This window comes from Methylobacterium sp. AC832 (assembly GCF_979256025.1).
In genome coordinates this window covers 477,306-702,521 of the sequence record NZ_CEEDMV010000001.1, presented here as the reverse complement: position 1 = coordinate 702,521, position 225,216 = coordinate 477,306, and the positions used below count along the sequence as shown (strand labels likewise).

The window sequence follows — 225,216 nt, the reverse complement described above, 5'->3', positions numbered from 1 at the left end:
CCGCGTGCCCTTGGGCGATCGCCTAGCGGCGACCGTCGGCGAGCCAGATTAGGTACGAGCGTCATGACGAGACACGTCATGCGTCGGTTGACCGATATCGAGCAATCTCGCCTCGATGCGATAGTGGCCGAGTCCCAAAGGGCCAAGCCGACACTGTCGCCGCGTACCGAGCCAGGTGGTTCGCCTCCCTGAAACGGGTATTCTCACGTGGGTGCGAACGCTTGCTGGTCGGCAACCCAGGCAAGCGCCACCCGTTCTCCAGGTAGGTCTTGGAGAAACCCCATGCACATAACCCTCAGGCTTCTTTTCGCTGGCCTGCTCATATCCGGAGCGACAAGCGTCCTAGCCCAAACGGCGGGTCCGTCGCAGACGACCGGTCAGAACCTGGAATCGGCGGGCTCGTTCCGAAATATTGCTCCGACCGGCGTCACCAAGCCGCCCGGCGCCGCAGCTGCGCCCGACACCCGGCTACCCCCCGATGAGGCCCGCAAGAAGGGCGAGACCGAAGGTTCGGGGATCAAGGGAATCTGTATCGGCTGCAACTGACAGCCGGCCGATCATGGATCGAGAGTATTGCCCAAATTGGGGGTGCGGACGCAGGTGCATCCGCCCCCTTCGCGCTTGCGATAGGACTGTTCCTGCGCCTAAGAACGAGTTGGAAGTCCCGGCTGCGCGGTTTTCGCGATACGATCGGGCACCAGTAGGGAAAACGTCATGGACGAGAAGGTGGTCGACGTCCGCGCGACCTGGATCGACGGTGCGCATGTAGACGACGCCGGGTATCAGGCGATGTACAAGGCCTCGGTCGATGACCCGGCTGCATTTTGGGGTGAACACGGCAAGCGGATCGATTGGTCGACGCCTTATTCGAACGTCAAGAATACAAGCTTTGCTCCCGGCAACGTCTCGATCAAATGGTTCGAGGACGGCAAGACCAACGTCGCCTACAATTGCATCGACCGTCACCTCGCGACGCGCGGCGACCAGGTAGCGATCATTTGGGAAGGCGACGACCCCAACGAATCCAAGCACATCACCTATCGGCAGCTTCATTCGGAAGTCTGCCGCATGGCCAATGTGCTGCGCAATCGCGGTGTCGGTAAGGGTGACCGGGTCACGCTCTACCTGCCGATGATCCCGGAGGCCGCATACGCCATGTTGGCCTGCGCCCGGCTCGGCGCGATCCACTCCATCGTGTTCGGCGGTTTCTCGCCAGATTCCCTGGCCGGCCGTATCGAAGGCTGTGCCTCGAAGCTCGTCATCACCGCCGACGAGGGTCTGCGCGGCGGCCGCAAGGTCGCGTTGAAGGCCAATGTGGATGCCGCGATCGCGAGGCTCGGTAAGGATGCCGTGGACCACGTCGTCGTTGTGCGTCGCACGGGCAGTAATGTCGCCATGGAGCCCGGCCGCGACGTCTATTACGACGAGGCCGCCGCCATGGTCACCGACGAGTGCCCGGCCGAAGCCGTGGAGGCAGAGCACCCGCTCTTCATCCTCTACACCTCAGGCTCCACGGGCCAGCCCAAGGGTGTGGTGCATACCACCGGCGGCTACCTCGTCTACGCCGCGATGACGCATCAATACGTCTTCGATTACCGCGAGGGCGAGGTCTACTGGTGCACGGCGGATGTGGGCTGGGTCACAGGCCACAGCTACATCGTCTATGGCCCGCTCGCCAACGGCGCCACGACCCTGATGTTCGAAGGCATCCCGACCTATCCGTCGACCTCCCGCTTCTGGGACGTCGTCGACAAACACAAGGTCAACATCTTCTACACCGCGCCCACGGCGATCCGCTCGCTCATGGGCGGCGGCGAAGGCCCGGTGAAGAAGACCTCGCGGGCCTCGCTCCGCGTCCTCGGCTCGGTCGGCGAGCCGATCAACCCGGAAGCCTGGGACTGGTACTACCGGGTGGTCGGCGACAGCCGCTGCCCCATCGTCGATACCTGGTGGCAGACCGAGACCGGCGGCATCCTCATTACGCCGTTGCCCGGTGCCACCAAGCTGAAGCCCGGTTCGGCCACACGCCCATTCTTCGGCGTGCAGCCGCTCATCGTCGATGCGGAGGGCAAGCCGCTCGACGGTGCCTGCGAGGGCAACCTCTGCATCGCGGATTCCTGGCCGGGCCAGATGCGCACGGTCTATGGCGACCACGAGCGGTTCGAGCAGACCTACTTCTCCACCTATCCGAACCTCTACTTCACCGGCGACGGCTGCCGCCGGGATGCGGACGGCTATTACTGGATCACCGGCCGCGTCGACGACGTCATCAACGTCTCGGGCCACCGCATGGGCACCGCGGAGGTCGAATCCTCCCTCGTCGCCCATCCGAAGGTGTCGGAAGCGGCCGTCGTCGGCTACCCGCACTCCATGAAGGGACAGGGCATCTACGCCTACGTCACCCTGATGGAGGGCGAGGACGGTTCGGACGAGCTGCGCAAGGAACTGGTGGCCTGGGTCCGCAAGGATATCGGCCCCATCGCCTCGCCGGACCTGATCCAGTTCGCCCCCGGCCTGCCCAAGACTCGCTCGGGCAAGATCATGCGCCGCATCCTCCGCAAGATCGCCGAGGACGAGTTCTCGTCTCTGGGCGATACCTCGACCCTCGCCGAGCCGGCCGTCGTCGACGACCTGATCGAGAACCGCCAGAACCGCGCGTCCTGATTGCGGGCCTCGCACAAGGAAGCGGCGCATCTCGAAGGAGGTGCGCCGCTCGCATTTTCAGCCGCCTCTCCCGCCTGTCCTGACGATATCGTGACCGTGCGGCACTTGCGCCGGCACGCCTCGCGACACGAGACAGGCTCGGCGGCATCGCACGCGCTCGCCTCCCATCGCCATAGTATTCGCCAAGACCGAGGCCCCGTTCAGAAGGGCCGAAGCTTCAGGGAAAGTTACGCCATGTCCGATATCGAGACTGCGCGGATCGCGCAGAATCCGCGTTTCAGGGAACTCGTCCACGAGCGGACCCGCTTCGGCTGGACGCTGACCATCGCGATGCTGCTCGTCTATTTCGGCTTCATCGGCCTCATCGCCTTCGACAAGTCGCTGCTCGCCATGAAGGTCGGGAGCGCCACGACCTCGTTGGGCCTGGTCCTCGGCGTCGCCGTGATCGTCTTCGCCTTCATCCTCACCGGCATCTACGTCCAGCGTGCCAACGGCCGTTTCGACGAACTGACTGCCGCCCTCAAGCGGGATCTCGGCCGATGATCCGCTCAGCCCACCCCATCGCTCTGGGTACCACCCTTGCAGTCATCCTCGCTGGCGCGGCCTACGCCGCCGGTCCGGATCTCGGGGCCGTCACGAAAGCCCAGACGAACTGGCCGGCCATCGGTATGTTCGCGTTCTTCGTGCTCTTCACCCTCGGCATCACTTATAAGGCCGCCAAGGGCACCAAATCGGCCTCTGACTTCTACGCCGCCGGCGGTGGTATCTCGGCCGGCACCAACTCGCTGGCCATTGCCGGCGACTACATGTCGGCAGCCTCATTCCTCGGCATCTCCGGCCTCGTCTATACGTCCGGCTTCGATGGTCTGATCTATTCCACAGGCTTCCTCGTGGGGTGGCCGATCGTGCTGTTTCTCATTGCAGAGCGGCTGCGCAACCTCGGTAAGTTCACCTTCGCCGACGTCGCCTCCTTTCGCCTCGACCAGACCTCGATCCGCATCATTTCGGCAGTGGGCACCCTCGTGGTGGTGGCGTTCTACCTGATCGCCCAAATGGTAGGCGCAGGGAAACTGATCCAGCTGCTGTTCGGCCTCGAATATCTCTATGCGGTCGTGATCGTCGGCGTGCTGATGATCGTCTACGTGGCGTTCGGCGGCATGAAGGCGACCACTTGGGTCCAGGTCATCAAGGCCTGCCTTCTCCTCGGGGGTGCCACCTTCATGGCCGGCGCAGTCCTCTACAAATACGGATTCAACCCCGAGGCCCTATTCTCGGCCGCCGTCGCCACTCATCCGAAGGGCGATGCCATCATGGCGCCGGGCGGCCTCGTCTCGAACCCGATCGAAGCGATTTCCCTCGGCGTCGGTCTGATGTTCGGCACCGCCGGCCTACCACACATCCTGATGCGCTTTTTCACCGTCTCCGATGCTCAGGCTGCCCGCAAATCGGTGTTCTACGCCACCGGCCTGATCGGTTACTTCTACATCTTGACCTTCATCATCGGCTTCGGCGGCATCGCCCTGCTGATGTCCGATCCGGTCTACTTCAAGCTCGATCCGGCGGGTGCGTTCGACAAGCTGAAGGGGATGCTTGGCGGCACCAACATGGTTGCTGTGAACCTCGCCAATGCCGTTGGCGGGCCGTACTTCCTCGGCTTCATCTCGGCAGTCGCCTTCGCCACCATTCTTGCTGTCGTGGCCGGGCTCACGCTCGCCGGTGCATCGGCGGTCAGCCATGATCTGTATGCCAGCGTCATCGCCCGCGGACGCACCAACGAAGCGTCCGAAGTACGACTCTCGAAGATCTCGGCGGTCGTCATCGGTATCGTGGCGATCTATCTCGGATACGTTTTCGAGAACCAGAACGTCGCCTTCATGGTCGGCCTCGCCTTCTCAGTGGCGGCGAGCTGCAACTTCCCCATCCTCACCATGTCGATCCTATGGCGGGGCACGACCACCTGGGGCGCACTGATTGGCGGATTCGTCGGCCTTTTCGCGGCTGTCGGAATGGTGATCCTGTCGAAGGCAGTGTGGGTGACGACCTTCGGTAATCCGGTGGCGATCTTCCCCTACGACAACCCGGCCCTGTTCTCGATGCCGCTGGCCTTCCTCACGATCTACGTCGTGTCGAAGCTCGACAATACTGCCAGGGCCAAGCGCGAGCGCGCATTGTTCGAACAGCAGTTCGTGCGCTCGGAGACTGGGATCGGAGCCGACGGCGCCCACGCTCACTGACGGTTCCAAGACCATACTACGATTGCGTGAAAGGGCGCGGCGGAAGCCGCGCCCTTTCTCATTCATGGCATCCAACCGGGCAGCGGTCCTGCCAATCGGCACCAAAGTGACACGTTTGCATAAAAACGTGAGTATCCCTGGGCCGTACGGCTTTTTCACTCTTGGGCGAAATCATGGCGTGAGGTAGCGTCGATCGCTCTCGTTTCCGTGAGCGGCAAGACCAATGCGCGCCAGGACTTGAGCGACTGCGAACGCCGACGCAGCGCCCAAGTTTCTGAAGTGATGAAAGCCAGGCCTGCAAAAGCCTGGAAGTAAAAAAATTTTGGAGGATTCCCCCATGTCTGCAACGTCAGCGGTCCCATTACCAAAGGAAGCCGCACGGCCCATGAGTGCCGGCGAGAAAAAGGTCATTCTGGCCTCCTCGCTCGGTACCGTGTTCGAGTGGTACGATTTCTATCTCTATGGATCGCTGGCTGCGATCATCGGCGCGCAGTTCTTCTCGGCCTATCCGGAAGCCACGCGCAACATTTTCGCCCTGATGGCCTTCGCAGCGGGCTTTCTGGTCCGTCCCTTCGGCGCACTGGTGTTCGGACGTCTCGGCGACCTTGTGGGCCGCAAGTACACCTTCCTCGTGACCATCCTGATCATGGGCATCTCGACCTTCGTGGTCGGACTTCTGCCATCCTACGCCACGATGAACGAGTACGGCGTCGGTTGGGTCGCGCCCGTGGCGCTGCTGGCTCTGCGCATGCTCCAGGGTCTCGCCCTCGGTGGTGAGTATGGCGGCGCAGCGGTGTACGTGGCCGAGCACGCTCCCCCCGGGCGTCGCGGCTTCTACACCGCCTTCATCCAGACCACGGCGACCCTCGGGCTGCTGCTGTCGCTGATGGTGATCCTGTTCACCCAGATCTACGTCAACGCGAACTACGCGCCCGTCGCCACCACCCTCGCTGACGGTTCGGCCGGGACGATCACGCCCTTCGCCGCCTGGGGCTGGCGCATTCCGTTCCTTGTTTCCATCGTGCTGCTTGGCGTTTCCGTCTGGATCCGTCTGCAGATGCAGGAGAGCCCGGCCTTCAAGAAGATGAAGGACGAGGGCACCGGCTCGAAGGCGCCGCTCTCCGAGGCGTTCGGCCAGTGGCGCAACGCCAAATGGGCGCTCCTCGCGCTCCTCGGCCTCACCGCCGGCCAGGCCGTGGTCTGGTACACCGGCCAGTTCTACGCGCTGTTCTTCCTTCAGACGATCCTGAAGGTCGATCAGTTCACGGCCAACGTGCTCATCGCCTGGTCGCTCATCCTCGGCACCGGCGGATTCCTGTTCTTCGGCGCGCTCTCCGACAAGATCGGCCGTAAGCCGATCATCCTCGGCGGTTGCGTCATCGCGGCGCTGACCTTCTTCCCGCTGTTCAAGGCGCTGACCGCGGCCGCCAACCCGGCCCTGCACGCGGCCCAGCAGAGCACGCAGGTAGTGGTGAAGGCCGACCCGGCGGATTGCTCGTTCCAGTTCAATCCGGTGGGAACGGCCAAGTTCACCAATTCCTGCGACATCGCCAAGGCGCTGCTCGCCCGGTCCGCGGTGAACTACACCACCGAGCCGGTCGCTCCCGGCACCAAGGCCACCGTCACCGTCGCCGGCAAGGAGTTCGCCGCCGCCGATCCGGCCTTCGCCAAGGATATCGGCGCCGCGCTCACTGCTGCCGGCTACCCTGGCGCTACCAACCCGAGCATCGTGAAGATCGCCATCGAACCGAAGGACGGCCTGTCGAACTTCGCCAAGATGATCGACATCTTCTCGGTCCAGAAGCTGACGATCATCGGTATCCTGACGATCCTCGTCCTCTACGTGACGATGGTCTACGGCCCGATCGCGGCGGCTCTCGTCGAGCTCTTCCCGACGCGTATCCGCTACACCTCGATGTCGCTGCCCTACCATATCGGCAACGGCTGGTTCGGCGGCCTTCTGCCGGCCACCGCCTTCGCTATGGTGGCCCAGACCGGCGACATCTATTTCGGCCTCTGGTACCCGATCGTCATCGCCCTCGCGACGGCCGTCATCGGTGCCCTGTTCATCCCCGAAACCAAGGACAGGGACATCTTCACCTGGGACGACCGCCCGGCACGCTAGAGTTCGGGGCGCAGAACTGGGCCGGGGCTCAACCCCGGTCCACCTTGAGCGAGTGCTTCAACGGCGTCGGTGCCTTGAAGACCCGATGCCAGTCAGGCGAAGAGACGAAGAAGGCCCTGTCGCGAGACAGGGCCTTCTTCGTTTGTCATCTCCGACGTCGTCGAAGGGTTCGACTTATGCCGCAGGGTTCGGTCAGACCTTGCATGAGGCCCTTGCCATCAGGCAGCCTCGGCGGGCTCCTGATAGGCCTGCTTCAGCGCATCGTGGTCTGCCATCGTCTGCCATGCATAGCGCATCGCAAATTCGGCCACCGCCTCGTCGAAGGCATCGCCCTTGCCGAGATAGCCGGCGATCATCGCTGCGTCCCCTGAGCGGGCATGGGCGCGGGCAAGCGTGGTTCCACAAAGTTGGGCATAGGCCTTGGGACCGCTCTCGGACATGATTTCGGCGACGGCCGACAGCTTCTTGTTCTTCAACTGACGGACATAGTAGGAGCGCCCACTCGCATCGGAATAGGCGGTGCCCAGGAACATGTCGCTCGCGGCCTGCATGATGCGCTGCCCGTCGATGACGCGCTGACCTTCGGATGCGAGGAAGAATGGGCTCAGGGCGAGCTGCGCCAGCACCGAAGGTCGGGCTTCCTTGATCTGCAGAAAGAGCGGCGCACCATCCGCGTCGGTATACAATCCCACGGCGCAGACCGTGCCCACCGAGCCGATCCCCACCACCTTGAAGGCGACATCGCGCTGCATGTAGCGCAGAGCCAGCAGGTTCCGGTCGGCCTGAAGGCTTTGCGGATAGGCGAGCAACGCGGCGGCCGCTTCCTGCACCGCCTCGGTCAGGCCGTTCGGCCCTTCATGAAAGACGGTCGGGGCCTTGTCGGCGATGCGCCACAAAGACGGATCGGCGCCGAAGCTCGCAGGATCGAGGTCCGGAGCATCGCCATGGCTGAGGCCGTCGGCGGTCTCGGAAGCCGCGTCGGACAGGAGGCGGCGGCACAGATCTCCGTCGCCGAGGCGACCGATTTCGTGATCGAGATCGATCCGACTGTGCCAGATGGCGAGCGGCGAGAGATGCGACAGGTCACGCATATGTTCGCGATAAGCCCGGACGCTTGCCCGAGCCGCACGATGTGCCCGGTCCTCGCCCTGAGGCAGGGCGGCGACGGCGACGCTGGCGGCGAGGCGCTTCACATCGATCGTGAAATCGACGTTCCAGAGCGTCTCGTCGAAATCGTTGATGTCGAAAAGGGTCTGGCCCTCGGCGCTGCGATACACGCCGAAATTGCCGATGTGGCAATCGCCGCAGGCCTGAACGGGAATGCCCGGAACCGGAACGCCCGCGAGGTCGGCGGCCATCACGGCGGCAGCCCCACGCAGGAACGCAAATGGGTTTGCCCGCATCCGCTCGTGCCGCAGAGGGATCAGCTCGAGCAACCTGCCCGAATCGTTCGCCCGGAGAACCGCGAGCGGATCGCGGTTCTCGGCAGGATACCAGTCGGCATGGGATTCACGGGGAACCGCATCGCGCAAGCGCTTACCGGCCGCTCGGCGCTGGGCGCGATCGGGGGAAGGAGAGATGTTCGTCATGGAAGAAAGCCTCGACAAGGCGATGCGCGCAGGCCGTTTGCCGCGCACCGCGCGGCATCAGTGCCGGAAGTGACGATGCCCTGTAAACACCATGGCGAGACCGGCTTCGTCGGCGGCCCTGATTACGTCGGCGTCACGCATCGATCCGCCCGGCTGAATCACCGCGGTGGCGCCGGCTTCCGCCGCCGCGATCAGGCCATCGGCGAAGGGGAAGAACGCGTCCGAGGCAACCACAGAGCCCTTGGCTAGGCTCTCCGCCGCTCCGATGCGCTTGGCGCCCTCCGCCGCCTTCCAGGCGGCAATGCGCGAGGAATCGACCCGCGACATCTGTCCGGCGCCGATCCCCACCGTAGCACCGTCGCGTGCGTAGACGATGGCATTCGACTTGACGTGCTTGGCGACGCGGTAGGCGAAGCGCATGTCCGCGTATTCCTGGCCCGAGGGCTCGCGCCTCGTCACCACCTTCAGCGTCATGTCGTCGACCACCGCGGCGTCGCGGCCCTGAACGAGGATGCCGCCGGCGAGGTTGCGCATGGCGAAGCCCTTGGCGCGCGGGTCGGGAAGAGCGCCCGCGAGGAGGAGCCGCAGATTCTTCTTGGCCGCGACGAGGGCGATCGCCTCCTCGGTGGCGTCCGGCGCGATGATCACCTCGGTGAAGATCTCGACGATGCGCGCAGCCGATTCGGCATCCAGTGTGCGGTTGAGTGCGACGATGCCGCCGAAGGCCGAGGTCGGGTCGCAGGCCAGAGCCCGCTCATAGGCCTCCGCCAGCGTATGACCTTCGGCGACGCCGCAAGGGTTGGCATGCTTGATGATCGCCACTGCGGCGGCGCGGGCCGGATCGAACTCGGCGACGCATTCATAGGCCGCGTCGGTGTCGTTGAGGTTGTTGAAGGATAGCTCCTTGCCTTGGAGCTGGCGGGCACTCGCCACGCCGGGCCGAACGAGGCCGGGCGTCCGGTAGAAGGCCGCCGATTGGTGTGGGTTCTCGCCGTAGCGCAGGGATTGGGCGAGCGTGCCGCCGAAAGCGCGGTAGGCAGGCGCCTCATCCATCTCGACATGGTCGGCAAGCCAGGACGCAATCGCGGCATCGTAGGAGGCGGTGCGGGCAAAGGCCTTCTGGGCAAGGCGCTTCCGAGTCGCCGCTCCGAGCGCGCCGTTGCCGGCCTCGAGCTCGGTGAGGATGGCAGCGTAATCAGCCACATCCACCACCACAGCCACGTCAGCGTGATTCTTCGCGGCAGCGCGAATCATGGCCGGACCGCCGACATCGATGTTCTCCACCGCGTCGTCATAGCCGCAAGGCTTCGCAATGGTCGCCTCGAACGGGTAGAGATTGACCACGAGAAGATCGATGGCGCCGATGCCGTGTGCGGCAAGTGCGGCCTGGTGCTGAGGGTCGTCGCGCACTGCGAGCAGGCCGCCATGCACAGCCGGGTGCAGGGTCTTCACTCGTCCGTCCATCATCTCGGGAAAACCGGTGATCTCGGCCACCTCCGTGACAGGAAGCCCCGCCTCGGTGAGCGCCCGATGGGTGCCGCCGGTGGAAACCAGGGCCACGCCACGCTCGGACAGCGCGCGGGCAAAATCCACGAGACCCGTCTTGTCGGAAACGGAAAGAAGTGCGCGGGCAACCCGCGCCTGATCATGCGACATCGTCGAGAACCGTCCGGCACAGAGCAAATCCTGCCCCTCAAAGGCGCGGGTACCACATGTGACGCCCTATCGGCTACCGCGCCGCGTCATCGGCCATGGGAGCGTCACGCACGGCGGGTTCGCCCCGCCCCGGCGCCTGTGCGATGTGCAGGAAGCGCCATCGCACCGGGGCGCCCTCCCCGGCCGTGACATACAGGACGATCTGGTCGGTTCGGCGCGCGCCGGTGAGACCCGCGAAATAGACGCTCTCCTCCAGCGCTACCGCAGCGCCCTCGGCCTCGAACCGCCAGACCTCCCCCAGGGGCGAGGCGAGATCGACCCCACCGCCGACCGCCGCATTGGCCGCGATGGCGGGATGCAGATGGAAGCGGATTGCCGCCTCGGGCGGACGTAGCCGGATCCGGTTGCCCTTATGGGCCACCGGAACGAAGGCATCCTCGCCTTCTAGCCCCGCCCCGTCGGGCAGGAGGCGCCAGCGGCGCTCATGGACGATCCCGAACTCGGCGGCATAGCCGTCATGGCGTCCGGCCAGGATCAACGTTCCGCCATCGCTCGTCCGCTCGGATTTGACGGCGCGCGGGCCGCGCACGAGCACGGGACCGATCCGCTTGATGAGCCAGTCCGAGGCCCAGCGACTGCCCAGTCCTTCGCTGGCACCGAGGAATCGGCAGGAGGACGAATCCCCTATCGTCGCCGTGGAATGGGCGGCGGTGCTGCGGGCGAGGCGACGCAATTCCGGGCCGCTCGCCGGAAGCCCGCAATTGATGACCACCCGCTGGGGGCCGCTCGACATCTCGAAGGAGAGACAACCGGCCCCCGCATTCATCGAGAAGGGCAGCGGCGGCGGCGCTCCCACATCAGCGACCAAAACGACACGGCCGCTTTCCAGCCGCTCGTAGCCGGAATTCGGCGCATGCATCAGCGGCTGCGCCAGGGCCCCGTCATAGACCAGCAAGGTGGCGAGATGGTCCGCCGCCGTTGCGCCCATGCCATTGAAATGGCTCAGGGACGCATCGCCGTGGCGCAGGAGCCGCAGCAACGGGAGCATCCGGTCGATCGCGTGAAGCAGAGCCTCCGGCGGGTCGAGGCTGCGGCTCAGGAAGCTTTGGCGCAGAGGCAGGAGATCGAGCAGGAGCTCCATGGCGAAGCGCGGATCGCGGCTGCGATGCCCGCCATCCGCCATGATCTGCCGATCGAGTTCGCGAGACAGGATGCGGGTGGCCCGGCGCAGGATCGGCTGGATGCCCTCGCAGCACAGGCCGGCATAACATAGCGCCACCACCGCCAAGAGCCGCGATTGCGGCGGCAGGCCACGGCGCAGGGAGCGTTCGAGGTCCCTTGCGCCGCGCCCGACGGCCTTGAGGAACGCCTGGTAGAAGGCATGGTCCGCGCCTTCCAGAACCAGCGGCGACTGACAGAGGAAGGAGATCAACCGCCGCGCGGCAACGGGGACGGGCGCGGCCAGAGTCTCATCGCCACGGCCAGCGATGAAATCCGCCACGAAGGCTCGGGCATTGGCTCGAGCCAGGGCCGTATCGGCGGCGCGCAGATGGCGCAGCCATCCGAATCCGTAGAACGCATCCGCCCATTCCGGTGACGGCGGCGCATAGTCGAACGGTGACCGACCGCTCACGGAAAGAGAGCGTCCCGCGAAAACGAAGAGGCCGGCATAGATGTCGTCGGCAAAGGTGGCGTCGCTAGTGCGCAGATCGTGCGGGGCGATGACCAGGGCGCTGACGCGCGCCCGCGCGAGCAGGTCTGGACTCGCCGTCAGGCGTGCGGACACACCCCGCGCCGAGCGGACGATCTCCCGCCCGACGAGCCGATAGAACCGCCAGCGATCAGCCCCCCAACCCACGCACACCTTTCCTCCAGCGCCCAGACCCGATTGGGCCCTCGCGCCAGATGTCGCCCATCACGAAAGCTAAGCCGTGCGTATTAACCAACGATTAAGGATGCCGACACTGCCCACGATGCATAGGCCGATCTGCGCACGGGTTTTTGCCTTCGAGCCGGAGCCATCCACTGGGGCGAGGCGTGGCACCAAGCTGAATCGCCGAACTGTATTTTTTGGCAAACTCGGCTGGAACGGTTGAATGCTGCACAGGTTATACACAGCGTCCAGCGAGCTTCTCCCCTGTAGCCTCCAGCAATGGCAGTGTGTCCATGACTGTCATCCCAGTCGCCAAGCGTGCCGGCCTCTTGATATCGGCAGCAGCGTTATTGTGCACATCTAGCGCAGCGATGGCGCAAAACGCTCAAGACCGTGGCTTGGGCGGACTTTTCGAGGCGCTGTTCTCTCCCGCCCGTCCTGCTGTCGAGCAGCAGCAAGCCGTCCCCGTGCCCCAATTTGAGCGCCGGCTTCCGTCGATCCGGCGCGAAGTCAGCCGCCCCCGTCCGAAGATCCGTTATGCCGCCCTGCCCAAGAGCGAGCCGCTGCAACTTCATATCGCCGAGCGCCAGATGCCGATCTCCATGTCTTCTGGACCGATGAACGCCCTGCTAAAGGATCCGACCCTACGTCCGGGCGACATTGTCGTGCTGAAGGATGGTGCGCGTGTCTTTACCGGCAACGAGGACAAGACTCATACGGTGCGGGATTTCGAGCCGGTGAACCGTTCCGCCTCGGTCGATCGCAAGACCAAGGCACTCCTGTCCATGATGATCGCACCGATGGGTGCATTGCCGCCCGACGAGGTGCGCAAGTTCATGGCGCGGCTGAAGAAGACCACACCTGCCAGCGATCAAAACAGCGATGCGCAGGTGCAGACCGTCTCCATGCGAATCATTACGCCGTAAGGTCGACACCGATACTGTTTTAGACGCCTATCTCAGATAGGTGACGCTGTACAAGGTCTTCCTCAGCTCGCTTTCCGTGACCCAGATGCGACCGTTGTCGCAACGTTCACGGATGCCGTCGCGCATGCGGCCGCAATATTCACCGGTATTGTCCTGGATTCTATACTGGCAGGCGCCCTCTACCTTGCGGCGGCCGATGACAGGGCTCGCATGATCGGCGAACAGGTCCGGGTCCTTCGGATCGCGGTCTTCGAGAAGGTACCAGCTGTACCCCACTGTCGGCACACGGCCGTGGTCGAGTGCGTAATCGACCATGGCCAGGATTCGGTCGAGTTTTTGCTTACTCGGATGACGGCCGGACTCGAGCATGTCCGCGAAATCGGCCTGGCTTGCCGCCACACGGTAGGAGACTGGCAGGAGGGGCACCGGCAGCGGCACACGACGGCAGACGGCCTCCACATGGGCGATCCATGCTGCGTTGAATGAATCAGCCCACCGCCCACGCAAGTGGGAAGCAGTTGCAGCCACCGCGCGAAAGCTCTGCCGCGCCGGGTGAAGTCTCGTCCGGTAGCGCAGCGAACGCAATGCCGGCATCACGTAGCGATAACCGTCATTGGACGGCAGGTCGCGGTCCTCGCAATACCCGCCGATGTTGTAGAGGAGCGCCGCCGTGTCCTCCTCACCGCCTTCGATCTTGTCGAAATACGGTTCCAGGGCTGGGTTACCGTCCTTGGTGACCTCGGCAGTATTGCGACTCCAGGCGATGTCGGCCCGGTAGGCCGGATGCGCACGGAGATGGCGCTTGAGATGCGGGTCCGAGATCGTCTCCAGCCTAACTGGGTCGGCGAAGTAGAATTTCGTCGCCACATCCAAGGGAGAGACCGGCCTGCCGACGCGGTGCGAAATCATGTCCGCCGTGGCATAGGCAAAGCAGATCGCGCTCTCACCCTGGTTCAGTGGCAGGTCCTTCGGTGAGGGCGAGATGCCTACATCCTGGGTCCCTGTATGGATCTCGAAAGGAATCGTCGCCGAGACCGAGGCGCAGGTCGCATTGCGGGTATAGGTCGGCGCAACCGGCAGGATTCGGCGGTCGATCTCGTCGGCCCCAGCTTGGCCGAAGAGAAGAAGCCCCCCGAACAGGCCGGCAATGGCATGGCGGGGGGCACGCACCGCGCGTCCTACGCCTTCCGAACCAGACGGCTCGCGAAGAACCCATCGATCCCGCCGCGCGCCGCAGGCGGCCCTTCCTCGCCGGTGGTCGTTTCGCCGGAGAGGTGCGAGGGCAGCGTCCGAAGATCGCCGTCGCCATTGATGAGTTCTTCGAGGCCGCCAATCTCCTCGACGCGGATCGGAAGCCGCTCGAAAGCCGGATTGCGTGCGAGGAAGGCTGCGACCTGCCCCTCACCTTCCTCGGGTTCCAGCGAGCAGGTGCAATAGACGAGACGCCCACCCGGCTTCACAAGGGTGGCGGCGCGATCGAGCAGGCGGCGCTGCAGACCGGCAAGGCGTCCGATATCGCCACCGGCCTTGGTCCAGGCGACGTCCGGATGCCGCCGGATCGTGCCGGTCGCCGAGCATGGCGCATCGAGAAGCACGGCGTCGAACGTGTCGGCATCGCTCTCGGGCAACTGAGTAGCATCGCCGATGCGGATTTCGGCCTTGAGGCCGAGGCGCGTGAGATTCTCCGTCAGACGCTCGAGGCGCTGGGCCGAACGATCCACGGCGACCACTTCCGCCCCCATGGCGGCGAGCTGAGCGGTCTTGCCGCCCGGTGCCGCGCAGAGATCGGCCACGCGCTGCCCCGGCCCGACTGCGAGCAGGCGCGCCGGGATGGCGGCGGCTGCGTCCTGCACCCACCACGCGCCCTCAGCATATCCGGGGAGTTCCGAAACCGCAGAACGGACCTCGTGCAAGCGGATGCTGCCAGTGGGAAGGGCGACGCCGCCGAGGCGATCGGCCCATTCCGCGGCCGGTCCACGCGGCGTGATGTCGATCGCGGCGCCCGAGAGATGAGCCGAGGCGATGGCCCGGGCAGTGTCGGGCCCGTAGGCGGCGCTCCAGCGAGCGGCGAGCCAGTCCGGCGTATTTTGCCCCAGGGGATCGGACGCCTCTGCGGCGATGGCCTCCCGCTCGCGGATCACCCGACGCAGGATGGCGTTCACGAGGCCCGGCGTGTGCTGAAGGTAGGGGTCACCCTTGGCGAGGCGCACCGAAAGATCGACGGCGGCATGGTCCGGCACGTTGAGATCGAGGATCTGAACGGCGCCGGTCACGAGGAGAGCCACGAGACGTGGCTGATCCGGCGGCAGGCCCTGGTTCATCCGAGCCGAAAGCATTCGCCGCAGGAAGCCGAGGCGGCGGAAGGTGGCGGTGGCAATGGCGCGAGCGAGGGACGCATCGGCCGCATCGAGGCCTGCGTCACGACCCGCCTGAGCGAGGGCGTCTTCGAGCGCGAAAGCCCGTCCCTGAACGAGGAGATCGGCCACGGCGGCATGCGCCACCTGCCGGGCGGCGAGGCCCGGAACGGTGCGGTCGATCGTCGTCGTCGGCCCGTCCGCGTTGCGGCGTGTCGCCATGAATGCCACTTTCCGTCTCAGAGGCCCGGTTACCCGAAGCCAGTTCCAACGGATGCCCTCCCATCCGGCCCACTGAGATGCAAGCCATGACAACGCCCGACAACGCGGAAAACGCCGAGATCCCGCCCCGCGCGGGGCTGACACCCGCCGCCGAGCGTGCTTTGGCCGAGGCTGCCGACCGACGCGCGGCCATCGATGCGAAGGCGGCGGAGATATCCGCCGCGCGAGAGCGCCAGGGCCGTGGCGGCCTCGAGCCTGTTCGTTACGACGATTGGGAAGTGAAAGGCATCGCCGTCGATTTTTAAGCGAGGTCTCAGCGCGTGACGTAGACCTGCGTTCCAACGGAGACGCGCCCGTAGAGATCGACCACATCCTGGTTGTACATGCGGATGCAGCCGTAAGATGCGTATGTACCCACCGAGTTCGGGCGGTTGGTGCCGTGAATGGCGTATTCACCGCCGGCAAGCGTCATTGCCGCCGCGCCCATCGGGTTATGCGGCGAGCCGCCGGCGATGACGTCGGGCAGTCGCGGATTGTCGCGCTTCACCTCCCGCGGCGGCGACCAAGCCGGCTCCACATACTTGCCGTCGATGGTGGTGGCGCCGGTCCATTGCTTGCCGGGCTTGCCCACCGCCACCGGATAGCGGATCGCCGTGCCGTCACCGTTGACGAGGTAGAGCCGCCGCTCTGAGGTTCTGACCACGACCGTGCCGGGCATGACCGCTTGATCGAAGGCAACGAGCTCACGGGATGCGGCGGGTGTCGCCGCAAACCCGACACTGAGGATTGTTCCGGCCAGATAAACAGTGAACCCATGACGCGCGAACATTTGGTGTCGTCCTCGAAACCGTGACCGTGAGCTTCACGATAAGCAGCTCTCGAAGTTGCGGTTCCGGTTACCGGAGCGCCCTATCCGGGGGATACGCACGCATATCGCGCCGGGCAGTTAAGCGTGGCCTAGGGTGTTCCGAATAAAAGCGAATGATCCGGGTAGGCTTTCGTTAAGACCGGTAGCTTCATCGCTCCAGCAGCCCGGTCGCCGCCCTGTCCCGCTCCTGCCAGCCATGCCGGACGAGTTCGGGATCCTCGTGCTCCTCCACGGGATAGCCAACGCAGAGATAAGCGACGAGGCGCCACGTCGGAGGAACATCGAGAAGGCGGGTAACCCCGTCCGGCTCGATGATCGAGACCCAGCCCACACCGATCCCATGGGCGCGCGCTGCCAGCCAGAATGTATGCACGGCGGTCACCACCGAGTAGCGCAACATTTCCGGCATGGTGGCGCGGCCGAGCCCGTAGCCGCATTCCGTCGCTTCGTCGCAGAAGACCACAAGATGGATCGGCGCCTCGCGCAAACCCGCAAGCTTCAACCGGTTATAGGCTTCCCGACGCTCCGAATCGTAGGTTTCCGCCGCACTGCCGTTGCAGCGCTCGAAATTATCAACCACCGCCGCCCGCCTGTCAGGATCGGTGACGCGGACGAAGCGCCACGGCTGGCTGTTGCCGACCGATGGACTCAGACAAGCAAGGTTGAGGCATTGGCGCAAGACGGCGTCGTCGACCGGATCGGCCCGAAAGCGGCGCACGTCTCGACGCCAGGCAATCAGGTCGCCAAGCGTCTCGCGAAAGCCGGGGTCGAAACTCGTCACGATCGGACATCTCCTCATTGCGGGCTTATGACCGCTGGACCCTGTTAGCGACCAATGCCGAGATGCACAGGGAGAGAAGTGATTGTGCGCCTGCCGCAGCCAGGGAGGTTTTTAAACCAGAGCACGCCCGCATGGCAGAAAAAAAGGCCGCACTCCGGAGAGGCGGCCTGAAGTCCTTGGGTCTCGAAACCTCTGGAGTGCCGCTTCCGTGGCATCGGCGAGCTCCCGAAAGCTGGGGAGCATGGATATCGGTCACCCGACCGAGCACGGAACCGACGAGGTTCGGCCACAGGTATCATCTTCTATCAAGGCCGACGATGGGCAATAACGCGGCGAAATCGTGATGTTGTGTTGCCCGTCCGTAGCCGGTGCCGCAGCGCACTCGACGGCTGGCTGGGCTTGCGGCCTCGGATCGAGAGGCCCATCATCTGCTCCTCATGGCGTCCGTTGGGTCGCCGAAACCGAGGAGCGAGGATGGACGAGAGGATCGGAGCCGAGCCGCGATCACAGGATTCGTCCAACCGCGTCGTGCCTTTCCCGACGGCCCCGGTTGTACCACAGGTCGCCTTCGACCGCTCCGAGCTCAGGACCCTGTTCAACCTCTACGGCCGCATGGTGTCCGCCGGAGAATGGCGCGACTATGCCCTCGACTTCCGCCGCGACAAGGCAGTGTTCTCGATCTATCGCCGCTCGTCCGAGACGGCTTTGTTCAGGGTCGAGAAGGATCCTAAGCTCGCCCGTCGACAGGGCGCTTACTCGGTGATTTCTGCCGCCGGCATTGTGCTCAAGCGCGGCCATGACCTCGCCCGCGTCCTAGCGGTGCTGGAGAAGCCCTTACGGGTAGTGTGAACCCTGACATCACGGAATGAAGAACGGGATCGTCTCCCATCGGATGGGGGGCCAACCCAACCGGTACGCGATCACGGAATACAGACCGCCGAGTACAACCAAACTGATGATGCCCACGACGATGCCGACACCGAAGCCGGCCCATGCGCCTGTGCCTATCGCGGCGGCAACGCTCGCGCCGACAATGGCGTAAGTCGGCACATCGCTCGGAGGTGGGGTGTCACTCCCCGAACCTCTCACGATCTTCGGCACTACGGGCTTTCCCACAGCAACATCCTCGCCTTGCTGCAGCCAACGCAAAAGGCCCCGGCGTTTCCGCCGAGGCCTTCTCGCTCCGTGTCCCATAAAGCTCGTTTAGCGACGGTCGCCGAGGAGCTGGAGGAGGAACTGGAACATGTTGATGAAGTCCAGGTAGAGGGTCAGAGCGCCGTTCACCGACAGCTTGACCGCGCCTTCGGCATCGGCACCGCTGTAGAGGAACATCTCCTTGAGCTTCTGCGTGTCGTAGGCGGTAAGGCCCGCGAAGATCAGGACGCCGAGAACCGAGATGGCGAACTGAAGCGCGCTGGAAGCAAGGAAGATATTCACGATCGAGGCGATGAAGAGGCCGATCACGCCCATGATCAGGAACGAGCCCATCCCCGAAAGGCTGCGCTTGGTGGTGTAGCCGTAGAGGCTGAGACCGCCGAACGTGGCCGCCGTGATGAAGAAGACCCGAACGACACTGGCGCCCGTGAAGACGAGCAGCAGGGTCGACATCGACGCGCCCATCACCGCCGCGAAGGCGAAGAAGGTCAGTCGAGCGGACGAGGCCGACATCTTGTCCATCCGCATCGTGAAGATGAAGATGAACGCGAGAGGCGCCAGCATGAGGACCCACTTCAGCGGGCTGGTGTAGAGCATCTGGCCGAACGGGGTCAGGGCGAGCTTGCCCGTCGCCGTCTGGGCGGTCGCAGCCATGTTCAGGCCAAGGGCCACGAGGCCCGAGATCCCGAGGCCGATGACCATATTGTTGTAGACGCCGAGCATGAAGGTGCGCAGGCCCTGGTCGACCTCGACCTGCGAGCCGGCATAACCCTGCGGCTGGGCGCCGTAGCGGAAGGGGCTATTATCGAATGCCATGGGAGTTTCCCTTGGAAGCTCTCTCAGCGTGTGATTTGGAACCGAGGCTCACGCACAGGACCTCTGGCACGTGACCGCGCCTTGAGCCGAAATATGTTCCGTCATGCCGCTCCGCACAAGGGGGCGGCCGAGCTTTGTGCGCCCAGAATCATAGCTTCTGAGCGCGATCTTTATTTGCGGCCACGCGGATTAAATCGGGTTCATCATTCACCCGGCACGGTAGAGCTATAGTGACATTTCATAAAGCATGACTTTCGCCGGCTCATTCCCACCGAACTCGCGAGGATAGGCCTATCCTCGCCCGGATCAGAATCGGCGCAGGTAAGGTGCCGGCTTCTGACCGAGGATGCGCCAAGTCCCGGCAAGGCCGAGGAGGATCGCGAACGCCACCGCGAGGGTGGATGCGACGAGGGCGCCCGAGAGGTCGAGGGCGAAGTCGAGCTTCATCACGCGGGTGACGATGGCCCAACCCGCCAGCGTTCCGGCAAGGAGCCCGAACACGGCGGTGGCTAGCCCCAATGCGCCGTATTCCAATGTGTAGGCCAGGAGCAGGCGACCCCGGGTGGCGCCCAGTACCTTCAGCACGACGGCGTCGTACAACCGGGCTCCGTGCCCCGCCGCGATGGCACCCGCGAGAACGAACAGGCTCGCCACTACGGCGACGCCACTGGCGCCACGGATCGCCAGCACCAGCTTGCCGACGATATCGTTGACCGTATCGAGAGCGTCTTTCACCCGCACGCTGGTCACAGACGGGAAGGCGCGTGCAATATCGCGTAGGATCACGGCCTCGGCCTTGGCATCCGGCCCGCCGCCCAGCGTCAAGGTGGCAAGGTCCGAATGCGGCGCGCCCCGGAAGGTACCGGGAGAGAACACCATGACGAAGTTGATGCCGAGGTTGCGCCATTCGACCTTGCGGAGATTGGCGACCGTGGCCGTCAGATTCCGCCCGAGCACGTTCACCGTGACGGTGCCGCCCACGGAGAGACTGAGACTGCGCGCCAATTCCGAGTCGAACGAGACCAGGGGTTTCGCCCCCTCCTCGGCGTTCCACCAAGAGCCCGCAACGAGGTTCGATCCCTCGGGAAGATCCTCGGCATAGGTGATGCCGCGGTCGCCATCGAGCACCCAGGCGGCATCCTCCGGCGGTTTGATCGCGGCTGCCGGAACCCCGTTGATGGCGACGATGCGCCCACGCATCATCGGCACGCGCTCGATCTTGGCGCCCGGCGCGAGTTGGCCGAGTGCCGCGTGGAACCCGTCCGCTTCTGCCGCCGGGATATCGAGGAAGAACAGGTTCGGTGCACGGGCCGGCAAGGAACTTGTCAGCGTCCGGCGAACATTGGCGTCGATCAGGCTCAGCGTCACCAGCAATGTCACGCCGAGGCCCAGGGACAGGACGATGGCGGGGGTGAGGGCACCGGGGCGGTGCAGGTTGGCGAGCGCCATGCGGGGCGCGGCCGAGCGCGGGCGAGGCAGACGCCGCGCCAAAGCCATGAGGCCGAGAGCGACGAGGCGCAGGAGTCCGAAGGCAAGTCCGGCCGCCACGTTGAACATCAAGGCCACCCTGCGGTCGAACGCCGTGGCGAGCGCTAGCGTTACCAGGGTCGCGAGCGCAGCGACGAGGATCAGGCGATAGCGGAGCCGCGTCTTGCGGGTGTCGGGATCGATGACGTCTCGGAACAGGCCGGAGACCGGCACGTCATGGGCGTGGCCGAGAGGAATGATGGCGAAGGCGAGCGCCGTCAGAAGGCCGTAGGCAGCGGCGAGCAGCAATTCCCCTGGTGCTAGGGTCGGGTTCAGCGGCAGCGGAAGCGCATTGTGGAACAGCATGTCGAGGAGGAACGGTAATCCCGCCCCGATCACGAGGCCGAATGCGGTACCGAGGCCGGCGACCAGCATCACCTGCGTCAGGTAGATGGCGACTACTTGTCCGCCCGGCGCGCCGACGCTCTTCAGGGTAGCGATGGAGCCGCGTTTCCTCGCGACGAAAGCGTTCACCGCATTGGCGACGCCGACACCGCCGACGATCAATGCGGTGAGACCGACCAAAGTGAGGAACTGCGTGAAGCGCTCGACGCTCTTGGCAAAGCGCGGATCGGCGTTCGAGCGCGAGCGCATCTCCCAGCCCGCATCCGGTGCCGCCTTGGCGATGGTTGCGATCCGTCGCTCCAGCTCCGCATCGTCGGCTTCGGGCGCCTGGATGCGATAGCTCCAGCGGTTGAGGCTGCCCGGTCGGATCAGACTCGTCGCTTGTAGGGTCGCGGCGGAAACCAGGAGGCGCGGGCCGAAGCCGATGCCGTTGGCGATCTTGTCCGGCTCGGAGACCAGAGTGGCACGTATGGCAATCGGCTTACCGGCGATCTCGATCCTATCGCCGACCTTCAGGTCGAGGCGCGTAAGAAGGAGCGGGTCGGCGACCGCGCCGAATACCCCATCCTTCTCGGCCAGCAGACCGGAGAGCGGCGTGTCGGGGTCGGTCATGAGGTCCCCGGCGGCGGGATAGGCGCCGTCAACGGCCTTCATTTCCACGAGAGCGGCGCCCTTGTCGCCAGCCAGAGCCATGGCGCGCAAGGTCGTCACCACCGAAACATTGCCCTGTGCGTCGAGGACGGCACGCTCGTCCGATGTCGCCTCACGGTTTATGAGGCTGTAGGTCAGGTCGCCGCCGAGGATGCGCTTGCCCTCGCGACCGAGACCATCCGTGAGCGAGCGCGAGATCGAGGCGACACCGGCAATGGCCGCGACGCCCAGCGCGATGCAGGCGAGGAACACCGCGAAACCGGAAAGGCCGCCACGCAATTCACGGAATGCGAGGCGGAGCGTCAGTGGAACGCGGCTCGGTTTCGGAGCGGGCCGAGGCAGGGTGCCGTGCATGGGGTCAGACCTTCCGCCGAACGCGGGAGTTCAGCGGAATCACGCCGCCACCGCCTCATCCACCCGCCCGGAGCGCAGGCGCACGGTGCGGTCGCAGAGCCGGGCGAGGCCGGGATCATGGGTCACAAGGACGAGGGTCGCGCCCCGGTCGCGCTTGAGTGCGAAGAGCAGATCCACGATCTGGCGGCCCGTGGCTTCGTCGAGATTGCCCGTCGGCTCGTCGGCAACGAGGATTGCCGGGTCCGGAGCGATGGCACGGGCGATGGCGACGCGCTGTTGCTCTCCCCCGGAGAGCTGGGCCGGATAGTGATGGAGACGGTGACCGAGGCCGACCGCTTCGAGCTCGGCCTTGGCTCGCTCATGTGCGTCGGCCTTGTCGGCGAGTTCGAGGGGAAGGGCGACGTTCTCCAGGGCCGTCATCGTCGGGACGAGATGGAAGGCCTGGAACACGATGCCGATGCGCCGCCCACGAAACCGCGCCAGGGCATCCTCGTCGAGCGTCCCGAGATCGGTGCCCTCCACGTGGATGCTTCCCGATTCCGCGCGCTCCAGGCCGGCCATCACCATGAGAAGCGTCGACTTGCCGGAGCCCGAGGGGCCGACCAGCCCTACAGCCTCGCCGCGCGCTACTTCGAGGGAGATGCCGCGCAGGACATGCACCCGGGCCGCCCCCCGGCCGAGACTGAGATCGATCTTCGAAAGGGCGATCGCCGGGCTCTGGACCTTGCCGGGTATCAAGGCAGGACCGATCTGTGTGAGATCATCGTCATGAACACCATAGGTCAGGGCTGTGCGCGAATGGGTCTGTGTCATACGTCACGCATCGGCGTCGATATGGTCGGTCAAAGAGCGCCGCGCCAGCACTCGCGCCGGACGGCCCTCGCGATGACGCTCTTTGCCGCACTCGGCGCTGGAACAGGAATCGGCCACGCCGCCTCCCGCCCGCTCAACATCGTGGCCTTCGGCGACAGCCTCACGGCCGGTTATCGCCTGCCCTCGGCAGCGGCCTTCCCCTCAGTGCTGGAACGAGAGTTGAAGGCAAGGGGACGCGAGGTCTCCATCGCCAATGCCGGCGTGTCCGGCGATACCAGCACCGGGGGCCTCGACCGGCTCGACTGGTCCGTTCCGGACGGGACCGATGGGGTGATCCTCGAACTTGGTGCCAACGACATGCTGCGCGGCACCGACCCCGCCGTGACCAAGAAGGCCCTCGACACCATCGTATCGCGCTTGAAGGCCCGCAACATTCCGGTCCTGCTCGCGGGCATGAAGGCCTCGACCAATCTCGGGCCGGATTACGTCGCGCGGTTCGACGCGATTTATCCTGATCTGGCGTCGCGATACGGACTCGTCCTCTACCCGTTCTTCCTCGATGGCATCGTGGGCGACCGGCGCTTCAACCTAGAAGACGGGCTCCATCCCAATGTGAAGGGCGTCGAGACGATCGTGGCCGGCATCCTGCCCACCGTCGAGACCTTCCTCGACAAGCTCGGCACGGCGTCGAAGTAACCCGATGCCCCGCCTGTTCACAGCCATAGAAATCCCGGACGACGCAGCGGAGGCGCTGACGCGCTACCAATGCGGCCTTCGCGGCGCGCGCTGGATCGAGCGCGGTGACCTTCACATCACCCTGCGCTTCCTCGGCGACGTTGAAGAGGATGTAGCCGAGGCGTTTCATGCGGGACTTGTCGACGCGCGCCCGCGCCCATTCATCAACGTGACGCTGTCCGGCCTCGACGCGTTCGGCGGGGACAAACCTCGCGCGATCATCGCCAGCGTAGCGGCTTCACCCGACCTGCTCGACCTGCAAGACGAGCACGAGCGCATCGCCCGGGCAGCCGGAGCTGAGCCGGAACGGCGCAAGTTCACGCCGCACGTCACGCTCGCCCGCCTCAACCGCCGCGACACCCAGGCGGCGGATGTGGCAGGGTACATCGCCGAGGCGGGGCTTTTTGCGACGCTGAGGTTCACCGCAACACGGGTGGCGCTGTTCTCGGCGCGGGAATCGCGAGGCGGAGGACCGTATGTGGTGGAGGCGGCGTATCCGCTAGGATAACGACGCTCATGGGCCGTTTCACAACCGCCGCAGCGCTACGCTCTCGATACGGTGGCTCGCGCCCTTGGCCAGGATCAGGCTCGCTCGTTGGCGCGTCGGCAGGATGTTGTCGCGCAAGTTGGGCAGGTTGATCGTGGTCCAAAGATTGTCGGCGATCTCTAGGGCCTCGGCCTCCGTCACTTCGGCGTATTTCCGGAAATACGAGAGCGGATCCCGGAAGGCGGTCTGGCGCAGGCGCAGGAAGCGGTTGACGTACCAGCGGTGCAGGTCGTCCTCGTGACCGTCGAGATAGATCGAGAAGTCGAAGAAGTCGGAGACGAAGGGGATCGCGGTCCCATCGCGCGGCAGGCGCGCCGGCTGGAGGACGTTGAGGCCTTCCACGATGAGGATGTCGGGGGATTCCACCACCCGTTCCTCGCCCGGCACCACATCGTAGACGAGGTGGGAATAGAGCGGCGCGGCCACGCGTTTCTTGCCGGCCTTGATGTCGGTGAGAAAGCGCAGAAGCGCCGCCGTGTCGTAGCTCTCGGGAAACCCCTTGCGCTCCATCGCGCCCATGCGCTTCAGCTCGGCATTCGGGTGCAGGAACCCGTCCGTGGTGATGAGATCGACCTTCGGAGTATTGGGCCAGCGCGCCAGCAGTGCCTTTAGCACGCGGGCCGTGGTGGATTTCCCCACCGCCACCGATCCGGCGACGCCGATGATGTAGGGGACCTTGGCCTCGTGCTCAGCGAGGAGGAAGCGCTGGGTTGCTTTAAACAGCCCCTGCGTGGCCGCGACGTAAAGCGAGAGAAGACGCGACAAGGGCAAGTAGATCGCCACCACCTCCTCAATGGAGATGGGATCGTTGAGGGATTGCAGGCGGCTGACATCGTCGCTCGTCAGGGTGAGCGGCGTCTCGGCGCGCAATTGGGCCCACTCGTCCCGGGAAAACAGTCGGTAGGGCGACAGTCGCTCCGGGCCGATCCCAGTCACGGGATCCTGGCCCAGCACGAGGCCGCGGCCGAGAGCCGGTTCGCGCCCAATCACGGAGGCCACGGGCCGTTGGGGCTCGACGGTCACGTCTGCCTCCGGGCCGCCTTTTCGGCGATGCCGCTCTGCGCCGTACGACGCTGAAGTTCCGCCATCACCTCCGGCAGGCCGATGCCGCCGGCACGCAGCACAACAAGGAGATGGTAGAGCACATCCGCCGCCTCGCTCACCAAGCCTGCCCGGTCCCCCTGGACCGCAGCGATGGCGGCCTCGACGGCCTCCTCGCCGAGTTTTTTAGCGGGCTTTGCCGGCCCGCCGGCAAGGAGCTTGGCGGTATAGGATTGGTCCGGTGGTGCGGCGGCGCGGTCGGCCACCACGGCCTCCAGGTCGCTCAGAGTGAAATCGGTCATGCGATCCTAGGGACGTTGGCGGGCGGGGCCGCGCGCTCCACGGGCCGGAGCCTGCGGCACGGGGCTGAATTGGGCAAGGGTGGGGTCGAGGGGGCGCATCACGGATCGAGCCGCATGCGCAGGCCGGCCGCCGCCATATGTGCCTTGGCCTCGGCGACGCTGTGCTGGCCGAAATGGAAGATCGATGCGGCGAGAACCGCGCTGGCGCCCCCGTCGCGCACGCCCGCCACGAGGTCGTCGAGGCCGCCGACGCCGCCGGAGGCGATCACCGGCACGGAGACCGCGTCCGAGATCGCCCGGGTCAGGGCGATGTCGTAGCCCGAGCGCATCCCGTCGCGGTCCATGGAGGTGACCAGAAGCTCACCGGCGCCGCGAGCCGCCACGCTGCGGGCGAAGTCGATGGCGTCGAGACCGGTGGGGGTGCGCCCGCCATGGGTGAAGATCTGCCAGGCATCGGGCTCCCCCGGCGCCGAGGTGCGCTTGGCGTCGATGGCGACCACGATGCACTGGCTGCCGAATTTGAGAGCACCACGCTCGACGAAGGACGGATCCTTCACCGCCGCCGTGTTGATGGAGACCTTGTCGGCCCCGGCGAGCAGAAGCGTGCGGATGTCCTCCACCGTGCGTACGCCTCCACCCACGGTGAGCGGCATGAAACAGGCCTCGGCGGTCCGGCTCACCACATCCAGTAGGGTGCCGCGCGCCTCGTGGCTTGCGGTGATGTCGAGGAAGCAGAGTTCGTCCGCGCCGGCCGCGTCATAGGCCTTGGCCGCCTCGACGGGATCGCCGGCATCGCGCAGTTCGAGGAACTGGACGCCTTTAACGACGCGCCCGTCCTTCACGTCGAGGCAGGGGATGATGCGGGTCTTCAACATGGTGGACCTGTCACGCTTGCAGCCGGACTCCGGTCGCAGGCATCGGGCCATGCCCGTCCGGGCACCGTTCCGTCAACTCGATGGTGCGGATCGGCACGATTTTGCAGGATCAACTCTGCAGATTTGAAAGGCGGCCGATCCTGCCGAAACACCCTTTCGTGATCCGCGTCAGCCGGGTTTGGCCTCCCCGCGATGATTCCGGTGGCCCTATCCCCACAGATCGGGTGTCGGAGGATGGATGAGGCTGCCGTCGAAGCGCAGAGCCGGGTCGCGGTCCCGCGCCAGGAGCAGCGGCCCATCGAGATCCACGTAATCGGCATGGTGGGCGAGCAGCATCGCCGGGGCCATGGCGAGCGAGGTGCCGACCATGCAGCCGATCATCAGCGAGAGGCCTCGCGCCTTCGCTTCGTGCGCCAGCATCACTGCTTCGGTGAGGCCACCGGCCTTGTCGAGCTTGATGTTGATGGCATCGTAGCGGTTGGAGAGAGCATCAAGGCCGGCACGGTCGTGCAGGCTTTCGTCGGCGCAAATCGGAATCGGCCGCGGGATCTGGGCGAGAAGGTCGTCCTCCCCTGCCGGGAGCGGCTGCTCGATCAGGCCGACGCCCGCAGCGACGCAGGCGGCGAGGTTCGCCTCGATCGTGTTCGCGCGCCACGCCTCGTTCGCATCGACGATGAGGCGTGAATGCGGTGCGCCGCGACGCACGGCGGCGATGCGCTCGGGGTCGCCCTCACCGCCGAGCTTGACCTTGAGAAGGGGGCGATGGGCAGCCCCCCGGGCGGCCTCCTCCATGCTTTCGGGCGTACCGAGGCTCAACGTGTAGGCGGTGGTGGCGACCTGCGGTGCGCTGAGCCCGGCAATCTCCCAGGCCGGCCGGCCGATCTGCTTGGCCTCGAGATCGAGCAGGGCGCAATCGAGGGCGTTGCGTGCGGCGCCAGCCTTCATTCGCGTGAGCAGGTCCGTGCGGGTGGCACCCGAGGCGATGGCGTCGGCCTGTTCAGAGATCAGTGCGCAGACGCTCTCGGGGGATTCGCCGTAGCGTGGATACGGGACGCATTCGCCGCGCCCCACATGGCCGTCTGCCCCATCGACGATGGTGGCGAGGACCACCACGGCTTCCGTGCGGCTGCCTCGAGCGATGGTGAAAGCGCCAGCGATAGGAAAGCGCTCCACGGCGACGGTGAGGCGGCGGCTCATGCGGCGCTCCCGGCGGGAAATTCCGCGAGCATCCGGTCGATAATGCCGTCGACACCGAAGCGAACCGGATCGGTGGCGGGCAGCCCGTGATCGCGAGTGAGGCCTTGGAGCAGGGTTCGCGCCTCCTCCTCCGGAAGTTTCTGCGTGTTCACGGCGATGCCGACAGGGCAGATGGCGGGATTGGTCAGGCTTCCGAGCTGGATCGTCAGGTCGATCACCTGCTGGATCGAGGGAAGCGAGTGCTTGACCCCGCGCATGGTGGTGCGGCTCGGCTCATGGCAGACCACGAAGGCATCGGCCTGGGCGCCGTGCAGCAGCCCCAGACTCACGCCCGCGAAGGACGGATGGTAGAGCGACCCCTGCCCCTCGATCAGGTCCCAGTGGTCGGGGTCCGCCGCCGGGGCGATCCACTCCACGGCGCCGGAGATGAAATCCGCCACCACCGCGTCGATGGCGACGCCGCGCCCGGAGATGAACACCCCGGTCTGCCCCGTAGCGCGGAAATCTGCATCGAGCCCGCGTTCCCGCATGGCGCGCTCCAGGGCGAGGACCGTGTACTTCTTGCCCACTGAACAATCGGTGCCGACGCTGAGCAGGCGCCGGCCGGGCCGCCTCGTGCCCTTGCCCGTGTCGAAGGTCTCGCTGGTGTGGCGGACATCGTGAAGCTGCCGCCCGTTCCGCTCGGCCGCTTCGGCGATCTCGGGGATCGAACCGAGGCGCACATGCAGGCCACTGGCGATGTCGAGACCGGCATCGAGCGCTGTGACCACCTCGGACACCCAATGCGGGGGCAGCACACCACCCGCATTGGCGACGCCGATCACCATGGTCTTGCAGCCCTTGGCCACGGCGTCGCTCAGGGTAAGATCGGGGATGCCGAGATCGGCGGCACATCCGGGAAGGCGCAGCTGGCCGACGCACCATTCGGGCCGCCAATCGGCGATGCCGTAAGCCGTTTTGGCGGCGAGCGTATCCGGCACGTCGCCGAGGAACATCAGGTAGGGCGTTTCGATCTGCATCGCGCTGGCATCCGTCGCAATCGGGGGCTGTCGACCGTGTCCCGCCGTCTATGCGCGAACCGGGCGGCGCTGCCAAATGTGCGACTGCCGCCAACCCCGCAATCGACGCAGACGGAATTGTGCTTCCACGGTGAAGCCGCCTCGCCTGCAAGGGGAAGCCAAGACGCCGGATCGTTCCGAGGCATTCGGCCTTCTGACGTGCCCGACGTCGCGGCAGAAGGGCAAAGATGATGCAGGATGCCGCCCAAGAGGTAGGGGGAGGAGTATCGCAAGCTTTTGAGAGAGCAACGGACTGATGCGGCGGGTACGATTACGGCCGGTCGTTCTAGGGGCTCGAACGGGCCAGGCCGGATCCCGCCACGCCTGGCTCTCCTGTTTGGCGCAATGCGGCCATCGGGCAGCAAACCGAGTGACCCGACACTCGAGGATACGCGAACAGGGTCATTCATCGAGCGTAGCGATGCCGCTGCGGATGAAGAAGCTCGACACGTCGTCCATCCTCTCGTGCCACGCTCGTAATGAACTACGACAAGATCATCCCTTGCAACCGGCGCCTTTGTCGGGTGTGGTCCGCGCCAGACAAAGGCGAGGGAGATGGGCATGAGGATGTACGGCAACTGGCGCTCGGCCGCCGCCTTCCGGGTCCGTATCGCCCTTAACCTGAAGGGGATTCCCTGCGAGGAGACCTTCATCGACCTTGACGCTGGCGACCAGTACAAGCCGGATTTCCTCGCCATCAATCCGCAGGCGGCAGTACCGGCCTTCTTCGATGGCGACGGCCCTCCCCTGACCCAATCGCTGGCGATCCTCGACTATCTCGAGGACATCCACCCCGAACCGGCCCTGCTGCCGAAGGAGCCGAGGGCGCGGGCACGCGCCCGTTCCCTTGCGCAGGTCGTCGCCTGCGACACCCATCCGCTCTACGTCCCGCGTGTGCGCAACTACCTGATGTCGGCCTACGACATCCCGAAAGACGCCATGATGGGTTTCGTACGGCACTGGTTCGAGACAGGGCTGAAGACGCTCGAGACCCGCCTCGCCCACGAGCCCGGCACCGGTCGCTACGCGCAAGGGGACACGATCAGCCACGCCGATCTGTGCCTCGTGAGCCTCTGGGTCGGCACCGGCATCTTCGGCGTCGAGACAGCTCCCTATCCCACCGTGAAGCGGATCGCAGAGGATTGCCTGTCGCAGGAGGCTTTCGCGAAAGCGCATCCCCTCCGCCAGCCGGGTGCGCCTGCTTAAGACGTAGAGCCGGCCTGCACGACGAAGGCTGCCGTTCAAAAAGATTTTGCCTATAATACCCGAGCGGACAAAAAGGGCGTACGGCCTGCCGCTCAACGCTGAAGACGAGGAACGCATGGTACCGGGCGAAACCGTGGACAACCTGCATCGGATCGTGGTCGTCGGCGGAGGCGCGGCGGGGCTTCAGCTGGCCACCAAGCTCGGCGACACGCTGGGCAGGAAAGGCAAGGCTCACGTCACCCTCGTGGACAAGGCCCGCACTCATATCTGGAAGCCTCTGTTGCACGAGGTCGCCGCTGGCAGCCTCGATGTCGGCCACCATGCGGTGGACTATCTCCACCACGCCCACCGCCATCATTTCCGCTATCGTATCGGCTCGATGACGGGACTCGACCGTGGCGCGCGCACGATCCAGCTCGCCGCGAGCCACGATGCCGAGGGGCGTGAGGTCACGCCCGTCCGCTCGATTCCCTACGATACGCTGGTCCTCGCGGTGGGCTCGACCACCAACGATTTCGGCACGCCGGGGGTGAAGGAGAACGCCATCGCCCTCGACACGCAGGAGCAGGCGGTGCGGTTCCACCAGCGCCTGATCAACGGCATGCTGCGCGCCCATACCCAGGTCGGCCCGGTGCGGGCCGGGCAGCTCCACGTGGTGGTGATCGGAGCCGGCGCCACCGGAACCGAGCTCGCGGCGGAACTTCATCGCACGACCCGTGACGTGGCCTCCACCGGTCTCGACAGGATCGATCCTGCCAAGGATCTGAAGATCACCCTCGTCGAAGCGGCGAACCGGATTCTGCCTGCAGTCCCCGAGCGTCTGTCCGCCGACGTCATGACGCTGTTGAACAAGATCGGTGTCGAGGTCCGCACCCAAGCGCGTGTCACCGAGGTCCGCCCCGATGGGGTTCAGCTCGCCGATGGCGGCTTTATCCCCTCCGAGCTCGTCGTCTGGGCGGCTGGCGTGAAGGCGCCGCCCTTCCTGCAGGAGATCGGCGGCCTGGAGACGACGCGCAACAATCAGCTCGTCGTGACGCCGACGCTCCAGACGACCCGCGACCCCGACATCTTCGCCATGGGCGATTGCGCCTATCTGGTGGAGAAGGGCTCGGATACCCCGATCCCCCCCCGCGCCCAGGCAGCGCACCAGCAGGCGAGCCACCTGATCAAGCAGATTCCGGTCAAGATGGCGGGCGGGACCCTGAAGCCGTTCAAGTATCGCGATTTCGGCTCGTTGGTCTCCCTCGGGGAGTATTCCACGGTCGGCAACCTGATGGGGTTCATTCAGGGAAAGAACCTGTTCATCGCAGGCCTCTTCGCGCGGATGATGTACCGGTCACTCTACAAGATGCACGAGCAGGCCCTGCACGGCACGATCAAGACGGCGCTCGATGCCATGGCTCGCGCGCTGACGCGGCGCACCGAACCACGGGTCAAACTTCACTGAGAACGGCCGGGTTGGCGGGGGGCGCGCCTTGCCCACGGCAGAAACGTGACGAGACACGAGCATGATCGACATCATTCAGGGCCTGCAGCAGCGCAATCCTACCCTTGGCCCCTACGTCCTGGTGCTGCGCTCGGATTCCCGGGCGCGCCATCCTTCGGATCCCGCACGGCTGTGCACCGAGGCCGAGGCCTGGATCGCCGAGAAAGCGCCGGGCGCACGCCTATCGCAGGAGACCGTGCTGATCGCTCCCTATCCGGGCGCGATGCCGACGGAACGCAGCGTCTCGGTGATGGCCTTCAAGGATGCAATGCAATTGGCCGCCTTTGCCACCGCCTGGACGGCAGAGCCGGAACCGGAAGACGAGCCGGTCCCCGCGGACGAATGAGCCTGGCCGGAACGGTCAAGCAGCCTGCAACGTCCTGATCGTTCCGAGCGTACCGTCCCGGACCACGGCGAGGCGGTGGATCAGCGGGCCCAGATCGTCGCCGTTGCGGCAAGCGTTCTCGATCTCTCGACAGAGGTCGGACAGCCCGACGAAGCCGAGCAGCCCGGCGGCGGACACCATGACATGGGCATCGTAGGCGAGTTCCGGCGGATCGATGCCAGATAGGTCGACCGAGTCCGGAGGGGCCCCGAACCGGTCGACGAGTTCATCCGCCAGCATGGACAGAAGCGCGGTGGCTCGCTCCGGCCCCACCATGTCCTTCAACGTGTCGAAGATCTCCCGGTCGAGAATGGGCGGGGAATCCGGCGCACCGAGGATAGCCGAAGAATCGGTCCAGCGGGCGATAGCGGCATAGAGCGCGTCGCGCTTGAATGGCTTGCCGACGTGGTCGTTCATGCCGGCTGCGGTCAAAGCAGCAAGTTGCTGCGGCAGGACATTGGCCGTCATGGCGATGATCGGTACCGTACAGGCGGGCGCAGGCAGAGCGCGGATGAGGCGCGTAGCGGTAAGCCCGTCCATGCCCGGCATCTGCACGTCCATCAGCACAAGATCATAAGCCTTCGGTCCTTCCGCGGCATCCCGGATCGCGGCCACCGCTTCGGCACCGTCGCCCACGACCTCGACGCTGTGGCCCGCGAGTTCGAGGACCGCCCGGGCCAAGGCTTGGTTCACCGGCACATCCTCGGCGACGAGAATCCGTGCCCTTCTCGATGACGCGGACGCCCGGACGGGCTGCATTCCCGCTTCCTCTACAGCGACACCGCTCGCCGCGTCGGCGCGCGGCAGGACGAGAGTGAACCAGAAGGTCGATCCTTGCCCGGGAGTGCTGGTGACACCGATCTCCCCGTCCATCATCGAGACCAGGCGACGGCAGATCGCGAGTCCGAGACCGGTACCGCCGAAGCGGCGGCTGATCGAGGAATCGACTTGGCTGAAGCGCTGGAACAGGCGCTCCTGCTGCTCCGCCGAGATGCCGATGCCGGTATCCACCACCTCGAAGCGCAGGACCGGACCAGCTGCCTCCTCGCCGCATTGGCTGACATTGAGGGTGACGGACCCGGAGAGTGTGAACTTCACCGCGTTATTGAGCAGGTTGAGCAGAACCTGCCTGAGCCGGTTCGCATCGCCCATGGTCCAGGGCGGCAGCGCGGGGTCGAGCCGCGAGAGGATGGTCACGGGGCTCTTGAGCGCACTGCCGCGCACGATCTCCACGGTGTTCTCGATCAGGTCGCGTAACGGGAACGGCAGCAATTCCAGCGTGAACTGCCCCGCCTCGATCTTCGAGAAGTCCAGTACATCGTTGACGATGGTGAGGAGCGCATTGCCCGCCCCCTGGATCAATTCGAGGCGGTGCCTGTCGTCGGACGTCCGGCTCGGCTCCTCCAGCAGGAGGTCGGCATAACCGAGGATACTGTTCAGCGGCGTGCGGATTTCGTGGCTCATAGCAGCGAGGAACTCGCTCTTCGCAGCGCTCGCCCCCTCGGCCCTGGCTGTCGCGGCCTGCAATGCGGCCTCTACGGTCTTTCGTCCGGTGATGTCGAAATGCAGGCCGACCATACGATAGGGCGCGCCAGTTACGTCGTAGAGTACGCGTCCGCAGGTGGAGATCCAGCGCTGCTCGGTTTCCGCGAGGATGCGGTATTCCGCGACGTAGTTGAGCTGGTTCCGGATCGCGTGGGCCGCCTCCTCGCGGACCGCCTGCCTGTCATCGGGATGGACGAGCCGGATCCAGTCCCGGACCGGCATCGCCTGGGCGTCCTCCCCAGGGATGCCGAACAGGCCCAGTGCTTTCTGGCTGAGCGTGATCGCGTCTGTCCGGAGGTCGAGGTCCCAGGTACCGGCATCGGCCGCCGTCTGGGCGATGCGGAGCAGGTCGGACGTCTCCTCCAAGCGCTGACGCGCGGTGATGATGTCGTCGATGTCGAGGGCAGTGCCGAGCCATTCGGCGTCGTCGGGCGCCCGGTCGTCATGGGTCGGGATCGGAATCATCACGATCTTGTGCCAGCGGTAGACGCCGTCGTGGCGGCGCAGGCGTCCCTCCACCATAAAGGTCCGCCCCCGTTTGTGGGCGGTCCGCCAAGCGACCTCCATCCGTTCGGCATCGTCGGGATGGTTGCGCGCCGTACGCTCGGGCCTCTCGGGACCGATAGCGCCATAGAAATCCGTGAAGGCGGGATTCACATAGGTCGCCGTCCCGTCCGGTGGACGCGTCGTCCAGATCAGCGCGGGCAGCGCCTCCGCGAGAGTGCGGTAGCGATCTTCGCTGCGCTGGAGTTCGAGTTCGGCCGCCCGACGCTCGGTGATGTCGCGGGTGATCTCAGCATAGCCAACCACGGACCCTTGTTCGTCGCGGATGGCGTCGATGGCGACACTGGCGAAGAATTGCGAGCCGTCTCGGCGAACCCGCCAGCACTCGAATTTGACCTTCCCTTCATAAGCAGCGGTCGCAAGCGCGATACGCGGGGCCCCCGCTTCGAGCCCCTCCCTCGTGTAGAAGCGCGAGACGTGGCGCCCTATAGCATCCTGGGCGGAATAGCCGGTGATACGCTCCGCTCCGCTGTTCCAGTTGGCGACATGCCCGGTCCGGTCGAGGGTGACGAAGGCGCAATCGCTCACCGCGTCCACGAGACGGCGGAACTGGCTCGTCCGCTCCCGCAGGGCGGCGTCGGAATTCCGGGCGTCCGTCACGTCGATGGCGGTGCCGACCAGACCCACGGTCAGACCCGCCACGTCGCATTCGCAGATGCCACGAACCACCATCGTCCGGATTTCTCCCGTGGGACGAACCATCCTCGCTTCGAAGGCGAAAGCACCTCTTCGCTCCAGCGCATTGGAGATGCTGGACCGAACCAGCTCACGGTCGTCGGGATGATGCAGATCGATGGCCCCGTCGAATGTCGGCGCGGAGGTCGCGGGATCGAGCCCGGCAATTCCGTAGATGCCGGTGGACCAGAAGGTCTGGCCATCGGCGAGCCGAACGCGCCAATGGCCGATCCCGGCAACCTCTTCCGCCATGGCGAGCAGGTGATGCGCGCTGGCGAGTGCGCTCTGGCGCTGCTGCAACTCTTCCCGCTGGTCGGCGATGGTCGCCTGATGGGCCGCGCGTTCCTCGGCCTCGCGGACCAGCCTCACATGGGCGTCCGCGAGGCGAAGATGGGCGGTGACGGTGGCCGCGAGGTCGTGCAGAGCCGCTTCATCCTCCACGCCGAACGGGCGCGGAGTGCTGTGCATGAGACAGAACGAGCCAACGCGGAAACCCGATTCGAGGCACAGTGGCACGCCGGCGTAGAAGACGATGGGATCGGGGCCGGTCACCAGGGGGTTCCCGGCGAAGCGCGGATCGAGGCGCGCATCCGGCACCACGAGCATGTCGCCACCGGCGATGGTGTGATGGCAGAACGATTCGAGGCGCGGCATCTCCTTGCGGCCGAGATCGCATTCCGACTTGATCCACTGCCGGTCGGAGTCGATGAGGGCGACATAGGCCTTCTCGACCCCGAAAAGGCGTTTGGCCGTGCGCGACACCGCCTCGAAATGCTCTTCGGGGGGCGTATCGAGGATACCCAGGCCGTGAAGCGCGGCGACGCGCTCGGCTTCATGAGACGGCGTGATCAAGGATCGGGCCTCGTTGAGCTGCGGCGGCAGCCTTGCGGAGCATCACATGTGCGGGTCGCAAGGATAACGTTCTATGTCTCGCATAAGAATTTCGCACTCCGCCGCCTCACTCTCGACGGCGCACAGCATCATTCCATCGCCGGCGAGACTTCGCTGCCACGGCAATGGACCCAGCGTGAGACTTCAGATGGTCGATCGCTGTTGAGACAGCCAGCGAACGCGGGCCGCCTCGAGCCCCCATACCATTCCAAGCATCATATAGAGGTGACGCCACTTCTCGATATCGATCTGAAATGCCTGGAGGAAGAACATCAGAAGGGCCGGAAACACGATCTGGGCGAGCCCCTGATAGGGCGACGGTTTGAGGCACAGGCGAAACCCGACGAAGATCGATGTCAGGACGATGGAGACGAAAGCGAAACCGCCGAGCCACCCGCCATTCGCGAAACTGCCGATATAAGAATTGTGCGGCTCTAGATCGAAGACCACGCGCCATCTCAGCGGCCCGAAACCGAGGGGGCGATCGATGAGCATCGGGATGCCGCGGCGCTGGTTGCCGAACCGTCCGGTCTCGCCTTCGTCGTAATCCTTCGTGACCTGCGCCCGATCGGTGAATCGCTCCGAGACACCCTCCATCGACAGGAGGCCGCCGATCAGTAGCGCGCCGACGAGGACGGTGAGGGCCGACAACCGGGCGATGCGCCGCCGGACGGCCCGCGACGGAGAGGTTGCCCAGGTGAGGCCGATCGTCAGGCAGATGCCGAGGAGGCACGCTCCCCAGGATCCGCGCGAGAACGAGAGGAAGACGCAGGCCAGCAGGACGAGCAGCGCCATCGCCGACAGGAACATCTCGCGCGTCTCCCCCACCAGCATCCTGCGGATGAGATACAGCACCGACAGAATCAGGAAGGATCCGAGCAGATTGGGGTCCTGGAACACGCCCGAGGCGCGTCCGTCCATCTTGAACAGCACGTCTTCGCCGAGCACGTCGAAATAGCTGAAGATGCCGCAGATCGCGGCGAAGAGGGCTCCCGCGAGGTAAGCCTTGAGGACGAAACCGACCCTGTCGGACGTCTCGTCCGAGAAGAACATCACGAAGAAGATCCCGGTCAACCCGAGATAGACGGCCTGATAGGTCCAATCGACCGAATTGCTCTCGTCGAGATAGGGGATCAGCGCGATGACGATCGCCACCAGATAGATCAGCAGAAGCGCTACGATGACGATCGTCGAACGATAGAACCTGATCCCCAGCAGGAACCACAACGCGATCGTCGGCAATGCCAGAAAATCATAGGGCGACGGCTTCATGAAGGTGAAGCACGTGAAGAAGATGACCAGCGCCAACAAGGCGTGACCGAGGGTATGCAGCGGCCCCGAAGAGACACGGCGAGAATCAGCCGACGTCAGAGTGACGCCAACCTCTTCTGCACTCCATCTCTCGCCTGCCGCCATTTCACCCGTCCAACCCGCCTCAGGATAAGCGCCCGGCCTCAGCATGAGGCAGTCCCGTCAGCGAAGGCTTAAGCAGGCGGCGTTGCGTCCCTCGCATGCTGAGGACCGTCGCCCAAGCGTCAGGCTGTCGCTGTCCTGGGAGGCCGGGGGCGGACCAGGATTCCCTGGATGAAGCGGGTCACCGGCCGTTCCACGAACCGGTGCACGAACACGGCAAAGACACAGCAGGATACGACCGTGAAGGCGAGCGTCGGCCAAGCCCTCGTCGTTTCATCGAAGCCTGCCCATTGCATGGCCTTGCGGATCCCGACGATCACGAAAGGATGGCTCAGATAGAGCGCATACGATGCGTCGCCCAGATGGGCCCCGAGCTTGGAGAGACGGGAAGGCTGCCCCTGACGGCCGAGGACGGCTGCGCAGACGATCAAAGCTGCGGGGAGTCCCCAGCCGAGGACGCGCCAGGCGTCGTTGGGCGTCGTCCAATCGATGGCCTGATGCGACGAGTCGATCGGGTCGGCTATCAGGATGGCGACCCCGCTGACGAGAAAGGCTCCCCGGATCAGTCCCGATAAAACCACACCATGGCGGAGGAGCAGAGCGATCCCCATGCCGAAGACAAATTCGAGAACGATCGGGCGGGTCCAGAAGAACGGGGCGGCGGCACTCGGCTGCAGGACGAATCCCATGAGAACGAGTCCACCGAGCAGGGCCGCCACAGCGATCACCGTCCGACTGCGTCGCAAGCCGATGAAGACCGCGAAGACGACATAGAAAAACATCTCGTAATTCAGCGTCCATCCGAGTTCGAAGACGGGCATTGGAGCCTCATGCCCCGTGGCATAGGCTGGCCAGAAGGCAAAGGATGCGACGATGTTCGGCCAGCCTGGAAAGTCCTTAGTCGTGCCCACGAGCGCGATCACGAGAAACAGGGTGTAGAAGGCCGTGAACATCCAATAGAGCGGGACGATCCGCGCCACTCGCCGCGCCAAAAACTCGACCGATGTACCCTTTCGTCCAAATAGATCTTCGGACGCGTAGACCATGATGAAACCGGAGATGACGAAGAATATATCGACACCAGCACGCCAAGGTAACAGATGAACACGCTCGAATGAACCGCCGATCTTCAACGTCTGCACGAGGGTGTGATGCTGGGCATGGCCGAAAACGACCATGAATGCCGCCAGTCCTCGCAGGATCTGAACGGAAACGATCTGTTTCACAGGGCGCGGCCTCGCCAGCGGCATGATGCCGGTCGCAGCGAATGATGAGTCCGGGCCGGTTAAATCCCGATAAAGCCAGTCGCGGAAAACGGGGTCCGGCGTCGGATTACCCGATCAGCCCCCGCACGAGCGCGCGGAACTGATCGCCCCGATCTTCGAAACTCTTGAACTGGTCGTAGGAGGCACAGGCCGGCGAGAGGAGGACCACCGGCTCCGGCGCCTCTGATCTCGCAGCAGCCTCCGCCGCTTGCTTCGTCGCCACATCCAGGGTGCCGCAGCGCGTATAGGGCACCCTCCCCTCCAGTGTCGCGGCGAAGACGTCGCTCGCTGCGCCGATGAGGTAGGCGTGGGCGACGCGGTCGAACAGAGGCTCCAGCAGGTCGATACCACCCTCTTTCGGCTTGCCACCGAGGATCCAATGAATGTCGCGGAAGGCGGTGAGAGCCTTCTCGGTGGAATCCGCGTTGGTCGCCTTGGAATCGTTGACGAAGAGCACCCGCTCGCGACGGCCGACCTGCTCCATCCGATGCGGCAGGCCGGGAAAAGTCTCCAATGCGGAAACGATCTCGTCACCCGTCACACCGAGGGCCTGGACGACGGCGATGGCGACGGCGGCGTTCTGCCAGTTATGCGCTCCACGAAGCGATCCGATGCCGGATATGTCGGCGATGGCCTCCCCGGAGCGCCCGGCCACGATCCCGTCGCGGACGGTCAGCCCATCCACATCCTGCACCGCGACGCCGATCCGCACGAGCGCCCCCCTATGCCGGTCGGCGATGGCGCGGCTCGGCTCGTCGTCGACCCCGACCACCGCAAGGGCGGAGCCATTGATGAGGCGCGCCTTGATCGCCGCGTAATTCTCCATCGTGCCGTGGCGGTCGAGATGGTCGGGCGTGATGTTGAGGAGCACGCCGATGCTCGGAGCCAGCGACGGCGTCAGGTCGATCTGGAACGAGGACAGTTCGATGACGTGACAGCGCCCCGGCGCCGGTGCCTCCAGTGACAGGATCGCGGTGCCGATATTCCCGCCCATCTGCACGTCACGGCCCGCTTTGGCCAGGATATGAGCGATCAGCGCCGTGGTGGTCGACTTGCCGTTCGTGCCGGTGATGGCGACGAAAGGTGCATCGGGGGCGGTCTTCGCCCGCTCGCGGCAGAACAGCTCGACATCGCCGATAATTTCTATCCCGGCGGCCTCGGCGAGACCGACGCTCCAATGGGGTAAGGGATGGGTCAGCGGTACGCCGGGCGCCAGGATCAAGGCGGCAAAACCCGACCAGTCTGCGCTGCGCAGATCCGCAACGGTGACGCCCTGTTCTCGCGCCTTTGCCTGGCTCTCGGTACTGTCGTCCCAGGCGACGACGCGGGCGCCCCCGGCCTGGAGCGAGACCGCCGTGGCGAGGCCGGAGCCGCCGAGGCCGAACAGGGCGACCGTGCGGCCGGCGAAGGTGGTGGCGGGGGTCATGCGGGTCTCGAACTCGCCAATGCTCTGATCTCTGTCCCCCTCCCTCTACCTCATCCTGAGGTGCCCGCGCGAGCGGGCCTCGAAGGAGGCCTTCAGAGCCCAATGCACGAAGTGGAGGGCTCCTTCGAGGCCTCCGCTCCGCTGCGGCGCCTCAGGACGAGGTGGATCGGCGGGAGGAAGACCAGTTGTGACGAACCGTCATACGACACTCAGCGCAGCTTCAGCGTCGCGAGGCCGGCGAGCGCCAGGATCACGGCGATGATCCAGAACCGGATGACGACCTGCGGCTCCTTCCACCCTTTCTGCTCGAAATGGTGGTGGATCGGCGCCATGCGGAAAACGCGCTTGCCGGTGAGCTTGAACGAGGCGACCTGGATGATCACCGACATGATCTCCAAGACGAACAGGCCGCCGACGATGGCGAGGACGATCTCGTGCTTGGTGGCGACCGCTACGGTGCCGAGCAGGCCGCCGAGGGCGAGCGAGCCGGTATCGCCCATGAAGATCTGCGCCGGGGGGGCGTTGAACCACAGGAAGCCGAGCCCCGCCCCGATGACTGCACCACAGACGACCGCGAGTTCGCCGGTGTCGCGGACGTAGTTCACCTGGAGGTATCCGGCGGTGAAGACGTTGCCGACCAGATAGGCGATGACCCCGAAGGTTCCACAGGCGATCATCACCGGCACGATCGCGAGGCCGTCGAGGCCGTCGGTGATGTTCACGGCGTTTCCGGCACCGACGATGACGAAGCCGGCGAACAGCACGTAGAACCAGCCGAGATTCAGCAAGGCATCCTTGAAGACCGGGAAGGCGAGCTGGTTCTGGAGCGCGGGCGCCGAATAATACGAGATCAGGGTGCAGGCCGAGATGGCGATGGCGGCTTCGAGCAGGAGCCGGAATTTGCCAGAGAACCCCTTATGCGACTGCTTCGTCACCTTGAGGTAATCGTCGTAGAAGCCGATGGCACCAAAGCCCAGGGTCACCGCGAGGGTTACCCAAACGAAGTGATTGCGCGGGTTGGCCCAGAGCAGGATCGCCACGATGGCGCCGGCCAGGATCATCAGCCCGCCCATGGTCGGCGTGCCGCGCTTGGTCAGATGAGTCTGCGGACCGTCCTCGCGGATCGGCTGACCCTTGCCCTGGCGCAGGCGCAGCAGCGAGATGATGAGTGGCCCGAACCAGAACACGAACAGGCCCGCCGTGAACAGCGCGCCGCCGGTGCGGAAGGTGATGTAGCGGAAGACGTTGAGGGGCGAGAGCGTGCCGCTCAGGTCCGACAGGAGATACAGCATCCGACACCCGGTCGCGGTTTGTCTGAGAATGGATCATCGGGGTTGGAGGAGGCCGCGCGCCTTTCCATCCCCGCCGTGCACCCGGCTGGCGGGCGAACCCGGTGCGAGGCCGGGCCTGACACGGAGGTCTATTGGCGGATCGCGGCCTGCGCCGACTCGGCGCGGTCCACCGCGTCCGCGTAGCGGGCTTTGAGAGCTTCGACAATGTGACCCATGCGGATGCTGTTCGACCCCTTCACCATGACGGCGTCTCCGGCGCGGAGGGCGCCGATGAGCGGATCGACCAGATCCGACGAAACGCCCGCCGAGACGCCGCGCCGGCTCACCGGCAGCGCCTCGAACAGATGCCGCATCATCGGGCCGGCGGTGAAGACGAGGTCGATCCCGCCCGCTTCCACGGCGGAGGCGAGCGCGCGGTGGTGATCTTCGGCCGAAGCGCCGAGTTCGAGCATATCGCCTAGGACCGCGATGCGGCGCCCGCGCGGCCCTGTCTCGATTCCCGACAAGGTGGCCAGAGCCGCCCGCACCGAAGCCGGGTTGGCGTTGTAACTCTCGTCCACCAGGAAGGCCTCGCCCTCCTTGAGCCGCAAGGCCGTGCGCTCGCCACGCCCCACCGGCGGTTTCAGCGCGGCGAGCGACAGGGCAGCGCGGGCGAGATCGGCCCCGAGAGCATGGACCACCGCCATGACGCCTAGGGAGTTCATCGCCACGTGCCGGCCCGGCGTGCCGAGCTGGTAGGTGACGGGGACGCCCATCACCACCGCGTCCACCACCGAGAGATCGGGCCGCATGACGATGCGAAGGGCGCGGACATCCGCCTCCTCGTGCTCACCGAACGTGACGACCCGCCCCGCCTTCGAGGCATGCGCATGGGCGAGCAGACGCGGATAACTCGGATTGTCGCGGTTGATGATGGCGGTCCCGCCCGTACTCAACCCGGAAAAGATCTCACCCTTGGCATCGGCGATGGCCGAGAGCGAGGCGAAGTGCTCGATGTGAACCGGCTCGACCGTGGTGATCAGCGCGATGTCGGGCCGGACCATGGCGGTCAACGGCACGATCTCGCCCGGATGGTTCATGCCGATCTCGAACACGCCGTAACGGCTCTCGGCCGGCATCCGCGCCAAAGTCAGGGGCACGCCCCAATGGTTGTTGTAGGAGGCGATGGAGGCATGGGTCTCGCCCTGAGCCGAGAGGACGTGCAGCAGAGCCTCTTTCGTGCCGGTCTTGCCCACCGAGCCGGTGACGGTGACGATGCCGGCCTGGCTGCGGGCGCGCGAGGCCTGGCCCAGAGCCCGCATGGCGTCGAGGATCGGGTCCTCGCTCGTCCCTGATACCGCGAGAAGGCCCCCTGCCCCGGCGAACTCCCCGGCTCGGTCGGCGGCGACCACGGCCGCCCCGGCACCACGCGCCAGGGCATCGCGAACGAAGTCGTGACCGTCCCGCGCCTCACCGCGAATGGCGAAGAACAGGTCGCCCGGCTGCAGCGTCCGCGTATCGATGGAAGCGCCGGTGATCGGCTTCGGGTTGCCGCGCAAGGTGCCGCCGGTAGCGGCTTCCAGGGCCTCGGGGGTCCAGAGGGGTGTCGTCATCGGGCGGACTCATGCATGGGGCGACCGCGCGCGTACCCTCCCCCCTCTGCGGAGGAGGGTGGCCCGCGAAGCGGGTCGGGAGAGGGGAGCGCCAGTTCCGGAGAGGTCGTCCCCTCTCCCGCCTGCTCCGCAGGCACCCTCCCCCGCAAAGGGGGGAGGGAGAGACGCGCTGAAGACAGCGTTTCACCCTGAGTCGATCTCACGCCCCCACCTCCGCGATCGCTGACCGGACAACTGCGTGATCTGAGAACGGGAGCACCTGTGCGCCTACGATCTGGCCGGTTTCATGACCCTTGCCGGCCACCACCAGCACGTCGCCGGCCCGGAGCCCGCGCACGGCGGTCTGGATCGCCTCCGCCCGGTCGCCGATCTCGGTGGCACCGGGAGAAGCGGCGAGGATGGCAGCGCGGATCGAGGCCGGGTCTTCGCTGCGCGGATTGTCGTCGGTGACGATGACGAGGTCGGCTTTCCGCGCCGCGATGGCGCCCATGAGCGGGCGCTTACCTATGTCGCGGTCGCCGCCGCAGCCGAATACGCAAGTCAGGCGACCTGTCGCGAAGGGGCGAAGCGCATCGAGCACGCTCTCCAGGGCTTCAGGCTTGTGGGCGTAATCCACGAGGCAGAGGGCGCCGTTGACCTCGCCGATCCGTTCCATGCGGCCGGGCACGCCGGTGAGGTGTTCGAGGGTGGCAAGAATCTCCGCCATGCGGTCGCGGCCGATGGCGGCGCCAACGAGGCCGGCGGCGAGGAGCGCGTTCTCCACCTGGAAGGCGCCGACGAGGGGCAGACGCACGCTATAGGCGGTCGGCCCTCCCGGACCGGGCCCATGCACCCGTAGAACCTGAGCAAATCCCTCGGTGGTCGCCTCGGTCAGGCGAAGATAGCCGCCGTGGCGTCCAGTCGTAAGGAGTTCATGCCCAGCGGCATCGGCGGTTTCCATTACTCTACCGGCATAAGGGCCATCGGCATTCACGACAGCGGGCCGGCCATCCGGCAGGAGGGTCGTGAACAGCCGCAGCTTGGCCTGGAGATACTCCTCGATGGTGGCGTGGTAATCGAGGTGGTCACGGCCGAGATTGGTGAAACCGGCGACGGCGAGCCTCACGCCATCGAGGCGGCGCTGCTCGATCCCGTGGGACGACGCCTCCATGGCGAGATGGGTGATGCCGTCGTCGGCGAGCCGCGCGAGGGTCTCGTGCAGCGAGACCGGATCGGGCGTGGTCAGCGAGCCGTATTGCGCGCCGCGATCGGTGACGATGCCGACCGTACCGAGGCTCGCCGAGGCGAGCCCCAAACGCGACAGGATCTGGCGGACGAAATCGGCCACCGAGCTTTTGCCGCTGGTACCGGTCACGGCGATCACGGTCTCCGGCTGGCGCCCGGAAAAGCGCGCGGCAGCCAGAGCCAATGCCCGTCGCACGTCGGGAACGGGGATCCAGAGAGCCTCAGCCGGCAGGCCGGCGGGCCGATCGCCCTCGCCCAGGATGGCGACGGCGCCGTCTGCGAAAGCCTTGGCGGCGAAGACCTTGCCGTCCACCCGCGTGCCGGGCACCGCCACGAAGACGCCACCGGGAACGACCCGGCGGCTATCGGCCGTGATGCCCGTCACGATCGCGCTGGAGGCCGGCCCGACATCGAGGTCCGGGAACAGCGAACCGAGATTCATGTCGCTCATCGCGGGTCGAGCATCGTCGCGTGATAGGCGCCGAGCTTCACCATCAGGGGGAATGGCTTCACCGGCGGATCGAATTGCGGCGGCAGGCCGATGATCGGGGCGACGCGCTCGATCACCCGGCCGGTCACGACGCCCGAATTCCAGGCGGCGGTGGCGTAGCCGCCGGATTCCGGCAGGCCCTGCGGCTCGTCCATGATGGTGACGAACAGGTATTTCGGGTTGTTCATGGGCGCGGCTGCCATGAAGGTCGTGAACAGGCGGTTCTTGACGTAGCGGCCGTGGATGACCTTCTCCGCCGTGCCGGTCTTGCCGCCGACATAGTAGAGCGGGATCGACGCCTTCTTGGCCGAGCCTTCCACCGCGTTGAGGCGCATGATGAAGCGCATCGCCTCGCTGGTCTCGGGCTTGAGCACGCGGGTCGCCTTCTTCAGCGCCTCGGCTTCCGTCGTCTTGAGGAAGGTCGGCACGATCAGGTTACCGCCGTTCGTGATCGCGCCCACCGCCGCCGCCGCCTGGAGCGGCGCGACCGCGAGGCCGTGACCGAACGCGATGGTGATGGTGTTGATTTCTGTCCAGCGCGAGGGAACGATGGGCTCGGCGCTTTCGGGCAACTCCGTCCGCATCCGGTCGGTGAGGCCCATCTTCTTCAAGAAGGCCCTGTGACCTGGCACGCCGATGCCGAGCGCCATCTTGGCCGAGCCGATGTTGGAGGAGTGCGTGAACACCTCCGGCATGGTGATGGTGCGGTTGGTACCGTGATATTCGTGGATCTTCTGCCGGCCCCAGGTCAGCACGCCGCCGCGCGTATCGAAGGTCGAGTTGACGTTGTACTTGCCGGAATCGAGCGCCATGGCGAGGGTCATCGCCTTGAAGGTCGAGCCCATCTCGTAGACGCCGACATTCATCCGGTTGATCCGGTCGGGATTGTTGGCCTCGGCCGGGTTGTTCGGGTCGAAATCCGGCAGGGAGGCGAGTGCAATCACCTCTCCGGTGGTCACGTCGAGGATCAGGCCTGCCGCGGCCTTGGCCTTGAAGTGATCGACGCCCCAGGCCAGTTCGTCGCGCAGGGCGAACTGCGCCCGCAGGTCGATGGAGAGCTGGACAGGGCGGAGGTCGGTGGCCTTGGCGACGAAGCCGAGGCTGTTCAGGTCCTTCAGGCCGGTATTGTCGATGTACTTCTCGATACCGGCGATGCCGATATTGTCGAGGTTGGTCACACCCAGAATGTGGGCCGCCGCGGTGCCGTTGGGGTAGACGCGCTTGTGATCGGGAAGGAATCCGACGCCGGGAATGCCGAGGCGATGCACTTCGAGCTGCTGCTTCGGGGTGATCTCACGCTTGACCCAGACGAAGCCCTTCTTCGTCGAGAGCTTGGCACGCAGATCGGTGGCGTTGAGCTCGGGTAGGACGGCGGTCAGAAGCTCGACCGCCTCGTCCTTGTCGTAGATGTTCTTCGGCTCGGCGAAGACCGACACGGTGCGGATGTCGGTGGCCAGGATCTCACCGTTGCGGTCGACAATGTCGGGGCGGATCGCCGTGGTGGCCGCGGCGGCGACGCGGTTGTCTCCGTTATCGGCCTGAGGGAAGGCCGCCATCGCCACCAATCGGCCGGCGATGGTCAGGAACACCAGCGCGAAACCGAGGCCGACGAGGCCGACGCGAGCATAGGACCGCTCGATAGCGAGGTGGAACATTGCCCGCACCAAGCCCATTGGCGTCCAAGGCGGGCGCGTGGCGGCCACGGGCTGCGGAGCGCTTTCCTGCGGAAGAGCATCACCGGCCTCGTCGGCGGCGTGGAGCGTGTGATCGTGAACGGTCTCGTCTGACACGGGACTACCTCGAAACCGTATTGGGCGTTCTGGTGGTTTGGACGGTGGTCGTCTTGATCGTCGACGCGGTCACAGTCGGCTTGGTGGTGGTCGTGCGCGTGGTGATCGACCCGGTCGTCCTCGGCTCATCGGCAGTCTTCGCCGAAGATTTTTCCTTGGGCGTTGCGGTGGCGGCCAGCAGGCGACCGATCTCGTCACCGCGGTCGGGGCGCATCGGCAGGTCGGAGAGACGGCCGAGATGATTCACGCCGATGGGCTCCAGGGCAAGATGACGCTCGACGGCAGCCTGAAGGCGGTCTGGCCGGGTCAGGAGCTGCCACTCGGCCCGGAGCACCGCGATGGCCTGCCGCTCCTTGTGGAGCTGGCTCTTGGCCTTCGAGACCTGTCCGGCCTGGTACAGCGTGTCGTACTTGATCGAGTAGGCGTAAATCGCCGAGCCGATCAGTCCGAGAATGGCGACGACGTTCAGCAGACGGATCACCGACGCACTCCACCGCTCTTCGAGACGAGGTGACCGCGCTGGGCGGGAAGAGCCGCCAGCGCTTCGATGGCCGCCAGCGGCGGCGCGGCCGGCGCCATGGTCCGCTCCGCCGCCCGGAGCTTGGCCGAGCGCGAGCGGGGATTGGCATGAACCTCGGAGTCGGAGGCCGTCACCGGGCCCTTCGTCACCATGGTGAAGCTGCGCGGGGTCGGCGCATCGGCGCTTGGCAGATGACGGGAGGCCTGGGCCGCCCGACCGCTGCGCGCGGAGAAGAACTGTTTGACGATACGGTCTTCAAGGGAATGGAAGGTGACCACGGCGAGGCGTCCGCCCGGCCGGAGGATTCGCTCGGCGGCATGGAGCGCCTGGACGAGTTCGCCCAATTCGTCGTTCACGGCGATGCGCAGCCCCTGGAACGTCCGGGTGGCCGGATGGATTCCGCTGGCGGGATCCGCCCAGACCACGCTCGACACGATCTCGGCGAGCGCCGCCGTGGTCTCGATCGGGCCTTTCCGCCTGGCCTCGATGATGGCGCGGGCCACCGCCCGCGAGCGGCGCTCCTCGCCGTAATGGTAGATGATGTCGGCCAGCGTCGCCTCCTCGGCGCCATTGACGAGGTCGGCGGCGCTCTGGCCGGCGCGCTCCATGCGCATGTCCAAGGGCCCATCGTTGCGGAACGAGAAGCCACGGTCGGCCTGGTCGATCTGCATCGAGGAGACGCCGATATCGAGGACGACGGCGTCGGCAGATTCGATGCCTTGCTCCCGGACAAGCGTATCCAGCGTGCCGAACCGGCCCGGCACGAGGGTCAAACGCCCTTCGGAAGCTGCGACGAGGCCGGCGCCACTTGCGATGGCAGTGGGATCGCGGTCGATCGCGAGCACGCGGATCCCTGGATCGGCTTGAAGCATCGCGCGGGTGTAGCCGCCTGCACCGAAGGTTCCGTCGACAACAAGTGATGTGCCCGGAAGTGCGAGCGATGCCACGACTTCGGCGATTAGGACGGGAATATGCGGCGCAGCGGAAACCGCGCCGGCGGCGGCGGCATGAGGGAGCGTCATGCCGAAACCCGACCAGCGGGTCGGAACGGAACCGATCGCGGAGACCCGCACCGGGCTAGAACGAGTCGGGGACGCCAGGCGGCGGCGGAAGATGGGATGTGACGCATGCGTCCCTGCGGCGGGCATCGACCGCTTCGAGGCGGCCGGAGGAGACGGAACGGCAAAGAAAGAGGAGACGTCGCGGACGCGGCCCGCACTTCGCCCCCGGCGAGCGCCCTGCGCGTCCGCCGTTCCCAAAATCGCCGCTGACGAAGTGATTCCGGGTAACATGAGCCTCTGAGCACCGTCAACGCGCGGACTCGCATGTGAGCCGCCGAGTCCGATCAGACCTCAGCAAGGTTAACCGACGGTAAGTTTCGTCGGTTTTATGCAGCGTATTCGTCGGGTGTGAGAGAGCTCGCCAAGCGCTGGCCGATGCCGGCGGAAAGAGGATCAGCCGGCCTTTAAGCCGGGTTCTGTAGGGCCCGGAAGCGAACTTCCGGACGTGGCGGCCATTCCTCTGGGACGTTCGTTACCGAACGCCTCGAGCAACCAACCCGGGCGACGAGCCTGGAGAGAGGGCCTGCCCCGTCCCTTTCGGGAGAAGGCGTGTCGCCCCTATTCGGTTTTGCTCCCGGTGGGGTTTGCCGTGCCGTCCGCGTTGCCGCGTCCGCGGTGCGCTCTTACCGCACCCTTTCACCCTTACCCTGCATGAAGCAGGGCGGTCTGCTCTCTGTGGCACTGTCCCTGGGGTCGCCCCCGCCGGACGTTATCCGGCACCGTCTCTCCATGGAGCCCGGACTTTCCTCCCCGGTTCGCACCGGAGCGGCCGCCCGGCCGACTGATCCGGCGCGGATGTGCGCCGCCATTGCGCCCGAGGTCAAGGAGCCGGATGCCCATCCGGGCGCCATGGCGGGATTTTGTTCGGCGGCTTGCTCGACGATCCACGTGGCCCTAGCTCATCGAATAGGGCCACGCCCGTCGCGGCGGCCCGCCCACGTGAGGAGGTGACCATGGCAACGAGCGATTCGGCCTGGACGCTCGAAAACGTATCCGAACTCCGGACGCTGGCGCGCGAGCGCGTACCGGTCTCCATCATCAGCCTGAAGCTCAAGCGGCCGATCGAAGCCGTCTCGGCCAAGCTCGCCGAACTCGGCATCACGCCGGCGAGCGAAGCGGGCGGCGCATAGATCTAAAACCGGGTGAGCGGGGCGCGCGATGACGCGCCCCGCGATCTCGCCGTCCTACCAGGAGCCGGTATTCTCCATGGAGGCCCACGGCTCCTGCGGCGCCTTGGCCTCGCCCTTCTGCAGGATCTCGATGGAGATCCCGTCCGGCGACTTCACGAAGGCCATGTAGCCGTCGCGCGGCGGCCGGTTGATGGTCACGCCCTTGTCCTGCAGGCGCGCGCAAAAGGCGTAGATGTCGTCCACCTGATAGGCGAGGTGACCGAAATTGCGCCCGCCGGAATAGGTCTCCGGATCCCAGTTGTAGGTGAGCTCCACCTGGGGCGCCTTCGTCTCCAGGGCCGTGTCGTAATCGCCGGGGGCCGCGAGGAAGACGAGGGTGAAGCGGCCCTTCTCGTTCTCCACGCGGCGGGTTTCGCGCAGGCCGAACGTGTCCACGTAGAAGGCGAGCGCCTTGTCGAGATCCGCCACGCGGACCATCGTGTGCAGGTATTCCATGGGCTGGGTCGTCTCCGGTTGATGCCGCCTATGTGGCCCGGCTATGCCGGGCGTCAACGCCGCGATGCCCCCGACGCTCCCGCCCCCTCTCATACATCGAGGGTGGAAGCCGAGCGGGCCGACGACGCGGAGCCGTTCTTAATCCTCGCTCCCGATCAGGACCAACCGCATGCGCACCGAAAGCCCGACCCTGATCCGTCTCGAGGATTACCGGCCGAGCGACCACCTCATCGACACGGTGGCACTCGACGTTCGGCTCCATCCCCGTGAGACGCGGATCGTCGCGACCCTGGCCCTGCGCCCGAACCCGGACGGACGCCCGAACGCGCCCCTGGTGCTGGACGGTGACGATCTCACGCTGACGCGGCTGTCGCTCGACGGCGAAATCCTCGATCCGGCGGCCTATTCCGCCACCGCCTCGGCGCTGACGGTGCATGAGCCGCCGCGAAAGCCCTTCACGCTGGCGATCGAGACGCGGATCGACCCGACCGCCAACACCAAGCTCATGGGCCTCTACCGGTCGAGCGGCGTCTACTGCACCCAGTGCGAGGCCGACGGCTTCCGCCGGATCACCTACTTCCTCGACCGGCCCGACGTGATGTCGGTCTATACGACGCGGATCGAGGCCGATGCCGACGAAGCGCCCGTCCTTCTCGGCAACGGCAACCTGACGGAAGCCGGGCCTGCCGGCCCGGGCCGCCATTATGCGATCTGGCACGATCCGCACCCGAAGCCCGCTTATCTCTTCGCCCTCGTCGGCGGCCGCCTCGACCGGGTGTCCCGCCCGTTCACGACGATGGATGGCCGCCCCGTTTCCCTCGCCGTCTACGTGGAGCCGGGCAAGTCGGACCGGGCCGCCTATGCCCTGGACGCCATCGCCCGCTCGATGACGTGGGACGAGGAGGTGTTCGGCCGCGCCTACGATCTCGACGTCTTCAACGTCGTGGCGGTGTCCGATTTCAACATGGGCGCCATGGAGAACAAGGGCCTCAACATTTTCAACGACAAATACGTCCTCGCCTCGCCCGACACCGCCACCGATGCCGATTACGCGGCGATCGAGCGGATCATCGCCCACGAGTATTTCCACAATTGGTCGGGCAACCGCGTCACCTGCCGCGACTGGTTCCAACTCTGCCTGAAAGAGGGCCTCACGGTCTTCCGCGACCAGGAATTCTCGTCCGACATGCGCTCGCGCGCGGTCCATCGCATCGGCGAGGTCAGGACGCTGCGCGCCCGCCAGTTCCCGGAGGATGCCGGGCCGCTGGCCCATCCGGTCCGGCCCCGGGCCTATGCCGAGATCAACAATTTCTACACGGCAACGGTCTACGAAAAGGGTGCCGAGATCGTGCGGATGCTGCGCACGCTGATCGGCCCCCATGTCTTTCGCGCGGGGATGGACCGCTATTTCGTCGAGAACGACGGACGAGCCGCCACGGTGGAGGATTTCCTCGCTGCCTTCGCCGCTGAGACCGGGCACGACCTGTCGGCTTTCGCGAGATGGTACGAGCGTCCGGGAACACCAACGGTCAGCGTCGAAGGAGATTACGATGCTGCCGCACGGACCTATCGCCTGCGCTTTAGCCAGCGCCTGGCAGGCGCCGAAGGCATCCCGCCCCTCGTCATCCCCATCGCCCTCGGCCTCGTAGGCGAGCGCGGCCCGATCGCTGCTTCCTGCGAACGCGTCAGCGAGGGCGTCTTCGTCCTTGACCGAACGTCGGACGAGATCGTCTTCACAGACGTCGCCGAGAGGCCGGTCCCGTCCTTGTTCCGAGGCTTCTCCGCCCCGGTTCGCACCGACATGGCATCGAGCGATGCCGACCGCCTGACGCTCCTCGCCCATGACACCGACGCTTTCAATCGTTGGCAGGCTGCGCAGAACATCGCCCTGCGCCTGATCGTCGAACGCACGAGAGCCAACGCATCGCTCACGGAGGAGACGGACCCCGCCGCGCAAGCCTTCATCGAGGCGCTCGCTACCTTCCTGGACGACGAGGCCTCAAGCGATCCTGCCTTCGCAGCCCTCGTCCTCGGCATCCCGAGCGAAGGCGACGTCGCCGGCGATCTGGGCTCCGATGTCGATCCCGATGCGATCCATCGGGCCCGAAAGATCCTGCGGCGCCAGATCGGACGAGGACTCGGTCCGCGCCTGGAGACCCTTCGCGCCGCCATGGCGGACGGAGCGGACGCGCCATTCGACCCCGGTGCGGTCTCGGCGGGTCGCCGGGCCCTGCGCAACGCCGCCCTGGACCTGATTGCCGCTTCGAACGGGGAGCGAGGCGTCGAGCTCGCCACTGCCGAACTCGCTGACACCACCAACATGACCGACCGACTGGCGGCACTCTCGGTCCTGGCCTCGATCCCGGGAACGGCCAGAGAAACCGCGCTCCACGCCTTCGACCTCCGCTATGCCGACGAACCACTGGTTCTCGACAAGTGGTTCGCCATCCAGGCGATGATCGCGGAAGACGGCACGATCGAGCGAATCGAGAGGCTGCAGCGGCATCCGGCTTTCGCGATCACCAATCCAAATCGCGTACGCTCACTGATCGGGAGCTTTGCCATGGCGAACCCGACGCAATTCGCCCGACCCGATGGAGCGGGCTTCAGACTGCTTGCGGACGCGGTTCAGACGACTGATCGGACGAATCCCCAGCTCGCAGCGCGGCTTTTGACCGCGTTCGGTTCGTGGCGAATGTGGGAGCCGGTGCGGCGTAGCCAAGCCAAGGCCACGCTTGGAGAAATTGCCTCCAGGACAGGGCTTTCCCGTGATGTGGCTGATATTCTGGCCAGGACCCTCGGTGATGGTTAACACACTCGAAAATAAGGTTAAATTCGATCCATCGATTCTCTGAATCTGATTGCCACACTGCGCCAGGAGTCAAGCGGACAGCCAAGAATTTCGTGGACAAGTTGGCTGTGGAAATGCTGAATTGAATACGATTCGGAGCGTGACTCACCGACATGCCCCGAACGACTCACCAGCAGCTGCGGGGGCTTGTCATGCTGGAGGCGGATTCCGCTTCCCTCTCCGCACGTGCGGATACGATCCTCGGTATTCACCGCCCTCAGACTGCGGCCCATACCCGGTTCGTCCGTGCCGAGATCTGGCTTCGCTATGCGGTGCCCGCCTTCCTCGCCACCTTTCTCGTCTGTCTGGCGGCCGGCGCAGCGCTTCAATTGCGCGGCGAGCGCAGTGAGATCCTGCGCGATGCGGTCACGGACATGGAGACCTTCACGCGGCTCGTCACGGCCGCCATGTCGGACGCGGAAGCGACGCCGCCCGCGATCCGGTCGCGCCTGGAGACTCTGCTCCCCGCCTCGCTGATGCCGTCGGGCCGCCAGATCCTGGTGGCCTCGTCCTCTGAAACGCTTCTTGGCGCCCACCCGGCCCTGACGGACCTGAGCGGGACCATCGCGGACCGCCTCGGAGAGATGCAGGCCCTGAGCACGCTGGGCGAACGCGCCGGCGTGATGGCGCTGACCCTCGCCAATGGCGAACAGGCCTTCGCGGCCCTCCGGACGCTTCCCAAAGGTCGCGGCCAGGTTGCGGTGATCCAGCCGATCGCCCCCATTCTCGATGCCTGGGCCACGCGGATGCGGCATCAAGCGGTCCTCTACGCCGCAGCGGCTCTCGTGATCGTCGGGATCGGCATCGCCTACGCGCTACAGACCCAGCGGGCCTATGCGGTCGACAGGCTGTGCGAGCAGATCAAGCAGCGGCTCGACACGGCGCTCGGTCGCGGTCGGTGCGGATTGTGGGACTGGGATATTCCGCGCGGCCGGATCTACTGGTCGGATTCGATGTACGCCCTGCTCGGTTATCGCCGGGAGCGCGAGTTCCTGTCCTTCGGCGACGTCAACGCCCTGGTCCATCCCGATGACGGGGACCTCTACGCCCTGGCCCGCCAGTTGGCTGCGAGCCAGTCCACCGTCGATCACGAATTCCGCATGCGCAGCGCCAATGGCGGCTGGATCTGGCTGCGCACCCGCGCCGAGGTCGTCCCCGATCAGGTCGATGGCGGCCGGCACCTCGTCGGCATCGCACTCGACGTCACCGAACAGCGCCAGCTCGCCGAGTCCAACGCCACCGCCGACATGCGCCTGCGCGACGCGGTGGAGGCGATCTCGGAAGCCTTCGTCCTGTGGGACACGAGCAACCGCCTCGTCCTGTGCAATTCGAAATTCCGCCACCTCCACGCTCTGAGTCCCGACGATGCGACTCCGGGCAAGCGCTACCATGAGATCATGGGCCGGGGCGTCCTACCGCCGGTACGCCGCGAACTCCGTGAGATCGAGGTTTCGTCGGCGACCGCCCGCACTTTCGAGGCGGAGCTCACCGACGGCCGCTGGCTCCAGATCAGCGAGCGGCGGACCAAGGACGGCGGCTACGTCTCGGTCGGCACCGACATCACCAACCTCAAGCGCCAGCAGGAGCAGCTCGTCGCCTCCGAACGCGAACTGATCGAGACGGTCAAGGACCTCAAGCGCTCGCGCCGGACCCTGGAACTGCAGACGCAGCAGCTCGCGGACCTCGCCGAACGCTACCTCGACCAGAAGGCCCAGGCCGAAACCGCCAACCAGGCGAAATCCGAGTTCCTCGCTACCATGAGCCATGAGCTGCGCACGCCGCTCAACGCCATCATGGGCTTCGCGGAGTTGATGGAAAGCGGAGTCTACGGAACGCTGGGATCGCCCCGCTACACGGAATATTGCCGGGATATCCGCTCCAGCGGCGACTACCTGCTCTCGGTCATCGACGACATCCTCAACATGTCGCGCATCGAATCGCACAGCGTCCGCCTCGCGCTTCGGGAAGTCCCCCTCGACACCGCCGTCCAGGGCGCATTGAAGCTGGTGGCCGAGTCGGCCCGGGCGAAATCACTCAGCATCGACGTCGACGTCTCAGACGACCTGACCCTGCTGGCGGATGGCCGCGCCCTGCATCAAATCCTCCTGAACCTCATCCAGAACGCGGTGAAGTTCACGCCGGGCGGAGACGGGCGCATCATCGTCAAGGCGCGGCCGGCCGGCGACCGGGTCCACATCTTCATCGAAGATAACGGGATCGGCATCCCGAAAGCCGCTCTTCGCCGTCTCGGCTCACCGTTTCAGCAGGTGGAGACGAACCTCACCCGGACCCATAAGGGCTCCGGCCTGGGGCTCGCCATCGCCCGCTCCATGGCAGAGCTTCATGGAGGCTCGCTGCGCATCCGGTCCGAGGAGGGTCTCGGCACGATCATCCTGGTCTGCATGCCGATGCCGACGGCGGAACGGCGGCGTGATCTCGTTGCCCCCGGTTCCGACGAAACCGTGGATTCCCTGCGCGAAGCGTCGGGCGCGCAACCGCGCGGCGGGGCCGGATCGGGCGGGTCGCAGATGCGGAATCCGACGGCCGTTCCAGCGTGATGCGGCCGGTTTATCTCGCAGCGGCCATCACCCTGTCCGTGGCGGTCACAGCCCATGCGGATGAGTGCGACGGACTGGCGGCGAGGATGGCTTCCGAGATCGGCGCGAAGGTCGGGAGGCGGCAAGGGCCGAGCATCGATCTCAAGATTCCGAACGGCACGAAGATCGACCTGACCTGCAGGTCCGAGCCCATCGTCCAGGCGGCCTCGGGCGATCCGACACCCTCGGCGGTCTATTTCCAGGATCTGGCGATTGCCGGTGCGGCGGCGACCGGTGAGAACGCCGGTGCGGTTCAAAGCGCCATCGGCAAGGCCTACGAGACGTCGCTCCGCGAGCGGCGCAAGTCGTTCATCCAGCAGAACGGGTGGTCGGCGAGCTGCTACACCGATCCATTGGGCTCGATCCGCACCCTGTGCTCGGTGGGCCGCATCCCGCCGGGCTGACGGAGACGGGATCCAGCAGCGGGTGGAAGGATGCCAGTGCATCCCCCCACCCCCGGTCTCTCAGTACTCGACGATGTCCTCGAGCGCGTAGTGCTTCACCGTCTTGCGGTTGGCGATGAGCTCGTCGATGGTCGGCTCGCCCTTGATGGCGCGGGCGATGGCGAGCTTCGTCGCCTCGTAATTGGTGCGGTAGAGGTCCTTCTGGTCGAGATTGGCGTCCTCGGCGCAGCGCGGGTCGAGCCAGATCATGATGATCATGCATAGGTCGTCGAGCCCGTCCTTCGGCAGGATGCCCTCGATCACGCAATCGACGATGGCGTCGCCCGTGGCGGCCTGAACCACGCCGCCCAGGAGGTTGACGTATTCCACGGTGTGGATCGTCGCCTTGGTGGTCATCATCGTCGAGGGGCGCACGAGCTGGTTCAGGTCGCGCACCACGAACATGCGGGTATGTCCCTGGACCTGCCCCATCATGCCGGCGAAGGCCTGGCCCACCGGGCCACGGGTGGAGCCGATCAGCACCTCCGGCATCGCGTCGGTGTACTGGCCATCGGCGGCGAGGACGGTGGCCTCTCCGGTGCGGAACCAGATCTCGGACATGTCGGCGTTTCCTTGTTCCTGGGCATTGGCTGCCGGGCCGGCGATCCGGCCGTTTCGCGGGCGGAGAAACACCGTTCCGCCGTCGCCCGTCAATATTCCTCGGCCGAGAGAGTTTCGCGGGCGGCGCTTCCGCTCTGGCCCTGAGGGCCGCAATCGGTCATTCCATGCGCGGTTCCAGGCATCGCGGCATCGGAGTTCTTCGCTCGGTCGCGTCCCATCCCCCGTCCGATGCCGTGGCGAACCGAACGGGAGACAGGCGCATGAACAGGCAGCAGGAACGGGACTGGAGTCTCGCCGTCGCCGCATTGCCGGACGGTGTGCGGCTCGAACTCGGCCTCGCCGACCTGTCCGGGGCACCCTTCACGGCCATTCTGGCCCTCGACCGGCGGGAGGCCCGCGACCTCGCCCGTGCCCTGCTCGCGGCATCGGGGGATGCGGCGGAACGCACGTTCCCGCGCCCGTCCTCCACGAACGGCGATTAGGGCGCCGGACCGGCGCTTCCCTCAGCGACCGGGAAGTCTCGGCACCTTCAGGCCGCGCTCTTCCGGCGTCGGCTTGCAGATATAGGAGAACTCGGTCTGCAGGTCGGAGAAGACCGCTTCCCCGGTGATCTTGCAATTCTCGCGGGCGGTTTCATCGAGGAAGGTGCGGGCCGCCTCGCGCAGGCGCTTGGCGCGGGTCTCCGCCGGGCCGCCCTGCCCGTCATAGCGCTCGTCGATGCCGCAGCCCGTGATCTCCCGCAATCCATCGGAGACGACGAGCATCTTGTTCACGCGGCGCTGGTCGTAGACGGAATACGGGTCCTTGCAGCCGATCGTGACGATCTGGACGCCCACAGCGGCGTAGTTCTTCGACAGATAGGAGAAACCGGTGCAGCCGGAGACTCCCAAAGCGAGCGTGACCGCGACGGCCAGAATTCCGGTGGTCCGGTTCAACGTGGTCGCGCTCCGCTCAAGCCATCGATCAAGGGATCGCATTGAAGCGCGACGGAGACCACGGTCAAGCCTCCGCCGGACACACAGAGCGCCATTCCACCAGATCGCACGGCTTATGCCACGCCTCGGTGAGCCTGCCGCATCGGTCAGGCTCACCGAGATCCGGCGTCATTCTGCGGCCGCCGCGAGGTAGCGGGCCGGGTCGTAGTTGAGGATGGGGCCGAGCCAGCGCTCCACCTCGCGCAGGTCCATGCCCTTGCGCAACGCGTAATCCTCCACCTGATCGCGCTCCACCTTGGCGACGCCGAAGTAATGCGCTTCCGGGTGGGCGATGTAGAGGCCGGAGACCGACGAGCCGGGCCACATGGCATAGCTCTCGGTGAGCCTCACGCCGATGCGCGACTCGGCCTTGAGCAGGTCGAACAGCGTGACCTTCTCGGTGTGGTCGGGCTGGGAGGGATAGCCGGGTGCCGGGCGGATGCCGGCATATTCCTCGCGCACGAGATCTTCGGGGGCGAAGGTCTCGTCGGCGGCATAGCCCCAGAACTCCTTGCGCACCCGCTCGTGCATGCGCTCGGCCAGCGCCTCGGCGATGCGGTCGGCGAGCGCCTTCACCAGGATCGAACGGTAATCGTCGTTGGCCCGCTCGAAGCGCTCGGCGATCCGCACCTCTTCCAGGCCCGCGGTGACCACGAACCCGCCGACGTAATCGCCGATGCCCGTCTCCTTCGGCGCTACGAAATCGGACAGGCAGGTATTGGCGCGCCCGTCGCGCTTCGACAATTGCTGGCGCAGACCGTGGAAGGTCGCAAGCTTCTCCGACCGGCTCTCGCCGGTGAACAGGGTGATGTCGTCGCCGACGCTGTTGGCGGGCCAGAAGCCGATGATCGCCTTCGGGTTGAACCAGCGCTCGTCGACGATCTGTTTCAGCATCTCCTGAGCGTCGTCGAACAGGGCCTTGGCGGCGGGACCCTGGTTCGGGTCCTCGAAGATCGCCGGGTAGCGGCCCTTGAACTCGTAGGTCTGCAGGAACGGCGTCCAGTCGATATACGGCACGAGGTCGGCGACCTCGTAGGAGGAATAGACCCGCACGCCGGTGAAGCTCGGCTTCGTTGGACGGTAACCCGACCAGTCGATCTTGAACGGGTTGGCGCGGGCTTTGGCGAGCGGCAGGCGCTGCTTGTCGAGCTCCGAGCGGGCATGCGCGTCCGAGACCTTGCGGTACTCGGCCTGGATGTTGGCGATGGTGGTGTCCCGCGTCTCCTTCGAGAGCAGGCTGGAGACCACGCCGACCGCACGGCTCGCATCCGTCACGTAGACGGTCTGGCCACGGTTGTATGAGGGGTGGATCTTCACCGCCGTGTGGACGCGGCTGGTCGTGGCCCCACCGATGAGCAGGGGAACCGAAAAACCTTCGCGCTCCATTTCGGCCGCCACGTGAACCATCTCGTCCAGCGAGGGCGTGATGAGGCCGGACAGGCCGACGATGTCGACATTCTCACGCTTGGCCACGTCGAGGATCTTGGCCGCCGGCACCATCACGCCCAGATCGATGATCTCGTAATTGTTGCAGGCCAGCACGACGCCGACGATGTTCTTGCCGATGTCGTGGACATCGCCCTTCACCGTCGCCATCAGGATCTTGCCGGCGGCCTGGCGCTTGCCGTCGCCGCCATTGGCGAGCTTCTCCGCCTCCATGAAGGGCTCGAGATAGGCCACCGCCTGCTTCATCACGCGGGCGGACTTCACCACCTGCGGCAGGAACATCTTGCCCGAGCCGAACAGGTCGCCGACCACGTTCATGCCGGCCATCAGCGGGCCTTCGATGACGTGGAGCGGACGTTCGACGCCGAGGCGCGCCTCTTCGGTGTCGACGAGGATGTACTCGGTGATCCCGTTGACCAGGGCATGCTCGATGCGCTTCGCCACCGGAGCCTCGCGCCAGGACAGATCGGCCGCCTTGGCCTGGACGCCGCCGCCGGACTTGAAGCGCGCGGCCGCATCGAGCAGCCGGTCGGTGGAATCCTCGCGCCGGTTGAGGACGACGTCCTCGCACAGCTCGCGCAGCTCGGCCGGAAGCTCGGCGTAGATCGCCAGCTGGCCGGCATTCACGATGCCCATATCCATGCCGACCTGGATCGCATGGTACAGGAACACCGCGTGCATCGCCTCGCGCACGGGCTCGTTGCCTCGGAAGGCGAAGCTGAGATTCGAGATGCCGCCCGAGATATGGGCGTGGGGCAAGGTCTCGCGGATGGTCTTGGTCGCCTCGATGAAGGCGACACCGTAACCGTTATGCTCCTCGATGCCGGTGGCGACGGCAAACACGTTCGGATCGAAGATGATGTCTTCCGGCGGGAAGCCGACCTCCTCGGTCAGCACCTTGTAGGCCTTGGTGCAGATCTCGACCTTGCGCTCGTAAGAATCGGCCTGGCCCTGCTCGTCGAAGGCCATGACCACCACGGCGGCGCCGTAGGAACGGCACACCTTGGCGTCACTGATGAACTTCTCGACGCCCTCCTTCATGGAGATCGAGTTCACGATGGCCTTGCCCTGGACGCATTTGAGTCCGGCCTCGATGACGTGGAATTTCGAGGAATCGATCATCACCGGCACGCGGGCGATGTCGGGCTCGGCGGCGACGAGATTGAGGAACTCGACCATCGCCTTCTCGGAATCGAGCAGGCCCTCGTCCATGTTGATGTCGATGATGCTGGCGCCCGCCGCCACCTGATCGCGCGCTACGTCGAGGGCGGCCGCGTAGTCGCCGGCGGTGATGAGCTTGCGGAATTTGGCCGAGCCGGTGACGTTGGTGCGCTCGCCAACATTCACGAAGGGGATCTCCTTCGTCAGCGTGAAGGGCTCGAGGCCCGACAGGCGCATCAGGCGGGGCACCTCCGGGATCGCGCGGGGCTTCACGCCCTCCACCGCCTGCGCGATGGCGCGGATATGATCCGGGGTGGTGCCGCAGCAGCCGCCGACCATGTTGACGAGGCCGGCGGTGGCGAACTCACCCACCAGCCTGCCCATGGCTTCGGGGCTCTCGTCATAGAGGCCGAATTCGTTGGGAAGACCCGCATTCGGATAGGCGCAGACCAGGGTGTCGGCGATGCGCGACAGTTCCGAGATGTGGCCGCGCATCTCCTTGGCGCCGAGCGCGCAATTCAGCCCGATGGTGAGGGGGCTGGCATGCCGCAGCGCGTTCCAGAACGCCTCCGGGGTCTGGCCCGAAAGGGTGCGGCCGGAAAGATCTGTGATCGTGCCCGAGATCATGATCGGCAGGACCATGCCGCGCTCCTCGAACACCGCCCAGGCGGCAGCGACCGCAGCCTTGGCGTTGAGCGTGTCGAAGATGGTCTCGATCAGGATCAGTTCGGCGCCGCCATCCATCAGGCCGCGCACCTGCTCCATGTAGGCGGTCTTGACCCCATCGAAGGTCACGGCGCGGTAGCCGGGATTGTTCACGTCCGGCGAGATCGACAGGGTGCGGTTCGTCGGGCCGATGGCGCCGGCAACGAAGCGGCGGCGGCCATCCTGCTTCTCGGCCAGTGCGGCGGCCTCGCGGGCGAGGCGCGCGCCTTCCGCGTTCAGCTCGTGGACGATCGATTCCATGCCGTAATCGGCCTGGGCGATGGTGGTGCCCGAGAAGGTGTTGGTCTCGCAGACGTCGGCGCCGGCCAGGAAATAGTCGAGGTGGATCTGCCGGATCGCGTCGGGCTGCGTCAGGATCAGGAGGTCGTTGTTGCCCTTCTGGTCGTGGCCGTGATCCGTGAAGCGCTCCCCGCGAAAATCCGCCTCGCCATAGCCGAGGCGCTGGATCACGGTGCCCATCGCCCCGTCGAGGACGAGGATTTTTTCCGCTGCCCGCTGGCGCAGGGCGGTTTCGATCTCTTTTCCGTCAACGGGGCGGAGGTCTGTCATGGGGTCTCTCAAGTTCCGTCGCAGATGATCCCCCTCCCCCTTGTGGGGAGGGGTCAGGGGTGGGGGTGGCCGCGAAGATGTCGCGCCGTATCCGACACCACCCCCACCTCAAGCTCCTCCCCACAAGGGGGAGGAGAGGTCCCCGTCCCAGGGTCGTTCAGGCCGCCTTCGCCGCCGCCACCTTCGGCGCCTGCGCGCGCAGGCCGAGGAGATGGCAGATGGCATAGACGAGGTCGGAGCGGTTCATCGAGTAGAAATGGAAGTCGTTGACCCCCTCGTCCACCAGATCGAGCACCTGCTCGGCCGCCACCGCCGCCGCGATCAGCCGGCGGGTATCGACATCGTTGTCCAGCCCCTCGAACCGGGCGGCCAGCCAGTACGGCACCGAGGCGCCGGTGCGGCGGGCGAAATTGGCGGATTGCTTGAAGTTCTGCACCGGCAGGATGCCGGGGATGATCGGGATCTCGATCCCCGCCGCCCGTACCTTCTCCACGTAGCGGAGATAGACGTCGTTCTCGAAGAAAAACTGCGTGATCGCCTGGTCGGCACCCGCATCGACCTTGGCCTTCAGCGCATCGATATCGGCATCGAGCGTAGCGGCCTCGGGATGCTTCTCCGGATAGGCCGAGACCGAGACCTTGAAGTCGCCGATGCGCTTGATGCCGGCCACAAGATCGCTGGTCCTGGCATAGCCGCCCGGATGCGGCCGATAGGCGGTGCCGACGCCGTCCTGCGGGTCGCCGCGCAGGGCCACGATGTGGCGTACCCCGGCATCCCAATAGGATTGCACGACCTCGTCGATCTCCTCGCGGGTGGCGTCCACGCAGGTGAGATGGGCGGCGGGCTTGAGGCTCGTCTCCTTGATCATCCGCGCCACGGTGTTGTGGGTGCGCTCGCGGGTGGAGCCGCCGGCCCCATAGGTCACCGAGACGAATTTCGGCTGGAGCGGGGCGAGCCGCTCGATCGACGACCACAGGACCTTCTCCATCTCGTCGGTCTTCGGCGGGAAGAACTCGATGGAGACCTGGATCGGACGGTAGCCGTCGCGGCTGGCGCGGTGATGGGAAGCGGTGGGCATCGGGTCGTCCTCAAGATCTTTCGGTTCAGACGTGTGTCGTCGAGGCGGGAATCCGTGGCGGCCGGTCAGGCCACCGCGCGCTCCGCCTCGGAAGCGAGGGTCGGCTCGGCCGCCGAGGCGGCGAGCCAGAGGGTCACGGTGAGCTGGTGCCCGCTCTCGTCGGCCGGGGCGAGATGGCGTGTCGCCACCATGCCGAGCCCGGCATCGGCGAGCCAGCCCGTCACCTGCTCGGCGGCGAAGCCGAGGCGGCGATGGGCCTGCTCCTCGCGCAGGAATTCGAGATCGTGCGGCGCAAAATCCACGACGAGAAGCCGGCCTCCGGGCGCCACGAGCCGTGCCGCCTCGCGGAGCGCACGGGCGGGGTCGTCGAGATAATGCAGGACCTGATGCACCACCACGAGGTCGAAGCTGCCCCGGCCGAAGGGCGGCGCATGGATGTCGCCCTGGCGCAGGTCCACGCCGGACAGGCCGGCCCGCTCGAGATTGGCGCGGGCGACGGAGAGCATGGCGTGGCTCGAATCGAGCCCCGTGGCGCGGGAGGCCCTCGGCGCGAGAAGTCCGAGCATCCGCCCCGTGCCGGTGCCGAGATCGATCAGGCTCCGCACGGGCCGCGATCCGAGGGCGTCGATCACCGCCGCCTCCACCGTCGCCTCCGGCACGTGGAGGGAGCGGAGCTGGTCCCATTTCGGGGCGAGGCGGGCGAAGAAGCTCTGCGCGGCATCCGCGCGCTGGGCCCGCACACCCTCCAACCGGGCCCGATCCTCGGACAGAGGCGGGCTCGACCGGTCGAGACCGCCGACCAGGGGCTCCACCAGCCCGGTCCTCGCCTCGATCAGCCGGAAGAACGCCCAGGCTCCCTCGCGATGCCGCTCCACCAGACCCGCCTCGACCAGAAGCTTGAGATGGCGCGAGATGCGCGGCTGCGACTGGCCGAGAATGTCGGTGAGATCGGAGACCGACAATTCCCCCTGCATCAACAGAGCGAGGATGCGCAGGCGCGTCTCTTCCGCGGTGGCGCGCAGCACACCGAGTGCATCGGAGAAAGGAAGGACGAATGTCGCCTTGGCGCTCTCTTGAGACATAAAGATATCTTTATGTTCGATCCGGGCACATGGCAAGGGGAAACGGCGACTGGCCGGAGGCATGAGAGAAACAGGCGTGGGCGACGATGCCGGGAGGGGAGCGTTCCGGGCGATCTGCCGATATGGTCGGCTCAAGAAGTCCCTTTTCGATTCCGGAACAACAGAAACGCCCCCGCGTGACCCAGCCGAATTCCCGTCCCCCAATCCGTTTCCGTGGCCGCTCCTTCATGGCCCTGGTGCTGGCCCCCTCGGCACCGGTGCATGACTGGCTCGAAGACCTCGACGCGCTGTCCCGGCGCTCCCCCGCCTTCTTCGTGGGGCGCCCGGTGATCCTCGACGTGTCCAGTCTCGGCCTCGACCGCGCGGACCTCATTGCCCTGGTCTCCGAGCTCAAGGCCCGCGACGTTACCGTGATGGGGATCGAGGGAGCCAAATCCGGCAGCCTGGGCGAGGGGCTGCCCCCCGCCCCGGCCGGCGGACGGCCGGTGGACGAGGTCGCCACGCCGGACGCGCCCGCGCCGACGCACGCGGAGCCGCCCCGCCCCGCCCGATCTCTGATCCTCGACCAGCCGGTCCGGTCGGGCCAGACCATCCTGCATCTCGAAGGCGACATCACCATCATGGGATCGGTGGCCTCCGGCGCGGAAGTGATCGCCGGCGGCTCCATCCATATCTATGGAGCGCTGCGGGGGCGGGCGATCGCCGGGGCCTCCGGCAATCCCGATGCCCGCATCACCTGTCGCAAGTTCGAGCCGGAACTGCTTGCCATCGACGGTCTCTACCGGACGGCCGACGATCTCGGGCCGGACCGCCGGGGCCAGCCGGCGCAGATCCGCCTGGAAGGCGATGCGATCAAGGTCGCCGCGCTGGAGTAGCGCCGACACAGGAACCCGGGATCGCAGGATTATAGGGTCACAGGATCACAGAAAGCCGGCTCGTTAACCAAGCGGTAACCATAAGGACCGTCAATGGTTCGGTAAGGAATCGCGAGAGCCCGTGACACACGCCCCTCCATCCCGCCGATCCGTGACGCTACGAGGCCGTGCCTTCAAGGCACTCATCCTGGCTCCGGAAGCTCCGCTTCCCGATTGGTTCGCCGATCTGGACGCCTCGCTGAAGCGGTCGCCGACCCTGTTCGACGGCCGCCCCCTCATCCTCGACATCGCGGCGCTCGGGTCTGACCCGGACGTGGTGGGCAAGCTGCTGGCCGATCTCGGCACCCGCCGCATCCGCATCCTCGGCATCGAGGGAGCGGAAGCCACGCTCTCGGGCAAGACCCTGCTCGACGGCATCGCCCTCCCCCCGCTTCTGGTGGCGGGACGGCCGGCGACCAGTATCGAGATCCCGGGCGATGCCGAGCCCGAGACCACCTCCCTCATGATCGAAGGGTCGGTCCGTTCCGGCCAGTCCATCGTGCATCCGACCGGTGACGTCACCGTCATGGGTTCGGTCGCCTCCGGCGCCGAGATCCTCGCCGGCGGCTCGATCCACGTCTACGGCGCATTGCGGGGGCGCGCCATCGCCGGCGCCGCCCGCAACCCCCGCGCCCGCATCTACTGCCGCAAGTTCGAGCCCGAATTGCTCGGGATCGATCGCCTCGTCCGCACGGCCGAGGACATGGGCACGACCCTGCGCGGGAAACCCGTGCAGATCTGGCTCGATAGCGGCTCCATCAAAATGGCAACCTTGGATTAAGGAGAGATACGAACATGGCCAAGGTTCTGGTCGTTACTTCGGGCAAGGGCGGCGTCGGCAAGACGACCACCACAGCGGCTCTCGGCGCAGCACTCGCGCAGGCCGGACAGAGCGTCGCCGTCGTCGATTTCGACGTCGGCCTGCGTAACCTCGACCTCGTGATGGGCGCCGAGCGGCGCGTGGTCTACGACCTCATCAACGTGGTCAACGGCGACGCCAAGCTCAACCAGGCGCTGATCCGCGACAAGCGGCTCGAGAACCTGTCGCTGCTGCCCGCATCGCAGACCCGCGACAAGGACGCCCTCACCGACGAGGGCGTCGCCAAGGTGATGGAAGAGCTGCGCGAGAAGTTCGACTGGGTGATCTGCGATTCCCCAGCCGGCATCGAGCGCGGAGCCACCCTGGCCATGCGCCACGCCGACCTCGCCGTCGTGGTCACGAACCCGGAAGTCTCCTCGGTCCGCGATTCCGACCGGATCATCGGTCTGCTGGATTCCAAGACGCTGAAGGCCGAGCGCGGCGAGGTGATGGAGAAACACCTCATCCTCACCCGCTACGACCCCGCCCGCGCCGACCGCGGCGACATGCTGAAGGTCGACGATGTGCTCGAGATCCTCTCGATCCCGCTGCTCGCCATCATCCCCGAGAGCCTGGAAGTGCTGCGCGCCTCCAATGTCGGCTGCCCGGTGACGATGAACAACCCGCTCAGCGCCCCGGCCCGGGCCTATATCGATGCCGTCCGCCGCCTCAAGGGCGATACCGTGCCGATGACCGTGCCGTCCGACAAGAAGTCTCTCCTCAACAAGCTGTTCACCCGGAGGGCGGCATGAGCCTGCGCAACCTCTTCAGCAAACGCGCCTCGGCCCCCACGGCCCGCGACCGTCTCCAGCTGATCCTGGCCCATGAGCGGGCCGGGGCCGGCGGTTCCGACCTGGTGATGCTCCTGCGGGAGGAGATCCTCGCCGTCATCGCCAAGCACGTCACGGTGGAGCGGGACAAGGTCCAGATCCGCCTGGAACGGGGCCAGGACATGTCGACCCTCGGCGTCGACATCGAACTCCCGGTCACGGCTCCGGCCAAGGCCGCCCCGGCAGCGGCCAAGCCGTCCAAGGCCAAGCGCGCCGCCGCGTGAGGGTCCGCCGTCAGCCGATGAACAGGCCGGCGATGGTCGCACTCGTCAGGTTCGACAACGTACCAGCCAGGATCGCGCGCATTCCATAGCGTGCGATCTCGGACCTCCTCTCGGGGACGAGGCTCGCCAGACTCGCGAGCTGGATCGCGATGGAGGCCAGATTGGCGAAGCCGCACAGGGCGAAGCACAGGATGGCCGTCGTCCGGGCATCAAGGGTGCCGGCCTTCAGTGTCGGCGAGAGTTGCGCATAGGCCAGGAACTCGTTGAAGGCGATCTTCTGCCCGATGGCACCGCCGACCAGACCCGCGTCGTTCCAGGGCACGCCCATGAGCCAGGCCAGCGGCGCGAAGGCGAGCCCGAGTACTCCCTCGATACTGAGAGACGGATAGCCGACCAGTCCGCCGCCCCATCCGGCAATGCCGTTGAGAAGGGCGATGAGCCCGGTGAAGGCGATCAGCATGGCGCCCACCGAGACCGCGATGACGAGGCCCTTCTGCGTGCCGTCGGCCGCCGCCTCGATGAGGTTCACCGCCCGCGTCTCGGCGAATTCCACCCGCATCGTCGTCACCCGCGTCGGCTCCGTCGAGGGCATCAGGATCTTGGCGTAGAGAAGCCCGCCGGGAATTGCCATGACACCGGCGGCCAGCAGATACTCCATCGGCACACCCAAGGCGGCGTAGCCGGCCAGGATCGATCCGGCGGTGGAGGCGGCCCCGCTCGACATGACGGCGAACAATTCGGCCCCGGTCAGCAGGATCAGGAACGGCCGCAGGGCCACGGCGATCTCGCTCTGGCCGATGACGATGGTGATGACGGCCGAGAAGGTCTCGATGGGCGAGGTGCCGAGCACCCGCTGGAGTCCGGCCCCGATGAGGCGGGCCAGGGTCTGCATCACCCGCAGATGATACAGGATCGCGATCAGCGCCGAGACGTAAAGGATCTGCGGCAGCACCCGCAGGGCCAGGATGAAGCCACTGCCGCCGAAGAGTTCGAACATGCGCGGCTCGACGAGGCCGCCGAACAGGAACAGGACCCCGCGATCGCCATAAGCCAGAATTGTCTGGACGAGGGTGGAGGCCGCGTCGAGGACCTGCCGCCCCACGGGCACGAACAGCACGACCGCGCCGATCGCGATCTGCAGGGCAAGGGCCGAGATGACGGTCCGGGGTCGGATCGCCCGGCGGTTGGTGGAGAACAGGATCGCGATCGCGAGGAGCAGCGCGAGGCTCGCGCCGGCATGGAGCAGTCGCTCGGTCATCGTGCCCCCTCTTTCGGCCCGAGAGGAGCAAGGGCGATGCCGGGACGGGCGCACGTCATGTGGGGGGTCATCCGGAACGGGAGGACGTCCGGCGTGTTGACCGTCAAGCTGCGCCGTAATGCGGCGCATAACCGGTTTGAAGGGATACAGCCATGAGCCTCATCGGACGCCTCGTCACCAAGCTTCTCGGCAACGACAACCGCCCCGTCGTCCGCGACGACCGCAACTACGATTCGAGCAACCCGATCGGCCGCCTCGTGACGAAGATCCTGCGGAAGTAAGCTCGACTAACATCTCCTCTCCTCGCACGCGGGGAGAGGGGCTACGAAGTTCACATGGTTCGAGGGCTGCGCGGCTCTCCTCCCCCTTGTGGGGAGGAGTTGGAGGTGGGGGTGGTTGGGCGACCCTCCTGCTGCTTCGGAGGCAGGCGGAGCCACCCCCACTCCTAACCTCTCCACACAAGGGGGAGAGGGACGCGCTCTGCTTGGGAAAAGCAGTTGTATGAATCCCAGGAAGCACGGGGGAGAGGAGTGACGGCGGATTCGTTCGGGCCTGAGGGCGATACGCGTCAGCTCTATCCCAACGCGAAACCTCTCGTCCTCACGCCGCCTTGCGCTTGTTCTTCTTCTCCCGGCCCTGCCCCGGCGCGGTCTTGCCGGTCTTCGACCGGTCGAGGACGAAGCGGGCGTAATCGTCCATGTCGCCGGCGAAGGGCTTCACCGTCCGGTCGGCGGCGAGCCAGAGGCGGTCGGCCACCAGTTCCATCAGCGAACGGTCGTGGGTGATGAGGATGACGGCGCCGCCGTAATCGTTCAGCGCGTCGAGCAAGGCCCGGCGGCTGTCGATGTCGAGATGGTTCGTCGGCTCGTCGAGGATGAGCAGGTGGGGTGCCTGCATCGCCACGAGATTGAGCAGGAGTCTCGCCCGTTCGCCACCCGAGAGCGCGTCGACCGTGGTCTCCTGCTTGTCGAAGGCGAGGCCGAAACTGGCGAGCTTCGCGCGGCGCCCGGATTCGCTGTCGTCCGGCCGCTCGCGGCGGATGATGTCGAGGGGCGTGTCCTTCGGGTCGAGGGCTTCGATCTGGTGCTGGTGAAACCAGCCGACCTGCACCCGGCCCTCGCGCACCATGCGCCCGTCCCGCACCTTCAGGGCGCCGGCTGCCATCTTGGCGAAGGTCGACTTGCCGGCGCCGTTCACGCCCAGCAATCCGATCCGATCATCGACGTCGAGGGTCAGGTTGAGGTCGCGCAGCACCGGCTCGTCATTGCCATAGCCGATGGTGGCATCGGTGAGATGCATCAGCGGCGGCGCCAGCGGGCGCTTCGGCGAAGGCAGGTGGAACGGGGCCACATGCTCCTCGATGGTGGTGGAGATGGGCTCCATCTTGGCGAGACGCTTCATGCGCGACTGGGCCTGCGCCGCCTTGGAGGCCGACGCCTTGAACCGGTCGACGAAGCTCTGCAGATGAGCGCGCTCGGCGTCCTGCTTCATCTTGGTCGAGGCCTGCAGCCGTGCCTTCTCGGCCCGGCGCTTCTCGAAATCGTCGTAGCCGCCGGTATAGAGTTCGAGCTTGCCGTTGGCGACGTGCAAGATCGCGTCCACCGAGTTGTTCAGAAGCTCGCGGTCGTGGCTGATGATGAGCGCCGAATGCGGATAGCGCTTCAGCCGCGCCTCCAGCCAGAGGGCGCCTTCCAGATCGAGGTAGTTGGTGGGCTCGTCGAGGAGCAGCATGTCCGGCTCGGCGAAGAGCGCGGCGGCCAGCGCCACGCGCATGCGCCAGCCGCCGGAGAATTCCGACATCGGCCGGGTCAGGTCCTCCACCGAGAAGCCGAGGCCGGCGAGAATTTCGCCCGCCCGGGCCGGCGCCCGGTCGGCGTCGATCTCGATCAGCCGGCCGTAGATCTCGCCCATGCGCTCGGGTTCGGCGGTTTCGAGTTCGAGGTTCAGGGCCTCGCGCTCGATATCCGCGGCCAGGATGGTGTCGATGAGGGTGACGGGTGTCGCCGGATGCTCCTGGTCGACGGAGGCGACGCGGGCATTCTTCGGCAGCAGGATCACGCCGCTATCGGGCTGGAATTCGCCGAGAATGATCTTGAACAGGGTCGACTTGCCGACACCGTTGCGGCCGACGAGCCCGACCTTCGATCCGGGCGGGACGGCCACGCTCGCGCGGTCGAAGAAGCGCCGGCCCCAGGCGCTGAAAGTGAGGTCTTCGATCTGGATCATGAATCAGCGGCCAAACGCAGGGGAGATGCGGGCCGGTGGCCACACGGGAGGATGTCCATCCTCCTATCGCAGTGCAGCAACGAGCGCGAGAGCGGGCCGCGCAGGGCACCACCCCACCGGGGGATGGTGCCGGCCGGTCAGTTCCGCGCGGCGCCTGCGGCGATCGCCTTGACGAGGGGAGCGGTGGGGACGTTCTTCTGCCAGAAGCTTCCGGTCCGTCCGGTCTCGCGCCCTCTCTCGTAGAGCTGGCGCATGTAGCCGGTGTCGAAGCCCCGCGCCGTGGTCGTATTCGGCGCGGCCTCGTCGATATAGGTGAGGTTGAAGCCCATGCCGCTGCCGCGGGTGAAGGCGTAGGTGGCCGCCAGGGTGGCGCGGCTGCGCGCCCGGCTCGCGGTGGTGAAGGAGCGCTCGACGATGGACAGCGTGTTGTTCTGCGCCACGTCGAATTCCGGCTCGAGGCGTCCGTTGATGATGACGTAGATGTCGGTCTTGCCCGCCGTCCGCAGGCGGTTGTCCCGCAGCAGGAACGATTGCGGGAGGGTGAAGACCGGCGTCACCACCGACCCGTCCACATGCATCTCCTGGAAGGCCCTGCCCTCGGCCTGCACGTCGAGGAGCTGGGGCGGGAACACGGCCGGGATGCTGGCGGAGGCCGTGAGCACATCCGTGAACAGCGAGACGGCATTGGGACCGCCATTGGCCGCGATGGCGCCCATGTTCCAGATGACGGCGCGCTGGGAATCAAGGTTCGTCGTCACCACGAGGAGGCGGCGGCCCTTGGCGTGCTGCTCGGCGATGGCGGCGAGCAGGTCAGGCGTCACGTAGCGGCGCACGAGATCGCGCAGGCGGCCATCCCCGAACAGGCCCGATCCGAACACGATGTTGGCCACGCTCGGCGATTGGACCAGGGTCGAGGCGACGCCGCTCGTATAGATGTCGGTGAGGGTGGAATCGTAGGCCGGCCCGAGGAAGGCGAAGGGCGCGATCAGCGCGCCGGTGCTGACACCGGAGACGAGGGCGAATTCGGGCCGCTTGCCGGATTCCGACCAGCCGTTGAGGATACCGGCGCCGTAGGCTCCATCACCGCCGCCGCCCGACAGGGCAAGGTAGGCGAAGGCGCGCTTCGAGCGCTCCGGCCGCGCCACCATTTCGGTGAAGGTGCTCTCCGACGCGTCGGCATAGGCGCGCACGCTGAGATCCATGCCGGAAGGAACCGCGGCGGCGGCTTGATCGGCGGTGTAGGCCACGCGCGGGATCGATCCGCAGGCGGCCAATTGCGCGGCCACCGCGAGCGCGGCCGCGCCCTTGACCCATCCGAACCGGCGAGATGTCGACATGACGGGATGATCCTGGCGTTCGACCGGCAACGGAGCAGTCAAGCTCGACCATAACGAGCTTGACCATTCTACCGTTCCGGGGTTCGGCGGGCAATCATCGCTCCCCCGGTCGTGCCGAAACGTTGAGCACGTGATGGAACAGCAACGGTTATCCCGCCGTGTTCAGGCACACGCTCCGTAAGAAATGCATCAAAAGAGGGGAAACAGAACCAAAAGACGAAGCTTGTCGATTGAAAGACGTACTCTATGTCGTTGATCTCAGTTCATAACGGCTTTGTCGCCAAACTTTCGCGCGTCATGACGGATCGATGCGGATCCTCGTGATACTGAAGGCAACCTTGTCGTGACTGACGACATTTGCTCTGGCCGCGAGACGCGCCGGTCAGCACAGGAAGGCAAAATGGAACCGGACGACGCCTGGCACCTCACCGACCGATTGGGGGCCGAGCACGGCAGGGGCGATCCTTTCGCGGCGGCCATCCGCGCGACGCGTATGGCGATGCTGATCACCGACCCTCGGCAGGATGACAATCCCATCGTCTTCGTCAACGATGCGTTTCTCAAGATGACCGGCTACATTCGGCCCGAGATCATGGGCCAGAATTGCCGCTTCCTGCAGGGTGAGCAGACGGATCCCGGCACCGTGCGCAAGATCCGTGACGCGGTCACGGCCAAACGCGACATCGCCGTCGACATCCTCAATTATCGCAAGGACGGCACCCAGTTCTGGAACGCGTTGTATGTCAGCCCGGTGATCAACGACGACGGCGAGACGGTGTATTTCTTCGCCTCGCAGCTCGACGTCTCGGACCGGATCGACACGCTCATGCAGACGCGCAACGAAAGACTGCATTTCGAGCGCGAGGTACAGAAGCGTACGAAAGAGCTGACCGAAGCGCTGGCCGCCAAGACGATGCTGGTCCACGAGGTGGACCACCGGGTGAAGAACAACCTCCAGATGATCGCCTCGCTGCTCACCCTGCAGACGCGGACGATCACCGACCCCGATGCGAAGGCGTCGCTCAAATCCATGCTGGCCCGCGTCGAAGCCCTCGGCACGGTGCACAAGCGGCTCTACCAGTCCAACGACGTCCAGCGTTTCGACGTCGCCGCCTTCGCGCGCGAACTCGCCGTCGATCTGGTGCGTGGCTCCGGGCGACAGGGGATCGAGCTCGATTTCGACCTGGTTCCCGTCGAGGTCGCCGTCGAACAGGCGCCGCCGGTCGCCCTCGTCATGAACGAGCTGCTCACCAACGCACTGAAACACGCGTTCCCACGCGATGCCACAGGCCAGCTGTCGCTTTCGGTGAAGCCCGAGGGCGACATGATCCGCATCACCATCGCCGATGACGGGATCGGCATGCCGCCGGACGTGGCTCGAGACCGGACTTTCGGGAAACGCCTGATCGAGAGCCTTGTGCGCCAGCTGAATGCCGCTATCGCTTGGCATCAGGCCGAGCCCGGGACGCGGATCGAGATCCGCCTCCCCCGCGACGGGACCGGCAACAGGAACGCACCGTGAGTGAACCTCTGCGGATCGTCGTCGTCGAAGACGAAGCCCTGATCGTGATGCAGCTCGAAATGCTGCTGGAAGAAGCCGGACACGAGGTCGTGGGCACGGCGGTCTCCGCGAGCGACGCCATCGCGGTGGCCCGGCGGACGCGGCCAGACATCGTCCTCATCGACCTGCAACTCAAGGGCGGCTCGTCCGGTCTCGACGTGGCCAGGAATCTGGCCGACGAGCCCACGATGACCCTGGTCTTCCTCACCGCGAATGCCAGCCGCTTTCACGACGACTTCGCCGGTGCGGTCGCGGTGATCGCCAAGCCGTTCTCGGAAGCCGTCATCGGGGACACGATGACCTTTCTCGAGGAATGTATCCGAACCCCGCCGCCGGTCACCACCCTGCCCCTCGGCCTTCGGCTCGCGCCGGGTTATCTCGCCAGTCTCGGCGCCTGATCCCTCGGTGTTTCCGCGTCAGGCGGCCCTCTCGGCACAGGACAGCCTCGCGATGACGCCCGGCAGGTCCCGCGCCGGAACAGGCTTGCTGAAGAAGTAGCCCTGGACCTCGCCGCATCCCTCCGCTCGCACCAGATCGAGCTGGGCACGGGTCTCCACGCCTTCCGCCGTGATCGTGGTCCCCCGACGCTCGCCGAGCCCGACGATGGCGCGAACGATGGCGGCCGTGTCCGCATCGGCGATCTCGCGGATGAAGGAACGGTCGATCTTGATCTTGTCGAAGGGGAATTGCCGCAGATAGCTGAGGGACGAATAGCCCGTCCCGAAATCATCGAGAGCGATCCGGACGCCGAGGTAGCGCAGGCGGTGCAGGCAGCCGATCACCGCCTCGGTATCCTGGATCAGGACGCTTTCGGTGATTTCCAGTTCCAGCCTGTCCGCCGCGAGGCCCGAGGCCGAGAGGGCCATGATCACGCATTGTTCGAGGCCCGGCTCGCGAAACTGCATCGCCGAGACGTTGACCGCGATCCGGGCGGAATGGGTCCATGAGGCGGCTTCCCGGCAGGCCTCGCGCAGGGCCCAGTTGCCCAGATCGATGATCAGACCCGTCTCCTCGGCGATCTCGATGAAGGTGGCGGGCGGGATCATCCCACGGGTGGGATGCGGCCAGCGCATCAGCGCTTCGACGCCACTCACCGTGTCCGTCTCGAGATCGACCACGGGCTGGTAATGCAAAATGAGGTCGCCGCGCAGCACGGCCTGGCGAAGATCGACCTCGAGCTGAAGCCGCTCCTCGATCGCCGCGTCCATGCCGGCTTCATAGACGCGGAACGTGTTCCGACCGCCGGCCTTGGCGCGATAGAGCGCGAGATCGGCATGCCGCAGGAGAGGGTCGGCCTCGAGCCCGTCGGCCGGCGCGTGGGCGATGCCGATGCTGATCCCGATATTGGCGAGTTGACCGTCCAGCTTGATCGGCTGGGCAATGGAATCGATCACCCTGCGGGCGATCTCGGCGGCTTGGTCACTCCGGTCCAGATCGACCAGGACGATGCCGAATTCGTCGCCTCCGAGGCGGGAGACCAAGTCGCCGGGCTTCACCACGTCGGTCAGGCGCTCGGCGACGACCTTCAGAAGGGTATCGCCCGCCAGATGCCCGAGCGTGTCGTTGATGGCCTTGAACCGGTCGAGGTCGAGACAGAGCACCGCCGTCGCGCAGCCGCCGTTCCGAACCGTCGCGAGTACTTGCTTCAGACGATCGTGGAACACCGATCTGTTGGGCAGGCCCGTCAGGGCGTCGTGGCGGGCGAGATGGGCGATCCGCTGGTCGGCCTCCTTGCGCGCCGTGATATCGATATAGGTCCCCACGAAACGGATCGGGGCACCGTCGGCGGCGCGGGTGACGACCTTGCCGCGGGCGAGGAGCCAGCTATGGCCGCCGACCTTGTTGCGAACCCGGACCTCGATTTCGAAAGCCGGTAGGCGGCCTTCGAAATGAGCGGTCGCGGCGACGTGGCAAGCCGCCATGTCGTCCGGGTGGATCAGGGACTGGACGTAGCTGAAAGACTTGCCAAATTCACCGGGCTCGTAGCCGAGCATGCTCTGGGAGCGGTCGGAGAACCAGACCGCGCCGGTCTGGAGATCGGCGTCCCACAACCCGTCCCTGCCGCTGTCGAGGGCGAGAGCGAGCCGTTCCTCGCTCACGCGCAGGCGGGCATCGCTGGCCCGGAACGCTTCCTCGGTCTCCTTGCGGGCGGTAATGTCGAGATTCATGCCGACGAAGCGGCAGACCTCGCCCGTCCGCGGATCGAGGACGGCGCGGCCGAACCCCTGGAACCAGCGGCATTCACCGGTCGACGGGTGGAGGGCGCGGAACTCCACCCTGTGATTTGTGCGCGTGGCGATGGCCCGGCGGGCCTCGTTCCGAACCCGGATCACGTCCTCGTCCGGTACGTTCCGCTCCCACTCCTCCATGGTCATCGAAAGGCCGGCGGCCGGATCGGCCTCGTCGAGCGGCAATCCCTGCATCCGCGCGCTTTCCTGGGATTGCCAGACCCGGCCCGTGACCAGGTCCCACTCCCAGACCCCTGCCTCCGCCGCGTCCTGCGCCAGACGCAACAGGTCGCCCGTCCGCTCCAGCGCGATCCTGGCGGTGATGATGTCGTCGATATCGAGAGCCGTGGCGAGCCACCCGGGCGCGCCGTCGAGGAGGCGGATCGGACGCTTGCTGACCTTGTGCCAGCGATAGACGCCGTCGGCGCGGCGGATGCGGATCTCGAAATCGTAGTCCTGCCACGCTTTGTGACGGTCGCACACATCGCCATAGACGCGATCGCGATCGTCCGGGTGGTAGGATTCCACCCGCTCCAGCAGGGAAACGAGGGGCCGTCCGTAATAACGGTCGCAATGGCGGTTGCAGTAGGTGGTGTCGTCCCGATCGTTCGTGATCCAGACCATCTGAGGCAGGAAATCGGCGAGCAGGCGGTAGGACGCCTCGCTCTCGCGCAATGAGCGTTCGGCCATCTGGCGGGCGGTGACGTCGGCGAAGGTGTAGACGGTGCTGCCGTCGGCCAGCGGCACACCGCAGAGTTCGAGGAGGGTCTCGTCCCGCTGCTGGTGCTCGCCGGTGGCGCCCGCTTCGCCGCGTTCGCGTCTCGCCTCGCGGACGCCCCTGTCCAGAACTGCGGGAAGCGTCCCGTCCCGCTCGGCGATGAAGCGGCGGACATCGTCGAACGGCGCGCCGTCGTGCAGCATTCCCGGCGGCAGGTCGAGCAGCAGGTTCAGCCGCTCGTTATGAACCCGGACCCGGTCATCCATGTCGATCATGACGAGGCCCTCGTCGATGCTTTCCAGGGTGATGCGCAGAAGGTTCGTCGTTTCGCGCAAATGCTGGTCGGAACGGGCCAGTTCGGTGACGTCGAGGCAGATTCCGGAAATGGCGCGGATGGCTCCGGTCGGGTCGCGCTCGACGATTCCCCGTTCGGTGACGACCCTGCATTCCCCGCCCGGGCGGATGATGCGCGACCGGTGCTCGTAATCGTCGCGGGCGAAGGCGCCCACCCCCGCCACGGCTTCGTCGAGATGCCAGCGCACACGCTCCCTGTCCTCCGGATGGTAGAAGGCCAGATGCTCGTCGAGGGGAATCCAGGCAGGGTCGACGGGCTCGCGACCGTGGATCCGCGCCATTCCCTCGGACCATTCGACCCGCCCTTCGGGGATGTGGATACGCCAATGTCCGAACCCTGCGATCTCCTCGGCCAAGCGCTGGGAGTCCAAGGCGGCCCGGAGAAGCGCTTCACGGCGCGTGAGGATGGATGTCACGCGCTGGCGCTCGCACAGCTCGGCCTCGCGCTCCACATTGGCATCATGGAGACGCAGATGCCCGGTGACGATGAGGGCGAGGTCCCGCAACTGGAGCAGTTGCTCCTCGGTGAAATCCGGACGCGGCACGGTATCGATCAGGCAGAGCGTACCGGCCCGGTGACCGGGACGATGCGCCAGAGGCATGCCGGCATAGAATCGGGCCTGGAACTCCCCCTTCGCCAGGGGATGATCGGCAAAACGAGGATCGGCGAGGAGATCGCGGATCACGACCGGTCTGTCGGTCTCGCCGGCGATGTGGTGTGAAGACACCGCATCGTCTCGATCCTGCTCGGCCTCCCCGGTCCCCGGTCCGGCCTTCAGGGGGAGAAAGTCGGTATCGGCGAGGGGAACGAGGACGATCGGAACACGAAATAGAGCGGCCGCAATACGGCACACGGCGTCGAGATGAAACTCGGGGTCACGGTCGATCCATGATGTGGAATCCGGTCCGACAGCGTCCACGCCTTCTTCATCGCCTCGGTCTTGTGCCTGATCTTGCACGTCGCGCCATCCTGGGAAGCAATCCGAAGCTACCCATCCTGCCCGTGACCGTGATCGACCATGCATGACGGAGGCTTTCAGAGGCATGTTACGCAAATCAACGTTGCAACATTCCTACCGTTTCCTTCGCTCCGCATTCGTTATTCAGCCAGTTCAGGCGTGACATGCAACTCGGCCATCCCGCTGCCGCACGTGGCCGAATGGCAGCGCTTCCTTTCGCAAGGCACAATTTCATCGTAACCAGGGACGATCGTCGTCGGTCACCACCGTCCCCCGTCTCGAACCCCGTTCAGCCCCCTTGTTCCTTCCCGGTGAAAGCCATCTCTCCAGCGCGGGCTCCCGCGGCTTCTCGACCATCGACACCTGGGTGTTCGATCTCGACAACACGCTCTATCCGAGCGACGCGCGGGTCTGGCCGCAGGTCGACGAGCGGATCACGCTCTACGTCATGCAGCTCTACGGCCTCGACGGGATCTCGGCGCGGGCGCTGCAGAAGCATTTCTACCATCGCTACGGCACCACGCTGAAAGCCCTGATGGTGGAGGAGAAGGTCGACCCCTACCATTTCCTCGATTTCGCCCACGACATCGACCATTCGACGATCCGCCTCGACGCGGCCTTGGGCGACGCCATCGAGCAATTGCCGGGTCGCAAGCTGATCCTCACCAACGGCTCCCGGCGCCATGCCGAGAACGTGGCGGCGAAGCTCGGCATCCTCGACCATTTCGAGGACGTGTTCGACATCGCCGCAGCCGATTTCATCCCGAAGCCCGAGCGCTCCACCTATGAGCGGTTCCTCGACCGACACGGGGTCGATCCGCATCGGTCGGCTTTGTTCGAGGACATCGCCCGCAACCTCGTCGTGCCGCACGATCTCGGGATGGCGACGGTCCTCGTCGTTCCCCGCACCATCGATCCGTTCCGCGAGGCGTTCGAGCAGGAGGCGGTGAAGGAGCCGCATATCGACCACATCACCAACGATCTCGCCGCCTTCCTGAACGAGCGGGTCCTCCCGGCGATCCGATGAGCGAAGCCGGTCAGGACTGGTCAGAGGTCAGATCGCCCTCCCTCGACGATGTGGAGATCCTGGCGCGGGACGCCCTCGCCCGCCTGCCCGCGACGTTCCTCGCCCTTTGCGAGGGCGTGACGGTCCATGTCGAGGATTTCCCCGACGACGAGACCCTGAGCGAGATGCAGTGCGAGAGCGAATTCGACCTGCTCGGCCTGTTCCGGGGAAGCGGCCTCGCCCAGAGCGGCGAGACGGTGACCGGGCAGATGCACAACCGGGTCTGGCTCTACCGCAGGCCGCTGCTCGATTACTGGGCCGAGCACGAGGAGACCCTCGGTCACCTCGTCACCCATGTCCTCGTCCACGAGATCGGGCACCATATGGGCCTGTCCGACGACGACATGGCCGCCATCGAGGCGGCGGCGGAAGGCTGAGGCCCGGATGCTGCGACCGCCCGCTCCGATCAATCGTCGTTGGCGGGGCGCGGGCTCGCGGCGCGCGGCCTGAGCAGGCTGGCCTTGGGACGACGCGTGCGGAACTGCCCGCGCTCCACGGCGATGAAGACCAGCACCGTGATCGTCAGCGTCGTGATCCACCAGATCGCCGTCAGGCCGACGCCGATACAGGCGATGGTGAAGGCGCTGGCGAAGATGGCCATCGCACCCGGTGCGATGGCGCCGGGCGTGGTGGCGGTGGCCGAGCGCCCGCTATGCCGGATCGCCGCGTGGAGGGCGAAGGCGGCGGCGAAGGCGCCCACGATCCCGAGTTCGTACCACAACTCGAACAGCATCGTCGTCGGGGCATTGCTCGGAAGCAGGTTCACGAACCGGCCGCGCGAGGCGGTCTCGAACCCGTGCCCGGTCACGAGGCGGACCGGCTCGGTGGTCACGACCTTCTGCCACGCCTTAATGGTCAGAACGCCGGGGGCCGTCGGACCGAAGGCAACGATCCCGATGGGCCGGGCGATGAACGGCAGGAAAGGCGCGCTCACCAGCAGGCCACCGCAGATCAGGGCCACGGCCCGCACGCCGACGAGCGGACGGTAGGTGGTGAGCAGAAACGCCACCGCGCCGACGGCGAGGGCCAGGATCTGCGTGACGTTGGAGGAGAACGAGAGGGCGACCGCCACGAGGATGGCCGTGCCGAGGGCTTCGAGGTCACGCCCACGCGAGCGCAGCCATGCCACGGAGGGCCAGACCAGCAGAGCGAGGAGCGTGAGGCCGCGATCCACCGAGCTCTGATCTTCGGGCATGTTGCGCAGGAGCGTATCCCCGAACAGGCCGAACAGGATGGAGACGATGGATGCGGCGATGACGCCCAGGGGCAGCAGATAGAGGTTGGCCGAGCGCATCCGGTCCGGCAGCGCGAGATAGGCGGCCAGGGTCATCAGGATGGTGGCGATGACATTGAGCAGGCGCTCCGTCGCCGGTCCGAGGAACGGCGTCCAGACGAGGGACAGGGCCGACCACAGGATGACCAGCCCACCGGCGAGGAACGTCGGGGATGTCAGCATCCGCGTCGCCGTCAGCCGCAGCGGCCGCTGTTTCCCGTCGATGGCGCTGGCGATGACGATGAGTGCGATGGCGATGGGTGCCAGGATCACGGTGGCGCGGCGGGCCACCTGCGCGGCCACCGGAAGCAGCACGAACAGGCCGAAGAAGCCCACCCGCCGCAGCAGGGCCGCGGCGTCGAGGGCCGGGTCGATCGGGGGTCGTGACGTGGTCGCGCGGGGAGGCATGGTGCGATTGCAGCCGTTCAACGGCGCCACGAGTCCATCCGTGCGCTACCGGTCGAGTCGTAGTCCACGGCGCGGACATTCGCTGTAGATGCCATGCAACACACGCGCTTCCTCCGCCGCGTGTATTTAGGCGGTCCTGGGTTGTCGCCGCGCCGGACTGAGCCGCCGTCCGACATCAGTGAGCACGCGCCAGCCCGCCCAGGTCGCCAGAAATCCGAGGAGGCCGGCGATGATCCCGTCGGCGCTCGCCGGAACGGCGGGCACGTAATCCTGGTAGGTGGCGCGGGCCAGGGACATGTCCGGGTCGCGCAGCAGCGCCGCGAAGCGTCCCAGGGGCCCGCTTGCCTCCGTCAGGGCCCGCTTCTGCGCATCGAGATGCGCGAGGCGCTCGATATCCGCGCGGGCGGCTTCGCCGCGGCGGGCCACCAGGGTGTCGCCGTTGCCGCGCAGGCGGTCGACGGCGCCCTGCCGGTCGGTCCCACTCGCCGCCGCGTCGGCGTCGAGCGCGGCGAGGGAACGCCGCAACTCATCGAGGGTGCCCCCGAGCCGCTGCGCGTATTGCTGGGCGAATTCCGGCCCCTGCGCGGCGACGATGCCGCCGAGGAGGCCGAGGGCGAGGCCGAGGGTCCGGATCACACGAAGCACGATTCATCCCTCATGACGTCGTTCAGACAAAAGGCCGAGCCGCGCGGCGGTTCCCGGACGATCAGAGCACACCCGCCAGGGCGGTCTCGACCTCGGCGCGCGTCACCTCGGCCAGGGGCTTCTCCACCTTCGCGGCCTGGGTCTTCCGCCCCGGCAGCATGACGAGGATAATGGTCTCCAGGCCGGGACAGGAGGGGTCCGGGCAGAGGATCTCGTTCACCTTCACCACGCTCTCCGGCTCGACGAGAGCGCGGACCCACGATTCGACGTTGCGCCGGGCGGTATCGTCGGGCGGGTCACGCCGACGGCCGAAGCCGAGAAGTGCCATCGCCTCAACCCGGCAGCGTCAGGATGCCGGCCATGCCGTCCGCGCAGCCGAAAGCGAGCCGGCCGCCGCGCCCGTCCCAGACCAAAGCCGAGATCGCCCCGCCCTTGGTGGCGGGCCGGACCAAGAGTTCGGAGGCATCGGCGAAGCGCACGAGCATGACGCAGCCATCCTCGTAGCCGATGGCGAGGACGAGGGCCTTGGGGTGGAACGCGACCCGCGTCACCCGGGCCGGGCGGATCCCGCATTCGCGCGGCGCCTTGCCGGTGGGGCCCTCCTTCGAGTCGAACGGCCAGATGATGGCCGCCTCCGCTCCGCTGGTGGCGAGCCAGTTGCCGTCCCCGGACCAGCTCACCGAGCGGACCTTGCCGGGATAGCCCGACATCCGCATGTGGCCGCGATCGGGCTGGAGACGCCAGCCGTGGAGCGAATTCTCCTGCATCGTGGTCACGACGAAGCGGCCGTCGGGCGACCAGGTGACGTCGATATGGGAACCCTTCCATTCCACGAAATCGGGCGTGGTTTCGAGATTCGGGTACCAGAGCGTCGCGCCGTTGTAATGCGCCACGGCGAGGCGGTAGCCCTTGGGTGCGAAGGCGAGGCCGCGTGCGGTGGACGGCGCCGCGAATATCTTCTCGCGGCCCTTGGCATCGCGGGCGACGACGTTGCGACCGGCCGCGTAGGCGATCGCCCCGTCGGGATGAAGCGCCAGGGCGTCGATCCAGGCGCCGCCCTTGGCGACGGCGACTTGCGTCATGTCACCGTCCGCCGCCGTGGCCACGATGCGGCCATCGTCGCCGCCCGTCACGATCCGGCGGCCATCGCCGGACGCCACGAGGATGCCGGCCTCGGGATGGGCCTCGACGCGCCGGGTCGTCTCGGGGCCGACCAACAGCACGGCCCCGTCACCCAGCGCCAGCGCCAGCACATCCTTCAGCCAGACCGCTCCCGTGACATGGGCGCCGGCCTCCAGCGGGACGACATGATCGAAGAGTGTCGGAGCGCTCACGCTCATCGGTGAAAACCTCTCAGGTCGCGGATGCGGCGTCCGGCGCCGATCTCACGACGGTCATGACCGTCGCGACCAGGGCGAGACAACCGGCGATACCGGCGGGAATGGCGAGGGCATACAACGCGAAGCGGCCATAGGCGACCGTTCCGGCCAGCGAACCGCAGAGCAGCGAGAGCCAGACGAGCCCGTCACCGACCCAGCCGAAGCGAGGGCCGCGCCCCGCCCAGGGCGGTGGCGAGTTTCTGCCCGGTGCTGAACAGCGCCCCGGTGACGAAGGTGGTGCCGGCCCGGAACCCCTGGACATGGGCGAGCACCGCATTCTGCGCGCCCATGGCGAGGGCGAGAAGCAGCGAGGCGTGGCCGGGACCGGGATCCTCCACCGCCGTCAGATAGGCGCCGGACACGAGGACGGTCTCGAAGCCGAGGAGGACCGGCGTGCTCCACCGCGCCGGGGTCAACGCCGAGAGACCGCCGCCGCACAGGGCGCCGAGGACGAAGGCGGCGATCAGGAGACCCGGCAGGATCGCCAGAAACGGCGTGTCGCGCCCCAGCGCCACGGCGAACTGGGTCGTGTTGCCGCTCATGAACGACGTGTAGAAGCCGCCGAGCCGGATGAACCCGAGCGCGTCCACGTAGCCGGCCAGGGCCGTGAGGATGAGGCCGAAGCCCAGATGCCAGGAACGGCTCATGACAGGGACCGGCTCATTTCCGAGACCGGCTCATGGCAGCGCGCGCCTGCCCGGTGCCCCGTTCCGTCCCGGGACGACCGGTACCGGTCCGGTAGGGTTAAGGCATTGCTTACCAAGTCCGCGCAATTCGAATGAACGGGATCGAACATCGAAGCCGTGAGCCCCGTTGGTGTGACGATCCGGCGTCGGAATGGTCATTCTAAGCCGGGTGAGTTGGAGTTGCGTCATGATCCCTGTCGCTTACGCTGCCTTTGCGGTGCCGAACTTCGCCTCCGTGCGCGGAGCCGAAACCGTCCTCGTGGTGGAGGATGAAGCCATGGTGTGCGAGCTGGCCGTCGAGGCCCTTATCGACGAAGGCTATCGCGTTCTGAGTGCCGCCGATGCCGAAGAGGCCGAGGACATCCTGGCGCGTGAACGCATCGACCTGCTCTTCACCGATATCGATTTGGCCCGCAACACCAACGGCCTCACCCTGGCCCGTCATGCGCGGCGCCTGCGCCCGAACCTTCCGGTCATCTACACCTCGGGTGGTCGCGGAAGCCTGTCGCAGGCGGATGCGGTAGCGGAATCAATCTTCGTGCCGAAGCCCTATCGGCCGAGCCAACTCATTGCCCTCGCCAACGGCCTCCTGCGCCGTTTCCCCCACTACGCCTGAGCGCCCCCGCGCCCGACCATCCGGAGCCCCATTCCCCATGCGCACCCTTCTCGCCACCGCCCTCGTCCTCTTCGGCACGACGCTCAGCGCCTACACGACGGGGAACGCGAAGGCCGCGTGCGACGTGAAGGGAGCGAAGCTGGAAGAGGCCATCGCGGGCAAGACCGAGCTCCGCGAGACGGCCAACAAACAGGCCGTGCGCGACCTGCGCACCCTGCGCGACGCCGCGATCATCCTGGAAACGTACAAGTACGAGAGCGAATGCGATCGTCTCGTCACGATCATCAAGGCGCTGGCCGCCAATCCCGAGAAGGCGATCGAGCAGAGCGGCGATACGGACGAGGAGAAGGCGGAGGACCTGATGGAGGCCCGCCAGCCGAAGGCGCCGGCCGGTGAGGCCGCGCCCACCAAGCCCAAATGACCGCCTTCCCTCGTAAGGGCCGTTCCCGCAGGTAGAACCTCTGTGCCAGGGCCCCCGAGGGAACGGACCTGCGACAAGAATGCTTGCATCGCTGGTCATTCCGCTTCGATGCGGCGGACCAGCGGTGGCCGGGTCTCCACGAGGGCGATCTCGAGCCCCCGCACGTTTCCTTCGTCTTTGGTGAAAAGGATAGATCGAGCATGGGCACCGATACGGCAACGCGCGGATCGAGCATCTCTCACGCGTCGAACGATCTGCCCTCGGTCGTCCTCGACGATTACAATATCGAACTGAAGAACGGAGAGGGTTTCGTCGGCGATCGCGTGTCGAAGGCGGCGTTCCGGGATCTCATCGAAGATTGGCGGGAAAAGCTCCGCAAGCTCGGCCCCGATCCGCTGGGGGCGAAAGCGAGCCGCGATTTCAGCAAGCGGCGTCTCGACGATCTGCTGATCGACGGCCCTCCGCTCGCCGCCGGAGTGGTCTTCGGCGCGGTCGAGGAATTCGCGCAGGAGCTCGCCACCGTGGTGCGGCGCTTCCTCCGCCAGAAAGGTTGGCGCGATACGCAGAGCATCGTCGTGGGCGGAGGTTTCAGCGACAGTCTCGCGGGACGTCTGGCCATCGACCGGGCGAGCGTGATCCTCCGGGCCGGCGGCCTCAACCTGAAGCTCGAACCGATCCGCCATCATCCCGACGAGGCGGGGCTGATCGGAGCCGTGCACCTCGCGCCATCCTGGATCTTCTCGGGTTACGACAGCCTCCTGGCCGTCGATATCGGCGGAAGCAACATCAGGGCCGGAGTCGTCTCCACGAACCTGAAGAAGGCCTCCGACCTGTCACGCGCCGAAATCTGGCGCTCGGAGCTCTGGCGTCACCGCGACGAGGATCCGGCTCCCAGCCGTGACGAGGCGGTGGACCGGCTGATCGCAATGCTGAACGACCTGATCTCACGGGCGGAGCGGTCGCGCCTGAAGCTCGCGCCGTTCATCGGCGTAGGGTGCCCCGGCGTCATCGCCGCCGACGGGACCATCGAACGCGGCGGCCAGAACCTTCCCGGCAATTGGGAGAGCAGCCGCTTCAACCTTACCGAGCGGCTCGTCGAGGCGATCCCCACCATCGGCGATCATGACACCATGGTGCTCATGCACAACGACGCCGTGGTGCAGGGCCTGTCGGCCATGTCGGACATGACCGACGTCGCGCGGTGGGGCGTCCTCACCATCGGTACCGGCCTCGGCAATGCCCGCTTCACCAACCGCCGGCTTCCCGACACGGTGCATTGAGAAGAGACGGACCGTCCGGCCCCGATCAAAGATCGAAGGATGCCCCAGGGAGAAAGCGATGCCCTAGGGAGAAGAAGCTGGCGCGGCATCCTGGTCGGGCCGGTTCCGGGCACGGGCGACCTTGCTGGCGATGCGGTTCCGCAGCTCGCTCGGTAGTTCGATCTCGACCAGCCGCCACGACCATCCACGCAGGCGAAGGCGCAGGCGGAACCGCTGCGCCCGTGGCGCTTCGGGGGGTACGGCGATGACCAGGGCACGAAACCCCCGCATGTCGGAGGCGAAGTAGTACGGGACCAGCCGGAAGATCGTCTCGATCTTCAACCCGGCGGCGCTGCTTGCGTGCTCGGCCTTCGACCACGCCCCATCCCCACCGAGGGGGCCGAGATCGAGGGATTGAGGAATGCCGTCATCGAGAAGGTCGATGACCGACTGTGCCGTGACCAGGGATTCGGTCAAGGGTTCGGCAAGGGCCGCAGCGGCCTCGATCAGTCTCTGCTTGTCCGGGGAGAGTGCGACCTCGGCACCGGCCTCGCCGCGCGGCTGAGCGGCCGCTGCGGAGACCTGCCGGATCATGGATTGGCGCAGGGTGCGGAAATTGACGTGCCGCTCGACATAGCCGACGTCCCGCGCCTGCACGGCCCGGGCGAGGTCATAGAGCATCCAGAACGGCGTCAGCGTATAGACGAACCACGCCAGAACCAGGGAAACCGGGATCCACCACAATCGCGTCATTGCGACGGAGCGGCCCTCTGTGCCTGTTCGCTCCAACCGGCGTGGCCCGCGAATTCCGCGATCACGGCCTCGTAGACCGGGCGTTTGAACGGCACGATGAGATCCGGCAGTCCGGCCATGGGCTCCCAGCGCCAGGCATCGAATTCCGATTTGTGGAGACCGCCGCCAGGTGAAATCACGTCGATCTCGGTCTCCGGCCCGACGAGACCGAAGGCGAACCACTTCTGCGTCTGTCCGCGATAACGGCCCTTCCAGGCCTGTTTCAGCACGGCCGGCGGCAGGTCGTAGGCGAGCCAGCCCGACGATTCCCCGAGAAGCGTGACGGAACCGGGCGAGACGTTGGTCTCCTCGTGAAGCTCACGCAGGGCAGCCGCCAGTGGGGCCTCGCCCTCGTCGATCCCTCCCTGCGGCATCTGCCAGGCGAGGTCGCCGTCGACATGTTCCGGCCCCGCCTCCTTGCGACGACGGCCGACGAAGACGCCGCCTTTCGGGGCGATCAGCATGATCCCGACGCAGGGCCGGTACGGCAGGTCGAGTGCGAGGTCGGGGGTGGGGAGGTTCATGCGCGGGACCATAGGTCAGGGGATCGATGGGCCGCAATGCGCCATGCCGTCGTTCGACGCGTCAAAGCGCGGAATGCTGTCATCCCGGAGGCGGATCGGGGGCCTCGACCTCTCCCTTGCGCTGGAGAATGAGCGCGACGAACCAGCAGAGCGAGGCCCATGCCGCGCCGATGCACCAGCCGGCGAGCACATCGCTCGGCCAGTGAACGCCGAGATAGATCCGGCTGGCGCCGACCAGGAGCGTCATCCCGACGCCGACGATGAGGACCAGCACCTTCACGGACCGGTTCGGATCGACGCGGGCGAGAAGCGACGCCAGGGTGAGGTAGGCGATCGCCGACATCATCGCGTGGCCGCTGGGGAAGCTCGCGGTGAACACGTCCATGCCGTGGGGGACGAGATCCGGCCGAGGCCGGTGATAGAACATCTTGAGCACGGTGGAGACGAGGAGCCCCCCGCCGATGGCGCCCAGAACGAAGACGGCGATGCGGTGCCGGCGGGTGGTGGCGAGATAGGCCACCGCGCTCAGCGTGACGAAGGTGATGGTGAAGACGCTTCCCAGGCCCGTGATGTCGCGCATGGTCTCCTCCAGCCATCGCGGTCCGATCGGGTCGGACAGGTCGGCCGGGTTGCGCAGGGCCAGGAGGATCTTGCGGTCGAGGGCGGCCGTGGATCCCTCCCCCACCTCGTCGGCGAGATAGAAGAAGCCGTAGCCGAGACAACTCACGCCGAGCAGGGCCACCAGGGGACCCACCTCGTTGAGGCGAAGACGCAGCCACAGGGCGGTAGCCCGGTCGAAGAGCGGATGGTTGAGATAGGTCGGAAGCGGAGCCTTCATGGTGCGGTCTTCATCATCCGTTCGTCCTTCGATCGACTTCCACGCCCGAAGGCGAACTTGCCCGCCCGAAGGCGAAGCGTCCCTGCTGTTGCCATGGTCCGCCAAGGTAACGCCAGAGCAGAAGCCCCGTCGCGGTGAAACGGAACGGCTCGAAATCCCGTTCCAGCGCCCGATGCAGCGCGCGCGCGGCCTCCGGCGAGACCTTGTTCTGGATGGTGACGTGGGGCCTCCAGCCCTGTCGATCCTGCGCGGTCAATGCATCGCCGTAGCGCCGGGCGATGCCGTCCCTGACCGAGGCGAGGACGTCGGAGGCAAGCGTGAAGGCGACGCCGCGCCCGAGGAAGCGCAGACCGGTCACCTCGACGACGACCGGCGGCGCGGCGGCCGTCAGTTCGGCGAGCGTCCTCGAAATGCTCTCCTCCTCGGGTCCCGGCAGATGATGGAACAGGGTGGCATGGGCCGGGATATGGTTGAGCTTTTCCGGGAAATGCCGCCGCCTCAACCCGTCGAAATGCGCGAAGGCCGCCTTGTCCATCTCCAGCGTGAGGATAAGGGGATCGGATGTAGGGCCGCTGGGGGATTCGCTCATTCCCGCCAGATGGAGCGGGACGACGCGCAATCCAGTCGTCCGGCCCTACTCGGCGAAGATGCGTGGCCCATCTGAATCGAGCCAAGCACGGGAGAGGGATCGGGCATGGGACTTCTGGTCGACGGCGTCTGGCAGGACAAATGGTACGACACCAAGGAGACCGGAGGCCGCTTCAAGCGAACCGACGCGAAGTTCCGCAACTGGGTCACAACCGACGGCAAGCCGGGCCCGTCCGGCGAAGGCGGCTTTCCGGGCGAGGCCGGGCGCTATCACCTCTACGTCTCGCTCGCCTGCCCTTGGGCCCATCGCACGCTGATCGTCCGCGCACTGAAAGGTCTCGAGGACGCGATCTCCGTTTCGGTGGTCGATCCGCTGATGGGGCCGGACGGCTGGGTCTTCGGAGACACGCCGGGGGCGACGCCCGATACGGTGAACGGCGCGAGCCGCCTCTACGAGGTCTACCTCGCGGCTGTGCCCGACTTCACCGGTCGGGTCACGGTGCCGATCCTATGGGACAAGCAGCGCCGCACCATCGTGTCCAACGAATCCTCCGAAATCATCCGGATGCTGAACGACGCCTTCGGCGGGACTGGACCCGATCTCTATCCAGAGGCGCTGCGCGGCGAGATCGATGCAATCAACGCACGGTTCTACGACGCTGTGAATAACGGCGTGTACAAGGCCGGCTTCGCGACGAAGCAGGAGGCCTACGAGGAAGCCTTCGACGCCCTGTTCGCGGAACTCGATTCCCTCGACGAGCGCCTGGGCCGGGCGCGCTACCTCTGTGGCTCGGCGCTCACCGAGGCCGATATCCGCCTGTTCACGACCCTGGTGCGGTTCGACCCGGTCTATGTCGGCCACTTCAAGTGCAACCTGCGCCGGATCGCCGACTACCCGAACCTGTCGCACTACCTGCGCGACCTCTACGCCCTGCCGGGCGTCGCCGGGACCGTCGATCTCGTCCACATCAAGCGCCACTATTACGAGAGCCATCCGACCATCAACCCGACCGGCATCGTGCCGAAAGGCCCCGAACTCGATCTCGACGCGCCCAATGATCGCGCCTCGCGCTTCGGAGCCTGAGATGACGCGGTTCGACGCGATCGGCCCTCGACAGATCGAATGGGGGACATACATCTGCGTGATGACGACACGATCCTCCTTTCTTCGGCCCGCGACCCGCTCGAGCCTGCCCGGTCTCTGTCTGGCGCTTGCGATGGCGGCTCCTGCATCGGCCCAGACGGCGATCAAGCTCGAAGGCTCTTGCGAAAAGCTGATCATCGCCGGGTTGGACATCACCCAGAACTGCAAGGACACGATGATGAACACCGTGTCCCGCAATCGGGCGAGCTTCGATTTCTCGGCATGGGATGGGCGCGGCCTGAGCTTCAGCGGCAGCGGCGCCCAACAGGAGCGCACCGAGGAGACCGACGCGCTTCAGCCGATCAACCTCGTCGTGCCGAGCGAGACGACCAGCGAAGGGGTGGTCCGTGGGCCGCTCGTCGCCGTCGGCTCCTGCAGCTTCAGCACGCCATCCGAGGGAAAGACCGCGATCACCTGCGAGGCGAATGCCGCCAAGGGTCGGTACGAGGCGCGGTTCGTCACCGATGCGAAGGCCCCGCCGACCGCACCCAAGCCCTGAGGCGGACGAGCCGTCCGGGTCTTGCATGGAGAAGCGGGATAGACGCGACGGCGCTCTGGTCTCGCTGCGACATCGCGCCCATCTAGGGCTCGGTGATATGTGATCGGCGAGACCGGCCTCGTGCCGACGATCAGGCCGCTAGAGTTGAGGATGGCATGCTGAACGACGTTTCCACCGCCGGGGCGACCCCCGCCGGCGGCCCCCAGAACCTCATCAAGGATGTCACCTCCGCGACCTTCCGCGAAGAGGTGATCACCGCATCGATGACGCAGCCGGTGCTGGTGGATTTCTGGGCCACGTGGTGCGGCCCGTGCAAGCAGCTGACGCCACTGCTCGAGAAGGCAGTGACCGCCGCCAAGGGCGGGGTCATTCTCGCCAAGGTGAACATCGACGAGAATCCGGCGATCTGGAGCCAGATCAGCCAGCAGCTCGGGCTGCAATCGATCCCCGCCGTCATCGCCATCGACAAGGGGCGTCCCGTCGACGGTTTCGTCGGCGCGCTGCCGGAGAGCGAGATCAAGGAATTCATCGGCCGCCTCGCCGGTCCCGCCGGCCCGACGCCGGTGGAGGCGATGATGGCCGAGGCGGAGGTCGCGCTCGGTGAAGGCGATTTCGCCGGTGCTTCCGAGCTCTATGCCGCAGTTTTGGGCGAGGAGCCGGGAAATCTGGTGGCCCTTGCGGCGCTCGCGAAGATCCAGCTCGATGCTGGCGAGATCGCCAACGCCCGTCAGATCCTCGACATGGCGCCGCCGGAGAAAACCGGTGACCCGGCCCTCGCCGGCATCCGCGCGGCGGTGGAGCTCGCCGAACAGGCGGCCTCCCTCGGCGATCTCGGTGTCTTCCAGAAGCGCATCGCCGCCGACCCGGCCGATTTCCAGGCCCGGTTCGACTTCGCCCTCGGGCTCAACGGACTCGGCAAGCGCGACGAGGCGGTGGACGAACTGATCGAGATCGAGCGCCGCGACAAGACCTGGAACGACGGCGCGGCGCGCAAGCAGCTGCTGACCTTCTTCGAGGCCTGGGGCTTGATGGACAAGGCCTCGATCCGCGGCCGGCGACGACTTTCGACGCTGGTCTTCGCGTGACGCAGAAACGCCAGGGCGGAGACAGGCGATGAGCACCCATTCGGGCTATAAAGGACCGGGCGATTGCCCCGGAGTCATCCCTGTCTTTCCTCTGCCCGGCGCTTTGCTGCTGCCTCGCGGACAGATGCCGCTGAACATCTTCGAACCGCGCTACCTCGCCATGGTGGACGACGCGCTGAGGACGGACCGGGTCATCGGCATGATCCAGCCCGACGTTGAGAGCGTATCGTCGCCGATGACGCCGAAGCTCTTTCGCGTCGGCTGCCTCGGCCGGATCACCCAGTTCGCCGAGACCGGCGATGGGCGCTACCTGATCTCGCTCACCGGGATCAGCCGGTTCCGCGTGGAGAGCGAGCTCGCCACCACCACCCGCTACCGGCGCTGCCAAGTCTCCTACGACGATTTCCTTAGTGATTTTGAACCGAGGGCCGGCGAAGAGGCAGTGGACCGCGAGGGCGTACTGAAGGCGCTTCGGGACTTCGTCGAGGTCAACGACCTCAAGGTCGATTGGGCCGGGATCGACGAGGCGCCGAACGAAGCCCTCGTCAACGCCCTCTGCATGATGAGCCCGTTCGGCTCGCGCGAAAAACAGGCGATGCTGGAGGCGGCCGACCTCAAGACCCGCGCCGAGGTCTTGATTGCGGTGACCGAGATGGAGTTGGTGCGCGGATCGGGGTCCGAACCGACCCTGCAGTGACTCCGTTGACCCGAGGATAGGACACGATGGCAGACGAGATCCCCAACGCCGTGGAAGCCACGCGCGTCGACCCCAAGCTCCTCGAACTCCTGGTCTGCCCCCTGACCAAGCAGTCGCTCGAGTACGATTCCGCCCGGCAGGAGCTGATCAGCCGTTCGGCCAAGCTCGCCTATCCGATCCGGGACGGCATCCCGATCATGCTGCCCGAGGAAGCGCGGCCCCTGAACGATTGAGGCGAAAGGTGACGGACGTCATTCTCCCCACCGTCGCCATCGTCGCCACAGGCGGCACCATCGCGATGAAAACCGACCCGGTGACCCATGCACCGGTGCCGGCTTTGTCCGGAGCCGACCTCGTCGCCGCCGCGCCGGGCCTGGAGAAGCTCGCGCGGATCACCGTGACGGAGTTCTCCAACATCCCGAGCGCGGAGATGGGCCCGGACCTGTGGCCCTCGCTGACACAGACCGTCGAGGCATTGCTCGCCGATACCGAGATCGCCGGAGTCGTGGTCCTGCACGGGACCGACACCCTCGACACCACCGCCTATTTCCTCGATCTGACGCTGCGCAGCGACAAGCCGGTCGTGGTCATCGGCGCGCAGCGCAACGCCTCCGACCCCGACAGTGACGGGGCCCGCAACCTCCTCAATGCGGTGCGCCAGATCCTCACGCCCGCCGCCGCATCCCTTGGCGTGACGGTGACCCTCAACCACGCGATCAACGCGGCGCGTGAGGTGAGGAAGACCCACACCCACAATGTGGAGACCTTCCATTCGGGCGAGACCGGCTATCTCGGCACCATCGACGAGGATCGCGTGGTGATCCGCCGGACGCCCACGCGACGGCAGACCCTGCTGCTGCCCGAACGGCTCGCCAGAATCGCCATCGTGGCGATGTATGCCGGTGCCGATGGCAGCCAGATCCGCCATGCCGTGAAGAGCGGCGCGGAAGGGATCGTGGTGGCCGCCCTCGGCATGGGCAACGTCAATGCCGCGCTCCTCGACGCGATCAGGAGCGCCATCGCCCAGGGTGTCGGCATCGTCATCGCCACCAAGCTGGAAAACGGCCGCGCCCTGCCAGTCTACGGCTTCCCCGGCGGCGGAAGCACCCTGAAGGCGCAGGGCGCCGTCTTCGCCGACGACTTGTCGCCGGACAAGGCCCGTGTGCTCGCCCTCCTCGCGCTCCCGATCACTCGGGACCGCGACGCGTTGCAGGCCTATTTCGATCGTTGAAACGAGCGTTCATCTGAGGTGCCATCGCCCGGCACCGAAGCATTGCAAACATCGAAGCGATCCCGGCTTGGCTATAGTTTGCGCGCCATGTCACGCCGCGCCTGTTTTGTCCGCTCCCGATCGACATTTCGCCTCAGCATTCGACACCATCTGCATACGAGAACGGCGAAGCTTACCTTGGCCGATGCCATAAATTTGCCCTGAGCATCCTAGATCTATACAATCCATCAACTCACAGAACGCAGGATTCCTCTCAAGAGCGCCGAAAGGCCGCCCGTGGGAATCTGTGAACTATCTCAACTCAGGGGGAAACATGTCGAAACTCGTGGCTGTGCTGGCGCTCGGAGCCGGACTCTCATCCGCTCATCTTCAACCGGCCGTCAGCCGCGAGGGCGGCAATTTCAACGGCGCATGGTCCGTCGAGCTCGTGACCGAGAGTGGCATCTGCGACAGCCGCTACAGCTACTCGGTCTCGGTCCAGGACGGTCAGGTTCGGCTCATCTCGTCGGCCGACCGCGCGACGATGACCGGCCGCGTCGGCACCGACGGAACGGTGGGGCTCAATGTCTCGAATGGCGGCGCAAGCGGTGCAGCTTCCGGCCGGCTCGACGCCCGTTCGGGCAGCGGCACCTGGAAGGTTTCCCCGCTCTGCTCGGGGCGCTGGACGGCGCGGCGTCAGACCACGCGCACCGCCCAGGCCGAGTAGGGTGCGTTAAGCGGCGGCGAGCCAGCTCCGTGCCTCATCGATATGGGCGCGGTCGAAGGTCTTGATCTGCGCCGGGGACACCTTGCCGAACGTATCGGCGATCATCCGCAGCCAGGATGCGTCGGTGACGAGCGCGACGTGGCTGACGCCCTTCATCATGGCGAGACCGAAGCGGACGTCCTTGAAGAAGGCCGCGGGCTCCATGCCCTTGAACTGGCGCACGTCCTCCAGAAGCTTGAGCTTGCCGCCCTTGTCGAGGTCGGCCTGCATGGCGGCGATCACGGTGTTCATGTCCTGGTCGGTGATCTGCCCATCCACGACGATTTCCGCGACGGTCGAATCCGGGTTCTTGGTGTAGGTCAGCACGTGCAGCACTCCTCGTGGGGTCGAAGATCTTCAGGGCGTTAGGTCTTCAGGTCGAACGCTACCCAAGCGAACGTCAGGCCAGGGTTATAGGAAACTCTGAGGGTCTACGTCGATGGCGACCTTCACGTTGCCGCGAACCTTCGGTCCCCGCTTCAGCCAATCGCGAAGATACGACTGCAGATCGACGGCCCGCTCGGTCTTGACCAACAGGCGAAACCGGTAGCGCCCCCGGATCAGCGCGAGCGGCGCTTCCGCTGGCCCCAGCACCATCACGCCGTCGGGCGGATCGGCGGCACGGGCCAGGGCCTGTCCATGCGCCTCGGCGGTCTCGCGCTCATTGGCCGAGACGATGAGGGCGGCGAGACGCCCGAAGGGCGGCAGTCCCGCCGCTTCCCGAGCGGCGATTTCCTCCTCGTAGAACCGCGTCGCGTCGCCTGACAGCAGGGCCGCGATCACCGGATGGTCGGGCTGGTAGGTCTGGACCAGGGCACGCCCCGGCTTCTCGCCGCGCCCGGCACGGCCCGTCACCTGCTGCAGCAACTGGAAGGTCCGCTCCGCCGCGCGGGGATCGCCCGAGGTCAGGCCGATATCGGCATCGAGCACGCCCACCAGGGTCAGGTGCGGGAAGTTATGGCCCTTGGCGACCAATTGCGTGCCGATGACGATGTCGCATTCCCCGTCGGCCACGCTCTGCAACTCGGCGCGCAGGCGCTCGGCGCCGCCGGGAAAGTCGGAGGAGAGCACGATGATGCGCTTGTCGGGGAACAGCTCCGTCACCTCCTCGGCGATGCGTTCGACCCCCGGCCCGCAGGGGGTGAGGTTGTCGAACGTGCCGCATTCGGTACAGGCATCGGGCCGGCGCTCGGCATAGCCGCATTGGTGGCAGACCAGGGCCTTGCGGAAGCGGTGCTCCACCAGCCAGGTCGAGCAGTTGCGGCACTGGTAGCGGTGGCCGCAGGCACGGCACAGGGTGAGCGGCGCATAGCCCCGCCGGTTGAGGAATAGCAGCGCCTGATCGCCGGCCTCGATCGTGGCGCGGACGGCATTGACCAGGGGCGGGGCGATGAAGCGGCCCTTCTCCGGCTTGTCCAGTCGCATGTCGATGGCGTGGATATCCGGCAGCCGCCGCCCGCCGAAGCGTTCGGGCAGGACGATATGGGCGTAGCGCCCTTTCTCGGCATTGACCTTTGTCTCGATTGAGGGCGTCGCCGAGGCGAGGACCACCGGGCAGTTCTCCAGCCGGCCACGCACCACCGCCATGTCGCGGGCATGGTAATGCACGCCGTCTTCCTGCTTGTAGGCCGCTTCGTGCTCCTCATCGACGACGACGAGGCCGAGATCAGTGAAGGGCAGGAACAGGGCGGAGCGCGCACCGACCACCACCGAGACCTCGCCCGCCGCCACGCCGGCGCGCAGGCGCTCGCGGCGCTTCGAGCCGATGCCGGAATGCCAGGTCGCCGGGCGGACGCCGAACCGCTCGGCGAACCGGTCGAGGAACTGCGCCGTCAGGGCGATTTCCGGCATCAGGATGAGGGCCTGGTGCCCGCGCCGGACGGCTTCGGCCACGGCTTCGAAATAGACCTCGGTCTTGCCCGAGCCGGTCACGCCTTCGAGGAGGATCGTCGGCGCTTTCGCATCCTCCGGCGCGGGAAAGGCCAGGCCGATGAGGTCACGGGCTGCCTGGTCTTGCGCCTCCGACAGGGGGACGCGCTCGTGGTCCGGATCGGGCGGGAGCGCCACCGGCTCCGGTGCCAGAGCCACGGCTTCGAGGGCGCCATCGTCGATGAGGCCGTCGACCACGCTGAGCGAGACGCCCGCCTCCTTGGCGAGCGCGCTCTTACCGCGCATCGCCCCATCGGCGGTGACTGCCAGCACCTTCATCCGCGCCGCGGTCGGCCGGGCGGGCGGCTTGCCCGAACCGCGCACGCCGATCCGCGAGGTCTCGCCGCGCGCCGCCTCATCGGGCAGGCGCAGGGCCATGGCCAGAGCCGAGCCCTTCGGCGCCAGGGTGTAGCGGGCGAGCCAATCGACGAGCTCGCGCAACGGGTCGGACAGGGGCGGCGCCTCGACCCGCCCCGTCACCTGCCGCAGGTTCGAGCCGCCGGGGCTCTCCGCCACCTGCCAGACCACACCCACCGTCTCACGCGGCCCGAGCGGCACCTGCACGACATCGCCCGGCGAAAGGACCAGCCCTGCGGGCACGGCGTAGCTATAGGCGTTGTCGAGCGCGAGCGGGATCAGGATATCGGCGACGCTGGGCATGGGCTCTTCTGCATGGGAACCATGTTCTATCTATGTACTCTCTCGCCCGATCGCGACCGCTCGCCGCGTGCCAGAAGGACTGCCACCGGAAGGGCCGCGAGACTGACCCCGCTCATGACCCAGAACCCCGACGCCCCGTAAGCGGCGAAGAGCGGACCGGCCGCAAGCGTGAACAGGGCAGAGGACAGGCCAAGGCCGAGGGGACCATAGAGGGTCAGCGCCGTGGCGGTGAGGTCCTGCGGCACGCAGCGGCCGATCTCCTTCAGGCAGGCGAGATGCAGGAGCGCGAAGGTGAGCCCATGCAGGCATTGGATCGCCATGAGCGCGGTCAGCGACACAATCTCGGCACTGATCCCCCATCGCAGCGCCCCGAAGAGGGCGGCGAGCCCGATCGCCCGACCCGGATCCAGCCGCGCCAGGATCCATGGGCCGGCGACGAGGAAGACCACGATTTCCGACGCCACCGCCTCCGCCCAGAGCAACCCGGCGACATCCGGCGTGATGCCATGGCGGCTCCACAGGATCATCGCGAAAGCGTCGTGCAAGGCATGGGCGCCGAGGATCAGGGAAGCGGCGAGGACGACGAGCCCGAACCGCCGGTTCGCCAGGACGATCATCAGGCCTCGCCCTGCGGCCGGTCTCGCGGGCTCAGCGATCGGCTGGGTCGGCAGCGTCCAGGCTGCGAAGCCGGCGGCGATGAAGAGCCCCGCCCCGAGGAGGATCGCGCCTCTGATTCCGACGGTCACCACCACCATGCCGGCGAGGCTGGTGGCCAGGATGAAGGCGGCCGAACCGGCCCCCCTCACCCAGCCATAGGCGAAGCGTCGCCCACCTTCCGAAGCCGAGAGGGCGAGGGCATCGGCGAACGGGGCCAGGGGCGCGGTGAAGACCGCATAGGCGAGAGCGACGATGAAGAGACCGGCGAAACCAGCAACCGCCAGATGGGCCGAGGCCGCCACCCCCGTCAGGGCGGCGGCAAGAGTGAAGACCGGGCCGACGATCCCCCATCGGTCGGCGATCCGTCCGGCCAGCGGCCCGGCACCCATCCGCACCAGCATCGCGATCGCCAGGAGCCAGGCGATCTCTTGCGCCGACAATCCGCGCTGTTCGAGGAACAGCGGCAGGAACGGCGACAGCGCGCCGTACCCGCCATAAAGCGCCGTGAACAGCGCGAGATGGCCGAACAGGCTTCGGCGATCCTTGGCGCTGGCGCTCACGCGAGTGTGGCCGGCATCGGACGTTTCCTCGCTTGCGTCATGGCCGTGGCGGGCTCTACCCCTTCGGCAGCCCGATGATCGGGCGATGCGCTGCGGGGAGACACCCGATGACGGCTTTGCCGCTCACCTTCCTTGGCCCGGACGATCGGCCAGGGGAAGCCCGCGCCCGGGAAGGCGTCGTGCTGCTTCACGGCATCGCGCGGCGCTCGGCATCCCTCGGGCGGATGGAGCGCGCTTTCAAGGCCGAGGGATTCCACACACTCAACTTGAATTATCCGGGGCGGAAGGCAGACCTCGCCAGCATCGTCGCCGAGGTGGCGCCACAGGTGGCGGGTTTCGCCGCCGGGGTCGCGCGGGTGCATTTCGTCACCCATTCCATGGGCGGCCTCGTCGCGCGCGGGCTCATCAACCGGCATCGCCCGGCCAATCTCGGCCGCGTGGTGATGCTGGGAACGCCGAATGGCGGCAGTGAAGTCGCCGATTTCCTCCACCGGATGCTGCCCTACCGCCTGTTCTTCGGCCCGGCGGGGGTGCAGCTCACCACCTTTCGCGACCGGGATCTCGTCGCGCTCCTCGGCGAGGTCGATTTTCCCCTCGGGATCATCGCGGCGGACCGTTCGATCTGGCTGATCGAATCCTTCCTGATCCTGCCTCGCCCCAACGACGGCCGTGTCAGCGTGGCGCGAACCCGCGTGGCCGGCATGACCGACCATCTGACGATCCATTCCACCCATGACCTGATGATTCTGAACCGGGCTGCGATCGCGGCCGCCCTGCGCTTTATTCGGCATGGACGCTTCCGCGAGAACCGAACCGGCGAGGAATCACGTGTCGCGCTTCTCGGTGGATGAGGCCGATGCCCGGCCGCCTTCGAGGCCCGCCCCACCGCACCAGAATACGCCGCCGTTGCCGCTCCGGCATCGACCCCCTATCTGTGTCGACGCATCGGCACGCCGTTCCCTTCGACCGGCGCGTCCATCGGGAGACCTCATGCGGTTGCCAAGTTCCACCCTCGCCATCGCGTTCGGCGCACTCGCCGCCTTCACGGCCATTGCTGAGGCCGCGCCGATGCGACTGGCCGGCCACCGCGCGGTCTACGACCTGTCGCTGGCCGAGAGCCGGGGCGCGCGGGCGGTGGAGAGTGCGCGGGGCCGCATCGTCCTCGAATTCAGCGGCGATGCCTGCAAGGGCTACACGATGCAGACCCGGCAGGTGACGGAACTCGACAGCGGCGAGACCGGCAAGCGTCTTTCCGATCTGCGCAACACCACCTTCGAGGGCGGCGACGGCCATCATTTCCGCTTCAAGACCAACACGGTACTCAACGGCAGCGCATCCACGGCGGTGGATGGAACGGCCGAGAGCGGCGCCGAGGCGCTGAAGGTCAAGCTCAAGGAGCCCAAGCGCGACCAATACACCGAGACCGGCCCCGTACTGTTTCCGACCTTCCACATGCGCCGCATGATCGAAGCGGCACAGGCCGGCGAGACGACGATGTCGGCCAAGGTGTTCGACGGGTCGGACGACGGGCGCAAGATCTTCGACACGCTCGCGGTGATCGGCAAGCCGGTCACCACGGACGAGCCCGCGAAGAATGGCGCGGCCGACCGCGACAAGCCCCTGCGGGAGGGCGAGATGGCGGGGATGCGGCGCTGGCCTGTGACCCTCAGCTACTTCACCGCCGGACAGGGCGAGCGCACCCCGGTCTACGTCCTCTCCTTTCTCCTCTACGAGAATGGTGTGAGCGGCGGACTGAGCCTGAACTACGGTGATTTCACCATCGCGGGCGACCTCAGCCGTCTCGACCTGCACAAGGTCGAGGCCAAGACCGAGGCCGAATGCAAGCCCTGACGCCTGGCGCCCCGCCGCCTCGTCGAGGCGGGCGGGCCTAGGCTCGAGACCACTCGTGTCTTGTCGCCCCCATACGGGAGCAGCGGCGCGCAGCCTTACGTTGTCGGCCGTGAGACCGAGGCGTCAGCCGAAATCGGCATCGGGATCGGGGGGGCCGAGACGGCGCCACGCGTCGGCAATGCGCTCCGGTTTCATATCGAGTGCCGTGGCACAGGCGATCAGCACGGCTTCGTCGCCCATGACATGGTCCAGGACCGCCGAGAGAAAGGCGGGATCGGCAGCACTCTCCCGCAACGTATCGGGTGTCAGGCCGGAGGAGGCCATGAACGGCAAGAGCCTGTCGCCGTCCTCCGCGATCCATCCGAGCACCGAGATGGCGACCTGCTCCGCGGATTGATCGGGGCGGTCGGATTTGCGTTTCGTCAACATGTATCCCTTAGGTTCTCATCGAGCGGGACGCCGGTCCTTCCAAAATGCGCCGCCAGCCTGCCGGGAACAATGAGCCATGCCGAAAACAGTGCTCATCGTCGAGGACAACGAGCTGAACATGAAGCTCTTCAACGATCTGTTGGAAGGGCATGGCTACGCGACTCTCAAGACGGCCAACGGGATCGAGGCCATCGAACTCGCCCGCGCCCACCGTCCCGACCTGATTCTGATGGACATCCAGCTTCCCGAGGTTTCCGGCCTCGAAGTCACGAAGTGGCTGAAGGAAGACGACGACCTCAAGCATATCCCCGTCATCGCCATCACGGCCTTCGCCATGAAGGGCGATGAGGAGCGCATCCGCGAGGGGGGCTGCGAAGCCTATCTGTCGAAGCCGATCTCGGTCGCCAAGTTTCTTGCCACCGTCCGCCTCTACCTCGGCGACGGAGCCCGTTGAGGAGCACACCGTCGACAGGGTCGTCCCGTCGAGCCCGTTAACTTGAGCGAGGAACGATGTCGGCCCGCATCCTGATCGTCGATGATCTCTTTCCGAATGTGAAGCTGCTCGAGACCAAGCTGTCGCTCGAGTATTTCGACGTTCTGGCGGCCATGAACGGGCCGGATGCGATCTCGATCTGTGAGAAGGGCCTGTGCGATCTCGTCCTGCTCGACGTGATGATGCCGGGCATGGACGGGTTCGAGGTCTGCCGCCGCCTCAAGAGCAGTCCGACCACCGCCCACCTTCCGGTCGTGATGGTGACGGCCCTCGACCAGCCGGCGGACAGGTTGCGCGGCCTTGATGCGGGGGCAGACGACTTCCTGACGAAGCCCATCGACGACACCGCCCTGTTCGCGCGGGTACGCAACCTCGTCCGCCTGAAGGCGGTCACCGACGAGCTGCGCCAGAGGGCGCTCGCCTCCCGGGAATTCGGCATGGGCGATCCCCTCGCCCTCGCCACCGCCGAGGACGGCCAGAATGCCTCGATCCTGCTGGTCGAGGATCGGGCGAGCTCGGCTGAGCGGCTATCGGCGGCCCTCAGCCAGCACCATCGGGTCACCGTGGTCGCCGATCCGCACGACGCCCTGGTCCTGGCCATCGAAGGCGATTTCGAGCTGGCTCTCGTGAGCCTCGACCTTCAGGGGTTCGACGGCCTGCGCCTCTGCAGCCAGATCCTGTCCCTCGACCGCATCCGCAACATGCCGGTGATGATGATCGCCGAGGAGAACGAAAGGGCGCGGGTCATCCGCGGCCTCGAATTCGGCGTGCACGATTATCTGCTGCGCCCGGTCGACCGGAACGAACTCGTCGCCCGCGTGCGCACACAGCTGCGTCGCAGCCGCTTTTCGGAAACCCTGCGCGGCGCCGTGCAGGCATCCATGGAAATGGCCGTCACGGATGGCCTCACCGGGCTGCACAACAGGCGCTACCTCGACAGCCATCTCGCGGTGCTGTTCGCCGATGCCGCCCCGCGTCACCGCGCCGTCTCGATGCTGATGCTCGATATCGACCGGTTCAAAACGATCAACGACACCTATGGTCACGATGCCGGTGACGAGGTGCTCCGCTCCTTTGCCAACCGCATCCGCCTGCATACCCGCGAGATCGATATCGTCGCCCGCTATGGCGGCGAAGAGGTGGTCATCATTCTGCCCGATGCGGAGCCGGAGGCCGCCCATCACATCGCCGAGCGCATCCGCGAACGCATCGAAGCGGTGCCGTTCCTGATCCAGCGGGAAACGCGGGACATCCACGTCACCGTCTCCATCGGGCTAGCGTGCCGCCATGCCGACGATTCGGGACCGGCCGATATGCTGAAGCGGGCCGACCTCGCGCTCTACCGCGCCAAATCCTCCGGCCGTAACCGCGTCGAGGCCGAGGCCGCCTGAAGCGGCCAGGACGGGCCGGGTTTCATGCCGGCTCCTTGCCAGCCTCGCGCGTCCAGGCGACGGCGGCACCGACAGCCGCGATCCACCAGCCCTGCCAGGCCCCGTGCTCCACGAAGGCGACGGCCGTGCACGACCCCACGAGGCCGAGGGCGATGACGCTTTCCCCGCGCGGCAGGCGTCCGATGAGCGCCACCATCATCATCAGGATCGCCCCGGCCAGGGTTGCGCCGACGATACCGAGCTCAGCCCAGATCTGCAGGAAGATGTTGTGCGGGTGGCCCACCGCCAGCATCGGGCGCAGGCCGGGCTCGATCCGTGCGGCAACGGGCGTATCGATGAATCGCGCCGAGGTCCCGAACCCGGCGCCTTGCCAGGGATCGAGGGCTACGGCCGCGCCGAAGCTGCGAGCGATGGCGACCCGTGCGCGCGAACTGCTCTGGACCAGACGCTCGTGGATGGCATCGGGCATGACTTTCTGAAGAATATCCCCCTCGATCGGCGAGAGGACGAGGGCGAGAGCCAGGGCAGCGCCCACGATGGCGAGCCCGACCCGGCGAGGGGTCAGGACGGCGATGAGGGCCGTGATGGCACCGGCTGCGAGACCCATGGCGGCGGCGCCGCTGATCGATCGCAGGATGGCCCCGGTACTGATCACGATCACCAAAAGCGCCGCGATCCCATGCCCGCGCCGGTAGAGAAGATAAGCCAGGGGCCCCATTACGGGCGCGATCGTCAGGGCTGGGCGATTGAAGACGAACAGCGCCACCCGCGAGCCCATCGCCCGATGGAGGGGAAGGTGGTTGGCCAGGGCCACGACGATGTAGAGGCCGGCGATCGCGATGGACCAGGCGGCGAGCCGGGGCGTGAAGGCCGGCATGTTTCCGGGCGCGAGGCGCGCGAGGAGATAGGCCCCCGCGACGGTCGGCAGGAATTCCTGCATGTTGCGCCAGGACAGATCCTTCACCGGGCTCCAGGAGATGCTCGCCAGCGACCAGACGACGAAGCCGAGGACTGCGAGACCGATCGGCGTGGCGAGCGGCCTCGCCACGAACCGCACCGTACCGCGCGCATCCTCGATCAGCCCGGCGATGAGGAAGAACGAGGCGGAGAGGCCGACGACGGTCGGGCTCGACCGATTGGCCAGCGCCATGGCCACCGGAAGGATGGCGAGTGTGATGGCACCGGCGGCGCGTAGGCGTGCGACCGTCTCCGATCGGGGCGGGAAAGAGATCATTGGAGACGGGCGGACCGGACGGTTACTGGAGTTCGTGGCCGCGCTTGCCCATCTCGGCACGCACACGGACCATCATGTATTCGGACACACCCTGGGTCCAGTTCTGCATGGCCTGGACGATCTCGTCGAGCACCTGCGGCTGGGTCTCGACGTAGCGCTTGCCCGCCGCCGAATGGAAGAAGGCGACGATCTCGGTGAGCTCCGCCTCGGACAGGCGGCTCGCGTAGATCTTGGCCGCCGTCTCGATCATCATCTGCTTTTGCAGTTCCATCTCGGGCGCCAGGGAGGTGAGAACCTCATCGAGATCCTTGGTCAGGTCCGGGCGGGTGATGGCCGCCTGTTTGATCTGCTGGCCAAAGGCCGGAAGAATTGAGTCGAACGACCGGGCGATGCCGGAGCTGAGGGTGACTTCGCGGGCCAGGGCCAGATGGTTCGGCGTGTAGGTCGGCTGCTGGGCCGCGGGCGTCGAAGGCGCGGGCGCAGCGGGCTTGGCCCCGGGCTTGGCCGGCGCGGCAGGCTTCTGCGCTTGAGCTAGGCCGGCGGTCGGAGCCGAGACGGAGAGGATTCCGGCGAGGACCGAGGCGGTCAGGACGAAAAAGAGGGGGCGGCGGGACATGCGAGCGCTCCGGAAAGACGTGTCGGTCGAGAAATCAAGCGGATGGGGAAGCGCGTCAGACCGCGCCGAGACAGGTGACATGCGCCTGCTCGTCACGGGCCTCCGCCAGGATAGCGCCCGTGGCGAGCCCGATGAACAGACCGTGCTCGACCACGCCGGGCACCGCCCAAAGCGCGGCGGACAGGCGTTCGGGATCGGCGATGACCTTCAGATGGGCATCGAGGATGAGATGGCCGCCATCTGTCACGAAGGGCGAGCCGCCGGGTCCAAAGCGCAGCACGAGATCGCCCGCGCAGCCAGCACTCTCGATGGCCTTTCCCACGGCGATGCGGGTAGCGCCGAGGCCGAACGAATTGACCTCCACCGGCAGCGGAAACGCGCCGAGGGTGGTCACGGATTTCGCCGCGTCGGCGATCACCACCATACGGCGGCTCGCGAAAGCCACGATCTTTTCGCGCAGGAGTGCGCCGCCGCCGCCCTTCACCAGACGCATCGCGGCATCGATCTCATCAGCGCCATCGATGGTGAGGTCGAGTTCGGGCAGGTCTTCGAGGGTGGCCAGGGGAATGCCGACGCGCTCGGCGGCGATTCGCGTCGCCTCCGAGGTCGGTACACCCGTCACCTTGAGTCCCTCGCGCACCCTGGCGCCGAGAAGCTCCACGAACACGTTGGCGGTGCTGCCGGTACCGATGCCGAGTCGCATCCCATCCTCGACGAGGTCGAGGGCGCGGGCGGCGGCGGCACGACGCAGATCGGGTCCGCTCACGAGGGAGACCGGTTCGTCGGGAGGGCGGGGACCAGATGCATGGATGGGCTCTCGGGCTACGGGCTGGGCCGCTGAAAGTCCCGAGGCCCTAGCACGGCTGGCAACGGCGTCCAACGGAGCACTTGCCGAACGCGGCACTTGCCGAGAACACGCAGCGATTGTCGTCAGGGCCGGGTGTTCTGGGGCGGCGTGGCACTCGGCCCCGCTCGGCCGGGCGCCTGCCCCGTGGCCACGGCCTCTTCGGGACCGCTGGTGGCCGGGTTCGCCTGGGCCGTGCACACCACCGCTTCCTTCTGAAGCTGGACGTAGCAGATGCTCATCTCACCCGTGCGGTAGTTGACGCGGAACACCCCGGCCTCCCGGGTGTGGCGGGAGGCGACGAGGCCATATTCGGACGGGGCCTGGGCGCTGGCGCCCTCCCCTGAGCCGTAGCACACGGTGAGGCCGACGCTGCCCACCGCACCCTCGCGCAGACCGTACTGACAGGACGTGACCTCGCCGGTGACCTTGTCCACGCGATAAACCCTGTTGAGGTCGATCTGCGGCGCGGGCACGAACTCGAAGGAGGCGGCGGACGCGGCGCCAACAGTGCCGGCGAGAACGCTGAGGGTAATCGCTACCCGGCATCCAAAATTGCTCCAGCGCCGTCCCCGCGAACGCGCGGAAGTGGCCGGAACCATGAGTGTGAACGCGGGATCGGTCGGCAGGGTCGAACGCATGGTCGCCTTCGTGTCCGGATGAAGACAAGGGAATCTCACGGCCGCTCCCCTATAGCGGCCTTGCGGCGCAACCGTGACCCGCTCGCGAATGCCTTGATCGCACCACGTCACGATTCTAGAGGGTGGAATCGGATACCGGATCCGGGTCGATCGCGTAAGTCCTTGTCCCCTAACCGGCTTTTCCCAATGGGCCATGCCGCTTTATCGGGCGGGGACCGCCGCGCAAACCGGTTCTTCACCATCGCGCCCTTTACCGACCCATAGAACCCAGCGAGCCACCATGCCAAGCCTGCCGCCCATCGTCGTGTTCGACCTCGACGGAACCCTTGCCGAGACCGCGGGCGACCTCGTCGGCACCCTCAACGCGATCCTCACCCGCGAAGGCCTGCCGACACTGCCCCTGGATCAAGCCCGCGACATGATCGGCGCCGGCGCGAAGGCGCTGATCCAGCGGGGCTTCGAGGCGGCGGGGGAAACGCTCGACGACACAAGGCTGCAGACCCTGTTCGTGGATTTCCTCGACCATTACGGCCGGCATCTCAGCGAGCATTCCTACCTGTTCCCCGGCGTCGAGACGGCGCTCGAGATGCTGAGCGCCCGCGGCTTCCTGCTGGCGGTCTGCACCAACAAGGTCGAGGCCCATGCCAAGCAACTGCTTGAGGAGCTCGGTGTTGCCGGCCGCTTCGCCGCCATCTGCGGCCGCGACACGTTCCCGGTCTACAAGCCCAATCCGGCCCATATCACCCTCACGGTGGAGCAGGCGAAGGGCGACGTCTCGCGCGCGGTGATGGTGGGTGATTCCCGCGCCGATATCGATGCCGCGAAGGCTGCCGGCATTCCGGTGATCGCAGTGCCGTTCGGCTATACCGACCTGCCGGTAGAGCAACTCGGCCCCACGCGGGTGATCCAGCATTTCGATGACTTGGTGGATGCGGTCGAGACCCTCGTGCCGGCTATCGCTGCGGCTTGAGGGGAATGGTGGGCGCGACAGGGATCGAACCTGTGACCCTTCGCGTGTGAAGCGAATGCTCTCCCGCTGAGCTACGCACCCGGACCGAGGGCCTTCTAGGGCGAGGCCCACGCGCCCGTCAAGAGCCTCTGTCGCGTTGGTCGGCAGCGACTATGCCGGGCCGGCATACGATAAGGTTCGGACGCCCGGCGAACGGCCTCGATCCTGAACCTCAACCGCCCCTCGGGGCCCGCTCCGGCGAGCCGAAGCGGAGGAGCAAAGCCACCGGGATCAGGCCGACGACGACAATGAGGAGGGCCGCCACTGCGCCATCCTCGTAAGTACCGCGCACCGCCTCCCCGTAGAGATGGGTCGCGAGGGTCTCGACGTTGAGCGGGCGCAGGAGCAGGGTCGCGGGCAGTTCCTTGACGCAGTCGACGAAGACGAGGAGCGCGCCGCTCAGCAAAGCCGGCCACGTCATCGGCAGGTGGACGCGCATCAGCGTGCCGACGGGCCCCCGGCCGAGCATGCGCCCGGCTTCCCCAAGGGAGACCGGCACTTTCGACAGGCCGGCCTCGCAGGCGCCGACGCCAACCGCGAGGAAGCGCACCAGATAGGCGATGACGAGGGCACCACCCGCGCCGACCCCGATGATGGCCGGGGCGACGCCGAAGAGCGCCGTCGTGACACGGGACAGGGAGGCATCGGCGAGAGCCAGCGGGCCGAGGAGCCCGATCGCCAGGATCGCGCCGGGGAGCGCGTAGCCAAGGGCGGCGATACGGATCAACCCCTGCCCGAAACGCCGAGCGACGAGGCGCGGTCCGGCTGCGACGAGGAAGCCGCATATCGCCGCCAGCAGGGTGGCGAGGCCGGCATAGAGCAGAGTGTTTCCCGCCTCGGCGATGACTCCCCGGGGAAATCCCAGCCGGGTCACGCGGGCGATGGCGGAATGGACCAGATAGGCCGCCGGAATCAGGAAACCGATGGCGATGGGAAGAGTGCCGAGACACAAGGCGGCCAGGACCGACGCGCCGGACAGGCGATGGCGGGACATGCCGCGCTGGCGCTGTGCCGTGCCGGAATAGCCGCGCCCGCGCCGGCCCCAGCGTTCGGCTGCCAGCAGCAGGAGCACCATTGCCAGCATGACCAGGGCGATCTGCGCGGCGCCGGGCAGATCGGAGCGGTTGATCCAGGTGGCGTAGACCTGAACCGTGAGCGTCCTTACGCCGAGAAATTCGGCGGCGCCGATATCGTTGAGCGTCTCCATCAGGGCGAGGCTGGTGCCGAGGGCGATGGCGGGGCGCGCCAGCGGCAAGGCGACGTGGAAGAAGACCGCCATCGGCGACCGTCCGAGAATGCGCGCCGCCTCGATGAGCGTGCCTGCCTGCATCAGGAACAGCGCCCGCGTCGGCAGGTAGACGTATGGATAGAGCACGAAGCCGAGAAGCAGGATGCAGCCCGGCAGGGACCTGATCTCGGGCAGCAGCAGATCCTTCGGCCGCGCGACGCCGAGAGCATCGCGTAGCGCGGTCTGGACCGGGCCTATCGGATGAAGCAGGTCGAGATAGGCGAAGGCGACGATGTAGGTCGGCACCGCCAAGGGCAGCAGCAACCCGATTTCCAGGAGACGTCGGCCCCGGAACTCGTAGGCTGAGACAAGCCAGGCGGAGCCGACCCCGAGCATGACGACGAGGAGGCCGACGCCGCCGAGGAGCAACGCAGTGGTGAGCGTCGCCTGCGGCAGGACATGCGCCAGGAGATGCGGCCAGACCTCGCTCGATCCCCCCGCCGCCGTCAGCGCCAGGGATACGACCGGGCTCAGGATCAGGGCGGCGAGCGCCAGCGCTCCCGCCGCCCAGGCGAGAGGCCCGGCGCGCAGGCGCGACGCGGGGCGCGGAACGACGCCCGTGCCGAGCGCGGCCTCCGATCCGGCCAGTTCGGCAGCCACCCGCATCGGCCTGGACTTCAGTTGTCGAAGCCGACCGTATCCACCAGCAGGCTCGCGGCCTTCCGGTTACGGGCGATCTCGGCCAGGGGCACGGTATCGATGGTCAGCGGGCCCAGCGCGGTGAGCTGGGGGTCGATCGGCGCGCCCACCTTCACCGGATACTCGAAATTGGCCTTCGCATAGAGGCCCTGGCCCTCGTCCGAGACGAGGTATTCGAGAAGCTTGACCGCTTCGTCGCGGTTCGGCGCGCCTTTCGCGACGACGGCGCCGGAGACGTTCACATGGGTGCCACCGCTCGTAAAGACCGGCAGCACGACCTTGATCCCGTCGCCCCATTTCTGCTGATCCGGGCCACCCTTGCCCGAGCGCATCAGCCCGACATAGTACGAGTTGCCGAGACCGACGGTGCAGGTTCCGGCCAGGATATCGCGGGCTACGTCACGGTCGCCGCCGGCCGGCTTGCGCGCGAGGTTGGCCTTCACGCCGGTCAGCCATTCCTTCGCCTTATCCGGCCCGTGCTTGACGATGTAATGGGCGATGAGCGCCGTGTTGTAAGGGTGCTGGCCCGCGCGCAGGCAGAGCTTGCCCTTCCATTTCGGGTCGGCGAGATCCTCGTAGGTCAGGGCCTTCTCCGCGAGGTCCTTGTCGGCATAGGCGACGCGGGCGCGCATGGAGAGGGCGTACCAGAGACCACCGGCATCGCGCAGGGGGGCCGGGACGGCGGCTTCCAAGGTCTCCGTACGGACCGGCTGCGCCAGGCCGCGATCCACGAGTTCGATGAGATTGCCGATATCGACGGTCATGAGCACGTCCGCCTTAGACCGCTCGCCCTCGGAGGCCACACGCTCGGCGAGGCCCTTCTCGACGAAAACGGTGTTGACGGTGACGCCGCTCTTGGCCGTGTAGGCATCGAGCAGGGGCTTGATCAGGCCGGGCTCGCGCGTGGTGTAGATATTGACCTCGGCGGCCGTCGCTCCGGAGATCCAGGCGAAAGCCGTCGCGCCGCCGACCAGACATTTCGAGACCCAACCGACCATGACGTCCATTCCTCTTCCCGTGGCGAACGGTTCTGGGCCGCATCTTCACGAGAAAAGCAAGACTTATGTCTTCAGTTTATTATCGTTAAAAACTATACTTCTGGATATTGCCAAGCACGAGCATCCAAGCGGAATTAATCCGTCTCGAGCGGAAAAACCAACCCCGCGCCGTTCGCGAGCTTCAGGCCGACGCAATCGCCCTCCCCCGCCGATGTCTCTTCCGCGACGGTGAGGCGGAACGTGTCGGAGAACCCGTCCGCCGCCAGGGTCAATTCCGCGACGGGTCCGAGGAAGCGCCGGCGGATGACCCGCGCCGGATGACCGGTTTCCGCGCCGGATAGCAGAATCGCCTCGGGCCTGACGCAGGCGGCCACCCTTGCGCCGCTGGCGATTCCCGGCGCCGGAAACATGCCGAGCGGCGTCGTTGCCGCGCCGTCGATGCAGCGCGTGGGGAAAGCGATGAGATCGCCGAAGAAGCTCGCGGCGAAATGCGAGACGGGACGCCGGTAGAGATCCGTACCGGTGCCGATCTGGACGATGCGGCCGCTCCGCATCAGGACGATACGGTCACTCACCAGCAAGGCCTCCTCCGGGTCGTGCGTCACCAGGAGCGCCGTCGCGCCCGTGGCGCGCAGGACCGAGATCGTGTCGGCCCGGACCCGGTCGCGGTTACGCCGGTCGAGATTGGAGAAGGGCTCGTCGAGGAGCAGCACGCGTGGCCCCGGCGCCAACGCGCGGGCGAGCGCCACGCGCTGGCTCTCGCCGCCGGACAGGTCGCCGGGATAACTCGCGGCCCGGTCGGCGAGGCCGACCTGTTCCAGCCGCGACCTCGCCACGGCATCGGCCTCATCGGCGCGCAGCCGGTGAAGGCCGAAGCGAACGTTCTGCATGACGGTGAGGTGGGGGAACAGGGCGTAGTCCTGGAACATCAATCCGACGCCCCGCTCTTCCGGCGGCACCCTCGGACCCATGATCTGCCCATCGAGAAGGACGAGGCCGCCGCTTGGCTGTTCGAGCCCCGCCACCGCACGTAGCAGGGTGCTCTTGCCGCAGCCGGAATCACCCAGAAGGGCGATGATCTCGCCCACGCGAACGGCGAGGGAGACGTCGTCGAGGGCGAGCTTGCGACCGAAATCGACACGCAGGCCGCGTGTTTCGAGGCGTGTCGGCACCTCGCCGGAGCGGCGTCCCTCGGTCGGATCGGGCGCGACCATGACCTGTCCTTCACTTCTCGGCTCTTGGTGAAACACGCGCTTCTCGCCCGATCCCGCGTCAGGTCAAGGGAAAGCTGGGCCGGCGGGCGATGCGGTCGGATGCGGAGGAGGATTATGCCGTCGCACTCATGGTGGAGCCGCATCGCCGCCGCCCCTTCAGAATACAGCCGAGACGCCCCCGACGGTTTGCCGGTGGAAAGTCCGTCCCGGCTTTCAGGCGGCCTTGCATCGGCATCGAAGCGTCCTGTACGGTTCCGATCGTCGTCGTAAGGGTGCCCTGGGCGACCACCATCTGTATGGTATTGGACGGACAGGCCATGCGGGTTTTCGCAGGGTTCGTTCGGTGCCGGTCGGGGGAATCGAGCGGATGTCGGAGGGGGCGATGACGGATACCGGTGCTGGCTGGACGGACGAGCGTGTCGAGCTACTGCGGCGTCTCTGGGACGAGGGCCTGAGCGCGAGCCAGATCGCGGCCCAGCTCGGCGGGGTCACCCGCAATGCGGTCATCGGCAAAGTCCACAGGCTCGGCCTTTCGGGCCGCGTGAAGGCAGCGGATTCGCCGGGTAATGGCCGGAAGAAGCCCGCGGCACGGGCACCCGAGACCGAGGCCGACACGGTCGTGGAATTCGCCCCCGTGGCCGATCCCGTCGCCACGCCGAGCCTGGCATTTCCCGAGACAACCGCCTTGGTCATGCCCCAAGCCACGCCGCTGGCCGTGTCCAAGCGCGTGACGATCATGGATCTACGCGAATCCATGTGCCGCTGGCCGCTGGGCGATCCGACCTCGCCGGATTTCCACTATTGCGGCGACCGCTCGATCACCGGCCTGCCCTATTGCACTCACCACGCTCAGATCGCGTATCAACCGGCCGCCGAGCGTAAGCGGGATCGTCGCGTCGGCGGATTCCGCTGAACGACTAGGTTCGGCCGCATCACCGTCGCCCCCGGGGGCGACGCCGTACTTGGTCTCGCCTATCGCGCTTCACGCTCACATGCCGGCCATCCGATCACGCGCCGGTCGCTTATCGAGCGATGCCGGGTCCGCCCTCCGTCCCCATCACGGGCAAAGAGAGCGTTAGGGATCCGTCCGTGACTTACCTTCGGCCGCCATCGCCCCCTCAGGCCGAGGGGAACGATGGCGGCCGACGCTGGTCAGGCCGCCTGCTGTGTCTCCAGTCCGGCGAGGAGGATGCAGAGCGCGATCCCCTCCGCCGCCGCCTTCACGTCCGAGAGTGAGGGGAAGGTCGGGGCGAGGCGCAGGGTGCGGTCATGCGGGTCGCGTCCATAGGGCGAGGTCGCACCGGCGGGCGTCAGGGCGATGCCGGCTTCCTTGGCGAGGGCAACGGTCCGCTGCGCCGCGCCGTCCACCGTATCGACGGTGATGAAGTAGCCGCCTTCGGGCTTCGTCCAGGTGGCTGCGCCGGTTCCGCCGAGCCGGGCCTCCAGCGCGTCGAGAACGGCCTGAAACTTCGGCGCGATGAGCGCACGCTGCTTCTCCATATGCGCCTCGATGCCGGCCATGTCCTTGAGGAAGCGGACGTGGCGCAGCTGGTTGAGCTTGTCCGGCCCGATGGTGCGGAAGAACGAGCGGCCGAGGAACCAGCGCACGTTTTCCGGCGAGGAGGCGAACACGGCGATGCCCGCTCCCGCCAGGGTGATCTTGGAGGTCGAGGCGAAGATGAAGGGTCGGTCGGGATGGCCGGCTTCCTCGCAGAGGGTGAGGATGTCGGCGAGGGGGTGGCGCGTCGCGGTGAGGTGATGGACCGTGTACGCGTTGTCCCAGAAAAGGCGGAAGTCGGGAGCGCCCGTCTTCATGGAAGCGAGGCGCCGGACTGTCTCGTCGGAATAGGTCTCGCCGCTCGGATTGGCGTATTTCGGCACGCACCACATGCCCTTGACCGCGGGATCGGCGGCAAGCTTCTCGACCACGTCCATGTCCGGCCCTTCGCCGGTCATGGGGACGGGCAGCATGCGGATGCCCAGGGCCTCGCAGATGGCGAAGTGGCGGTCATAGCCCGGGACGGGACAAAGGAAGACCGGCTCCTCTTCCTTCGACCAGGGCTTCTCCGAGCCGGGCACGCCCTTCAGCAGAGCCCAGGCGATGCAATCGTGCATGAGCGCGAGGCTGGAATTGTCACCGATGACGATCTGGGCGGCCGGCGCCTGCACCATCGGCGCGAACAGGGCGCGCGCCTCTGGCAGGCCTTGGAGGCCGCCGTAATTGCGCGCATCGTCGCCGGCCTCGGCGAAGTGGTCGCCGTTCCCCGGAAGGGACATCATCGCGCTGGACAGGTCGAGCTGCTCGGGCGACGGCTTGCCGCGGGTCATGTCGAGCTTCAGGCCACGGGCCTTGAAGGCCTCGTAGGCGTCGCGGGCCTCTGCGTGAAGTGCGTCGCGGGCGGCGGGATCGAGGGAAGCCAGACTCGTCATGGGAATACGCTCACGTCGTTATGCGATGCCCCGTCCATACCGGCTGCGGGGAACGATGGGGAGAGGTTCAGGCGTGGAGGCCCCATAACCAGGCTGCACCCCGCACGCCGGAAGCGTCGCCGTGGCGGCTCACCCGGATCGGCGTCTCGCATTCTCCCGAGAAGACATGCGGACGGATCAGTCCGGCCAGGTCGGCGGTCAGTTCCGGCACGGTCGACAGCCCACCACCGAGAACCACCACATCGGGGTCGAGCACGTTGATCACGCCGGCCATCGCGCGGGCGAGCCTGTCCCGATAGCAAGCGACACTTTCGCATGCAGCTGCATCGCCCGCCCGCGCGGCGGCAATGACGGATTCGCCCGTCGGGGCGGCCGCTCCGGTGCGCCTGCCATGGTCGGCGGCGAACCCCGGCCCGGAGAGCCACGTCTCGATACAGCCCTTCCGACCGCAATAGCAGGCGGGACCGGGCCGTTCGTCGTCGCGGGGCGCGGGAAGTGGATTGTGCCCCCATTCGCCCGCGATGCGGTTGGCGCCCGACAGGGCCACACCGTCGATGGCGATGCCGGAACCGACGCCGGTCCCTAGTATGATCGCCCAGACGACCCGCGCCCCGGCACCCGCGCCATCCACCGCCTCGGAGACCGCGAGGCAATTGGCATCGTTCTCCGCTCGGACCGGTCGACCGAGCCGCGCCTCGAGATCGATGACGAAGGGCCTGCCGTTCAGCCAGACCGAGTTGGCGTTCTTCACGAGGCCGCTGCGTGGCGAGACCGCGCCAGGCATACCAATGCCGACACTGCCGATGCCGCCTGCCTCGCGCTCCATCCGCAGGACGAGCGACACGATCGCGTCGAGGGTCGCGTCGTAATCGTCCCTCGGGGTCGGGATCCGGCCATCGGCGCGAACGGCTCCGCCGGCATCGAGAACGATGCCGGCGATCTTGGTGCCGCCGAGGTCGATCCCGATGCGGAGATGCGCCGGGTCCATGTCCTGGCCCTATTGTGCAGCGACCGCCGGACGGGGAGCAGGCTCCTGGTCCATGTTCGGCGCGTGGTCGGAAATGTCGGTGCCGATGGAGAAGGGATGCGCCATGACCTGGTTCAGCTTCTCCTGATCGAGTTCACCCTCCCAGCGGCTGACCACCACCGTGGCGACGCCGTTGCCGATCAGGTTGGTGATGGCCCGGCACTCCGACATGAACTTGTCGACACCCAGGATCAGGGTCATGGCGGCCACCGGCACCGGATTGTTCGGGATGGCGCTGAGCGTGGCCGCAAGAGTGATGAAGCCGGCGCCCGTGACGCCGGAGGCTCCCTTCGAGGTCAGCATCGCGACCAGGATGATGGTGGCGTACTGGCCGAACGACAGGTCCGCACCCACGGCCTGAGCCAGGAACAGCGACGCCAGCGTCATATAGATGTTGGTGCCGTCGAGGTTGAACGAGTAGCCGGTGGGGATCACCAGGCCCACGACGGAATCCGAGGCGCCCAGGCGGCGCATCTTCGTCATCATGTGCGGCAGCACCGTCTCGGAGGACGAGGTGCCGAGCACGATGAGGAGTTCGTCCTTGATGTAGGCCAGGAACTTGAAGATCGAGAAGCCGGCCACCCGGGCGATGCCGCCCAGAACCAGAACCACGAACAGGAAGGCGGTGACGTAGAAGGTACCGACGAGCCAGGCGAGATCGATCACCTTGCCTATGCCGTACTGGCCGATGGTGAAGGCCATGGCGCCGAAGGCACCGATGGGGGCGAGCTTCACCACGAGGCCGATGATGCGGAAGAAGATCTGGCCGGCCGTGTCGATGGCGTGCGTGATCGCCTCGCCGCGCTTGCCCATGCCGGTCACCACGACGCCGGTGAGGATCGAGATGAGAAGAACCTGGAGCAGGTCGCCCGTGGCGAAAGCGTCGAAGAAGCTCTTCGGGATCAGAGCCATGATGTGGCCGGTGACGGAATCGTCGGCGGCGATCTTGGCGTATTTCTCAACCGATTTACCGTCGAGCTTGCTCACATCGGCATTGAAACCGGCGCCCGGCTTCACCACCTCACCCACAAGCACGCCGATGAGAAGCGCAATGGTCGAGACCACCTCGAAATAGACCAGCGCCTTCAAGCCTACGCGGCCGACCTTCTTCAGGTCGCCGATGGAGGCGATGCCGTGGACGATGGTACAGAAGATGATCGGCGCGATCATCATCTTGATCAGGGCGATGAAGGCGTCGCCCAACCACTTGACGGACTTGCCCCATTCGGGGTGCAGATATCCGAGCAGGATGCCGAGCGCGATGGCGATCAGCACCTGGATGTAGAGGACCTTGTACCAAAGTTCGTGAGGTGTCGGTGCTGCCGGCGCGCTGCCTCCGGCATGGACGGTGGTCTGAACCATGTTCCCTCACAGGCGCCTCGTTGGGCGCACGCTCGTCTGTCTTGGCGAGACGCTAGCGAGTTTAATCCCTCGCCTCAACGCGGCTATGAGAGATAATCTTTGTTTCTCGCCGAAACCGTGAGGATGGGCTGCTTCTGTAACGCGCCGAGCTTCTGTCGCGCTACTGCATACAATCGTTGGTCATCCACTTTGCCGGATCTGCCCGGTGCCGCTGGCTCCTCGCGAGGAGCCCGGAGATGGGCATGACCCACCTCCGGTCCCAGGGTTCAGGTCTGCGGAGTACGGCGGGGGCGCACGGTCCAGCGCTCGAATTCGGCGGCCGGATCGTCGTCGCGTGCAGGAGCGCGGGACGGTTGAGACGCGCCCAGAGCCTGCGACAGGCTTTCGATGACGTCGTCGATGCGGGCATCAGTGCGGATCGGAGTGTCCGTCGCGGTCTCCTCCGCCGCCGCGGGCTCTTCCCGACGCTCCTCGCTCCGTTCCTCAACGACGGGTTGCGGTGCGGGCTCTTCCACCGGGATGGCCGCAGGAGCGGCCGCCTTGGCAGCCAGGGCGGCAGCGCGGCGGTTCGCCCGAAGGGTCGCCTCGTCCTCACCGGCCTTCGGCGGCGGGGCATTGAAGCGGCCGAAGCCGAAGCGCGGTTCGAGCAGATCGAGGATCGCTTCGAGGGCGGCGTTGTTCAGGGGAACCTCGCCGGTTTGCGGCACACCCTGGATCGCCACGGAATGGCGGTCATAGGCGGAATTCTCGGTGACGTCGTCGCCGAACCAGGCCGGGGGTACGAAAGCGGCGGCCTGGGCGGGGTCGTCGAACACGACGCTGAGCAGGTCGAGGGCGCCCGGTGTCGCGTAGCGGTCGACAAGCGCCTCGCGGCCGTTACCGAGCGCGAGCACGGCACGGTCGTAGATCGCCTTGCCGGAGCAGACATCCAGAAGGGCATCGCCGTGGGCGCGGGGAACGTCGGTCCGCTCCTCGCTCGACGTTCCGTCCGGCGCCGTCGTGACGAGGACGAGATGGCAGTTCTGGCCATCGACGCGGACATAGGAGGTGCGACCGGCCTGGGGAGCGAAATAGCCCTCGGTGATCTTCGAACCGCCGCGCTCCTTGCGGATCAGGCGGACGAGCGAAGGCGCGACCAGAAACCGACGAACGACACTCATGTATTCTCTCCCCCCGGATCGGCTCATCATGGCAAGCACTCCTCCGGAGCGCCGCGCCACGGGCGCAACGTCAGCGCCGTTCGAAGCCATACCCTGTTTCGGCAGCGACGGAATGCCCGGCCTGTGGAAACCGGCCGGCACGAACCGTCCGAATTCGATCGTTTTCCCGCCTCGCACCGCCGACGGCACACAAAGGGGAAGACCACTTCCCTTCGACTAAGAAAAAATGGGACTAAATCAAGGCCGCTCTCGTAAGCCCGGCCCCGATTTTTATCCTTTTATACCAATGAGCTCACGCATTCGGCTCGAAACGCAGTGAAATGCCGTTCATGCAATAACGCAGCCCCGTCGGCGCCGGGCCGTCATCGAAGACGTGGCCGAGATGACCTTTGCAGTGGGCGCAGTGCACTTCGGTCCTCACCATCCAGTGGCTCCGGTCGGTCGTCGTCTCCACCGCGCCGTCGATGGGATCGAAGAAGCTCGGCCAACCGGTGCCGGATTCGAATTTCGTGCTGTTCTCGAATAACGGGGCATCACAGCCGGCGCAGTGGAACGTGCCGGGACGTTTCTCGGCATTGAGGCAGCTCGTGCCCGCCCGCTCCGTGCCGTGCTCGCGCAGGACACGGTACTGGTCCGGCGTCAGGATCTCGCGCCACTCGGCCTCGCTGCGCTGGACGGTGCCTGACTGGGTCTCGCTCATGATGGCCTCCGGTTCCTCGGGATAGGCTGGAGAAATAGGACTCCCGAGGCCGTCCCGCACCCTGTCACGCAGCCGCGCCGACCGTGTCCGCCATCCGTGCCTCGCGGTCGCCCATGGGCTTTTCCGGGCCCGTCGTCGTGTCCCGAGCGGTCTGATGCTCCATTTCGGCATTGATCTCGGCACCGAGGAGCACGATCGTCGTCGAGATCCAGATCCAGGTCATGAAGCCGATGGCGGCGCCGAGCGAACCGTAGGTCTCGTTGTAATTGCCGAAGCTGCCGACATACCACGAGAACAGGATGGAGGCGGCGAGCCAGAGGATGCCCGCCACAGCGCCACCGGTGCCGACCCATCGCCAGCGCGGCCGCTCGCGGCTCGGGCCATAGCGGTAGAGCAGCGAGAGACCGCCGAGGAGGACGACGAGCAGGAAGGGCCAGCGCAGCAGGGCGATGAGCCTCGCCCCCTGCCCGAACCCGAAGAAGTTGAAGATCACCGGTAGCACGACGATGCTGGTGAGCGCGAGGATAGTGAACAGGAGCGCCCCGACGGTGAAGGTCAGGGAGCGCAGGTTCAGCATCACGAAGGAGCGCTTCTCGTCTTCCTCGTAGACCACGTTCAAGGCATCGAACATCGCCTTCATGGCGGCGTTCGCGCTCCAGAGCGACAGGACGAGGCTGGAGAAGAACGTCAGTCCCAGCGTGCCGTTATCCTTGGCGGCGATCCGCTTCACCTGCTCGCCGATGATGTCGATGGCGCTGGAGGGCAGCACGCCCTGCATGCTGGAGAGGTGCTCGTTGATGGCGCCGACATCGGCCACGAGGCCGTAGCAGGAGACCAGGGCGGCTATGGCCGGGAACAGCGACAGCAGGGTGAAGAACGTGACCCCGGCGGCGACCGCGAGCACGCGGTCCTTGTTGAATTCCAGATAGACGCGGACGGCGATGTCCTTCCAGCCGGCGCGGGTGATCTCGGTCGGACTGTCTGCGGCACGACCGCGATGGACCTGTGTCGCCGCCACCCATTCGGCGCTGCGCCCGCTATGCGAACGGGCACCTTCTTCGCGGCGCGGCTCGGGCGGTTCGGCCTCACGCCTGGCGCCGCGCGACCGCGGTGCCAGCGACAGGGCGACGAGCGCCGCCCCCATCGCCAGAGTCCAGATCATCGAATGGGTGGAGCCCGGCTCCGTAGGCTCGGGACGGTGAGGCTGAGACGAAGACATGACGGCAACCGGTACGGAGACGGCGCGAGCTTGGCCGTTCGATGACGAGAACCGCCGGCCCGCCAAAGCGTTCCGCCGTCTTGCCCCTCAGCGGCGGTAGAGTTCCGCATGCGCTTCGCGCAGCAGGTTCTTCTGCACCTTGCCCATGGCATTGCGCGGCAATTCGTCGGCGAAGAGCACACGCTTGGGGCATTTGAACCGGGCGAGGCGCCCTTCGAGGATGCGGAGGATCTCCTGCTCTCCCGGCGCGTCCGGGCGGGCGACCACGATCGCCGTGACGCCCTCGCCGAAATCCGCATGGGCGAGGCCGATCACGGCGGATTCGATGACGCCCGGAAGCGCATCGATCTCGTTTTCGACTTCCTTCGGATAGACGTTGTAGCCACCGGTGATGATGAGATCCTTGCCGCGCCCGACGATGTGGACGTAGCCGCGCTCGTCGACCTTGCCGAGATCGCCGGTGATGAAGAACCCGTCCGCCTTGAATTCGGAGGCCGTCTTCTCGGGCATGCGCCAATAGCCCTGGAACACGTTCGGGCCCTTCACCTCGATCATCCCCACCGTATCGGCGGGCAAGGCCCGTCCCGTCTCGGGATCGACCACCCTGAGCGAGACGCCCGGCAGGGGCAGGCCCACCGTGCCGGCGATGCGCTCGCCCTCGTAGGGGTTCGAGGTGTTCATGTTGGTCTCGGTCATGCCGTAGCGTTCGAGGATGGCGTGGCCGGTGCGGGCCTGCCAGTCCCGGTGCGTCTCGGCCAGAAGCGGGGCCGAGCCGGAGACGAACAAACGGATTGTCGCCGCCGCCTCGGGGGTCAGGCCCGGCTCCTTGAGGAGGCGCGTATAGAAAGTCGGCACGCCCATCATCGAGGTCGCCCGGCCCATCAAGGCGAGCACCTGCTTCGGGTCGAATTTCGGCAGGAAGATCGCTGTGGCCCCGGCCAGCAGAACGATGTTGGAGGCCACGAACAGGCCGTGGGTGTGGAACACCGGCAGGGCGTGGATCAGCACATCGTCGGCGGTGAAGCGCCAGGCCTCCACCAGGGTGACGGCGTTGGAGGCGAGGTTGTCATGGCTGAGCATGGCGCCCTTCGAGCGCCCGGTCGTGCCCGAGGTGTAGAGGATCGCCGCCAGATCGTCTGGCCCGCGTTCCACATCCGTGAAGTCGATGCCGGCCGCGTCCGCCGCCTCCGCCATGGTGCCGCGTCCCGCCCCGTCGAGGGTACGCAGCGCTGAGACCTTCGCCTCGGCGGCGACGGGTTCCAGGGCAGCGAGCCGGGCGGGATCGCAGACGAAGAGGGACGCTTCGGCATCCGACAGGAAATACGCGATCTCGGGGGCCGTGTAGGCAGTGTTGAGCGGCAGGAAGACGGCGCCCGCCCGAACCGCGCCGAGATAGAGGAACACCACTTCGGCGCTCTTCTCGACCTGCACGGCGACCCGGTCGCCCGTCTTCACCCCGAGTGCCTTGAGGGCCGAAGCATAGGCGGCCGAACGCTCGAGCATGTCCGCATAGGTGATCCGCGCGCCGTCGCCGGTCTCGATGAAGGTCCGGGAGGCGGGATCGGCGGGCAGGCTCGCCCGGATGAGGTCGAAGAGATGGTTACGCATGACGTCGTCCAACCGTGATCGAACCGACAGCCGTGGCCGGACGACGCCCCGAAATCAAGCCTCGGCCAGGGCGACGGCGCGAATCGGCGGTAGGTTGGACCTCAGTTCGCGGCTGACGGTGCTCGATGCCGCCACCGTGCCGAGATTGGCATAGGTTTCGTGGTTCTTCTCGATGGCCGAGAGATCGTAGAGGTAATTGACCATCAGCCCGCGCGACTGGCTCAGCCCCTTGGGCGAAACGTCGCCGAGGAAGTTCAGCCGCTCCAGCCGCGCGCCATTGCCGAGATGGAAGCGCGCCACCGGGTCGAGGGGCTTGCCGCGCTCGTTCTTGGCCCGCAGGAAATAGGCGGCGGCCGCCGGGATGAGGGCCTTCTTCACCGCATCGGCCCTGGCCTTGTCGGCGTGCCAGCCCGGCTCGTCGATGGCCCGCAACGCCTCGATATCGTCGCGCGTCAGCCCCTGCGGCGAATCCGAGCGGCGCTCGCGGTCGAGCCAGGCAGAGAAGCCGGGCACCGGCGACAGGGTCACGAAGGTCTTGAGGCTCGGGATTTCGCGGGCGAGATCCTCAACCACCTGCTTGATCAGGAAATTGCCGAAGGTGATTCCAGCCAAACCCTTCTGACAGTTCGAGATCGAGTAGAAGATGGCCGTGGTGGCGGCACGCGTCGGAAGCAGCTCGCGCTCATGCGCCAGGATCGGCGCGATGGCCGGGGCAATGCCGCCGGTGAGTGCCACTTCGACGAAGATCAGCGGCTCGTCCTGCAGGGCCGGATGAAAGAAAGCGAAACAGCGTCTGTCCGACGGCTCGATCCGCCGGCGCAGTTCGTCCCAGCCGGCGATCTCGTGCACGGCCTCATAACGGATGATCTTCTCCAGGATATGGGCCGGCGTGGTCCAGTCGATATGGCGCAGAACCAGGAAGCCCCGGTTGAACCATGAAGCGAAGAGATGCTCGAAATCGCTGTCGAGACTGTCGACGGCGTCGATGAGGTCGTGATCCGCCTCGCTGCCCCGCAACTCCTTGCGCAGGGCGAACAGGTCCTCGCGCATCCGCACCAGAGCGAGGGTGCCGTTGCGGGCGAGGTTGAGGCGGCGGATGAGTTCCTGGCTGCGCGGCTCGGCCGCCACGTGCAGGACGCCGAGCGCGGCGCGGGTCGGGTCCCGGCGATAGGCGGCGATGGCATCGTCCACCGCTTCATGGTCGGCCCCGAACACGGTGGCGACACCCTGGAGGAAGACGAGACGCTCGGGCTTTGCCAAGCTCGAATAGCGCTCCAGGATCAGGCGGGCGAGCGCCACGCCGGAGGCTTCGCCGCGCCTGGAGATCAGGTCTTCACAGAGCTTGATCAGTTCCTGCGCGTTGGCCCTTGCCGCGAGGTCGCCGCGACCGATGCCGATGAGATCGCGACCACGGTCGCTGATAGTCTGAAGCAGGTCGCCGAAAAACGAAATCGCCGCCATGGCTCGCCGCCTGCCCCAAAAACCCTGTCACCCGGCTAGGGTGATGCCGGCCCCGCGGAACGCAGCCTTGCATGGCCGTCAGTCTATGATGTGGGGCGACCGAGGACCAGGGTCTTGAAAGCGGGACCATGCCGCAGCCGCAGGCCGACCTGTGATCGAGACCATGGCTGTGGCATCGTCCTGCTCGAGACTATGCAAAGACGGATCAAGACGACATTCCGTGTGTCAGGCTTGTGCGGCCTCGATGGCGACACGATCCGCCCGCTCGCGCCAATCCTCGACACCGTGCTGGCGCGCGAAACGAAGTTCCGCCGCACGCTGAGCACGACGCGGATCGCGCGCGCGCGAGATCTCGACCGATCCGATGGTGAACGGCACGCCGAGGATTTGCTTTGCGAAACTGACGCGGTAATTCGGCATTCCAAACTCCGTTGTCGACACGCGATGCTTGTCACCGGGACTTGGGACCGACTCGTCTCGACAGTCGAGACTGTGGCAGAACGACTTGGCTCCTGCCAAGTGGGACTCCACCGGAACGACGCACCAAGTCATTGTCCGGTAACAATTCGTATATGGGGATCGGTGCATCCGATGGAAGGTCGGGGCCCGCGGCGGCCGTCCGACGCGGCTGGGACCATTTCGCGCGGCCGCGGGTTGCCCCCGCGCGCCGCCGCCCCTAACCGAGGGCACGGCTCTCCCGTCGCTCACGGACCCGCCCACCGAATGACGTACAATCCATCGCATTTTCATCGACTTGGCGCGACGGGCGCCACCGTTCCGGTGCCCGCCTGACCATGCAACCCGAGACCGCTTCCAGCCACGGCTTCACCGCCAAGGCGCGCTTCGGCCTGACCCTGATCGCCGGGGGCGCCGTCGCCAACATCTACTACAACCAGCCTCTCCTCGCGGTTCTGGTGAGCGAGTTCGGCGAGCGCGCCGCCCTCCTCGTTCCCACCGCGTGCCTCGTGGGCTACGGCCTCGGCATTCTCGGCCTCGTCCCGCTGGGCGATGCCTGGCCGAGGCGGACCCTCATCGTGGCGCAGTTGCTCGGCCTGAGCGTGGCACTCCTCGGCGCCGCCCTGGCAACGAACCTCGCCTTCCTGACGGTCGCCTGCCTCCTCATCGGATTCCTCTCCTCGGCAGCACAGCAGGCGGTCCCCTTCGCCGCCGAACTCGCCCCGGATGAGAGTCGCGGCCGGATGGTCGGGCAGGTGATGACGGGCCTCCTCACCGGCATTCTCCTCGCCCGGACGGTGAGCGGCTTCGTCGGCGCGCATTTTGGCTGGCGTGCGGTGTTCTTCGCCGCCGCTGTCGTTGCCCTGGCCATCGCGTTCGTGGCAGCGACGACCCTCCCGAAGGTCAAGCAGACGAAGCCTCTGCGCTACCGCGCGCTGATGCTGTCGATCCTGCATCTGGTGAAGACGCAGCCGATCCTGCGCAACGCCAGCCTCTCGCAGGGATTGTTGTTCGCCAGTTTCAACGCGTTCTGGGCGACCCTGGCCCTGCTGGTGGAAGCTCCGCCCTTCGATCTCACCGCTGCCGGGGCCGGCCTGTTCGGGGTGATCGGGGTCTGCGGCGCCTTCGTCGCCCCCCTCTCCGGGCGCTACACCGACCGGAAGGGCGCCCGTCCGGTGGTCGTCACCGGTGGTGCGCTCGTCCTCGCGTCGTTCCTGGTTCTGTGGCTGGGAGGAGAGGTTTCGCTGGTAGCAGTCGCCATCGGCGTGCTCCTCATCGATATCGGCATCAACGGCGCGCTCATTGCCAACCAGACCCGGGCCTATGCCCTCGTCCCAGGCGCCAGGGGCCGGATCAACACCGTGCTGTTCACCGTGATGTTCGTGTTCGGGGCGCTGGGCGCCTTCGCCGGCTCGCAGGCCTTCCTCATGGCGGGGTGGCCCGGTGTCTGCGCGGTGGGCGCCCTCCTCTCGGGGGCGGGCCTTCTCGTGTCGATCAATGACCGGTCGCGGTCGAAGCCCGCCTGATCAGGCGGGTTTGAGCACGCGGGACAGGCGGCACCATTCGCCCTTGTCCGCCGGCAGGCCGAAACGCAGCCATCGCGGGTTGGCCTCGAACCGGCGGACATAGATGCCCGCCTCGCCGAGGCGCCGGAACTGGCCCGAGGCATCGTCGAATTCGGCCGTGCGGAACAGGCAGGTGCCGCCGACGACGCGCCCTCCCCGGCAGGCCAGAAGCCGGTCGAGACGCGACGAATCGGCATGGCGGGCAAGGGCGGCCTCGCGCAGCCAGGGCGTATCGGCCAAGGCCGCGCGGCCGATGGCGAGCGCCGGCCCCGGCACCGCCCAGGGTCCCAGCGCCTGCGCGATCCGCCGGGCGAGCGCCGGTTCGGTGAGGGCGAAGCCGAGACGAATGCCGGCGAGGCCATAGGTCTTGCCGAAGGAGCGCAGTACGATCAGCCCCGGCCCCACACGGGGCGCAACGGATTCGACCTCTTCGAGATCGATGAAGGCCTCGTCCACGACGAGCCACCCGCCGCGCCGTGCGAGGCGTCCCGCGAGATCGAGGAGAGTGGAGGCCTCCCAGGTCCGGCCATCGGGATTGTTGGGGTTGACCACGACGACGACGTCCGCCTCCTCGGCCTGCGCCGGATCGGTCACCGTCGCCACTGCGTGGCCGCCCCGGAGCCAGGTAGCCTCGTGCTCGGCATAGGTCGGGCCGATGACGGCCACGCGCGAAGGGGGCCTCAGGCGAGGCAGCGTCTCGATGAGGATCTGCGTGCCGGGCGCCGCGACCAGATGGTCCGGATCGACGACGCCATAGGCGCGGGCGGCGGCGGAGAGCAGAGCGTGGAGGTCGGCACGGGAAGGAAGCCGCCGGAACGTGCTAGCGTCCAGCGGCGGACAAGGATACGGGACCGGATTGATCCCGGTGGAGAGGTCGATCCAGGGTTGTTCGGCGTGCGGGAACAGCGCCCCGGCGGCGTCGAGATCGCCGCCATGGGCGATGGGCAGAATCCCCTCGCCCGCCTCCTCGCTTCCGCTCATCGGGCCTCCGTCGCGCTCCCGCCCACCAGCCTGGATTCCCTCCGCGAACCGATGACCTGGACCGCTCTCTTCCATCCGCCGGATACGCTCGTGGTGTTGGGCCTCGCCCTCGCCATCGAAGCGGCGGCTGGCTATCCGGACCGGCTCTACAGGGCGCTGGGCCATCCTGTCACCTGGATCGGCTGGGTGATCGCCCGGCTCGACCGGTCCCTCAATACGGGCAGCGAGGCGAGACGGCGCGCGGCCGGGATCGTCGGCCTTCTCGCCCTCCTGGCGGTCGTCGGGGCGGTATCGATCGGGGCGACGACGCTGGCCGCCGCGTCCGGTCACCTGCCTGCCGTGATCCTGCTCGGCCTCGTCTGCGCGTCCCTGCCGGCGCAGCGCAGCCTCCACGATCATGTCGGCCGTGTCTCTTCGGCGCTCCGCTCCGAGGGGCTGGCTGGCGGGCGGCGCGAAGTCGCAATGATCGTGGGGCGCAACCCGGAGAGCCTCGACGAAGCCGGCATCTGCCGCGCCGCCATCGAGAGCCTATCGGAAAACTTCTCCGACGGGATCGTGGCGCCCGCGTTCTGGATCGGGATCGGCGGCCTGCCGGGGGGCGCGCTCTACAAGGCGATCAACACTGCCGACAGCATGATCGGCCATCGCACGCCCCGCCACGAATCCTATGGCTGGGCCTCGGCCCGCCTCGACGACCTCGTCAACCTCCCGGCCTCTCGGCTCTCGGCGGGGCTGATCGCGGCGGCCGCCCTCCTCCATCCCGGCGCCTCCGCGGCGGGTGCGTACCGGGCGGTCCGGCGCGATGCGGGCCGGCATCGCTCGCCCAATGCCGGCTGGCCCGAGGCCGCAATGGCGGGTGCGCTCGGCCTGAGGCTGGCGGGGCCGCGCATGTACGGCTCCGAGATCGTCGACGATTCCTGGATGGGCGACGGACGGGCGAAGGCGGGCCCTCATGATGTGGAGCGGGCGTTGGCCCTGTATCGCATCGCCTGCGCGCTGCTTTTCGGATGTGTCGTCCTTGGCGCATCGATACTCAAAGCTGTTTTTCTATAATTCCGATCACCGACATTCGAAGGGGCACCCGGCAATGACACGGACTGGTCTTCTGGCGATGCTTTTCCTTCACGGAGCCGCCGCGCCGGCCTTCGCAGCGGTGGGAGCCCAGCACGACCTCGTGCCCGTCGATCCGCCCTACACGATGACGTCCGGCCTGAAAGGCAAGGAGGGCAAGCCCGCCAAGGACATCAGCGGCATCGCCTGCATGCCCCCGCGCGAAGGCAAACGCCGCTGCCTCGTGGTCAATGACGAGAATACCGGCGCGCAATTCATCACCATCGATGGGCACACGATCACGCCCGGTGCCGATATCGACCTCGTCGGCGGCGGACCGAGCCCGAACACCCTGGGAACCCCGCCCTCGAAGAACGGATGCTCGGGCGGCCAGGGCAAGTTCGACGATCTCGACGGCGAAGGCGTTGCCTATGCCGCCCCGTATTTCTACGTGGTCGGTTCGCATGGCTGCTCGCGCGGCAAAGCGAAGTTCAAGCTCTCCACCTTCGTGCTGGCGCGCATCAAGGTCGACGCGGCCGGCGAGCCGGTGGGACCGAGTGCAGTCGAGACCACCTACCGCCTCGGTGACGCCCTCGGCCTGGCAGAAACCGTCAGCGCCTACTACACGCAGGATCTCCAGACCGATGACGGCGACGCTTCGCCCAACGGCCTCAATATCGAGGGCGTCGCCGTCGATGGAACGCGCCTGTTCGCCGGGCTGCGCGCACCGTCCCATGACGGCAAGACCTTCATCGTCGAGGCGGATGTCGGGGCTTTGTTCGCCCAGGGGCACGAGTCGCTCATGGCTGCCCCTCAGGTGATCCCCCTCATGGTCGGGCGTGGGGCCGGGATCCGCGATCTCGCCATCCTGCCCGACGGGCGGCTCCTCGTCCTCACCGGGCCGGCTCAGGGACAGACCGACGTGCCCTACAGCCTGTTCGCGGCCGGGGCCTCCACCAACGCGAAGCTCGAGCCGATCGGCCGTCTCACCGGGGCGGAAAAGGGAGCCAAGGCGGAGGGCGTCGCTGTGCTGGGCGACAAGCGCATCCTGGTGATGTTCGACAGCGTCAAGGATGGCGGACCGCTCGAATACAAACTTCCCTGACAGCCTCTGTCGTTCAGGCGGCGCGTGGGGCGACTACCGGCGCGGCGACGCTGCGGCGGACAGCGTCCCGGCGCAGTGCGGACACAACCGCGACTATCAAGCTCGCCCTACAGGCGAGTTTCAAGCGCGGGGCCGGGCAGCACCACGGTGGGCAGCCAGGAGCTCAGCCCGGTCTCACGAGTGAGGCGCGTCGACCTCCGGCGGCGACGGCGTATCGGGCTACTTCCTCATGGCTCGTGCTCTGCGCGGGAGCCCGATCGGTCGAGCCTATGTTGGGGAACTGCTAGCGCGCCAAGGCGAACAGTCGGTCGCAATCGACATGCGCCTCGACATGTCGCGCGAGGGCATCGAGGACGCGTTCGACCTCGCCCTCGTAGGAATGACCGTCGGAGGCCGCTCCCAGGCGCGCGAGCCAGGCGGCCCGCTGCCGGTCGTCGGCGAAGAGGCCGTGAACGTAGGTGCCGCAGACCCGCCCGTCGCCAGAGACCGCACCGTCCACCCGTCCGTCGGCGAAGCGTAGCAGCGGAGTCACCGTGTCCGCACCGGCCGTGTCGCCCACATGCATTTCGTAGCCGCTGAACGGCAGGTCGTCGGCGAGGCTCCGCCCGCTCACCGCCTCGAGGCGCTTCAGCGGGGTCATCACCGTATCGACCTCCAGCAGGCCGAGCCCGGCGACGCTGCGCGGCTCGCCCTCGATCCCGTGCGGATCGCTCAAGGTGCGGCCGAGCATCTGGTAGCCGCCGCAGAGGCCGAGCACGTGGCCGCCCCGGCGCAGATGCGCGCGGATGTCGACGTCCCAGCCCTCGCGACGGAGGGCGTCGAGATCGTCGATCGTGGTCTTCGAGCCCGGCAGCAGGACGAGGGCGACGTCGCCCGGAATCGCCTCGCCGGGCCGGACCAGCACGACCTCCACCTCCGGCTCCGCCCGTAGCGGATCGAGGTCGTCGAAATTGGCGATGCGCGGCAGGACCGGCACCGCGACGCGAATGCGCGTCCGGCCGGAGGAGGCGGAACCGGCGAGCCCCAGCGCATCCTCGGCGGGCAGGCGCGCGGCCTCGGGGAAATGCGGCACGAGCCCAAGGGCGGGCCATCCGGTGGCCGTGGCAACGATCTCCATGCCGTCGGCGAACAGGCTCGGGTCGCCGCGAAACCGGTTGACGAGGAAGCCCACGATCATCGCCGCATCCTCGCGCGCGATCACCGCCTTGGTTCCGACGAGGCTGGCGATGACGCCGCCCCGGTCGATGTCGCCGAGCAGGATCACGGGCGTGTCGGTGGCCCGCGCGAAACCCATATTGGCGATGTCGCCCCGGCGGAGGTTGACCTCGGAGGCCGAGCCGGCGCCCTCCACGATGACGAGGTCGGCCTGGCCCTTCAGATGATCAAAACTTTCGAGCACGGAGGCCAGGAGACGCGGCTTCCAGGCCTGGTAATCTCGCGCCTTCGCGGTGCCGACCATCCGGCCCTGCACCACCACCTGCGAGCCGGTCTCGCTCTGGGGCTTCAGCAGGACCGGGTTCATGTGGATGGAGGGCGCCACCCCGCAGGCCCGCGCCTGCAGCGCCTGGGCCCGGCCGATCTCGCCGCCATCGGCGGTAACGGCCGCGTTGTTGGACATGTTCTGCGGCTTGAACGGCCGCACGGCGAGGCCGCGCCGCGTGAAGGCGCGGCACAGGCCGGCCACGATCAGCGACTTACCGACATCCGAGCCGGTGCCCTGGATCATGAAGGCGCGGGCGGTCATGCGATCGGGTCTCGTCCGGTGTGCCGAGGGGTGTCGGCGAGCCCTAGCACGACCGCGTCAGGGCCGCGACGGCGGGCCGGCGACGCAGGCGGTATCGAGAGGCCGCGCGGCCCGGCGGAAATCGAGGATGGCGGAGGCGTAGGTCTCGACGACCTCCGAGAACGGCACCCGCTCGGCCGTGAACAGGACGGCGCGATGGCTGAACAGCCGGTCCGGAATCGCGAGCGGCGCGCAGGCGGGATCGGGCGGGGCCGCTTGGTCCCAACCGGGCGGCAGAGGCTGCCAGAGACGGTCCGCCCCGATGGTCTGGCGGGTGGTGCCCAGCGCCTGGACCGCCCTGCCAAAGGGTGTATCGGTCGTCTCCAGCAGGCGGTTCATCTCCGGGTTCAGTCGCTCCGGCACGTACCAATTGTCGGCCTCCGACAGAACGTGATTCCCGCAGGCGAGCCGGACCCGGCGATATTTCAGGACGGTTTCGGGTCCGGCGGCGAGGCGGCGGCGCGTCTCTTCCGAGGCGGGCTTGTCCACATCGCGCAGGAGGGTCGCCGTGAGCCGCGGGTCCGTCGCCATGCCGTGCTCGAAGCACCAGCCTTCGAGGGTCGCGGTGGCGCTGCGGCTCGCCAGGAGCCGCGCATTGAGCCCCTCCATCACCGCCAGCGCCTCGACGCGGGCGAGATAGGTGTCCGGCCAGGATGTGATGGACTCCGCGGAGGCCGCACCGGCACCGGACAGAAGAAGCGTGAGCGGAACGAGGCAGCGTCGGAAGCCGCGACGGAACACAACCCAAGGGAGATTCCGCGATACCCTATACACGTTGACGAAGCCGTGCATAAGTTGCGGGACCGAAGCCCGCGACGCTAGGCGATCTCTCGTGGAGCTCATCTTTCCCATCGAGTTCCTCGTCAGCGGCACACCGGTCTCGTTCCAAGCGGCCCGACCGAGTTCCAAATCGCAATGGAAGCAGAAGGTCCGAGCGGCAAGCGACGGCTCCTTGCCCGAGAATCACTTCGCCTGCGAGGGTAAACTCGCCGTGACGCTGTTCTACTTCCCCGTCGGCTCCGTGCAGGGCGATGTGGACAATATCGTCAAACTGGTTCCCGATGCCCTCAACCAGCACATCTACATGGATGATTCTCAGATCGAACGGGTGGTCATCCAGAAGTTCGAACCGCAGCGGGTGTTTTCGTTCACGCAGCCGAGCCCCGTCCTGGCGGCGGCACTGTCGGCACAGAAGCCGATTTTATACGTAAGGCTCTCGGACGATCCATTCGAGGAACTGGCATGAGCGGCATGGAACCAGAACGGCCGGTCCTCGACCTTATCATCCCGACACTCATGGATGCCGGCTACGAGGTTTATACTCACCCTTCCCGCCAGCTTCTGCCATCCTTCATGGGCGACTACGTTCCCGACGCGATTGCGCTCGGAAAACCCAAGAATCTCGCGATCGAGATCGTGCGGGATGGCTCGCGATCGGGAAGGCAGGAAAGAGTCGCGGACCGGTTCCTCGGTGTCGCCGATTGGGAACTTCGGATCTACTACGCTAGCTCCGGCGGCGGCGTACCCGCCATCGACGGCGTGACGCCCGACATCATTGACCGCACGATCGCGAAGGTCGAGGCTCTCATCGCAGCCGGCCAGATGGAGGCCGCTCTGCTGCTCGGCTGGTCGACCTTCGAAGCCATCGGGCGGGCCTTGATCCCGGACCGCCTGTCGCAATCTCAATCGTCCGCACAGCTGATCGAACAGCTCGCGGGCGAAGGCATCGTAACGCCCGACGAGGCGGATCGGCTTCGCCCCATGGCGAGCCTGCGCAACGCCGTCGCCCACGGGGCCCTGCAGCGAGACCTTGATCCCGCCGCCCTGGAGGATTTCGTCGCTACGCTGAAGCTCGTCCTCCACGAGAATCAGCCAGTCGGCGGCGTGGCCTGACCGCGCCCAGCAGTCAGAACTCGATCCCCTCCTGCGCCTTCACGCCGGCCGAGAAATGGTGCTTCACGCTGCCCATCTCGGTGACAAGGTCGGCGGCCTGGATGAGGGCCGGCTTGGCGTTGCGGCCGGTGACGATGACGTGGAGGTCGGGCCGTCGCGCCCGGAAAGCCGCCACCACGGCATCGATGGGCAGGTAATCATAGCGCAGGGCGATGTTGAGTTCGTCGAGAAGGACGAGGCGGATGGTCGGGTCGGCCATCAGCTCCTCGGCCTTGGCCCAGGCATGCTCGGCCGCCGCGATGTCGCGGGCCTTGTCCTGCGTCTCCCAGGTAAAGCCTTCCCCGAGCGTATGCCACTCGATCCGGTCGCCGAAGGCCTTCAGCGCGTGCTTCTCGCCCGTATCCCACCCCCCCTTGATGAACTGGACCACGCCGACCCGCCAGCCATGGCCGAGCGCCCGCAGGACGAGGCCGAGCCCGGCCGTGGTCTTGCCCTTGCCGGGGCCGGTATTGACGATGAGGAGGCCTTTCTCGATCGTCTTAGCCGCGACCTCGGCGTCCTGGACGGCCTTGCGCTTCTCCATCTTCTCGCGGTGACGGTCGGCCTCCGCCTCATTTATCTCCAGATCGTTCATGCGCTCGCTCCGGGTTGGGGTTTCACGATCATCGGCAGTCCCGCCACCATGAACACCACATGGTCGGCCCGCGCGGCGAGGCGCTGGTGCAGTCGCCCGGCCGCGTCGCGGAAGCGGCGGGCGAGCGCGTTGTCCGGCACGATGCCGAGACCGACCTCGTTGCCGACGAGCACCACCGGCCCCGGCGCGCGGCCGCAGGCCTCGATCAGGGCAGCGCTCGCCGCCTCGATATCGGCCTCGGACAGGATCAGGTTGGTCAGCCACAGGGTCAGGCAATCGACGAGCACCGGCCCTGTCGCCGCAGCGACGGCCTCGGCCAGGTCGATCGGCACGTCCCGGGTGATCCAATCCGCCGAGCGGCGCGACCGGTGAAGGGCGACGCGCTCCCGCATCTCGTCGTCCCAGGCCTGCGCTGTGGCGAGGTAGAGCCACGGCGCGGGGCAAGCTTCGATCAGGCGCTCCGCGTGCAGGCTCTTGCCCGAGCGCGCGCCGCCGAGGACCAGTGTCATTCTTGGAGAAGGCTGCCGCATGGCTCCCTTTAGCGCGAAACCGCCCTGCCCCGTCAAAGCCGGTAAAACGCTTTGGCGGCGCGTTGTCAGCGGTCGCGCGAGCGCGTAGAAGCGAGGTTCGGACGGTGCCCCGGCGACGGGGTGAAAAGGGAATGCGGTGAGGGCTCGCGCCTGAAACCGCAGCTGCCCCCGCAACTGTGAGCGGAGACGGGTCTGCCATCGGCCACCGGAGCGATCCGGGAAGGCGGCAGGACCGGACGACCCGCGAGCCAGGAGACCTGCCTTCCGAAGGGGACATTGTCCTCCCGCTCTATCCTCGAACGCCGCCGGCGGGGCGGCCGGAGACCTGACACGATGACCACGAACACTCTCGCCCTCACCGGCACCCGCAGCAACGAGCGTCTCGGCGCGGTGCTCATGGCCGCTTTCCTCGGCCTCGGGCTCGTCTTCATGGCCGGCTTCGCCCCGGCGATGGCGCTGCACAACGCGGCCCACGATTTCCGGCACGCCCAGAATTTCCCCTGCCACTGACCGCCTCGCGCTCAGCCAGGACCTGATTTCATGATGATCCGACTCGTGTCGGCGGCCCTGGTCGCCGGCTTCCTGGCGGCTGTCGTCGCCACGGGCTTGCAGCTCGCCCTCACCTCGCCGCTGATCATCGCGGCCGAGCGTTACGAGAGCGGCGAAGCCACGGCGCCGGCCGCGCTATGGATGCCGCGCGGCGCCTCCCCGGCCTCCCTCATCGTGCCCGTCCATTCGGGCCACGACCATGGTGGCAAGGACCATGGCGGCAAGACGGACGGTGTCGAAGGCGGCGAGGTCGCTCCGGCCTGGCAGCCCGGCCCTGGCCTTCCCCGGATGGTCTTCACCGCCCTCGCGACCCTGGTCGGCGGCGTCGGCTACGCCCTGTTGCTGGGCGCGGCTCTCATTGCCTGTGGGCGCGAGCCGAGCCCGGAAGCCGGCCTGCGATTCGCCATCGCGGGGTTCCTCGCCGTGGCCCTCGCCCCGGCCCTCGGCCTGCCGCCTGAACTACCCGGCATGGAGGCGGCTCCGCTCGCCGAACGCCAGTTCTGGTGGATCATGACCGCGGCCGCCACCGCCATGGGGCTCTACCTCATCGCGATCCGCCGCTCCTCCATCGCCATTGCTGGAGGGCTCGTGCTTCTCGTCGCGCCGCATCTGGCCGGAGCGCCGGAGACGAGCCACACCGCCTCCGCCCTGCCCCCGGGCTACGCGGCCCAATTCGCCGCTCGGTCGCTGGGCATCGCCTTCGTGTTCTGGGCGGTGATCGGCCTCGCCTTCGGCTGGGCCTGGAACAGCGTCGGGCGCAAGAGCCCGGCGACGTCGCATGCCTGACGAGGACATCCAGGCCGGCAGACCGGTCGTACTCTATGTCTGCGCCACCTGCCGCACGGCCGGCGACACGTCCGAGCCCCGCGCCGGGGCCCGCCTTGTCTCGGCGCTGCGCGATGCGGTGACGGAAGCCGCCATCGAGGGCATCGCGGTCGAGAGCGTCGAGTGCCTGTCGGTCTGCAAGCGCCCCTGCACCGTCGCCGTGGCTTCCGAAGGCCGCTGGACCTACGTTTACGGCGATCTCGACCCGGTCGAATCCGCCAGAACCATCCTCGCGGGCATCGGCCTGTACGCGGAGACGCCCGACGGCATCGTGCCCTGGAAGGCGCGGCCGGAGGCGTTCCGCAAAGGCGTCGTCGCCCGCATTCCCCCGTTTCCTCCGCCCCGCGCGGACAGAATTCCGGACGCCGCCGAATGAGCATCGTCGAGAAGATCCCCTGCACCATCGTCACCGGCTTCCTCGGAGCCGGCAAGACGACCCTCGTGCGTCACCTCGTTGAGAATGCCGGCGGCCGGCGGCTCGCCATCATCGTCAACGAGTTCGGCGATATCGGCTTCGACGGATCGTTCCTGGCCGCCTGCGGTATCGAGGGCTGCCAGGACGAGGACATCGTGGAGCTGGCCAACGGCTGCATCTGCTGCACCGTTGCCGACGATTTCGTCCCAGCCCTGAACAAGCTCCTCGACCGCGCCGACCCGCCGGAGCACATCCTCATCGAGACGTCCGGCCTCGCTCTGCCGAAGCCCCTGGTCCAGGCCTTCCACTGGCCGGCGATCCGCTCGCGGGTGACCGTGGACGGGGTGATCGCGGTGATCGACGGCCCCGCCGTTGCGGCGGGCTTCTTCGCCGACGATCCGGCGGCCCTCGCCGCTCAGCGCGCCGACGATGCCAGCGTCGACCACGACAACCCGCTGGAAGAAGTGTTCGAGGACCAGCTCCTCTGCGCCGACCTCGTGGTGATGAACAAGGCCGACCTCCTCGACGAAGCCGGCAAGGCCAAGGTCCGCGCCGAGGTGGAGCGCCAGCTGCCCCGCGCGGTGAAGCTGGTCGAAGCCGAGCATGGCCGCCTCGATCCGCGCGTGATCCTCGGTCTCGGCGCCGCCGCCGAGGACGATCTCGACGCCCGCCCCTCCCATCACGGCGAGGGCGAGGACCACGATCACGACGATTTCGATTCCGTGGCCATTGCCGTGCCTGCCACGGCGAGCGCCGAGGATCTGGCCTCCCGCGTCGCCCGCGCCGCCGAAACCAACGGCGTCCTGCGGATCAAGGGCTTCGCCGAGGTCACCGGAAAGCCGATGCGCCTCGTGGTCCAGGGCGTCGGCGCCCGCATCGCCCATCATTACGACCGCCCCTGGCGGGCGAGCGAGAACCGCGACGGCCGGCTCGTGGTCATCGGCCTGAAGGGTTTCGACCAGGGGGCGGTGGCAGCCGCCCTGGCGGGGTGAGCGCGTTGACCGCCCGACGGATCCTCGCTCACGGGTGCCGCGGCCTCGTGGCTGCGTCCGGCCTGGCGGCTCTCGCGGCGATCGGCGGGTGCTCGGATTCACGTCCGCCCAAACCGGAGTTTCAGGCCTCGGACAGCCGGACGATGGCACGCCTCTCTCCGGTGGCTCGCCCGCTCGCCCAGACGGGCGATGCGAAGCTCGCCTATACCCACGACCTCACCATCGGATTGCCACCCCAACGGGTGAACGCGCATTTCGAGGCGGCGCGCGACCGCTGCCTGAACGAGGCGGCCCTGAAATGCGTCCTCGTCGCTGCGTCCATCGACGATGGCCGCAGGCCTGCGGGCCGTCCGCAGGCGCAGGTTCAGGTCCGGCTGCCGCATGAATCCGTCGCGCCGTTCATGGCCTTCGTCACGGCGCCCCTCCCCGGCGAGGCGGCGGGTGACGTCGTGCTCCGGAGCCAGTCGACGCGTGCCGACGATCTGACGGACGCCATCGAGGATGGCGGCCGGCGCTTGGCTCAATTCACCGCCTATCGCGCCCGGCTCGACGCGATCGCCGCACGGCCCGACCCGCGCGTGGAGGATCTGATCCGCATCGCGCAGGAATTGGCGCAGGTACAGTCGCAGATCGAGGAAGCCGATGCCAAGCAGCGCGGCCTGAATCAGCGCGTCGACACTGAGCTCCTCTCCGTCGCCCTGCGCTCCGACGAGGCGCGGGCCGGGCCTCTCGCCCCCGTGGAGGAAGCCTGGGCCCAGGCGGGCCAGACTTTCGGCGCGAGCGCCGGATCGGCCTTGCGCTTCGTCGTCTCCGGCCTGCCATGGTTACCGCTGGTGCTGATCGGCGTGCTTCTCCTTCGCGCGCTGTGGCGCCGGCGCGGCCGCCGAAGCGCCGTGACCGAGCGGACGTCCTCCAGGGCACAGCCATGACGGCGCGCCGCCCATGCATCTGATCCGAATCGACACGGTCTCCCTCGACGAGGGCGAAGCCGCCATCGATCTGGGCCAGGCGCCCGGCGACATCGTGTTCCTGTCCTTCACCGATTCCGACCTCTCCGGCATGGCCGGCGCGCATGCGGCCGAGCGGGAGGCGGCGGCACGGGACCCGTCGGCAGTCGACGTCCCGACGCTCCGCCTCGCCAAACTGGCGCGGCTGCGCCATCCGATGTCCGTCGATCTCTACGTGGACAACGTGATCGCGCGGTCGAAATTCGTGGTCATCCGCTGCCTCGGTGGCCTCGATTACTGGCGCTACGGCATCGAGCGCGCCGCCGCCGCGGCTCGCGCGAACGGCGTGAAGCTCGCCGTCATTCCGGGCTGCGACAAGCCCGATCCCCGCCTCACTGCCTTCTCGACGGTGGCTCCCGAACTGGTGGAGACACTCGAGGGCTATTGCCGCGCGGGCGGAGCCGAAAACCTGCGTAGAATGATCCGGCGTCTCTCCGGCGAGATTGGGTATGCGATCGAAGCGCTGCCGCCGGTCGCCCTGCCGCGCGGCTTCGCCTGGTGTCCGGGTTGCGGACCGGTCGCACACGAGACCGCCCTCGCCGCAGCCGGGCAGAACCGCCCCCTCGCCCTGATCCTGGTCTATCGCTCGGCCGTGCTCGGCGGCGACACCCGGCCGGTGGCCGACCTCATCGCGGCCCTCGGTGAGCGCGGCATCGGAGCCGCCACCCTCGCGGTCGCAAGCCTCAAGGACGCGCTCGCCCTCGATACCGTGCGGGAGGCTCTGGCCGCGCGCAGCCCGGACATCGTCATCGCGGCGACGGCCTTCTCCGCGCGGGAGGATGCCGGATTCGTCCTCGATGGCGCCGACGCGCCCATTCTGCAGGCCTACACGATCGGGGCCTCACGGGAGGCCTGGGAGGCCTCGGCGCGGGGGATGAACGCCGCCGACCTCGCCATGCAGGTGGCGCTTCCCGAATTCGACGGACGGCTCTCCGGTTTCCCGATTTCGTTCAAGGAGGACGGGCCGGAACTCGATGGGTTCAGCGAGCGCCGCGCCGTTCCCTTCCCGGCCGGCATCGCGGCCCTGGCCGACCGCGCCTCCGCCTGGGTGGCGCTGAAACACCGGCCGCGTGCAGGACGTCGCCTCGCCCTGGTCCTGTCCGACTACCCCGCCCGGGGCGGCCGGGCCGGCTTCGCCGTGGGGCTCGACACGCCGGCAAGCGCGGGGATCATCGCGGAGACGCTGCGGCAGGCCGGCTATGCGGTGGGCGACCTGCCGGAGCCGGACGCTCTGATGCACGCGCTCACGAAGGACGCTCCGACCTTCGCAGTGCCGCTCGCGGCCTATCGCGACTGGCTCTCCACACTGTCACCGGACGAGCGCGACACGCTCGATCGACGGTGGGGCGAACCGGAGGCCGACCCGGTCTGCACTGACGGGGCGTTCCGATTCCCGATGGTGCTCGACAGTTCTCCGTCCGACGCTCGACCTCATCCTGAGGCGCCGCGTCAGCGGCCTCGAAGGAGACCTCCAGTCTCCGTAAAGGGTCCTGGAGGCCTCCTTCGAGGCCAGCGCTATGCGCTGGCACCTCAGGATGAGGTCGGTGGTGGGGACGACCAAGAACGAAGCGCCGGTCTCGCCGTCTTCCTGCAGCCCGACCGTGGCCGGGCGGCCGACCGCAAGGCCGGCTATCACGACCCCGACGAGCCGCCGACCCACGCCTATCTCGCCTTCCATCTCGGATTGCGGGAGGGGTTCGACGCCCTGATCCATCTTGGCACCCACGGCACCACCGAATGGCTGCCCGGCAAGGCGGTGGCCTTGTCGCCGGCCTGCTGGCCGGCGCGGGCGATCGGGCACCTGCCCGTAATCTACCCCTTCATCGTCGACGATCCCGGCGAGGCGGCCCCGGTGAAACGCCGGCTCGGCGGCATCGCCCTTGGCCACCTCACGCCCCAGACCGAATGCGCCGGCCTGACTCCAGAGGCCGCACGGCTACGCGAACTCGTGGAGGAATATTCCTCGGCCAGCGTGCTCGATCCGCGACGGGCAGACATCATCGCCCGCGCGATCCTCGACGATGCGGCCGATGCCGGCCTTCTCTCGGGCGCCGGGATCGACGCCGACACTCCCATGGCCGACGCGCTCACCGCCCTCGACGCGCATCTGTGCGATCTCGGTGAGGTGACCACCCGCGACGGGCTCCACGTGTTCGGATCGGCACCGGACGACGCGCCGGCCCCTGTGAGAGCCTGCGCGGCCGCCGAGCGCGAGGGACTGCTCGCGGCCCTCGACGGACGCTTCGTTCCCCCAGGCCCCGCCGGCTCGCCCTCTCGCGGGCGGACCGACGTGATGCCCACGGGGCGCAACCTCACCACGCTGGATCCGCGCAGCCTGCCGACGCGGGCCGCCACGCTGCTCGGCTCGAAAGCCGCCGATGCGGTGGTCCGGCGCTACCTGCAGGACGAGGGCGACTACCCGGCCCGCATCGTCATGGATCTCTGGGCCTCTCCGACCCTCCGCACCGGCGGCGAGGACGTGGCGCATGCTCTCGCGCTCATGGGCGTGCGCCCGACCTGGGACCATGCCTCGACCCGCGTCACCGGATTCGAGGTGATGCCGCTCGCCCTCCTCGACCGGCCGCGCATCGACGTGACCCTGCGTATCTCGGGCGCGTTTCGCGACACCTTTCCCGAAACCCTCTCCCTCCTCGCCCGCGCGGCATCTGCCGTCGCCGAGCGCGACGAGGAGGACGACGAGAACCCCCTTGCCGCCGCGCGCCGCCGGGGCGAGGCCTCCGCCCGTGTCTACGGCGCAGCACCCGGCCGCTACGGCGCCGGTGCCGGCGAACTCGCCCTCGACGGACAATGGCAGAGCCGCGACGATCTCGGCCAAGCCTATCTCGACGCCACCTCGCATGCCTATGGCGGGACCGAGGACATGGCCGATGCGGGCTTCGCCACCCGCGTCGCGCAGGCCGACGCCTATGTCCACGCCTTCGATGTCGCCGAACGGGACCTCCTCGACGGCGACGCCGCGGCCGATGCCATGGGGGGGTTCTCCGCCGCCGCCGCGCTCGGCGGGCGCGCTCCGGCACTCTACAGCCTCGACGTTGCCGACCCGGAAAAGCCCAAGGCACGCACCGCCCGCGAGGATGCGGCGCGCCTCATCCGTGCCAAACTCGCGAACCCGCGCTGGATCGCGGCGCAGCTGCGCCACGGCTATCGCGGTGCCCAGGAACTGGCACAAGGGATCGATGCGGTCTTCGTCCTCGCCGCCGCCACGGACGCCATCTCGGACGCCGATCTCGACCGGCTCTACGGGGCGATGATCGCCGATCTCGATACGTTCGATGCCCTGCGCGCGGCCAATCCCGATGCCGCCCGCGCCATCCTCGAACGGTTCGACGAAGCGCGCCGGCGCGGCCTCTGGACCACCCGCCGCAACGCCATGGCGGCCGACGAGCTGATGTCGGAGGCGGCCGAATGAGCGCGCCGCGCCGCGTCTCCCCGGAGCCTGCACGCCGGGGCTGGTGCCCGAGCCTCGCCCGGCCGATGCCGACAGGGGATGGGCTGCTTGCCCGCGTGCATCCACCACTGGGCATCCTTACGCCGGCGCAGGCGCGGGCGGTGGCGGAAGGCGCGCGCCGCTTCGGCAACGGCCATATCGACGTGACGGCGCGGGCTAATTTGCAGGTCCGGGGCGTCACCGAGGCTACCCGCTGCGGCCTCGCGGAGGCCCTCGGCGCGGCCGCGCTCGACGATGTACGTAGCGACGGTGGGCCACAGCGGCTCACCCTGACCGCGCCGCTCGCCGGCCTCGAAGCGACGGCCATCGACATTCCGACCCTGGCCGGGGCGATCGAGGCCATCGGGTTGGCGATCCCGGGCCTGCCGCCCAAGGCGCTGGTCGCCGTCGAGGCGGCGGAGTGCGGCGCCTGCCTCGGCGGGGCCCAGCCGGATTGCCATCTCGTCGCCACGGCGGAGGGCTTGGTGTTGCAACTCGCAGGCGACGCGGCTTGGTGGCATGTCCCGGCAGACGGCGTGCATTCTGTCCTCGCCGCCGCCTTGCGTCGGCTCGCCGGGAGCGGTGAGCGCCGGATGCGAGATATATCCGCCCTGGATAGGAGCGGCCTGACGCTCGGCTTAGGCTTGCGCTCCGCAGCGCCTCCTCCTGGCGCATCGCTACCGCGCCCTAGCCTACTTGCCCTGAACTCACATCTCACCAACGCTCGTGGGCAGCACGAGTCCCGCCCTAGCGAAGCTTCGCCCGTCGGCATCCTGCTCGACGCGCCCTTCGGCCGCTGCACGGCGGACGCCCTGGACTCCCTCGCCGATGCGACCGAAATTCTCGGCATGGAGCCCCTGCGGCTCTCGCCGACGAGGGGGTTTCTGCTCGTTGCCCCCAACGCGGCGGCGGCGGAGGCGGTGCGACCCATCCTCGCGGCGGCAGGCTTCTTGACGGAGCCGGACGATCCGAGGCGGGCGGTTGCCGCCTGTCCGGGAGCGCCGGCCTGCGCTTCCGGCTCGACGACGACGCTTATCGACGCGGCACGGCTGGCCAACGCTTTCGAGGCTTTCTCGGCGCGAGGCCTGTCGGCCCATGTCTCCGGCTGCGCCAAGGGCTGTGCCCATCCTGCCGCCGCCTCGCTCACCTTGGTCGGACGCAATGGCCTCTATGGCATCGTCCTCGACGGCCGGCCCGATGCATTGCCGGCGACCCTCCTCACTTTCGACGCGGCGCTGGAGCGCGTAAGGAGGGCCGATCCAGCCTATCCCGACACCCTCGCCCACGCTTTCAGGACACTGACATGAGTTCGCGCCTCGACTATCTGCGCGACGGACAGGCGATCTACGCCCGCTCCTTCGCCATGATCCGCGCCGAGGCCGACCTCGCCCGCTTCTCCGGCACCGCCGAACGCGTCGTCGTGCGGATGATCCATGCCTGCGGCATGACCGACCTGCCCAAAGACGTGGAAGCCTCCGAGGATTTCGCCGCCAGCGGCGAGGCCGCGCTCAAGGCCGGAGCACCGATCCTGTGCGATGTGCGCATGGTGGCCGACGGTGTCACCCGCTCGCGCCTTCCCGCCGACAACCGGGTGATCTGCACCCTGACCGACCCGCGCGTGCCCGGCCTCGCCGCTGAGATGAACACGACCCGCACGGCCGCCGCCATGGAACTCTGGCGCGAGCATCTTCCCGGCAGCATCGTCGCCGTCGGCAACGCGCCGACCGCCCTGTTCCGGCTGCTCGAACTGCTCGATGAAGGCGTTGCCCCGCCGGCGGCGGTCATCGGTATCCCCGTCGGCTTCGTGGGTGCCGCCGAATCGAAGGAGGCCCTCGCCCGCGACGGTCGGGTGCCCTTCATCGTCGTTCATGGAAGGCGCGGCGGCAGCGCCATGACCGCCTCCGCGATCAACGCCCTCGCCAACGAGATCGAGTGATGGATTCGAGCGAGCGGCTTCCCCCCGCCGAGCCAGCGGACGTCACCGAGATCCCGCGACAGGTCACCACCGGCACGCTCTACGGCGTCGGGATGGGGCCGGGCGACCCGGATTATCTCACCGTCCGCGCCATGAAGCTCCTGGCCGAGGCGCCGGTCCTGGTGCATTTCTGCAAGAAGGGCCGGCGCGGCAATTCCCGCACTATCGCCGACGCGGTGATGCGCGACCCGGCCCGCGAGATGCCGCTGGTCTATCCCTACACCACCGAGCTTCCCCCCGAGCATGGCGAGTACGTCTCCGCCCTCGCGTCCTTCTACGACGATGCGGCGACGCGGATCGCCGACCATCTCGGGGCCGGGAGGGACGTGGCGATCCTGTCGGAGGGCGACCCGTTCTTCTACGGCTCGTTCATGCATCTGTGGCGCCGTCTGAAGGACCGTTTCCCGGTGGAAGTCGTACCCGGCGTCACTGGCATGTCGGGCTGTTGGACCAGGGCCGGAACGCCGATCACCTGGGGCGACGACGTACTGACCATTCTACCGGCGACGCTGGGCCATGACGCCCTGGTGGAGCGCCTGCGCATCACCGACGCCGCCGTCATCATGAAGCTCGGCCGCCACCTGCCGAAGGTGCGCAAGGCGCTGGCCGAGACCGGCCTCCTCGACCGCGCGGTCTATGTGGAACGCGGCACCATGGCCGGCGAGAAGGTGATCGCGCTGGCCGAGAGGCCGGACGACGACGCCCCCTACTTCTCGATGGTTCTGGTGCCCGGCGAGGGGCGCCGCCCGTGACCGGCTCCGTCACGGTCGTCGGCCTCGGGCCGGGCGATCCGCGTCTCCTCACCCAGGCGGCGAGCGAGGCCCTGGCGCAGGCGCAGGACCTCATCGGCTACATCCCCTACGTCGCCCGCGTGCCCGATCGTCCTGGGCTGACGAAACATGCCACCGATAACCGCGTCGAGATCGACCGCGCCGGCCACGCGCTCCGGCTCGCCGCCTCCGGCCGCCGGGTCGCGGTGGTGTCCGGCGGCGATCCGGGGGTCTTCGCCATGGCGGCGGCGATCTTCGAGGCGGTGGAGACCGGCGACCCGGCATGGCGCCACCTCGCCATCACGGTCGAGCCCGGCATAACGGCGATGCTGGCGGCCGCCGCTCGCCTCGGCGCGCCCCTCGGCGGCGATTTCTGCGCGATGTCGCTGTCCGACAACCTCAAGCCCTGGGAGGTCATCACCGCCCGGTTGGAGGCGGTGCTGCGGGCCGATTTCGTGATCTCGCTCTACAACCCGATCTCGTCGGCCCGACCCTGGCAGCTCGGGGCCGCGCTCGGTCTGGCGGCCGAGCACCGCGCACCGGAGACGCCGGTCATCTTCGCCCGCGCGGTCTCCCGCCCGGACGAGGCGATCCGAATCCTCACCCTGGCGCAGGCGCGTGAGACGAAGGCGGATATGGCGACGATGGTGATCATCGGCGCTTCCGCCACCCGGCTGATCCCGCGCGGTGACGCGACGCCCTTCGTCTACACCCCGCGCAGCGTGCCGGCGTGAGGGCGGGACGTCGGCCACACGGAGACCCTCCCCCCTTTGCGGGGGAGGGTGCCTGCGGAGCAGGCGGGAGAGGGTGCGACCTCTCCGGAAATGGATTTCCCCTCATCCGACCCGCTACGCGGGCCACCTTCCCCCGCGGAGGGGGGAAGGAGATGCGCGCCAAAGGTCGCTCAGGCTTCCAGGCGCTCCCGCAGCCACGCCAACGCACCCTCGGCATCCGGCACGCTGTCGACATCCGGCTTATCGGGCGGGCGTACGATCACCACTGGCACGTCGAGCGCGCGGGCGGCGGCGATCTTGCCGTAGGTGGCGGGACCGCCGGAATTCTTGGTGACCAAGACCTCGATTTGCCGCTCCGCGAGGAAGGCTGCTTCGGCCGCCTCGTCGAACGGACCGCGCGCGGCGATCTCGGTGAGGCGCGGCACGGGCAGAGCATCGCCGATCGGTTCAATGGCGCGGACCAGGTAATCGTGCTGCGGAGCAGTCGCGAAGGCACCGACTTCGAGGCGCCCGATCGTCAGGAACACCCGCCGGGGCGTCTCGCCGAGGGCGCGGGCGGCCTCCGCCATGGTCTCGACCTCGGTCCAGCGGTCCCCCTGAATACGCTCCCAGGCCGGGCGGCGGATGGCGAGGAGCGCCACACCGGTCCGCTCGCAGGCGAGCGCCGCGTTGCGGCCGATCCGCGCCGCGAACGGATGCGTGGCGTCGATCACCGTCTCGATCCGGTTCTCGGCGATCCACGCGGCCAGGCCCTCGGGGCCGCCGAAGCCGCCGATGCGGGTGGGGACCGGTTCGCGCTTCGGCGCGCTGGTGCGGCCGGCGAGCGACAGGGTGGCGTCGATCCTCGGATCGAGCCCCTTCACCAGAGCGCTCGCCTCGGTGGTGCCGCCGAGGATCAGAACTCGCATCGTCGCCCTCTCCCTATCCGGCAACCTTGTCCATGAGCGCCACCCCCGTGTCGAGCACCGCCCCCTGGCTCACCATCGTTGGGATCGGCGAGGATGGGCGGGCGGGCCTGAGCTCCACCGCCGCAGCCGCCCTCGATGCGGCGGAGGTGATTTATGGCGGAGCCCGCCATTTCGCCCTCGGGGCACCGTTGAGGGCCGAGACGCGGGTCTGGCCGCGCCCGATCTCCGACGCTTATCCCGGCCTCCTCGCTCGGCGCGGACGGCCCACCTGCATTCTCGCCACCGGCGACCCGTTCCATTACGGCATCGGCGCAGAGATCGCGCGGCTGCTGCCGTCGGCCGAGATGTGCGTGTTCCCCCACCCCTCCGCCTTCAGCCTCGCGGCGGCGCGCCTCGGCTGGCCGCTGGCCGAGACCACCTGCCTCACCCTGCACGGGCGGGCATTGGAGCGGATCGTACCCCACCTCCAGCCCGGCGCCCGCCTCCTCGTCCTGACCTGGGACGAGACGACGCCGGAGGCCGTCGCCGCCCTGCTCACGGACCGCGGTTTCGGCGCCTCTCGCCTCGTCGTCCTCGAAGCCATGGGTGGCCCGCGCGAGCGCCGCCTCGAAGCAAGGGCCGATGCGTTCTTCCTCACCGGGATCGATCCGCTCAACACCCTGGCGGTGGAGGTGGTGGCCGATGCCGACGCGCGCATCGTCTCCCTGAGCCCCGGCCTCGACGATATCTGGTTCGAGAATGACGGCCAGCTCACCAAGGCCGATATTCGCGCCGTGACCCTCGCCGCGCTGCGACCCCGCGCCGGCCAGCGCCTCTGGGACATCGGCGCCGGAGCCGGCTCGATCTCCATCGAGTGGATGCTGCGCGGTTCCAGCCTGCGCTCGCTGGCCATCGAGGCGAACCCGGCCCGTGCGGCGCGGATCGCCCGCAACGCCGCCCGCCTCGGTGTACCGGACCTACGCGTGGTCGAGGGCGAGGCGCCCGCCGCCCTGGAAGGGCTCGAGCGGCCGGACGCGATCTTCATCGGCGGCGGCGTAGCGCGGCTTGGCGTGCTCGACCACGCCGTCGATGCCCTCAGGCCCGGGGGCCGGCTGGTCGCCAACGTCGTCACCCTTGAGGGCGAGGCGGTCCTGCTTGGCGCCTTCGTCCGTCTTGGCGGACAGCTGAAGCGGCTATCGGTGGCCCATGCCGACCCGGTCGGCCGTCTCCACGGCTGGCGCGCCGCAATGCCGGTGACGCAATGGGTGTGGACGAAGCGGTGACGGGCGGCTGGGCGGTGCCTGACGCGCTTCCCCTCCCCCTTGTGGGGAGGAGGGGCCCGCGACTTGTCTGACGATGATCCGGCCCTTCGAGATACGTGGGCAACCCGTCTCATCGTAGCCGGCATCGGCTTCCGGCATGGCGCCATGCCCGACGAGATCGTCGCCCTGATCCACCGCGCGCTTGCTGAAAGCGGCCATGTGCCGGACCGGCTCGGCGCGATCGCCACCGCTGAAGACCGCGCGAATGAACCGTCGATCGTCGAGGCCGCCGCTGTGTTCGGCCTCGCGCCCGTCGGACTATCACCCGCCGAGATGATCGCAGTCGATGGGCGCGTACCCACCCGCTCGGGCCGGATCGAGGCGAGCCGGGGGGTCGGATCGGTGGCGGAAGCCGCCGCTTTGGCCGTGGCCGGCGAGGGCGGAACCCTCATTCTGCCGCGCATCGCGTCACCAGCGGTGACATGCGCCCTTGCGCTTCCCGCGTATTTCGCCACTCAAGCGGGATGACCGTACATTTCATCGGCGCCGGCCCCGGTGCGGCCGACCTCATCACGATCCGCGGGCGCGATCTCATCGCGCGCTGCCCCGTCTGCCTCTATGCCGGTTCGCTGGTGGCGCCGGAGATCCTGTCCTGGTGCCCGTCCGACGCCCGCATCGTCGACACCGCCCCCCTCGACCTCGACGCGATCGTGGCCGAAATCACCGCCGCGCACGAGGCCGGGAAGGATGTGGCGCGGCTGCATTCGGGCGACCTCTCGATCTGGAGCGCCCTGGCCGAACAGACCCGCCGCCTCGACCGGCTCGGCATTCCCTACACGGTGACACCGGGCGTGCCGTCTTTCGCCGCCGCCGCCGCCCTGCTCCGGCGCGAACTCACCGTGCCGGGCCTAGCCCAGTCGGTGGTCCTCACCCGGACCTCCGGCCGCGCCAGCGCCATGCCTGAGCGCGAAACGCTCCAAGCCTTCGCCGCCACCGGCGCGACCCTGGCCCTGCACCTCTCCATCCACGTGATCGAGACCGTGGTGACCGAGCTTGTGCCGTTCTACGGGGCGGATTGCGCCGCCGCCGTGGTGTTCCGGGCCACTTGGCCGGACGAACGCGTCATCTCAGGTACCCTCGCCACCATCGCGGAGGATGTGCGCGCCGCCGGTCTCGAGCGGACGGCGCTGATCCTCGTCGGCCCGGCCCTCGCGGCCAGCGAGTTCCGCGAGAGCGCGCTCTACTCCACCGATTACGACCGGCGCTTCCGTCCCACGGGGCAGCCGGCCCCCGGAGTCGAGTCATGACGAAGACGGACCGATCGCATCCGCCCGGCCTACTCGTTGCCGCCCCACGGTCGAGCTCGGGCAAGACCACCGTGACGCTGGCATTGATGCGGGCGCTCGCCCGGCGCGGCCTCGCCGTGCGCGGCGCCAAATGCGGGCCGGACTATATCGACCCGGCCTTTCACCAGGCCGCCACGGGCTATCCCAGCGTCAATCTCGACAGCTTCGCCATGCCGGATGCCATGCTCGATTCGGTGGCGGCGATGGCGGGCCATGGCGCTGATATCGTCATCGCCGAAGGCTCCATGGGCTTGTTCGACGGCATCGTCGCCAGCGAAGGCCGAACCGGAGCCAATGCCGACATCGCCGCCCGCTACGGCTGGCCGGTGCTCCTCGTCGTGGACGTCTCGGGGGCCGCCCAATCGGCCGCCGCCGTGGCACTCGGCTGCGCCCGCTACGATCCCCGCATCCGCATCGCCGGCGTCGTGCTGAACAAGGTCGCCAGCGCCCGCCATCGGCGTCTGGTCGAGGCCGGACTCGCGCGGGTCGGCATCCCGATCCTCGGAGTGCTCATGCGCGACGCGACCCTCGCCCTGCCCGAGCGTCATCTCGGTCTGGTGCAGGCCCGCGAAACGGGAGACCTCGCCGCGCGGCTCGACCGCCTCGCCGATCTGGCGGAGGCGAGCCTCGATCTCGACGCCATCTTCGCAGCCGCGTCGGGACGCCTGCCGGACGTGTCGGATGCCGCCTTGCCCCCTCCTCCGGGACAGCGCATCGCCATCGCATCGGATGAGGCCTTCTCGTTTCTCTATCCGCATATGGAGGCGGGCTGGCGCGCGGCGGGCGCCGAACTGGTCGCCTTCTCACCCCTCGCCGACGAGGCGCCCCCGGAGGGCTGCGACGCCTGCTGGCTACCGGGCGGATATCCTGAGCTTCATGCCGGGAAACTGGCAGCGGCGGGCCGGTTCCTGAACGGCCTCCGGAGCTTTGCCAAACGCAATCCCGTCCATGGCGAGTGCGGCGGCTACATGGTCCTCGGACGCAGCCTGGAAGACGCGGCCGGCGTCACGCATGCGATGGCGGATCTGCTTCCGGTCGCGACCTCCTACAAGGTGCGGCGACTGCATCTGGGCTACCGAGTGGCGACGCTCGTCGGCGACGGCGCCCTCGGAAGAGCGGGTTCACGCCTCGTTGGCCACGAGTTTCACTATGCGAGCGAGCTCACACCTCCACCGGGCGAAGACATCGCCTTAGCGGCGGTGACCGACGCGGAAGGCGTTTCGCAAGCGATGGCCGGCCACCGATGCGGTCGCGTGTCCGGAAGTTTCTTCCATCTCATTGGATGATGTAAAAACGTTCAAACAGCTACGGGGAGCTCTGAACGTTTTCCCATCTTTGCTGCGGTCCGGACGAGTGCCAGAACATCACGCCGAAGCTGGTCGTCCTCAATGGACGCGTAGGCTTGAAGAAGCTCGATCGCCCCATGAGCGCTCAGGAAGCCGAACACTTCGGATTGCGTTCCGCCCGCATCGTCTTCCTCGAAGAACGCCGAGACCGGAACCTCCAGAAGGCGGGAAATCTCGCGGAGACGCCCGGCACCGACCCGGTTCTGCCCCTTTTCGTACTTCTGGACCTGTTGGAACGTTACGCCAACGGCGGTTCCGAGCGCGGTCTGGCTCAGGCCACGGGCCTTACGCAAGGCGGTGATTCGCAACCCAACTAGGCGGTCGACGTCGGTGGTTTGCTTGGGCATCATCACTCGTTTCACTGCTCAATACGGTCTTGGCCGGCTGTTTCGATCCCCAACCAAGTCGCCATCTGCCACGCGACTCATTCGGAAGGGTTAAGGGTCACACGAATGTGAGTCTATCATCTTCACGGTCCGCCCCCGGAGGGCCGGCAATGTCCTGGAACATCCAAAGAACACCATCGGTACGATAGGATCAAGCATGCGCGAAAACAGCTTGACCACAAATGAGGCAAGGATGGCAAGAGTGACCGCAAATTTGCCCATGCAAACGACGCTCGCCCAGTGAAGCCCCGATGCAAACGAAATGAATCCGCTCTTCTAACTCGTAATGCTAATGACGCAAAAAACACTATTTCGATGAAAATTAATCGTTTTCATATTATTTTTTAATCCGCCTCATAAGGCCTAGGATAACCCCCAGGCGGCCGGTCGACCCTCGGACTGGCCTGACGAAGAAGGTTCTCGATGTTCATCGCTATGAATCGATTCAAGGTCGTCCCCGACGCAACGGAAGAATTCGAACAGGTCTGGCTCGGTCGTGATAGCCAACTTGGCGAAATGGAAGGCTTCGTAGAGTTCCAGCTGCTTCGCGGCCCAGCCTTTGAAGACCATGTCCTTTATGCATCCCATACCGTTTGGGCCTCCAAATCGGCTTTTGAAGCCTGGACCCGGTCAGAGCAGTTTCGAAAGGCGCATAGCCGGGCACCCTCGACGAAACCTCTCTATCTCGGCCATCCCCAATTCGAGGGCTTCGAGCCCATCCAGACCTTGGCCAAGACGGAGGACGGATCCTCGTCCCGGACACATCCCGAAACCGTCGCCTGATCGCCCTCCCTCGCTGCTGCATCCTCCGGCTCACGCGGTCTGAAGTATATGGTGCACCAGTACGCGACGGGTAGGTCTGCCAGACCTTGCATGCACCTCCTTCGCTTGGCCAAGGTAAAGCTGCATCGCGCGGCAGGCGCTGCAATCGCCTGCCGGCCCATCTGTATCGGCGGTAATCCGCTTTCGGGGCTGCGCGAGTTGGTCCTGCCGTCGACAAAGCGGTCTTCCGGCTTCGCAGGATGAGTTTTTTACTTGGAAGCCGCCGTTCAGGTCGATGAGACCACCCAAATGCCGGATCGGCGCGAGGGAAGTATCGAGGCCGAGCGAGCCTTGGTCGCAGGACAATTCCTTAAGTGACCGCCCCTCCGGGCGAGGCGGCAGTTCCGGCACGGCGCCACCGGGTCCGAGCTTTGCGGACCTGGCAGAGATAAGGTTGGCCGGACGGGATACTGACCCGTTCTGGCACGATCCTGGTCTCCCTTCGGTACACGGCGTCCCAGATGTTCCAGCAACGTCTTCCCGAAATCTACGAGAGCCTGCCCTCGGCTCAGAGCGCCCGGCGTGATGCCTGGGCGGCGGTCCTTCCGCGACGGTGGGGAGGTACGCTCCGGTTCGGCCTGTCCATGGCGTTAGCCGCCTCCGACCTCGCGGCGATCATCGTCACCGCCTATCTGGTGGAGGCGATCTACTACGAGTTCGCGTTCGACCAGCAGATCACCACGGGAATGACCGGGAGCTTCCAGCTGGGGGCCCTGGTGGCTGTCTTCGTACTTCTGACCAATCTCGTTCGTGACGAGTACAGGATCGAGACCCAGCTCACCCAAGGCCCTCATCGCCGCCGCATGGCGAGCCTCTGGCTGGCCGCCTGGGCGATCGTTCTCGTCGTCGGCTTCGCGACCAAGACCACGACCGAGTTCTCGCGCGCCACGGCCATCGGTTTCTTCCTGGCTGGTCTGCCGGCCCTCTACCTGTCCCGTCTCGTCGTCGTGGGCCTGATCCGGCAGACCACGAGCCCGAGCTCACCGTCGATCAATCGCATCCATCTCGTCGGCTTCGAAGATGACATCGCCAGCTTCCACGCCAATAACGACGCAGAAGCCCTGAACCTGCGCGTGGTCGGAACCAGCTACCTGCGGCGGGTCGATCCACGCGAGGACGCCTCGGTGCGCCAGAGCCAGATGGCGGAGGATCTCGACCTCGCGGTGTCGGTGGTGCGCTTCCTGCGGCCCGACGACGTCTTCATTCTGGTTCCCTGGACGGATGCGGCGGATATCGAGCGTTGCACCGAGGCGTTCCTGCGCGTGCCGGCCGCCCTTCACCTACGTCCCGGCTCGGTGATGGACCGTTTCCCTGATCTCAAGCTCGCGCGGGTCGGGCGGCTGTCGGGCATCAATATCGGGCGCCGGCCGCTCAGCTTCACCGAGATCGCTTTGAAACGCGGCCTCGACATGGTCCTCGCCGCCATCGCGCTGCTCCTGCTCGCACCGCTGCTGGCGTCCATTGCCCTGCTGATCAAGCTCGACAGCCCCGGGCCGGTCTTCTTTCGCCAGCGCCGCTACGGCTTCAACCAGCAGGCGTTCGGCGTGTTCAAGTTCCGCAGTATGAAGACGGAGCAGAACGCCGTCTTCCGACAGGCGACCCGCCACGATTCACGGATCACCCGGATCGGCGCCATCCTTCGCCGGACGAACCTCGATGAATTGCCCCAGCTCATCAATGTCCTGATGGGGGAGATGTCCCTGGTGGGTCCGCGTCCTCACGCCCTCGCCCACGATCGCAGCTTCGAGCGGCGGATCGCCCAATATGCCCGTCGCCACAACGTGATGCCCGGCATCACCGGCTGGGCACAGGTGAACGGTCTGCGCGGCGAGACCCTGACCGATCTCGACATGGAGCGGCGTGTGAACCACGACCTGCATTACATCGACAATTGGTCGGTCTGGCTCGACATCCAGATCATGATCCAGACGGTCGTCTCGCGCAGGGCCTATCGCAACGCCCGCTGAGCCCCATGCATCGGGTCGCTATGGGCTCGGCTCACGACCGGAGCAGGAACCGCACTCGCCCTCGACTTCGAGGATTCGGCTCGACGGCTTGAAGCCGGCCTTCGCCAACGTCCTGTCGAGTTGGTCATCCACTTCCGGCGAGGTCGTCTCGTCGATGCTGCCGCAGGTCCGGCAGATCAGGAAGACGAGCCCGGCACCGTCCCCGTGCTGGTGGCCGCAGGAGACGAAAGCGTTGCGGCTGGCGATGCGGTGGACGAGGCCGTTCTCGGTGAGAAAATCGAGGGCACGGTACACCGAGACCGCGGCGACCCGGCGCCCCTGCCCGCTGAGACGCTCCGCGATGTCATAGGCGCCGAGCGGCTTCGCCTCGGACGCCACCGCCTCGAGGACGTCCCGCCGCAGCCGCGTGAATTGCAGGTCGCGCTCGGCGCAGAGACGCTCCGCCCGTGCGAGCGTGTCCGTGGCGTTGCCGCAGCAGGCGGCATGCTCGTGGACGGCACTATGGTCGTGCACGCCATCCTCCCCTGATCGCCGGTCGATATGGTCCGGCACGTTGAACTGATGCGATGTTACAGTGTATCAGCACCAGAGATAGTTCGCCGCCCCCGTTCGGACAAATCTGGCCCTTTCCTGGTACCCGAACCGCTGTGACGCGTCCTCCCCAGATCAAACCCTCCCCCCGTCGTTCCCTGTTCCAGGCCGGGGCCGCCTCGCGACTGGTCCTCGCCGCGATCCTGTCCGGGCTGGTCTGGGGGGCGATCGTCTGGGCCATGGGATAACGATGACACACGCCCCCGCTCCGCCCGGCGCCATCGCCTTGCGTGGTTTGACGCTCGGCTACGATCGCCATCCCGCCGTGCATCATCTGGACGGGATTATTCCCGCCGGAGCCCTTCTCGCGCTTGTCGGTCCCAACGGCGCGGGAAAATCGACCCTGCTCAAGGGGATCGTCGGTGAAATCCGCTGCCTCGACGGACGGATCGACCGGCCCGGTGGTGTTGATGCCATCGCCTACCTGCCCCAGGCCGGCGAGATCGACCGCAGCTTTCCGTTGAGCGTCCTCGATCTGGTGGCGATGGGACGCTGGCGGCGCCTCGGCTTCTGGCGCAGCGCGCTCCCTGACCGCCGGACGCTGGTCAGCGCCCTCTCGGCCGTGGGCCTCCTCGGCTTCGAGGACCGGCTGATCGGCACCCTGTCCGGCGGTCAGTTCCAGCGCGCCCTGTTCGCGCGGCTCATCGTCCAAGACGCTCGCATCATCCTCCTCGACGAGCCGTTCACCGGGATCGACGGGCGCACCACGGCCGATCTGATCGCCCTGATCCGCGGATGGCATGGGGAGGGACGCACCATCGTCGCGGCCCTGCACGACCTGCATCAGGTCAAGGCACATTTTCCAACGACGCTGCTACTGGCCCGCGAGCCGGTGGCCTGGGGCGCCACGGAGACGGTGCTGACCCGGGAGAATCTCGCGCGCGCGCAGGCCCTGTCCGAGGCCTGGGACGAGGACGCCGCCATATGCGGGCGCGGCGACGGGCATCACCACGCACCACCCCCTTCCGAAGGCGGGGACCTGCATGATCACGCTCACGATCATCCCCATGGTCACGCGCACGATCATCGCCACGACCACGGACACGCCGCGTGATCGATCTCCTGTTCGGTCCCTTCATCGAGTTCGGCTTCATGCGCCGGGCGCTGGCCGGCTGCTTCGCCCTCTCTCTGTCGGCCCCACCGGTGGGGGTCTTCCTCATGCTGCGGCGCATGAGCCTGATGAGCGACGCCATGAGCCACGCGATCCTGCCGGGGGCGGCGGTGGGCTTCCTCGTTGCCGGCCTGTCCCTGCCGGCCATGACCATCGGGGGCCTCGCCGCCGGTCTGTTCGTGGCACTGCTCGCCGGCATCGTCACCCGGACGACCTCGATCAAGGAAGATGCGAGTCTCGCCGCCTTCTACCTGATCTCCCTGGCGGCCGGCGTGCTGCTCGTCTCTCTGCGCGGATCGCAGATCGATCTCCTGCACATCCTGTTCGGGACGGTGCTGGCCCTCGACGATCCGGCGCTCATGCTCCTCGGCGGGATCGCCACGGTGACGCTGTTCGCCCTCGCCGCGCTCTACCGCCCCCTCGTCATGGAATGTGTCGACCCGCTGTTCCTGCGCACGGTCAGCCGTGCCGGCGGGCCGGTGCATTACGCCTTCCTCGGCCTCGTGGTGATGAACCTGGTGGGGGGCTTCCAGGCCCTCGGTACGCTGCTCGCGGTGGGACTGATGCTGCTGCCGGCGATCACCGCGCGGTTCTGGGCGGCCGACCTGTCGGGCCTGATCCCCATGGCGATGGTGGTGGCGATGGTGTCGAGCTTTGCCGGACTCACCGCCTCGTATCGCGCCGACCTGCCCACAGGGCCTGCGATCGTGCTGGCGGCGGGAAGTCTCTACCTCGTCTCGCTCCTGTTCGGACCGAGGGGCGGCCTCGTCTGGCGCTTGTTCAAGCCGCGCCACCTCGAAGGCTAGCACCGGACCTCCCTGATCCCAACCGTGGGTCGGGGTCAGGGATACCTGGTCAAAGTCTACACGCTGAAGAGGCTCATGAGGCCCGAGACGATAGCGTAGACGAAGCCGGCGTTCAGAAGCACGCCGACGGCACCGACGCCGAGACCCATGACGACCAGCAGGCCATCCCGCTCGACGAGGCCAAGGCCGACGAGGCAAATGGCCAGACCGAGGGGGATCTGTCCCACAAGAGGCGCTGCCACGACCAGCGCCAGGGACAGGGTGAGAAGGATCAGCCCCACCGTCCGCATGCCAAGCCCGGTCTCGAACAGGCTCATGCGCGGACGCGACCAGCGTTCCAGGCGCCGCAGCAGCGGCACCGCGCGCTTGGCGGCACGCTCAACGTCGCTCTGGGCGATCGAGCGGCTCAGGAGGGCGCGGGGCAGCCAAGGCGACGACATCCCCGCCGTGATCTGAACGGCCACGAGCAACAGCAGCAGGCCGCAGACCAGGGGGATCGGAGGCGGCATCGGCAGGCAATTTGGCAGGCCGAGGATGACGATGAGCAGGGCGAAGGCACGGTCCTTCAGCACCGCGACGATGTCGCCGATGGTCAAGCGATCCGTCTCCTGTGCCGCGAGCACCGTGAGAACTTCGGACGTTCGAGCAGCTGGTGACAAGAAACTCGGCCTTTGGCGACGGTCCTGCCGCGGGCTCTATCCTAGTCCCCGCCCGACGCCAACCGAATCAGCTTTGACCTCCATGCGGCATCGCGGGTCCACCATTGCCGATACGGACGGAACATACCGGCAGATCGAACACGGACGCCCCACAACCTAAAATCAAGCAAACACATCCTGAAGTTTTATCAAATAGAACAAAAGCAAAACGGCGCCTGTTCCCGAATCGTATTGGGCGGTCTATGCGCACGACCCACAGTCCAATATTCACGAACCAGTACAACTTCTCATAGGATGTCGTACATTTGTCCTCCGGTAATACGGAGCGAGAAGGGACGTGGGACGACCGGCCAGATCGACGAGACGGTCACTGCATTCGGCTCATCCGATACTCATGTGCTGCGCCGCACTCTGCTGTGGCCTCGTCTCGAACCCGGCTCAATCGGAAGAGGGCTCGATCTCGGCACTGATCTTCGACAGCCTTGATGCCGGAGCATCCCCCTTCATCACGGCGGGCGCGAAGATCACGTTCGACGGGCGCGATCGGGACGGTTTCGCTATCCTCGCGAGCGGCGGCGCAGGGGCGAGGGCCGAACGCGGCCCGACGATACGGGGCATTTCCACGGATCAGACGCGCCTTACGGCGCTCGGAGCTGTGCTCGCCGGATACCAATGGTTCCGCGATTGGGGCGTGGTCGCCGCTTTCGCTGGTCCGGAGGGAAGCATCGAAGTGGAGCGGAACGTCGTCGGCACGCTGGTTCTGCCCGACCGCTACGGCATCAGGCTGCACGGGGAGGTCTGGGCGCGGCCGACGCAAACCACTCTTCTCACCGCCACTGCGATCCTCGGCTCGACGCGCCAGAGCGCCTGGGGCCGGCTCGCCTGGGGTCATGGCCTGTGGGGGACCTATCTCGGCCCGGAGGCTACCTTCTATCTGGATGGAAGCGGCTACTCGAAGTTCGGGATCGGTGTCCACGCCACCGACTTTCGCATCGGCGACGTGAGTTTCCGCGCCTCGCTCGGCTACCAGACCGAAACCGATGGCGGGGGAAGCCCCTATGTCACCCTGGCCGTCTGGCAGCCCTGGTGAGTTTCAGGGCGGGGCGGGACGCATTTCCGGGCCGGCCAGGAAGCGGGCCGCGTCAGTCGTGATCTCCTCCCGTCGCTGCTCGCCCAATCCGTCGAGGGTACGGTAGGGCATGGCCATCCTCGGGTTCCCCGCCAGGCGATCCGCATTCTCGATGAGGAAGTTCCAGTAGAGGTAGTTGAACGGGCAGGCACTTTCGCCGGACTTGGCAGCGACGTCGTAGGTGCAGCCCCGGCAGTAATCCGACATCCGGTTGATGTAGGCGCCCGAGGCCGCATACGGTTTCGAGCCCATGACGCCGCCATCCGCCCACAGGACCATGCCGTGGACGTTGGGCAACTCCACCCATTCGTAGGCATCGGCATAGACCACGAGATACCATTCCTCCACCTGCGCCGGTTCGATCCCGGCCAGCAGGGCGAAATTGCCAGTCACCATCAGCCGCTGGATGTGATGGGCGTAGGCATGGGCCCGCGTCTCGGCGATGCATTGCGCGAGGCAGTTCATGCGCGTCTCGCCCGACCAGTAGAACCAGGGCAGATCACGCTTGGCGCCGAGGGTGTTGGTCTCGGCATAGGCCGGCATCCTGGCCCAGTAGAGCCCCCGGACGTATTCGCGCCATCCGAGGATCTGGCGGATGAAGCCCTCGACGCAGTTGAGCGGCGCTGCTCCCTCGTCATAGGCGCGGGCCGCTTCCCGGCAGACCTCCCCCGCCGTGAGCAGGCCCGCATTCAGTGCCGGCGAGATCAGCGCATGGTAGAGAAACGGCGCGCCCGACTTCATCGCATCCTGGTAGTCGCCGAAACGCGGAAGACACTCGGCCAGGAAGTGCTTCAGAGCGACGACGGCGTCGGCGCGGGTGACGGGCCAGCGGAAGGCATCGAGATCGCCGAAATGCCCGGCGAACCTGTCCGCGACCAGGGCGATGACCTCGGACGTGATCGCATCGGGCGCGAAGCCCGGGCGTTCCGGGGGGCGGTGCCCGCGTGGCAATTTCTTCCGGTTGTCGTGGTCGAAGTTCCACTGGCCGCCGATCGGCTCACCGTCCTTCATCAGGAGGCCGGTGCGCTTTCTCATGCCGCGATAGAACGTCTCCATCCGCAGGGCGTGCCGTCCCTCGGCCCAGCGCGCGAAATCCGAGCGCGGGCAGAGGAAACGGTTGTCCTCGCGGATCTCGACGGGCATCGGCAGATCATCACGCCATCCCTGCATCATCTCCCAGACGCGCCACTCGCCGGGCTCGGTGACGACGATCCTGTCGGGTTCGTGCCGCGCGACCGCTCGCTGGAGTTCTCCGGTGAACGAGCCAGTATTGCCCGGCGCATCGAGGCGCACATAGTCGACGGTGATGCCCTCGGCCTCCAGATCGGCCGCGAAATGGCGCATGGCCGAAAACAGGAAAGCGATCTTCTGCTTGTGGTGGCGGACATAGGTCGCCTCCTCCCACACCTCGACCATGAGAACGGTGTCGGAGTGCGGGTCGAGATCGGTGAGCGAAGAAACGCGGCGGTGAAGCTGATCGCCGAGGACGAAGCGGAGCGTGCGTTGGCGGGTCACCCCTTCGTACGCAGGGCCGAGCGACCGCCATCCGCGCCGATGATCTGGCCGGTGATCCACCCGGCTTCCGCCGAGACGAGGAAGGCGGCGAGCGCACCGATATCGTCCGGCGTGCCCAGGCGCTGGAGGGCGTGCATGGATGCGATCCCGGCGGCCAGCGTCTCGTTGCCGGTGATCGCGGCGGCGAGCGGCGTGCGCGTCAGCGAGGGGGCGACGACGTTGATCCGGATCTGAGGGCTGAGTTCGGCGGCGAGGGACAGGGCGAGACCCTCGACCGCCCCCTTCGCCATGGCGACCGAGGCATGGGCCGGAAAGCCCTGTGCCACCGCCACGGTGGAGAACAGGACGACGCCGGCTCCTGTCTCGCCCGCACCAGCTTTCAGCGCCGGCGCCGCGGCCTGGAGAGCGAGAAGAGCGCCGAGGGCGTTGAGCTTGAAATCCGTCACCGCGTCGTCGGCGGTCAGCTTCGCCAGCGGCTTCAGGTTGATCGTCCCGACCGCGTAGACGAGGCCTGCGAGCGAACCGCCCGCTTCCTGCGTAACCGTGGTGAAATGGGCGGGGTCAGTGACGTCGCCGGCCGTGAAGGTCGTGTCTCCCAGACGGGCGGCGGCGTCTTCGAGGCGCTGGGGATCCCGTGCTGCGAGATGGAGCGGGATACCGCGCTTACGCAGGGCCTGCGCCGTGGCCATGCCGATGCCGCCGGTTCCGCCGTAGATCACAACCCGGTTCATGACCGCTCCCATTCCCTGCCGGATCGGTTAGGTAAGGCGGATCATGCTGCCGTGGAGCCTGTGAGGCCCCATCCGTAGAGTCGCACGTCTCGCAACCACGCCCCGGGGATGTTCATGAAGTTTGCCTTCGCCGGCATCGATTTCCTCGGAGGCGTTTTCGAAGCGCTGGTGGAAGCCGGATGGACTCCGATCAAGCTGTTCACCCGGCCCTGCGACGGGCTCTACGATCACAACGAGGCGGTCGTGGCCCAGAGCCGCCGACATCGCATCCCGATGCAGCTTTCCCGGATCAAGCTCGCGGATCTCGATGCCCTGACGCAGACCCACGGGACGGACTGGGCCTTGGTGGTGGCCGGTTACCCCTGGCTTATCAAGGGCTGGCGCAACCGGGCCGCCTACGCCCTGAACTTCCATCCCTCGCCCCTGCCGGTGGGGCGCGGCCCCTATCCCCTGTTCAAGGCGATCACCGATGCACGCGACAACTGGGGCGTGACTGCGCATGTGCTGGCCGAGGAGGGGTTCGATACCGGCGACATCCTCGCGCAGGAGACCTTCGCGATGGCGCCGCAGGAGACCCATGAGACTCTGCTGGCCCGATGCCAGATCGCCGCCCGGCGGCTCGCCTCGGGACCGATCGCGCGTGACCTGCCGGCGCGCTGGCAGGCGGCCCAGCCCCAGGGCGAAGGCTCCTACTGGGCCCGTGCCACCGATGCGGACAGGACCCTCGATTTCCGCACCGACGTCGAGGCGATCCTGCGGCGGATGCGGGCCTTCGGCACCATCGAGACGATTGCGCGGCTGGGCGACAACTCCATCTTCGTGGCGGCGGCGGAGGGCTGGCGCGAGCCGCACCGCCATGCGCCGGGAACGATCGTTCACCGCTACCGCCGCCACGTGGTGATCGCCGCGCGCGACGGCTTCATCCAGATCACCCGCTGGAGCCCGGTCGCCGTCGCGGATGTCGGGCAACTCGGGCGATAGGACTAAATTCCCATGTCGCGCATGCGCAAGAAGGCGGATCTGCCCACCAAGGTCTGCGCCGCCTGCGGCAAGCCCTTCGCTTGGCGCAAGAAATGGGAACGTGTCTGGGACGAGGTCCGCTACTGTTCCGACCGGTGCCGGAACGAGGCGAAGCGGTCGGGCAAGGCCTCCTGATCAAGCACCGGCGGCAGCGATCAGGGCCGCCTGCGTATCGATGTCGAAGGTGACGGCGGCATCCATCTCCCATTCGACGACGTCCGTCCGCGCCGCGAGGAGACGGCCGGCACCCTGGTCACCGGTGAGCGAGGCCAGGTCGGGTGCGAGGAGCGCGCGATTCAACAGAACCGGGTTTCCGCGCACGCCGCGATGGACCGGGACAATGGCGGCGGGCACCGGATCGGCAGCCAGGAAAGCGGCGGCCAGGGTGGCGAGGTGGGACGGCCGGACACGCGGCATGTCCCCCAGCATGACGATGATTCCATCGGGATCCGGCAGGGCGTCGAGACCGCACCGCAGGGAGGTCGACAGCCCGTCCGCATAGGCCGGGTTGTCGATGAACCGCAGGTCGAGGCCGGCGAGTGCCTGCCGGATTGCTGCGCCATGCGCGCCAATTACGACCGCCACGGGCCCGAGTTTCGCCGCGACCGCTGACTCGGCCGCGTGGCGCACGAGTGGCTTGCCGTCGAGGGTGCCGAGCATCTTCGACGCTTGGCCGAAACGCGTCCCCCGCCCGGCGGCGAGGAGGACGATGCCGATCCGATCAGACATCGTCCGCCATGCCCTCGTCCAGCGCGCTTTCCTCGCCTGATCTAGGCTGCGGACGGGACACGATCTCCATGAGCAGGCCTCCGACACCGAGCCCGACGATATCGGCCCGGCTGACGACGAGGCCGGCGAGGAGGCGGTGGAGAATCCAGTCGAACCCGTTCTCTGCGGGCGAGCGCGCGCATCCCGGCGCACCGATGACCGGGACGTCGTCGATACGGCCGACCAGAAGCAGGTTGCCGGGATCGACGGGCATGCCGAAATGCTCCACCTCACCGCCCGCCGCCTCGATACCGGCGGGGATGACGTCGCGCCGGTCGGCGATGGCCGAAGCGCCGAACACCACGACGAGATCGGCCTCGTCGCGGGCGACGGTCTGGCGAAGGGCGGCGGCCATGGCGCCAGCCTCGTGCGACACCCGGATATCCGAGACGATCCCGGCCCCGGTCGGCGCCAGCCGGCGCTCGAGGTTGCGCAGGGTCTTGGCGATGGTGGTCTCCTTCAGCCCCGGCAACAGGGTCGAGACGACGCCGACCCGGCGGCGGCGATAGGGGATGACGGTCAGTGCCTCGGGCGTCGCGATCCCACACGCGCGCTCAAGGGCGGAAGCCGAGACGGCGTAGGGGATGATCTTGACCGTCGCCACCATCTCGCCGGGGATGACAGGCCGGAAAGGCGACAGGGTCGCCAGCGTGATCGCCTCGTCCACCCCGTTCACGGCGTCGATGACGGCGCGGTCGATCATCAGAAGGCCCGGCACCTCCGCGTGGAGATTGCAGCGTCCCGTGAAAGCGGGACTTGCCGAAAGGCCAGCCCCCGCGACCCGGCCGGCGAGGCGGGCAGCGGCCTCGTCCTCGCCGACATCGCCCGCCTCAAGGGTCACCGCCACCACACTGTCGAGGCCGGCCTCACCGAGACGGCGCGCATCCTCACTCCCGATCGGCCGCCCCTTGCGGACGATCACATCGTCGGCCCGCAGAGTATGGGCCGCGATGAGCCCCGCGGCTTGCGAGATCGCGACCGAACCGAACTTCAAGCGGGAACTCCGGGTTTGGTAGCGCGCGGATCGGCGCCGCGCAGGGTGGAGACGACCTGCGCCAAGATGGAGACGGCGATCTCGGCCGGGCTCACGGCACCGATATCGAGGCCGATCGGCGCCTCGATCCGCCCGATCTGTTCCGACGAGAACCCCGCCTGCGACAAGCGTTCGACCCGCGCGGCATGGGTCTTCCGCGAGCCGAGGGCGCCCACATAGAAGCACTCGGCCTTCAGGGCCGCGATCAGCGCGGGATCGTCGATCTTCGGATCGTGGGTCAGGGCGGCGACGGCACAATAGCGGTCGAGGGGCGGCACGGGTCCGGCCAGGGCTTCGTCCGGCCAGAGCGGCACGAGGGAAACCTCAGGAAAACGCTCGGGGGTGGCGAAGGCCGTTCGCGGGTCGATGACGCTCACCGAAAGGTCGATCGACGCCGCCATCGGGCACAAAGCCTGACTGATATGCACTGCCCCGATGAGGACGAGCCGGACCTTGGGAGCCTGGACTGTGAGGAAGAGCTGCCGCCCCTCCACCTCGACGAGGCCGCTCTTTCCCGAGGCGAGGCGCCGCGCCAGGATATCAGCGAGGGGATCGGCCGGGATCTCGGCCTCGCGGACCACACGCTGGCTGCCGTCATCGAGGTCGGTGACGAGCAGCGCGGCGCGGCGCGCGGCGCGCTCGACATTGAGGGCACGGAGAGAATCGAGTTGCATGGCGCCGCTTCAGTCGATGCGTTCGACGAAGACGCGGATGCGCCCGCCGCAGGACAATCCCACCCGCCAGGCGGTCTCGTCGGCAACGCCGAACTCGATCACCCGCGGCCGTCCATCGGAGATGGCATCCAGTGCCTCGGTGATGACGGCCCCCTCGACGCAGCCGCCAGAGACCGAGCCGAGGAAGTTTCCGCCCTCGTCGACGACGAGGTGGCTGCCGACCGGGCGAGGCGCGGAGCCCCAGGTCTCGACGACGGTGGCAAGCGCCACGCCGCGCCCGCTACGGCGCCACGACTCGGCCGCGTTGAGGATATCGGTTTCGGTGGAGAGCATGGGACACTCCGCGCGCTGCGCGTCTTCGAGCATGACGGCACTCACGCAACGCCGCCTCGGGGAGATAAGCTCCGGCGCGGATGGCACAATGCGGAGGCGAAGCCCATGCCATGCCTGCCGGACGTCCCATCTCCGAAACGTGCGGACAAGCACGGAGGAGGCGTCTCGTCGCCCGGGCGCACACGCGCTTCAGGCCGCGCCAAATCCGCTGGCGCGCGCTATGAAGATCGGGCCCTCTACTCGCCAATCCTCCGGGCCCCGTTCCATGAGACCCTTTCTCCCCTCGGCCGCCGTAGCGATCCTCGCTGTGCTTGCCCTCTCACCCTCCGGCGCCGGGGCGCAGAACGCCGCGCAGGCGCCGATCCGGATCGGGCTCTCGCTTCCCCTGACCGGGCCTGACGCCGCCTTCGGGCAGGGCCTCCGGGCAGGGGCCGAACAAGCGGTGGCGGATCTCAACCGCGCGACGGGAGCCCCGGGCCGGAAGCTTGCTCTCGTCGTTGCCGACGATGCCGGCGACGGCAAGCAGGGGCTGGCCGTCGCGCGGAAATTCGCCGCCGATCGCGTGCCCCTCGTCATCGGGCCGCTCAATGCCGCCGTGGCCGCATCGGCGCTGCCGGTCTACGAGGAAGCGGGGATCGTCGCCGTGACGGTCGGCATCGCCTGGCCCGCCTTGACCACGCGTGGAGCCTGGAACGTCTTTCGCCTCGGCGGCAGCGATGCAGAGCAGGGGCCGATCGCGGCGGGCTATCTCCTCGAGCGTTTCAGAGGGCGGCGTATCGGCCTCGTCCATGACAGGAGCACGTTCGGTCGGGGTCTCGTCGACGACGTCGCTCGCAGTCTCAAAACGAATGGACAGGCGGAGACCGCCTTCGAGAGCCTCGGCCGCGGCGACAAGGATCTCTCCGCCCTCGTCGCCCGCCTGAAGCGCGCCCGGATCGAGGTCGTTTATTTCGGCGGCCTTGCGCCGGAAGCGGGGCTGCTGATCCGTTCCCTGCGCGAAGCGGGTCTGGCCATTCCCCTCGTCGGCAGCGATGGGCTGCTCGACAAGGAGTTCACCGCCGGGGCCGGTCCCGGCGCCGAGGGGACCGTGATGACCCTTGCCCCCGAACCGCGAAAGCTGCCGGAGCCCAAGGGAGCGGCGGCCAAGCCGAGGAGTCCGGAGACCGACATGGTCGCGGCGCAGGGCTATGCGGCGGTCGAGATCCTCAGACAGGCCGTCGAGCAAACCAAATCGAATGAGGGCCGCAAAGTCGCGGCGTTCCTCCATGGCGGTGCGCCGCTGAAGACCGCCCTTGGCGAGGTCTCATTCGACGATAAAGGCCAGACCAAAGCGCCCGGCTACCAGCTGCAGGTGTGGAAGAAGACCCCCGACGGCCGTATCGACTACGCCGGCAATGTCGTGACGCCCTGATCCGGGCGAAAAGTGGCGCCTTGCCGCCAACCCGATGAGGCAGCTGTCGCCTCGGATTGGGACGAGCCGAGAGGATGACCGGGCAGTTGAAGCACCAACGAAGATTTCCCGGTCTCAGGACAGGATGTGCTTTTCTGTCGACGGGATACCGTTCACGGCGGTAAAAGCTTGCTTACGGAACGCGCGAACATTATGTCTCGCCGACGCTCGCCGGTGTTGCGCATCCGATGGGATCGGACCCGCCGCCCGCAGCGTTTTGCCGAACGGCTATGTTTTTGGTGTCCCGGAATGCCCCGTTCTGGCGTTCCGGCTGGAGAGTGTGGATGGCGAAAGAAGAGTTGATGCAGTTCGACGGTCTCGTGATCGAGATCCTGCCGGACGCACGCTACCGCGTGCAGCTCGACCAGGGCCACGAGATCGTGGCCTACACGGCCGGCAAGATGAAGAAGAACCGCATCAAGACTCTGGCGGGCGACCGTGTCACCGTCGAGATGTCGCCCTACGATCTCGAGAAGGGCCGCCTCGTGTTCCGTCACAAGGACGAGCGTTCCTCCGGTCCGCGCCCGCCGATCCGCGGCCAGTTCCGCCGCCGCTGAGCCTTACGAAAAGGCGGCCCCTGCTTCGAATATGCCGGGCCACCCGTAGGCGAAGCTATCTCCCCGAAGGTGCCGTCTCGTTTTACGAGATCGCTCCTACGGTCTTGGTCCCGGGGATCCGCTGAGCGGTCCCGGAACACCCGAGACCCCACAGAATCTCGCCCCTCCCGGACGCCTACCTCCCGAACCGCTCGAATTTCGGGAAGCTGCGGGTCATCAGAGTGCCGGCCTCGGCCCGGTGGCCCATCCACTTCTCCAGCAGTGCCGCGTTGGCGAGCCGCTCCTGACCGGCACTGTCGCGCCAGGGCAGGCCCTCGGCCAGGGTGAAGACATGGGCGTCGGTGAGCGTGCTCTGGCGGCAACGCTGCAGGCGCACCCCCTTGCCGCGCGACAGTTCCGGCAATTCCGACAACGGGAAGACCAGCAATAGCCGGTCGGCACTGCAGACGGCGACATGATCGCCGCTGCTGGCAGGCACGAGCAGCATGGCCTGGGCCGGCTCATCGAGCCCCATGATGCCCTTGCCCTTGCGGGTATTGGCCACCAGCGCGTCGGCGGGGGCCAGGAAACCGCGCCCATCCGAGCCCGCGATCAGGAGCTTGCCACCTGGCTGATACGGCAGGGCGGCGACGATCTCGGCGCCGTCGTCGAAATCCACCATCAAGCGGATCGGGTCACCGAAGCCGCGTCCGCCCGGAAGCTTCGCCGCTTCCAGGGTGAACACCTTGCCGTTGGAGGCCAGGACCAGGATCTTGGCCGTGGTCTCGCTGGGGAACGAGATCTTGAGCGCGTCATCGCCCTTGAAGGCGACGCCCGACAGATCGGCGACATGCCCCTTGAGGGCGCGGATCCAGCCCTTGGCCGAGACGATGACGGTGATCGGCTCGCGCTCCACCATGGCGGAGGTGAAATCGATCCCGGCGGTGTCGGGCGGGTTCTCCAACGTGGTGCGACGGGCTCCGATCTTGGTCTCGGGCCCGAAGGTCTTCTTCACCGCCCGGATCTGCTTGGTGATGTCCGACCATTGCATCTTCTCGGAGCCGAGCAGTTCCTCGATCCCGTCCTTCTCCTTGGTCAGCGTATCGAGTTCGCGCTTGAGCTCCATCTCCTCCAGCTTGCGCAACGAGCGCAGGCGCGTGTCGAGGATGGCGTTGGCCTGGAGTTCGGTGAGTTCGAACCGCTTCATCAGGGACGGTTTCGGCTCGTCCTCCTCGCGGATGATGCGGATCACCTCGTCGAGATCGAGATAGACGATGAGAAGGCCGCCGAGAATTTCGAGGCGGCGTTCGATCTGCCCGAGGCGGTGGCGCGAGCGGCGTTGGAGGACGACGCGGCGATGGTCGAGCCATTCGCGCAGGGCCTCGGCGAGCCCGATCACGCGCGGGACGAGACCGCCCACCAGGACGTTCATGTTGAGGGGAATGCGGGCTTCGAGCTCGGTGAGCCGGAACACAGATTCCATGAGGATCACCGGATCGACGCTGCGCGAGCGCGGCTCCAGCACGACACGGACGTCTTCCGCCGATTCGTCGCGCACGTCCGCCAGCAGCGGCAGCTTCTTCTCCTGCAGTAACTCGGCCAGCTTCTCGATGAGCCGGGCCTTGGGAATGCCGTAGGGGATCTCGGTGACGACGATGTTCCAGGTGCCGCGCCCCGTATCCTCCTTCGCCCAGCGCGCCCGCACGCGAAAACCGCCGCGCCCGGTACGGTAGGCCTCGGCGATCGACTCGGCGCTATCGATCAGAATGCCGCCGGTGGGAAAATCGGGCCCTTTCACGAAGGTGAGGAGCTGGGCCGACGTCGCCTCGCGATGGCCGATGAGATAGAGCGCCGCGTCGCAGAGTTCGGCCGCGTTGTGCGGCGGGATCGAGGTGGCCATGCCCACCGCGATGCCCTGGGAGCCGTTGGCGAGCAGGTTCGGGAAGGCCGCCGGCAGGACGATGGGCTCGTCCTTCTCGCCATTGTAGGACGGCCGGAAATCGACCGTGTCCTCGTCGATCCCGTCGAGGAGCAGGCGCGCCACCTCCGTCAGCCGCGCCTCGGTGTAGCGGTAGGCGGCGGGGCCATCTCCGTCGATATTGCCGAAATTGCCCTGGCCATCCACCAGCGGATAGCGCTGCGCGAAATCCTGTGAGAGGCGCACCAGCGCATCGTAGATCGCCTGGTCGCCGTGGGGATGGAAATCGCCCATCACGTCGCCGACGATCTTCGCGCATTTCTTGAACGCCGTGTTGGGGTCCAGGCGCAGGAGCCGCATGCCGTAGAGGATGCGCCGATGCACCGGCTTGAGGCCGTCGCGGGCATCGGGCAACGCGCGGTTCATGATCGTGGAGAGCGCATAGGCGAAGTAGCGCTCTTCGAGCGCCGACTTCAGTTCGACGCTCTCGATACCGTCGGATCCCGACGGTGGATCGAAGGGCTGGCCCATGACGAACTCCCGGGCCGGACATGGCCCATATCAGAACATAACGAGAACGGAACTTAATCGCTCTGCGTCCCCAACGCAACGAATCGCGCCCGCTCCGCCGGAGGGGCGATGGCGCGGGGTCCCCAGATGTGCTGGTCGAGGAAATACCCCGTCAAGGTAAATCCATTGGCTACATCCCTCTCGTCCGGCGGGATGGAGCCGCCCCGACCCTTCTCCCGCTCGAGAAGGAAGCCCGGCAGAGCCAGCAGCCTGTCCCGGAAGGGCTCCCCGGCCGAGGCGCTGACAGCCCGCCCGGTCCTCGGCGAGACGTAGATCAGCGCATCGTTGCCGCCCGTGGCCGCGCAGGCGGTGAGATCGAGGCCGAAGCCGAGCTCGGCCAGGATCGCGAGTTCGAACCGTACCATCAGGAGGGGGGCGATCACGCGGTCGTCGAGATGGGCGATGAGCACGCGGGCCGCCTCGTAGACGGCGGGATGGGGATCGCGCTCGGGCAGGAGGCGCAGGAGCGCGGCCATGTGAGTGACGCCGTAGAGGGCGAGGCCGGAGCCCATGAGCCGCGCGGCGGCGGATTCGAGGGGCTCCACCGCGAAGGCGCCCAGGCTCTCGTCGAGGCGCGCCCGCCAAGTCAGCCGGACGTGATTGCCGGTCTGGAGCACCGGCTGCATCCGCCGCGAGCGCCCGCCATGGACGAGGCCGAGATGGCGGCCGTGGTCCAGGGTCATCACTTCGAGGACGACGCCGGTCTCGCCTTGCCTGCGCAGCCCCAGCACCACGCCGTCGTCGGTCCATTGCATGGCCCCTCCTTAAAGCGAGGACCGCGCGTTGGAAACGGGCCGGTCCGTCCACTCGAGGGCGTGGATTGCATCGGCACCGGCATTCCCGCACGGCGTGTTCGACGCTATGCCTCATGCTCCCCCGGTTCGAGACCCGACGACCATGACCGTCTTACCGCGCGCCCGCACGGACCGTGCAATCTCCCGCCGCGCCGGCGGCGCATGGATGGGCCTCGTCGCCATCGCGCTCACCGGGTGCGGGCGGCCCGATCCGGCGCCCGCGCCCGGCGCGACCTTCACCATGCGCGAGCGGGTGGCCGCCCTGGCCCTGCGCCAGAGCGGTTTCGGCTCGATCTCGGTGATCCCGGTCCGGTTCGAGCACAGCCGCATCGCCGGACCGTTCCAGGATGACGGCCGTACCCTTTATTGCGTGTCCGCCCGGATGATGGGCCGTCGCTTCCTCAAGGGCGAGAAGGCCAAGGTCGTCATTCGGGAGGAGGCCGGCAAGCTCAGCATCCTCGAGGATGTCGAGGAGGTCTGCGAGGGCCACCGGACGGAGCCATTCAAGGAGCTGGAGGCGCTGGGGAACAGATAAGGATGTATGTTCTCCGGCAATGGCCGATGCAGTAACACGCGAGAAAATACCTGAAAGAACGATCTAGAAATGAAAGCCAAGCACGGCCTCCGGTTTCTAATCCTGCTGTTACTCTCCGTCCCCTCGCTAACGGCGGGAAACATCGTCGCCGTGGCACATACCCCTTACATGACGCAGACGGAGCGATTGACGCTGCCCGATGGCGAGCATGGTGAAATTAGGCTCCTTCACGGAGATGGAATCCTCTTTACTGATCCTGTTCGTCTCCTCGTTCTCGATGGCCGGGGGCGACCGTTAGCGCGCAGCGGCAAGTACTTCCTGATCTCCCTGATTTGCGACGGCACACCAAGATCCTGCCGAGGCTACGTCCACGATACAGCAGGGGTTCTGACGATTGATCCGTCTTCGTTCAGGTCGGCAGACACGACATTGCCGAGCGCGAGCGTCGAAGGCGACGACTTCATGTGGAGCATGGAATCGGGGAACGAGAGTTGGGGATTCGCGGCACGCATGGCGTCGCCCAGCGAGATCGTGGTTCGCGAGTCTGCATTCATCATGGAGCATCCGTATCTCCATGGCTCAGTGATGGGCCTTGGATGCCTCACGGCAGTCCTGGCATTCGTGGGCACCTGGCGTCCGACACATCGCAGCCGCTGGCTACACACTCTCTGGGCTTTCAGCATCCTGTTGCGCGCTATGACTGCGGCACTGGTTCTTTATCTGATATTCGCTCTTTTCGTCGTCATTCCACTCAGCCTTGTGTCGACGCTGCTAAGCTTCACCGTCGGCATTGCTATCGTCCTGGGAATACGAAAACATTGGGGTCGATCCGCATTGATCGTACCGGTTAGCAGCGTCCCGCCCTGAACGCATACGATCAAGGTGGCGGCTTGCTCCGACCGGCCGGTGATGCTCCGATACGGGCCATGCGGCATCGCCCCCTTTCGCTCACCCTCGACCTCATCGCCCTCGCCCATCCGACCCCCGTCGCCGACGATGCGAGCGCCCTGCATCTCATCAGCGATCTCGACCTCGCGCCCGGCCTCGACAGGATGCTCCGGCATCGGCCGACGGAGGACGAAGGGCTCTGGGTGTTCGGTTACGGTTCGCTGATCTGGCAGCCGGAATTCGCCGTGGCCGAGCGGCGCGTCGGCACGGTGAGAGGCTATCACCGGCGCTTTTGCCTGCTGCAGCGGCGGTTTCGCGGGAGCCGCGAACGGCCGGGCCTCGTCCTTGCCCTCGACCGGGGCGGCATCTGCCGCGGAATCGTGTTTCGCCTGAGGGGATCGGATCCGGTCGAGACCCTGATGCCGGTCTGGCGCCGGGAGATGCGCGGCGGAGGCTATGCGGGACGCTGGGTCGTCGTCGAAACCGCGGCCGGGCCGGTCACAGCTCTGACCTTCGTCGTCAACCGCGCCAGCGACCGCTATACCGGGCGCCTCGCGGAGGAGGAGATCGCCGACCGGATCGCCACCGGCGCAGGGCATCTCGGCCCGAGTGCGGAATATCTGTTCCGCACGGCACAGGCCTGCACGGATGCCGGCATTCTCGACGACCATCTCTGGCGGTTGCAGCATCTCGTGGCCGAGCGCCTGGAGGCCGCATATCGACAGCAAGCGGAGCTGCGCGTCGCCACGCGGTAACGGGTCCCTCCTTCCCGCATCGCTGATTTCGAGGTGGAAGAGAGGGCCGGCGACCCGCCCGGAAACTACGCAGGTGCGGCCTCGTTGGTCTGCATCGGCAAGGTCGCTCCGCACAGGTGTGCACGGGCGAATTCCGGTGCATCTTCCTTCGAGGAGATGCCGGATATCGGTGATCGCCCGGGGGCAGCAGCGGGAAGGCTTCGACCCATGAGCCTCATACCATGAGCAAATGCCCACCTCCGACGCCGCTGCCGCCCGATCGTAGGCTGGCTTTCTCTGAATTCGAGGGTCCCGCCGCGCCGCTCGGAGCGCTCCGGGCCAGGGTCCGCGCCGCCCATCGCCGTTCCGAATCCCAATGCGTCGCCTCCTTGATGGCGGAAGTGCATCAAAGTCCGTCGGAGGATGCCGCGGCGACGCATCTGGCGGGGCGCCTCGTCGCGGCCTTGCGCGAGAAAGGCGCGCGCGGGCCCGTCGAGCAGCTGATGCGCGAGTTCAGCCTGTCGAGCGCCGAGGGCGTCGCCCTGATGTGCCTCGCCGAAGCACTTCTGCGCATTCCAGATACGGCGAGCCGCGACGCCCTCATCCGCGACAAGATCGGACATGGCGATTGGCGGTCGCATCTCGGCCATCCCACCTCGCTGTTCGCCGGTGCAGCCGCGTGGAGCCTCGCGCTGACAGGGCGGGTGGTCGGCGTCGAGGACGAGGCCGGCCTGACGGCGGCGCTGACGGGCGTCCTGCGTCGGGCGGGCCAGCCGGCCATCCGCATGGGTGTCGATCTGGCGATGCGGATGCTCGGCGGCCAGTTCGTCACCGGCCGCAGCATCGCCGAAGCGCTCCGCAACAGCCGGCCGAAGGAGGAGAAAGGCTTCCGCTATTCCTATGACATGCTCGGCGAGGCGGCAGTGAATGCAGCGGATGCCGCCCGCTATCTAGCGGATTATGCCGGCGCCATCGCGGCGATCGGTGTGGCCTCGGCCGGGCGCGGGCCTCTCGATGGGCCGGGCATCTCGGTCAAGCTCTCAGCGCTGCACCCGCGCTATGCCCGTGCCCAGCGCGAGCGGGTGATGGACGAGTTGCTGGCGAGGCTGACGGACCTCGCCCTCGCGGCCAGCCGCCATGATATCGGGTTCAACATCGATGCCGAGGAGGCCGACCGGCTCGACCTCTCCCTCGATCTCCTCGAAGCCCTGGCGTCGGACGAGCGTCTTGCCGGCTGGGACGGGCTCGGCTTCGTCGTACAGGCCTATCAGAAGCGCGCGCTCCCCGTGCTGGACGTCGTCATCGATCTCGCGCGGCGGAGCGGACACCGCCTCATGGTCCGCCTCGTCAAGGGCGCATACTGGGATTCGGAGATCAAGCGCGCCCAGGTCGATGCGCTCGACGGTTTCCCGGTCTTCACCCGGAAGCTCCATACCGACGTGTCGTACCTCGCCTGCGCGCGCCGGCTTCTGGCGGCCGGAGACGCGGTATTCCCGCAATTCGCGACCCACAATGCCCGCACGCTCGCCGACATCGTCGCCATGGCGGGGGAAGATTTCCAGCCCGGCGACTACGAGTTCCAGTGCCTGCACGGCATGGGCGAGGCGCTCTACGAGGAGGTGGTCGGCGGCGCGATCCTCGACCGGCCGTGCCGGATCTATGCGCCGGTGGGCTCGCACGACACGCTGCTCGCCTATCTCGTCCGGCGCCTGCTGGAGAACGGAGCAAACTCCTCCTTCGTCAACCGGATCGCCGATCCCGCCGTGACGGTGGGCAAACTCGTCGCCAACCCGCTGGAGCTGGCCCGCCGGGTCGTACCGCCGGGATCGGGCCATCCGGGGATCGCCCTGCCGCGCGATCTCTTCGGCCCGAGCCGCGTGAATGCGCGCGGCCTCGACATGACCGACGAGGACGTGCTCGCGTCCCTCGGTGCGGGCCTGCGGGCGGGTGCGGGGACACCCCGCCTGTGTCGGCCCGTTCCGACGGATGGGTATGACGGCACGGGGCGCGCCGTACTCAACCCCGCCGACCGGAACGACATCGTCGGCCATGTGATCGAGGCGGAGGCGGAGATCGTCGACGCCGCCATCGCGCGTGCGACATCAGCCTCCAGCGCCTGGGCGACGACGGCGCCATCGCGGCGGGCGGGTATCCTGAACGCGGCGGCGGACCGGATCGAGGCGCGACGCGACGCGTTCCTCGGGTTGCTGATCCGGGAAGCCGGCAAGACCCTCGCCGATGCCGTCGGCGAGATCCGCGAGGCGGTGGATTTCCTGCGCTATTACGGAGTGCAGGCAGCGGGATTCGATCCCGCGACTCATCCGCCCCTTGGCGTCGTCGCCTGTATCAGCCCCTGGAACTTCCCCCTCGCCATCTTCATCGGTCAGGTCGCGGCAGCGCTCGCCGCCGGCAATGCCGTCCTCGCCAAGCCAGCCGAGGAAACGCCCCTGGTGGCCGGGCTCGCCGTGGAGATCCTGATCGAGGCGGGAATTCCGGACGGCGTGCTCGGTCTCCTGCCGGGAGACGGTGCGATCGGCGCGCGCCTCGTGGCCGATCCTCGGGTCCAGGGCGTGCTCTTCACCGGCTCGACCGGTGTCGCCAAGGCGATCCAGGCCGAACTGGCCGGGCGGCTCGGACCGGATGGACGGCCGATTCCGTTCGTGGCCGAGACGGGTGGCCAGAACGCCATGGTGGTCGATTCCTCCGCCCTGCCGGAGCAGGTCGTCGCCGATGTGGTGATGTCCGCCTTCAATTCCGCCGGACAGCGCTGCTCGGCGCTTCGCGTGCTCTGCCTTCAGGAGGAGGTCGCCGACCGCATCCTCGCCATGCTCGAAGGCGCCATGGCGGAACTGACGATCGGCAATCCCGACCGGCTCTCCTCCGATATCGGGCCTGTCATCAGCGAGGCTGCGCGGGAGCGAATCGAAGCGCATGTGGCGCGGATGCGGGAGCGCGGCCATGCGGTGCATCGTGTCGCGCTGCCACCCTCCTGCGCGGCCGGCCATTTCGTTCCTCCGACCCTGATCGCCATCGACAGTCTCGACGACCTGTCCGGCGAGGTCTTCGGCCCCGTCCTCCACGTCCTGCGCATTAGACTCGACGATCTCGGCCGGATCGTCGATGCCATCGCCGGGACCGGCTACGGCCTGACCTTCGGCGTCCATAGCCGGATCGACGCTACCGTCTCGCGCCTCGTGGACCGGGTCCATGCGGGCAACATCTACGTCAACCGCAACCTCATCGGGGCCGTCGTCGGCCTTCAGCCCTTCGGCGGCGAAGGCCTGTCGGGGACGGGACCGAAGGCCGGCGGACCGCTCTATCTCCACCGCCTCCTGGCTTCGGTGCCAGCGAAGGCCGGCCTCGTCCGGCGGCCCGCCGCGATGCCCGAGGCGCTGGCGTCCCTGCGCGACGCCCTGTCGGCGGCAGGCCGCGAGACGGACGCGGCGCGCTGCGACGGCTATGCCGAACGGAGCCTCCTCGGGCTCGACATCGCCCTGCCCGGCCCGGTGGGGGAGAGTAACCGCTACAGCCTGCATCCGCGCGGCACGGTCCTGTGCCTGCCGACCAGCGGAACCGGGCTGTTCGCACAGATCGCGGCCTGCCTCGCCACCGGCAACGCGATCCGGCTTCAGATGCCTGCCGCCTTGCAACCTGCGCTCGATATGCTGCCCGGCGCCCTGCGGCGCCAGATCGACATCTCGGCCAAGGCGGAGGCGATGGGCTGCGCGGCGATCCTGGTGGAAGGCGGGGCGGATGCGACCCTCGCGGCGACGCGGAGAGCCGCCGCGCTGCCGGGCGCCATCATCCCAGTCCTCGCCGTGTCGCCAGACGAACTGGAGAAAGGAGCCGACGATTACTCGTTGGAATGGCTTCTCCGGGAGCGCAGCGTCAGCATCAACACCGCGGCGGCAGGCGGCAATGCCGCCCTCATGACCCTCGGCGAGGATAGCGATGCGATCACGCTCCCACCCACCACCTCATCCTGAAGTGCCGAAGCGCAGCGAAGGCCTCGAAGGAGCCCTCCAGCTCGCGTAGCGGGTTCTGGAGCCCTCCTTCGAGGCGGCTATCGCAGCGCCTCAGGACGAGGTTGTGGAAGGGAAGAAAAACGTCACGCTCTCCGCTCGTCGATACCTGTCGAACCGAGGGAACCCTCTCAGACAGAAAAGGTCGCGGCCTGTCCGTGCAGCAGACCGGCCTCGTCCACGAGTTGCCAGACGATGGCGTTGCGGATCGGGAAGCGGGTTCCGTCCTTGCGGATGCGGATGCCGGCATAATTGGCGACGAACCCGTCGCGGGTGACGGCATCGAGCAGGCGCTGACGCTCGGCCCGCTCCGGGGCCTCGGCCGAGAAGCGAGAGGGCAACCCGATGAGCTCGTCCTTCTCGTAGCCGAAGATGCGCAGAGCGGTCAGGTTCGCATAGATGAAACGCGGGTCCTCCGCCCCATCATGGGCCAGGACCGCGAAGAGGGCCTCGGCATAGAGCCAGGCCGCGTCGCCCCCAGACTCGGGCACCAGCGACCGGCCGACGGCACGGCGGAAACTCCCGGTCAGGAGCGTATGGAAACCGGGATCGTTGCAGACATCCACGTCAGGCACCTGTGTCAGCGGGAGGCCGAGGGCCGCTCGAACCGGGCATAGGCGGCCAGGACGAGATAAGCGACGACGCTGCCGAACGCGGCGGCGACTGCCTTCACGAGGAAATCGCTCAACCGCGCATGGCGGGTCGACGACAATTCCTGGCCGAATTCGAGGAGGCCGGCCACCGCCATTCCGGTCATGAGCCCGAGATACCAGCGCTTGGGATAGGCCAGGATCAAGAGGAAGCCGAACAGGGCGTATGCGCTCATCCGCTCGACATTCGCCGAGGCGACGACCGGCCGGAGCCCGATCGGCGACAGCGTCACGAAGACCAGGATCGCGAGGATGACGAAGACCGACAGGCGCAAGAGAGTTCTCGTCATGGGAAATCTGGCTTGACGGCCATCATGTGCATCATGGTGGCCGTCACCATTCTGACGATGCAAATCAAATTCGCACCACCATTTTGGCTCACGCCGTCAGAGCATGGCATGGTTAAAACTTGCTTTCGACTTCGCAACGACACGCGCTGAAGTGCCTTATCATGCTTTATCATCAGTACGCGATGCGAATGAGTATAGCGCTCGCGAGCCCGAAAATACCGCATCCGCTGTCCCCCTCTGATCGAGAGACCCGAGCAGAAACCTAGATGTTGGGACGACTGCTCTGCGTCGCCCCTACGTAGCGGTTGAGTACTCAAGATGGAATTCGCAACGTGATGACATCGCCTGCGTGCGGTGATAGCTTTTTGTGATCAAAGAGGGGGTTTTCATGAGTCTTGACGAAAAAATGCGCACCTTGGCGGATCGCATCAAGTCTCACTCAAGCGCCATGCTGACTGAGGAAGCCGTCAAGACAGCTATCATTCTACCCTTCCTCGCTGCGCTTGACTATGATGTCTTTAATCCAAATGAAGTTGTGCCGGAATTTACAGCTGATGCAGTCGGAAAGAAGGGAGAGAAAGTCGACTATGTCATCAAAATTGATGGGCAAATACGCATACTAATTGAGTGTAAACCGATAACGACTAATCTCGATAAAATACATCTCGCACAACTCTATAGGTATTTTTCTGTCACTTCGGCCAAATTTGCCATCCTTACTAATGGAAGAATTTTTCATTTCCATACTGACCTCGAAGCTCCCAACAAACTCGACGACAGACCGTTTTTTACATTTGAACTCTCAGATATCCATTCGCAATTCCTTTCAGAACTTAAGAAATTTTCCAAATCTGATTTTAACATCGATACCATCCTGCAGTCAGCACACCGCTTAAAGTATACATCTGCCATTAAGAAAGAAATATTGTCTCAAATTGATTCGCCAACCGAAGATTTTGTAAGAATTCTGATATCAAATCTCCAAACCGGCCGTTTTACCGCTGCAATTAGAGAGCAGTTCACACCAATGGTGAAATCTGCTTTTAGAGAGATCATTCGCGACTCTGTTCAATCTCGCCTTTCAACCGCACTTGCCGAAACAGAAATTCTCGATGCTCCGTTGAGTTCACCGGCGGTTGAAGAGGGAGAAGATGTTGTAACGACGGAAGAAGAAAAAGAAGGCTTCATGATAGTTAGAGCAATTGTGCGAGAAGTTATTAAACCAAATCGAATTATCATGCGGGATCAAAAAAGTTATTGCGGAATCCTAGCTGACAACAACAATCGAAAGCCAATAGCACGGCTTCATTTCAATAGGAGCATAAAGTACCTTGGTTTATTCGACGGGGAGAAGGAGGAAAAAGTTAAGATCGATAGCCTTGATCAAATTTATGAGTACACAGATCGCCTGAGGGCGACAGCCCGGCTTTATAGCGAGGGAAGTGCCATGAAAAGCGAGGCTACATTAGGAAGTTAGTTGTATAGAAAAGCAACACGGACGGATTGAGAGTGATGACCTCCGTGCGGTTCTCGAACGTGAAACCTTCCCTCAACTCACTTTGATCCTCACCGTCCCCAGCACCATACGCAGGTTATAAGCGGGCCGCGGCAGCGAGAAGAAGGAGTAAGTCAGACCTTACCCCCGCTGGCGCTCCAGGCTCGCCTCTTTCGCCCGGAGGATTGGTTTCGGCACCGTAAACGAAGCGTCAGTGCTACTCCGCATGCGCCTTGTTGGCGAAGTCGTTCACGGTATCCAAGGCCTGGTCGAACCGCTTCTCGCTTTCCGCGAAGCGCAGGAATCCCACGCGGTCCACCAGGATTTCCGGCGGAGTCGGCTGCGTCGCGAAGAGCATCATTACTTCGTCCATGAAGTCGCCGAGGGGCAGGTACCCCTCCCGCGTCGACTGGCCGGGCGTCAATTCCGTCTGCACGGCGGGCGGCACGAGCTCGATGACCTCGACCCTGCCCTTGAGGGCGTTCCGCAGGCTGACCGTGTAGGAATGGATCGCCGCCTTCGTCGCCGAATAGGTCGGGGTCGAGACCAGCGGCACGAAGGCGAGGCCCGACGAGACGTTGACGACCGCCGCGTCCGGCTGAGCGGAGAGATGGTCGATCAGCGCGTTGGTGAGGCGGATCGGCCCCAGCAGGTTGGTGGTCACCATCGCCTCGGCATCCGCCAGTTCACGGGACCGGGTGAGATCCTCGAACAGCATGATCCCGGCATTGTTGATCAGGACGTTCAGGTCGGGATGGGCGGCGATCACCGTCGCGGCGAAAGCGTCTATCCCGGCCTTGTCCTCGACATCGAGCACATAGCCGACCATGCCGGGATTGGCCTCCGTGACCGCATCGAGCCGATCACGGCGGCGGCCGGCGATGATCACCGTGTTGCCCTGGGCCTGGAAACGCTCCGCCAGTTCGCGGCCGATCCCCGATGCGCCGCCGGTGATGAGAATGGTGTTGCCGCTCGTCTTCATGGGACATCCCTCCTGGTTGTCCCAAACAGATGCCGCGCCTACTCTCCGATGGGTAGAAGGCACCAAAAAGATTTGTACTTACCAAAAGGAGAGCGTGAAATGCCGGCCCCGCACCCACCCGCCGATGCGGATCCGCGCGTCGAGGCGCTGGTTCACGACCTGATCGGCCGCGTCGCCGACAAATGGACGATGCTGGTCCTCGAAATCCTAGAGGAAAGGGGCGAGCTTCGTTTCACCGAACTCAGCCGCTCGATCGGCACGATCAGCCAGAAGATGCTGACTCAGACCCTCCGCCATATGGAGCGGGACGGATTGGTGATCCGCACCGTGCATCCGGTGGTGCCGCCCAAGGTCGAGTACCGGCTGACGGAACTCGGCCAGAGCCTCGGCGCCGCCTTCTGCGGCGTGTGGATCTGGGCCGAGCAGAACCTCGCGGCGGTGGAGACGGCGCGCGAGACGTTCGACGGGCCCCTCCCCTCGGGAGGCTGACCCCGTCAGTTCACTTCGACCTGCACCACACCGGGCACAGCGCGGAGGGCACCCGCGATCTGCGGCGTCGCCTGGTAGCGGCCGGGGAGCTTGACCTCGACCTCCCGGTCGCCGCCGTCGAGGAGGAGGATCAGCGAGACCTCGCCCTCACCGCGCACCTGCAGGCGCTGCTGCACGCTGACGATGGGGCGCTCGTCGCGGAGATAGACGCGCATGCCCTTCTGGTGGCGTGCCACCGCCTCGTCGAGAGGCTCGGCGGTGACGATGCGCGCGCGCACGTCCTCGCCTTCGAGATTGGCCTGGATCTGGAGCACCAGCGGGCGGCCGGGCTCCAGGATCTCGCGGTACTGGCCGAGGCCCTCCTGGAAGATGATCGCCTCGAAATGCCCGGTCTGGTCCGAGAGCGTGACGATGCCGAGCTTGTTGCCGGATTTGGTGCGGCGCTCCGACCGGTCGAGGACGGAGGCGGCGACCTTGCCGACGCTCGAGGTGCCGGCGCGGACCGAGCGGCAGAACTCGGCCCAACTCTGGACGCGCAGCTTCTCCAGCAGGCCGGCATATTCGTCGAGCGGATGGCCCGAGAGGAAAAAGCCGATGGCCTCGTATTCCTTCTTCAGCTTCTCGGCCATGGGCCAGGGCTCGTAGGCGGGCACCCGCAGGGTCACGTCGGCCGAAGCGATGCCGCCGAACATGTCGACGATGCCCGTATTGGCCGCCTCCGCCGCCCCTTGCGCCAGCTTCATCATCGGCTCGACGGCGGCGCAGGCCCGCGCGCGGTCGACCTCGATGCAATCCATGGCGCCGGCCGCCACGAGATTCTCCAGGGTGCGCTTGTTGATGAGGCGCGGGTTGAGCCGGCGCGCCAGGCAGGCGAGGTCCTTGAACGGCGTGTCGCCGCGCGCTTCCACAACGGCCTCGACGGCGGCCCGGCCCACGCCCTTGATGGCGGCGAGCGCATAGCCGATGCGCCCGTCATGGACCTCGAAATTGACGCCCGAGGTGTTGATCGAGGGCGGGTCCACCGGGATGCCGAGGCGCTGGGCGTCCTGGCGGAACTCGGCGAGCTTGTCGGTGACGTCGATGTCGAGCTGCATCGCGGCGGCCAGGAACTCCACCGGGTAGTTCGCCTTGAGATAGGCCGTCTGGTAGGTCAGCAGGGCGTAGGCGGCGGCGTGCGATTTGTTGAAGCCGTAATCGGCGAATTTCGCCAGCAGGTCGAAGATCTCGTTGGCCTTGGCCTCGGTGAGGCCGCGCTCCACCGAGCCCTTCACGAAACGGTCGCGCTGGGCGTCCATCTCGGCCTTGATCTTCTTGCCCATGGCGCGGCGGAGCATGTCGGCGTCGCCGAGCGAGTAGCCGGCCAGAAGCTTGGCCACCTCCATCACCTGCTCCTGGTAGACGATGATGCCGAAGGTCTCCTTGAGGATCGGCTCCAGCTTCTCGTGCGGGTACCAGCTCGCCTCGTTGCCGGCATCGCGGCCGAGCTTGCGCTCGCAATAGACCGGGATGTTGGCCATGGGGCCGGGACGGTAGAGCGCCACGAGGGCGATGATGTCCTCGAACCGGTCGGCCTGCATCTCGACCAGCGCCTTGCGCATGCCGGCGGATTCCACCTGGAACACGCCCACCGTCTCGCCGCGCTTCATCGGCGTGTAGGTCGCCGCGTCGTCGAGGGGCAGCGAGGCGAGATCGACGATGATGCCGCGCTGCGCCAGAAGGTCGGTGCAGCAGCGCAGCATCGTCAGGGTCTTGAGGCCGAGGAAGTCGAACTTCACGAGGCCCGCCGCCTCGACCCATTTCATGTTGAACTGGGTCACCCGCATCCCGGTCTTCGGGTCGCGGTAGAGCGGCACGAGCTGTTCCAGCGGCCGGTCGCCGATGACCACGCCCGCCGCGTGAGTCGAGGCGTGGCGGTGCAGACCCTCGAGCTTCTTGGCGATCTGCATCAGCCGGGCGACGACGGGCTCCTCCTCCATCGCCGCCTGAAGCTTGGGCTCGCCCTCGATGGCCTGGACCAGGGTGACGGGGTTGGCCGGGTTCTGCGGCACCAGCTTCGTCAGCTTGTCGACCTGCCCGTAGGGCATTTCGAGGACGCGGCCGACGTCGCGCAGCACACCGCGCGCCTGCAGCGTACCGAAGGTGATGATCTGCGCGACCTGCTCGTGGCCGTAGCGTTCCTGCACGTACTGGATCACGCGCTCACGACCATCGACGCAGAAATCGATGTCGAAATCCGGCATCGAGACGCGCTCGGGGTTGAGGAAGCGCTCGAACAGCAGGCCGAAGCGCAGCGGATCGAGATCGGTGATCAGAAGCGCGTAGGCAACGAGCGAGCCGGCACCCGAACCACGGCCAGGCCCCACCGGGATGTCGTGGTCCTTGGCCCATTTGATGAAGTCCGACACGATGAGGAAGTAGCCGGGGAATTTCATCTTCACGATGACGTCGAGCTCGAAGGCGAGACGATCGCGATAGACTTGGCTGGTCATGCCCTCGCAAGGGCCGTGCTGGGCAAGGCGCAGTTCCAGCCCGGCCTCGGCCTGGCGGCGCAGTTCGGACGGCTCGTCGAGGGCGATCTCCTCGGCGACATCCGGCGAGACCGCCTCCACGGGCAGCGCGTCGAGAGCGGCAACGACGCCGAAATTCGGCAGGATCGGCTTGCGGGTGCGCACCCGATAGGTGCAGCGCATGGCGATTTCCACGGTGGCGGACAGGGCATCCGGCAGGTCGTGGAAGAGCTTGGCCATTTCGGCGCGGGTCTTGAAGCCGTGGCGCGGAGTGAGCTTGCGGCGGCGCTCGTCCGAAACGAGGCGCCCCTCGGCGATGGCGAGCAACGCGTCGTGGGCGTCGTAATCGTCGGGCTTGGCGAAGAACGGTTCGTTGGTGGCCACGATCGAAAGGCCGTTGGAATCGGCGAGCCGGATCAGCTCGCGCTCCACCATGCGCTCGTCATCGAGCCCGTGGCGCAGGATCTCCACGTAGAGCCGGTCCTCGCCGAAAGCCTGTTTCAGCTGGGCGAGGCGGGCGGCGGCGAGCTCGACACGTCCGCCGCGCAGGGCCGTATCGAGGGGGCCGGTGGTGCCACCCGTCAGAGCGATGAGGCCTTCCGCGTTCTCCGTTAGTGCCTCTACGGTGAGACGGGGCGCATCGCCCAGGGGGCCGTCGAAATAGGCACGGCTCGCCAGACGCAGGAGGTTGCCGTAGCCGGCCTCGCTCTGCGCCAGCACGACGACGTTGGAGGTGGTGATCTGCGACAGCCGCGCCATCGGATCCGGCGCCTCGAAAACCACCGAGAGTTGCATGCCGGCGATGGGCTGGATGCCCGTTCCGGCGGCCTTCTCGGAAAATTCCAGCGCCCCGAACAGGTTGTTGGTGTCGGTGAGTGCCAGCGCCGGCTGCCGGTCGGCGGCGGCCGCCTTGACGATGTCGCCGACCTTCAGCGCCCCTTCGAGCAGCGAGAAGGACGAGTGGACATGGAGGTGGACGAAACCGGGATCTTTGAGGATGCGCGCCATGACTCAACCCATCCCGAGTCGCGGTTCACGGTCCATTACCATTACCACATCCGGCGCATTTGCCTGTGGAGAGGGCCTTTCCCGCAACGCCCCCTCCCCCCATTGCCGCCTATTCGGCCGGCAGGGCGAACCGCTTCGTCTTCGGTTCTTTCCCCCGCGCCGTCTCATCGAGGGCGTCGGTGAATTGCAGGGCGGCCAGCTGCGCGTAGAGCGCCCCCTGCGCCAGCAAGCTCTCATGCGTTCCCGTCTCGACGATCCTGCCGCCGTCGAGGACGAGGATGCGGTCGGCAGCGCGGATCGTGGCCAGCCGATGGGCGATGACCAGGGTCGTGCGCCCCCGCATGAGCGTATCGAGCGCGGTCTGCACCGCGCGCTCGCTCTCGGCATCGAGGGCCGAGGTCGCTTCGTCGAGGAGCAGGATCGGCGCGTCCTTGAGAATGGCGCGGGCAATGGCGACACGCTGGCGCTGACCGCCGGACAGGGTGACGCCGCGCTCGCCGACCTGCGTGTCGTAGCCCTGCGGCAGGGCGCGGATGAAGCCATCCGCATGGGCGAGTTCCGCCGCGCGATGAACCTCGGCCTCGCTCGCCCGTGGGCGACCGTAGCGGATGTTCTCGATCACCGAGCCGGAGAAGACAGTGGGATCCTGCGGCACGAGGGACATGCGCTCGCGCAGGGCATCCGGATCGACGCTGGCGATGTCGATTCCATCGACGCGCACGATGCCGGATTGCGGATCGTAGAAGCGCAGCAATGCCTGCAGCACCGTGGTCTTGCCAGCCCCCGAAGGGCCGACGAGGGCGACGCGCTCCCCATGCGCCACTTGGAAGCTGATCCCGTCGAGGGAGGGATGCTCCGGCCGGGTCGGATAGGTCAGGCGGACCGATTCGAAGGCCACCTCGCCGCGCGGCGGCACCGGCAGGAGTTTCGGCTCGGCGGGTGCGCGGATCGCGGGCTCGGCGGCCAGGATCTCGCCAAGGCGTTCGGCGGCTCCGGCGGCCTGCGCGAGTTCGCCGTAGACCTCGGAGAGCTGGCCCAGCGCGCTCGCGCCGAACACGGCGTAGAGCACGAATTGCGAGAGCTGGCCCGCCGTCATCGTGCCGGCCAGCACCCCTTGGGCGCCGTACCACATCACCCCGACGACGCTGGCGGAGATGAGGAAGATCGCGACGCCGGTGAGCAGGGCGCGCGCCTTCACCGAGTCACGAGCGGCCGAATAGGCATTCTCGGAAGCCTGCCCGAAATGCTCCGCCGTGGCGCGACCCATGCCGAAGGCCTGCATGGTGCGAATCGCCCCGATCGCCTCCGCCGCATAGGCCGAGGCGTCGGCCAGCCGGTCCTGCGCCGCGCGGGAACGCCGCCGCACGCCGCGTCCGGACAGGATCAGCGGGAACACGATGAGCGGGATCGCCACGAGAACCAGGATCGACAGTTTGGGACTGGTGATGACCATCATCACCACCGCGCCGACGAACAGGAAGGCGTTTCGCAGCAGGATCGAGATGGAGACCCCGAACACGGCCTTGACCTGGGTCGCGTCGGCGGTGAGCCGGGAGACGATCTCGCCCGATTGCGTACGGTCGAAGAAAGCGGGATCGAGGATGGTGAGGCGGGCGAAGACCGCGCTGCGCAGGTCCGCGACCACGCGCTCACCCAGCGTCACCACGGTGTAGTACCGGGCGGCACTCGACAGGGCGAGCACCGAGACCACGCCGATCAGAGCCATGAAGTAAGCGTCGATGACGCTGTGGCCTTCGGGCGAGAAGCCGTGGTCTATCACCCGGCGCAGGGCGATCGGCACCACGAGGGTCGCAACCGAGGCCGAAAGCAGCGACAGGAACGCCGCGAGGATGCGACCGCGATAAACCAAGGCGAAGGGAATCAGCGGCCTCAGCGACCCGAGAGGAGCTTTGCCGCGACCGTTGCCGCCCGGGCCTTCGCCCTGTGAATTCTTTTTACGCCCGCGAGCCATCGTGCCTCGTCATCATCCCCGACACAGAATCGGTTTCAAGAAAATAGCGGTCCCGGCGATCTCCCGCGCCCGACCGCTTGTTCGGAAGAAGCACGTGGGGTATAGGCCCGCCTTCATCCGATTGCGCGTGATCTAAGGCCGCGGGCCGCCAGGCGGGCCGGTCGGCGTGGCTATTCAAGGATTTCGTCATGGCAAAGAGTGCGGCCGACAAGGCCAAGGGTACCGAACATCCCGACTACCATTTCATCAAGGTCGTGATGACCGATGGGTCCGACTACATGACCCGGTCGACCTACGGCAAGGAGGGCGACACCCTCAACCTCGACATCGACCCGAATACGCACCCGGCCTGGACTGGCGGCGAGCAGAAGATGCTCGATCGCGGCGGCCGTGTTTCTCGGTTCAACTCGCGCTTCGGCGCCCTGTCCTTCGGCAAGAAGTGATTCGAGCGAACTGACCGCCGCGACCGGTTAGTGGCGGCGGAGGGTTCTTGAAACGCGAAAGGGCGGCGCCATCGAGGCGCCGCCCTTTCGCGTTTCAGGCCATCGAAGCCCAACCCCGTTTCAGTGGGCGGTACCGAAGGCGCTCCGCAGCAGACCCTGCTGCGCGGCGACGGGGCTTTCCCCGAAGACCGGGGTCGGGCGGTCGTCGGAGATGAGGCCGTCGAGATGCAGGATGCGGGCGTGGAGCCGGCGCGAGCGGACGGTGAGGTCCTGAAGGCGGGCCGGGAGAGTGACGAAGATCTCGGCGCGGAAGGTCTCCGGTGTCGCGAGACGGACGCGGGTCTTCTCCTGGAGGGCCTGGGCGGGGGTGATCTCGCCCTCCGACACGGCACGCTGCACCAGAAGCCACGACGCGATCTGCATCAGCCGGGTGGTGAGGCGCATGCTCTCGCTGGCATAGGACAGGGTGCTGTCGCGCGACAGCAGACGCGATTCCTCGCGCCCATCGCCATCGAGATAGGCCGCGGCCTCTTCGACCATGGTCATGCCTTCGCGGAACAGGACGCGAAAGGCCTCGGAATTCACATACGTGTCGCCGAAGTTGACCCAGTCCCGCTCGTCGCGAAAGGTGACATCCAACTCGTTCATCCTGCCTCCTGTGCCGCTACCGGACCGCTTTGTCCCGATCTGAGACACGATCAGTGCGTTCGCGACCAGAGGCGCAACACTAGCGCCGAACGTGCCGCCCCGCGCCGTTGACCGGAGATTAACGTTAATGGGCCGGACTGGTGCCGATGAAACCGCATTTGGCGACGTCGTTCCGCGAATCGGCGGAACGAAAAAAAAGCCGCCCGGAGGGGCGGCTTTGGTGAAGTCGACAGAGGCATCAAAACAGCGGCAGACCGAAATCTGCCCCACATCCGGAAAACCGGATATGATTTCTTCATAGGCTGAAAAGGTTAACGCCCGACTAAGGGCGGACACGGTCCGGCGACAGAACGGGCGCTGGGAAATGCCCGCGCCAGAATTGACTTCGCCCCCCCTCTCCGCCATAAGCCGCGCCATCGCGTTGCCGCGCCCCATGTGGGCGCTCTTCGCGCTTGCAGACATATTTCAGGGCGAGTGAAGATGTCGGTGGGGCTCCTGCAGCCAGCCGGATCGATCCTCGGCCATCGGAGATCGCGCCATGAAGAGAACCTATCAGCCCAGCAAGCTCGTGCGTAAGCGTCGTCACGGCTTCCGCGCTCGCATGGCGACGGCCGGCGGCCGCAAGGTCATCGCTGCCCGCCGCTCGCACGGTCGCAAGAAGCTCTCGGCCTGATTTCTAGGCGCCCCGGCGGCGTAGTCCGCTGGGGTAGGCCTTGATCAACCCGAGGCTTGCCCAAGCGATGACCTCGCCCCTTGGCCGCAGGATCGAACCGGCAGTGTCGACGATCGGACGGCTGAAGCGGAGACCGGACTTTCTTGCTGCTGCGGGAGGGCGCCGTTTTCACACCGAGCTCATGAGTGCCCAAGGCCGGCTGCGTCATGCGGCCGGCACGCCTGTGCCTGCTACCTCGGAGAGCGCAGCGGTCGATGGACTTCGCATCGGCTTCACGATCACCAAGCGGGTCGGTCACGCGACGGAGCGCAACCGCATCCGCCGCCGATTGCGCGATGCCGTGAAGCGCGCAGCAGCCGAGTTGCCGTCCGCCGAGGCCGATATCGTGCTCGTGGCCCGTCGCCCCGCTCTGCATGCGCCTTTCGACACGCTGGTCGCCGATCTGCGCCGTTCCGTTGGCGCGGTGATCATGCCGAGCGACGGCAGGCAGCAGGGCCAGAAGAACCGCCCCGGACGTGGGAAAGGTCGCTCCGGCGCGGCCAACCCGGCCGATGCCGTGAAAGGCCCGGTTCGCGGCGACCCGACACCATCCTGCCATCATGCGGCCGATGCGCCCCTGCAGCACGAGGCGCAGTCGATGCCTCGCGCGGCGAGCGGAGCCTTCGACGCCTCCCCTCCTTCGAACACACGCGACGGATCTCTCGATGGGTAATGACAAGACGAACATGATCGTCGCGATCGCCTTGTCGCTGGCGGTCCTGCTCGGGTGGAACTACTTCATCGCCGCCCCCCGCGTGGAGCAGCAGCGTCAGGCCGAGCTTCAGAACAAGGCTGCTGCCCAGGCTGCCAACCCGACCGGCGCTCCTTCGGCGAGCCCGGCGGAAGGCGGTCCCTCGGCTCCCGTTCCGGGCACCCTGCCGAACGCGGCCGTATCGGTGGAGAGCCGCGAGGTAGCCCTGGCCCGTTCCCCGCGCGTGGCCATCGACACCCCGGCCCTGGCCGGTTCGATCGCCCTGAAGGGTGGCCGCGTCGATGACGTCTCGCTCAAGGGCTACCACGAGACCGTGAGCGATTCGAGCCCGCGCATCGTGCTGCTCTCGCCCACCGGTAGCGCGAACCCGTATTACGCGGAATTCGGCTGGGTCGGTCAGAACACAGGCCCCCTCCCCACGGGCGACACGGTGTGGACCGCCGATGCCGCCGCGCTGACGCCGGCAAAGCCTCTGACCCTCACTTACGACAACGGCGCAGGCCTGCTGTTCAAGCGCGTCATCGCCGTCGACGACAAGTTCATGTTCACGATCCGCGACGAGGTCGAGAACAAGGGGGCAAGCGCCGTCACGCTGTATCCGTATGGGCTGGTCTCGCGCTGGGGCAAGCCGACGACGCAGGGCTATTACGTGCTGCATGAGGGCATGATCGGCGTCCTCGGCGCCGATGGCCTGCAGGAATACACCTACGATCACGTTGCCAAGGAGCCGGCGCTCGGCAATGCCGGCACCAAGGGCAAGGCCTGGGCGAACGTGAGCGGCGGCTTCGTCGGCATTACCGACAAGTACTGGGCCGCGGCCACGATCCCGGACCAGGCCACCCCCTATACCGGCAGCTTCACCGAACGCACCGACGGTGCCACCAAGGTCTATCAGGCCAGCGTGCGCGGCGATGGCCGCAGCGTCGAGCCGGGCGCGACCGTGACGTCGACCCAGCAGCTCTTCGCCGGTGCCAAGGAAGTCAACACGATCAACGGCTACCAGAAGGATCTCGGCATCAAGCAGTTCGATCTGATGATCGACTGGGGCTGGTTCCACTTCATCACCAAGCCGATGTTCCGCGCGTTGGACTTCTTCTTCCATCTGTTCGGCAATTTCGGCGTGTCGATCCTGGTGGTGACCTTCTGCCTGAAGCTGCTGTTCCTGCCGATCGCCAACAAGTCGTACCAGTCCATGGCCAAGATGAAGGCCGTGCAGCCGGAGATGGCCTCGATCCGCGAGCGCTACGGCGACGACAAGATGAAGCAGCAACAGGCGATGATGGAGCTGTACAAGAAGGAGAAGATCAACCCGGTCGCCGGCTGCTGGCCGGTGCTGATCCAGATCCCGGTCTTCTTCGCGCTCTACAAGGTCCTGTTCATCACCATCGAGATGCGGCATGCGCCGTTCTTCGGCTGGATCCAGGATCTCGCCGCTCCCGATCCGACGAACATCCTGAACCTGTTCGGGCTCCTGCCCTTCGCTGCCCCGGACTTCATCCATCTCGGCATCTGGCCGATCGTGATGGGCATCACGATGTTCATCCAGATGAAGATGAATCCCGCGCCGCCGGACCCGGTCCAGGCGCAGATCTTCACCTTCATGCCCATCGTGTTCACTTTCATGCTCGGCTCGTTCCCGGCCGGTCTGGTGATCTACTGGGCCTGGAACAACACCCTCTCGGTCATCCAGCAATACGTCATCATGCGCCGTAACGGCGTGAAGGTGGAGTTGTGGGACAACCTCGGTGGGATGTTCAAGAAGAAGCCCGCCGACAAGAACGCACCGGCCAAGAGCTAGGCTTCGCGTTCTTCTCAACGAGACCACCCCGGCTCCTCATCCCGAGACGCCGGAGCGAAGCGGAGGCCTCGAAAGAGGCCTCCAGGACCCGACGCGGTTTCTGGACGCCTCCTTCGAGGCCGCTTCGCGGCACCTCAGGATGAGGTCGATGGTGGGACACGTCACGTTTCCCTCTCTCAGCCGGAGACCATGATGACCGAGCCCGAAGCCGACGCAGCCCTCCTCGAATCCGGCCGCCTGCTGTTCGCGGGAGTGGCCGATTTCCTGTCCTCCGCGCCGAACGTCGCCGCGCTGCCGCCGATGAAGGGCGTCGAGATCGCCTTTGCCGGGCGCTCCAATGTCGGCAAGTCGAGCCTCGTCAACGCACTGACCGGCCGCAATACCCTGGCGCGGACGTCGCATACGCCGGGCCGGACGCAGCAACTCAACTTCTTCGATATCGGCGGGCGACTGACCCTGGTGGACATGCCCGGCTACGGCTACGCGGCCGTGGAGAAGACCAAGGTCGAGGCCTGGACCGACTTGATCCACGACTACCTCAAGGGTCGCGCCAATCTCGCCCGCGTCTTCATGCTGATCGATTCCCGCCACGGATTGAAGAGCATCGATACCGACGTGCTCGACGGGCTCGACAAGGCCGCCGTGAGCTATCAGATCGTCCTGACCAAGGGCGATGCCCTGAAGAAGGCCGAAGTCGATGCGCGCATTGCCGGCATCCGCTCCGCCATCGCCAAGCGCCCGGCGGCCTACCCTGAGATCCTGATCACATCCAGCCGCGACGACCGTGGCGTGCCGGAACTACGGGCGAGCGTCGCCCGGATCCTGGCCGAGCGCGGCGCATGACCGGCTTCGACCGCGCCCTCCTTGCTCTCGGCGCGCTCGCCGGCCTGCTCGGCGTCGCCGCTAGCGCGGCCGCGGCCCATATCCCCGGAGCCGACAGCCTGAAGACGGCGGCGCAGTTTCTGCTGTTCCACGCGCCCGCCATCATCGCACTCGTGGCCCTGACGGCCACCGGGCTCACTCACCGCCTCACGACCCGGGTCGCCGCTGCCGCCCTGGTGATCGGACTCGCGCTGTTCTCCGGTGATCTGTCCTTGCGCGCCCTGAAGGGCATTCCCCTCTTTCCGATGGCCGCGCCGACCGGCGGCGTCATCCTCATGGCCGGCTGGCTGGTCGCGGCATTGGCCGCTTTCGTTCCGGCGCGGACCCGACAGGGTCCACTTGGCCAGCACCCGCCCGCAATTCGATCCTAGCGACACCTCGACCCTGGGCGCGTTCGTCCAAAGTCGAGGGGCGGTTCGGAGTGGCACCCGGTCCTTGCAGTGCCTCGAGAAAGTTCCGGTTCACATACGGCTCTCGTTCCGAACCCTAGAGCAGAACGGAAGTTCTACGGGTGGGACTCAGACGAACAGGAAATCGGTCGCGTGCAGATCCGCGACCTGCAGGCCGGCGAGCCTGATGCTGCCCTCGTCATACTGAATGACGACGCCGGCGCTGGTGTTCTCGGCGTGAGAGACCACGGCGGCAAAGGAGCCCAGCACATCCTTCTCCAGGCGAATGACGTCGGGCGAGCCCGATCCGGGGCTGAAGTCGGTGATGACGTCCTTGCCCGTGAGCCGATCGAAAACGAAGGTATCGCGGCCGGCGCCGCCGGTCAGTCTGTCGTTGCCGGTCCCGCCGATCAGCATGTCATTGCCGTCATCGCCTCGGAGCGAGTCGTTGCCGGCGTCGCCGAACAGGATGTCGGCGCTCGACCCGCCGTTCAGTACGTCCTTCCCCTCGCCCCCGAACAGCTTGTCCGACGAGCCATCCCCCGAAAGGACATCGTCGCCGCTGGCGCCCACGACCCGGTCCACCCCGTCCCCACCCTGAAGCGTGTCGTTGCCGGCACCGCCATTGAGTTGGTCGTCCCCGATGTTGCCGCTCAGGAGATTGTTGGCGGCATCACCCGTAAGTTTATCGTTCTGGTCGGTCCCACTGACATTCTCGACGCCGGAGACGGTTTGCTTGCCTTCTTCACCGCCGACGATGAAGTAAGACTTCTGGCTCAGATTGACGTTGGCGGCTCGGTCGAAAGCAAAGAACGCGAGGGTATCGGTACCCGACTGGCCATAAACGTCGTCGATGAACAAGTCGTAGCGCATGACGAACCGGTCGTCGCCAGATCCGCCGTAGAGCGTGTCGACGCCGTTATCTCCGATCAGCAGATCGTTGCCACCGCCGCCATAGAGGGTGTCGCTGCCGATATAATTCGTTGCCGAATCGGAGTCGCCAAAAATGGTATCATCCCCGCCTCGACCGTAGATCACATCGTTACCACTGTAGCCGAGAATATAGTCTTTCTCGTCAGTCACACCCGTGGTGTAATCTATGAGATCAGCCTGACCCGTGCCCATTACATACGCCATGACGTTCCTTTCCTTCGCATTCTCCAACGAGGATCGATTTGCATGACTAGCCTAGCCTTTTGCAGGCAGACAGGCAATAACGGAATATATACTTGATTTATAGAAGTATTTATCAGACATCTGGTCTTTGTTTGCAGTTTTCAACGCCCTCGACGCCTTATCCCTGATGGCCTCCTTCACGGGATCGAGGTGTTCGCCCAATGAGGGGACGGCGCGGAATCATCCTTTGGGAGTGCCCAACCCCGATAGGCGGGGCATGAAATCTCGGCGCTCAGACGAGAGGATCAGTCATCACCGGCAGGGTGAAGTCGGCAATATTGAATGCTCCACGCCATCGGCCGGGCATCCGAATGGATCGAGACGACACAGGCTACAGCGAGATCCCGTTCACCCGCGTTACCACCGCCCTGATCACGGAGCGGCGCTGACGCACCGGTTCGCCGTGACCGCCTTCTAGATCACCGTCGCCATCGGCCTGCGGGGGTGATGGTATACGCTCTCTCACCCCCCGCGCCGGAGGGAGGATCGCTTGCTGAAACCCTGGATTCTGTTCGCCGCCTGCCTCGCGGCCATCCCCGTCCGCGCCGCGCCGATCGAGGAGAACGAGCCGCTGGTGATGCGGATCATCTTCGAGGATTGCCTCGGTTATATCCGCCACGGCCGCACGCCGTTCCAGGGGCTCGCGACGCGGCCCGCCTCACGCGAGGCGATCGACACCATCCCGCGCCTGGCGCCGGACCGGGAGAAGGCAGTGGAGCTTTTATCGCCGCGCTACGTCGCATCCTGGGGGCAGGACGGACACGGCCGGCATTGCCTCATCCGTACGGTCTGGCAGGCCGAGCCGGACGCCCGGCCAATGCGCCTTGGCGTGCGAAGTGATGGCTTCCTCCAGCGCGTCGATGCGCGCGCCCGCGCCGAGGGTCTGACGAGCAGCGGTATGGCGGATGCATTCACGCCGATATCCGTCAGCTCCTGGTCCGAGGGCGAAACCGGCCATGACAGCGGTCCGCTGCGGCCGGTCAGTTTCTCGCTCGTGGCCTCGGCCGCCGACGAGGCTGGGGGCCTCGCCGATGCCGGCGTGATCGCCATGGGCGGTCCGCCGCAGGGACGCCCTTGAAAGCCCGCCCCTCGTCCTATGCGGTAGATCGGCGGGCTCGCGCCACGTAATCGGGTCAGGCCCGAGAAACAGGCCAGCCCCTACGGCATCACCGGAGGGTGGTAGGTAAGCGTGAAGGCGAGCGCCCAGAGCAGGAACAGCACCACCGGCAGATGGATGATGAGCTGAAGGAAGCTGAACCCTACGATGTCGCGGGCCTTGAGGCCGAGGATGCCGAGAAGCGGCAACATCCAGAACGGGTTGATCAGGTTCGGCAGCGCTTCGGCAGCGTTGTAGATCATCACCGCCCAGCCGAGATGGACCTGCAGCTCGTTGGCCGCCTGCATCACGTAGGGCGCTTCCAGCAGCCATTTGCCGCCGCCCGATGGCACGAAGAAGCCGAGCACCGCCGAATAGACGCCCATGGAAATCGGGAAGCTGCCCGTGGTGTTAAGCGCCACGAACGCGTGAGTGATGACATCCGAGACCGAGGTACCGCCCGCGTTCTTCGCGTTGGTCAGCATGGCGCTGATCGCCGCGTAGAGGGGGAACTGGATCAGCACACCGGCAGTGGCCGGCACCGCCTTCGCCACGGAGGCGAGGAAGTTCCGCGGCCGCCAATGCAGCAGCAGGCCGAGGGTGAGGAAGAGCAGGTTGTAGGTGTTGAGGTTGGAGATCGCGGTGATCCAGGATTGGCGCGCGAATTCCTGGTAGAGCCAGCCGGCGGCGATGATGACGAGGAGCAGGGTCAGGATCGGCGAATGCTCCAGCCATTCCGAAGGCTGCTGCGGCCGGGACTCGTCCGGCTTGTCGCGCGAGACGTCGAGGCCGAGATCGTCGGCCGTCACGGCGGTGGCGGGCTGCGGCGCCGAGACATAGGCGATGATGATCGAGATCACGAAGAGGATCAGGGCGATCAGCATCGACTGCCAGAGGAAGATCGTCTCGCTGAACGGGATCACGCCGGTGATCGGCAGCAGGCTCGGCGGCAGGCTCTTGGGATTGGCCTGCAACTGCGCGGCCGATGAGCTGAGCCCCATGGCCCAGGTGGCGCCGAGCCCGAGATAGGCAGCGGCACCGGCGGCCCGGTAATCCATGCGAAGTTCGGTGCGGCGGGCGAGCGCGCGGGCGAGAAGGCCGCCGAAGATCAGGCTGAGGCCCCAGCTCAGGAACGACGACAGCATCGTCGCCGCCGCCACGAAGCCGACCGCGCCCCGGCCGGTCTTCGGCACGAGGGCGAGCCGGTCGATCAGCCGCTGCACCGGCGGCGCCGTCGCCACCACGTAGCCGCCGATGGTGACGAAGGCCATCTGCATGGTGAAGGGGATCAGGCTCCAGAACCCGTCACCGAAGCTCTTGGCCACCGTCATCGCAGGCGCGCCGTTGGCCAGCGCCCCGAGGGCCACGATGACCACCGCGATGGCCACGAAGATGAACGCGTCGGGAAACCAGCGCTCGGCCCAGACGGTGAAGCGGATGCCGAGGCGGGACAGGGCGCCATCGGTGGCGACTTCGCCGACGGGGCGGCCGGTTCCCGGTTTGGACGGAACCGGATCGCGGGATTCTGGACTGGGTGCCGACATCTGAAATCCCGCCGTGATCCGGCCTGGTCCACCAAGCCGATGCCGTGCATGTTGCCCAAACATGGAGCGGGCTCAAGCCCGGCTTTTTGGCTTGTCACCAAGCTAAAGTCGGCGGGGATGGGTCGCCTTCAACCTTCCTTCAGTACCGCTCGTCCCACTATGCGCAGCGATCCTTCCAGGGGATGACGTGTGACACGGCCAGCGAGCAAATCCGTCCAGGAGATGATTCGCGACCGTCGCCCGAATGCGGATGCGCCGTTCCGTGATCTCACCGATGGAACGGAAACCGGTCCTGCTGACAGCGTAAGGAGAACCCACGGCTCGCAACTGGCCTGGCTGTTCGGCCTCGTTGCCAGCGTCGCGGCGATTGCCGGTGCTGTGCTCGTCGTCCTGGCGGCGCCACCTGTGTTCGACTGCCGAAACCGGGCCGAACAGGGCTTCTTCGTAGGACAGACCTATGGTGGCTGCGTAGCAAGTGAGGTTTCGACGCGGTGGAACCTGCTCGAACAGCGCGTGAAGCTGGCACTACGCGGCTCGGGTCGCTGAACTGCGCTTTCTTTCCCGTGCCAGGAACCCCGTCTATTCAGAAGTTATCCGAGAGGTGGTGGCGACTGCCATGAGATCGGCTTCCGGCGGAGGCGGTCCCCGCCGGAAGCATGGAAGCGAACCTCGCCTCAGTTGAGCGTGGCACTCGCCGGACGCCGCTCCGGTAAAGCGGGATCGTCGCCGATCATCAGGCCGGATGGGCCGAGCCGGACCGGCACCGCCTCGCCGTCATGGATGCGGCCCGCGAGCAGTTGCTCGGCCAGCCGGTCCTGCACCGCCTTCTGGATGACGCGCTTGAGCGGACGCGCCCCGTAGGCCGGGTCGTAGCCCTTGTCGGCCAGCCAGTCGCGGGCATCGGGCTCCACGTCGAGGGCGATCTTGCGCTCGTCGAGGAGGGTCTGGAGGCGCCCAAGCTGGATATCGACGATCGCCCCCATCTCGGACCGCCGGAGACGGTGGAACAGGATGATCTCGTCGATGCGGTTGAGGAATTCCGGCCGGAAATGATGGCGGACCACACCCATCACCTCGTCGCGGACCTCATCCGTATCCTGCCCTTCCGTCTGAGCCACCAGATATTCCGACCCGAGATTCGAGGTCATGATCAGGAGCGTGTTGCGGAAATCCACCGTCCGCCCCTGCCCGTCCGTCAGGCGTCCGTCGTCGAGAACCTGCAGCAGGACGTTGAACACGTCCGGATGCGCCTTCTCGATCTCGTCGAACAGCACGACCTGATACGGCCGGCGCCGCACAGCCTCGGTGAGCGCACCGCCCTCCTCGTAGCCGACATAGCCCGGAGGCGCGCCGATCAGCCGGGCGACGGAATGCTTCTCCATGTATTCCGACATGTCGATGCGCACGAGGGCCGTGTCGTCGTCGAACAGGAAGCCGGCCAACGCCTTGGTCAGCTCGGTCTTGCCGACGCCCGTCGGCCCGAGGAACATGAACGAGCCGATCGGCCGGTTCGGATCCTGCAGGCCGGCGCGGGCACGCCGCACGGCGGTGGCCACCGCCTCGACGGCTTCCCGCTGGCCAATGACGCGCTTGCCCAGTTCGACCTCCATGCCAAGAAGCTTCTCGCGCTCGCCCTCCAGCATCTTGTCCACGGGCACGCCGGTCCAACGTGAGACGACGCCCGCGATATGGGCCGGCGTCACCGCCTCCTCGACCATACCGTCGCGGGCAACGGCGGTTTCGGCCGCGGCCTCGTTCTCGGCGAGTTCCCGCTCCAGCCCAGGGATCACGCCGTATGCGAGCTCGCCCGCGCGCTGGTACTGGCCCTGGCGCTGGGCCGAGGCGAGTTCGTTGCGCGCCTCGTCGAGCTTCTTCTTGAGCTCGGCCGCCGCACCCAGCTTGTCCTTCTCGGCCTTCCAGCGAGAGGTGATCGCGGCCGACTGCTCTTCGAGATCGGCCAGTTCCTTCTCCAGCCGCACCAGACGGTCGCGGGAGGCGGAATCGGTCTCCTTCTTCAGCGCCTCGCCCTCGATCTTGAGGCGGACTACCTCACGGTCGATGTTGTCGAGCTCCTCCGGCTTCGAATCCACCTGCATGCGCAGGCGCGACCCGGCCTCGTCCATCAGGTCGATGGCTTTATCGGGCAGGAAGCGGTCGGTGATGTAGCGGTTCGACAGAGTCGCGGCCGCCACGAGGGCCGCGTCCTGAATGCGCACGCCGTGATGCTGCTCGTACTTCTCCTTGATGCCGCGCAGGATCGAGACCGTGTCCTCGACGGTGGGCTCGGACACGAAGACGGGCTGGAAGCGGCGGGCCAAGGCCGCGTCCTTCTCCACATGCTTGCGGTATTCGTCGAGCGTGGTCGCGCCGACGCAATGCAGCTCGCCGCGCGCCAGAGCGGGCTTGAGCAGGTTCGAGGCGTCCATCGCCCCGTCCGCCTTGCCGGCCCCCACCAGCGTGTGCATCTCGTCGATGAACAGGATGATGCCGCCGGCGGCCGAAGTGACCTCGGACAGCACGCCCTTCAGCCGCTCCTCGAACTCGCCGCGATATTTCGCGCCGGCGATCAGCGCGCCCATGTCGAGGGCGAGCAGGCTCTTGTCCTTCAGGCTCTCCGGCACGTCGCCATCGACGATGCGCAGGGCCAGCCCCTCGACGATGGCGGTCTTGCCGACGCCGGGTTCGCCGATCAGAACCGGGTTGTTCTTGGTACGCCGGGACAGGACCTGGATGGTGCGGCGGATCTCCTCGTCGCGGCCGATCACCGGGTCGAGCTTGCCCTCCCGGGCGGCCTCGGTGAGGTCACGGGCGTATTTCTTGAGGGCGTCATAGGCATTCTCGGCCGTGGCATTGTCGGCCGTGCGGCCCTTGCGGAGCGCGTTGATGGCGGCGTTCAGCGACGCGGCAGTGACGCCGGCGGCGGCGAGCGCACGGCCGGATTCGGTGTCCTTCTCCACGGCGAGGGCGAGCAGCAGGCGCTCGACGGTGACGTAGGAATCACCCGCCTTCTGGGCGGCCTTCTCGGCGGTGTCGAACAGGCGCACGAGTTCTCGCGTCGCCTGGGGCTGCGCGGAATTACCCGAAACCTTGGGCTGCTTGGCCAACCACTGCTCGACCTGGGCGAGCGCCACGCGGGACTGTCCGCCGGCGCGGTCGATAAGGCCTGCGCAAAGCCCCTCGGGATCGTCGAGGAGCACCTTCAGGAGGTGGCCGGGCTGCAATTGCGGGTGGCCTTCGCGAAGGGCCAGGGATTGCGCGGCCTGGACGAAGCCGCGGGCGCGTTCGGTATAGATCTCGAAATTCATGTCTTTCCTCTCCCCCGTGCCGACGATCCACCGCCCGCCAAGCGGCGCGGCCCCGTCGAGACGTCGCTCCCCGACCGGATGGTCCGGGAAGCCTCGGCGCCGCGAAGGCCGCCGATTGCTTACGATGTAGTGTTGCAAATGAGCACCACAAGACCCGATCACGGACTTGCGCGCGAGTATGGCTTCGGGTGAGGCTGACGGTATGACCGCGACGCCGACCAGCCTTCCCGAACTGCGCCTCGAATCGCTCCACCGCTACCCCGTGAAGGGGCTCTCGCCCGAGGGGCTTGAGGGAGCGACGCTGGAAGCGGGACGCTATTTTCCGGGCGACCGGCTGTTCGCCATCGAGAACGGGCCGTCCGGCTTCGATCCGGCCGCACCGAAGCATCAGCCCAAGATCAAGTTCCTGATGCTGATGCGCAACGAGGCCCTGGCCCGCCTCGTTACGCGCTACGACGACGAAACCTCGGTGCTGACGATCCGCCAGGGGGACGGCATCGCCGTCGAGGCCAACCTCTCGACGCCGGAAGGGCGCGAGGCGGTGGAAGCCTTCTTCCGTACCGAATTCGCGGACGCCCTGCGCGGTCCGCCGAGGCTGCTCACCGCACCGGACGGCTTCCGCTTCACCGATTCAGCACGCGGCTTCGTCTCGCTCCTCAACCTCGCCAGCGTCGCGGCGACGGAGGAGATGATGGGTGCGCCCGTCGATCCGTTGCGCTTCCGCGCGAACCTTCACCTCACCGGCCTTCCCCCCTTCGCCGAACTCGACCTCGTCGGGCGCATGCTCGCCACGGCGGGAGGCGTGCGCCTGCGGATCTCGAAGCGGACGGAGCGCTGTGCGGCGACGAATGTCGATCCAGCGACCGGCATCCGTGACCTCGCGATCCCCCGGACGCTCTCCACGCGGCTCGGCCATGCCGATTGCGGGGTCTACGCGGAGGTGCTCCATGGGGGCCGCCTCGAACGGGGCGAGACGCTCCGGATCGAGGCGTGAGGCGTTCAACGGGTTCGTATCGCAGAAGCGCGGCGGCCACGTCTGCGAAACCAGCTTGGGAGAGTTGCGAGGCCTGGAGGCCGCGATCGACCGTCGCGTTCCCCCAGGCGGAATCGCTCAGATCGCGTGACGCGGGACGAGGACGATGGCGGCGGCGTAGCCCGCCCGGCGCAGGCCGCGAAGATCGGCATGGCGGCGCTCGCAGGTCACCCTCACGTAGCGCTTCTCACCATCATCGCTCCAGGTGGAAGCAGCCATGGTCTGGCCGTGGATCATGCATTCCATCGGCGTGTGCGCAGGTGACACGATGATGTCGAGGGCGGTGGTGCGGGAGCAATCCTGCGCCGCGATCATGCTGGAGCAAACGAGGGCGACGGCTAACAATTCGGACATGACGGACCCCTTTTTCGGTTCGGCGAATAAGGTCCGCGGTGTTGCTCAGGCGTCGAGCGGCCGCGTGATTGTTGCCTGAGCGTTCCTCGTCGTTTTTCATTGGACTTGGTCTAGCATGACAGATGCCAAACCTGTCGCAAGGTGGCCTCGGCCCCGGCCGAACATGGCTCTCATGCACGGCGCGAAGACTTCGGCTTCATGCGCGAAGCGATACATTGTCGGCCCGCGATCGGCGGGTGACGAGGCGGTCCTCGTTACGAGGTACGAGCCAGGTCGGCTCGGGCTCGGCGCGGGGCAGGATGCTGGCGACGGCATCGAGATCGACGACGTAGCTGTCGGTCAGTCTGCGCCAGACTTCTGCGGGAGAGGCGGTGTCCTTCCCGATCTGGGCGAGGGCGGCGGTCAGATTCCGAAGGCCGGTGAGGGTCGGACGGGCGACGGTGGTATCCGCGGCGAGCATCGGAGGGAGCGTCCTGTGCAATATTCCAAAGGATCACAGGACAGGGTTAACGCACGGTTATGCCCCCCTTGGTGCTGGCCGTCCTCACCACCGATCCGCCTTTCACGATGGGACCATTTTTCCGAGCTTTGGCGGCTATGGCGCTTCGCAGTGCGACATCGCTGCGCTAGAAGCGCGTCGTCGCGCATCCCGATCCGGCGCCGTAGCGAGGACAGTGCCTCACGATGAAAGAATCTCTGGCAAAAGACGCCCTCCCGAACGTGCATGTGCGCGCGGAAGTTCTGGTCCAGGCCCTGCCCCACATGCAGCGCTACGATCAGGAGATCGTCGTCATCAAGTATGGCGGCCACGCCATGGGCGACCGCGCCGCGGCGGAAGATTTCGCCGAGGATATCGTGCTCCTCGAGCAATCCGGCCTGAAGCCCATCGTGGTTCATGGCGGCGGCCCGCAGATCGGGCGCATGCTCGGCCGGCTCGGCATCGAGTCGGAGTTCCGTGGAGGCCTGCGCGTCACCGACGAGGCGACCGTCGAGGTGGTCGAGATGGTGCTCGCCGGCTCGATCAACAAACAGATCGTCGGCTGGATCTCGGCCGAGGGCGGTCGCGCCATCGGCCTCTGCGGCAAGGACGGCAACATGGTCCGCGCCCGCAAGGCGACGCGCACCGTGATCGACCCGGAAAGCCAGACCGAGAAGGAGATCGATCTCGGCCTCGTGGGCGAGCCGGAGCATGTGGAACGCGGCGTCCTCGACGCGGTGTTGAAGGCGGAACTGATCCCGGTCCTCGCTCCGGTCGCCTTCGGCGCCGACGGCCAGACCTACAACGTCAATGCCGATACGTTCGCCGGGGCCATCGCCGGAGCCCTGCGGGCCAAGCGCCTGCTGCTCCTCACCGACGTGCCGGGAGTGCTCGACAAGGACAAGAAGCTCCTCACCGACCTCACCCTGGAGGATTGCCGCCGCCTCATCGCCGACGGCACCATCACGGGCGGGATGATCCCGAAGATCGAGACCTGTATCTACGCGCTGGAACAGGGCGTCGAGGCGGTCGTGATCCTCGACGGCAAGGTGAGCCATGCCGTGCTGCTCGAACTCTTCACCGACCACGGCGCCGGTACGCTGATCCGCCGGGCCTGAGCACAAAGCCCCGGGACGTAACCCCTACGTCCCGGGGCGCGGCATCCTCGCGGCCGCCGGGATCTCAAAACGTCATCATTTCTCGGCCTCGCCGGGATCCGGCACACCGGCCTTGGCCCAGAACGCGGCCGTCGCCTTACGATAAGCCCTGGTGAGGGCAGGTCCTTCCGCGCCCGCCGGACCAATCTCGTCCCAGATCTGCTGGCACAAGGTGGCCTGGACCGTGAAGCGGCTGGGATCCTCGGTCTTGGAGGCAGCGATCAACGCGCCGACGATCTTGCGCATGCGTTCGGCATTCTGAGCGAAGACCTCCTCGCCTTCAGCCACGCGGCGGCTCGCTGTTTCGGCCTTCGCAGCGCGACGTTCGGCGGAAACCGTATCCTTCGTCACATCCGCCTCGTTGGGCCGGTACGCAGCCTCAACCTCTTTGAGAGCGGTGCGGCCACGCAGGATCATCGGCTTGGCATCGGCCCGACCCCGGCAAGAGGCGCGCAGTTCGACCAGGAGACGCTTGGCCATGCCCACCATCTTGCGCGACGGCGGGGACACGGAGGCTGCAACGGCTGCCCTTTCCAAGGCGGCGATGATCGAATCCGCGTCGGCCGGGGGCCGCTCGCTGGCAACATCGGCGCCGGAAATCGCCAGTGCCTTATGGTCCGGCTCAAAGCTCACAATGAAACCCTCTCGATCGATCTAGGGCGCCGCGCGTGCAACCGTTCGCACCGCCGCTTCCATGTCCGGAGCCGCCCTGTCGAGAAACCCGCGGCACCGCCGCGCACCACATTCAGCCTTCACTCAAGCAGCCTGGCTGCCGCAACGGGGCGTAGCCCTATCCCCTGGGCCGCGACAGCGTCAAGGCAGCGCCAAGAGTGGTCGGACCGGCCTGCCTTTTTCAAACATGCCCCTCGCTGAGGCGTGACCAAAGGCGAAGATGCGAATGCTGCCGTCTCCGGCACCGCGCTATGCACGGTCACGTGAAGGCTGTTGGAAGACGTGAATCGGTAGGTAGAAATGAAGCTGTCGCGCCCGAAAGTCGTTCAACCAGCAACGAAGCCTAGTCGCGGGAGACGCAGCACGAACGCTGGGTTTTTTAGGGAAAATGGTGCTGCTGGACAGGATTGAACTGTCGACCTCCTCATTACCAATGAGGTGCTCTACCACTGAGCTACAGCAGCCGATCGTCGCGACGCGTCGGCGACGAGCGGGGAGTTAGCGGATCGAACGCGGCTTGGCAATCACTTCTCGCCGCCTTTGATCGTTGCTGGTGAAACAAGCAGCCCTGTGTCCCTTTTGCACGCCGCGCGAATGATACCGGCGAGGCCGGATTCGGCGACAGCCTCGGCCGCGTCGGAGGGTGTGAACCAGCGATCCTCGCGCTCGCCCCGTTCCGGCCAGTGCTTCAGCTGCTTGCGGACCTCCAGAGGAAAGACCTTCACCTGGCAGAGTACGAAATCACGGCTCTTGAGCCGCTTCTCATAAAGGTAGAAGCCGAGCGGCCTCTTGCCGATCTCGCCTAGAAGCCCGGCCTCCTCATAGGCCTCGCGAGCGGCGGCCTCGTAGGGCTTGCGCCCCTTCATCGGCCAGCCCTTCGGGATCACCCAGCGGCGGCTCTCACGTGAGGTGATCAGGAGAATCTTGAACCCACCATCCGACAGACGCCGGAACGGCAAGGCGCCGACCTGACGCCGGGGCTCCGTCTCACTCTCCACCAGGGCTGAACTCATGGAAGGGGAACGCCGCGATGCCGCGTGGGTTCGATGGATCCGCGCGTGATCGGTTCGAGTTCAGCGGCCCGCCGCTTCCCTGCCTCGACGATCAAATTCGGAACTTTCGACAACCAGGTCATCGAACACCCCTGCCCTGTGGCGTGAGGACCGGCACGCGGGAACGGGCAGGCGGAGAGAAAGGGAAGTCCCGATGCGCCGCATGGCACGATGCCGGACGTGGCCGGCCTTTAACGGTAAATGAACGCTTACCTCAAGGTAAAACTTATCCGGCAAACCATATCGATAGCATAGGATAATAAGATGATATCGGAACGGAGCGTACAGCGCGATTGTGACAGTGCGACCACGACGGTCGGCAGACCGAACGGCGTCTCCGCTATGCCGGAGACGGCCTTCAGCCGGCGACGCTCAGGTTCTCGATCAGGGCGTTCAGGTCGGCCCGCATAGCCTGCACCTCCGGCTCCGACATGTTGAGCTGGCACATCACCGATTCCCGCACGAGCCGTGCCTCGGCCCGCAAGTCGCGCCCCTGCTGGGTCAGTTGGATCTCAACTTCGCGCTCGTCGCTCTGTCGCCGGTGACGGATCAGGAAACCTGCGGTTTCGAGCCGCTTGAGAACGGGCGTCAAGGTTCCGGAATCGAGACGCAGCCGGCGACCGATATCCGACACCGTGACGCCGTCGGTTTCCCAGAGGACGAGGAGGACCAGATATTGCGGGTAGGTCAGCCCCATCCGCTCCAGCATCGGGCGGTAGGATCGGGTGATCCGGTGAGCGGCAGCGTAGAGGGCGTAACAGAGCTGATTATCGAGCAGCAAAGGGTCCGTCGTGGAGCCTGTATGCTCCTCCGGAGCGTCGACCATATACACCACGCGATCTATCCCCGGATCAGGCCGGCGCGATGCCCAAGCGGCGTCATCGGTTCCTCGCGCTTGGGTCTCGTACGTCGTACCGGGCCGTGACAGCCCACAACACGAAAGTCTCGCCATTTCATTCCGATTGCAAGCATTTACCCGATCGGTGAAGCGGACCCATGCTTCGATCGCGGGCGGCGGATCAGACAAGCCGGGCAGCAGGATCGCCCCTCCAGTTACGATGTCGAAGGAATGACGCCGGAACAGCCTGTGACCGCCGCCTTTTTGGCCTGGGCGTGAGCGGGGGGAGCGGCCACAATGCCGTCTTCCAGCCTGTGACAGGATACCACGATGCAGCTTGTTCCTCCCGCTTACCGGCCCACCGGTCGTCCGATAGCCTTCGCCCTGGCTCTGAGCGTCGGATTGTCCCTCGCGCCGCTCCCAGCCATCGCTCTCGAAGGCCCGCCACCGGCCAAACCTGGTGAAGCGGCGGCCCCGGCCGCGACGACAAAGCCCCGCGTGGTCATCGTCGCCACGGGCGGCACGATCGCGGGCGCGGGTGCGGATGCCGCCAACAGCGCCACCTATCAGGCGGCGAAGGTTCCGGTGGATAAGCTCATCGCCGCCGTGCCGGCCATCGCACAGGTGGCTGAGGTACGCGGCGAGCAGGCGTTCCAGATCGCCTCGGAGAGCTTCACCAACGCACAGTTGATTCAGCTCGCCAAGCAGGTCTCCGCCCTGGTCAAACGCGACGACGTGGATGGAGTGGTCATCACCCACGGTACCGACACCGTGGAGGAGACGGCCTATTTCCTCGACCTCGTGGTCAAGACCGACAAGCCCATCGTCATGGTCGCCTCCATGCGGCCCTCCACGGCGATCTCGGCCGATGGCGCGCTCAACCTCCTCGACGCCGTGGTGGTGGCTGGGGCGAAGGATGCCCGCGCCAAGGGCGTGCTCCTCACCATGAACGACGAGATCCAGGCCGGACGCGACACCACCAAGCGCGTCAACATCAAGCCCTCGGCCTTCTTCAGCCAGTGGGGCCCCCTCGGCATGGTGGTGGAGGGCAAGACCTATTGGTTCCGCGCGCCGGTGAAGCGCCACGGCACCACTTCCGAGTTCGACATCGATTCCATCGATACCCTGCCGGACGTCGCCATCGTCTACGGCTCGGGCAACATGCATCCCGAGCCCTACACCTCCGCCGTCGCCACGGGCGCGAAGGCCATCATCCATGCGGGCACCGGCAACGGCTCGGTGGCTGGCTACCTCGTCGACACCCTGAAGGACATCCGCTCCAAGGGCGTGCAGATCATCCGTTCGTCCCGCGTCGGCGACGGCTTCGTCCTGCGCAATGCCGAGCAGCCGGACGACAAGTACGATTGGGTCGTCGCCCACGACCTCAACCCGCAGAAGGCCAAGATCCTCGCCGCCGTGGCCCTGACGAAGACGCAGGACACCAAGGAGCTTCAGCGGATCTTCTGGGAGTACTGAGCCCACACCGCTCGCGCCACGCCTCAGCGCAGGAGGAAGCCCTCCGGCGCGAGAGGCGGCGGCGCGGGTTCACCCAATGCGTCGAGGACGATCCCCTCCACGACGCGGACCAGCGCGTCGAGGGGGAGATCGTTGGGCTCGGTGCCGAACGGGTCCTCCAACTCGTCTCCGAGGGCATCGAGGCCGAAGAACGTATAGGCGACGAGTGCCGTCACGAGCGGCGTCACCCAGCCCAGCGTGCCCGCCAGACCGAAGGGCAGGAGCAGGCAGTAGATCCAGGCCGTCCGGTAGAGAAGCAGGGTATAGGCGAAGGGCAGCGGGGTGCCCTGGATGCGCTCGCACACGATCTGGACCTGGCCGAGGGCCGCGATCTTCTGCTCGAGGAAGCCGAACTGGATGTCGGTCAGAGCACCGGCCCGCTGTGTTCGTCCGAGATCGGCCGTGAGGTGCACGAGCACGGCGTCGGCGATGCTCGGGCGGTCGCGAAGGGGCGCGGCCTCCGCCTCGGACAGCCAGGGGGTTGCGGCCGCCACCTCGTCCTCGCGCCGCATTTGCGCGTGGAGGGCCTTGGCAAAGCCCATCACGCGTTTCAGTGCGCGGCTTCGCAACGCGTCGTGCCGCTCGTCGGGCAGGAGCGCCGTCAGGAGCCGGGCGAACGCCCTCGCTTCGAGGATCAGCGTTCCCCAGGCTTTGCGCGCCTCCCACCAGCGGTCGTAGCAGGCGCCGTTGCGGAAGCTCAGGAAGATCGAGAGAGCCAGCCCGACCAGGGTGAAGGGCCCGATCCCCGCGCTCATCGGGAAAGGATGGGGCCAAGCCCGCTCGACAGCCACGACGACGATGGCCGCCACGGTGATGAAACTCACCTTCAGCGCGACCCGCGGCAGGATCGAGCCCTGGAGCGTGAAAAGCACCGCCATGAGATTGGGACGCGAACGGACGATCATCGACGACTTATGGTTTCGTTGGGGGGATCACCGGTCGAGGCCAAGGACCGGCATCCCCGAGCCTGCGTCACCTGGCGGCTCCCGGCAAGGCAAGCTCTCGTGACGAACGCGGACCAGCGACGAACCGCCCCAACGTCGTGCGTTCGAATGAGAGACACGAGGTTGGGACCGACAACGGTGGAACGAATCGCCACCAAAATTCGAAATGTTGAATACTTTCGACCTTCCCGCACCGCACAAGTGTTCAACCAATGACGGCGAGCCCTCAGGATTAGACGCAATCCTCACTGATCACTGGAAATGCCGGCAGTCCGGACATGAAAACTCGGGCCAACGCTGCACTGCAACAAGACGCGAACGCCGCGACTAGCGCTAGACCGGACCCTTGCGAAAACTGGACCGTATCTTTACGCTGCCTGCGCCAAACAAGACTTCCTCATCCACGGCATTATGCAAAATATCACTTGCGTTAGGGCCGGGATGCGGGAGGCGCTCTGAGGATAGACCGGTCGATGAAGAAAAATAAGGTGATCACGGCCGAGGAGGCGATCGCCCTCATCCGGCACGACGACGTCGTCACCACGACGGGGTTCGTTCAGAGCTGCATCCCGGAGGCGCTCCATGCCGCCCTGGAGAAGCGCTTCGTCGACACGGGCGCCCCGCGCGGCCTGACCCTGATCATGACCGCCGGCGCCGGCGACAGCAAAGGCCTCGGCACCGGCCGCCTCCACCACGAGGGCCTGCTGAAGCGCGTCATCGCCGCAAATTTCGGTCGGATGCCGAAAGTGGCCAAGGCCGCCCAGGACAACAAGATCGTCGGCTACAACCTGCCTCAGGGCGTGATTTCGCAGCTCTACCGCGCCTGCGCAGCCGGGCAGCCCGGCCTCTTCTCGAAGGTCGGCCTGCACACCTATGTCGATCCGCGCCATGGCGGCGCCCGCGTGAACGAGGTGACGACGGACGAGATCGTCAAGCTCGTGGAGGTCGATGGCGAGGAATGGCTGTTCTACACCGCCACCAAGATCGACGTCGCCTTCATCCGCGGCACCTCGGCGGACCCGGCCGGCAACATCTCCTTCGAGAAGGAGGCTCTCACCCTCGACTGCCTGGCCCAGGCCATGGCCGCGCGAAACAATGGCGGCATCGTCATCGCGCAGGTGGAGCGCATCGTCGATGACGGCTTCCTGCTGCCCAAGGACGTGCGGGTGCCGGGCATCCTCGTCGATTGCGTGGTGCTGGCCGAGCCCGAGATGCACCGCATGAATTACGGCGTACAGCACGACGCGGCGCTGGCCGGCCAGATCCGCGTGCCGGTGAGCGGCATGAAGAAGATGAAGCTCGACGCCCGCAAGATCATCGCCCGCCGCGCGGCTTTCGAATTGCCGCCGAACGGCGTGGTCAATCTCGGCGTCGGCGCTCCCGAGGGGATCTCGGCGGTGGCCAACGAGGAGAAGGTGACGCCCTACATCACCCTCACCACAGAGGCCGGGGCCGTGGGCGGCGTTCTCGCGTCCGGGTCGAGCTTCGGCGCGGCGACGAATGCCGATTGCGTCATCGACCAGAACCAGATGTTCGACTTCTACGATGGCGGCGGCCTCGACATGACCTGTCTCGGCATGGCCGAGTGCGACCAGCACGGCAACGTCAACACCAGCGCGTTCGGCGGCAAGCTCAACGGCTGCGGCGGCTTCATCAACATCAGCCAGAACGCGCGGAGCGTGGTCTTCGCCGGCACCTTCACCGTGGGCGGCCTTGAGACCACGATCGAAGACGGCAAGCTGAAGATCGTCACCGAGGGACGCTCGCAGAAGTTCCTGCCCCAGGTGGAGCAGATCACCTTCAGCGGCCCCTATGCACAGAAGCGCTCTCAGCCGGTGATCTACGTCACCGAGCGCTGCGTCTTCCAGCTCACCGACGAAGGACTCGAACTCATCGAGGTGGCACCCGGCATCGATATCGAGCGCGATATCCTGCCCCATATGGGCTTCATGCCGATCATCAAGCACCCGGCGCAGATGGATGCGAGGCTGTTCCGGGACGAGCCGATGGAACTGCTCTCGGATCTCCTCAACCTCAACCTGCCGGAACGGGTCAGCTACGACGCCGAGCGCAACATCCTCTTCCTCAACCTCGAAGGCTGGCACGCCCGCATCAAGAGCGACATCGACGACCTGCGCAAGGTCCTGGTCGATGCCTGCAAGAAGGCCGGCCAACGGGTCAACTCGGTGGTCAACCATGACGGGTTTCGCATCAACGAGAACCTGTACGACGATTACGCCAGCATGATCCAATACCTGTCGGCGAACTACTATCTCACCACCACGCGCTACGCGACGAGCGCCTTCCTGCGTCTCAAGATGGAAGAAGCGCTCAACAATCGCGGCCTCGCCCCGCATGTCTTCGAGCGTAAGGAAGACGCCCACGCCTTCCTCGACGGCATGGACCGCAAGGTGCGGCGCGCCTCTACGGCCATCGACGCGGCGGCGTGAGAAATGCCACCTCCGGGCAAGGCTCGGAGGCGGCGTGCCGCTCGGGATGAAGTGCAGCGTCATGCTGCGGCGACCGACCGCTCCGCCCACAGGGCGGATGCTCGGCCTTAAGCCTTTCTCAGGTTTCGGTTGCAATCACATCATCGACACCGCCCGCTCCTCTCGGGGAACGGGCGGGCAAGGTGATGGAGAACGCGTCCGTAGTTACGATCAAATCCTCGCTGCCCTTGGATGCGCATACGATCGACATTTATTCGTATGACGAGCAGGTCAGCTATTCCCATCAGGTCGAGACGGGTTTTCGCGCCTCGCTGAGCGAGGATATCTTCTTCGACATCGTCGGCTCCGGGTTCTCCTACGAGGCCGGCCCCTACCCCGTCACGGGCGTGACCAATGGCGTCACCCTGTTCTACGGCGCCAGTACCCTCCTGGAGATCCAGGGGCTCGCCATCACGGCCGAACAAGCCCTCTTCTATCGCGAGCAGGATGCCGGGACCGTTCGAGCCGCGATTCTGTCGGGCGACGACACCCTCACCGGATCGAAATACGCCGATCTCCTCGATGGCTATGCCGGGGCGGATTCGATGACCGGTGGCGGTGGCGACGACGTCTACATCCTCGACAATATCGGCGACCGGGTGTTCGAGCGTCCGATGGCGGGCAGCGACCGCGTCGAAGCCTCCATTTCCTTCTCCCTCGGTAAGCAGTTCATCGAGAACCTGACCCTGACGGGGAACGCGGCCATCAACGGCACCGGCAACACGCTCGACAACGTGCTTCTCGGCAACGATGCGGCGAACAAGCTCAAGGGCGGGGGCGGCAGCGACATCCTCGTGGGCGGCGCGGGTAAGGATACGCTCACCGGCGGCGTCGGCAACGACCTCTTCGCCTTCCGGGCCATCTCGGACAGCCTTGCCGGCAAGACTTACGACACGATCACGGATTTTGCTTTGGGCCAGGACCGGATCGACCTCTCGGCGATCCAGGCGGTGACCGGTGCCGAGGGCGACCAGGGCTTCACCTTCATCGGCGATGCCGCCCTCGCCCAAGCCGGCGACCTGCATATGCGGGTGTCCGGAAGCTCCACGTTCCTCGAAGGCGATGTCGACGGGAACGGACGGGCCGATTTCCAGATCCTGCTGAAGGCCATCGTCGGCGGCCTTCAGGCGAGCGACTTCATCCTCTGATCCCGCGGGCGGTTCACGCCTCCGGCGTCGGCACGCCGATGCCGACATAGTGGAAGCCGTGGCGGGCCACGTCCTCGCCCCGGTAGACGTTGCGCAGGTCCACTACCACCCGGGCGGCCATGCTCTCGGCGAGCAGCGCCCAATCGAGCGCGCGGAAGGCGTTCCACTCGGTGACGATGACGAGGGCGTCCGCCCCTTCGGCACAGGAATAGGGGTCGTCCGCATAGGCGATGTCCGGCATCAGGTGCTTCGCGCCCTCCATCCCCTCCGGGTCGTGCGCGCGGATGCGGGCGCCGGCATCCTGCAGGCCGGCGACGATGGAGAGGGACGGCGCGTCGCGCATGTCGTCGGTATTCGGTTTGAAGGTGAGGCCGAGGAGCGCGATGGTCTTGCCCCTCACCGAGCCGCCGCAGGCGGTGACGATCTTGCGCGCCATCGCCCGCTTGCGCTGGTCGTTGACGGCGACCACCGCTTCCACGAGCCGGATCGGCGTGCCGCAATCCTGCGCGGTCTTCACCAGCGCCAGGGTATCCTTGGGGAAGCACGAGCCGCCATAGCCCGGCCCCGCATGCAGGAATTTCGAGCCGATGCGATTGTCGAGGCCGATGCCGCGCGCGACCTCCTGGACGTTGGCGCCGACCTGCTCGCAGAGATCGGCGATCTCGTTGATGAACGTGATCTTGGTGGCGAGGAACGCGTTGGCGGCGTATTTCGTCAGTTCCGCCGTGCGGCGGCCCGTGACGAGGATCGGCGCCTGGTTGAGATAGAGCGGGCGGTAGACCTCGTTCATGACGCTGGCCGCGCGGGCATCGTCCGCCCCGATGACGATGCGGTCCGGCCGTTTGAAATCGCCGATCGCCGCGCCTTCGCGCAGGAATTCGGGGTTCGACACCACGGCGAAATCGGCATCGGGCCGCGCCTCGCGGATGATGCGCTCGACCTCGTCTCCGGTGCCGACGGGAACCGTGGATTTGGTCACCACCACGGTATAGCCGGTGAGCGCGGCGGCGATGTCACGGGCCGCCGCATAGACGTAGGAGAGATCGGCGAAGCCGTCGCCCCGCCGGGACGGCGTGCCCACCGCGATGAACACCGTGTCGGCGGCGGCGACCGCGCTCGTCAGGTCGGTGGCGAAGGTCAGCCGGTTCTGGCGGACATTGTCGGCCACCAGCGTATTGAGGCCCGGTTCGAAGATCGGGATACGCCCTTGCTCGAGCGCCTCGATCTTGGCCGGATCGTTGTCGACGCAACAGACCGTATGGCCGAAATCGGCGAAGCACGCACCGGAGACCAGGCCGACATACCCCGCGCCGATCATCGCGATCTTCATCAGGCTCTCTCCTCGGCCGCCTCGATCGGGCGTCTCGACCAACCGTCTCTCGCCGCCGGCGGTGACAGATCCATGACGGATCGGGCGCTTGCCACCCTCGGCCCCACCGGACCGGGAGGATGGCGGACCATCACGTCGGCAGGTCTCGCTGCCTTCGCCTCCGCCGGGCGGATCGATGGACCGGGGCTGTATAGCAGCCCCTCGCGGATGACAAACGAGAGGCCGGTTCGGTCACTCCGGGTCTCGGGGCGATCCCGGCGCGTGCGTCGCGGAGCGCGGCGTCCGCCGCCATGATACGATATCGGCCATGATCCTTCGCTTCATCCCGCCGGCCGCCGGCCGCAGACAGGTTTCGTCCCGCGCGACGCAGGTGCTCGCAGCCGCCGCGATGGCTCTGATGGGCCTCGTCTTCACCGTAGAGGCAGGCGCTGCCCGCCCCTTCGTCGATGCGGCCGGGCGCAAAGTGGAGGTGCCGGAGCGCGCGCGCCGCATCCTCGCCGCCGGTCCGCCGGCCTCGGTCCTGCTCTACACACTGGCGCCCGAAACCATGATCGGCTGGGTCCGCGCCCCCTCCCCCGACGAGGCCGCCTTCCTGACGCCGGAGACGCGCGGCCTGCCCGCCTATGGCCGGCTCACCGGCCGGGGCAACACCGCCAATGTGGAGGCCGTGCTCGCCCTGAAGCCTGACCTCATCATCGATGTCGGCAGCACCGCGCCCACTTACGCGTCGCTCGCCGATAGGGTGCAGACGCAGACGGGGATTCCCTACATCCTCCTCGACGGCAGCATCGACCGGACTTCCGAGACCTATGCCAAGCTCGGCGATCTGGTGGGAGTGCAAGAGCGGGCCAGGGATCTCGCCGCCCATGGGGAGGCGATGATCGCCGAGGTGAAGGACCGGATCACCTCGATCCCTGCCGACAGGCGACCGCGCGTCTACTACGCTCGTGGGCCACGCGGATTGGAGACGGGGGTTTCGGGCTCGATCAATACCGAGCTCCTCGACCTGGCCGGCGCTCGCAATGTCGCGGAGGGCGGGGGCGCCACGGGGCTCACCACGATCTCGCCGGAACAGGTCCTGGCCTGGGACCCCGACGCCATCGTCACCCTCGACCCGGCTTTCCACCGGACCATATCCACCGATCCGCTCTGGAGCACGCTACGGGCCGTTCGCGCCGGCCGGGTCTACCAGACGCCGCGCCTGCCCTTCGGCTGGTTCGACTCGCCGCCGGGAATCAACCGCCTGATCGGCCTGCGCTGGCTCGCGGGCCGGCTGTATCCCGACCTCTTCCCCGAGCCGATGGAGAGCATCACGCGCGATTTCTACACGCGCTTCTACCACGTGGACCTCGACGGGGCGCAGCTGGAAAACCTGCTGAAGGATGCAGGGGCGGCCCGCCCGTGACAGCCTCCTCCCTGGCAGCCCGGCCCGCCTTGCGCCTCGCCGTGACGGGCGTACTCCCGCTCATCGCGCTGGTGATGCTGGTCCTGGTGTCGCTGGCGACGGGCAAGTACTCCGTGCCCGTCGCCGATGTAGCGCGCATCCTCTGGGCGAAACTGCTCGGGCTGACCTCTTCCATCGATCCGACCGCGCAGATCGTCGTGCTGCAGGTGCGCCTGCCGCGCGTGGCGGCGAGCCTCGTCGTCGGCGCTGCCCTCGCTGCGGCGGGCTCGACCTACCAGGGCCTGTTTCGCAATCCCCTGGTCTCGCCCGATATCCTCGGCGTCTCGGCGGGGGCGAGCCTCGGTGCCGTACTCGGTATCTTCCTCTCGCTCCCCGTGGGTGCGATCCAGCTCCTCGCCTTCGCCGGGGGATTGCTCGCCGTGGGCGCGGTCTATGCGGTGGGCCTCGCGGTGCGGCGGCACGATCCGGTGCTCACCCTCGTGCTGGCCGGCGTCGCCATCGGAGCGGTGCTGGGCTCCGCGATCTCGCTGCTCAAGGTGCTGGCCGACCCCTACAACCAGCTCCCCGCCATCACCTACTGGCTGCTCGGTAGCCTCGCCTCCGTCAGCCTCGGCGATGTCGGCGCGATCCTGCCGGCAATGGTGCTCGGCCTGCTGCCGCTCGTCCTGTTCGCCTGGCGGATGAACCTGATGAGTCTCGGCGAGGAGGAGGCCCGTGCGCTGGGCGTGGAGACACGTTTGCTGCGGCCGTTGTTCATCGCCGCCGCGACGCTGGTGACCGCCGCCGCCGTCTCGGTCACCGGCGTGATCGGCTGGATCGGCCTCATCATCCCGCATGTGGCGCGGCTGATCGTCGGCCCGGATTTCCGCCGCCTGCTGCCGGCCTCCCTTCTGATGGGGGCGGGCTATCTCCTCGCGGTGGATCTCGTCGCCCGCACCGTCGCGCCCATCGAGGTGCCGCTGGGCATCCTCACCGCGCTCATCGGCGCACCGTTCTTCCTCTGGCTCCTGGCCACCGCGAAGGGGGGCTGGGCTTGAGCCTGGAGGTCCAGAACCTCGCTTTCGGCTACGGCGCCAAGCCCCTCGGCGAGGGCATCGGCTTCACCTTGAAGGCGGGTGAGGTGCTTGGCCTTCTGGGCCCGAATGGCGGCGGCAAGACTACCCTCTTCAAGACCCTCCTCGGCCTGCTTCCGGCCCAGGCGGGGCGAATCCTCCTCGACGGCGAAGATGTGGCGACGTGGTCGCGGGCGCGGTTCGCGCGGAGCGTCGCCTACGTTCCGCAGGCTCATGCCGCCTTCTTCCCCTTCAGGGTTCAGGACGTGGTGCTGATGGGGCGGGCGAGCCGCCTCGGTGCCTTTGCGGCGCCCGGCAAAGCGGACGCGGCGATCGCCCTCGAGGCCCTGGCAACCCTCGGTATCCGGCATCTGTCCGAGCGGCGTTACACGGAGATCAGCGGTGGCGAGCGCCAGCTCGTCCTCATCGCCAGGGCTCTAGCCGGGGAGCCGCGCTTCCTCGTCATGGACGAGCCCACCGCCAGCCTCGATTTCGGCAACCAGGCCCGCGTCCTCGACCAAGTGCGGCGCCTGAAGGAACGCGGCATGGGCATCGTTCTCTCCACCCACGACCCCGACCACGCCTTCCTCTGCGATCGGGTGGCGCTCCTGCATGAGGGCCGGCTCCTGGCGCTCGGCAGACCGGAGGAAGCCGTCACGCCGGAGACCCTGCGCCTTCTCTACGGAGTCGACGTCGCCATCGTGCCCCTGCCGGGCGGCGGGCGCTTCGTCTGCACGCCGATCCTACCCCGCTGACGCGGCACGCCGGCACCCGCCCGCGCGTTGCCGTGCTGACCTGCCGCGATGATGGGACGGATGCCCGATGCCAGTGCTGGAGACCCCCGACGGCCGCTACATCGTCGTCAAGGGACGCCTCTGGCGGCGCACCAATCCGAACCTGAGCGAAGAAAAGCGGGAGCACCTCGTCAACGCGCTGATGGATGCCCGGCGCGCGGTGAAGGAGGCCAAGCGCTCGGGCGACGAGGCCGATATGAAGCGCGCCCGCGCGGCGGTCGACGCCGCCAAGCACGGCCTCGGCGAGCGCGGCCCCGTCTGGTGGACGGACGGCACGCCCGACCAGAACCGCCGCATGGTCGCGAACACGACCTATGCCGAGTGGTATGCGGGGCTGGAGGCAGCATAGCGGAACCGTTGCACCACCCCGCGATCGCTTCCGTCTGCATCGCCGATGGGAACACGAGATCCCGATTTGCGCGAGCCGGCGATGTCGGGAAGCGGAGCTTCAGCGCGCGAGAAGCTTTGCGCTGAAGCTGCCGACCCCCAGGATCACGAGGGCGCAGAGCGCGAGGGCGGTGAACTGGCCGAGGCCTTGAAGCGCCGCGCCGAGGATCGCCACGCCCAAAGCCTGTCCGCAGAAAAACGAGAAGGCGTGGAGTGAAACCGCCGAGGCGCGGGCGGTCGGTGCCACCTCCGTCACCTGCACCTGAAAGGTGTTGTGGAGCATGTAGAAGCCGAGGCCCAACGCCACCAGGGCCGCGCAATCCACCTGCCAGCTTGCCGCGCTGCCGATGACCAGAAGGGCACCGGCGCAGATCGCGCCTCCGCCGATCAGCATCCGCCGCATCCCGAGGAGGCGCAGGAGCACGGCGACGAAGGCCGAGTAGAGCAGACCACCGGCGGCGAAGCCCGCCAGTGCCAGCCCGGCCTCGCGGGGGCCGCCCTCCCCCCGCGCCTCGATCAACGGCGCGAGATGGGGAAAGATGCCGAAGACTGCGATCGCCTCCACGAAGACGGCGATGAACAGGACCCGCGCACGGGGGATCGCGACGATGGTGCGGTAGCGGGCCACCGCTTCGCCCAGCGCGAAGCGTTTGCGTGCCGCGCCGGCCGCCCATTCGAAGCCGAGGATCGCAGCCGCACAGCCGAGGGCCGCCACCGCCGCCGTGATGGCGAAAACGCCCTTCCAACCGACATCGGCCTCGATGAGACCGGCGAACGTCGAGCCGGACAATTGGCCGAGGATGACAGCGACGAGGAACCGGCCGATGGCGACCTGTCGGCGCTCCAGCGGGATACGGTCGCCCATAAGGGCGAGCGCCAGGGGAATGACGCCGCCCGCCGCCGCGCCCGCCAGGATGCGGAGCCCGAACAGCACGGTGAGATCGGCCGAGACCGCGCATCCGGCAAGCGCCAGGGTGAGGATGCCGAGACAGACCGCGATGACCCGTTCCTTACCCAGCGAATCCCCGACCGGCCCGAGGATCGGCTGGATCAGCGCATAGGGCAGCGCGAAAGCCGTCGAGAGAAGCGCCACTGTATGCGGATCGCTCTGCAGATCGCGGGCGAGCACGCCGACGAGGGGCTCGATGGCCCGTCCGGCAAAGGTGCTGGCGAAGCCGGCGAAAGCCAGGATCACGATCAGGCGCGTGGTCGAGAAGGACGTTGGCGCTACGGGCATACACACCCTCGAAACGGGGACGATCCGGTCGACCCTCGCACGAGCGTCCGCACGGGTGTTTTCCATACGCGGATCATGACGGCAACGCCCGATGTGCCCGGTATCAGGCTTTCGCCGCCAAGGCATCGGCGAGATCGACGATCCGCTCGCGCCAGGCGAGGGGCCGGAGCCAGCGTTCGGGGATCGCCGAGGCGCCGTAGAGGGCGCCTGCGAGCTGGCCGGTGACGGCACCGACCGTATCGGCGTCCTCGCCAAGATTGACGGTCAGGATCAGCACGTCCTCGAAGGTCTGGGTGGTGCCGACTGACCGGAGCGCCGCCTCCAGCGTGTGGATCATGTAGCCGGACACGACGACAGATGATTACGTACCGCCCGTTGCGATACGTTATTCGGCGGGCATCGGCTCGGGTACGACGGGCCTTTTCGGTTGAGGGGCCACACGCTCCACCGAGGGCGGGACGTCGTCATCGACCCGCTCCTCCTCGGCGCGCTTGAGGATCTCTCGGGCCTCGTCGGCTTCGCGCTGGCGGCTCCAGAGGGAAGCGTAGACCCCGCCGAGATCGAGCAGGGTCGGGTGGTCGCCGCGCTCGACGATGACGCCCCGGTCGAGAACGATGATTTCGTCGGCATTCACCACCGTCGACAGGCGGTGGGCGATGACCAGGGTGGTCCGACCGCGGCTGACCTTGTCGAGGGCGTCTTGGATCTCGCGCTCGGTGAAGGAATCGAGGGCCGAAGTCGCCTCGTCGAGGACGAGGATCGGCGGGCCCTTCAGGATCGTACGGGCGATGGCGACGCGCTGTTTCTCGCCGCCCGAGAGCTTCAGGCCGCGCTCGCCCACCGGCGTGTCGTAGCCTTCCGGCAAAGCGGAGACGAACCGGTCGATCTGGGCGAGGCGGGCGGCCTCGCGCACCGCCTCGTCGCTCGCATCCCACTGGCCGTAGCGGATGTTGTAGCCGATCGTGTCGTTGAACAGCACGGTGTCCTGCGGGACCATGCCGATGGCGGCCCGCAGGCTGCCCTGCTCGACGGAGGCAATGTCCTGGCCGTCGATGAGGATACGGCCGGATTGCGGCTCGTAGAACCGGAACAGTAGCCGCGACAAGGTCGATTTGCCCGCCCCCGACGGGCCGACGATGGCGATCGTGCGGCCGGCCGGCACCTCGAAGCTGACGCCGCGCAGGATCGGCCGTGCCGGATCGTAGGCGAAGCGCACGTCCTCGAACCGGACCACACCGGCCGAGACCGCGAGAGGTTTGGCGCCGGGCCTGTCGGCGATTTCCGGGTTGCGATGCAGGATCCGGAACATGTCGTCGATGTCGATCAACGCCTGTTTGATCTCGCGGTAGATCATGCCCATGAAGTTGAGCGGCATGGAGAGCTGGATCAGCATGGTATTCACGAGGACGAACCCGCCGAGCGTGGTTCGCCCGGCCATGATGTCCCGCGCGGCGAGCCACATCACCACCGTCATGCCGATGGTGAAGATCAGAGCCTGGCCGGCATTGAGCACGGCGAGCGAAACGTAGGTCTGGGTCGAGGCCGTCTCGTATTTGGCCATGGAGCTGTCGTAGCGTTCAGCCTCGCGGCGTTCGGCACCGAAATACTTCACGGTCTCGAAATTCAGCAGCGAATCGACCGCCTTGGTGTTGGCGTCGGTATCCGAGTTGTTCATCCGCCGGCGGATCTCGATCCGCCATTGCGTCGCCTTCCAGGTGAAGGCGAGGTAGGCGGCCACCATGACGAAGACGACGAACGAGTAGAGCCAGTCGAACTCGTAGGCGAGGACGCCGATCACCAGCACGAACTCGACGATGGTGGGTACCAACGTCAGCACCATCAGGCGCGAAAGCTCTTCGATGCCGCCGCGGCCGCGTTCGAGCACGCGGGTGAGGCCCCCGGTCTTGCGCTCCAGATGGAAGCGCAGGGAGAGCCGGTGCATGTGCTCGAAGGTCTGGAGCGCGAGGCGACGCACCGCATGCATCGCCACCTTGGCGAAGAGCCCGTCGCGCACCTGGGTGAGCAAGGCCATGATCACGCGTGACAGGCCGTAGAGCCCGATCATCAGCATCGGCGCCGCGAACAGGCCCGTGGGGAGCGTGGCGCCGAGGCCGTCCTTGTCCCCCACTGCCGCCACGAGGGCGTCGGTCGCCCATTTGAAGGTGAAGGGCGTCAGCATCGTCACGAATTTCGCGACGAGGAGGAGGCCAAAGGCGAGGAAGACGCGCCGCTGCAGGTCCGGCCGGGTATGGGGCCAGAGATAGGGCCACAGGCGCCGATACGTGGCGAACAGGCCGGGACGCTCGGGCGGCGGCGTGCCGCCGTTCGCCACGGCAGTGGGATCGGTGCTCATTCAGACAGACTCGGGAGGATGAACCAGGAGTGGACGAATTCAGCCCCCGATATAGTCTCTCGAACCGTTCCAGACAGGCACCCGGCGGCGCAGGGCCGGGCTGCAGACTGCGCGGTACCGCGCCTCGTCTCAGCTACGACGCTTGTCCTCAGGCAGAGTCGACGCGCTCTCGGACGGCACGACGAAGATCTGGCCGGGATAGATCAGATCGGGATTACGGATCTGCGGCTGGTTGGCGTCGAAGATCACCGTGTACCGGGTCCCTCTTCCATAGACGCGCCGACTGATCTGCCAGAGGCTGTCGCCGCGCGTGATCCGAGCCGTGTTGATCTCCGGCACGAACACATTCTGCGGCGCGGCCGAGGGCTGGCTCGCCGGGGCCTGAGCAGATGTCGCGCCAGCCTCGCCGGTGGTGGGTCCCGGCTGCGACCGGCCGATCGTCATCGGAGACGCAGGCGCGCTCGGCGTGGCATCCTGCGGCGCCCCCTGAGCCAGACGCTCGGACGGGGATGGAAGGGTCCCGTATCCCTGGGCTCCGGCGAACTTGGCATGCGTCCTCGCCGCCAGCGCCGCGCTTGGCAAGGGCTTGTTCGGAAGAGCGGGTGGCGTCAGGGCCGCCACGCTGTTGGCCGGCGCCTCCTGCCCGATGCCGAGAGCGGGCTTTGCCGCGTTCGGCATGGCGAAGCCGACCTCGGACCGGTTCTTCACCTTGCCGGAGACCGGATCGACCTGATCCATGCGGATCCGATAATCCCCGGGGGCGACGCCGCGCCCGATCGTGAACGAGACACGTCCGTCGGCGCCGACACTGCCGGGGGCGATCAGCGTGTCGTTGATGTAGAGGCGCACGGTGGCACCGGCCGGCGCTTGTCCGGTCACGAAAAGGCGGCCGCCCTCCTCCGCATCGACGCTGACGACCTTGACCGGCACGGCATCCGGCTTGGCCGTTTCAGGCCTGGCATCTTCAGGCTTGCCAGCGTCAGGCTTGCCACTATCAGACTTGTCACTCCCAGACTTGGCGCTGTCGGTTCGGCCCGTGAGAGCCTTGCCGACGCTCCCCTTTGCGGCATCGGCGGAAGCCCGGCCCGCAGCGCCGGCCGGGGCCGGATCGCTGTCCTTCCGTACGTTCCCCGCCACCTTGGCCGAAGCCGCATCCGTCGGACGATCCGGCTGCGACAGGACGACGGTAGGTTTGTCGGGCGAAGTCAAAGCGATGAGCGGTTTGGTGGTACGGTCGGCGGACACCACAACCATGACGGTTTCCCGCGCCTGACGACCTTGTCCGTCGGCCCCGATGGAACTCAGCGTGATCTCGCTGCTACCGGGGGGGAGAGCAGGCGGGACGATGGCAAACTGGCCGGACGGGTCGATGAGCGCACGGGCAATTGGATGGTTGTCGCGCAGCATCTCGACGGTGGTGTTGGGCGTTCCGCGACCGGCGATCACGGTCTCGCCTGTCGGCTCGACGCGAATGATATCGAAGGTCGGGGCCTGCGCCTGGTCCTGCGCGGCGGACGGATTGCCCGTCTGTCCGGTGGCGCCCCGCCCCCCCGACGGCGACTTTCCCGGCGTCGTCGAAGCCCCCTCCTCGCGGCGCACGGGCGGCGTCACCGGCGAGCCGGCGGCCGCGGGCGATTCGGCCGCTCGCGATTCCGGCGTGCTGGTCTCATTCGACCGGGGCAGCGCCGCCGCGGCCACGGGCTGCTTGTCGCCCTGAACGCGCTTGACCATCTCGCCCGCGCCGAACAGCACGACGACCAAGGCGAATCCGGCCAGCAGGCCGCCGCCCGCGAGAATCAGGCCTCGCCGCCATTCCGCCGTCATGGCACCGCTCTCCTCAAATCCATCGACTTTGCGGCAGATAACATCGCCGGGTTTCGACTCTGGCTGTCGACAAAGCGTCGATTGATGGCGACATACTAGCCGACATGATCTCAACACCAAATCGCGCTTCCCCCCGAAAGGCGGGATCATTCACGAAATCAGCAGTTTGGCCCCTGGATGGCGCCTCCCTGCCCCTCATCGGGGGAGGCTCGGCATGGCCCCGGTGAAAAACGTCTGCGTCTATTGCGGCTCGGGCTTCGGCGGCGATCCGGCCTTCGCCGAGGCCGCGGCGACGCTTGGCCGCGCCCTGGCGGATGCCGGGCTCGGCCTCGTCTATGGCGGCGGAAATGTCGGGCTGATGGGCACAGTCGCGCAGGCAGTGCTCGATGCCGGCGGCCATGTCACCGGCATCATCCCCGACTTCCTGAAATCGCGCGAGCGGATGCTCGACGACATCCAGGAGACGATCGTCGTCGGCGACATGCATACCCGCAAGCGACTGATGTTCGAGCGGTCGGACGCCTTCGTGGCGCTGCCGGGCGGAATCGGAACCCTCGAGGAACTCGTGGAACAGCTGACCTGGGCGCAGCTCGGCCGGCACAAGAAGCCGATCCTGCTACTCTCGATCGCCGATTTCTGGACGCCGCTGCTGACGCTCCTCGACCATATGCGCGACCAGGGCTTCATTCGCGAGGGGCTGGAGCTGAACTACCTCGTGGCCAAAGACGCCGCCGAGGTCATCGGCCTGTTGCGCACCGAATCGACGGAGACCTCGCCAGAGGCGGAGGCCTTCGTGACCGAGCGGTTCTGACGGCAGAGCCACGCAGGTCGTGGGCCTTGATCCAAATCGGCATTTGGGCTCGAGGTTCTAATCCTTGGCGGCTTCGCGCAGCATCGCCTGCCGCAGGATCGCATTGAGCTTGGTCTGATAGCCGCGGCCGCCGGCTTTCAGCCAAGCCAGGACGTCGGCATCGACCCGTGTGGTGAGCTGCATTTTGACCGGTCGGTAGAACGGGTTGCGGACGGCACCCGCGAAGAAGGTCTCCGTGAGCGGTGGGATATCAGACCGGTCGATATCGTCATCCGGCAAGGCGGCCAGCGCTTCGATTTCGGCTCTCTCCGCAGCGGTGAGCGCCGGCGGATGATGAGGATCGAATTCATATCCGACGTGATCGTTCTTGCTCATAGAACCTCCGTTCCCGTCGATCCGCCACCCGGGCCGAGATGATCCGGATTGTCTCCGAACCGTCCTCCTCGTCCGTGACGGTGTGTGCGACCGCCAGAACCAGCAATCCGTCGACGAGACCGACCGTCAACCAGCGGCGCTCGCCGCCTTCGATCCGATCCTACTCCATGAGCGCGTATGGATCGGCGAAGACGCGCGTGGCGATCGCGAAGGTGACGCGGTGCTTTCTGAGATTGCTCGCGGCTTTGACCGGGTCCCAGATGAAACGCAGCATCACCGCCTCGGTGTAACGACACTATTGTAATTACATCGAGGCGTCAGGTCGAGATGAACCAGCCTGTTCCGGACGCCGAAAGGCGGTCCGGACTGTTAGGGTCCGAACCGCCCGTCGCCGACCGCTCTGAATTCCTACCGCGTCGTCGGCAACAGCCAGTTCGGCAGCCACATGGCGATGCCGGGGACGAGGCAGAGGATTAGGATCGCCACGGCCATCAGGATCACGAAGGGCAGCGTGCCCCAGATGATGTCTTTCAGCGGGATGTCGGGGGCGATGTTCTTGATGACGAAGATGTTGAGGCCCACCGGCGGGTGGATCAGACCCATCTCCATGGTGATGGTCATCACCACGCCGAACCAGACGAGGTCGAACCCGGCGGCCTTCAGCGGCGGCAGGATGATCGGCGCGGTCATCAGGATGATCGAGACCGGCGGCAGGAAGAAGCCGAGCAGGATTACGAGGCCAAGGATCGTCACCAGCAGCACCCATTTGGACAGCTGCATCGCCACGATGGCGGCCGCCGCCGATTGGGAGATGTGCAGGTAGCTCATCACGTAGGCGTAGAGGAGCGACATGCCGATGATGAGCATCAACATGGTCGATTCCCGCAGGGTCGCGGCGAGGATCGGATTCACGTCTTTCGGGCGCCAGACGCCGTAGATGATGGCGATGAGCCCAAGGGCCAGCAGGCCACCGAGCCCCGCCGTCTCAGAGGGCGTGGCATAGCCGCCATAGAGCGCCACCATCACGCCGGTGAGCAGGATCACGAAGGGCAGCACGCGCGGCAGCGTCGAGAAGCGCTGGCGCATGCTGTAGGTGTCCTCGGCCAGGATGGCCGAGGCGGTGCCGTGACGCTCATAGGCGTCTTTCGCAGCGGCGTATTCCGAGCGGAAGCGATAGACCGACCAGGCGGCGAACAGCCCGACCAGCAGCATGCCCGGCCCGATGCCGGCGAGGAACAGGCGGCCCAGCGACTGCTCGGCGGCGACCGCGTAGAGGATCATGGTGATGGAGGGCGGCAGCAGGATGCCGAGGGTACCGCCCGCCGCGATGATCCCGGCGGCGAAGCCCGGCGAGTAGCCGCGCTTCCTCATCTCCGGGATGCCCGCCGAGCCGATGGCTGAGCAGGTGGCGGGCGAGGATCCCGCCATGGCGGCGAAGAGCGCGCAGGCGAAGACGTTGGCGATGCCGAGGCCGCCCGGAATCTTGTGCATCCAGGCATGCATGGCCGAGTAGAGGTCCTGGCCCGCCCGGCTACGGCCGATGGCTGCGCCCTTCAGGATGAAGAGCGGGATCGACAGGAGGGTGATGGAGGCCATCTCCTCGTAGACGTTCTGCGCCACCGTATCGAGGGAGGCCCCGGGCATGAAGAAGAACATGAAGGCCAGCGCCACGAAGCCGAGCGCGAAGGCGATGGGAATGCCGGCGAGCATCGCGCTGAGCGTGGCGCCCGCATAGAGGAAGCCGATGGCCGCGACGCTCATGGGTGGGTGCCCGTCTTGAGGGAGGGTGCATTGAGATCGGCGCCGAGGCCGACCTTCGGATTGGCCCAGCCGGCCGCGCGCGGGCCGTAGGTCAGCGCCTCGATGATCTGCAATAGGAATTGCAGGCCGAGGAAAGTCATCCCCACCGCCATCAGCGCGTAGGGAATCCACAGGGGCGGGCCCCAGGAGGATTGCGAAACCTGGCCGTCCACCCAGGCCTCGTGCAGCAGGGTCCAGCTCTTCCAGGCGAAGAACGTGACGAACACGATGCTGATGATGTCGGCCATCAACAGGCGGGCGCGGTTCACACGGGGCGAGAGCAGGCCGCTCAGGGCCTCGATTGCAACGTGGCCGCGCTTGGCTTGCACGGCGGCGGCGGAGAAGAAGGTGGCCCCCACGATGAGGAACACCGCCATCTCGTCCTGCCAGTCGGTGGGCTCGTGAAGGGCGTAGCGCACGACCACGCTGTAGCTGAGCACGAGGCAGGCACAGACCAGGGCAATGCCGCCGAGCAGCATGATCACCCGGTTGATGGCCTTCATCCCCCTGTCGAGATGCCCGAGAATCCCGGGAATCCGGGGTTCGGGCGCGGCCGTGGCGGTCTCGGAAGCGGCCGAGGCCGCGTCGAAGGCGTGGCTCACGAGACCTGCTCCGCCAGCTTGAGGAGCTCGGCGCAGCTCGCGGACTTGCCCGCGAAGTCCTTCCAGGCGGTCTCGCGGGCGATGTCGCGCCACTGACCGAGGGTCTTCTCGTCGAGGTTCTGAACCTTGGCCCCGGCCTTGGTGAAAATCTCCTCGACCTTGGTGTCGTCCGCCTTGGCGCCGGCCTGCCCGAAGGGTTCGAGTTCGGCGCCGATCGCCATGATGAGATCCTGCTGGTCCTTGGGCAGGCGGTCGAACGCGATCTTCGACATCATGATCGGCTCGAGCATGAACCAGTAGGAGCGCTCGCGACCCGAGGTGAGAGACTTCGACAGTTCCTCCAGGCGGAACGAGATCAGGCTGGTGGAGGAGGTGATCACCGCATCGCAGGCGCCGGTCTGCATGGCGGCGTAGGACTCGCTCGACGGGATCGACAGGGTGGCCGCACCCGCCTGCTTCATCATCAGGTCCATTTCACGCGAGCCGCCGCGCACCTTGAGACCCTTGGCATCCGCGGGCGCGTAGAGGGGACGCTCGCGGCTGGCGACGCCGCCCGATTGCCAGACCCACGACACGAGGAGGATGCCCTTCGAATCGAGGATCTCGGTGATCTTCCGGCCGACCGGCGCCTTCTTCCAGGCGATGGCCTGCTCGTAGGAACTCACCAGCGCCGGCATCAGGCCGATATTCATCTCGGCCACCTCGCCGCCCGCGTAAGGTGACGGGTAGAGCGACAGGTCGAGCGCTCCTTTGCGCATGGCACCGAACTGGGCGTTCGTCTTCATCAGGGACGAGCCCGGATAGACCTGCACCTCCAGCGCGCCCTTCGACCGCTCGGCCAGCATGGCGGCGAACTTCCGGCACATGCGATCGCGGAAATCGCCCTCATCGATCGTGCCGCCGGGGAACTGGTGGGAGAGCTTCAGGGTGGTGGCCGCCTGTGCCTTCAACCCCATCGACAGGATGGCGGGGGCGGCGAGGCCGGATGCGACGAGGGCGCGGCGTGTCAACGTCATGGCGTCTCTCCCATGCGGACCTTTGCGGTCTCGCTGTATTGCGGCGCAACATTTATACTGCAACGCCCATTCGATATACCAGCGAACTATGTCTTGTATATTTTGTCAACGCCCATGAATAATAGCGAATGCGAATTTCGATTGGAAACACAAGGGTGGAATCGCTATGAGCCGATCGCTCAGCCTCCGGCAGACGATCGAGACGGAAATCGTGGATGGCCGGTTGGCCCTCGGCTCCCGCCTCGATGAGACCGAGCTTGCCGAGCGCTTCGGAGTCTCGCGCACGCCGATCCGTGAGGCTCTGCTGCAACTCGCGATGACCGGCCTCGTGGAGATCAAGCCGCGCCGGGGTGCCATCGTGAGCGCCCCCGATCCTGAGTTGCTCATCGCCATGTTCGAGACGATGGCAGAGATCGAGGCCTCATGCGGCCGGCTCGCCGCGCGCCGGCTGATTCCGGCCGACGAGAAGGCCCTGAAACAGGCTCTCGCAGACTGTGCCGTAGCGGCGGCGGATGGCGACCCCGAGACCTACTACCAAGAGAACTACGTCTTCCATACGGTGATTTATCGGGCCTGCCGCAACGACTTCCTGTGCGAGCAGGCGCGGCTCCTGCACCGGCGCCTGACCCCGTTCCGCCGGATGCAGTTGCGAGCGCGCCACAGGCTCGGGCAATCCCTCGCCGAGCACGAAGCTATCGTCGCCGCCATCGTCGCCGGCGACGAGATCGCAGCGGCGGACCGACTGCGTGCCCACGTTATCGTGCAGGGTGACCGCTTTTCCGATCTGGTGGTCAATCTGCGCTCGATCAACAACGCAGCGTGAGATCGGCCTGATGACAACAGTCGATGTCCTTCATGAGGCTTTCGGGCGGGGGCAAAATAATCATTAGGGATTGCCCCCCATGGTTACGGCGCTCTTGCACAGACTCGCTCGTTACCCTGGACCGTTTCATGCGCCCCTCCATCAAGACAACGCTCATCGGCCTCTTCACCGCGCTCGCCATCATTACGACGGTGCAGGGTGTGGTTGCCTTGCGGAAGCTCGACGCCATCGGTGGGCGGATCGAATTGCTGGCCTCGAACGCGCTCCCCTCCGTCGATGCGGCCCATAGTCTGAGCGCGCTGGTCATGCGGACCCGCCTTTGGCAGTTCCGGTATCTGATGGCGGATGACGAGGCCGAGCGTGCCCTGAGCATCAAGAACGTCGGCGACATGATTCAAAACGCCGAGAGGGGCAGAGCAGCCTATCTTCCCCTCATCAGCTCGCCCTCGGAACAGGCGTTGTTCGAGGATTTCTCCGCCAAATGGCAGGTCCTGCAGAAGGGTTGGAACGCCCTGCTCGAGATCGATACCAGCCAGCGCGCGTCGCTGACCGAGCGCTTTCGCGGCCCGATGAATGCCGAGTACCTCGCCGCGACCGCCGCCGCGCGCAAGCTCGTGGAGCTCAATGGACAGGCCGGGACCGCCGCGAGCGTGGCGGCGCGCGAAGAACAGGCCGAGGCGGTCCTCACCACACGGACGATGCTCGCCATTTCCGTCGCCATGGCGCTGGCCGCCATGGCGTTCGCTCTCCTCGGCGTGTCGCGTCCCATCGAGCGGATCACGGCGGCGATGTGTCGGCTGGCCTCCGGCGAGACCGATGTTGTGATCCCCGGTATCGGGCGGACCGACGAGATCGGCGCGATGGCCGGTACCCTCGACACGTTCCGGGACAATCTGGTGCGGACCCGTATCCTGGAAGCCGAAACCGCGCAGGCCCGTGCCGATTCAGAGACCCAGCGCAAGATCGCCGCCCTCGCATTGGCCGATGGTTTCGAGAATGCGGTCGGCGATATCCTGACCCGCGTCTCGGCGGCGGCGACCCAGTTGTGCGCGACCTCACAGAGCATGTCGGGCACTGCGACGCAGACCGCGCAGCAATCGGTCTCCGTGGCGGCAGCGGCGGAGCAGGCGGGCACCAACGTCACCATGGTGGCAGCGGCGGCTGAGGAGCTCGGCTCGTCCGTCATGGAGATCGGCCGTCAGGTCGATGGCTCCACTAGCTTGGCTCACCGTGCGGTGGAGGATGCGACGCGGACAGGTGCACAGATGAAGGATCTGAGCGATGCGGCCGCAAAGATCGGCGACGTCGTCGCGATGATCGCCACCATCGCGGGCCAGACCAACCTCCTCGCGTTGAACGCCACCATCGAGGCCGCGCGCGCCGGTGAGGCGGGCCGAGGCTTCGCCGTCGTGGCGGCGGAGGTCAAGGAACTCGCCAACCAGACCGCGCGGGCGACAGACGAGATCGGCAGCCAGATCAGCCGGATCCAGGGCTCCACCGGTCAGGCCGTCACGGCCATCGAGACCATCACGGCCCGCATCCGCGAGATCAGCACCGTTGCGACGTCGATCGCTGCGGCAGTCGAGGAGCAGGGTGCGGCGACGCAGGAAATCGTGCGCAACATCAACCAGGCCGCGGAGGGGACCGGCGAGGTGACGACCACCATCGCGGGCGTGGCGGGCGCCGCTGAGGAGACGGGCGCCGCGGCCTCCCAGGTCCTGGCTTCGGCCTCCGAACTCTCGCGCGAATCGGAGCATCTCAACGCGGAAGTGGCTCAGTTCCTCGCAACGATCCGCGCGGCCTGAGCAGCACCGCCCAACGTCGTTACGCCACGGCGTCCCGGGCCCCGGATAGAGGACCTTCGGGATTGCCCATCGCGGAATGCCGGGGTGATACCAAGTCCCGGTCCTTCACTCGCCGGCGCCGAAATTCTCGGCGATGACCGGGGTCTTCGAGCGGATATGGTCGCGCATGACCGTGGCCAGCGCCTCGCCATCACGGGCGTGGAGCAGCGCGATCATCCGCTCATGCTCGGAGACGGCCCGACTCCATTGCTCGGCGGTTTGGTGGACAGCGTAGCGCGATCGCTGAATGCGGCCGGACAGGCTCGCATAGATGGTGCCCAGCACCGAGTTGCGGCTGGCCGCCATGATCGCCTCGTGGATCGCGCGGTTGAGCCGGAAATACGTGGCTTCCTCGCCGTCCTTCCAGGCCTTGACCATGTCGTGATGGTCCTGCTCGATGGCGGCGATCTCGTCGTCGCCGATCGTGCGGCAGGCGAGATCGGCGGCCGTCGCCTCGAGTCCGGCGATGACCTCGATCATCTCCTCGATTTCGGCCTGAGACAGGCTGGCCACCCGGGCGCCCCGGTTCGGCAGCAATTCGAGCAGCCCCTCGGTGGCGAGGATCTTGATCGCTTCGCGAAGCGGTGTGCGCGAGATGCCGAACCGCTCGGTAAGCTCGCTTTCATTCACCCGCGCGCGCGGTTCGAGCTCTCCCGACTGAATCAGATCCCGCATCCGGTCCACGACTTCGTCATGGAGGTAGCGACGATTGATCCCGATCGCCGAGTCGAGCTTTTCCATGGGGGCGTAGGTCTTGATGTTGGAGGGGCGATACTCTCCAGACGTGTAGGCGTCGGGCAACGGCCTGTCGAGGGAGTGCCCGATTAGTTGTTTTTATTGGCCTCACACAAATAACTTCTCTCCTGTGTGCAGCCTCCCTCCGGTCAGTGCACCTCCTCGTGCCAGGTCCGTCCATCCCGCTCGATCAGCGCGATGGCGGCGGTGGGCCCCCAGCTGCCGGCCGGATAGGCGCGGGGCGGCTCGGGCCGATCGGCCCAGGCCTTCAGCAGCGAATCGGCCCAGGCCCAGGCCACCTCCACCTCGTCGCGGCGCATGAACAGGGTGGCGTTGCCGCGCACCACGTCCATCAAGAGGCGCTCGTAGGCATCGGGATAGCGCTGCTTGAAGGTCTCTTCGAACGAGATGTCGAGATTGGTGGGGCGCAGCCGCATCCCGCCCGGACCGGGGTCCTTCGTCATCACTTCCAGCTTGATCCCCTCCTCCGGCTGAAGCCGGATGACGAGACGGTTGGGCTCGCGCCCGAAGGATTCGGCCGGGAAGATCGAGAAGGGAGAGGCGCGGAACTGCACTACGATTTCGGAGAGCTTCTGGGGTAGGCGCTTGCCGGTGCGGATGTAGAACGGCACGCCCGCCCAGCGCCAGGACTGCACCTCCAGCTTCAGAGCGACGAAGGTCTCCGTACGGCTCTCCGTCTCACCGCCGAGATCGGCGCGGTAACCCTGGACCGGCTTGCCGTCCACGGCGCCGGCCACGTACTGGCCGCGCACGGTGACGGACTGGACATCGTGGGGCGTGATCGGCTTCAGCGCACGCAGCACTTTCAGCTTCTCGTCCCGTACCGAATTGGCATCGAGTGTGAGCGGGCTCTCCATCGCCATCAGGCAGAGGAGCTGCAGCAGGTGGTTCTGCACCATGTCGCGCAACGCGCCCGATGTGTCGTAATAGCCGGCCCGGCCCTCGACACCCACCGTCTCGCCCACGGTGATCTGCACGTGATCGATGACGTCCGCTGTCCAGAGACGCTCGAAGATCGTGTTGGCGAAGCGCAGGGCCAATAGGTTCTGCACCGTCTCCTTGCCGAGGTAATGGTCGATGCGGAAGATCTGCTCTTCGGGGAAGACCTCGCCGACCGCGTCATTGATGGCGCGGGCCGATTTCAGGTCCTTGCCGATCGGCTTCTCCAGCACCACCCGCGATTTCTCGCCGATGAGGCCATGGACGGACAGGTTACGGCAGATGGAGCCGTAGAGGTCGGGCGAGGTGGCGAGATAATACGGCCGGACCTGGTCCGGCCGCTCCGCGAGCTTGGCGGCGAGATCCTCCCAGCCGTCGTCGCCGGCCCCGTCCACGGCCACGTAATCGAGGTGATCGAAGAAGGCGCCGAGCTTGTCCTCGACGAGATCTCGGGCCGGGACGAAGCGCTTGAGCGCATCGCGTGCGCGCTCGCGAAAGGCATCGGCGCTCATCTCCGAGCGCGATGCGCCGATGATGCGGCTGGTGCCGGGGATCTGGCCGTCCTTGTAGCGGTAGTACAGGGCGGGCAACAGCTTGCGCGTGGTCAGATCGCCGGTGGCGCCGAACACGACGCAATCGAAGGAAGCGACTGGGATGATGGTGGCCAAAGGGCGGCTCCCGTTCTGATATCCCCGATGACGGGGCTGTTGCCGTGGATCGCGTTCGTGAGGACCGACATCCGTCCCGTACCATGCAAGGCACCCGCCATAGCCGGGACCAAGCGCACGCCCAAGCTTCAACAGGCCAATCGGCCGATAAAAGGGCCGATCCCCCGCTCAGCCCATATGGCGCTTGAAGGCATCCGCGTAATCGGGGTGCCAGCGCGAGAGCGCGGGCCGGTTCTCGATCACGTCGCCCGCCGTCCAGGCGATGCGACGTTCATCCTGGGCGCGGGTGGTCTCGTTGTCGGGGCAGAGGATGTAGAAGTCCCCCTGCCCCATCGCTTCGACCATGAACTCCACCGTCTGCTCCGGTGTCCAGGCGCCGTCGGGCTTCTCGGCCACGCCCCGCGCCCTGGTGAGGCCGGTATAGACGAAGCCCGGAATGAGGAGATGCACGCTGACCTTGGCCCCGTCGCGCCCGCGCAGGTCGTGAGCCAGGGCCTCGGTGACCACTTTCACGCCCGCCTTCGAGACATTGTAGGGCGTGTTGCCCGGCGGCGTGGTGATCCCCTGTTTCGAGCCGGTGACGATGATCGCGCCGGGTGCGCTCGCCTCGGCCATGGCGGGCGCGAAGGCCTGGATACCGTTGACCACGCCCCAGAGGTTGGTGTCGAGGATGCGCCGCCACGTCGCCTCGTCCGAGAAGAGGCGGCCGCCCGCTTCGATGCCGGCATTGAGCATGACGATGGCGGGTGGCCCGCCCGCCGCCTCGCGCAAGGCCTCCACGTCCTCGCGCCGGCCGACATCGGTGGGGCACGCCACAACCTGAGCGCCCGTCGCCGCAATCTCCGCACGCGCCGTCTCCAGCGCCTCGCCGGGCAGGTCGGCGAGGACGATCCTCATGCCCGAGGCGGCGAACCGCTTGGCGGCGGCGAGGCCGATGCCGCTCGCGGCCCCCGTCACGACGGCCGTGCCGCCACTCCGGATCGCGGGATGATGAATCATGGCCTGACCTCCTCGACGTTTCGGATTGGCCTGGAGGTAGGGCGAGGCGTCCCGATTTGTCAGGGCCTGCGGATGGGAATGGGTGGGAACTTGGTAACCATCCGGCCCGCATGATCCGGACCTCTCTGCTCACGAGGGTTGCCTGTGTCGTCGCGTTGCGTCGTGTTCCCGTCGATCCTGCGTGCCGGCCTGTCGCCGCTCGCGCTGATGCTGTGCCTCACAGGAGTTCGAGCCGAACCGGCTCCATCCCTTCCGGAGGCCCCACCCGCCACCGCCAAGCCTGCTGCCAGGGCCGAGTCCAGCCCGAAAACCGATGCGGCCCCGAAATCCGCACAAACATCGGGGAACGCGGCCCCGCAATCCGCCCCGCTGGCTCAGGGAGCGGAGCCGGCTCCGGCGGCGCCGAAGAAATCCCGGGAACTCCCTCCCCTCGTGGTGGCGCGGGTCTCTGACGATCCGGTGCCGACG

General features: G+C 66.7%; 208 protein-coding genes, 2 tRNA genes, 1 other RNA gene, 1 pseudogene and 1 riboswitch (1 of these 213 cut by a window edge). Of the genes and pseudogenes, 98 read left to right on the top strand and 114 right to left on the bottom strand.

All coding sequences use genetic code 11. The features are described 5' to 3' along the window. The first annotated feature begins 714 nt into the window (after window positions 1-714). The 4 genes from acs to AC0IXR_RS03255 all read left to right on the top strand — a co-directional run bounded on the left by acs (window position 715) and on the right by AC0IXR_RS03255 (window position 7,023). Window positions 715-2,664, top strand: a complete 1,950-nt coding sequence (acs, locus tag AC0IXR_RS03270) for an acetate--CoA ligase (RefSeq protein WP_471759738.1) — start codon at window positions 715-717, stop codon at window positions 2,662-2,664. Between the two features lie 234 nt (window positions 2,665-2,898). Further along, window positions 2,899-3,207, top strand: a complete 309-nt coding sequence (locus AC0IXR_RS03265; RefSeq protein WP_471759737.1) for a DUF485 domain-containing protein — start codon at window positions 2,899-2,901, stop codon at window positions 3,205-3,207. Then, complete coding sequence (locus AC0IXR_RS03260) at window positions 3,204-4,898, top strand: cation acetate symporter (RefSeq protein WP_311274157.1); 1,695 nt, start codon at window positions 3,204-3,206, stop codon at window positions 4,896-4,898. The genes AC0IXR_RS03265 and AC0IXR_RS03260 overlap by 4 nt, the downstream gene beginning before the upstream one ends. A 385-nt stretch (window positions 4,899-5,283) precedes the next feature. After that, complete coding sequence (locus AC0IXR_RS03255; protein WP_471759736.1) at window positions 5,284-7,023, top strand: MFS transporter; 1,740 nt, start codon at window positions 5,284-5,286, stop codon at window positions 7,021-7,023. Between the two features lie 218 nt (window positions 7,024-7,241). Here AC0IXR_RS03255 and AC0IXR_RS03250 read toward each other — a convergent pair whose 3' ends face one another. From AC0IXR_RS03250 to AC0IXR_RS03240, 3 genes are all read right to left on the bottom strand, one after another. Then, window positions 7,242-8,612: a DUF2252 domain-containing protein gene (locus AC0IXR_RS03250; protein WP_471759735.1), complete on the bottom strand. Its 1,371-nt coding sequence runs from the start codon at window positions 8,610-8,612 to the stop codon at window positions 7,242-7,244. A gap of 57 nt (window positions 8,613-8,669) precedes the next feature. After that, window positions 8,670-10,268, bottom strand: coding sequence for a bifunctional phosphoribosylaminoimidazolecarboxamide formyltransferase/IMP cyclohydrolase (gene purH / locus AC0IXR_RS03245; protein ID WP_471759734.1), 1,599 nt, complete (start codon window positions 10,266-10,268; stop codon window positions 8,670-8,672). 73 nt (window positions 10,269-10,341) lie between these two features. Next, complete coding sequence (locus tag AC0IXR_RS03240; protein WP_471759733.1) at window positions 10,342-12,126, bottom strand: heparinase II/III family protein; 1,785 nt, start codon at window positions 12,124-12,126, stop codon at window positions 10,342-10,344. 413 nt (window positions 12,127-12,539) lie between these two features. On the opposite strand from AC0IXR_RS03240, the gene AC0IXR_RS03235 reads away from it, so the two are divergent. Then, window positions 12,540-13,067 (top strand): hypothetical protein, encoded by a 528-nt coding sequence (locus AC0IXR_RS03235; RefSeq protein ID WP_471759732.1) that lies wholly within the window; start codon window positions 12,540-12,542, stop codon window positions 13,065-13,067. Window positions 13,068-13,094: 27 nt separating this feature from the next. Here AC0IXR_RS03235 and AC0IXR_RS03230 read toward each other — a convergent pair whose 3' ends face one another. Beyond that, window positions 13,095-14,237: a hypothetical protein gene (locus AC0IXR_RS03230; RefSeq protein ID WP_471759731.1), complete on the bottom strand. Its 1,143-nt coding sequence runs from the start codon at window positions 14,235-14,237 to the stop codon at window positions 13,095-13,097. A gap of 8 nt (window positions 14,238-14,245) precedes the next feature. Beyond that, window positions 14,246-15,643: an RsmB/NOP family class I SAM-dependent RNA methyltransferase gene (locus tag AC0IXR_RS03225; RefSeq protein ID WP_471759730.1), complete on the bottom strand. Its 1,398-nt coding sequence runs from the start codon at window positions 15,641-15,643 to the stop codon at window positions 14,246-14,248. Window positions 15,644-15,729: 86 nt separating this feature from the next. Here AC0IXR_RS03225 and AC0IXR_RS03220 point away from each other — a divergent pair, with 86 nt between their 5' ends. Next, window positions 15,730-15,948, top strand: a complete 219-nt coding sequence (locus tag AC0IXR_RS03220; RefSeq protein WP_419951938.1) for a DUF1674 domain-containing protein — start codon at window positions 15,730-15,732, stop codon at window positions 15,946-15,948. Between the two features lie 8 nt (window positions 15,949-15,956). Here the strand turns inward: AC0IXR_RS03220 and AC0IXR_RS03215 are convergent, their stop codons facing one another. Both AC0IXR_RS03215 and bluB read right to left on the bottom strand, forming a co-directional pair. Next, a complete protein-coding gene (locus tag AC0IXR_RS03215) occupies window positions 15,957-16,472 on the bottom strand; it encodes a L,D-transpeptidase (protein WP_056432157.1) in 516 nt (171 codons plus the stop codon). Window positions 16,473-16,659: 187 nt separating this feature from the next. Further along, a complete protein-coding gene (gene bluB / locus AC0IXR_RS03210) occupies window positions 16,660-17,310 on the bottom strand; it encodes a 5,6-dimethylbenzimidazole synthase (RefSeq protein WP_471759729.1) in 651 nt (216 codons plus the stop codon). A gap of 456 nt (window positions 17,311-17,766) precedes the next feature. On the opposite strand from bluB, the gene AC0IXR_RS03205 reads away from it, so the two are divergent. Continuing rightward, the gene (locus tag AC0IXR_RS03205; protein ID WP_056432152.1) at window positions 17,767-18,141 is read left to right on the top strand and encodes a DUF2794 domain-containing protein; all 375 of its coding nucleotides are present in this window, start codon (window positions 17,767-17,769) and stop codon (window positions 18,139-18,141) included. Window positions 18,142-18,150: 9 nt separating this feature from the next. On the opposite strand, the gene AC0IXR_RS03200 is transcribed toward AC0IXR_RS03205, so the two are convergent. From AC0IXR_RS03200 to AC0IXR_RS03185, 4 genes are all read right to left on the bottom strand, one after another. After that, window positions 18,151-18,393, bottom strand: a complete 243-nt coding sequence (locus AC0IXR_RS03200; RefSeq protein ID WP_461235374.1) for a hypothetical protein — start codon at window positions 18,391-18,393, stop codon at window positions 18,151-18,153. Window positions 18,394-18,495: 102 nt separating this feature from the next. Beyond that, window positions 18,496-19,263 (bottom strand): Bax inhibitor-1/YccA family protein, encoded by a 768-nt coding sequence (locus AC0IXR_RS03195; RefSeq protein ID WP_471759728.1) that lies wholly within the window; start codon window positions 19,261-19,263, stop codon window positions 18,496-18,498. Window positions 19,264-19,569: 306 nt separating this feature from the next. After that, window positions 19,570-22,140 (bottom strand): ABC transporter permease, encoded by a 2,571-nt coding sequence (locus AC0IXR_RS03190; RefSeq protein ID WP_471759727.1) that lies wholly within the window; start codon window positions 22,138-22,140, stop codon window positions 19,570-19,572. A gap of 39 nt (window positions 22,141-22,179) precedes the next feature. Next, complete coding sequence (locus tag AC0IXR_RS03185; protein ID WP_244477881.1) at window positions 22,180-22,953, bottom strand: ABC transporter ATP-binding protein; 774 nt, start codon at window positions 22,951-22,953, stop codon at window positions 22,180-22,182. Between the two features lie 72 nt (window positions 22,954-23,025). Here AC0IXR_RS03185 and AC0IXR_RS03180 point away from each other — a divergent pair, with 72 nt between their 5' ends. Together AC0IXR_RS03180 and thpR are read left to right on the top strand one after the other, a co-directional pair. Next, window positions 23,026-23,649 carry an arylesterase gene (locus tag AC0IXR_RS03180; RefSeq protein ID WP_056432459.1) on the top strand — a complete coding sequence of 208 codons (624 nt, stop codon included), beginning with the start codon at window positions 23,026-23,028 and terminating at the stop codon, window positions 23,647-23,649. Window positions 23,650-23,653: 4 nt separating this feature from the next. Beyond that, a complete protein-coding gene (gene thpR / locus AC0IXR_RS03175) occupies window positions 23,654-24,196 on the top strand; it encodes an RNA 2',3'-cyclic phosphodiesterase (RefSeq protein ID WP_056432141.1) in 543 nt (180 codons plus the stop codon). An 18-nt stretch (window positions 24,197-24,214) separates the two neighbouring features. On the opposite strand, the gene coaA is transcribed toward thpR, so the two are convergent. From coaA to dgcN, 5 genes are all read right to left on the bottom strand, one after another. After that, a complete protein-coding gene (gene coaA / locus AC0IXR_RS03170; protein ID WP_056432456.1) occupies window positions 24,215-25,189 on the bottom strand; it encodes a type I pantothenate kinase in 975 nt (324 codons plus the stop codon). A gap of 65 nt (window positions 25,190-25,254) precedes the next feature. Then, window positions 25,255-25,578 (bottom strand): phosphoribosyl-ATP diphosphatase, encoded by a 324-nt coding sequence (locus tag AC0IXR_RS03165; RefSeq protein ID WP_056432137.1) that lies wholly within the window; start codon window positions 25,576-25,578, stop codon window positions 25,255-25,257. 98 nt (window positions 25,579-25,676) lie between these two features. After that, entirely contained in the window at window positions 25,677-26,453 is a 777-nt protein-coding gene (gene hisF / locus AC0IXR_RS03160) for an imidazole glycerol phosphate synthase subunit HisF (protein ID WP_471759726.1), read from the bottom strand. A gap of 207 nt (window positions 26,454-26,660) precedes the next feature. After that, entirely contained in the window at window positions 26,661-27,650 is a 990-nt protein-coding gene (gene dgcA / locus AC0IXR_RS03155) for an N-acetyl-D-Glu racemase DgcA (RefSeq protein WP_056432132.1), read from the bottom strand. Then, entirely contained in the window at window positions 27,647-28,669 is a 1,023-nt protein-coding gene (dgcN, locus tag AC0IXR_RS03150) for an N-acetyltransferase DgcN (RefSeq protein WP_471759725.1), read from the bottom strand. Before dgcN ends, dgcA begins: the two co-directional genes overlap by 4 nt. Window positions 28,670-29,269: 600 nt before the next feature. Between dgcN and maiA the strand changes: the two genes are divergently transcribed. From maiA to AC0IXR_RS03135, 3 genes are all read left to right on the top strand, one after another. Further along, a complete protein-coding gene (gene maiA, locus AC0IXR_RS03145) occupies window positions 29,270-29,914 on the top strand; it encodes a maleylacetoacetate isomerase (protein WP_471759724.1) in 645 nt (214 codons plus the stop codon). Window positions 29,915-30,029: 115 nt separating this feature from the next. After that, window positions 30,030-31,361 (top strand): NAD(P)/FAD-dependent oxidoreductase, encoded by a 1,332-nt coding sequence (locus AC0IXR_RS03140; RefSeq protein WP_056432125.1) that lies wholly within the window; start codon window positions 30,030-30,032, stop codon window positions 31,359-31,361. 61 nt (window positions 31,362-31,422) lie between these two features. Then, on the top strand, window positions 31,423-31,746 hold the full coding sequence (locus AC0IXR_RS03135) for a hypothetical protein (RefSeq protein ID WP_207410295.1): 324 nt from the start codon (window positions 31,423-31,425) through the stop codon (window positions 31,744-31,746). A 15-nt stretch (window positions 31,747-31,761) separates the two neighbouring features. Here the strand turns inward: AC0IXR_RS03135 and AC0IXR_RS03130 are convergent, their stop codons facing one another. From AC0IXR_RS03130 to rnpB, 11 genes are all read right to left on the bottom strand, one after another. After that, window positions 31,762-35,421 (bottom strand): PAS domain S-box protein, encoded by a 3,660-nt coding sequence (locus AC0IXR_RS03130; RefSeq protein ID WP_471759723.1) that lies wholly within the window; start codon window positions 35,419-35,421, stop codon window positions 31,762-31,764. A 183-nt stretch (window positions 35,422-35,604) separates the two neighbouring features. Next, a complete protein-coding gene (locus tag AC0IXR_RS03125) occupies window positions 35,605-36,768 on the bottom strand; it encodes an O-antigen ligase family protein (protein WP_246747710.1) in 1,164 nt (387 codons plus the stop codon). 227 nt (window positions 36,769-36,995) lie between these two features. Then, window positions 36,996-38,099: an acyltransferase family protein gene (locus AC0IXR_RS03120; protein ID WP_471759722.1), complete on the bottom strand. Its 1,104-nt coding sequence runs from the start codon at window positions 38,097-38,099 to the stop codon at window positions 36,996-36,998. Window positions 38,100-38,205: 106 nt separating this feature from the next. Beyond that, on the bottom strand, window positions 38,206-39,564 hold the full coding sequence (murD, locus tag AC0IXR_RS03115; RefSeq protein WP_471759721.1) for a UDP-N-acetylmuramoyl-L-alanine--D-glutamate ligase: 1,359 nt from the start codon (window positions 39,562-39,564) through the stop codon (window positions 38,206-38,208). 209 nt (window positions 39,565-39,773) lie between these two features. Then, window positions 39,774-40,856 carry a phospho-N-acetylmuramoyl-pentapeptide-transferase gene (gene mraY, locus AC0IXR_RS03110; RefSeq protein ID WP_056432110.1) on the bottom strand — a complete coding sequence of 361 codons (1,083 nt, stop codon included), beginning with the start codon at window positions 40,854-40,856 and terminating at the stop codon, window positions 39,774-39,776. Between the two features lie 128 nt (window positions 40,857-40,984). Continuing rightward, window positions 40,985-42,448: a UDP-N-acetylmuramoylalanyl-D-glutamyl-2,6-diaminopimelate--D-alanyl-D-alanine ligase gene (locus AC0IXR_RS03105; RefSeq protein ID WP_471759720.1), complete on the bottom strand. Its 1,464-nt coding sequence runs from the start codon at window positions 42,446-42,448 to the stop codon at window positions 40,985-40,987. A gap of 199 nt (window positions 42,449-42,647) precedes the next feature. Then, a complete protein-coding gene (locus AC0IXR_RS03100) occupies window positions 42,648-44,123 on the bottom strand; it encodes a UDP-N-acetylmuramoyl-L-alanyl-D-glutamate--2,6-diaminopimelate ligase (protein WP_471759719.1) in 1,476 nt (491 codons plus the stop codon). Further along, window positions 44,120-45,835, bottom strand: coding sequence for a peptidoglycan D,D-transpeptidase FtsI family protein (locus AC0IXR_RS03095; protein ID WP_210348164.1), 1,716 nt, complete (start codon window positions 45,833-45,835; stop codon window positions 44,120-44,122). Before AC0IXR_RS03095 ends, AC0IXR_RS03100 begins: the two co-directional genes overlap by 4 nt. Window positions 45,836-45,956: 121 nt before the next feature. After that, a complete protein-coding gene (gene ftsL / locus AC0IXR_RS03090; protein WP_207410283.1) occupies window positions 45,957-46,433 on the bottom strand; it encodes a cell division protein FtsL in 477 nt (158 codons plus the stop codon). Further along, on the bottom strand, window positions 46,430-47,494 hold the full coding sequence (gene rsmH / locus AC0IXR_RS03085) for a 16S rRNA (cytosine(1402)-N(4))-methyltransferase RsmH (RefSeq protein WP_471759718.1): 1,065 nt from the start codon (window positions 47,492-47,494) through the stop codon (window positions 46,430-46,432). Before rsmH ends, ftsL begins: the two co-directional genes overlap by 4 nt. Before the next feature lie 428 nt (window positions 47,495-47,922). Then, an RNA gene (gene rnpB, locus AC0IXR_RS03080) (RNase P RNA component class A) lies at window positions 47,923-48,318 on the bottom strand. Between the two features lie 168 nt (window positions 48,319-48,486). Here rnpB and AC0IXR_RS03075 point away from each other — a divergent pair. Then, entirely contained in the window at window positions 48,487-48,663 is a 177-nt protein-coding gene (locus AC0IXR_RS03075; protein ID WP_200925922.1) for a hypothetical protein, read from the top strand. Between the two features lie 54 nt (window positions 48,664-48,717). On the opposite strand, the gene AC0IXR_RS03070 is transcribed toward AC0IXR_RS03075, so the two are convergent. Next, window positions 48,718-49,158, bottom strand: a complete 441-nt coding sequence (locus AC0IXR_RS03070) for a VOC family protein (RefSeq protein ID WP_018045183.1) — start codon at window positions 49,156-49,158, stop codon at window positions 48,718-48,720. Between the two features lie 169 nt (window positions 49,159-49,327). Between AC0IXR_RS03070 and pepN the strand changes: the two genes are divergently transcribed. The 3 genes from pepN (at window position 49,328) to AC0IXR_RS03055 (ending at window position 55,010) form a co-directional block, all read left to right on the top strand. Beyond that, window positions 49,328-51,970 (top strand): aminopeptidase N, encoded by a 2,643-nt coding sequence (gene pepN / locus AC0IXR_RS03065; RefSeq protein ID WP_471759717.1) that lies wholly within the window; start codon window positions 49,328-49,330, stop codon window positions 51,968-51,970. Between the two features lie 191 nt (window positions 51,971-52,161). Beyond that, the gene (locus AC0IXR_RS03060) at window positions 52,162-54,567 is read left to right on the top strand and encodes a PAS domain-containing sensor histidine kinase (RefSeq protein ID WP_471760229.1); all 2,406 of its coding nucleotides are present in this window, start codon (window positions 52,162-52,164) and stop codon (window positions 54,565-54,567) included. Continuing rightward, window positions 54,564-55,010, top strand: a complete 447-nt coding sequence (locus AC0IXR_RS03055; RefSeq protein WP_471759716.1) for a hypothetical protein — start codon at window positions 54,564-54,566, stop codon at window positions 55,008-55,010. The genes AC0IXR_RS03060 and AC0IXR_RS03055 overlap by 4 nt, the downstream gene beginning before the upstream one ends. A gap of 60 nt (window positions 55,011-55,070) precedes the next feature. On the opposite strand, the gene fae is transcribed toward AC0IXR_RS03055, so the two are convergent. Next, window positions 55,071-55,610, bottom strand: coding sequence for a formaldehyde-activating enzyme (gene fae, locus AC0IXR_RS03050; RefSeq protein WP_056432453.1), 540 nt, complete (start codon window positions 55,608-55,610; stop codon window positions 55,071-55,073). A 260-nt stretch (window positions 55,611-55,870) separates the two neighbouring features. Between fae and AC0IXR_RS03045 the strand changes: the two genes are divergently transcribed. Further along, a complete protein-coding gene (locus tag AC0IXR_RS03045; RefSeq protein ID WP_056432071.1) occupies window positions 55,871-56,092 on the top strand; it encodes a hypothetical protein in 222 nt (73 codons plus the stop codon). 21 nt (window positions 56,093-56,113) lie between these two features. Here AC0IXR_RS03045 and AC0IXR_RS03040 read toward each other — a convergent pair whose 3' ends face one another. The 4 genes from AC0IXR_RS03040 to AC0IXR_RS03025 all read right to left on the bottom strand — a co-directional run bounded on the left by AC0IXR_RS03040 (window position 56,114) and on the right by AC0IXR_RS03025 (window position 62,626). Continuing rightward, window positions 56,114-56,545: a hypothetical protein gene (locus AC0IXR_RS03040; protein WP_056432068.1), complete on the bottom strand. Its 432-nt coding sequence runs from the start codon at window positions 56,543-56,545 to the stop codon at window positions 56,114-56,116. A gap of 168 nt (window positions 56,546-56,713) precedes the next feature. Next, window positions 56,714-60,466, bottom strand: a complete 3,753-nt coding sequence (gene metH / locus AC0IXR_RS03035) for a methionine synthase (RefSeq protein ID WP_471759715.1) — start codon at window positions 60,464-60,466, stop codon at window positions 56,714-56,716. 157 nt (window positions 60,467-60,623) lie between these two features. Then, a complete protein-coding gene (gene metF / locus AC0IXR_RS03030; RefSeq protein ID WP_056432058.1) occupies window positions 60,624-61,544 on the bottom strand; it encodes a methylenetetrahydrofolate reductase [NAD(P)H] in 921 nt (306 codons plus the stop codon). Between the two features lie 65 nt (window positions 61,545-61,609). After that, a complete protein-coding gene (locus AC0IXR_RS03025) occupies window positions 61,610-62,626 on the bottom strand; it encodes an ArsR/SmtB family transcription factor (protein ID WP_471759714.1) in 1,017 nt (338 codons plus the stop codon). 176 nt (window positions 62,627-62,802) lie between these two features. On the opposite strand from AC0IXR_RS03025, the gene minC (AC0IXR_RS03020) reads away from it, so the two are divergent. The 4 genes from minC (AC0IXR_RS03020) to minE all read left to right on the top strand — a co-directional run bounded on the left by minC (AC0IXR_RS03020) (window position 62,803) and on the right by minE (window position 65,453). After that, the gene (minC, locus tag AC0IXR_RS03020; protein WP_471759713.1) at window positions 62,803-63,501 is read left to right on the top strand and encodes a septum site-determining protein MinC; all 699 of its coding nucleotides are present in this window, start codon (window positions 62,803-62,805) and stop codon (window positions 63,499-63,501) included. A 121-nt stretch (window positions 63,502-63,622) separates the two neighbouring features. Continuing rightward, window positions 63,623-64,321 (top strand): septum site-determining protein MinC, encoded by a 699-nt coding sequence (minC, locus tag AC0IXR_RS03015; protein ID WP_471759712.1) that lies wholly within the window; start codon window positions 63,623-63,625, stop codon window positions 64,319-64,321. A gap of 14 nt (window positions 64,322-64,335) precedes the next feature. Continuing rightward, window positions 64,336-65,151 (top strand): septum site-determining protein MinD, encoded by an 816-nt coding sequence (minD, locus tag AC0IXR_RS03010; protein WP_018045194.1) that lies wholly within the window; start codon window positions 64,336-64,338, stop codon window positions 65,149-65,151. Further along, entirely contained in the window at window positions 65,148-65,453 is a 306-nt protein-coding gene (minE, locus tag AC0IXR_RS03005; protein ID WP_018045195.1) for a cell division topological specificity factor MinE, read from the top strand. The genes minD and minE overlap by 4 nt, the downstream gene beginning before the upstream one ends. Window positions 65,454-65,463: 10 nt before the next feature. Here minE and AC0IXR_RS03000 read toward each other — a convergent pair whose 3' ends face one another. Beyond that, on the bottom strand, window positions 65,464-66,711 hold the full coding sequence (locus AC0IXR_RS03000; protein WP_471759711.1) for a NupC/NupG family nucleoside CNT transporter: 1,248 nt from the start codon (window positions 66,709-66,711) through the stop codon (window positions 65,464-65,466). A 152-nt stretch (window positions 66,712-66,863) separates the two neighbouring features. Between AC0IXR_RS03000 and AC0IXR_RS02995 the strand changes: the two genes are divergently transcribed. Continuing rightward, window positions 66,864-66,992, top strand: coding sequence for a hypothetical protein (locus tag AC0IXR_RS02995; protein ID WP_018045197.1), 129 nt, complete (start codon window positions 66,864-66,866; stop codon window positions 66,990-66,992). Between the two features lie 319 nt (window positions 66,993-67,311). On the opposite strand, the gene AC0IXR_RS02990 is transcribed toward AC0IXR_RS02995, so the two are convergent. Next, window positions 67,312-68,937, bottom strand: coding sequence for an ABC-F family ATP-binding cassette domain-containing protein (locus tag AC0IXR_RS02990; RefSeq protein ID WP_207410250.1), 1,626 nt, complete (start codon window positions 68,935-68,937; stop codon window positions 67,312-67,314). Between the two features lie 137 nt (window positions 68,938-69,074). Beyond that, window positions 69,075-70,274, bottom strand: coding sequence for a patatin-like phospholipase family protein (locus AC0IXR_RS02985; protein WP_200919193.1), 1,200 nt, complete (start codon window positions 70,272-70,274; stop codon window positions 69,075-69,077). A 400-nt stretch (window positions 70,275-70,674) separates the two neighbouring features. Between AC0IXR_RS02985 and AC0IXR_RS02980 the strand changes: the two genes are divergently transcribed. Together AC0IXR_RS02980 and AC0IXR_RS02975 are read left to right on the top strand one after the other, a co-directional pair. Then, on the top strand, window positions 70,675-71,796 hold the full coding sequence (locus AC0IXR_RS02980; RefSeq protein WP_471759710.1) for a histidine kinase dimerization/phosphoacceptor domain -containing protein: 1,122 nt from the start codon (window positions 70,675-70,677) through the stop codon (window positions 71,794-71,796). Continuing rightward, entirely contained in the window at window positions 71,793-72,233 is a 441-nt protein-coding gene (locus tag AC0IXR_RS02975) for a response regulator (protein ID WP_471759709.1), read from the top strand. The genes AC0IXR_RS02980 and AC0IXR_RS02975 overlap by 4 nt, the downstream gene beginning before the upstream one ends. Window positions 72,234-72,251: 18 nt before the next feature. On the opposite strand, the gene AC0IXR_RS02970 is transcribed toward AC0IXR_RS02975, so the two are convergent. Continuing rightward, entirely contained in the window at window positions 72,252-76,055 is a 3,804-nt protein-coding gene (locus AC0IXR_RS02970) for an EAL domain-containing protein (RefSeq protein ID WP_471759708.1), read from the bottom strand. 337 nt (window positions 76,056-76,392) lie between these two features. Here AC0IXR_RS02970 and AC0IXR_RS02965 point away from each other — a divergent pair, with 337 nt between their 5' ends. Both AC0IXR_RS02965 and AC0IXR_RS02960 read left to right on the top strand, forming a co-directional pair. Then, a complete protein-coding gene (locus tag AC0IXR_RS02965) occupies window positions 76,393-77,121 on the top strand; it encodes a pyrimidine 5'-nucleotidase (protein WP_207410245.1) in 729 nt (242 codons plus the stop codon). Beyond that, window positions 77,118-77,537 (top strand): metallopeptidase family protein, encoded by a 420-nt coding sequence (locus AC0IXR_RS02960; RefSeq protein WP_471759707.1) that lies wholly within the window; start codon window positions 77,118-77,120, stop codon window positions 77,535-77,537. Before AC0IXR_RS02965 ends, AC0IXR_RS02960 begins: the two co-directional genes overlap by 4 nt. Window positions 77,538-77,566: 29 nt before the next feature. On the opposite strand, the gene AC0IXR_RS02955 is transcribed toward AC0IXR_RS02960, so the two are convergent. The 5 genes and pseudogenes from AC0IXR_RS02955 to AC0IXR_RS02935 all read right to left on the bottom strand — a co-directional run bounded on the left by AC0IXR_RS02955 (window position 77,567) and on the right by AC0IXR_RS02935 (window position 81,512). After that, the gene (locus AC0IXR_RS02955; protein WP_207410423.1) at window positions 77,567-78,841 is read right to left on the bottom strand and encodes a peptide ABC transporter permease; all 1,275 of its coding nucleotides are present in this window, start codon (window positions 78,839-78,841) and stop codon (window positions 77,567-77,569) included. A gap of 126 nt (window positions 78,842-78,967) precedes the next feature. Next, the gene (locus tag AC0IXR_RS02950) at window positions 78,968-79,486 is read right to left on the bottom strand and encodes a DUF2937 family protein (RefSeq protein WP_056432025.1); all 519 of its coding nucleotides are present in this window, start codon (window positions 79,484-79,486) and stop codon (window positions 78,968-78,970) included. A gap of 61 nt (window positions 79,487-79,547) precedes the next feature. After that, complete coding sequence (locus AC0IXR_RS02945) at window positions 79,548-79,814, bottom strand: hypothetical protein (RefSeq protein WP_311274193.1); 267 nt, start codon at window positions 79,812-79,814, stop codon at window positions 79,548-79,550. A 4-nt stretch (window positions 79,815-79,818) separates the two neighbouring features. Next, complete coding sequence (locus AC0IXR_RS02940) at window positions 79,819-80,826, bottom strand: WD40 repeat domain-containing protein (protein WP_311274194.1); 1,008 nt, start codon at window positions 80,824-80,826, stop codon at window positions 79,819-79,821. A 13-nt stretch (window positions 80,827-80,839) separates the two neighbouring features. Further along, a pseudogene (locus tag AC0IXR_RS02935) lies at window positions 80,840-81,512 on the bottom strand (YoaK family protein). Window positions 81,513-81,738: 226 nt separating this feature from the next. On the opposite strand from AC0IXR_RS02935, the gene AC0IXR_RS02930 reads away from it, so the two are divergent. The 3 genes from AC0IXR_RS02930 (at window position 81,739) to AC0IXR_RS02920 (ending at window position 83,868) form a co-directional block, all read left to right on the top strand. Beyond that, complete coding sequence (locus AC0IXR_RS02930; protein ID WP_056432015.1) at window positions 81,739-82,167, top strand: response regulator; 429 nt, start codon at window positions 81,739-81,741, stop codon at window positions 82,165-82,167. 37 nt (window positions 82,168-82,204) lie between these two features. Further along, window positions 82,205-82,588: a photosystem reaction center subunit H gene (locus AC0IXR_RS02925; protein ID WP_461221011.1), complete on the top strand. Its 384-nt coding sequence runs from the start codon at window positions 82,205-82,207 to the stop codon at window positions 82,586-82,588. Window positions 82,589-82,788: 200 nt separating this feature from the next. Further along, window positions 82,789-83,868 carry an ROK family protein gene (locus AC0IXR_RS02920; RefSeq protein ID WP_056432441.1) on the top strand — a complete coding sequence of 360 codons (1,080 nt, stop codon included), beginning with the start codon at window positions 82,789-82,791 and terminating at the stop codon, window positions 83,866-83,868. A 63-nt stretch (window positions 83,869-83,931) separates the two neighbouring features. Here the strand turns inward: AC0IXR_RS02920 and AC0IXR_RS02915 are convergent, their stop codons facing one another. From AC0IXR_RS02915 to AC0IXR_RS02900, 4 genes are all read right to left on the bottom strand, one after another. Further along, window positions 83,932-84,600, bottom strand: coding sequence for a DUF2939 domain-containing protein (locus AC0IXR_RS02915; protein WP_471759706.1), 669 nt, complete (start codon window positions 84,598-84,600; stop codon window positions 83,932-83,934). Continuing rightward, the gene (locus tag AC0IXR_RS02910; protein ID WP_471759705.1) at window positions 84,597-85,175 is read right to left on the bottom strand and encodes an RNA pyrophosphohydrolase; all 579 of its coding nucleotides are present in this window, start codon (window positions 85,173-85,175) and stop codon (window positions 84,597-84,599) included. Before AC0IXR_RS02910 ends, AC0IXR_RS02915 begins: the two co-directional genes overlap by 4 nt. A 67-nt stretch (window positions 85,176-85,242) precedes the next feature. After that, a complete protein-coding gene (locus AC0IXR_RS02905; protein ID WP_056432001.1) occupies window positions 85,243-86,001 on the bottom strand; it encodes a phosphatase PAP2 family protein in 759 nt (252 codons plus the stop codon). A gap of 13 nt (window positions 86,002-86,014) precedes the next feature. Continuing rightward, the gene (locus AC0IXR_RS02900) at window positions 86,015-86,590 is read right to left on the bottom strand and encodes a 2'-5' RNA ligase family protein (protein WP_471760228.1); all 576 of its coding nucleotides are present in this window, start codon (window positions 86,588-86,590) and stop codon (window positions 86,015-86,017) included. Between the two features lie 105 nt (window positions 86,591-86,695). Here AC0IXR_RS02900 and AC0IXR_RS02895 point away from each other — a divergent pair, with 105 nt between their 5' ends. The 7 genes from AC0IXR_RS02895 to AC0IXR_RS02865 all read left to right on the top strand — a co-directional run bounded on the left by AC0IXR_RS02895 (window position 86,696) and on the right by AC0IXR_RS02865 (window position 91,951). After that, a complete protein-coding gene (locus AC0IXR_RS02895; RefSeq protein ID WP_471759704.1) occupies window positions 86,696-87,673 on the top strand; it encodes a glutathione S-transferase family protein in 978 nt (325 codons plus the stop codon). A gap of 1 nt (window position 87,674) precedes the next feature. Next, entirely contained in the window at window positions 87,675-88,232 is a 558-nt protein-coding gene (locus tag AC0IXR_RS02890; protein ID WP_471759703.1) for a hypothetical protein, read from the top strand. Window positions 88,233-88,387: 155 nt separating this feature from the next. Beyond that, window positions 88,388-89,317: a thioredoxin family protein gene (locus AC0IXR_RS02885; RefSeq protein ID WP_056431989.1), complete on the top strand. Its 930-nt coding sequence runs from the start codon at window positions 88,388-88,390 to the stop codon at window positions 89,315-89,317. A gap of 28 nt (window positions 89,318-89,345) precedes the next feature. Beyond that, window positions 89,346-90,014 (top strand): LON peptidase substrate-binding domain-containing protein, encoded by a 669-nt coding sequence (locus tag AC0IXR_RS02880; protein ID WP_471759702.1) that lies wholly within the window; start codon window positions 89,346-89,348, stop codon window positions 90,012-90,014. A gap of 26 nt (window positions 90,015-90,040) precedes the next feature. Next, entirely contained in the window at window positions 90,041-90,247 is a 207-nt protein-coding gene (locus tag AC0IXR_RS02875) for a Trm112 family protein (RefSeq protein WP_056431985.1), read from the top strand. A gap of 8 nt (window positions 90,248-90,255) precedes the next feature. Then, window positions 90,256-91,245: an asparaginase gene (locus AC0IXR_RS02870; protein WP_471759701.1), complete on the top strand. Its 990-nt coding sequence runs from the start codon at window positions 90,256-90,258 to the stop codon at window positions 91,243-91,245. A 313-nt stretch (window positions 91,246-91,558) separates the two neighbouring features. Next, window positions 91,559-91,951 carry a hypothetical protein gene (locus tag AC0IXR_RS02865; protein ID WP_056431979.1) on the top strand — a complete coding sequence of 131 codons (393 nt, stop codon included), beginning with the start codon at window positions 91,559-91,561 and terminating at the stop codon, window positions 91,949-91,951. A 6-nt stretch (window positions 91,952-91,957) separates the two neighbouring features. Here the strand turns inward: AC0IXR_RS02865 and AC0IXR_RS02860 are convergent, their stop codons facing one another. From AC0IXR_RS02860 to AC0IXR_RS02850, 3 genes are all read right to left on the bottom strand, one after another. After that, the gene (locus AC0IXR_RS02860; protein WP_471759700.1) at window positions 91,958-92,317 is read right to left on the bottom strand and encodes a SpoIIAA family protein; all 360 of its coding nucleotides are present in this window, start codon (window positions 92,315-92,317) and stop codon (window positions 91,958-91,960) included. Window positions 92,318-92,401: 84 nt separating this feature from the next. After that, window positions 92,402-94,579, bottom strand: coding sequence for a primosomal protein N' (locus tag AC0IXR_RS02855; protein ID WP_471759699.1), 2,178 nt, complete (start codon window positions 94,577-94,579; stop codon window positions 92,402-92,404). A gap of 26 nt (window positions 94,580-94,605) precedes the next feature. Further along, window positions 94,606-95,796 (bottom strand): MFS transporter, encoded by a 1,191-nt coding sequence (locus tag AC0IXR_RS02850; protein WP_471759698.1) that lies wholly within the window; start codon window positions 95,794-95,796, stop codon window positions 94,606-94,608. A 107-nt stretch (window positions 95,797-95,903) separates the two neighbouring features. On the opposite strand from AC0IXR_RS02850, the gene AC0IXR_RS02845 reads away from it, so the two are divergent. Together AC0IXR_RS02845 and AC0IXR_RS02840 are read left to right on the top strand one after the other, a co-directional pair. Next, the gene (locus tag AC0IXR_RS02845; RefSeq protein ID WP_471759697.1) at window positions 95,904-96,647 is read left to right on the top strand and encodes an alpha/beta hydrolase; all 744 of its coding nucleotides are present in this window, start codon (window positions 95,904-95,906) and stop codon (window positions 96,645-96,647) included. A gap of 139 nt (window positions 96,648-96,786) precedes the next feature. Further along, complete coding sequence (locus AC0IXR_RS02840) at window positions 96,787-97,647, top strand: cell envelope integrity EipB family protein (protein ID WP_471759696.1); 861 nt, start codon at window positions 96,787-96,789, stop codon at window positions 97,645-97,647. A 123-nt stretch (window positions 97,648-97,770) separates the two neighbouring features. Here AC0IXR_RS02840 and AC0IXR_RS02835 read toward each other — a convergent pair whose 3' ends face one another. Continuing rightward, window positions 97,771-98,076: a DUF3572 domain-containing protein gene (locus AC0IXR_RS02835; RefSeq protein ID WP_056431966.1), complete on the bottom strand. Its 306-nt coding sequence runs from the start codon at window positions 98,074-98,076 to the stop codon at window positions 97,771-97,773. Between the two features lie 76 nt (window positions 98,077-98,152). On the opposite strand from AC0IXR_RS02835, the gene AC0IXR_RS02830 reads away from it, so the two are divergent. Then, window positions 98,153-98,530, top strand: a complete 378-nt coding sequence (locus AC0IXR_RS02830; protein WP_018045229.1) for a response regulator — start codon at window positions 98,153-98,155, stop codon at window positions 98,528-98,530. A gap of 56 nt (window positions 98,531-98,586) precedes the next feature. Beyond that, window positions 98,587-99,960 (top strand): PleD family two-component system response regulator, encoded by a 1,374-nt coding sequence (locus tag AC0IXR_RS02825; RefSeq protein WP_471759695.1) that lies wholly within the window; start codon window positions 98,587-98,589, stop codon window positions 99,958-99,960. A 22-nt stretch (window positions 99,961-99,982) separates the two neighbouring features. Here AC0IXR_RS02825 and AC0IXR_RS02820 read toward each other — a convergent pair whose 3' ends face one another. From AC0IXR_RS02820 to AC0IXR_RS02805, 4 genes are all read right to left on the bottom strand, one after another. Continuing rightward, window positions 99,983-101,194 carry an O-antigen ligase family protein gene (locus AC0IXR_RS02820; RefSeq protein WP_082469901.1) on the bottom strand — a complete coding sequence of 404 codons (1,212 nt, stop codon included), beginning with the start codon at window positions 101,192-101,194 and terminating at the stop codon, window positions 99,983-99,985. 22 nt (window positions 101,195-101,216) lie between these two features. Next, the gene (locus AC0IXR_RS02815; RefSeq protein WP_156467897.1) at window positions 101,217-101,810 is read right to left on the bottom strand and encodes a DUF2059 domain-containing protein; all 594 of its coding nucleotides are present in this window, start codon (window positions 101,808-101,810) and stop codon (window positions 101,217-101,219) included. A 55-nt stretch (window positions 101,811-101,865) separates the two neighbouring features. After that, a complete protein-coding gene (gene rpiA / locus AC0IXR_RS02810; RefSeq protein WP_471759694.1) occupies window positions 101,866-102,576 on the bottom strand; it encodes a ribose-5-phosphate isomerase RpiA in 711 nt (236 codons plus the stop codon). A 164-nt stretch (window positions 102,577-102,740) separates the two neighbouring features. Continuing rightward, a complete protein-coding gene (locus AC0IXR_RS02805; protein ID WP_471759693.1) occupies window positions 102,741-103,295 on the bottom strand; it encodes a hypothetical protein in 555 nt (184 codons plus the stop codon). Between the two features lie 280 nt (window positions 103,296-103,575). Here AC0IXR_RS02805 and gph point away from each other — a divergent pair, with 280 nt between their 5' ends. Continuing rightward, complete coding sequence (gph, locus tag AC0IXR_RS02800) at window positions 103,576-104,265, top strand: phosphoglycolate phosphatase (RefSeq protein WP_207410205.1); 690 nt, start codon at window positions 103,576-103,578, stop codon at window positions 104,263-104,265. 6 nt (window positions 104,266-104,271) lie between these two features. On the opposite strand, the gene AC0IXR_RS02795 is transcribed toward gph, so the two are convergent. From AC0IXR_RS02795 to AC0IXR_RS02780, 4 genes are all read right to left on the bottom strand, one after another. Continuing rightward, window positions 104,272-104,346 (bottom strand) — tRNA-Val (locus AC0IXR_RS02795). A 130-nt stretch (window positions 104,347-104,476) separates the two neighbouring features. After that, the gene (locus tag AC0IXR_RS02790; protein ID WP_471759692.1) at window positions 104,477-106,198 is read right to left on the bottom strand and encodes an ABC transporter permease; all 1,722 of its coding nucleotides are present in this window, start codon (window positions 106,196-106,198) and stop codon (window positions 104,477-104,479) included. An 11-nt stretch (window positions 106,199-106,209) separates the two neighbouring features. Next, entirely contained in the window at window positions 106,210-107,238 is a 1,029-nt protein-coding gene (locus AC0IXR_RS02785; protein WP_207410196.1) for an extracellular solute-binding protein, read from the bottom strand. A 125-nt stretch (window positions 107,239-107,363) separates the two neighbouring features. Then, window positions 107,364-108,443, bottom strand: coding sequence for an ABC transporter ATP-binding protein (locus tag AC0IXR_RS02780; protein WP_471759691.1), 1,080 nt, complete (start codon window positions 108,441-108,443; stop codon window positions 107,364-107,366). Between the two features lie 382 nt (window positions 108,444-108,825). On the opposite strand from AC0IXR_RS02780, the gene AC0IXR_RS02775 reads away from it, so the two are divergent. After that, entirely contained in the window at window positions 108,826-109,356 is a 531-nt protein-coding gene (locus AC0IXR_RS02775; protein ID WP_246747706.1) for a GcrA family cell cycle regulator, read from the top strand. Between the two features lie 239 nt (window positions 109,357-109,595). Here the strand turns inward: AC0IXR_RS02775 and AC0IXR_RS02770 are convergent, their stop codons facing one another. From AC0IXR_RS02770 to AC0IXR_RS02730, 9 genes are all read right to left on the bottom strand, one after another. After that, window positions 109,596-110,873, bottom strand: a complete 1,278-nt coding sequence (locus AC0IXR_RS02770) for an aspartate aminotransferase type Ic (protein WP_419951071.1) — start codon at window positions 110,871-110,873, stop codon at window positions 109,596-109,598. A 67-nt stretch (window positions 110,874-110,940) separates the two neighbouring features. Further along, entirely contained in the window at window positions 110,941-111,861 is a 921-nt protein-coding gene (locus AC0IXR_RS02765; RefSeq protein WP_471759690.1) for an ROK family protein, read from the bottom strand. A gap of 9 nt (window positions 111,862-111,870) precedes the next feature. Continuing rightward, complete coding sequence (locus tag AC0IXR_RS02760) at window positions 111,871-113,262, bottom strand: dicarboxylate/amino acid:cation symporter (RefSeq protein ID WP_471759689.1); 1,392 nt, start codon at window positions 113,260-113,262, stop codon at window positions 111,871-111,873. A gap of 266 nt (window positions 113,263-113,528) precedes the next feature. Then, window positions 113,529-114,422 carry a CYTH domain-containing protein gene (locus tag AC0IXR_RS02755; protein WP_311274210.1) on the bottom strand — a complete coding sequence of 298 codons (894 nt, stop codon included), beginning with the start codon at window positions 114,420-114,422 and terminating at the stop codon, window positions 113,529-113,531. Window positions 114,423-114,714: 292 nt separating this feature from the next. Continuing rightward, window positions 114,715-115,122 (bottom strand): peptide-methionine (R)-S-oxide reductase MsrB, encoded by a 408-nt coding sequence (msrB, locus tag AC0IXR_RS02750; RefSeq protein WP_471759688.1) that lies wholly within the window; start codon window positions 115,120-115,122, stop codon window positions 114,715-114,717. Window positions 115,123-115,186: 64 nt separating this feature from the next. Beyond that, entirely contained in the window at window positions 115,187-116,266 is a 1,080-nt protein-coding gene (locus AC0IXR_RS02745; protein ID WP_082469895.1) for a YihY/virulence factor BrkB family protein, read from the bottom strand. A 162-nt stretch (window positions 116,267-116,428) separates the two neighbouring features. Next, complete coding sequence (locus AC0IXR_RS02740; RefSeq protein ID WP_471759687.1) at window positions 116,429-117,949, bottom strand: malonate--CoA ligase; 1,521 nt, start codon at window positions 117,947-117,949, stop codon at window positions 116,429-116,431. Window positions 117,950-118,003: 54 nt separating this feature from the next. Then, window positions 118,004-119,410: a malonyl-CoA decarboxylase gene (locus AC0IXR_RS02735; RefSeq protein WP_056431929.1), complete on the bottom strand. Its 1,407-nt coding sequence runs from the start codon at window positions 119,408-119,410 to the stop codon at window positions 118,004-118,006. Window positions 119,411-119,635: 225 nt separating this feature from the next. Beyond that, entirely contained in the window at window positions 119,636-119,830 is a 195-nt protein-coding gene (locus tag AC0IXR_RS02730; protein WP_056431926.1) for a hypothetical protein, read from the bottom strand. Between the two features lie 374 nt (window positions 119,831-120,204). Between AC0IXR_RS02730 and AC0IXR_RS02725 the strand changes: the two genes are divergently transcribed. Next, window positions 120,205-121,392 (top strand): MFS transporter, encoded by a 1,188-nt coding sequence (locus AC0IXR_RS02725; protein WP_056431923.1) that lies wholly within the window; start codon window positions 120,205-120,207, stop codon window positions 121,390-121,392. Here the strand turns inward: AC0IXR_RS02725 and cobD are convergent, their stop codons facing one another. Further along, the gene (cobD, locus tag AC0IXR_RS02720) at window positions 121,393-122,412 is read right to left on the bottom strand and encodes a threonine-phosphate decarboxylase CobD (RefSeq protein WP_471759686.1); all 1,020 of its coding nucleotides are present in this window, start codon (window positions 122,410-122,412) and stop codon (window positions 121,393-121,395) included. Window positions 122,413-122,463: 51 nt separating this feature from the next. On the opposite strand from cobD, the gene cbiB reads away from it, so the two are divergent. Both cbiB and AC0IXR_RS02710 read left to right on the top strand, forming a co-directional pair. After that, the gene (gene cbiB, locus AC0IXR_RS02715) at window positions 122,464-123,465 is read left to right on the top strand and encodes an adenosylcobinamide-phosphate synthase CbiB (protein ID WP_471760227.1); all 1,002 of its coding nucleotides are present in this window, start codon (window positions 122,464-122,466) and stop codon (window positions 123,463-123,465) included. A gap of 58 nt (window positions 123,466-123,523) precedes the next feature. Next, window positions 123,524-124,567, top strand: a complete 1,044-nt coding sequence (locus AC0IXR_RS02710; protein ID WP_471759685.1) for a DUF3616 domain-containing protein — start codon at window positions 123,524-123,526, stop codon at window positions 124,565-124,567. 283 nt (window positions 124,568-124,850) lie between these two features. Here AC0IXR_RS02710 and AC0IXR_RS02705 read toward each other — a convergent pair whose 3' ends face one another. Beyond that, window positions 124,851-126,311 carry a cobyric acid synthase gene (locus tag AC0IXR_RS02705; protein WP_471759683.1) on the bottom strand — a complete coding sequence of 487 codons (1,461 nt, stop codon included), beginning with the start codon at window positions 126,309-126,311 and terminating at the stop codon, window positions 124,851-124,853. Window positions 126,312-126,368: 57 nt separating this feature from the next. Then, window positions 126,369-127,091, bottom strand: coding sequence for a hypothetical protein (locus AC0IXR_RS02700; protein ID WP_244477878.1), 723 nt, complete (start codon window positions 127,089-127,091; stop codon window positions 126,369-126,371). Window positions 127,092-127,182: 91 nt separating this feature from the next. Here AC0IXR_RS02700 and AC0IXR_RS02695 point away from each other — a divergent pair, with 91 nt between their 5' ends. Continuing rightward, the gene (locus tag AC0IXR_RS02695; protein WP_419951079.1) at window positions 127,183-127,596 is read left to right on the top strand and encodes a RusA family crossover junction endodeoxyribonuclease; all 414 of its coding nucleotides are present in this window, start codon (window positions 127,183-127,185) and stop codon (window positions 127,594-127,596) included. Next, complete coding sequence (locus tag AC0IXR_RS02690; protein WP_471759681.1) at window positions 127,593-128,243, top strand: hypothetical protein; 651 nt, start codon at window positions 127,593-127,595, stop codon at window positions 128,241-128,243. Before AC0IXR_RS02695 ends, AC0IXR_RS02690 begins: the two co-directional genes overlap by 4 nt. Window positions 128,244-128,256: 13 nt before the next feature. Here the strand turns inward: AC0IXR_RS02690 and cobO are convergent, their stop codons facing one another. Both cobO and cobU read right to left on the bottom strand, forming a co-directional pair. Further along, entirely contained in the window at window positions 128,257-128,877 is a 621-nt protein-coding gene (cobO, locus tag AC0IXR_RS02685; protein WP_056431907.1) for a cob(I)yrinic acid a,c-diamide adenosyltransferase, read from the bottom strand. Further along, window positions 128,874-129,386: a bifunctional adenosylcobinamide kinase/adenosylcobinamide-phosphate guanylyltransferase gene (cobU, locus tag AC0IXR_RS02680; protein ID WP_419951081.1), complete on the bottom strand. Its 513-nt coding sequence runs from the start codon at window positions 129,384-129,386 to the stop codon at window positions 128,874-128,876. Before cobU ends, cobO begins: the two co-directional genes overlap by 4 nt. 106 nt (window positions 129,387-129,492) lie before the next feature. Continuing rightward, window positions 129,493-129,686: riboswitch (cobalamin riboswitch) on the top strand. A gap of 54 nt (window positions 129,687-129,740) precedes the next feature. Here cobU and AC0IXR_RS02675 point away from each other — a divergent pair. From AC0IXR_RS02675 to cobJ, 10 genes are all read left to right on the top strand, one after another. Next, complete coding sequence (locus AC0IXR_RS02675; RefSeq protein WP_207410167.1) at window positions 129,741-129,917, top strand: CbtB domain-containing protein; 177 nt, start codon at window positions 129,741-129,743, stop codon at window positions 129,915-129,917. A 30-nt stretch (window positions 129,918-129,947) separates the two neighbouring features. Continuing rightward, window positions 129,948-130,742: a CbtA family protein gene (locus tag AC0IXR_RS02670; protein WP_471759678.1), complete on the top strand. Its 795-nt coding sequence runs from the start codon at window positions 129,948-129,950 to the stop codon at window positions 130,740-130,742. Next, window positions 130,735-131,157, top strand: coding sequence for a DUF1636 domain-containing protein (locus tag AC0IXR_RS02665; RefSeq protein ID WP_311274221.1), 423 nt, complete (start codon window positions 130,735-130,737; stop codon window positions 131,155-131,157). The genes AC0IXR_RS02670 and AC0IXR_RS02665 overlap by 8 nt, the downstream gene beginning before the upstream one ends. Continuing rightward, on the top strand, window positions 131,154-132,188 hold the full coding sequence (gene cobW / locus AC0IXR_RS02660) for a cobalamin biosynthesis protein CobW (protein WP_471759676.1): 1,035 nt from the start codon (window positions 131,154-131,156) through the stop codon (window positions 132,186-132,188). The genes AC0IXR_RS02665 and cobW overlap by 4 nt, the downstream gene beginning before the upstream one ends. Before the next feature lie 143 nt (window positions 132,189-132,331). Then, the gene (locus tag AC0IXR_RS02655) at window positions 132,332-133,117 is read left to right on the top strand and encodes a DUF4349 domain-containing protein (protein ID WP_471759674.1); all 786 of its coding nucleotides are present in this window, start codon (window positions 132,332-132,334) and stop codon (window positions 133,115-133,117) included. Between the two features lie 13 nt (window positions 133,118-133,130). Then, a complete protein-coding gene (gene cobN, locus AC0IXR_RS02650) occupies window positions 133,131-136,625 on the top strand; it encodes a cobaltochelatase subunit CobN (protein WP_471759672.1) in 3,495 nt (1,164 codons plus the stop codon). After that, window positions 136,622-137,950 (top strand): hypothetical protein, encoded by a 1,329-nt coding sequence (locus AC0IXR_RS02645; RefSeq protein WP_471759670.1) that lies wholly within the window; start codon window positions 136,622-136,624, stop codon window positions 137,948-137,950. The genes cobN and AC0IXR_RS02645 overlap by 4 nt, the downstream gene beginning before the upstream one ends. After that, the gene (locus tag AC0IXR_RS02640) at window positions 137,947-138,579 is read left to right on the top strand and encodes a precorrin-8X methylmutase (protein WP_056254407.1); all 633 of its coding nucleotides are present in this window, start codon (window positions 137,947-137,949) and stop codon (window positions 138,577-138,579) included. The genes AC0IXR_RS02645 and AC0IXR_RS02640 overlap by 4 nt, the downstream gene beginning before the upstream one ends. Beyond that, on the top strand, window positions 138,579-139,370 hold the full coding sequence (locus AC0IXR_RS02635; protein ID WP_471759668.1) for a precorrin-2 C(20)-methyltransferase: 792 nt from the start codon (window positions 138,579-138,581) through the stop codon (window positions 139,368-139,370). The genes AC0IXR_RS02640 and AC0IXR_RS02635 overlap by 1 nt, the downstream gene beginning before the upstream one ends. Next, window positions 139,367-140,122, top strand: coding sequence for a precorrin-3B C(17)-methyltransferase (gene cobJ, locus AC0IXR_RS02630; protein WP_056431876.1), 756 nt, complete (start codon window positions 139,367-139,369; stop codon window positions 140,120-140,122). The genes AC0IXR_RS02635 and cobJ overlap by 4 nt, the downstream gene beginning before the upstream one ends. Window positions 140,123-140,292: 170 nt before the next feature. On the opposite strand, the gene AC0IXR_RS02625 is transcribed toward cobJ, so the two are convergent. Next, window positions 140,293-141,030 carry a cobalt-precorrin-6A reductase gene (locus tag AC0IXR_RS02625; RefSeq protein WP_471759666.1) on the bottom strand — a complete coding sequence of 246 codons (738 nt, stop codon included), beginning with the start codon at window positions 141,028-141,030 and terminating at the stop codon, window positions 140,293-140,295. 32 nt (window positions 141,031-141,062) lie between these two features. Here AC0IXR_RS02625 and cbiE point away from each other — a divergent pair, with 32 nt between their 5' ends. The 4 genes from cbiE to AC0IXR_RS02605 all read left to right on the top strand — a co-directional run bounded on the left by cbiE (window position 141,063) and on the right by AC0IXR_RS02605 (window position 144,903). Further along, on the top strand, window positions 141,063-142,292 hold the full coding sequence (cbiE, locus tag AC0IXR_RS02620) for a precorrin-6y C5,15-methyltransferase (decarboxylating) subunit CbiE (RefSeq protein ID WP_471759664.1): 1,230 nt from the start codon (window positions 141,063-141,065) through the stop codon (window positions 142,290-142,292). A gap of 63 nt (window positions 142,293-142,355) precedes the next feature. Further along, entirely contained in the window at window positions 142,356-142,799 is a 444-nt protein-coding gene (locus AC0IXR_RS02615) for a cobalamin biosynthesis protein (RefSeq protein ID WP_471759662.1), read from the top strand. Beyond that, a complete protein-coding gene (gene cobM, locus AC0IXR_RS02610) occupies window positions 142,796-143,578 on the top strand; it encodes a precorrin-4 C(11)-methyltransferase (RefSeq protein ID WP_056431866.1) in 783 nt (260 codons plus the stop codon). Before AC0IXR_RS02615 ends, cobM begins: the two co-directional genes overlap by 4 nt. Next, the gene (locus AC0IXR_RS02605; RefSeq protein ID WP_471759660.1) at window positions 143,575-144,903 is read left to right on the top strand and encodes a cobyrinate a,c-diamide synthase; all 1,329 of its coding nucleotides are present in this window, start codon (window positions 143,575-143,577) and stop codon (window positions 144,901-144,903) included. Before cobM ends, AC0IXR_RS02605 begins: the two co-directional genes overlap by 4 nt. 11 nt (window positions 144,904-144,914) lie before the next feature. Here the strand turns inward: AC0IXR_RS02605 and AC0IXR_RS02600 are convergent, their stop codons facing one another. After that, window positions 144,915-145,313, bottom strand: coding sequence for a helix-turn-helix domain-containing protein (locus tag AC0IXR_RS02600; protein WP_056431861.1), 399 nt, complete (start codon window positions 145,311-145,313; stop codon window positions 144,915-144,917). A 459-nt stretch (window positions 145,314-145,772) separates the two neighbouring features. Between AC0IXR_RS02600 and hmuQ the strand changes: the two genes are divergently transcribed. Together hmuQ and AC0IXR_RS02590 are read left to right on the top strand one after the other, a co-directional pair. After that, window positions 145,773-146,132 carry a heme-degrading protein HmuQ gene (gene hmuQ, locus AC0IXR_RS02595; RefSeq protein ID WP_471759658.1) on the top strand — a complete coding sequence of 120 codons (360 nt, stop codon included), beginning with the start codon at window positions 145,773-145,775 and terminating at the stop codon, window positions 146,130-146,132. A gap of 500 nt (window positions 146,133-146,632) precedes the next feature. Further along, the gene (locus AC0IXR_RS02590) at window positions 146,633-148,138 is read left to right on the top strand and encodes an exopolysaccharide biosynthesis polyprenyl glycosylphosphotransferase (RefSeq protein ID WP_246747704.1); all 1,506 of its coding nucleotides are present in this window, start codon (window positions 146,633-146,635) and stop codon (window positions 148,136-148,138) included. Window positions 148,139-148,156: 18 nt separating this feature from the next. On the opposite strand, the gene AC0IXR_RS02585 is transcribed toward AC0IXR_RS02590, so the two are convergent. Continuing rightward, window positions 148,157-148,651 (bottom strand): Fur family transcriptional regulator, encoded by a 495-nt coding sequence (locus tag AC0IXR_RS02585; protein ID WP_056431852.1) that lies wholly within the window; start codon window positions 148,649-148,651, stop codon window positions 148,157-148,159. 134 nt (window positions 148,652-148,785) lie between these two features. Between AC0IXR_RS02585 and AC0IXR_RS02580 the strand changes: the two genes are divergently transcribed. The 3 genes from AC0IXR_RS02580 to AC0IXR_RS02570 are packed head-to-tail and all read left to right on the top strand — an operon-like array spanning window position 148,786 to window position 150,646. Then, window positions 148,786-148,917, top strand: coding sequence for a hypothetical protein (locus AC0IXR_RS02580; RefSeq protein ID WP_280136573.1), 132 nt, complete (start codon window positions 148,786-148,788; stop codon window positions 148,915-148,917). A 2-nt stretch (window positions 148,918-148,919) separates the two neighbouring features. Beyond that, window positions 148,920-149,783 carry a metal ABC transporter ATP-binding protein gene (locus AC0IXR_RS02575; RefSeq protein ID WP_471759656.1) on the top strand — a complete coding sequence of 288 codons (864 nt, stop codon included), beginning with the start codon at window positions 148,920-148,922 and terminating at the stop codon, window positions 149,781-149,783. 38 nt (window positions 149,784-149,821) lie between these two features. Then, a complete protein-coding gene (locus AC0IXR_RS02570; RefSeq protein WP_311274346.1) occupies window positions 149,822-150,646 on the top strand; it encodes a metal ABC transporter permease in 825 nt (274 codons plus the stop codon). 56 nt (window positions 150,647-150,702) lie between these two features. Here the strand turns inward: AC0IXR_RS02570 and AC0IXR_RS02565 are convergent, their stop codons facing one another. Next, window positions 150,703-151,305 carry an exopolysaccharide biosynthesis protein gene (locus tag AC0IXR_RS02565; protein WP_471759654.1) on the bottom strand — a complete coding sequence of 201 codons (603 nt, stop codon included), beginning with the start codon at window positions 151,303-151,305 and terminating at the stop codon, window positions 150,703-150,705. Window positions 151,306-151,699: 394 nt separating this feature from the next. Here AC0IXR_RS02565 and bcsS point away from each other — a divergent pair, with 394 nt between their 5' ends. Continuing rightward, window positions 151,700-152,395 (top strand): cellulose biosynthesis protein BcsS, encoded by a 696-nt coding sequence (gene bcsS / locus AC0IXR_RS02560; RefSeq protein WP_471759652.1) that lies wholly within the window; start codon window positions 151,700-151,702, stop codon window positions 152,393-152,395. 3 nt (window positions 152,396-152,398) lie between these two features. Here the strand turns inward: bcsS and AC0IXR_RS02555 are convergent, their stop codons facing one another. Together AC0IXR_RS02555 and AC0IXR_RS02550 are read right to left on the bottom strand one after the other, a co-directional pair. Continuing rightward, window positions 152,399-153,949: a cryptochrome/photolyase family protein gene (locus AC0IXR_RS02555; protein ID WP_471759650.1), complete on the bottom strand. Its 1,551-nt coding sequence runs from the start codon at window positions 153,947-153,949 to the stop codon at window positions 152,399-152,401. Further along, on the bottom strand, window positions 153,946-154,680 hold the full coding sequence (locus tag AC0IXR_RS02550) for an SDR family NAD(P)-dependent oxidoreductase (protein ID WP_471759648.1): 735 nt from the start codon (window positions 154,678-154,680) through the stop codon (window positions 153,946-153,948). The genes AC0IXR_RS02555 and AC0IXR_RS02550 overlap by 4 nt, the downstream gene beginning before the upstream one ends. Before the next feature lie 114 nt (window positions 154,681-154,794). On the opposite strand from AC0IXR_RS02550, the gene AC0IXR_RS02545 reads away from it, so the two are divergent. Together AC0IXR_RS02545 and AC0IXR_RS02540 are read left to right on the top strand one after the other, a co-directional pair. After that, on the top strand, window positions 154,795-155,661 hold the full coding sequence (locus AC0IXR_RS02545) for a formyltransferase family protein (RefSeq protein ID WP_471759646.1): 867 nt from the start codon (window positions 154,795-154,797) through the stop codon (window positions 155,659-155,661). A gap of 12 nt (window positions 155,662-155,673) precedes the next feature. Further along, entirely contained in the window at window positions 155,674-155,835 is a 162-nt protein-coding gene (locus AC0IXR_RS02540; RefSeq protein ID WP_200919186.1) for a DUF2256 domain-containing protein, read from the top strand. Here AC0IXR_RS02540 and AC0IXR_RS02535 read toward each other — a convergent pair whose 3' ends face one another. Genes AC0IXR_RS02535 through AC0IXR_RS02520 form a run of 4 tightly spaced genes read right to left on the bottom strand, consistent with a single transcriptional unit; the run spans window position 155,836 to window position 158,508 of the window. Continuing rightward, the gene (locus AC0IXR_RS02535) at window positions 155,836-156,429 is read right to left on the bottom strand and encodes a nucleotidyltransferase family protein (RefSeq protein ID WP_471759644.1); all 594 of its coding nucleotides are present in this window, start codon (window positions 156,427-156,429) and stop codon (window positions 155,836-155,838) included. Beyond that, on the bottom strand, window positions 156,422-157,462 hold the full coding sequence (locus AC0IXR_RS02530; RefSeq protein ID WP_471759643.1) for a molybdopterin-binding protein: 1,041 nt from the start codon (window positions 157,460-157,462) through the stop codon (window positions 156,422-156,424). The genes AC0IXR_RS02535 and AC0IXR_RS02530 overlap by 8 nt, the downstream gene beginning before the upstream one ends. Next, window positions 157,459-158,175 (bottom strand): XdhC family protein, encoded by a 717-nt coding sequence (locus tag AC0IXR_RS02525; protein ID WP_419951099.1) that lies wholly within the window; start codon window positions 158,173-158,175, stop codon window positions 157,459-157,461. Before AC0IXR_RS02525 ends, AC0IXR_RS02530 begins: the two co-directional genes overlap by 4 nt. Before the next feature lie 9 nt (window positions 158,176-158,184). After that, complete coding sequence (locus tag AC0IXR_RS02520) at window positions 158,185-158,508, bottom strand: XdhC family protein (protein WP_056432390.1); 324 nt, start codon at window positions 158,506-158,508, stop codon at window positions 158,185-158,187. Between the two features lie 265 nt (window positions 158,509-158,773). On the opposite strand from AC0IXR_RS02520, the gene AC0IXR_RS02515 reads away from it, so the two are divergent. Both AC0IXR_RS02515 and infA read left to right on the top strand, forming a co-directional pair. Further along, the gene (locus AC0IXR_RS02515) at window positions 158,774-159,919 is read left to right on the top strand and encodes a branched-chain amino acid ABC transporter substrate-binding protein (RefSeq protein ID WP_471759641.1); all 1,146 of its coding nucleotides are present in this window, start codon (window positions 158,774-158,776) and stop codon (window positions 159,917-159,919) included. A gap of 323 nt (window positions 159,920-160,242) precedes the next feature. Then, window positions 160,243-160,515, top strand: coding sequence for a translation initiation factor IF-1 (infA, locus tag AC0IXR_RS02510; RefSeq protein ID WP_018045296.1), 273 nt, complete (start codon window positions 160,243-160,245; stop codon window positions 160,513-160,515). A gap of 175 nt (window positions 160,516-160,690) precedes the next feature. Here infA and parC read toward each other — a convergent pair whose 3' ends face one another. Beyond that, window positions 160,691-162,943 (bottom strand): DNA topoisomerase IV subunit A, encoded by a 2,253-nt coding sequence (gene parC, locus AC0IXR_RS02505; protein ID WP_419951101.1) that lies wholly within the window; start codon window positions 162,941-162,943, stop codon window positions 160,691-160,693. 53 nt (window positions 162,944-162,996) lie between these two features. After that, a complete protein-coding gene (gene recO, locus AC0IXR_RS02500) occupies window positions 162,997-163,737 on the bottom strand; it encodes a DNA repair protein RecO (RefSeq protein ID WP_419951102.1) in 741 nt (246 codons plus the stop codon). Window positions 163,738-163,879: 142 nt separating this feature from the next. Between recO and AC0IXR_RS02495 the strand changes: the two genes are divergently transcribed. The 4 genes from AC0IXR_RS02495 to putA all read left to right on the top strand — a co-directional run bounded on the left by AC0IXR_RS02495 (window position 163,880) and on the right by putA (window position 169,919). Continuing rightward, on the top strand, window positions 163,880-164,311 hold the full coding sequence (locus AC0IXR_RS02495; protein ID WP_471759638.1) for a hypothetical protein: 432 nt from the start codon (window positions 163,880-163,882) through the stop codon (window positions 164,309-164,311). A gap of 69 nt (window positions 164,312-164,380) precedes the next feature. Beyond that, window positions 164,381-165,178: a hypothetical protein gene (locus AC0IXR_RS02490; RefSeq protein WP_471759636.1), complete on the top strand. Its 798-nt coding sequence runs from the start codon at window positions 164,381-164,383 to the stop codon at window positions 165,176-165,178. Window positions 165,179-165,237: 59 nt separating this feature from the next. Next, window positions 165,238-165,954 carry a gamma-glutamylcyclotransferase gene (locus AC0IXR_RS02485; RefSeq protein WP_471759634.1) on the top strand — a complete coding sequence of 239 codons (717 nt, stop codon included), beginning with the start codon at window positions 165,238-165,240 and terminating at the stop codon, window positions 165,952-165,954. Between the two features lie 221 nt (window positions 165,955-166,175). Continuing rightward, window positions 166,176-169,919, top strand: a complete 3,744-nt coding sequence (gene putA, locus AC0IXR_RS02480; protein ID WP_471759632.1) for a bifunctional proline dehydrogenase/L-glutamate gamma-semialdehyde dehydrogenase PutA — start codon at window positions 166,176-166,178, stop codon at window positions 169,917-169,919. A 167-nt stretch (window positions 169,920-170,086) separates the two neighbouring features. Here the strand turns inward: putA and AC0IXR_RS02475 are convergent, their stop codons facing one another. Further along, complete coding sequence (locus tag AC0IXR_RS02475; protein ID WP_471760226.1) at window positions 170,087-170,521, bottom strand: MEKHLA domain-containing protein; 435 nt, start codon at window positions 170,519-170,521, stop codon at window positions 170,087-170,089. Between the two features lie 14 nt (window positions 170,522-170,535). Next, on the bottom strand, window positions 170,536-170,895 hold the full coding sequence (locus tag AC0IXR_RS02470; RefSeq protein WP_056431800.1) for a VanZ family protein: 360 nt from the start codon (window positions 170,893-170,895) through the stop codon (window positions 170,536-170,538). A gap of 388 nt (window positions 170,896-171,283) precedes the next feature. Here AC0IXR_RS02470 and AC0IXR_RS02465 point away from each other — a divergent pair, with 388 nt between their 5' ends. Then, the gene (locus tag AC0IXR_RS02465) at window positions 171,284-172,372 is read left to right on the top strand and encodes a type I restriction endonuclease (protein WP_471759631.1); all 1,089 of its coding nucleotides are present in this window, start codon (window positions 171,284-171,286) and stop codon (window positions 172,370-172,372) included. Between the two features lie 235 nt (window positions 172,373-172,607). Here the strand turns inward: AC0IXR_RS02465 and AC0IXR_RS02460 are convergent, their stop codons facing one another. Further along, entirely contained in the window at window positions 172,608-173,372 is a 765-nt protein-coding gene (locus AC0IXR_RS02460; RefSeq protein ID WP_471759630.1) for an SDR family oxidoreductase, read from the bottom strand. Between the two features lie 99 nt (window positions 173,373-173,471). On the opposite strand from AC0IXR_RS02460, the gene AC0IXR_RS02455 reads away from it, so the two are divergent. Continuing rightward, a complete protein-coding gene (locus AC0IXR_RS02455; protein ID WP_461229262.1) occupies window positions 173,472-173,861 on the top strand; it encodes a winged helix-turn-helix transcriptional regulator in 390 nt (129 codons plus the stop codon). Window positions 173,862-173,866: 5 nt separating this feature from the next. On the opposite strand, the gene dnaE is transcribed toward AC0IXR_RS02455, so the two are convergent. Continuing rightward, complete coding sequence (dnaE, locus tag AC0IXR_RS02450; protein WP_471759629.1) at window positions 173,867-177,376, bottom strand: DNA polymerase III subunit alpha; 3,510 nt, start codon at window positions 177,374-177,376, stop codon at window positions 173,867-173,869. 109 nt (window positions 177,377-177,485) lie between these two features. Next, window positions 177,486-179,348 (bottom strand): ABC transporter transmembrane domain-containing protein, encoded by a 1,863-nt coding sequence (locus AC0IXR_RS02445; protein WP_056431786.1) that lies wholly within the window; start codon window positions 179,346-179,348, stop codon window positions 177,486-177,488. Window positions 179,349-179,536: 188 nt separating this feature from the next. Here AC0IXR_RS02445 and rpmE point away from each other — a divergent pair, with 188 nt between their 5' ends. Continuing rightward, window positions 179,537-179,791 (top strand): 50S ribosomal protein L31, encoded by a 255-nt coding sequence (rpmE, locus tag AC0IXR_RS02440; RefSeq protein ID WP_018045309.1) that lies wholly within the window; start codon window positions 179,537-179,539, stop codon window positions 179,789-179,791. Between the two features lie 120 nt (window positions 179,792-179,911). Here rpmE and rcdA read toward each other — a convergent pair whose 3' ends face one another. Further along, a complete protein-coding gene (gene rcdA, locus AC0IXR_RS02435; RefSeq protein ID WP_471759627.1) occupies window positions 179,912-180,439 on the bottom strand; it encodes a protease adaptor protein RcdA in 528 nt (175 codons plus the stop codon). Between the two features lie 538 nt (window positions 180,440-180,977). On the opposite strand from rcdA, the gene rpmH reads away from it, so the two are divergent. The 5 genes from rpmH to AC0IXR_RS02410 all read left to right on the top strand — a co-directional run bounded on the left by rpmH (window position 180,978) and on the right by AC0IXR_RS02410 (window position 184,914). Continuing rightward, the gene (gene rpmH / locus AC0IXR_RS02430; protein WP_018045311.1) at window positions 180,978-181,112 is read left to right on the top strand and encodes a 50S ribosomal protein L34; all 135 of its coding nucleotides are present in this window, start codon (window positions 180,978-180,980) and stop codon (window positions 181,110-181,112) included. Between the two features lie 67 nt (window positions 181,113-181,179). After that, a complete protein-coding gene (gene rnpA, locus AC0IXR_RS02425) occupies window positions 181,180-181,824 on the top strand; it encodes a ribonuclease P protein component (RefSeq protein ID WP_471759625.1) in 645 nt (214 codons plus the stop codon). Beyond that, the gene (gene yidC / locus AC0IXR_RS02420; RefSeq protein ID WP_471759624.1) at window positions 181,817-183,661 is read left to right on the top strand and encodes a membrane protein insertase YidC; all 1,845 of its coding nucleotides are present in this window, start codon (window positions 181,817-181,819) and stop codon (window positions 183,659-183,661) included. The genes rnpA and yidC overlap by 8 nt, the downstream gene beginning before the upstream one ends. A gap of 192 nt (window positions 183,662-183,853) precedes the next feature. Further along, the gene (yihA, locus tag AC0IXR_RS02415; protein WP_056432386.1) at window positions 183,854-184,504 is read left to right on the top strand and encodes a ribosome biogenesis GTP-binding protein YihA/YsxC; all 651 of its coding nucleotides are present in this window, start codon (window positions 183,854-183,856) and stop codon (window positions 184,502-184,504) included. Next, the gene (locus tag AC0IXR_RS02410; protein ID WP_461221082.1) at window positions 184,501-184,914 is read left to right on the top strand and encodes a DUF423 domain-containing protein; all 414 of its coding nucleotides are present in this window, start codon (window positions 184,501-184,503) and stop codon (window positions 184,912-184,914) included. Before yihA ends, AC0IXR_RS02410 begins: the two co-directional genes overlap by 4 nt. A gap of 147 nt (window positions 184,915-185,061) precedes the next feature. On the opposite strand, the gene AC0IXR_RS02405 is transcribed toward AC0IXR_RS02410, so the two are convergent. Next, a complete protein-coding gene (locus tag AC0IXR_RS02405; protein ID WP_471759623.1) occupies window positions 185,062-186,069 on the bottom strand; it encodes a calcium-binding protein in 1,008 nt (335 codons plus the stop codon). A 529-nt stretch (window positions 186,070-186,598) separates the two neighbouring features. Here AC0IXR_RS02405 and AC0IXR_RS02400 point away from each other — a divergent pair. Next, on the top strand, window positions 186,599-187,186 hold the full coding sequence (locus AC0IXR_RS02400; protein ID WP_471759622.1) for a hypothetical protein: 588 nt from the start codon (window positions 186,599-186,601) through the stop codon (window positions 187,184-187,186). An 80-nt stretch (window positions 187,187-187,266) separates the two neighbouring features. On the opposite strand, the gene AC0IXR_RS02395 is transcribed toward AC0IXR_RS02400, so the two are convergent. Further along, window positions 187,267-188,748, bottom strand: a complete 1,482-nt coding sequence (locus AC0IXR_RS02395; RefSeq protein WP_056452022.1) for a short-chain fatty acid transporter — start codon at window positions 188,746-188,748, stop codon at window positions 187,267-187,269. 222 nt (window positions 188,749-188,970) lie between these two features. Between AC0IXR_RS02395 and AC0IXR_RS02390 the strand changes: the two genes are divergently transcribed. Further along, window positions 188,971-189,294: a hypothetical protein gene (locus AC0IXR_RS02390; RefSeq protein ID WP_471759621.1), complete on the top strand. Its 324-nt coding sequence runs from the start codon at window positions 188,971-188,973 to the stop codon at window positions 189,292-189,294. A 128-nt stretch (window positions 189,295-189,422) separates the two neighbouring features. Here AC0IXR_RS02390 and clpB read toward each other — a convergent pair whose 3' ends face one another. After that, the gene (gene clpB, locus AC0IXR_RS02385; RefSeq protein WP_471759620.1) at window positions 189,423-192,053 is read right to left on the bottom strand and encodes an ATP-dependent chaperone ClpB; all 2,631 of its coding nucleotides are present in this window, start codon (window positions 192,051-192,053) and stop codon (window positions 189,423-189,425) included. Between the two features lie 202 nt (window positions 192,054-192,255). Here clpB and AC0IXR_RS02380 point away from each other — a divergent pair, with 202 nt between their 5' ends. Then, a complete protein-coding gene (locus AC0IXR_RS02380) occupies window positions 192,256-193,047 on the top strand; it encodes an MOSC domain-containing protein (RefSeq protein ID WP_471759619.1) in 792 nt (263 codons plus the stop codon). Between the two features lie 117 nt (window positions 193,048-193,164). On the opposite strand, the gene AC0IXR_RS02375 is transcribed toward AC0IXR_RS02380, so the two are convergent. Then, the gene (locus AC0IXR_RS02375; RefSeq protein ID WP_471759618.1) at window positions 193,165-193,440 is read right to left on the bottom strand and encodes a hypothetical protein; all 276 of its coding nucleotides are present in this window, start codon (window positions 193,438-193,440) and stop codon (window positions 193,165-193,167) included. Window positions 193,441-193,636: 196 nt separating this feature from the next. Beyond that, window positions 193,637-193,900, bottom strand: coding sequence for a hypothetical protein (locus AC0IXR_RS02370; RefSeq protein WP_056431752.1), 264 nt, complete (start codon window positions 193,898-193,900; stop codon window positions 193,637-193,639). Between the two features lie 224 nt (window positions 193,901-194,124). Here AC0IXR_RS02370 and argB point away from each other — a divergent pair, with 224 nt between their 5' ends. Next, a complete protein-coding gene (gene argB, locus AC0IXR_RS02365; protein ID WP_056431748.1) occupies window positions 194,125-195,036 on the top strand; it encodes an acetylglutamate kinase in 912 nt (303 codons plus the stop codon). A gap of 75 nt (window positions 195,037-195,111) precedes the next feature. Here argB and AC0IXR_RS02360 read toward each other — a convergent pair whose 3' ends face one another. From AC0IXR_RS02360 to AC0IXR_RS02345, 4 genes are all read right to left on the bottom strand, one after another. Then, entirely contained in the window at window positions 195,112-195,708 is a 597-nt protein-coding gene (locus AC0IXR_RS02360) for a hypothetical protein (RefSeq protein ID WP_471759617.1), read from the bottom strand. Window positions 195,709-196,136: 428 nt separating this feature from the next. Next, window positions 196,137-196,211, bottom strand: a tRNA-Thr gene (locus tag AC0IXR_RS02355). A 60-nt stretch (window positions 196,212-196,271) separates the two neighbouring features. Next, entirely contained in the window at window positions 196,272-196,760 is a 489-nt protein-coding gene (locus AC0IXR_RS02350; protein ID WP_056423671.1) for an NUDIX hydrolase, read from the bottom strand. A gap of 397 nt (window positions 196,761-197,157) precedes the next feature. Beyond that, window positions 197,158-197,625, bottom strand: a complete 468-nt coding sequence (locus AC0IXR_RS02345; RefSeq protein WP_056423669.1) for a MarR family winged helix-turn-helix transcriptional regulator — start codon at window positions 197,623-197,625, stop codon at window positions 197,158-197,160. 342 nt (window positions 197,626-197,967) lie between these two features. Here AC0IXR_RS02345 and AC0IXR_RS02340 point away from each other — a divergent pair, with 342 nt between their 5' ends. Beyond that, window positions 197,968-199,113: a type II asparaginase gene (locus AC0IXR_RS02340; protein ID WP_471759616.1), complete on the top strand. Its 1,146-nt coding sequence runs from the start codon at window positions 197,968-197,970 to the stop codon at window positions 199,111-199,113. A 23-nt stretch (window positions 199,114-199,136) separates the two neighbouring features. Here AC0IXR_RS02340 and AC0IXR_RS02335 read toward each other — a convergent pair whose 3' ends face one another. Next, on the bottom strand, window positions 199,137-200,057 hold the full coding sequence (locus AC0IXR_RS02335; RefSeq protein ID WP_471759615.1) for a bestrophin family protein: 921 nt from the start codon (window positions 200,055-200,057) through the stop codon (window positions 199,137-199,139). 512 nt (window positions 200,058-200,569) lie between these two features. Here AC0IXR_RS02335 and AC0IXR_RS02330 point away from each other — a divergent pair. Together AC0IXR_RS02330 and AC0IXR_RS02325 are read left to right on the top strand one after the other, a co-directional pair. Beyond that, a complete protein-coding gene (locus tag AC0IXR_RS02330; RefSeq protein ID WP_207410065.1) occupies window positions 200,570-202,546 on the top strand; it encodes an acyl CoA:acetate/3-ketoacid CoA transferase in 1,977 nt (658 codons plus the stop codon). Window positions 202,547-202,731: 185 nt separating this feature from the next. Then, a complete protein-coding gene (locus tag AC0IXR_RS02325) occupies window positions 202,732-203,733 on the top strand; it encodes a calcium-binding protein (RefSeq protein ID WP_471760225.1) in 1,002 nt (333 codons plus the stop codon). A gap of 13 nt (window positions 203,734-203,746) precedes the next feature. Here the strand turns inward: AC0IXR_RS02325 and AC0IXR_RS02320 are convergent, their stop codons facing one another. After that, a complete protein-coding gene (locus tag AC0IXR_RS02320; RefSeq protein ID WP_471759614.1) occupies window positions 203,747-205,063 on the bottom strand; it encodes a UDP-glucose dehydrogenase family protein in 1,317 nt (438 codons plus the stop codon). Between the two features lie 307 nt (window positions 205,064-205,370). Here AC0IXR_RS02320 and AC0IXR_RS02315 point away from each other — a divergent pair, with 307 nt between their 5' ends. The 4 genes from AC0IXR_RS02315 to AC0IXR_RS02300 all read left to right on the top strand — a co-directional run bounded on the left by AC0IXR_RS02315 (window position 205,371) and on the right by AC0IXR_RS02300 (window position 208,663). Further along, window positions 205,371-206,468, top strand: coding sequence for an iron ABC transporter substrate-binding protein (locus AC0IXR_RS02315; RefSeq protein WP_471759613.1), 1,098 nt, complete (start codon window positions 205,371-205,373; stop codon window positions 206,466-206,468). Next, complete coding sequence (locus AC0IXR_RS02310) at window positions 206,465-207,505, top strand: FecCD family ABC transporter permease (protein WP_471759612.1); 1,041 nt, start codon at window positions 206,465-206,467, stop codon at window positions 207,503-207,505. The genes AC0IXR_RS02315 and AC0IXR_RS02310 overlap by 4 nt, the downstream gene beginning before the upstream one ends. Beyond that, window positions 207,502-208,275, top strand: coding sequence for an ABC transporter ATP-binding protein (locus AC0IXR_RS02305; RefSeq protein WP_471759611.1), 774 nt, complete (start codon window positions 207,502-207,504; stop codon window positions 208,273-208,275). The genes AC0IXR_RS02310 and AC0IXR_RS02305 overlap by 4 nt, the downstream gene beginning before the upstream one ends. Before the next feature lie 67 nt (window positions 208,276-208,342). After that, window positions 208,343-208,663, top strand: a complete 321-nt coding sequence (locus tag AC0IXR_RS02300) for a hypothetical protein (RefSeq protein ID WP_471759610.1) — start codon at window positions 208,343-208,345, stop codon at window positions 208,661-208,663. A 99-nt stretch (window positions 208,664-208,762) separates the two neighbouring features. On the opposite strand, the gene AC0IXR_RS02295 is transcribed toward AC0IXR_RS02300, so the two are convergent. From AC0IXR_RS02295 to AC0IXR_RS02280, 4 genes are all read right to left on the bottom strand, one after another. Further along, window positions 208,763-209,938: an MFS transporter gene (locus tag AC0IXR_RS02295; protein ID WP_471759608.1), complete on the bottom strand. Its 1,176-nt coding sequence runs from the start codon at window positions 209,936-209,938 to the stop codon at window positions 208,763-208,765. A 103-nt stretch (window positions 209,939-210,041) separates the two neighbouring features. Then, window positions 210,042-210,275: an ADP-ribosylglycohydrolase family protein gene (locus tag AC0IXR_RS02290; protein ID WP_246747701.1), complete on the bottom strand. Its 234-nt coding sequence runs from the start codon at window positions 210,273-210,275 to the stop codon at window positions 210,042-210,044. A 48-nt stretch (window positions 210,276-210,323) separates the two neighbouring features. Further along, entirely contained in the window at window positions 210,324-212,291 is a 1,968-nt protein-coding gene (locus AC0IXR_RS02285) for an ABCB family ABC transporter ATP-binding protein/permease (protein ID WP_471759606.1), read from the bottom strand. Window positions 212,292-212,420: 129 nt separating this feature from the next. Beyond that, window positions 212,421-214,115, bottom strand: coding sequence for a LysM peptidoglycan-binding domain-containing protein (locus AC0IXR_RS02280; protein ID WP_471759604.1), 1,695 nt, complete (start codon window positions 214,113-214,115; stop codon window positions 212,421-212,423). A 214-nt stretch (window positions 214,116-214,329) separates the two neighbouring features. Here AC0IXR_RS02280 and AC0IXR_RS02275 point away from each other — a divergent pair, with 214 nt between their 5' ends. Beyond that, window positions 214,330-214,926, top strand: a complete 597-nt coding sequence (locus AC0IXR_RS02275) for an LOG family protein (protein WP_471759603.1) — start codon at window positions 214,330-214,332, stop codon at window positions 214,924-214,926. Window positions 214,927-214,983: 57 nt separating this feature from the next. On the opposite strand, the gene AC0IXR_RS02270 is transcribed toward AC0IXR_RS02275, so the two are convergent. The 6 genes from AC0IXR_RS02270 to dctP form a co-directional block, all read right to left on the bottom strand. Next, window positions 214,984-215,301 carry a BrnA antitoxin family protein gene (locus AC0IXR_RS02270; protein ID WP_311274265.1) on the bottom strand — a complete coding sequence of 106 codons (318 nt, stop codon included), beginning with the start codon at window positions 215,299-215,301 and terminating at the stop codon, window positions 214,984-214,986. After that, window positions 215,273-215,455 carry a BrnT family toxin gene (locus AC0IXR_RS02265; protein ID WP_471760224.1) on the bottom strand — a complete coding sequence of 61 codons (183 nt, stop codon included), beginning with the start codon at window positions 215,453-215,455 and terminating at the stop codon, window positions 215,273-215,275. Before AC0IXR_RS02265 ends, AC0IXR_RS02270 begins: the two co-directional genes overlap by 29 nt. A 6-nt stretch (window positions 215,456-215,461) precedes the next feature. Next, the gene (locus AC0IXR_RS02260) at window positions 215,462-215,575 is read right to left on the bottom strand and encodes a BrnT family toxin (protein ID WP_471759602.1); all 114 of its coding nucleotides are present in this window, start codon (window positions 215,573-215,575) and stop codon (window positions 215,462-215,464) included. A gap of 134 nt (window positions 215,576-215,709) precedes the next feature. Then, the gene (locus AC0IXR_RS02255; protein WP_056423642.1) at window positions 215,710-217,062 is read right to left on the bottom strand and encodes a TRAP transporter large permease; all 1,353 of its coding nucleotides are present in this window, start codon (window positions 217,060-217,062) and stop codon (window positions 215,710-215,712) included. Then, window positions 217,059-217,703 carry a TRAP transporter small permease gene (locus AC0IXR_RS02250; RefSeq protein WP_056423640.1) on the bottom strand — a complete coding sequence of 215 codons (645 nt, stop codon included), beginning with the start codon at window positions 217,701-217,703 and terminating at the stop codon, window positions 217,059-217,061. Before AC0IXR_RS02250 ends, AC0IXR_RS02255 begins: the two co-directional genes overlap by 4 nt. Continuing rightward, the gene (dctP, locus tag AC0IXR_RS02245) at window positions 217,700-218,719 is read right to left on the bottom strand and encodes a TRAP transporter substrate-binding protein DctP (protein ID WP_056423638.1); all 1,020 of its coding nucleotides are present in this window, start codon (window positions 218,717-218,719) and stop codon (window positions 217,700-217,702) included. The genes AC0IXR_RS02250 and dctP overlap by 4 nt, the downstream gene beginning before the upstream one ends. Window positions 218,720-218,885: 166 nt before the next feature. Here dctP and AC0IXR_RS02240 point away from each other — a divergent pair, with 166 nt between their 5' ends. Further along, the gene (locus tag AC0IXR_RS02240) at window positions 218,886-219,542 is read left to right on the top strand and encodes a GntR family transcriptional regulator (protein WP_471759601.1); all 657 of its coding nucleotides are present in this window, start codon (window positions 218,886-218,888) and stop codon (window positions 219,540-219,542) included. A gap of 128 nt (window positions 219,543-219,670) precedes the next feature. Beyond that, complete coding sequence (locus AC0IXR_RS02235) at window positions 219,671-221,347, top strand: methyl-accepting chemotaxis protein (protein WP_471759600.1); 1,677 nt, start codon at window positions 219,671-219,673, stop codon at window positions 221,345-221,347. Between the two features lie 105 nt (window positions 221,348-221,452). Here the strand turns inward: AC0IXR_RS02235 and AC0IXR_RS02230 are convergent, their stop codons facing one another. From AC0IXR_RS02230 to AC0IXR_RS02220, 3 genes are all read right to left on the bottom strand, one after another. Continuing rightward, complete coding sequence (locus AC0IXR_RS02230; protein WP_056423634.1) at window positions 221,453-222,127, bottom strand: GntR family transcriptional regulator; 675 nt, start codon at window positions 222,125-222,127, stop codon at window positions 221,453-221,455. A gap of 143 nt (window positions 222,128-222,270) precedes the next feature. Then, window positions 222,271-223,749, bottom strand: a complete 1,479-nt coding sequence (zwf, locus tag AC0IXR_RS02225) for a glucose-6-phosphate dehydrogenase (protein ID WP_471759599.1) — start codon at window positions 223,747-223,749, stop codon at window positions 222,271-222,273. Window positions 223,750-223,917: 168 nt separating this feature from the next. Then, a complete protein-coding gene (locus AC0IXR_RS02220; RefSeq protein ID WP_471759598.1) occupies window positions 223,918-224,748 on the bottom strand; it encodes an SDR family NAD(P)-dependent oxidoreductase in 831 nt (276 codons plus the stop codon). A gap of 144 nt (window positions 224,749-224,892) precedes the next feature. Between AC0IXR_RS02220 and AC0IXR_RS02215 the strand changes: the two genes are divergently transcribed. Further along, on the top strand, window positions 224,893-225,216 hold the start of the coding sequence (locus AC0IXR_RS02215) for a L,D-transpeptidase family protein (protein WP_471759597.1). It continues 1,203 nt past the right edge of the window; the window shows 324 of its 1,527 coding nt (coding positions 1-324); the start codon lies at window positions 224,893-224,895; its stop codon lies off the right edge, out of view.

Bases quoted from the DNA above. Each gene is read 5' to 3' on its own strand.
- AC0IXR_RS02270 (WP_311274265.1), bottom strand. From the start codon at position 215,301: ATGAGCAAGAACGATCACGTCGGATATGAATTCGATCCTCATCATCCG.
- AC0IXR_RS03045 (WP_056432071.1), top strand. From the start codon at position 55,871: ATGAACAGGCAGCAGGAACGGGACTGGAGTCTCGCCGTCGCCGCATTG.
- argB (WP_056431748.1), top strand. From the start codon at position 194,125: ATGAAAGAATCTCTGGCAAAAGACGCCCTCCCGAACGTGCATGTGCGC.
- AC0IXR_RS02260 (WP_471759602.1), bottom strand. From the start codon at position 215,575: ATGCTGCGTTTCATCTGGGACCCGGTCAAAGCCGCGAGCAATCTCAGA.
- dgcA (WP_056432132.1), bottom strand. From the start codon at position 27,650: ATGAGCCGCCGCCTCACCGTCGCCGTGGAGCGCTTTCCTATCGCTGGC.
- rsmH (WP_471759718.1), bottom strand. From the start codon at position 47,494: ATGACGCTCCCTCATGCCGCCGCCGCCGGCGCGGTTTCCGCTGCGCCG.
- AC0IXR_RS02900 (WP_471760228.1), bottom strand. From the start codon at position 86,590: ATGAGCGAATCCCCCAGCGGCCCTACATCCGATCCCCTTATCCTCACG.
- AC0IXR_RS02930 (WP_056432015.1), top strand. From the start codon at position 81,739: ATGATCCCTGTCGCTTACGCTGCCTTTGCGGTGCCGAACTTCGCCTCC.
- AC0IXR_RS02890 (WP_471759703.1), top strand. From the start codon at position 87,675: ATGACGCGGTTCGACGCGATCGGCCCTCGACAGATCGAATGGGGGACA.
- AC0IXR_RS03165 (WP_056432137.1), bottom strand. From the start codon at position 25,578: ATGACCGATTTCACTCTGAGCGACCTGGAGGCCGTGGTGGCCGACCGC.
- AC0IXR_RS02730 (WP_056431926.1), bottom strand. From the start codon at position 119,830: ATGCCGAATTACCGCGTCAGTTTCGCAAAGCAAATCCTCGGCGTGCCG.
- hmuQ (WP_471759658.1), top strand. From the start codon at position 145,773: ATGTTCATCGCTATGAATCGATTCAAGGTCGTCCCCGACGCAACGGAA.
- AC0IXR_RS02925 (WP_461221011.1), top strand. From the start codon at position 82,205: ATGCGCACCCTTCTCGCCACCGCCCTCGTCCTCTTCGGCACGACGCTC.
- thpR (WP_056432141.1), top strand. From the start codon at position 23,654: ATGCCCCGCCTGTTCACAGCCATAGAAATCCCGGACGACGCAGCGGAG.
- AC0IXR_RS03180 (WP_056432459.1), top strand. From the start codon at position 23,026: ATGACGCTCTTTGCCGCACTCGGCGCTGGAACAGGAATCGGCCACGCC.
- AC0IXR_RS02410 (WP_461221082.1), top strand. From the start codon at position 184,501: ATGACCGGCTTCGACCGCGCCCTCCTTGCTCTCGGCGCGCTCGCCGGC.
- AC0IXR_RS02255 (WP_056423642.1), bottom strand. From the start codon at position 217,062: ATGAGCGTCGCGGCCATCGGCTTCCTCTATGCGGGCGCCACGCTCAGC.
- AC0IXR_RS02545 (WP_471759646.1), top strand. From the start codon at position 154,795: ATGAAGTTTGCCTTCGCCGGCATCGATTTCCTCGGAGGCGTTTTCGAA.
- AC0IXR_RS02455 (WP_461229262.1), top strand. From the start codon at position 173,472: ATGCCGGCCCCGCACCCACCCGCCGATGCGGATCCGCGCGTCGAGGCG.
- AC0IXR_RS02460 (WP_471759630.1), bottom strand. From the start codon at position 173,372: ATGAAGACGAGCGGCAACACCATTCTCATCACCGGCGGCGCATCGGGG.
- AC0IXR_RS02370 (WP_056431752.1), bottom strand. From the start codon at position 193,900: ATGCTCGCCGCGGATACCACCGTCGCCCGTCCGACCCTCACCGGCCTT.
- AC0IXR_RS02350 (WP_056423671.1), bottom strand. From the start codon at position 196,760: ATGAGTTCAGCCCTGGTGGAGAGTGAGACGGAGCCCCGGCGTCAGGTC.
- AC0IXR_RS02740 (WP_471759687.1), bottom strand. From the start codon at position 117,949: ATGCGTAACCATCTCTTCGACCTCATCCGGGCGAGCCTGCCCGCCGAT.
- AC0IXR_RS03095 (WP_210348164.1), bottom strand. From the start codon at position 45,835: ATGGGCTTGGTGCGGGCAATGTTCCACCTCGCTATCGAGCGGTCCTAT.
- minD (WP_018045194.1), top strand. From the start codon at position 64,336: ATGGCCAAGGTTCTGGTCGTTACTTCGGGCAAGGGCGGCGTCGGCAAG.
- putA (WP_471759632.1), top strand. From the start codon at position 166,176: ATGAGCAAATGCCCACCTCCGACGCCGCTGCCGCCCGATCGTAGGCTG.
- AC0IXR_RS02775 (WP_246747706.1), top strand. From the start codon at position 108,826: ATGACGGATACCGGTGCTGGCTGGACGGACGAGCGTGTCGAGCTACTG.
- AC0IXR_RS02290 (WP_246747701.1), bottom strand. From the start codon at position 210,275: ATGATCCACACGCTGGAGGCGGCGCTCCGGTCAGTCGGCACCACCCAG.
- AC0IXR_RS02785 (WP_207410196.1), bottom strand. From the start codon at position 107,238: ATGGACGTCATGGTCGGTTGGGTCTCGAAATGTCTGGTCGGCGGCGCG.
- AC0IXR_RS03255 (WP_471759736.1), top strand. From the start codon at position 5,284: ATGAGTGCCGGCGAGAAAAAGGTCATTCTGGCCTCCTCGCTCGGTACC.
- AC0IXR_RS03000 (WP_471759711.1), bottom strand. From the start codon at position 66,711: ATGACCGAGCGACTGCTCCATGCCGGCGCGAGCCTCGCGCTGCTCCTC.
- AC0IXR_RS02760 (WP_471759689.1), bottom strand. From the start codon at position 113,262: ATGGTTCAGACCACCGTCCATGCCGGAGGCAGCGCGCCGGCAGCACCG.
- AC0IXR_RS02240 (WP_471759601.1), top strand. From the start codon at position 218,886: ATGAGCCGATCGCTCAGCCTCCGGCAGACGATCGAGACGGAAATCGTG.
- AC0IXR_RS02910 (WP_471759705.1), bottom strand. From the start codon at position 85,175: ATGGTCCCGCGCATGAACCTCCCCACCCCCGACCTCGCACTCGACCTG.
- AC0IXR_RS02865 (WP_056431979.1), top strand. From the start codon at position 91,559: ATGTCGAAACTCGTGGCTGTGCTGGCGCTCGGAGCCGGACTCTCATCC.
- AC0IXR_RS02465 (WP_471759631.1), top strand. From the start codon at position 171,284: ATGAGTCTTGACGAAAAAATGCGCACCTTGGCGGATCGCATCAAGTCT.
- AC0IXR_RS02840 (WP_471759696.1), top strand. From the start codon at position 96,787: ATGCGGTTGCCAAGTTCCACCCTCGCCATCGCGTTCGGCGCACTCGCC.
- rpmE (WP_018045309.1), top strand. From the start codon at position 179,537: ATGGCAAAGAGTGCGGCCGACAAGGCCAAGGGTACCGAACATCCCGAC.
- cobU (WP_419951081.1), bottom strand. From the start codon at position 129,386: ATGACACTGGTCCTCGGCGGCGCGCGCTCGGGCAAGAGCCTGCACGCG.
- AC0IXR_RS02540 (WP_200919186.1), top strand. From the start codon at position 155,674: ATGTCGCGCATGCGCAAGAAGGCGGATCTGCCCACCAAGGTCTGCGCC.
- AC0IXR_RS03140 (WP_056432125.1), top strand. From the start codon at position 30,030: ATGGTACCGGGCGAAACCGTGGACAACCTGCATCGGATCGTGGTCGTC.
- AC0IXR_RS02820 (WP_082469901.1), bottom strand. From the start codon at position 101,194: ATGATCTCTTTCCCGCCCCGATCGGAGACGGTCGCACGCCTACGCGCC.
- AC0IXR_RS02895 (WP_471759704.1), top strand. From the start codon at position 86,696: ATGGGACTTCTGGTCGACGGCGTCTGGCAGGACAAATGGTACGACACC.
- AC0IXR_RS03100 (WP_471759719.1), bottom strand. From the start codon at position 44,123: ATGAGCGACATGAATCTCGGTTCGCTGTTCCCGGACCTCGATGTCGGG.
- AC0IXR_RS02300 (WP_471759610.1), top strand. From the start codon at position 208,343: ATGCCAGTGCTGGAGACCCCCGACGGCCGCTACATCGTCGTCAAGGGA.
- AC0IXR_RS02915 (WP_471759706.1), bottom strand. From the start codon at position 84,600: ATGACGCGATTGTGGTGGATCCCGGTTTCCCTGGTTCTGGCGTGGTTC.
- AC0IXR_RS02875 (WP_056431985.1), top strand. From the start codon at position 90,041: ATGGCAGACGAGATCCCCAACGCCGTGGAAGCCACGCGCGTCGACCCC.
- AC0IXR_RS02280 (WP_471759604.1), bottom strand. From the start codon at position 214,115: ATGACGGCGGAATGGCGGCGAGGCCTGATTCTCGCGGGCGGCGGCCTG.
- AC0IXR_RS02380 (WP_471759619.1), top strand. From the start codon at position 192,256: ATGACCGCGACGCCGACCAGCCTTCCCGAACTGCGCCTCGAATCGCTC.
- AC0IXR_RS03025 (WP_471759714.1), bottom strand. From the start codon at position 62,626: ATGTCTCAAGAGAGCGCCAAGGCGACATTCGTCCTTCCTTTCTCCGAT.
- dctP (WP_056423638.1), bottom strand. From the start codon at position 218,719: ATGACGTTGACACGCCGCGCCCTCGTCGCATCCGGCCTCGCCGCCCCC.
- AC0IXR_RS02590 (WP_246747704.1), top strand. From the start codon at position 146,633: ATGTTCCAGCAACGTCTTCCCGAAATCTACGAGAGCCTGCCCTCGGCT.
- AC0IXR_RS03070 (WP_018045183.1), bottom strand. From the start codon at position 49,158: ATGGAATACCTGCACACGATGGTCCGCGTGGCGGATCTCGACAAGGCG.
- cobW (WP_471759676.1), top strand. From the start codon at position 131,154: ATGAGCATCGTCGAGAAGATCCCCTGCACCATCGTCACCGGCTTCCTC.
- AC0IXR_RS02955 (WP_207410423.1), bottom strand. From the start codon at position 78,841: ATGCCTCCCCGCGCGACCACGTCACGACCCCCGATCGACCCGGCCCTC.
- AC0IXR_RS02405 (WP_471759623.1), bottom strand. From the start codon at position 186,069: ATGGCGTATGTAATGGGCACGGGTCAGGCTGATCTCATAGATTACACC.
- AC0IXR_RS02395 (WP_056452022.1), bottom strand. From the start codon at position 188,748: ATGTCGGCACCCAGTCCAGAATCCCGCGATCCGGTTCCGTCCAAACCG.
- AC0IXR_RS02830 (WP_018045229.1), top strand. From the start codon at position 98,153: ATGCCGAAAACAGTGCTCATCGTCGAGGACAACGAGCTGAACATGAAG.
- AC0IXR_RS02980 (WP_471759710.1), top strand. From the start codon at position 70,675: ATGGAACCGGACGACGCCTGGCACCTCACCGACCGATTGGGGGCCGAG.
- AC0IXR_RS02390 (WP_471759621.1), top strand. From the start codon at position 188,971: ATGATTCGCGACCGTCGCCCGAATGCGGATGCGCCGTTCCGTGATCTC.
- AC0IXR_RS02445 (WP_056431786.1), bottom strand. From the start codon at position 179,348: ATGGCTCGCGGGCGTAAAAAGAATTCACAGGGCGAAGGCCCGGGCGGC.
- cbiE (WP_471759664.1), top strand. From the start codon at position 141,063: ATGAGCGCCACCCCCGTGTCGAGCACCGCCCCCTGGCTCACCATCGTT.
- AC0IXR_RS02640 (WP_056254407.1), top strand. From the start codon at position 137,947: ATGAGTTCGCGCCTCGACTATCTGCGCGACGGACAGGCGATCTACGCC.
- AC0IXR_RS02725 (WP_056431923.1), top strand. From the start codon at position 120,205: ATGCAACCCGAGACCGCTTCCAGCCACGGCTTCACCGCCAAGGCGCGC.
- cobM (WP_056431866.1), top strand. From the start codon at position 142,796: ATGACCGTACATTTCATCGGCGCCGGCCCCGGTGCGGCCGACCTCATC.
- bcsS (WP_471759652.1), top strand. From the start codon at position 151,700: ATGTGCTGCGCCGCACTCTGCTGTGGCCTCGTCTCGAACCCGGCTCAA.
- AC0IXR_RS02780 (WP_471759691.1), bottom strand. From the start codon at position 108,443: ATGGTCGCGCCCGATCCGACCGAGGGACGCCGCTCCGGCGAGGTGCCG.
- AC0IXR_RS02885 (WP_056431989.1), top strand. From the start codon at position 88,388: ATGCTGAACGACGTTTCCACCGCCGGGGCGACCCCCGCCGGCGGCCCC.
- fae (WP_056432453.1), bottom strand. From the start codon at position 55,610: ATGTCCGAGATCTGGTTCCGCACCGGAGAGGCCACCGTCCTCGCCGCC.
- AC0IXR_RS02990 (WP_207410250.1), bottom strand. From the start codon at position 68,937: ATGATCCAGATCGAAGACCTCACTTTCAGCGCCTGGGGCCGGCGCTTC.
- AC0IXR_RS02945 (WP_311274193.1), bottom strand. From the start codon at position 79,814: ATGGCACTTCTCGGCTTCGGCCGTCGGCGTGACCCGCCCGACGATACC.
- AC0IXR_RS02600 (WP_056431861.1), bottom strand. From the start codon at position 145,313: ATGATGCCCAAGCAAACCACCGACGTCGACCGCCTAGTTGGGTTGCGA.
- rnpA (WP_471759625.1), top strand. From the start codon at position 181,180: ATGACCTCGCCCCTTGGCCGCAGGATCGAACCGGCAGTGTCGACGATC.
- AC0IXR_RS02550 (WP_471759648.1), bottom strand. From the start codon at position 154,680: ATGAACCGGGTTGTGATCTACGGCGGAACCGGCGGCATCGGCATGGCC.
- mraY (WP_056432110.1), bottom strand. From the start codon at position 40,856: ATGCTGTATCTCCTGTCGGACCTGAGCGGCACGCTCTCGCCCCTCAAC.
- cobO (WP_056431907.1), bottom strand. From the start codon at position 128,877: ATGAACGATCTGGAGATAAATGAGGCGGAGGCCGACCGTCACCGCGAG.
- AC0IXR_RS02525 (WP_419951099.1), bottom strand. From the start codon at position 158,175: ATGCAACTCGATTCTCTCCGTGCCCTCAATGTCGAGCGCGCCGCGCGC.
- AC0IXR_RS02575 (WP_471759656.1), top strand. From the start codon at position 148,920: ATGACACACGCCCCCGCTCCGCCCGGCGCCATCGCCTTGCGTGGTTTG.
- metH (WP_471759715.1), bottom strand. From the start codon at position 60,466: ATGACAGACCTCCGCCCCGTTGACGGAAAAGAGATCGAAACCGCCCTG.
- AC0IXR_RS02815 (WP_156467897.1), bottom strand. From the start codon at position 101,810: ATGTCCCGCCGCCCCCTCTTTTTCGTCCTGACCGCCTCGGTCCTCGCC.
- AC0IXR_RS03135 (WP_207410295.1), top strand. From the start codon at position 31,423: ATGATCGACATCATTCAGGGCCTGCAGCAGCGCAATCCTACCCTTGGC.
- AC0IXR_RS02825 (WP_471759695.1), top strand. From the start codon at position 98,587: ATGTCGGCCCGCATCCTGATCGTCGATGATCTCTTTCCGAATGTGAAG.
- AC0IXR_RS02790 (WP_471759692.1), bottom strand. From the start codon at position 106,198: ATGCGGGTGGCTGCCGAACTGGCCGGATCGGAGGCCGCGCTCGGCACG.
- gph (WP_207410205.1), top strand. From the start codon at position 103,576: ATGCCAAGCCTGCCGCCCATCGTCGTGTTCGACCTCGACGGAACCCTT.
- AC0IXR_RS02285 (WP_471759606.1), bottom strand. From the start codon at position 212,291: ATGAGCACCGATCCCACTGCCGTGGCGAACGGCGGCACGCCGCCGCCC.
- AC0IXR_RS03215 (WP_056432157.1), bottom strand. From the start codon at position 16,472: ATGTTCGCGCGTCATGGGTTCACTGTTTATCTGGCCGGAACAATCCTC.
- cobD (WP_471759686.1), bottom strand. From the start codon at position 122,412: ATGAGCGGAAGCGAGGAGGCGGGCGAGGGGATTCTGCCCATCGCCCAT.
- AC0IXR_RS02920 (WP_056432441.1), top strand. From the start codon at position 82,789: ATGGGCACCGATACGGCAACGCGCGGATCGAGCATCTCTCACGCGTCG.
- purH (WP_471759734.1), bottom strand. From the start codon at position 10,268: ATGTCGCATGATCAGGCGCGGGTTGCCCGCGCACTTCTTTCCGTTTCC.
- AC0IXR_RS02835 (WP_056431966.1), bottom strand. From the start codon at position 98,076: ATGTTGACGAAACGCAAATCCGACCGCCCCGATCAATCCGCGGAGCAG.
- AC0IXR_RS03185 (WP_244477881.1), bottom strand. From the start codon at position 22,953: ATGACACAGACCCATTCGCGCACAGCCCTGACCTATGGTGTTCATGAC.
- AC0IXR_RS03250 (WP_471759735.1), bottom strand. From the start codon at position 8,612: ATGACGAACATCTCTCCTTCCCCCGATCGCGCCCAGCGCCGAGCGGCC.
- AC0IXR_RS03265 (WP_471759737.1), top strand. From the start codon at position 2,899: ATGTCCGATATCGAGACTGCGCGGATCGCGCAGAATCCGCGTTTCAGG.
- AC0IXR_RS02705 (WP_471759683.1), bottom strand. From the start codon at position 126,311: ATGACCGCCCGCGCCTTCATGATCCAGGGCACCGGCTCGGATGTCGGT.
- AC0IXR_RS02735 (WP_056431929.1), bottom strand. From the start codon at position 119,410: ATGGCGGCGATTTCGTTTTTCGGCGACCTGCTTCAGACTATCAGCGAC.
- rcdA (WP_471759627.1), bottom strand. From the start codon at position 180,439: ATGAACGAGTTGGATGTCACCTTTCGCGACGAGCGGGACTGGGTCAAC.
- parC (WP_419951101.1), bottom strand. From the start codon at position 162,943: ATGGGCCAGCCCTTCGATCCACCGTCGGGATCCGACGGTATCGAGAGC.
- AC0IXR_RS03205 (WP_056432152.1), top strand. From the start codon at position 17,767: ATGGACGAGAGGATCGGAGCCGAGCCGCGATCACAGGATTCGTCCAAC.
- rpmH (WP_018045311.1), top strand. From the start codon at position 180,978: ATGAAGAGAACCTATCAGCCCAGCAAGCTCGTGCGTAAGCGTCGTCAC.
- AC0IXR_RS02315 (WP_471759613.1), top strand. From the start codon at position 205,371: ATGATCCTTCGCTTCATCCCGCCGGCCGCCGGCCGCAGACAGGTTTCG.
- bluB (WP_471759729.1), bottom strand. From the start codon at position 17,310: ATGAGGAGATGTCCGATCGTGACGAGTTTCGACCCCGGCTTTCGCGAG.
- metF (WP_056432058.1), bottom strand. From the start codon at position 61,544: ATGCCCACCGCTTCCCATCACCGCGCCAGCCGCGACGGCTACCGTCCG.
- AC0IXR_RS02985 (WP_200919193.1), bottom strand. From the start codon at position 70,274: ATGTCGACATCTCGCCGGTTCGGATGGGTCAAGGGCGCGGCCGCGCTC.
- AC0IXR_RS02745 (WP_082469895.1), bottom strand. From the start codon at position 116,266: ATGGGGGCGGCGCTCGTCGCCCTGTCGCTGGCACCGCGGTCGCGCGGC.
- AC0IXR_RS02845 (WP_471759697.1), top strand. From the start codon at position 95,904: ATGACGGCTTTGCCGCTCACCTTCCTTGGCCCGGACGATCGGCCAGGG.
- AC0IXR_RS02375 (WP_471759618.1), bottom strand. From the start codon at position 193,440: ATGTCCGAATTGTTAGCCGTCGCCCTCGTTTGCTCCAGCATGATCGCG.
- AC0IXR_RS02635 (WP_471759668.1), top strand. From the start codon at position 138,579: ATGGATTCGAGCGAGCGGCTTCCCCCCGCCGAGCCAGCGGACGTCACC.
- AC0IXR_RS02230 (WP_056423634.1), bottom strand. From the start codon at position 222,127: ATGGAAAAGCTCGACTCGGCGATCGGGATCAATCGTCGCTACCTCCAT.
- AC0IXR_RS03220 (WP_419951938.1), top strand. From the start codon at position 15,730: ATGACAACGCCCGACAACGCGGAAAACGCCGAGATCCCGCCCCGCGCG.
- cbiB (WP_471760227.1), top strand. From the start codon at position 122,464: ATGACCTGGACCGCTCTCTTCCATCCGCCGGATACGCTCGTGGTGTTG.
- AC0IXR_RS02880 (WP_471759702.1), top strand. From the start codon at position 89,346: ATGAGCACCCATTCGGGCTATAAAGGACCGGGCGATTGCCCCGGAGTC.
- AC0IXR_RS02605 (WP_471759660.1), top strand. From the start codon at position 143,575: ATGACGAAGACGGACCGATCGCATCCGCCCGGCCTACTCGTTGCCGCC.
- AC0IXR_RS02855 (WP_471759699.1), bottom strand. From the start codon at position 94,579: ATGCCCAGCGTCGCCGATATCCTGATCCCGCTCGCGCTCGACAACGCC.
- dnaE (WP_471759629.1), bottom strand. From the start codon at position 177,376: ATGGCGCGCATCCTCAAAGATCCCGGTTTCGTCCACCTCCATGTCCAC.
- AC0IXR_RS02905 (WP_056432001.1), bottom strand. From the start codon at position 86,001: ATGAAGGCTCCGCTTCCGACCTATCTCAACCATCCGCTCTTCGACCGG.
- AC0IXR_RS02655 (WP_471759674.1), top strand. From the start codon at position 132,332: ATGGCACGCCTCTCTCCGGTGGCTCGCCCGCTCGCCCAGACGGGCGAT.
- infA (WP_018045296.1), top strand. From the start codon at position 160,243: ATGGCGAAAGAAGAGTTGATGCAGTTCGACGGTCTCGTGATCGAGATC.
- AC0IXR_RS02570 (WP_311274346.1), top strand. From the start codon at position 149,822: ATGCGCCGGGCGCTGGCCGGCTGCTTCGCCCTCTCTCTGTCGGCCCCA.
- AC0IXR_RS02710 (WP_471759685.1), top strand. From the start codon at position 123,524: ATGCTTTTCCTTCACGGAGCCGCCGCGCCGGCCTTCGCAGCGGTGGGA.
- AC0IXR_RS02490 (WP_471759636.1), top strand. From the start codon at position 164,381: ATGAAAGCCAAGCACGGCCTCCGGTTTCTAATCCTGCTGTTACTCTCC.
- AC0IXR_RS02335 (WP_471759615.1), bottom strand. From the start codon at position 200,057: ATGATCGTCCGTTCGCGTCCCAATCTCATGGCGGTGCTTTTCACGCTC.
- AC0IXR_RS03260 (WP_311274157.1), top strand. From the start codon at position 3,204: ATGATCCGCTCAGCCCACCCCATCGCTCTGGGTACCACCCTTGCAGTC.
- msrB (WP_471759688.1), bottom strand. From the start codon at position 115,122: ATGAGCGAGACCCAGTCAGGCACCGTCCAGCGCAGCGAGGCCGAGTGG.
- AC0IXR_RS02690 (WP_471759681.1), top strand. From the start codon at position 127,593: ATGAGCGGCATGGAACCAGAACGGCCGGTCCTCGACCTTATCATCCCG.
- AC0IXR_RS02295 (WP_471759608.1), bottom strand. From the start codon at position 209,938: ATGCCCGTAGCGCCAACGTCCTTCTCGACCACGCGCCTGATCGTGATC.
- AC0IXR_RS02340 (WP_471759616.1), top strand. From the start codon at position 197,968: ATGCAGCTTGTTCCTCCCGCTTACCGGCCCACCGGTCGTCCGATAGCC.
- maiA (WP_471759724.1), top strand. From the start codon at position 29,270: ATGAGGATGTACGGCAACTGGCGCTCGGCCGCCGCCTTCCGGGTCCGT.
- minE (WP_018045195.1), top strand. From the start codon at position 65,148: ATGAGCCTGCGCAACCTCTTCAGCAAACGCGCCTCGGCCCCCACGGCC.
- AC0IXR_RS02765 (WP_471759690.1), bottom strand. From the start codon at position 111,861: ATGGACCCGGCGCATCTCCGCATCGGGATCGACCTCGGCGGCACCAAG.
- AC0IXR_RS02520 (WP_056432390.1), bottom strand. From the start codon at position 158,508: ATGCTCTCCACCGAAACCGATATCCTCAACGCGGCCGAGTCGTGGCGC.
- AC0IXR_RS03105 (WP_471759720.1), bottom strand. From the start codon at position 42,448: ATGACGACACCCCTCTGGACCCCCGAGGCCCTGGAAGCCGCTACCGGC.
- AC0IXR_RS02645 (WP_471759670.1), top strand. From the start codon at position 136,622: ATGAGCGCGCCGCGCCGCGTCTCCCCGGAGCCTGCACGCCGGGGCTGG.
- AC0IXR_RS02940 (WP_311274194.1), bottom strand. From the start codon at position 80,826: ATGAGCGTGAGCGCTCCGACACTCTTCGATCATGTCGTCCCGCTGGAG.
- AC0IXR_RS02995 (WP_018045197.1), top strand. From the start codon at position 66,864: ATGAGCCTCATCGGACGCCTCGTCACCAAGCTTCTCGGCAACGACAAC.
- cobN (WP_471759672.1), top strand. From the start codon at position 133,131: ATGCATCTGATCCGAATCGACACGGTCTCCCTCGACGAGGGCGAAGCC.
- clpB (WP_471759620.1), bottom strand. From the start codon at position 192,053: ATGAATTTCGAGATCTATACCGAACGCGCCCGCGGCTTCGTCCAGGCC.
- AC0IXR_RS02325 (WP_471760225.1), top strand. From the start codon at position 202,732: ATGGAGAACGCGTCCGTAGTTACGATCAAATCCTCGCTGCCCTTGGAT.
- hisF (WP_471759726.1), bottom strand. From the start codon at position 26,453: ATGTTGAAGACCCGCATCATCCCCTGCCTCGACGTGAAGGACGGGCGC.
- AC0IXR_RS02495 (WP_471759638.1), top strand. From the start codon at position 163,880: ATGACCGTCTTACCGCGCGCCCGCACGGACCGTGCAATCTCCCGCCGC.
- AC0IXR_RS02675 (WP_207410167.1), top strand. From the start codon at position 129,741: ATGACCACGAACACTCTCGCCCTCACCGGCACCCGCAGCAACGAGCGT.
- murD (WP_471759721.1), bottom strand. From the start codon at position 39,564: ATGACCCCCGCCACCACCTTCGCCGGCCGCACGGTCGCCCTGTTCGGC.
- recO (WP_419951102.1), bottom strand. From the start codon at position 163,737: ATGCAATGGACCGACGACGGCGTGGTGCTGGGGCTGCGCAGGCAAGGC.
- AC0IXR_RS02625 (WP_471759666.1), bottom strand. From the start codon at position 141,030: ATGCGAGTTCTGATCCTCGGCGGCACCACCGAGGCGAGCGCTCTGGTG.
- AC0IXR_RS02770 (WP_419951071.1), bottom strand. From the start codon at position 110,873: ATGACGAGTCTGGCTTCCCTCGATCCCGCCGCCCGCGACGCACTTCAC.
- AC0IXR_RS02275 (WP_471759603.1), top strand. From the start codon at position 214,330: ATGGCCCCGGTGAAAAACGTCTGCGTCTATTGCGGCTCGGGCTTCGGC.
- AC0IXR_RS02805 (WP_471759693.1), bottom strand. From the start codon at position 103,295: ATGCGTTCGACCCTGCCGACCGATCCCGCGTTCACACTCATGGTTCCG.
- dgcN (WP_471759725.1), bottom strand. From the start codon at position 28,669: ATGCAGATCGAAACGCCCTACCTGATGTTCCTCGGCGACGTGCCGGAT.
- AC0IXR_RS02755 (WP_311274210.1), bottom strand. From the start codon at position 114,422: ATGAGTGTCGTTCGTCGGTTTCTGGTCGCGCCTTCGCTCGTCCGCCTG.
- acs (WP_471759738.1), top strand. From the start codon at position 715: ATGGACGAGAAGGTGGTCGACGTCCGCGCGACCTGGATCGACGGTGCG.
- AC0IXR_RS02515 (WP_471759641.1), top strand. From the start codon at position 158,774: ATGAGACCCTTTCTCCCCTCGGCCGCCGTAGCGATCCTCGCTGTGCTT.
- AC0IXR_RS02330 (WP_207410065.1), top strand. From the start codon at position 200,570: ATGAAGAAAAATAAGGTGATCACGGCCGAGGAGGCGATCGCCCTCATC.
- yidC (WP_471759624.1), top strand. From the start codon at position 181,817: ATGGGTAATGACAAGACGAACATGATCGTCGCGATCGCCTTGTCGCTG.
- AC0IXR_RS03195 (WP_471759728.1), bottom strand. From the start codon at position 19,263: ATGGCATTCGATAATAGCCCCTTCCGCTACGGCGCCCAGCCGCAGGGT.
- AC0IXR_RS02960 (WP_471759707.1), top strand. From the start codon at position 77,118: ATGAGCGAAGCCGGTCAGGACTGGTCAGAGGTCAGATCGCCCTCCCTC.
- AC0IXR_RS02235 (WP_471759600.1), top strand. From the start codon at position 219,671: ATGCGCCCCTCCATCAAGACAACGCTCATCGGCCTCTTCACCGCGCTC.
- AC0IXR_RS02220 (WP_471759598.1), bottom strand. From the start codon at position 224,748: ATGATTCATCATCCCGCGATCCGGAGTGGCGGCACGGCCGTCGTGACG.
- pepN (WP_471759717.1), top strand. From the start codon at position 49,328: ATGCGCACCGAAAGCCCGACCCTGATCCGTCTCGAGGATTACCGGCCG.
- AC0IXR_RS02320 (WP_471759614.1), bottom strand. From the start codon at position 205,063: ATGAAGATCGCGATGATCGGCGCGGGGTATGTCGGCCTGGTCTCCGGT.
- AC0IXR_RS03190 (WP_471759727.1), bottom strand. From the start codon at position 22,140: ATGCACGGCACCCTGCCTCGGCCCGCTCCGAAACCGAGCCGCGTTCCA.
- AC0IXR_RS03225 (WP_471759730.1), bottom strand. From the start codon at position 15,643: ATGGCGACACGCCGCAACGCGGACGGGCCGACGACGACGATCGACCGC.
- AC0IXR_RS02345 (WP_056423669.1), bottom strand. From the start codon at position 197,625: ATGGTCGACGCTCCGGAGGAGCATACAGGCTCCACGACGGACCCTTTG.
- AC0IXR_RS02665 (WP_311274221.1), top strand. From the start codon at position 130,735: ATGCCTGACGAGGACATCCAGGCCGGCAGACCGGTCGTACTCTATGTC.
- AC0IXR_RS02485 (WP_471759634.1), top strand. From the start codon at position 165,238: ATGCGGCATCGCCCCCTTTCGCTCACCCTCGACCTCATCGCCCTCGCC.
- yihA (WP_056432386.1), top strand. From the start codon at position 183,854: ATGACCGAGCCCGAAGCCGACGCAGCCCTCCTCGAATCCGGCCGCCTG.
- AC0IXR_RS02670 (WP_471759678.1), top strand. From the start codon at position 129,948: ATGATGATCCGACTCGTGTCGGCGGCCCTGGTCGCCGGCTTCCTGGCG.
- AC0IXR_RS03060 (WP_471760229.1), top strand. From the start codon at position 52,162: ATGCTGGAGGCGGATTCCGCTTCCCTCTCCGCACGTGCGGATACGATC.
- AC0IXR_RS02535 (WP_471759644.1), bottom strand. From the start codon at position 156,429: ATGTCTGATCGGATCGGCATCGTCCTCCTCGCCGCCGGGCGGGGGACG.
- AC0IXR_RS03075 (WP_200925922.1), top strand. From the start codon at position 48,487: ATGGCAACGAGCGATTCGGCCTGGACGCTCGAAAACGTATCCGAACTC.
- AC0IXR_RS02470 (WP_056431800.1), bottom strand. From the start codon at position 170,895: ATGACGAGAACTCTCTTGCGCCTGTCGGTCTTCGTCATCCTCGCGATC.